Here is a 224,425-nt window from a genome sequence, read left to right as displayed (position 1 = left end):
AGTACGCCGATCAGGCGGTGCAGATGGGCCTGAACCTGGCCGAGGCATTGCTGGTGCTGCTGGTCGGCCTGTGGGTGGCACGGCGGCTGGCCGACGTGGTCGAGCGCGCGCTCGGTCGTGCGAGTTTCGACGTCACCCTGTCCAGCTTCCTGCGCAATCTGCTCTATGGCGTGCTGTTGACGCTTTTGATCGTGACCGCCTTGCAGGTGGCCGGCGTGCCCTCCGCGCCGCTGGTCGCCGCACTCGGCGCCAGCGGTCTGGCCGTTGGCCTGTCGCTGCAGGGGTCGCTCAGCAACCTTGCCTGGGGCGTGCTGCTGGCGGTGTTCCGGCCGTTCCGCGTGGGCGACTTCGTCACCGTCGGCGGCGTGATGGGCACGGTCGAGGCGATCAACCTCATGTATACGCACCTCCTGCTGCCGGACGGCCGCGAGGCGGTGGTGCCGAACGCGAAGGTGGGCGGCGACGCGATCACCAATTTCAACCGCCGCGGCACCCGCCGCTTCGAGCTGACCGTGGGCATCGGCTACAAGGACGACATCAAGGCGGCCAAGGCGGAGATCCACAAGCTGTTCGACGCCGACGAGCGCATCCTGAAGGATCCCGCGCCCGGCGTATGGACCACCAATCTCAACGAGAGCTCGGTGGATCTGGTGATCCGCGCCTGGACCGTGACGGCGGATTTCTGGGCGGCGCAGACCGACTTCCTGCAGGCGGTGAAGGAAGCCTTCGACGGCGCCGGCATCAGCATCCCGTTCCCGCAGCGCGAACTCACCGTGGTGCAGGGCAGTTTGCCGGCTTCGGGCGGCAATCAGGGCGGATGATGGTGCGGCGCGGTCCCTCCGGTCCGCGCCATCGGATTACTCGATCGTCACCGCGTGGCGATTGTCCGAAGGGATCCGATCGATCAGCTCGTTGTAAGGATCCACCCCTGCCTCGGCCGGCACGCCGTCCACCGTCACCGTTAGCGTGCTATCGCCATTGGGTAGCACGCGCTTGGCCAGGTACAGCGGCTTGCCGTCAAGGCCCTTGCCGGGGGACTTGGCGAACACGCCGATCTCCACCGGGATGTCCGGCGTGGCCGGGGTCTCCTTGCCGTGCTCGTCCACGTACGACTTGCCGGCATGCACCTTCATCGTCACCTCGTAGCGCCCGTCCGGCAGTTTCTTCGCGGTGGCCTCGGTGGTGCGGTTGTCGAAGAAGGTGATCTTCCAGAACAGGTCGTCGATCAGGTGGTGCCACTTCGGATCGACGCCGCGCTCCAGGTACTGCATGAATTCCTGCGAGGTGGTGTACGGCGGCTGCTGGAACGCCTTGTCGTGCAGGAACTGCTTCAGTACCGCGTCCACGGTGTCCTCGCCCACATAGTCCTGCAGCGCGTAGAACACCAGCGACGCCTTGCGGTAATGGATGTACAGCTGGTTCTGCTCGACCTTGGCCAGCGGCTCTTCCTGGGCCGGATCGCCGGCGCGGCTGGCCAGGTAGTTGTCCAGCTCGTATTTCAGGAACCGGCGCATCTGGTGTTCGCCGTAGCGGTGTTTCATCACCATCAGCGCCGAGTACTGCGCCAGCGATTCGCTGAGCATGGTCGAGCCCTGCATGTTGGCGCCGATCACCTGGTGCGCCCACCACTGGTGAGCCACCTCGTGGGCGGTGACGTAATACGGGTAATCGATCTTTGCCGGGTCGCGCAGGTCGGCAATGAAGCCCACCGATTCGGAGAACGGAATGGTATTGGCGAACGACTGCGCGAAGCTGGCGTAGTTCGGGAACTCCAGGATGCGCAGCTGGCGGAACTGGTAGGGCGAGAAGTGCGTGGTGTAGTAGTCCAGTGCATCCTTCGCGCCGCGCAGCATGTCGTCCACGTTCCAGCCGTGCTCGGGGTTGTAGTAGACCTCCAGCGCGACGTCGTGCCAGCGATCCTTCCTTACCGCGTAGCGGCCGGAGATCCACGAGAAGAAGTCGAGCATCGGCTGGTCCATCTCGTAGTGGAAATAGCGCCTGCCGTTGGCGCGCCACTCCTTCTGCAGGTAGCCCGGTGCCATCGCGATCTGGTCGTCGGCGGTGGACACGGTGGTCTCGAAGTGGATCCAGTCCGAGTCGTTGCTGATGTAGGTGTTGGCGCGCGCGGCATCGTCGCCCAGCGGCGGCATGCGCGGCACGTCTTCCTTCAGGCCGTACTTGCGACGGGTGTTGCGGTCGGTGAGCCGGTTGTCCGGCTGATAGCCGAAGCGCGGCAGCACGGTGCTGTTGAAGAACGTGCCGTTGTGGGCCAGGAACTGGCCTTCCGGGGCGTTCGTGAAGCCCCTCGGGTCGTAGTCGAGGGTGGCATCGAACGGCATCGATGCACCTGGCGCCAGCGGCGTCTTCAACTTGTAGATGGCGTAGCCGAGGCTGCGGTCCATCGACACCGTGTCGTGAGGGGCGAAGGCGAGCGTGGTGGTGAAGGCGGTATCGGTGTTGACGTGCAGTTCGCTGATCGGCGTGTCGTGCCGGTTCACCAGGGTCATGTGCGCGACGATGTGCAGGTGACGTTGTGCCGGGTCGATGTCGACGTCGGCGTTCACCGCGGTGATGCGCGGCTGCGCCACGCCGGCGTAGCGGGCGTATTGCTTCTCGTAGTCGGCGCGCTGCTGCTCCAGCGCTTCGCTGCTGCGATAGGTGTTGAGCACGTTGGTGTTGTAGAAGATCCACGCCCCGCTGGTGGCGAAGGCGAGCGGGGCCACCACGATCATCGCCCGAAGCGGGCCGCGCAGGCGGGCACGCGCCTCGCGCCAACGGTCGCGCCAGCCACCGGGTGTGCCGCGTACCCAGAACAGGGCGGCGATGCCGGCCAGCACCACGGCCAGGCAGGTCCAGTAACCGTCGAACCAGAGCACCGCTGGCAGGAAGTGGCCGAAGCCGTTGAGATCCGAATAGGGCAGCGCCGGTGTGGTGCCGTAGTTGTACAGGTGGTGTTCCCAGTGCAACAGGCCGAAGCCGATCAGGCTGGCCACCAGCCACAGCACGGTCAGCAGATAGCCGAGGAACTTGTTGTTGGCCAGCGTCTGCAGGAACACCGCCAGCACCGCCAGCAGGAGGTAAGGCACCGCGTCCAGCAGGAGTGTCGCCAGGTACAGGCCCGGCTCCAGGTGCGTGTAGCCATGGGCGAGCTGCCATCCGATGCCAACCAGCGCCCCCAGGCCGAGGAAGCAGCCCACCACCGCGAACAACGCCAGCAGCTTGGCCAGTAGCGGTACGAGGTCAGGGACGGGGAAGGCGTCGCTGACCTGGGCCACGCCGGCGCCGCGCTCGCGCCACACCAGCTCGCCGGCGTAGAAGGTGATGATGATGTACAGCATCACCTGGAACCCGCCCTCCACGGTTTCCACCATGCGGTGGGTCACCGGATAGGTCGGCGTGCCGTAGAGCTGCCCCGACAGGGCGAGGATCGCCAGTACGTTGACCAGGGCCAGTGCCGCCATGACCACGAAGGGCACGCCGCCGAGCACCGCGCGGGTGTCGAAGGCCCATTGCGCCCGAAACTGCGCCAATGCGGCGCGCAGTCCCCTGGCCTGTTCGGTCTGGACGGGAGTCGACGACGCCGGCGCCAGCACGGGTGGTTCCGCACGATGCTTGCGCAGGGTCGGCTGCCAGCCGGTGCGGTCGGCGCGGAACAGGACCAGCGACGCGACGAACATCGCAGCACCGACGCCGCCCCACAGCAGTCGGTTGAACAGCAGCACGCCGGACACCGCCGGCAGGTCGTGGTTGAGCTGGTCGGCCGACCAGTAGCGCGTGACGATCGCCAGCGTGCGGCCGCCGAACGGGTCGAGGATGGCGGCCAGCCAGTGGTTGTTGACGTCGCGGGTGAGCAGGCCGGTCACGATCTGGAGCACGAAATACACCACCACGCCGATGTAGGCGGCGAGCAGCGAACGGGTAGTGGTGGCGATCAGGTAGAGCAGGCCGGCGATGAACAGCATTGCCGGCGCCACCATCACGCCCAGCGACCACAGGTAGCCTGCCCAGCGCGACGGTCCCAGGCGGGCGGCGTCGACCCAGGGCATCAATCCACCCAGCCACAGGCCCAGCGCGCACACGACGAGGATCCCCAGGCAGGCCAGGTAGCCGGCCACGAAGCGTCCGCCCACGTATGCACCGCGCGAGACCGGCGTGCTGAACATCAGCTCGGCCGTGCGCGCCTCGAAGTCGCGCAGCGCCGCACCAGCGACGAACAGCGTGACCAGGAAGATGCTGAAGACCGTCAGCACCGACATCAGCTTGACCGTCACCATCGGCGCGTTGCGCCAGACGTTGCCGGCGGCGCCACCCAGCGCGACCGCGTCGGTGCTGGTCAGGGTGAAGGCCATCGCGCCGAATACGGCGGCGACCAGCCAGAAAAGGGGCGAGCGCAACTGCTGTCGCCATTCGAAGCGGAAGATCTCGAGAAACATGTGCGTGTCCTGTGCGAGGCGTGGCATCCCGCGCTCAGGCGGCGCGGGTGGTGGCCTGCGCGCGCAGGCGGCCGAAGTACACGTCTTCCAGGTCGGGCGCCACGGCGACGAAACCTTCGCCGGGCGACTGGTCGGCCAGCACGTGGATCTGCGTGCGGCCGGCCAGCAGGCGGGTGGACAGGATGGTCATGCGGGCGCGATAGCCGTCCAGCTCGGCCTTGTCGATGGTGCGGCGCCAGACCCGGCCCTCCAGGCTGGCGATCGCCTCCAGCGGCTCGCCGGCCAGCAGCACCTGGCCCTGGCCGAGGATGGCCATGCGCGGACACAGGTCGGTGACATCCTCCACGATGTGGGTGGACAGGATCACCACGCAGCGCTCGCCGATCTCGGCCAGCAGGTTGAGGAAACGGTTGCGTTCCTCCGGATCGAGGCCGGCGGTGGGCTCGTCCACGATCACCAGCTTCGGCTCGCCGATCAGTGCCTGGGCGATGCCGAAGCGCTGGCGCATACCGCCGGAGAAGGTGCCGAGCTTGCGCTTGCGCACGTCCCACAGGTTCACCTGGCGCAGCAGCGCCTGCACCAGCTCCTGGCGCGGACCGCGCGCGGTGATGCCCTTGAGCACCGCGAAGTGCTCGAGCATGGCCTCGGCCGTGACCTTGGGATACACGCCGAACTCCTGCGGCAGGTAGCCGAGCAGGCGCCGGGTGGCCGGTTTGTCGGTCAGCAGGTCCTGGCCGTCGAGGGTGATGCTGCCGCTGTCCGGATCCTGCAGCGTGGCGATGGTGCGCATCAGCGAGGACTTGCCCGCGCCGTTGGGTCCCAGCAGTCCGAACATCCCGCGCGGGATGTCGAGCGACACCTCGCGCAGGGCGCGCACGCCGTTGGGATAGGTCTTGGACAGGTCGCGAATGGCCAGCATGGGGTCCCTCCTGCGCTGCGGATGCGGCGCCTGCGGGGCCAGCTTACGGTGGAAGAGCAGAGGCGGCATGCGCCCAAGGTCATGCCCATACGTCGGCGAACGGGCGTTATGACAACGTTTTCAGTGCCGTCCGCGGCCCGGCTTGGTTATCATGGAAATCTTGCCGCGGTCGCATCCCCGCGCCCCGTCCCCATCTGCAGGAGTCCCCATGGCCGACCTCAAAGAAGCACGCGTTCCGGATATCGGCGGCGACAAGGTGCCCGTGATCGAGGTGCTGATCAAAGTCGGCGACCGGGTGGAGAAGGAGCAGGGGCTGGTCACGCTGGAGTCGGACAAGGCCACGATGGAGGTGCCTGCGCCGTTCGCCGGCGTGGTGAAGGAAATCAGGGTCAAGCTCGGCGACGAGGTCGGCGAGGGCACCGTGATCGCGATGATCGAGGCCGAGGGCGCTGCCGCACCGGCCCCGGCGCCCGCACCGGTCGCCGCTCCGGCCAAGGCCGAGGCGCCCACGAAGAGCGCCCCTGCACCGGCCCCGGCCGCTGCGCCGGCACCCGCCACCAGCGGCGGCGTGCGTGAAGCCCGCGTGCCGGACATCGGCGGCTTCGACGCCGTTCCGGTGATCGAGATCCTGGTACAGGTCGGCGACCGCGTGGCCAAGGACCAGGGCCTGATCACGCTGGAGTCGGACAAGGCCACGATGGAAGTGCCCGCGCCGTTCGCCGGCGTGGTCAAGGAACTCAAGCTCAAGCTCGGCGACGAGGTTTCCGAAGGCAGCCTGATCGCGCTGATCGAATCGGCCGAGGGCGCGCCCGCCGCCGCTCCGTCCCCGGCACCGACGCCCGCGCCCGCGCCGGCCGCGGAGAAGCCGGCCCCGATCGGTGGCCGCGCGGTGCAGCCGGGCGTCGCGCCGGACGGTGACCCGCCGCCGCAGGCGCGCCCGCCGTTCGACGCGAAGATCGTGATGCCCGGTGACGCGCCGTATGCCAGCCCGGCGATCCGCGCCTTCGCGCGCGAGCTGGGCGTGGACATCCAGCAGGTGAAGGGCAGCGGTCGCGGCGGCCGCATCCAGCGCGAGGACGTCAGTGCCTACGTCAAGCACGCGCTGGCCTCGGGTGCGCGGCCGGTGCAGGGCGCGCCGGTGGCCGCCGGTGGCGGCCTCAACCTGCTGCCGTGGCCGAAGGTCGACTTCGCCAAGTTCGGCGAGATCGAGGAGAAGCCGCTCTCGCGCATCCAGAAGATCTCCGGCGCCAACCTCGCGCGCAACTGGGCGATGATCCCGCACGTCACCCAGCACGAGGACGCCGACATCACCGAGATGGAGGCGTTCCGCAAGGCGCTCGGTGCGGAGAACAAGGACCTGAAGATCACCCCGCTGGTGTTCCAGATGAAGGCGGTGGTGGCGGCGCTGAAGCAGTTCCCGCAGTTCAACGCCTCGCTCGACGAGACCGGCGAGAAGCTGGTGCTGAAGACGTACTTCCACATCGGCATCGCGGTGGACACGCCCGACGGCCTGGTGGTGCCGGTGATCCGCGATGTCGACAAGAAGGGCCTGCTCGACCTGGCCCGCGAGCTGGGTGAGATCTCGAAGAAGGCGCGCGACAAGAAGCTCGGCCCGGCCGACATGTCCGGCGGCTGCTTCTCGATCTCTTCGCTGGGCGGCATCGGCGGCACCGCGTTCACGCCGATCGTGAACGCGCCGGAGGTGGCGATCCTGGGCGTCTCCAAGGCCGCCATGAAGCCGGTGTGGAACGGCAAGGAATTCGCGCCGCGGCTGATGCTGCCGCTGTCGCTGTCCTACGACCACCGGGTGATCGACGGCGCGCTGGCCGCGCGTTTCGCCGCCTTCCTCGCACAGCAGCTGGGCGACATCCGCCGCCTGCTGCTCTGACCGGGGCGCCGGGTGACGGCCCTCCGCTCGAGCGATCCGCTGACCCAGGTGCGTGCCGCCGTGCCGCACACCTGGGAGGACGGCGTACGCCAGTTCAACGAGTGGATGAACGTCAAGCTGCTGGACATGAGCGGGGTGAAGGTCACCGTCGGCTCGCTGCTGGCGGCCGTGCTGGTGCTGGCAGTGTTCCTGCTGCTGTCCTCGATCGTCCGCCGCTTGCTGCGGCGCTACGTGGAGCGGCATGACAACCTCAACCTGTCCTCGGCGTACACGGTCGAGCGGCTGACCCATTACGTGCTGCTGCTGGTCGGCGTGCTGATGGCGCTGAACGCCTCCGGCATCCCGATCGCCAAGTTCACCGTGTTCGCCGGTGCGCTGGGCGTGGGCCTGGGCTTCGGCCTGCAGGCGATCTTCAACAATTTCGTATCGGGCCTGATCCTGCTGTTCGACCGCAGCCTGAAGGTGGGCGACTTCGTCGAGCTGGCCTCGGGCGTGCACGGCAACGTGCGCGAGATCCGCATCCGCGCCACGCTGATCACCACCAACGACGACATCGACATCCTGGTGCCCAACTCCGAGTTCGTCACCGGCCGGGTAGTGAACTGGACGCTGCGCGAGGCCGCGCGCCGGCTCAAGGTGCCGTTCGGCGTGGCCTACGGTACCGACAAGGAGCTGGTGAAGAAGGCCGCGCTGGAGGCTGCCGCCGCGGTGCCGTTCACCCTGGCGCAGGAGGGTCCACGCGGTCCGCAGGTATGGCTTACCGGTTTCGGTGATTCCTCGCTCGACTTCGAACTGGTGGTCTGGCTCGATGCGGAGGCGACCCGCCGCACCGGCTCGGTCACGGCCGCCTACAACTGGGCGCTGCATACCGCACTGGAGAAGTACGACATCGAGATCCCGTTCCCGCAGCGCGACCTGCATGTGCGCAGCTGGACCCGCCGCCCCGCGCCGGAACCGGCCGCACCGGCGGATCGACGCGCGGCGTCCGACGTCGCCGACAAAGGCAATGACGCCGCGCGCGACGTCACCGAACACATGAAGCCGTCCGCCGCGACGTCGCCCCGATTCCCCGAACCCGACCCGGGCGTCACCCGCTGACGCCCCGCACCGCAAAGGAAACACGCCATGGCCAACACACTCGAGATCAAGGTTCCCGACATCGGCGGTCACGACAACGTGCCCGTGATCGAGGTGCTGGTGAAGGTCGGTGACTCCGTCGCCAAGGACCAGAGCCTGATCACCCTGGAATCGGACAAGGCGACGATGGAGATTCCCGCCACCGCCGCCGGCGTGGTGAAGGAGCTCAAGCTCAAGGTCGGCGACGAGGTGTCCGAGGGCGCATCGATCCTGGTGCTGGAGACCGCGGACGCCGCCGCGTCGGCTCCGGCATCTGCTCCGGCGCCGGCGGCTCCCGCGTCGGCACCGACCCCTGCGCCTGCGTCCACACCTGCCAGGGCCCCGGCCGCCGCCGGTGCTTCCGGCCGCACGCCGGACATCGAGTGCAAGCTGGTCGTGCTCGGCTCCGGCCCGGGCGGCTACACCGCCGCGTTCCGCGCCGCCGACCTGGACGTGGATACGGTGCTGGTCGAGCGCTACGCCAGCCTCGGCGGCGTCTGCCTCAACGTCGGCTGCATCCCGTCCAAGGCGCTGCTGCACGCCGCCGCGGTGATCGACGAGGCCGAGGCGATGGCTGCCCACGGCGTCAGCTTCGGCAAGCCGACCATCGAGATCGACAAGCTGCGCGAGTTCAAGACCAAGGTGGTCGGCAAGCTCACCGGCGGCCTGGCCGGCATGGCCAAGCAGCGCAAGGTGCGTACGGTGCAGGGCACCGGCAGCTTCATCTCGCCGAACGAGATGGAAGTCCAGACGGCCGAAGGCAGCAAGCTGATCCGCTTCGAGTACGCGATCATCGCCGCCGGTTCGCAGGCGGTGCGGCTGCCGGCGTTCCCGTGGGACGACGAGCGCATCATGGACTCCACCGGCGCGCTGGAACTGAAGGACGTGCCGAAGAAGCTGCTGGTGGTCGGCGGCGGCATCATCGGCCTGGAAATGGCCACCGTGTATTCCGGGCTGGGCAGCGAAGTGACCGTGGTCGAGTTCATGGACCAGATCATCCCCGGCGCCGATGCCGACCTGATCAAGCCGCTGGCGCAGCGCCTGGGCAAGAAGCTCAAGGGCGTGCACCTGAAGACCAAGGTGGTCTCGGCCAAGGCCACCAAGAAGGGCATCGAGATCGGCTACGAGGGCGAGAGCATCCCCGAGACCACGCTGTTCGATCGCGTGCTGGTCGCCGTGGGTCGCTCGCCCAACGGCGGCAAGATTGGCGCGGACAAGGCCGGCGTGGCGGTGACCGACCGCGGCTTCATCAACGTCGACACGCAGATGCGCACCAATGTGCCGCACATCTTCGCCATCGGCGACCTGGTCGGCCAGCCGATGCTGGCGCACAAGGCCACCCATGAGGCGCGCGTGGCCGCCGAGGTGGTGTCCGGCATGAAGAGCCACTTCGACGCGCGGGTGATCCCGTCGGTGGCCTACACCGATCCGGAAATCGCCTGGGTCGGCGTGACCGAGCGCGAGGCCAAGGAGAAGGGCCTGCACGTCGGCGTCGGTAAGTTCCCTTGGGCGGCCTCGGGCCGCGCCATCGGCATCGACCGTACCGAGGGCTTCACCAAGCTGATCTTCGACGAGGCGACCCATCGCGTGGTCGGTGCCGGCATCGTCGGCCCGCATGCGGGCGACCTGATCTCCGAAGTGGCGCTGGCCATCGAGATGGGCGCCGAGGCCGGCGACATCGGCATGACCATCCACCCGCATCCGACGCTGAGCGAGTCGGTCGGCATGGCCGCCGAGGCCTACGAAGGCACCATCACCGACCTCTACATCCCGAAGAAGAAAAAGTAGGCCCGGTCGGCTCAGGGCCCTGCCGTCGCCGGAGGCGGCGGCAGGTGCATCCGGGCCAGCAGGGCACGGTAGCGCGGTTCCCCGGCCAGACCGGCGAACCAGCTGCTGAGGAACGCCAGCCCCAGGTCGTGGTGGCGATAGCCTTCCTCCAGCAGATCCAGCGCCTGCGCCTTTTCGCCCAGCATCATGTGCATGCTCGCCAGCGTGCTCGGCAGCACGTATCCATGGCGCGCGCGCGCCTCCAGCGCGGCCATGATCGCCCGGGCCCCGGCGGTATCGCCGCTGGCGGCGTGCAGGGTCCCCAGATACAGCAGGCTGCGTGAATTGCCGCCGGTCACCTCCACGGCACGCTGCATCAGCCGCAGTGCGCCGTCCTTGTCGCCGGCCTGCATGCGCTGCGCGGCCTCGCTGCTGAGGGCGATCCAGAAGTCCGGCTCGAGCTCGACCACCTTCGCCAGCCGCGCGCGGGCCTCGTCGGCGTGGTCGGCCATGCCGACGAACCAGACCACCAGGGTGTTGACCAGCGGCGAGAGCGGATCCAGCGCGGAGGCGCGGCGTGCCTCCAGCAGTGCTTCGTCATGCCGGCCGAGGTTGTTGAGCAGGTGCGCGAGGGCGAAATGCGCATCCACCAGGTTCGGGTCCAGCGCGATCGCGCGGCGCAGCGAGGCCTCCGACGCGGCCCAGTCCCAGTGGTACCAGAACTGATTGAAGCCGCGTGCGGCATATGCCTCTGCGCAGCTCGGGTCGATCGCCAGCGCGCGGTCGATCGCGGCGTCCGAGCGGGGAAATTCCACTTCCGGGTCACGGTCGGCGACCATCACCATGGTGCGCCGGGTCGCAGCCACGCCCGCCCAGGCCCGGGCACACCCCGGATCGCGGGCGATGGCCTGCTCGAACGAGGCCAGCGCGGTATCCAGCGTCCGCGGGTTGGGGCGGTTGAGCAGGTAGCGCCCGCGCACGTAAGCACGGTGGGCTGCCGCGTCTGCGCCATCGCACGGGCTGCTGTAGCCCGCGAGCGCGTAACGCTGGGCCAGCGCTGCGGCCAGGTGGCTGGCGAGCGAGTCCTGCATCTCGAAGACCCGTTCCGGCGTGGCGTCCACGGTCTCGGCCCAGACCGCCCGGCCATCGGGCACGGCGAGCAGGCGCGCGGTGACGCGCACCATGTGTCCGCTGCGCTGGACATGGCCGTCCACCACGAAATCCACGCCCAGCGCGATGCCGCTCTTCAGCGGGTCGGTCTGGCCGAGCGCCTGGGTCGTGCCCAGCGCCAGCACGCGTAGACGGGTGGCGCGGCTCAGGCGCGTGATCAGCGTCTCGGCCATGCCCATTTCCAGCATCGGATCGACGGTCTCGTTGTCGATCGCGCGAAACGGCAGCACGGCCAGGCTGGCCGGGGCGGGCGGCCCGGCGCGGCCAGCGCCAGGTCCGAGCAGCAGCACGCCAGCGAGGGCGAGCAGCAGCAACGTGGCGATCGCCAGCGGCAGGCGCCAGCGGCGGGGGCGCAGGGACGGTCGGCCCGTGTCCTCCAGCGCATGCGGCAGGCCGGATTCGTCGTCGTACGTGACTTCGGCCACGAAGCTGTAGCCCCGGCCGGGCACGGTCAGGATGAACTGATGGTCCCCACCGCCGGTGCCCAGGGCGCGGCGCACGACGGAAATGGCCTGGGTGAGGTTGTTCTCCTCGACGACCCGGCCGGGCCAGACCGCGGCCAGCAATTCGTCCTTGCCGACCACGCGGGGGCGCTCGCGAATCAGCAGCGCCAGTACGTCGAAAGCGCGCCCGGCGAGCGCTGCATCGGTGCCGTCGGGCGCCGTCAGCACGCGCCGGACCGGATCGAGCCGGTAACCGTGAAACCGCAGCTGCCGAGTGTCCGATGACATCCGCAAGGCCTGGAGAATTCAGGTTTATTCACGGGATTATGGAGCAATTTCAGGACGGTGGGGCGCAGGTTGCCGGTCGCGGAGGAAACATCCGCAACCCGAAAACCTTCAAGGAGATGCCGTCATGCGATTTCGTCTTTCCCTGACCGCCATGCTGCTGGCCAGCGCACTGGGCGCGTCCGCCACCCAGGCCCAGGAGCCGTCTTCGTTCCGCCTTCCCGTGTTCTCGCCGCGCGGCAGCGCCGTCGTCGGCCTGTGGCAGGTCTACGTGAGCGTACGTCCCTGCGCGGCGCCGACCGCTCTGCCGACCCAGTTCTTCGCCATCAATGCATTCCAGCTCGGCGGAACGCTGTCCGACGCGAACTCCTTTCCGCCGGCCTCGCGCGGCCCGGGCATGGGGGTATGGAGCTACGATCCGGTTTACGACAAGTACCACACGCGCATGCAGTTCGCACGATTCATCGATGGGGTCTTCGACGGCGTGCAGGACGTCCGGACCGACCTGACGCTGTCGCCGGATCGCCAGCACACCGTTGCCCGGGTGCACGCCCTGGTCCTCAATGTGGACGGCAGCACCCGCGTGGAACTGTGCGGGTCGGCCGTGGGGGACCGCCAGAACCTGTAACGGCCGGACGCGCCGCCGCGCGCGTGTTCCCCGATGATCGGGAAGCCCGCGCGTGCGCGGGCCTCCCGCCTTCGCTGCGGAGCCGTGCCTGTCTGCACGGTCAGGTGGGGTTTCCTGTCGGTGCCCCGCGGTTTTCGGGGAGCTCGAGGAAGCGGAGCTTCCGGCTCCGGTCGAGCTTCTTGATGGCCGCCTCGGCGCGCGAGGCGCTGGCGCGGTCGGCGAAGGGACGCCAGCCGACGAGCCGGCTGGGCGGGTTCGCCCGGGTATAGCGCGCGCCGCGTCCGGAGGCGTGGGCATCGTAACGGCGCCGCAGGTGGTTGGTGATGCCGGCGTACCACGCGCCGTTGGCACACTCGATCAGATACAGGCACCACTGGCCGGGCTCCGGCCACGCCCCCACGCCCGAGCCTTCGGTTGCGGCGGGGGCTGTCGGAACAGCGCTGGAAACGGTGCGGCTGCGCATGACCTGACGTCATAGCGCAGCCGGTGTCCCGGCGATAGCCCCGTAGGGCCCTTAGACCACCGTCAGGGTGACGTCGATGTTGCCGCGGGTGGCGTTGGAGTACGGGCAGACCACGTGCGCCTTCTGCACCAGGTCCTCGACCACGGCGCGGTCCAGGCCCGGGATGCTGATCTTCAGCTCGACCTCGATACCGAAGCCGGTGGGGATCGGGCCGATGCCGACGCTGCCCTCGATGCTGGTGCTGGCCGGCAGGGCGATCTTCTGCTGGCCGGCGACGAACTTCAGCGCGCCGATAAAGCAGGCCGAATAGCCCGCGGCGAACAGCTGCTCGGGATTGGTGCCGTCACCGCCGGCGCCGCCGAGTTCCTTCGGCGTGGTCAGCTTGATGTCGAGCACGTTGTCGGACGACACGGCACGGCCGTCGCGGCCACCGGTGGCCTTGGCGTGGGCGCGATAGAGGACGTTTTCGATGGACATGAGGGATCTCCTTTCTGGGGTGTGGCAGCAGGTGCTGCGGTTATGAGTAGTAGGCTATAAAATAGCGCGCGATATATATGGCAAATGCAAACGGTCACCCGCTCTGCGCCAGACGCCCGCGCAGGCGGTCGAGCCGGGTCTTCAGGTCGATCAGCTCGTCCAGCTCGCAGCCGGTGGCGCAGAAGATGGCTTCGGGCACTGCGCCGGCCTTGCGCTTCAGCGCACGGCCTTCCGCGGAGAGGCTGACCACCACCTGGCGCTCGTCCTCGGTGGAACGCTGGCGCTGTACCAGCCCCGCCGCTTCCAGCCGCTTCAGCAGCGGGGTGAGCGTGGCCGAGTCCAGGAACAGGCGCTCGCCGATCTGCGAGACGGTCACGCCGTCGCCCTCCCACAGCACCAGCATGACCAAGTACTGCGGATAGGTCAGATCCAGGTCCGCCAGCAGCTTGCGATAGACCTTGGTCATCGCCAGCTGCGCCGAATACAGCGAAAAGCACAGCTGGTGATCGAGCTGGAGCGGCGACATGGCGATGGTGCGTCGGGAGGACATGGCGCGCAATATACATAGCGCACTATTTAATAGCAAGAACTATCTTGCTCGCCGTCGTTCAGTACCCGGGGAACAGGTCGGCCTGGGTCGCCTCGTCGTCCGCGTCGATGAACCCGGACAGCCCCACCCCCACCAGCCGGTATCGCGTGTCCGCGGGGAGGTCGACGCGGGCGCGCAGCGCGCAGGCGATGTCTGCCAGCTCCCGCGCGGAAGCCGGGCGCACGGCTGGCGTCAGGCTGCGGGTGAGTGTCTGGAACTGCGCGGTCTTGAGCTTGAGCACCACCGTGCGTGCGACCCGTCCAGCCTCGCGCTGGTGCCCGCTCCAGGTCTTCTCGGCCAGCCGCCGGATATGCGGCTCCAGCGCATCGAGCGGCAGATCCTGCTCGAAGGTGTCCTCGGCCGACACCTGCACGCTCGGGCGCTCCGGTTGCACGGGGCGCTCGTCGATGCCCAGCGACAACTCGTGCAGGCGTCGACCCCAGCGGCCGAAGCGCTGCTCCATCTCGGCCAGCGGCAACGTGCGCAGTTGCGCCACGGTCTCCACGCCGAGCTCGGCCAGCCGCGCCTCCATCACCTTGCCCACGCCGGGCAACCGGCCGACCTTGAGCGGGAGCAGGAACGCATCGACCTGGTGCGGGCGCACCACGAACAGCCCGTCGGGCTTGCGGTGGTCGGAGGCGATCTTGGCGAGGAACTTGTTCGGCGCCACCCCGGCCGAGGCGGTGAGGCGGGTCTCCTCGCGGATCGCCGCACGGATCGCCTCGGCGGTGGCGGTGGCCGAACCCAGCCCGGTCTTGGTCGCGGTGACGTCGAGGTAGGCCTCGTCCAGCGACAACGGCTCGATCAGGTCGGTATGCCTGGCGAAGATCTCGCGGATTTGCCGCGACACCGCCTTGTAACGCGGGAAATCCGGCGGCACGAAGATCGCCTGCGGACACAGCCGCTCGGCACGCACCGCCGGCATCGCCGAGCGCACGCCGAAGGTGCGCGCCTCATAGCTGGCCGCGCACACCACCGAGCGGGCGCCACGCCAGGCCACCACTACCGGCTTGCCGCGCAGTTCCGGCGCGTCGCGCTGCTCGACCGAGGCGTAGAACGCATCCATGTCGACGTGCAGGATCTTGCGGGGCGGCGGGTTCACGGTGGCCTCGTGGCAGCGGCAGTCAGCCAGCGACCGTCTGCGCGCGCCGTCGCCGCCGCAGCTGCCACTCGAACGCGCCGAACGCGACGCTGCCCAGCACGAAGGGTCCCGCCGTGTAGGTCAGCCGGTAGCACAGGATGGCGGCCAGCACGTCCGGCCGCTGCACCTGGGGAAACCCCGCCAGCAGGATCGACTCGAACACGCCCAGCCCGCCAGGAGCATGGCTGACCAGTCCGGCCAGCACCGCCGCGACATAGACCGGCAGGAAATCGATGAACGACGGCGCGACGGCCGCCGGCAGCAGTACATGCAGGGCAGCGATGGCGCCACACATCTCCACGCCGCCGATCGCCATCTGCAGCCCGGCTGCGCGCGCGTCGGGAAACTTCAGCGCCCACCCGAAAAGCCGCAAGGTACGTGGTGAGCGCCCCAGCCACGCCAGCAGCCCGGCCAGCGCCAGCGCCAGACCCAGTCCCGGCCATCGGCCCCAGCCGTCGACGATCGTCGGCTGCCAGATCAGCGCGCCGGTGATCACCACGGCGAAGCCCAACCCCACCCCCATGCCGGCGAGGCCGACGATGCGCGCGGTATCGCCCGCACCGAGGCCCACGGCGCCGTAGATCCGATAGCGCACTGCGCTGGCGGTGATGGCGTGGAAGCCGAGCATGTTGCCGATCGCGTTGCACACCACGCCAGCGAACGCCGCCCGGCGCAGCGAGACCCGGCCATGCGCACTCAGCCGCGCCGCCTGCATCTCGAACGCGGCGAGCATGGCGAAGCTCACGCAGGTGGCGGCAGCCGAGGCTACGATCGCGCGCACGGACAGGGCTTGCCAGGCGGCGGCGAAGTCCCGCCAGCGCATCGCGTGCAGATAACGATGCAGCAGCCACGCGGCGCCCAGGAGTATCGCGACCGCGAGACCGGACGATCCCCAACGAAGCCACGGCGAACGCCGTTCCACAATCGTGTTCACCTGACGACTCCAGCCACCGCAGACAAGCTGTTCGGGTCGCCGCTTCGGTGAGGCGGATGGAGCGATATGTCGGGACGAGCCGCCGCGGGAGAGGGCATGGTGCTTGCCAGGCAGGGGAGTCGTTGATTCTAAACGGCTCCCACCCGGGATGGATCAGGGCATTCTCAGCGTCGTGATGGCGTGGGTGCGCGTTCCGGTTCAGCGGACACCCTGGTGGTCACCAGATATACCCGGATATCGGGTCGACCGCTGTGAATGGCGAGGGCTGCACCGTCGGCTACCACGATGTCCTGTTTCGGGCCAGCCAGGGCGGCGGCGATCGCGGCAGTGAAGGCGCGCGATTGCTGCTGGCGATGCCAGATACCGGGCAAGACCATTGCGCCGACCGTCATGGTCATGGCCAGCCCGGCGCCGATCAGGGCAAGACGTCTGGAGCGATGCCGATGCGGCGCGCTGTCGGGCTGCTCCGAAATGGCGGCCTGCAAACGCCGCAGGCCACCGCCCGGGGGCTCAAGCCATGGCAACAGGGCGTGTGGCTCATGCATGGATGGTCAGCTCCATCAGCTGTTTCAGGCGCGCTCGCGCTGCGTACTTGCGCGAGGCTACGGTGCCGGCTGGAATGCCGAGTACCCCGGCGATCTCGGCATCCCGGAGCCCGGAAAATTCGGAAAGCAGCAGCACCTGCTGCGATACCCGCGGGAGTTGTCGCAGGGCGCGGTGCAACTGCCGCGTGGCGAGGAAATCCTGCTCGCCCTGCTGTGCCAGCATCCCCGTATCCTCACTCAGCGGTTCGAAGCGGCGCAACGCACGCCAGCGCAGACGGTTCTTCGCAAGGTTGAGCGCCGTGGTCCACACCAACGCGTCCAGCGTCGTTGGCTCGACGTTGTCCCGTCGCTCCCATATCCGCAAATAGGCGTCATGGATCAGGTCCTGGCAGTCCTGTGTCTGCCACAACTGGCGATATAGGACGTTGAACAAAGGTTTCTCCAACCGGCGGTAGCTGGCATAAAGCGCGTCCTCGCGCAGAGCCACGGGCGCGGCTCAGTGTGCAGCTGCGGCATCGACGCGCAGCACCAGCAGGCGCAGCGTGGCGCCTCGGGTGCATGGCGAAAGGCTCTGCTGCACGATGCGGGTGCCCTTGATCGGCTCCGCGTGAGGGCATGGCATCGGCGCCTGGCCGAGTACGATGGTCTGGCCCAGACGCGCATCGAGTCGGGTGGAGAGCTTCCGGATACCGGAATCATGGCTGGCATGGTCCTCGTAGTTCACTTGCAGGTCGACGGTATCCCCTTGGGCAGGGCTGGCCTCCAGACCGAACACCTTGCCGTCGCCCCCGCTCAGGACCGCACGGTGGTCGTAGCCCAGGGTGTTCGATACCGCCTGGTCGAGGCGGAAATGCATCGGCCCCAGCGCTTGACGAAGCGGTGCCAGCGCTGGTTCCAGTGCCTTGAGCTGCGGATCGTCCTTGCTCTCGCCGGCGTTGCCGTCGATCACCCAGAAACGGGCCTGAAGTAGCGATTCGCCGCGATTCGCTGGCGCTTTCTCGAGGGTTGCCAATGCAGCTCCGATCGAGGCTTGCGCCGAGCCTGGCGCGTAGACCAGCAGTTTGTCCGGTGACGGGGCCGTAATCCGCGCCGTGCGGATGTCGAGCACGCCGCCGAGTGCCGAGGCCAGACGCGGTGCCTGTGATGGCGCCACCGGGTAGATCTTCAGCGTCATCTCCGATGCCTGTGCCGGAGCGCCGCCGGGGTGCGCCTGGCAGCCTGCCAGCAGTGCAAGAACGAGGGCGGCTGTCCATCGATACAACATCATGCGGGCTCTCCTTGGGGCCGCTCCCGTGCGGCCTTCTGGGATGTTTACACGTGACGCCGGAATTCCTTCACATGCCCGGACGGCGATGCCCGGGCCGCACAAACCGGAAGCATCGTGTCAGGCTATGCGTTCTCGTCATCGTTCGCTGATCGCCCTATTCATGACCCAAGAGTCCACCGCTCCGTCCTACCTGCGTCGCCTGGGTGTATGGGATGCCGCATCGATCGTGATTGGTGGTGTCATCGGCGCGGGCATCTTCCGTACGCCATCGACCGTGGCCGAACGCACGTCGGCCGGATGGCAGGTGCTGCTGCTATGGGGGATCGGCGGCCTGCTCACCCTCGCCGGGGTGCTCTGCTATGCCGAGCTCGGCGCGCGGCGCCCGCAGGCCGGCGGTACCTATGTCTACCTGCGCGAAGCGTTCGGCAAGCTGCCGGCGTTCCTGTTCGGCTGGACCATGGCGCTGATCAACTATCCCGGCAGCGTGGCTGCCGTGGCCACCACGTTCGCCGACTATTTCTGCGCCGCGCTGGGTTTTCCGGCCGGCTTCATCAAGCCGGTGGCGGTGGGGGCGATCGCCTTCATCGTCGGCATCAACTTCTTCGGCATCCGCGCTGGTGCCTGGGTGCAGAACCTGTTCACCGTGCTCAAGCTGGCCGCGATCGCGCTGCTGGTGGTGGTGGGACTGATCCTGGCCCGTGGCCACCTCGGCGGCGCGCTGGCGGCGGATCCGGTGCACCCGGCCTCGGCGGGGGCCTTTCTCGGGGCGCTGCTTCCGGTGCTGTTCGCCTACGGTGGTTTCCATTACCTCAACGACCTGGCGGGCGAAGTGCGCGAGCCGCAGCGCACCTTGCCGCGGGCCCTCTCGCTGGGCATGGCTGGCGTGGTGGGCAGCTATCTGCTGGTCAACTTCGCCTATCTGGCGGGCCTCGGTCATGCCGGTCTGGCCGCCAGCTCTGCGCCGGCCGCCGACCTGCTGCGCAACCTGATGGGACCCAGCGGCGCGACCCTGATGGCCGTGGGCATCGCCTGCTCCACTTTCGGCTACTGCGCGATCGCCATTGCCGGTGGCGCGCGCGTGCTTCAGACCATGGGCAAGGACGGCATGTTCTTCAGTGCAGTCGGCCGGATCGACCGCACCAGCCGGGCTCCCCAGGTCGCACTGGCCACGCTGGGCGCGTGGGCGATCGTGCTGACCCTCTCCGGCAGCTTCGGCCAGTTGCTGGACTACACCACGGTCGGCGAGTGGCTGGCGCATGCTTTCGGCATCGCCACGCTGTTCTGGTACCGACGCCATCTGGCGCAGGAGCCGTCGCCCTACCGGGTGCCGTTCTACCCGGTGCTGCCGCTGCTGTTCGTCGGCACCGTGCTCGGCGTGATCGTGGTGACCTCGATCCATGCGCCGCGCGATGCGGGCATGAGCCTGCTGATCATCGCGCTGGGGGTGCCGGCCTTCTATGGCTGGCGCTGGCTGGAGCGCCAGAGCAACGGCTGACGTTCCGTCGCCACTCACCTCTGCGCTACGCTGGGCGGGCCATCATCCAGGGACGGGGCGTGCATGGCATCCACTTGGAGAACGTGGAATGGGCAGCTTGTTCGGAGTCATCGCGGGCATGAGCCTGCTGGCCGTATTCGTGGTGATCGGACTGGGCCTGCTGATCGCGGCCCTGCTGCAGGCCTTGTCGTTTCGCTGGGTGATGGGCTACATGCCCTCGCTGCTGCGCTCCTTCGGCGCGGTAGTGCTGACCGCAGCCAGTTCCGCCGTGGCGCTCGGCCTGGCACGCGCGATCGGTGGCGACGGCCGCCTGCTCGGGCTGGTCGTGCAGTTCCTGATCGGTGCGGCGATGGTCAACCTGCTGCTGCCGGGACGTGAAGGACAGCGCATCGGCTTTCCGAGGGCCAGCCTGGTCCAGCTGGTCTACACCGGCTTGTGCATTGTCGCGGGGCTGGCGCTCGGTGTGGCCATGGTGACGATGCTCGGCGGCATGACGGCATCGATGCACGGCTGACGCCGCGCCGGGGGTTGGGTCAGGCCAGGCTGGTGGCGATGCCGAAGGTCACCGCCATCACCGTCGCCACCGCCAGGCAGGCGCTGGTCGGACGGATACGGCGGGCATCGCTGCGTGGGATCAGTCGCCAGAGCAGGGCCGCGCCGAGCAGCATGTCCACCACCAGTGCGATGCGAAGTCCGCCGGAGGCCAGCAGCGGAGCAAAGGGCGGACGCACGTGGCCCTCGTACAACGCCACGCCGGCGACCATCGCCATGCCGGCCAGCGTCCACAGCAGGCAGGCGAGATACACACGGTTGAACACCACGTTGGCGCGCTCGATCCAGCGCAGCACAGGCCAGGCGATGAGGGTGGCGAAGAGGGCGAGGATGGAGCCGTACAGCACCCACCAGACGAGGGTGCTCAGCAGGGTCAGCAGCGTCATGGAGAAGCCCTGAACCCGATCCGGCGAAGCAGTTTTTCCATCAGCCACGCAGGCCCGACCAGCAGGTAGGACAGGTCGGTGAGGAAGCTGGGGCGGCGCCCTTCGTACATGTGGCCGACGAACTGGCCGATCCAGGCGACCACGAATACCGCGATCGCCAGCCAACGCAGCTGGGCGGCGCCGAGCCGGTTGAACAGGAAGCCGGTGAACACGGCCAGCACGGCGAAGGCCAGCAACAGGGCGATCCCCAGCCGGTGCGAGCGCTTCCAGTACCAGGCGAAGGCCGCCACCATGACCAGTACGGCCCACGCACCAGGCTGCAGGAAGCGCGCCGGTACCGGAATCGTCCACAGCAGTGCCGTGACGCTCCAGACGATCGGCGGTACGCAGAGCCAGTGCAGGCGCTGGTTGATCGGGTTCTGGTGATCGGCGCTGTAGCTGTCCAGCCAGTCCTGCATGGTGCGCATGGCGTACCTCCCCCAGGTTGCTTCAGTCGATGGTGATGCCGGCCAGCCGCTGCAGCGCCTCGGCGTACTTGGCCGAGGTGCCGGCGATCACCTCCGGCGGCACGTGCGGGCCGGGCGCGGTCTTGTTCCAGTCCAGCGTTTCCAGGTAGTCGCGCACGAACTGCTTGTCGTAGCTGGGTGGGCTGATGCCCACCCGGTACTGGTCGGCCGGCCAGTAGCGCGAGGAGTCGGGCGTGAGCATCTCGTCCATCACGTACAGCTTGCCGTCCTCGTCGGTGCCGAACTCCAGCTTGGTGTCGGCCAGGATGATGCCGCGCTCGGCGGCATAGCCGGCGGCCCAGCGGTAGATCGCCAGCGTGGCCTCGCGGACCTTGTCGGCCAGCTCGCGACCGACCGCGTCGACCACCGCATCGAAGCTCACGTTTTCGTCGTGGTCGCCCACGGCGGCCTTGGTCGACGGGGTGAAGATCGGTTCCGGCAACTGCTGCGCCTGCTTCAGGCCTGCCGGGAGGGCAATGCCGCAGACGGCGCCGGTGCGCTGGTAGTCCTTCCAGCCCGAGCCGATCAGGTAGCCGCGGGCGATCGCCTCCACCGGCACCGGCTTGAGCCGGCGGGTGACCACGGCGCGCTTCGCGTACAGCGCCAGATCGGTGCCGGCCGGCAGCACCTCGGCCAGCGGCACGTCGAGCAGGTGGTTCGGCACCAGGTGGGCGGTCTTGCCGAACCAGAAGTTGGAGATCTGGGTAAGCATCTCACCCTTGCCCGGGATCGGGTCCGGCAGCACCACGTCGAACGCGGACAACCGGTCGGTGGCCACGATCAGCAGGCGGTTGCCAGTCAGCGCGTAGACGTCGCGCACCTTGCCGCGATGGATCAGCTCCAGGCCGGGCAGGTTCGATTGGGAAAGGGTGGTGGGCACGATTCGGTTCCGGGTAGGGCGGGCGCGGCATAGTGTAGCGGGTGCGCCGGGTCGCACCGCGCGGCCGGCTGCTAGACTGACGCGTCTCCAACCCCATGTGTTGCCGATGCGAAACGTCCTGATCGTGGCGCTGGGCCTGGCCGCTGCCGCCACGCCGCTCCGGGCCGAAATGCCCCCGAAACCCGCCCGCCTCGGGCTTTGCGCCGCCTGCCATGGCGAGCACGGCATGGCGCAGATACCCGGTGCGCCGAATCTCGCCGGCCAGCGTCTGGACTACCTGCGCGAAGCGCTGCGCCAGTACCGCGATGGACGCCGCAACGTGGCGCTGATGAAGGCCGCCATCGGCCCGATCAGCGACGAGGAACTGGACCAGCTCGCCCGCTGGTACAGCGCGCAGACGCCGGTGGCGCCAGGCCCATGAGCTACACCTATACGTTCTGGCTCGCGGTGGTCGGCCTGTTCCTGGGCCATGGCCTGCCCGGTGCGATCGTCGGCGCGCTGATCGGTTTCGTGCTCGACAACATGCGCTACAGCCAGCGCCGCAGCGCGGTGCCGGAGGCCGGTGGATTCATTCGTCCGTTGTTCGAGCTGCTCGGGGCCGTGGCCAAGAGTGACGGCCGCGTGTCGGAGGCGGAGATCGCCATCGCCGAGCGGCTGATGACCCGCATGGGCCTGGAACAGGGCAAACGCCAGGAGGCGATCGCCAGCTTCAACCGCGGCAAGGCGCCGGAATTCGACGTGACCCGGTCGATCCACGAGCTGCGCGACTGGGTCGGCCTGCGCCGCGACCACGCCTTCCCGGTACTCGACGTGGTGATCGAGACGGTGCTGGCGGAAGGCAATCCGCCGCCGGAGAAGATGGCGATCCTGCGCCAGCTGGCCTTCGCCATGCGGGTCAGCGACATGGAACTGATGGCGCTGATGGCGATGAAGGGTTACGCCTGGAATGCCACGGGTGGCGGCCCGCGCGGTGGCCACGGTGGCGGCGGCTACGTGCCGCCCCAGCGAAGCAATCGCGGTCCCGATCCCTGCGCGGTGCTCGGCATCCCGCGTGACGCCGACGAGCGGGCGATCAAGCGCGCCTACCGCAAGCTGATTTCCGAGCACCACCCGGACCGTCTCGGCGACCTGCCCGAAGACATGCGCAGGCAGGCCGAAGCGCGGGCCAGCGAGATCAACGCGGCCTACGAACGCGTCAAGGCCGAGAAAGGCTTCAAATAAGCGGCAGCGTAGGAGCGCACCTTGTGCGCGAAAAGCCTACGAAGAGGTAACGCCGCACGTTCCGGTCGCGCACAAGGTGCGCTCCTACAGAGATCAAGCCATGAGCAAGCAGTCCCCCATCATCGCCCCGTCCATCCTCTCGGCCGACTTCGCCCGGCTCGGCGAGGACACCGCCAGGGTGCTCGCCGCCGGCGGCGACTGGGTGCATTTCGACGTGATGGACAACCATTACGTGCCCAACCTGACGATGGGGCCGATGGTGCTCAAGGCGCTGCGCGACTACGGCATCAGCGCGCACATCGACGTGCACCTGATGGTCAAGCCGGTCGACCGCATCGTGCCGGACTTCGCCAAGGCCGGCGCCAATTCGATCAGCTTCCATCCGGAAGCAAGCGAGCACGTCGACCGCACCATTGGCCTGATCAGGGAGGCTGGCTGCCAGGCCGGGCTGGTGTTCAACCCGGCTACACCGCTGAACTGGCTCGACCATGTGCTGGACAAGCTCGACTTCGTGTTGCTGATGTCGGTGAACCCGGGCTTCGGCGGGCAGAAGTTCATCCCCTCGGCGCTGGACAAGCTGCGCGAGGTGCGCCGCCGCATCGACGACAGCGGCCGCGCGATCCGGCTGGAGATCGACGGCGGCGTGAGCGCCGACAATATCGGCGCCATCGCTGCGGCCGGCGCGGACACCTTCGTCGCCGGCTCGGCGATCTTCAATGCTCCCGACTACGCCGCCGCCATCTCGGCGATGCGCGCCGCGATCGGCTGAAAAAGAAATCCCGGTGCCGGGGCACCGGGAAAAGCGTCGCGGGACGCGTTCAGGGAGATCACCTGGATGGACGTCGCGCTACCGCCGGCCGCTTGGCCAGGCGGAAGCGTTCCACGGCCTTGCGCGACGTCATCCGCCGAATTGGATCGGTACGGTGCGAAATGGTTCCGGTCCGTTCATCTTTCTGCAGTCGCCCAAAAAAAGCTCCCCTCGTCGAGGGGAGCAAGAGGAACGTCCATGGAGGGCGGGTCAGAGCGGGTGCCAGTCCGGATCGGGCTCCTGCCCCCGGTCTCCCATCGCGCATCCCTGCGCGGCCGGGAGTGGCGAGCCATCCGTGGCGAAGAGGGCGACCTGGTGATGTGAATGGCTCATGGCGGATCTCCTCAGTGCAGTGCCATCAGCAGTCCGAGCACGAGCCCACCAACCGCTAGAATCACGCGCAGCGGCTCGAAACCGCGCAGCTCGGCATCGCGGTCGGTGTTTTCGTCAAGCGTCTTGGTCATGTCGGATATCCGTTGGGCGGTTGAGGCGTATCTGGCACCCCAAGCCCGGCGAGACGGCGGCGGCGGCGGGACTTTCACCCGATGACTTCGGGCAATTTGCGGGCGGCCTCGGCCAGCAGCTTGCGCATACCTGCCGCGCCATGCACGCTGCGCGCCACACGAATCCGGATTGCACAGGGAAACTGCCATGGGACGCAGCGTCGCCATCGTCGAGGACGAACCGCTCATTCGCGCCAACTACGTCGAGGCGCTGAACCGCTTTGGCTATGACACTCGCGGCTACGGCTCGCGGCAGGAGGCATCGAGCGCCTTCGCGATGCGCCTGCCGGAGCTGGTGATCATCGACATCGGCCTGGGCGATGAGCCCGAAGGCGGCTTCGACCTGTGCCGGGAGCTGCGTGCCAAATCTGACACGCTCCCGATCATCTTCCTCACCGCGCGTGATTCGGATTTCGACGTGATCTCCGGCCTGCGGCTGGGGGCCGACGATTACCTCAGCAAGGACACCAGCCTGCATCAGCTTGCGGCGCGCATCGCTGCGCTGTTTCGCCGCATTGCCTCGCTGCAGGCGCCGGCCGCGAGCGAGACGGTGATCGAGCACGGCCCGCTCAAGCTCGAGTCCGAGCGCATGCGCATCACCTGGAACGGTGAGGAAATTCCGCTCACCGTCACCGAATTCTGGATGGTGCACACGCTGGTGCGCTTCCCCGGTCACGTGAAGAACCGCGACCAGCTGATGCGCGAGGCCGAACTGGTCGTCGACGACGCAACCATCACCTCGCACATCAAGCGCATCCGCAAGAAATTCGTCGCGGTGGCGCCGGAGTTCGACGCGATCGAGACCGTGCATGGCGTGGGCTATCGATGGAAGCCGTGAGGCGCTGGTGGCTCGTGCTGGCGGTCGCCTTGCTCCTGGCTGGCCCGGCGCTCGCCGGCGAACCGGTCGTGGCCAGTGGACAGGCCGATGGCGCCACAGCGGCCTGGACCCTCATGGCACGGACCCCGGACGGTTGGACGGCCGACTGCTGCACCTACGCCCGCGCCATTGGCGTGGACGCGGTGGTGTATCGCGGGGAGTGGAGCGGCGAGCCGCAGCGGGTGATGGTGCTCAACGCGTGGCCGGCCAAGCTGCCATCGCTGGACGCCGAATTGGCGGCTGATCGATCCGGCTACCTGCACCGCGATCCCACGGGGCGGGCGCTCAGCCTGCCGATCGCTCATCCCTCGATGCACTGTGCGGCGAACGTCTACGAAGGCAGCGACCGCGTCGACGACATGGTCGTGTTCTGCGACCCGGGCAAGGCCTCCGGTATCCGTTTCAGCTGGTCGATGACGCTGGCCGCCGACGATGGCCAGCGCCGTGCGCTGCTGGATGAACTGCTGGCGGTGGTCCGCAGCACCGTCTACCGGCGCGGGGCGACGCAGCCGACGGCGGCCAGACATTGATCGTGCACCAGGCATGACGCTTCGCCGCAAGCTGCTGCTGGTTGCCCTCTGCACCCTGGCGCTGCCGGTGGCCGGCTGGCTGTACGTGCGGCAGATGGAGAACCTGTTGCGTGACGGCCAGGCGCAGGCACTGACCGCTTCGGCACGGGCGGTGGCGCGCAGTCTGGCGGTCGCGGGGGCAGGCCTGCCGGAGGGCGATCGGGCCTGGTACGTGCAGCCCGCCCAGACACCGATCACGGTCGACGGCTACGGCGATGACTGGGCGCCACTGACACCTTGGAGCCAAGCGGTGGGGGCGCGCGGCAAGCTGCTGCTGGCGCAGGATGCCAGCGGCCTCTACCTGTGGCTGGACGTGCGCGACAGCCGGCGTACCCGCGCCGACATCGGTGATCCGCTGGTGCTTCGCGCCGATCACGTGGTGCTGGCCCTGTCCCGGGGCGATCTGCAGCGACGTTACCTGCTGGCCAGTTCCGGCCCGGGCCCGGTGACTGCCCAGGCGCTCGATCCGCCGGTCGCCGGGCTGCCGGACACGTTCGCCGCGCAATGGCAGGAGGACGGCAGTGGCTACCGCATCGAGCTGCGTCTGCCGGGTTCCGCCGGCATCACCGGGCTGGGCGTGGGCGTGTTCGATCCCGCCGATGGCGGCAGTCCTCTGGCGGTCGAGCAGCGCCCGCTGCTGGCCTATTCCGATGCACTGTCGGCCGAACTGGCCCGCCTCGCGCCGGACGATGTCTATGCCCGCGTGCTGTCGCCGCAGGGGTGGCTGATGGCGCGCAGCGGGCGGTTGCGGCCGGAAGGCGACGGCAGGCAACCGGGTTGGTTCGCGGCGCTGATCTACCGCTCGCTGCTGGCTGACCGGGTACAGGCGGCGGAACCATGGATGCAGGACACGCCTCGGCTGGAATCGCCCGAGGTCGCCCAGGCGCAACACGGACAACCGGCGGCGGTCTGGCGGGAGGGCGAGACACGCGCTTCGGTGGTGCTCGACGCAGCCGTGCCGATCGAACGCGGCGGCAAGGTGCGCGGCGTGCTGTTGCTGGAACAGACTAGCCGGGCGGTGCCGCTGCTGGCGAACCGGGCCTTGTTCGGCCTGCTGCTGACCAGCTTCGCCGTGCTGTTGGTAGCCGGTGGCATCCTGCTCGCGTTCGCCACCCGGTTGAGCCTTCGACTGGGCAAGCTGCGCGATGCGGCGGAGCGGGCCCAGGCGGCCGACGGTCGCCTGGACGGCCTGTTCCAGCGTGGCCGCTTCCCGATGAGCGACGCGCCGGACGAGGTCGGCGATCTCGCGCGCAGCTTCGAGAAGCTGTTCGAGGCGGTGGGCGGCTATACCGACTATCTGCGCACCCTGGCATCCAAGCTCTCGCACGAGCTGAACACGCCGATCGCGATCGTCAAATCCTCGCTGGACAATCTCGAGCATGCGCTAGAGGCCGACGGTGGCGTGTCCGCGGATGCGGCGTCCTATCTGGCGCGTGCCCGCGACGGCACCGCCCGGCTGGGCATGCTGGTGCGGGCGATGAGCGAGGCCAGCCGGATGGAGCGCGCGATCGCCGCCGCCGAGCCGGAGGACGTGGACCTGCGAGAGGTGGTGCGCGGCTGCGCCGAGTCGTACCGGACGCTGGCCGGCACGCGCCGCTTCGACTGCGAGTTGCCGCCATCGCCGCTGCCGTTCCACGGCGCTCCCGAACTGATCGCACAGGCGCTGGACAAGCTGTTCGACAACGCGCTCTCGTTCACCCCGGCGGACGGCTGGTTGCGGCTGGAGCTGCGTCCGCTCGATCGCGGCGCGGAGATCACCCTCGCCAACCAGGGGCCGCCGCTCCCGGAAGCCATGCAGGGGCGGCTTTTCGATTCCCTGGTCAGCCTGCGCGACAAGGCCACGCCGGGCGACGCGCCACATCTGGGCCTGGGTCTGTACGTGGTGCGGCTGGTGGCCGAACGACACGGTGGGCAGGCGCTGGCACGCAACATCGAGGACGGGCAGGGCGTCGCCTTCACCCTGCAACTGCACGGGATGCCGCGCGCGCGGCTATAGCGCAGGCTTGTCCAGGTGGAAACGCACCGGTACGCGGGTGCTCGCCGTGGTGGCGTGACCGTCCGGTCCCAGTGCGCGGAAGCGCCACTGGCGGGCCGCCTGCAGCGCGGCCGCATCCAGTTCCGCGAAGCCGCTCGACTGCGCCACCCGGATGTCCAGCGGGCTGCCGTCCGGGCCGATCGTGAAGGCCAGCAGCACCGTGCCCTCGTGGCGCTGGCGTACGGCGTCTGCCGGGTATTTCGGCGCGGTCCTGCTGACGATTTCCACGCTGGCCGCACCCGGTGCGCCGCCATAGGTGAGCGCCCAGCCGCCATCGCTCGGCTGCAGGCGCACCCGGTAGTGCTCGGCCGGATTGCACGAGGTGCCGGGGCTCTCGCAGCGCTGCACCGTGTAATCGAGCTGGCCTTGTGCGTCGAGGGAAAAATCGAGCCGGGTGTGGCGTGGGTCGACCGGCGGATCCAGCGGCGTGCCGACGAACACGCCGTCGTGGAAGACATACAGCTGCACCGCATCGGGATGGCAATGGTCGTCGTGCCCGACCACCGCTTCGGCGACATAGTTGTCGCCTTGGCGCTGGGCGCGGCCGGTGAGCTGGCGCTCGCCTCCGGCCAGCAGGAAGCGGTCCTCGTCGCCAGTTGCCGCGGCGCCGGCCGCGTCCGGGCAATGCACGGACGGTGCAGCGGCCGCCATCGGCTGCAGCGGGCGTGGGACGTAGTGCACCGGAGGCGTGGCGGGCGGGGCAGGCGTGCGCAGGTGCAGCCAGATGCCGGCCAGCGCAACCACGACCGCCGCAGCCGCCAGCCAGCGTCCATGGCGACGCAGCAACCCCTTCGGCGGTTGCGGCCGCGCCGGCAGCGGTGGTGGTTCGCCAGCGGTCGGCAGCGGCGGAGGCATGATCGACGACGGCAGATCCTGCCAGCTGTCGTCACCGTCATGGCACCAGCGGTCGGCCGGCTTGCCGAACCGGTCCAGCACGCTGGCGGGCAACGGCCCCAGGATGCGCTCGCCGCGCAGCAGCCAGATCAGCGGCTGTCCGCCGGGCAAGGTCTCCGCCTGTGCGCCCAGCTCGCCGAGCTGCCCGCGCTGGCGCGCCGCGGTATCGGCATCGAGGCCCTGGCGAATGATCAGCGGCGCCCGCTGCCACACCTTCTGCTCGAACGCCTCGGAAGTCATGCCGAATGCCGCGGCCAGCCGGGTACGAGCGGCCGCGGGGTCCGGATCGGTGAATTCGCCGGTGAGGATCAGGCAGTACGTGTCCATGCGCCACGCATTCCTCGGAGGGTTGACCGCAAGCTTACCCAAGACCGCGGATGGATCGCGCCGGCCTGCGACCCGGCGCGGTACCGCGTCTGTCGCCTCAGGGGCGACAGCGGATCGGCAGGTACTGCGGGCGGATCGTGGTCTCGGGGCTGTCGCAGCTCCATTGCAATTGTCCCTGGCCATCGCCATGCGGTTCCAGCACCAGGGCCCTGCCGCGCAGCGTCGCAGTCGCCTGCGGCGAGTCGAAGTGGATCACCAGCTTGCCCGCGTCCACGTCGACGGCGGACACGTAGCGGCCCGTCAGCGAGTCCGCCGCGCCGAGTCCCGCGTCAGTGTTGTCCTTCGGCAGGTCGCCATGCTGGGCGTAGTACCCGGCCACGGCGGCCTCGGCGCTGCGGGCGACCGAGAATGCTTCCATCACCTGGGCCCGCACCAGATAGCTCTGGTAGGCCGGAATGGCGATCGCGGCAAGGATGCCCAGCACGAAGGGGAACAGCCACAACAGGTAGAACACGCCTTTCGGCGGCGGCGGGTCGGTGCGGCCGGTCTCCTTCCAGCGGGCCAGCCAGCGCAGCTGCCCCTGCAGGTAGTAGACGTTGAAGAAGAACAGCGTGATGCCGCCGATCCGCACCGTGGGCGTCCCGCGGTTGAAGTGCCGCTCCAGCGATCCGGCCATCGAGAAGTAGGCGGCGACGAACAGCACGATGTACGCCATCATCAGCAGCAGCCCAAGCATCGCGGCGCCGCCCGCCGATTCCCCGCGCGGTACCGCGCCGGCGATGACCATGCCGTAGCCGAGAACGAAGCTGCCGAAGGCCAGCCCGAGCATCAGCGTGGCGCGGCTGCGCGGGTCGACCTTGCGCACCCAGCTGGACTGGATGAACGGCCAGATCAGGCCGAAGATGCCGAAGGTGACCATCACCAGCAGCAGGAGCACGCCCCAGTGCATCGAGGGTGGGGCAGGCAGGTCCGCGGGGCGCCGCCCGGATGCATCGGACGGGTCGCCGGTGAAGAAGCCTCCCGGTGGCGATACGGCCGGAGCGTCGAACGGCGGCGGTGGGGCCGGTGCCACGTCGGGGAACACCTGCGCCAGTGGCTGCCAGGTCGCCATGCCTTCCCGCCAGACCAGCGTGTCCGGGCCGAAGCGGCCTTCGCCGATCCACTGGCGGACGCTCGCCTCGCCGTAGGGTCCGTGCTTCTGGCCGTTCCGGCCGATCCAGTATTTGGCCTCGCTACTCACCGGCACACTCCTTTTTCCCTGGTGACGACAGATCCGCCCGACCGTAGGCGAGCAGGTGCACGGGGAGTCCGGGATGCCGGCCTTCGTGCAGGCAGCGGCCTGCGGCGGCGCCTGCCTGGCGCCATCCTGACGAAGGGCGAGCGATGCATTCCCCTGGATTCCCCGTCGGTCAGCCTAGGTGCGCAGCCCGGCGGTCGCAACCACCGGCACGCCGTGCCCCGGCCCCGGCGGGCTGGTATCTTGGCGCGGCTGTCTTTCCTGCCTGGATCGCTCCCCCGTGATTTCCCGCGACGAATTCGACGCGCTGGTGGCCCAGGGCCACACGCGCATTCCCTTGGTGCGCGAGGTGTTTTCCGACCTCGACACGCCGCTGTCGGTGTACCTGAAGCTGGCCGATGGCCCGTACACCTTCCTGTTCGAGTCGGTCGAGGGCGGCGCGACCTGGGGACGCTATTCGATCATCGGCCTGCCGGCGCGCCGCGTGTACCGCCTGCGCGGGCACGAGCTGGAGGTGGAGGACGCCGGCGAAGTCACCGAGCGCCGCCACCTGGACGACCCGCTGGCCGAGATCGAGAAGCTCCGCCAGCAGTACGACGTGCCGCGGCTGCCGCAGCTGCCGGCCTTCTCCGGCGGCCTGGTCGGCTACTTCGGCTTCGAGACCATCGGCTACATCGAGCCGCGGCTGGCGAAGTGGGATCGCCCGGACGAGCTGGGTACGCCCGACGTGCTGCTGATGCTGGCCGAGGAAGTCGCCGTGTTCGACAACCTGAAGGGCCGGCTGTACCTGATCGTGCATGCCGACCCGTCGCAGCCGCATGCCTACGCCGAGGCGCAGCGCCGGCTCGACGCGCTGGTCTATCGCCTGCGTCAGGGTGGGGCGTCCTACCCGCAGCTCACCCAGTCGGTGGCGCTGGACGAGACCGACTTCAAATCCTCCTTCACCAAGGCCGAGTTCGAGGCGATGGTGGAGCGGGCCAAGGAATACATCCGCGCCGGCGACATCTTCCAGGTGGTGCCCTCGCAGCGGCTCAGCGTCGGCTTCAACGCGCGGCCGGTGGACGTGTACCGCGCGCTGCGGGCACTGAATCCCTCGCCGTACATGTACTTCGTCGACCTCGGCACCACGCAGATCGTCGGCTCCTCGCCGGAGATCCTGGCACGGCTGAAGGACGGCAAGGTGGTCGTGCGCCCGATCGCCGGCACGCGCAAGCGCGGTGCCGACGAGGCGGGAGACGCCGCGCTCGAGGCCGAGCTGCTGGCCGATCCGAAGGAGCGTGCCGAGCACGTGATGCTGATCGACCTGGGCCGCAACGACGTCGGCCGCATCACCGACACCGGCAGCGTCACGGTGAGCGAATCCTTCGTGGTCGAGCGTTACTCGCACGTGATGCACATCGTCAGCCAGGTCGAGGGCGAGTTGTGCGACGGGCTGTCCTACATGGACGTGCTCAAGGCGACCTTCCCGGCCGGCACGGTCAGCGGCGCGCCGAAGATCCGCGCGCTGGAGATCATCCAGGAACTGGAGCCGGTCAAGCGCAACATCTACGCCGGCGCGATCGGCTGGATTGGCTGGTGGGGTGACGCCGACACCGCCATCGCCATCCGCACCGCGGTGATCCAGGACGGCCGCCTGCACGTGCAGGCCGGCGCCGGCATCGTCTACGACTCAGACCCGGCGTCGGAGTGGGAGGAGACGATGAACAAGGGCCGTGCGCTGTTCCGCGCCGTGGCCCAGGCGGCGAAGGGGCTGTGAGTCGCATGGTCCGTCATGGAGGCGCCGGCGTGCTGCTGGCTGGTGTGCTGGCCGCGGGCGTGCACGCCGACGGAGTGCCGCCGGCGCCGGCCTGGCCCGACACCGCGCTGGCACGCACCGAGGCGCTGGCCCTGCTGCAGACCCTCAATGCCGACCTGCTCAGCCACGACAGCGCCACGCTGACGCTGGAACGCTGGTGCGCGGCGCACGGCATGGCCTCGCCCGCCCGGGTCACCGCCGAGCACGTGCACGGCCCGGCCCGACCCTTGCCGGACGATCTGCGCGCGCAGCTCGGCATCGCCGCCGACGAGCCGGTGGCCTACCGCCGGGTCGCGCTGCGCTGCGGCGGGCGCACATTGTCCGAAGCGGAAAACTGGTACGTGCCGTCGCGCCTGACCGCCGCCATGAACCACACCCTGGAGACCACCGACACGCCCTTCGGCAAGGTCGTCCGACCGCTGCATTTCCGCCGCCGCACGTTGTCCGCCGAACTGCTCTGGTCGCCGCTGCCGGCCGGCTGGGAGCAGGCCGCCGAACTGCCGGCCGATCATGCCGGCCTGCTGCCGATACCGCCGCGCCTGCTGCAGCACCGTGCACTGCTGTTCGATGGAGAGGGGCACCCCTTCAGCGCGCTGATCGAGACCTACACCGACCAGGTGCTGGCGTTCGAGCCCCCCTCCGCGCACCCGTGAAAGCGGGTTAACATGCTGATCGGCGCTGCCCAGGCGTCGAACCGCAAGGCCCGTCCGAGACCGCCATGTACGATCACGAACTCGCCCGTCTGCCCTATCGTCGCCCACCGATGAACCGCGGGATCGATCCGCAGCGGTTGAACTGGCTGTGGCGCCTGATCTGCGAACTGGGCGAGGTGCAGCCGGACGAAGTGGTCGAAGCCCTGCACGCGGCGGTGGTACCGGTCGATGCGCATCGCGCGCGCAGCTGGACGGTCGGCGATCGGGACCCGGGCTTCTTTCCGATCACCCTGGCCGAACTCGAGCGCAACCTGCGTGCGCTGATCGCCCTGCGCCAGGCGCGCGAGCACACCGAACGCGGCCTGCAGCGTGTCGCGGCCGAATCGACCGCTGCCGACGCCGATCTGGACGCTGGGGATCTGCCGCTGGAGTGGTGATGCGCGCGGCCGTCGCAGCGGCTGCGATGGCCCGATGATGTGATGGCCGGACCCTGCCGCCCGCTATCATCCCCACGATGCGACCTGCCCCCACGGACGACTTCCACCGCGGCCTGGTGATCTACCGGGCCAGCCGGCTCGAAGCCCTGCTCGATCCGCTGCTCACCCTGCTCGACAGCGCACCGCCGGCGCACGTGCTGGCGCCGCAGACGGTGATCGCCGCGCACCCGGGCATGCGTCACTGGCTGGCCGGCGCGCTGGCGCGCAAGCGCGGCACTGGCGGCATCGTCGCCAACCTGCGCATCTCGCTGCCCAGCAGCTGGCTCGACGAACTGGCGCTCACCGTGCTCGGCAGCGGCGCGGTGGCGCTCACGCCATACCGCCGCGACCGCCTGCGCTGGCGGATCCACGAACACCTGCCGGACATCGACTACGCCCGCGTGCAGGCCTATCTCGCCGGTGGCGACGCGGCGCGCCGTCGTTACCAGCTGGCCGACCGCCTGGCGCGCCTCTACACGCAGTACCTGGTCTACCGGCCGGACTGGCTCGACGCCTGGGAGCACGGTCGCGACGACCTGCCGGAACCCACCTTCATGGCACCGCTGTGGCGCCAGCTGCGCGCGGAGATCGGCCTGCCGCACCGCGGCGAGCGGGTGCAGGCGCTGGTGCGCGAGCTGGCGCGCGATCCCGCCCGCCACGCCAGCGACGAGCCGCTGCACCTGTTCGGCATCAGCCACCTGGCCCCGGCCGAGCTGGCGCTGCTGGGCGCGGTGAGCCAGCTGCGTCCGGTGGTGCTGTATGTGCCCGATCCCTGCCGCGAGTTCTGGGCCGGCCTGCGCGGCGAGCGCGAGCAGCTGCGCGAGGTGGCCGCGCGCACCGATTTCAGCGCGGCGTCCGAGCAGCATTTCCTGCAGATGGGGCATCCGCTGCTCGCCGCCTGGGGGCGCATGGGCCAGCACTTCATGCTGAACCTGCAGCGCTTCGACGACGCCATCGCCATGGACGTGCGCCACTGGCAGGACGAGGCGCCGCCGCCGGGCGAGCGCGACGGCCTGCTGCAGCGGCTGCAGGAAAGCCTGCGCGCGCTCGATCCCGCGTCGATCGCCCCGTTGCAGGGCGGCACCGACGCGGCGCTGGCCGACCGCTCGCTGCGCGTGCACCTGTGCCACACCCGGCTGCGCGAACTCGAAGTGCTGCGCGATGCCCTGCTCGCCGAGCTGGCCGCGCGACCGGACTTGAAACCCTCGGACATCGTGGTGATGGCGCCGGACATCGCCGCCTACGTGCCGCTGCTGCCGGCGGTGTTCGGCGAGGCCGGCCGCCATCACGGACCGCTGCCGTACCACCTGGCCGACGTGGCGGTGGCGCGCACGCATCCGCTGCTCGACGCGTTCAGCCGGCTGCTGGCGGTGCCCGAGTCGCGGCTCACCGCGCCGGAGCTGCTCGACCTGATGCAGGTGCCGGAGGTGGCACGTGCGCTGGGGTTGGGCGAGGGCGATGTCGATACGCTGGCGCGCTGGCTGCGCCAGGGGCGCGTGGCCTGGGCGCTGGACGGTGCGTTCCGCGAGGGCTTCGGCGTGCCCGGCATCGACGAGCACACCTTCGCCTGGGGCATGGACCGCCTGCTCGCCGGCTACGTGCTGGGCGACGCCGACACCGGCGACACGGGCTGGAGCCTGCCGGACGGCGAGCTGTGGCCGGTGGAAGGCGTGCACGGTCCGCAGGCGGCGATCCTCGGCGCGCTGGACCGCCTGCTGCTGGCGCTGGCCGAGCTGCATCGCGACGCGGCCGAACCGCGCACCGCCTCGGCCTGGGCCGCGCGGCTGGAGCGCCTGCTCGACACGCTGTTCCGCATCGATCCGCGCGACCGCGATGCGGTGGATGCGCTGTCGCTGCTGCGCCGCTTCCTGCAGGCGACCCGGGTGGAGACCGCCGACTGCGGGCTCGACCCGCTGCTGGAATTTCCGGTGGTGCGCGAGGTGCTGCGCGAACGGCTCGCCGCCGCGCCGGAGCGCCAGCGCTTCCTGCTCGGCGGCGTCACCTTCTGCGGCATGGTCCCGCAGCGCGCGATCCCGTTCCGGGTGATCGCCGTGCTCGGCCTCAACGACGGCGAATTCCCGCGCAGCGTGGGCGACGCCGGGCTGGACCTGATGCAGCACCACCGCCGCCTCGGCGACCGCGACGTGCGCAGCGACGACCGCTACCTGTTCCTGGAAACGGTGATGGCCGCGCGCGAGGTGCTGCACCTGTCGTACATCGGCGAAGGCGTGCGGGACGGCAAGCCGCGCAACCCGGCCGCGCCGCTGGCCGAGCTGCTGCAGTGCCTGGATGACCAGGCCGGCCTGCGCGGTGTTGACGCCGACGCGGACGACAAGGCGCCGGTGCCGGGCACGCCACGCACGATCCACCGGCCGTGGCGCATCAAGCATCCGCTGCAGCCGTTCGATCGTCGCTACTTCGACGGCCGCGATCCGCGCCTGTTCACCTTCGACGGCGGCAGCGCCGGCATGGTGCGCGGCGAGCCGATCGCGCCGTTCCTCGAACGCACGGCCGACGCGCCGACGGCGGACGACGAGACCGGCGTGATCGCCCTGCGGGAGGTGCAGGCCTATTTCCGCGATCCCGCACGGCAACTGCTGGCGCAGCGCCTGCACGTGCGCCTGGATGCGCTGGAGGACGACCGCCTGCAGGCCGACGAGCCGCTGCAGCCGGGTTTCAGCGCGCTGGACCAGGTCGGTCGCCGATTGTTGCTGGACGCGCTGGGCGAGGGCCGCTTCGAGTTGCCGGAGCAGGCCCCGGCCTGGCTGCGGCTGAGCGGCCTGCTGCCCGGTGGCCGGCTCGGTCTGGCTGCCTGGATCGCCGAGCGCGACGCGGTGAACGCGCTGCTGGCGACCGCGCGGGCGCACCCGCTGTTCGCCGGCGCGCTGCCGCAGCGCCAGCCCCGCGCCTTGGCTCTCACGGTGGGCGAGCACACGGTGGAAGGCGCGCTGGATCGCGTGTTCGTCACTGGCGACGCGCTGTGGCTGTTCGAGGCCTGGCCGGGCAAGAAGCCGGAGTCGCTGACGTTCCGCGAGCGCGTGCCGCTGTTCCTCGACTGGGCGCTGCTGCGCCTCGCCGCCAATCCGGCGACCGCGGTACGGGTGGCGGTATTCACCGCCGACGACAAGACCGATCTGGGTGCGCCGTTCAACGCCTGGGACGAGGCGATGCTCGCGGCCGATCCGGCCTCCGCACAGGCGATGCGCGAGGCACTGGCCGCGCGCGTCGCCGGTTTGCTGGAAATCTGGCGACAGGCCCAGCAACAGCCGTTGCCCTATTTCCCGCGTACCAGCTGGGCTGCGCTGGACGACAAGCCTGAGGCCGCGCGGCAGGCCTGGGAGGGCGGCTTCAACACCGGCGAGCGCGACTACGCCCCCGGCTATGCACGCCTGCTCGCCGGCGAGACTAACTTCGCCGACGGCCAGCCGCAGCACGCCGAACTGCAGGCGCTGGCCGCGCGCCTGGCGCGCCTGATCGACCCGGCCACGCTCGCCGAGGTGACCGCATGACCGGCACCGCCGAACACGCCGCCGCGCTCAACTGGAGCCGGCTGCAGCTGGCCGGCGACGGCCGCACCCTGATCGAGGCCAGCGCCGGCACGGGCAAGACCTGGACCATCGCCGTGCTCTACCTGCGCCTGCTGCTGGAGCAGGGCCTGAGTCCGCGCGCCGTGGTCGTCACCACCTTTACCGACGCCGCGGCGCAGGAGCTGCGCGAACGCCTGCGCGCGAAGCTGGTGTGGGGCGAGATGGCCGCGGCCGACTGGCAAGACGGTGTCGCCGACACCGCCATCGGCCCCGACCTCGCCTGGCTGCAGGCACGCTGGCAGGACGATCCCACCCAGACCGAACGCGACCGCCTGCGCCTGCGCCTCGCCCAGGCCGAGCTGGACCTGGCCCCGGTCGGCACGATCCACAGCCTGTGCCGGCGCATTCTCGGTGACTTCCCCTTCGAGAGCGGCGCCGGTTTCCAGCTGGGCGAGATGGTGTCGTCCGAGGCGCTGCTGGACGAGTGGTCGGCCGACCTGTGGCGGCGGCTGCAGCAGGGCGAGGTCGCCGTGCCGGAGGCACCGGCCTCGCTGGCCGCGCTGCGTCGCCAGCTCAAGGCCTACCTGCAGCCGGGCGTCGCCTTGTGGGCGCCTGACGCCGCATACCTGGAAGCCGAGTTGCCGGCGGAGCAAGCCGGTGCGCTGGCGGCTTTCGCCGCCGACAAGGCGAATTTCCTGCCGCGCAAGACCGCGCTGAAGAACGCGCTGCTGGCATTGGCGCAGTGGCTGCACGAGCGCGGCGAGCTGCCCAAGGCATCGACCATTGCCAACCTGCTCGGCGCCGAGAGCGATGCCGGCGAGCAGCTCACCGTCGAGGCGCTGGACGCACCGGAGACACGTGCCTTGCTCGCCTTCGCCACGCGCGCCGGCCGCCTGTTCGAATACGCCGCCAAGGCCGATGAGGTGCGCGCCTGGCAGGGCTGGTTGGCGCAGGTGCAGGCCTGGCGCGAAGAGCGACTGGCCGCGCGCGGCCAGCTCAGTTTCGACGAGCTGATCGCCCGCGTCGGCAGCGCGCTCAGGCGCGAGGACCGCGCGCTGGCCGACCGCCTGCACTCGGCGTGGCCGGTGGCGCTGGTGGACGAGTTCCAGGACACCGACGGCCAGCAGTACGACATCCTGCGTGCGATCTACAGCGATGCCGCCGGCGTGCCGCGTGGGCGGCTGGTGATGATCGGCGACCCCAAGCAGGCGATCTACCGCTTCCGCGGCGGCGACATCCACACCTACCTGCGCGCCGCCGACGGCGCCGACCAGGTGCTGCGGCTGGATACCAACCACCGCTCCTCGCGCGCGATGGTCGCGGCGCTGAACCAGTTCTACGACGTCGCCGGTGAAGTGCTGAGTGCGGACCCGGACGGGCGCATCCGCGTCGAGCCGGTGAAGTCCAGCGGCCGCCGCGACGGCGAGCCATACACCGTCGACGGCGTAATGCTGGCGCAGCCGCTGCAGCTCCACTGGCAGCCGGATGTTCCGGCGTCGGTCCCGGCGCGTTCGCGCGAGGCGCTGGATGCCTGTGCACGGCAGATCGCCGAGCTCTTGGCCTCCGGTCGCCATCGCATCGGCCATCGCGCCGTGCAGCCGGGCGACATCGCGGTGCTGCTGCCCGGCAACCAGGACATCACCGAACTGCGCACGCGCCTGCAGCGCCTCGGCGTGCCCTGCGTGGGCGCGGGCCGCTCCAGCGTGTTCGCGCTGGACGTGGCGCGCGAGCTGCAGATCCTGCTCTACGGCATCGACCACGCCAGCGACGAGGGCGCGGTGCGCGCGGCGCTGGCGACGCGCCTGTACGGGCTTGGCTTCCACACGTTGAAGGCGCTGCGCGAGCAGCCCGAAAAATGGCTGGACTACGAGCAGCGGTTCCAGCAGTGGCGACAACTCTGGCAACGGGAAGGTGTGCTTTCAGCTGTGCGCGAGATCATCAAGCACGCGGCGCGCATGCTGCTGGCCGGCGACGACGGCGAGCGCATGCTGACTGACCTGCGTCACCTGGGCGAACTGCTGCAGGCGCAGGCCGACCAGCTGCACGGCAGCGAGCAGTTGCTGGCCTGGTTCGCCCGCCAGCGCGAGGGCGAGGCCGCCGGGGGCGATGCGGCGGACGAGCAGCAGCTGCGCATCGAGTCCGACGCGCAGCGCGTGCGCCTGATGACCCTGCACGCCAGCAAGGGCCTGGAGTTCAACCTGGTGTTCCTGCCGCTGATGTGGGACCACACGCGCAACGCCAACGACACCTTGCCGGTGATCGACGAGCCGCTGTGCGGCCGGCGCGTGATCGGCTTCGGTAAGGCGGCGAAGGCGCAATACGACCACGAGGGCCAGGACGAGCGCTTCCGCGTGCTCTACGTGGCGCTGACCCGCGCCGTGCATGCCTGCCATGTCTACGTGCTGCCGCCGGAGCGCCCGGCGCGGGCCAACAGCGACAAACCGTCCAGCGACCCCGAGCGCGCGCCACTGGACGTGGCGATCGAGCGCCTGCTCGCCGCGCAGGCTGCCGGTCTCGATCTGGCAACGGCGGCGCCGCAGCTCGGCGGGTCGACCGACGGCTGGCCTTGGCGCGCCCATCGCCTCGCGCCGGACGCGGTGGAAGAGGGCGAACGTATCCCGCGCAGGGAGCCAGCGCCGCATCCGGACGCGCGCGTCTACAGCTTCTCCAACCTGGTCCGCGGCGCCCACGAGGGCACGCTGGAGGATGCCGCCGCCAGCGATGAGGCACCGGCCGCCGATGCCGTGGTCGAAGCTCTCGACACCGCACTTCCCGTCGCCGAGCCGGCACCGCCGCATCCGGAGCTGCAGGCGCTGGCGGCGATCCGTGGCGCCGACATCGGCAATGCGCTGCACGCGATGTTCGAGCACCGCACCATCGGCGAGCCGATGACCCGCCAGCTCGGCCTGATCGACCGCGAACTGGGCGACGCCGGCGTGCCGCTGGACGAGCGCGAGCGCCCGGCGCTGATCGAACGGATCGCACAGCGCCTGCAGGCCAACCTCGAGGCCGAACTGCTGCCCGGCCTGCGGCTCGGCGAGGTGATGCCACAGCGCCAGCTGGCCGAGATGGAGTTCCACTACGTGCTCGACGGCGCCTCGGTGGCTGCGCTGCGCGAGGCCTGCGCGCGCCATGGCGAGCCGGCGCTGGTGCCGTTCACCGCGGTCAACCAGCTGCGCGGGCGGATGACCGGCAAGATCGACCTGATCCTCGAACACGACGGACGCTTCCACGTACTCGACTACAAGAGCAACTACCTCGGTGACCATCTGGACGGCTATACGCCCGAGGCCCTGCGCGTGGCGATGGACGACCACCAGTACCGCTTCCAGGCGCTGCTCTACACCGTGGCGGTGGACCGCATGCTGCGTCAGCGCCTGTCCGGCTACCGCCGCGACCGGCACCTGGGCGAGGCGATCTACCTGTTCGTGCGTGCGGTGGGGCTGGCGCCACAGGCCGGCATCTGGCGCCATCGCTTCGACGATGCGCTGGTCGAGGCGGCCGACGCGGCGCTGGCCGGTCGCCTCGAAGGAGCCGCCGCATGAGCGCCTACCGCTTCGTGCCCTCGCCGCTGGAGCTGACGACCGACGCACCGTGGCGTCCGCTCGACCGCGCCGTGCTGCGCTGGACCCTGGGCCACGGCGGCTCGCCGCTGCTGGCGAAGATGGCCGCGTGGGCCAGCTATGCCGACGGCGAAGGCGATACGGCTCTGCCGCTGTCGGGCGACGGCCCGGGTCGTCACGGCATGCCGCGACCGGATGCCGAGGCATTGGCCGCGCTGCGCACCGAACCGCTGGTCGGTGACGGCCACGTACCGACGCCGTACGTGATCGATGCCGACGATCGCTTCTATCTGTGGCGCAACCACGCCCACGAAGTCGCGGTGGCGAACGCGGTGCGCACGCGACGCGCGGCGGCCGTGCCCACATCGGCCGACGAGGCCTTGATCGACACGCTGTTCCACGGCGACCGCTCCGACGCCGTGCAGCGCCAGCGCGAGGCGGTCGCCGCGGTGGCCGGGCGCCGGCTGTTCGTGCTCACCGGTGGCCCCGGCACCGGCAAGACCACCACCGTGCTGCGCATGCTGCTGGCGCTGCAGTGGCAGGCGGCCGGCGCGACGCTGTCGATCCAGGTCGCCGCGCCGACCGGCAAGGCGGCGCAGCGGCTGGTGCAGTCGTTGCGGCAGGGCAAGCAGGCGCTGGCGGCCCAGCTCGACGAAGGCTGGAGCAGCGCACTCGCGGCGATTCCCGACAGCGAGGCGCTGACCCTGCATCGCCTGCTCGGCTACGACCCGCGGCGCAACCGCTTTACCTGCGACGCCGCCCATCCGCTGGCCGCCGACGTGGTGGTGGTGGACGAGGCCTCGATGGTCGACCTGGCCATGCTGCGCGCCCTGCTCGATGCGGTGCGGCCGGAGGCCACCCTGGTGCTGGTGGGCGATGCCGACCAGCTCACCTCGGTCGCCGCCGGCTCGGTGCTGATGGATCTGGTGAGCGCGTTCGAGGCCGATCCGCGCGGCGACCTGGTGCGGCTGGAGCACAGCTTCCGCGCCGAGCGGCAGCTGGTGCCGATCAACCGGGCCGTGCGGGAGGGTGACGGGTGCGCGCTGCGCGAGGCGATGGATGCCGCCAGCGAGGATGCGCGCTGGCGCGAGGTGGCCGACGCCGCGGCACTGCGCCGTGCGCTGGCCGCCTGGTGCGAGCCGCTGGCGGCCTTGCCGATCCGTCCCGAACTGCCACCGCGCGACGAGGCGAACACCGAGGCGCGCGCGGCGATCGCCGTGCAGGGCTTGCGAGCCCTGGCGCAGCGCCAGCTGCTGTCAGCACTGCGCGAGGACGGCTTTGGCGCGCTCGCCCTCAACGGCTGGATCGAGCAGCGCCTGAAGCAGCTCTGGAGCGTGCCGCCGGACCGCAGCTGGTACGCCGGCCGCGCCGTGCTGGTGACCCGCAACGACTACGCCGCGCGCCTGTACAACGGCGATGTCGGGCTGTGCCTGGCCGAGCCGGACGGTTCGCTGCGGGTGTGGTTCGAGACGGTGGACGAACACGGCCGCGCCAGCGCGCGCAGTTTCGCCCCTGGCACGCTGCCGCCGCACGAAGGCGGCTTCGCCATCACCGTGCACAAGAGCCAGGGTTCGGAATACGACCTCGCCGCGGTGCTGCTGCCGCCCGATCCCGAGCACCGCCTGCTGTCGCGCCAGCTGCTCTACACCGGCCTGTCGCGCGCCAGGCGGCAGGTCGAGCTGTGGGGTACGGGCGAGGCGGTTGCGGCGGCGCTGGATCGACCGGTGCAGCGCGCCGGTGGGCTGGCCGCGAGATTGTTGCGGGAGGACGGCGGCGGCTGAGCGGGGGCTTGCGCGGGGGCATAGCGAGCGCCCTGTATTCGATCGGCTCGGGTTCCATGGCGACATCGTTCGCGCACAGGGTGCGCTCCTACAGCGGCTTGCTTGGTAGGAGCGCACCCTGTGCGCGACTCGCCGGTTCGGTCGCCCACAGGGTGGGCTCCTACAGAGATCGACGGTGGGTTGGCCTTTTCAGCCGCCGCCCGCTGGTGCGGCGGGTGCCGAACAGACGTTGCCGCCGCCATCGATCTGCTGCGCAAGGTTGTAGAGGATGCGCGCATCCTCCGTATCCAGCATCTCGCCCTGCATCGCGCGGAAGTGGTGGTGGAACGAGCGCACCGTGCCCGGCCGGTCGTCCAGCGGGTAACCGACCACGGCCAGCGCCATCCACGGGTCGAAGCCGGCGGGCGGATCGCACAGCGGTCCCCTCGGCCACAGGCCGAAGCCAGCCTGGGCCAGCTCGCCCCACGGGAAGGACGGGCCCGGGTCGTCCTTGCGCGTGGGCGCCAGGTCTTCGTGGCCGATGATCTGCGTGGGCGGGATGTGCAAGCGCGTGGTGAGGTCGCCGAGCAGGCGCAGCAGGCTGTCGACCAGCGGCTGGCTGAAGGGCTCGTGGCCGTTGTTGTCCAGCTCGATGCCGATCGAGGCGGAGTTGAGGTCGGTGATGGTGCCCCAGCGCCCGCTGCCGGCATGCCAGGCGCGCCACTGGTCCGGCACCAGCTGATCGATGTGGCCGTCGCGGTCGATCAGGTAGTGCGCGCTGACCGGCCCGCTGTCGTTGCCGGTGCGCAGGGTATCCAGCGCCTGTTGCGTCGAGTCGTCCCCGGTGAAGTGCAGCACGATCAGTAGCGGACGTCGAAAATCATGGTTGGGAGAGGGTGTCCAGGTCGCCAGCGGATTGCGCGGTGGCGCGTGGCTGCAGGCGGCGAGCAAGGCCAGGCCTGCGACGAGCGTGAGGAGCCCGCGCCCGCCGCGCAGGATCGCGCTCACTTCCTTGCTCCTGCGGCTGGCCGTGGCTCTGCCTGCTCCATCTTCAGTGCGTGGCCGACGCCACCGGACCGCCCACCGAGTTCCAGCCATCGACGAAGCCACTGACCATCGGGCGGAGGTTGCCGGACAGGAACAGCAACAGCGCCGCGGCCACCAGCCAGCCCCGGTGGTGGCGCCGGTAGCCGAGCACGAGCAGCACGAAGCCGCCGAGCAGCAGGGCGATTTCCACGTAGTCCATCCCACGGGTCCTTGTGCGGTAACTCCGCTGGAGCATGCAGCGACAAGCGCCCCGGCGCAAACGGCGCGATCCTGGCTCACGCCTGCACGAGCCTGCGCCGGCTGGCTATCATGGCCGCTCCACGTTCACGGCCACTCGGCGCTCCCCATGCTCCTGATGATCGACAACTACGACAGCTTCACCTTCAACCTCGTGCAGTACCTGGGCGAGCTGGGGCAGGAGGTGAAGGTAGTGCGCAACGATGCGCTGGACGTGTCCGCGATCCGCGCGCTGAAGCCGTCGCACATCATGATTTCGCCCGGGCCGGGAACCCCCGACGACGCCGGCGTGTCGCTGGCGATCCTGCGCGAGCTGGCCGGCGAGCTGCCGATCTTCGGCGTCTGCCTGGGCCACCAGGCGATCGGCCAGGCGTTCGGCGGCCGGGTGATCCGCGCCAAGCAGATCATGCACGGCAAGACCTCGCCGGTGCGCCATCGCGGGCAGGGCGTGTTCGCCGGACTGCCCGATCCGTTCGAGGCGACCCGCTACCACTCGCTGGTGGTCGAGCAGGATTCCCTGCCGGATTGCCTGGAGGTGACCGCCTGGACCGAAAACGCCGATGGCTCGATCGACGAGATCATGGGTCTGCGCCACAAGACCCTGCCGATCGAGGGCGTGCAGTTCCACCCGGAGTCGATTCTGACCCAGCACGGCCACGCCATGCTGGCGAATTTCCTCGGCCTGCCGGCACGGAAGCTCGCGGCATGACCCTGCGCGAAATCACCATCACGCCGCAGGAGGCCCTGCAGCGCACGATCGAACACCGCGAGATCTTCCACGACGAGATGATCGCGCTGATGCGCCAGATCATGCGTGGCGAGGTCAGCCCGCTGATGACCGCGGCAATTATCACCGGCCTGCGCGTGAAGAAGGAGACCATCGGCGAGATCACCGGCGCGGCGCGCGTGATGCGCGAGCTGTCGGCGAAGGTTGAGGCGCCATCGCACGGGCACTTCGTCGACATCGTCGGCACCGGCGGCGACGGCGCGTCCAGCTTCAACATCTCCACCGCCTCGATGTTCGTTGCGGCGGCGGCCGGTGCGCGCGTGGCCAAGCACGGCGGGCGCAGCGTGTCGTCCAAGTCCGGCAGCGCCGATGTGCTGGAAGCGCTGGGTGCCTCGATCGACCTCAGGCCCGACCAGGTCGCCACCTGCATGGCCGAGACCGAGATCGGCTTCATGTTCGCACCGAACCACCATCCGGCGATGAAGGTGGTCGCGCCGGTGCGCAGGGAGATGGGCGTGCGCACCCTGTTCAACATCCTCGGTCCGCTGACCAACCCCGCCGGTGCGCCGAACATCCTGATGGGCGTGTTCCATCCCGATCTGGTCGGCATCCAGGTGCGCGTGCTGCAGCAGCTCGGTGCGCAGCATGCGATGGTGGTGTGGGGCCGTGACGGGATGGACGAGATCTCGCTGGGCGCGGCGACCCTGGTCGGCGAGCTGCGCCACGGCCAGGTCCGCGAATACGAGATCGAGCCGGAGGATTTCGGCCTGGCGATGGCCTCCAGCCGCAACCTGCGGGTGGAGAGCGTGGCCGAGTCGCGCGCCATGCTCGAGGATGCCCTGAAGGGCGCGCATGGGGTTGCGCACGACATCGTCTGCCTGAACGCCGGTGCGGCGCTGTACACAGCCGATGTGGTGGACAGTATCGACGATGGTATAGCGCTGGCGCGCAGGACCATCGCCAGCGGCGCCGCACGTGCGAAACTACAGCAGTTCGTCGCCACCACCCGACGCCTCGCCGGTACCTGACGCCCCGACCCGGGTGCGGTGCCCTGTTCGACTGCCGCTGCCGCGGCGCCCAACGACACCACGACCATGGCCGACATCCTGCAACGCATACTTGCCCGCAAGACGGAAGAAATCGCCGAGCGCAGCGCCATGCTGTCCCTGGACGAGCTGGCTGCGCGCGTGGCCGACATGCCGGGCACCCGTGGTTTCGCCGCCGCGCTGGAGGCGAAGATCGACGCCGGCCTGCCGGCGGTGATCGCCGAGGTGAAGAAGGCCAGCCCGAGCAAGGGCGTGATCCGCGCCGATTTCGACCCCGGTGCGATCGCGCGCAGCTACGAGGCCGCCGGCGCGGCCTGCCTGTCGGTGCTGACCGACAAGGACTTCTTCCAGGGCAGCGAGGAGTTCCTGCGCCAGGCGCGCGAGGCGTGCTCGCTGCCGATCCTGCGCAAGGATTTCGTGATCGATCCGTACCAGGTGTACGAGGCCCGCGCGATCGGTGCCGACTGCATCCTGCTGATCGTCGCCGCGCTCGGCGACGCGGAACTGATGAATCTCTCGCTGCTGGCGGCCGAACTGGATCTGGACGTACTGTGCGAAGTGCACGACGCCGAGGAACTGGAGCGCGCCCAGGCGCTGCCGGTGCCGATGATCGGCGTGAACAACCGCAACCTGCGCACCTTCGAGACCACGCTGGAAACCACGCTGGAACTGCAGCCGCTGGTCGAGTACGACCGCATCCTGGTGGCCGAGTCCGGCATCCACACGCCCGAACACGTGCGTCAGCTGCGCGAGGCCGGCGTGCACGCCTTCCTGGTCGGCGAGGCGTTCATGCGCGCGGTGGATCCGGGCACCGAGCTGAAGCGCCTGTTCGAAGCGGACTGATCCCGATGGACGATCCAGGGGCGACGGTGCCGGACGACGCGGTGCCGGCAGCGGCGGCGGGCGGGCCGCGCATCGTGCTGTTCGATTTCGATGGCGTGATCACCGTGGCCGACTCGTTCGACCTGTTCATGCGCGAGCGCTATTCGGGCATGGGGCGCAAGCTGCTGCTGTTGCCGGCGCTGCCATGGCTGGCGCTGGTGCGCCCGTTCTCGTGGCGTGCCGCGGTGCGCACGGTGGTCCACGTGGGGCTGCTGGGGTTGGACGAGCGCCGCTACCGCGAGCAGGCCCTGGGCTTCGCCGGTCGACTGGTGCGTCGCCCGAAGCAGTTCCAGCGCGACGCGCTGCAGGCCCTGCGCCGCCACCAGGTTGAGGGTGACCGGGTGATCGTCGTCACGGGGTGCGAGCGGATCCTCGCGCGCGGGCTGCTCGACGAGCTGGGGCTGCCCGAGGTGGAACTGGTCGCATCGGAGCTGGCGCCTGGCTGGCTGGGCATGCGGGTCAGGCGGCACAACATCGGCCAGCGCAAGCTGCAGTCGCTGGCCGAAGCCGGCGTGGCGCGCTGGGACCGGGCCTATGGTGACTCGGCGCTGGACATCCCGATGCTCAGGGAAGCGGCCGAGCCGGTGCTGGTCAACGGCTCGCCCAAGCTGTGCAAGCAGGTGGAGCGGGCGCTCGGCCGCAGCGTCGAGCGGGTGGCCTGGTACTGAGGCAAGAAAAAAGCGGCGCCCGGCGCCGCTTTCTCCTGGTGCGGTCGCGGGATCCGCTCAGCGGGTGCCCAGCACCACGATGGTCTTGCCCGACACGGTGATCATGCCCTGCTCCTCGAGCTGCTTGAGCACGCGGCCCACCATCTCACGCGAGCAGCCGACGATGCGGCTGACCTCCTGGCGGGAGATGCGGATCTGGGTACCGTCCGGGTGGGTCATCGCGTCCGGCTCCTGGCACAGGTCCAGCAGGGTGCGCGAGATCCGGTTGGTGACGTCCATGAACGCCATGCGGCTGACCTGGCGCGAGGTACGCAGCAGGCGGTTGGTGAGCTGCGCGCCGATCGCGAAGAGGATCTTCGGGCACTCCTCGCGCAGCTGGCCTTCCATCAGCTGGAACAGGCGTTCGTAGCTGATTTCGGCCATCTCGCACGGCGTGCGGGTTCGCACCATCGACTCGCGCTGGGCCTGCTCCACGAACAACCCCATCTCGCCGATGAACTGGCCGCGGCTGATGTAGGCCAGGATCAGCTCGCGGCCCTGTTCGTCTTCGGTGCAGACGGCGAGCGAGCCCTCGATCACGTAGTAGAGCGTGTTGGCGGGGTCGCCGGGGCGGATGATCGCGGTCTTGCCCGGGTATCGGCGGCGGTGGCAGAGCGCGAGGAAGCGCTCCATGGAGGCCGGGTCCGGGGCGAAGCCCAGGGGAGCCTGGGACCGCTCGAATGCTTGCTGCAGTTGATATTTGAGTTGCGCCACGGTGTTTCCCGCTGTCTGAAATGCCTAGGGCTGCCCCCGGTGAGCGGGCCGGCCCGACGTGAGCGTACGCGTTTATCCCCTGTGACGTCGCATTATGGCAAACCGTGGCGGGAACGCCACTTTCAGTTTTGCGCCGTTTTACCCCATACTTGGCGGTCTTCCGGCACCGGCGACATGTCTCGCGCCGGTCACAAGGGTCGCGGAAGCTTGCCTTTCGTGCCGTACCATCCAGCGGGGACCCTTGTCGCTAACCCGCCTCTTTTGCTGGCCGCCGCGCGGTCATGGAGAGTTGCCGTGGTGAAACCACTCCCGCGCCTGCGCCTGCAGGGCTTCAACAACCTGACCAAGGCCCTGAGCTTCAACATCTACGACATCTGCTACGCGGTGTCAGAGGAGCAGCGCCAGCGCTACATCGAATACATCGACGAGCAGTACGACGCCGATCGCCTGACCCAGATCCTCACCGACGTGGCGGAGATCATCGGCGCGAACATCCTCAACATCGCGCGCCAGGACTACGACCCGCAGGGTGCCTCGGTCACCATCCTCATCTCCGAGGAGCCGGTGGTGGAGAAGCTCGGTCGCGACTCGATCGCGGGTGCGGTGGTGGCGCACATGGACAAGAGTCACATCACCGTCCACACCTATCCGGAAACGCATCCGCACAACGGCATCGCGACCTTCCGCGCGGACATCGATGTGGCCACCTGCGGCGTGATCTCGCCGCTGAAGGCGCTGAACTACCTGATCGACAGCTTCGAGTCGGACATCGTGATCGCTGACTATCGCGTGCGCGGCTTCACCCGCGACGTGAAGGGCAAGAAGCACTTCATCGACCACAAGATCAACTCGGTGCAGGACTACCTGGCGCGCCACATCCGCCAGAAGTACGAGATGTTCGACGTCAACGTGTACCAGGAGAACATGTTCCACACCAAGATGCATATCAAGGACTTCGACCTGGATACGTATCTGTTCGAGGCACATGCCGACGACCTCTCGTTCAAGGAGCGCCAGCGCATCGAGTCGCTGCTGCGACGCGAGATCGAGGAACTGTTCCACGGCCGCAACCTGATGTGACGAAAAACCCGCCGGAAGGCGGGTTTTTTCATGGCTTGGTCCGGCGCGTCGGCGTCGCCCGGGACGCTAGACGCGGTAGGCGACCTTCTTCATCAGCAGCGAGGTCAGCTGCATCAGCGGCGGGATCGGGAACGGCAACTCGATACCGCCGCGCGCCTCCGCCTCGTCCGCATGGCGGACCTCGTCGGCCTGCATCCGTTGCAGCACCGCGCGCGAGCGCAGGTCTTGTTCCGGCAGCGTCTCCAGGTGCTCGGCCAGGTGGGCTTCGACCTGACGTTCGGTCTCGACCACGAAGCCCAGGCTGACCGGATCGCCTGCCAGGGCGGCCACGGCTCCCATCGCGTAGCTGCCGGCATACCACAGCGGGTTGAGCAGGCTGGGGCGGCTGTCCAGTTCGCGCAGGCGCTCGGCGCACCACGCCAGATGGTCGGTTTCCTCGGCGGCAGCGTGCAGCAGGTGCCGACGGGTGTCCTCGCTGCGGGCCAGTGCCGCCTGGCCGTCGTACAGCGCCTGGGCGCAGACCTCGCCGGTGTGGTTGATGCGCATCAGGCCCGCGGCATGCCGGCGCTCCGCCGGCTCCAGCCCGGCCTCTTCGATGCCCCGTGCGGGCGAGGGATGGGCAGCTTCCGGCGTGCCGGCGACCGTCTCCAGGGCGCGTTCGAAGCCCGCGATCATGCGATCCAGGGACGAGAGATGGCGTACCGACATGGGTTGTCTCCGGAAGCGCTGCACGGGCCCTTATTGGACGACATGCCCGGGTTCCGGCCAAGCGGCATGTCGCCGCCATGCCGTTGGCATGGTACCGCGGGGTTTTCAAATCCGTGGCGACCCGTGCTATCCTTGCCGGCTCGCAGCTCACCAAGAGTGGGCTTGTGCAGAGGATGAAAGCTCGGCTATCATCCCGCACCTTTGTTTGACCCGATTCCCTCACCGCCTCCTTGGCGGCCTACAGGTATCCAGAAATGAAAACGTTCAGCGCCAAGCCGGAAAGCGTCAAGCGCGACTGGTTCGTGATCGACGCCACGGACAAGACGCTCGGTCGTCTGTCCACCGAGATTGCGCGCCGCCTGCGCGGCAAGCACAAGCCGGAGTTCACCCCGCACGTCGATACCGGCGACTACATCGTCGTGGTCAACGCGCAGAAGGTGGCGGTCACCGGCGCGAAGCTGGACGACAAGATGTACCACCGCTTCACCGGCTACGTCGGCAACCTGAAGAGCACCAACCTGCGTGATCTTCTGGCCACCCATCCGGAGCGCGTGATCGAGATCGCGGTCAAGGGCATGCTGCCGAAGAACCCGCTGGGCCGCGCGATGTACCGCAAGCTCAAGGTGTACGGCGGCGCCGAGCACCCGCACACCGCACAGCAGCCGCAGGCGCTGGAAATCTAAGGAACCATCATGGCGATTCAGCAGAATTACGGCACCGGCCGCCGCAAGACCTCCGCCGCTCGCGTGTTCCTGCGCAAGGGCAGCGGTGCGATCACGGTGAACGGCAAGACCCTCGACCAGTTCTTCGGTCGCGAGACCTCGCGCATGATCGTGCGCCAGCCGCTCGAACTGACCCAGAACACCGACAAGTTCGACATCACCGTCACGGTTGCCGGCGGTGGTATCACCGGCCAGGCCGGCGCGATCCGCCTGGGCATCGCCCGCGCGCTGGTCGAGTACGACGAAGCCCTGAAGCAGCCGCTGCGCAAGGCTGGTTTCGTGACCCGCGACGCCCGTGAGGTCGAGCGCAAGAAGATCGGTCTGCACAAGGCACGTCGTGCCACGCAGTTCTCGAAGCGCTAAACTACGTTCCATAGCCCCGTCGCCAAGCGGTAAGGCACCTGACTCTGACTCAGGCATTCGGTGGTTCGAATCCATCCGGGGCTGCCAAACAAGACACCGGTCAGCATGATCGACTGGTACGAAAAACCCGCCTTCCGGCGGGTTTTTTGTTGGCCATGTCTCCATAGCCTGCGGTGGTGTCGGGCAGGTGCGCAGGACCGGGGTCCGGCGCATCTTCGATCAGACCTCGCGATCGCCGACCAGCACGACGTCGGCGGGACGACGGGCGAACAGGCCCACGGTGACGATGCCGGGAATCTGGTTCAGGTCGGCCTCCAGCGCCACCGGGTCGGTGATCTGCCAGCCGTGCACGTCGATCACCCAGTTGCCGTTGTCGGTGACCACGCCTTCCCGCCACACGGGGTGGCCGCCGCGGCGGGCGATCTCACGCCCCACCAGGCTGCGCGCCATCGGGATCACTTCGATCGGCAGCGGGAACTTGCCCAGCAGGTCGACCTGCTTGCTCGAATCGATGATGCAGACGAACTTGCCGCTGGCCTCGGCGATGATCTTCTCGCGGGTCAGTGCGGCGCCGCCGCCCTTGATCAGCCGCTTGTGCGGGTCGCATTCGTCGGCGCCGTCCACGTACAGGGTGAGCTCGCCGGTGGCGTTGAGATCGAGCACCTCGATGCCGACCTTCTTCAGCAGCGCGGTGGACTGCTCGGAGCTGGAGACGGCGCCCTTGATGCGGTCGCGGATCGCGCCGAGCGCCTCGATGAAATAGGCCACGGTCGAGCCGGTACCGACACCGACGATGGCGCCATCATCGACGAAGCGGATGGCGGCTTCGCCGGCAAGTTTCTTTTCGTTGCTCATGGTCGGGAGTTCCGGGGCGGGAGATTGGGAAAGGCCGGGTCATTCCAGGCCGAGGATGGTCTTCCATTCGCTGGCCTTCACCGGCATCACCGAGAGGCGGTTGCCCTTGCGTACCAGCGGCATGTCGGCGAGGGCCGGCAGGGCCTGCAGTTCCCTGAGCGTGATCGTGCGCTTGAGTTTGCGCACGAAACCCACGTCGACCAGCATCCAACGCGGATTGTCGCGGCTGGCGCCCGGGTCGAAATAATCGCTCTTCGGATCGAACTGGCTGGGGTCCGGATAGGCGTCGGAAACCACTTCGGCCAGTCCGACGATGCCTGGTTCGGCGCAGTTGGAGTGGTAGAAGAACACGCCATCGCCCACCCGCATGCCGTCGCGCATGAAGTTCCGCGCCTGGTAGTTGCGCACGCCGTCCCACGGCTCGCGGCCGCGCGTGGCCAGGTCGTCGATGGAGAAGGTGTCGGGCTCGGACTTCATCAGCCAGTGGGCGATGCGGGCAGGGCTCATGCGTGGGTCTCGCTCTCGCGTTCGGCGTGGCAGTCGATCAGTTCGCGGTCGGTGGCGACAAAGTCCAGTGGCACGTCCCAGCGCGCGGGTTCGATCGCCTGCACTTCCTGAAAGTCGTAGCCGATGCCCACCAGCAGCGGCTCGGTCGGGCGGGCCTGTTCGTTGAGGAAGGCGAAGCTGCGGTCGTAGTAGCCGCCGCCGTAACCCAGGCGCTGGCCACGGCGATCGAAGGCCAGCAGTGGCACCAGCACCAGGTCGAGCTGGAACGGGGCCAGCGGCCGCTCGACCCGGACCGGCTCGGGAATGCCGTGGCGGTTCGGTTCCACCGCGTCGCCGGCCTGCCACGGTGCAAACCGCAACTGGCGTCCGCTCTCGAGCAGGGGCAGCAGGAATTGCTGGCCGCGCGCCAGCAGGGGCGGGATCACCAGGTTCAGCGCCAACTCGCCGTTGACGGCCCAATAGCCTGCCACGCGCGCGTCGGTGTGGTACTCGGGCAGCTGTTCCAGGCTGCGGCGCAGGCCCTGGGCTGCGGCGATCCGCTGCTGCGGGCTGAGTGCCTTGCGCTGCTCGGTCAGGCGCTGGCGAAGCTCGCGTCGCTGGGCGGTGGCATCCACGGTCGCGCGTCTCCCGATGGGGCGCGCCGGGCGCGGCGCTGCCGATAGCACGCCGGCCGACGCGGGGCGTCGGCCGGTGCAGGAAAAGGTGGCGTCAACCGCGATGCCGCTGCCCACCAAACGACCTTGATCCACGATGGATCAGGTGGGAGGGCTTATCGGGCCTCGAGGCTTTCCGCACGCGGCGGACATGCACAACAGCCAGAAAGAAACCGACCCGGGGCCGTATTTAGGAACAAGGCAAATGTAAGAGTGTGCTGGCGCACACCGCAGAAAACGCCGGGGTCGATTTTACCAGCAACCGGTCATCGCTGTGTGCATGCCGGTGCGCAGGATTCAGCCGCGCGGCGGGGCCGGTTCGAGCGCCGCCTCGAGCTTGCGGCGCAGCGCGGCGATGCGGTCGGTCACGCTCTGGTCCGCGCCGGAGTGCTGCTTGCGCAATGCAAGAAACTCGTGGGTCACGCTGATCGCCGCCAGCACGGCGAGGCGGTCGAAGCCCGGCGTCTTGGCGTTGGCGCGCAGCTCGCGCATCTTGCGGTCGAGATAGCTGGCCGCCTCCAGCAGCCCCTCGCGCTCTTCCGGGGCACAGGCGATCAGGAATTCGCGGTCGATCAGTCGCAGCGCGACAGGTTCGCTGGCTGGAGCATTCATGTCAGCTGTTGTTCTCGAGGGCTTTCAGGCGCTGGATCATCGCTTCCACCCGGCCGCGCGCCTGCTCGTTGCGGGCCATCAGGCCGGCACGCTCGGTAGCGAGCTGCTCCTGGCTGTGGCGCAGGCTGCGGTTCTCCTCGGTCAGCCGCCGCACGGTGTCGACCAGCTGATCGACCTGGCGGTTCAGCGCATCGAGTTCCTGCTGGAGGTCGGGGGGCGTGCTCATGCCGGCAGACTATACCAGTGCGTTCGCCCAAAACAGCCGGCTGCGGCACGCTCCGTCGACGAGGCGTTAGACTGCCGCTCCGATCCCCAAGGAGCCCGCCATGACGGCCCCCGCCCGCGTCGAATTCGACGACCTGGACGACCTGACCCATCGCCTGAAGCTGGCGACCGACCCCAGCGAGCTGGACGGCTCGGTGTGTGGATTCCTTGCGGCGGGTGGCCGTTTCGGTCGCCAGCCGGTACTGGCCGTTCTTCAGCTGGATGGCGATGGCGCCACCCCGGCGGGCGCCGATGCGACCCTGCTCGATCGTCTGGCTCAGCAGGCGGCCACCCAGCTGGCGGACCCCGAGCTGGGGTTCGAGCCACTGCTGCCGGAGGACGACCGCCCCATCGCCGAGCGCGCCGAGGCGACGGTGGCTTGGTGCCGCGGTTTCCTGGGCGGCTTCGGCCTCGCCGGGGCGGACGCCCACGGCAAACTGTCCGAGGAGGCGCAGGAGGTGTTGCGCGACCTGGCCACCATCGCCTCGTCCCAGCTCGATTTCGGCGACGAGACCGAGGACGAGGACGCATTGATCGAAGTGCACGAGTTCGTCCGCATGAGCGCGATGCTGCTGCACGCCGAGTGCGCCCGCGATCCGGCGGCCGGCAACGGCACGATCCACTGATCCCTGGTGCGGTGATCACCCCGGCCGAATTTGCCCGCCGCCGCCGCCAGCTGATGCACATGGCCGGCGAAGACGCCGTGGTGCTGGTCGCCGCGGCGCCCGAGCGCCTGCGCAACGCCGACGCGGCCTGGCCGTACCGGCAGGACTCGGATTTCCAGTACCTCGCCGGTTTTCCCGAGCCCGACGCGGTGCTGGCCCTGCTGCCCGGGCGCAAGCACGGCGAGGCGGTGCTGTTCTGCCGCGAGCGGGACGCCGAGCACGAGCGCTGGCACGGCGAATCGATCGGCACCGAGCGTGCGGTGGGCGAATACGGGATGGACGACGCCTTCCCGATCGACGACATCGACGACATCCTGCCAGGCATGATCGAGGGCCGCGCCCGGGTCTACTGCCATTTCGGCAGCGAGCCGCAGTTCGATGCCCAGCTGCTGGCGTGGATGCGCCGCCTGCGCCAGCTGCGCGGTGGCGGCGTGGTGCCGAAGGAGTTCGTCGCACTGGGCCACCTGCTGCACGACCTGCGGCTGTTCAAGTCGCCGGCCGAGCTGAAGCTGATGCGCGCGGCGGCCGACGTCGCCGCCGACGCGCACCTGGCCGCGATGCGGGTCGCCCTGCCGGGGCGGCACGAATTCGAAGTGGAGGCCGAACTGCAGCGCGCGATGCGCCTGCGCGGTGCGGTCGCCGCGTTCCCGCCGATCGTCGCTGCCGGCGCCAACGCCTGCACCATGCACTACACCGCCAACCGTGCCCCGCTGCGGGACGGCGAGCTGCTGCTGGTCGATGCCGGCGCCGAGGTGGACTGCTATGCCTCGGACATCAGCCGTACCTATCCGGTCGGCGGCCGCTGGTCGCGCGAGCAGCGCGCGCTGTACGACATCGTGCTGACCGCCCAGCTGGCGGCGATCGACGAGGTGATGCCGGGGCGGCCGTTCAATGCCGCCCACCTGGCCGCCGTGCGGGTGATCACCGAAGGCCTGTGCGCGCTGGGTCTGCTGCGCGAGGATCCGGAGACGGCGATCGCCACCGGCAGCTACCGCCGCTTCTTCCCGGCCAAGACCGGCCACTGGCTGGGCATGGACGTGCACGATGTGGGCGACTACCGCATCGACGGCGAGCCGCGCGAGCTGGAGCCGGGCATGGTGGTGACGGTGGAACCGGGCATCTACGTGCCGCCGGGCGACCGCGACGTTCCGGAACGCTGGCGCGGGATCGGCATCCGCATCGAGGACGACGTGGCGGTGACCCGCCGCGGTCACGAGGTGCTCACCGCCGCGGTGCCGAAGGAGCCGGAGGCGCTCGAGGCCGTGCTCGCCGCGCGCTGACCGGACCGCCTCAGCGGGCCGCGACGAACAGGATCCAGCCCAGCGCCGCTGCGGCGACCAGCTTCGCCAGCAGCACCGGCAGCACCTCGCGCCACGGCGACGCGGCCGGCCGGCGACGGCGGTGCGGAGCGGAACGGGGGCCGGCCATGCTCATCGGATCTCCACGCGGGACGCAGCAGACTAGCGCGTCGATGCCCTGCCGTGGCGCGGCATGCCCGGCACGGTCGATGGCCGCCGGGCGTTTCGTCGCACGGCGGACCCGTTCGCCGCGTGCGGACGTACAGGCCATCGGACCGCAAGCGCGTGAGGAGTCGATCATGTTGACGGCCGAGTTCCTGTCACGACTGCAGTTTGCCTTCGTCGTGTCCTTCCACATCCTGTTCCCGGCGTTCTCGATCGGGCTGGCCTCGTGGCTGGCCTTCCTGGAAGGCGTGTGGCTGGTCAGGCGCACCGACCTGTGGCGCGACCTGTACTTCTTCTGGCTGAAGATCTTCGCCGTGGCCTTCGGCATGGGCGTGGTGTCGGGCATCGTGATGAGCTTCCAGTTCGGTACCAACTGGGCGGGTTTCTCCGAGGCCGCGGGCAACGTGATCGGCCCGCTGCTCAACTACGAGGTGCTGACCGCGTTCTTCCTCGAGGCCACCTTCCTCGGCGTGATGCTGTTCGGCTGGCGCAAGGTGAGCGACCGCACGCACTTCTTCGCTACCTGCATGGTGGCGCTGGGCACGCTGATCTCGACCTTCTGGATCATGGCGGCCAACAGCTGGATGCAGACCCCGGCCGGCTACGTGCTGCGCGACGGCGTGTTCTACCCGGACGACTGGATGAAGGTGATCTTCAACCCGTCCCTCCCGGTGCGCCTGCCGCACATGGTGCTGGGCGCGTTCATCTCCACCGCGATGGTGATCGGCGGCGTCTCGGCGTGGTACCTGCTGAATGGGCGCTTCGCCGACAAGTCGCGTGCGACGCTCAAGCTGGCGCTGGCCTTCCTCGCCATCGTGATCCCGCTGCAGATCGCGGTCGGCGACATGAGCGGGCTGGAGGTGCACCGGAACCAGCCGGCCAAGCTGGCGGCGATCGAGGCGCGCTGGGAAACCCGCCGCGACGTGCCGCTGACCCTGTTCGCCTGGCCCGACGAGCGGGCCGAGACGAACCATTACGCGATCGACGTGCCGCGGCTGGGCAGCATCATCCTCACCCACAGCCTGCACGGCGAAGTGAAGGGCCTGAAGGATTTCCCCGCCGACCAGCGGCCGCCGGTGGCCATTCCGTTCTTCTCCTTCCGCATCATGGTCGGGCTGGGTTTCGCGATGCTGGGGCTGGCGCTGGTCGGCCTGTGGCGCTGGCGCCGCGGCACGCTGGAAAAGCCCGGGTACCTGCGCGCGTGGGTGGCGATGATCCCGTCCGGCTTCATCGCCGTGCTCACCGGCTGGTGGGTGGCCGAGGTCGGACGGCAGCCGTGGGTGGTGTATGGGGTGATGCGCACGTCCGAGGCGTCCAGCCCCCTGCCGGTGGGCAGCGTGCTGGCCTCGCTGGCGACCTTCGTGGTGGTGTACCTGGGCATCTTCGGCGCCGGGCTGTACTACCTGGTGAAGCTGTTCCGCACTGGACCGGTGCCGGCACCGGTGCGCGGGACGGCGCCGCACCAGACGCCGGCGCGCCCGCTGTCGGTGCCGCAGGACGCGATCGAGGAGTAGGCCATGGACCTTGCGACCGTGCTCCCCGTGGTGTGGTACTTCATCATCGGCTTCGGCGTGATGATGTACGTGCTGCTGGACGGCTTCGTGCTGGGGCTGGGCATCCTCAGCCCGTTCGCCGACGACGAACACCAGCGCGACCACATGATGAACACCGCCGCGCCGATCTGGGACGGCAACGAGACCTGGCTGGTACTCGGCGGCGCGGGGTTGCTGGCGGCGTTTCCCAAAGCCTACGCACTGGTCCTGTCCAGTCTGTACCTGCCGATCCTGGCGATGCTGATCGCGCTGATCTTCCGCGGGGTCGCCTTCGAGTTCCGCTTCAAGGCGCACACCTCGCGCTGGCTGTGGGGGCTGGCTTTCCACGTCGGCTCGGTGCTGGCGGCCTTCGCCCAGGGGGTGATCCTGGGCGCGCTGGTGGACGGCATCGCGCCACTGGCTCCGGGCCAGGTGCACGGCGCATTCGACTGGTTCAGCCCGTTCGCGGTGATGACCGGGGTGGCCGTGGTGTGCGGCTACGCGCTGCTGGGCGCGACCTGGCTGATCCTCAAGACCGAGGGCCGCGTGCAGCAGATCGCCTTTGATCTCACCCGCCCGCTGATGGTCGCGGTGATCGTGTTCATGCTGATCGTCAGCGCCTCGCTTCCGACGCTGCATTCGGCGCTGATGCAGCGCTGGTTCACCGGCGGCAACTTCCTCTACCTGTCTCCGGTGCCGTTGCTCACCGCGGTGTGTGCGGTGATGCTGTGGCGCTCGGTGATCCACCGGCGCGAGGCGCAGCCGTTCGTCTACGCCCTCGGGTTCTTCCTGCTGGGTTTCATCGGTCTGGTGGTGGGCATCTGGCCGAACATCGTGCCGCCGGCGCTGAGCATCTGGGAGGCCGCCTCGCCCCCGTCCTCGCAGGGCTTCGTGCTGGTGGGTGCGGCGTTCCTGATACCGGCCGTGCTCGCCTACACGGTGTATTCGTACCGCGTGTTCCGCGGCAAGCTTGCGGGCGACGCGGGCTACCACTGAGGCCGTGCCGCCCGGCCGGTCAGCCGAGCGCGGCGAAGGCGTCGCGGGTCAGATTCTCCGGGGCGCCGTCGGTGCACACCACATCGTCCTCGATGCGGATGCCGCCGTAGGGCTTGAGCGTCTCGACCTTTGCCCAGTCGACGTCCTTGCCGGCCGGAGCCTGTCGCACTTCCTCCAGCAGCATGTCGATGAAGTACAGGCCGGGCTCGATGGTGACCACCATGCCCGGTTCCAGCGTGCGGGTCATGCGCAGGAACGGGTGGCCGTCCGGACGCGGCACGGTGTCGCCGCGGTCGTTCCTGGCGAAGCCGCCGACATCGTGCACCTGCAGGCCGATCGAATGCCCCAGTCCGTGTGGAAAGAACGCGCGGGTGACCCCGCTTTCCACCGCGCTCTCCGGGCTCATCCGAACCAGCCCGTGTTCGGCCAGCACCCGCGCCAGCTGATGGTGCGCCTGCACGTGCAGCGCGGCGTAGTCGGTGCCGGCTTTCACGCTGGCCACCTGGGCCTGCTGCACGGCATCCATCGCGTCGATCAGTGCCTGGAAATCGTCGTGGCCGGTGGCGGCATGGGTGCGGGTGATGTCGCTGGCGTAGCCGCTGGCGCTGGCACCGGCGTCGATCAGCAGCGAGCGCGACTGCGCCGGCCGCGTGCGCCCCAGTGCCATGTAGTGCAGCACTGCGCCGTGCTCGTTGAGACCGACGATGCTGGAGTAGGGCAGCTCGGCGTCGGTCTGCCCGGCGGCGGCGAGATAAGCCTGATGAATGCCCAGCTCGCTCTCGCCAGCGCGGAACGCCCGTTCGGCGGCGCGGTGCGCGCGCGCGCCGGTGCGGCTGGCCTCGCGCATCAGCGCGAGTTCGTACGGCGACTTGTAGGCGCGGTAGTAGTGCAGGTAATCCAGCACCGCTTTCGGGTTGTTCGCCTCCACGCCCTCCATCGGCGGACAGGCTTCGGCGATCACCGCGGCGTTGTGCTTCGGCAACTGCGCGATCGCCTCTTCGGCGGTTCGCACGGTGACGATGTCGAAGTGCTCCACCCAGTAGCCGGACGGCGCCTCGGGCACCACATGCCAGTAGTCGCGCGGCTGCAGGAACACCAGCTTCGGCTTCGCGCCCGGCGTGTAGGCGATCCAGCTGCCCGGCGCGTCGACCAGCGGCACCCAGTGCTTGAACGGCGGATTCACCGCGTACGGGTAATGGTTGTCGTCGAGGAACTTGGTGCCCGGCTGTCCGGCGGCCACCAGCAGGTGATCGAAGCCGCCGCGCGCAAGTGCCTGGTCGGCGCGCTCGCGCAGCGTGGCCAGATGACGGGCGTACAGGGGAGCGAGATCGGTCATGGGGCGGGGTCCTCTCGACGGGGCGCCGCGGACGTCGCGCGGTGCCGTGGGGACGCGCAAGGTGCGCGTGGGCCTTCCATGATCGCAAAGCGTCGCCGGGTCGTGCCACCCGGAAGCCGGTTCAGTGGGGCAGGGCCAGCCAGCGTTCGAGCACGGCCGTGTCTTCCTTGCCGATGGCGATGATGCGGAAGCCGGCCCAGACCTGGCCGGACGCGGCAGGGCGTTCCTGCCACTGGGCCTGCACCCCGACCTCGATGTGCTGCGGCTGCGGGCCGAGTCCGTGCAGCGGCAGTTGCACCTGGTAGATCGCCTCCTCGCGCGGGGCCTGCTGGCAGATCAGCAGCATGCCACCGGCCGAGAGGTTGCCGAGAAAGCCCATCGGCTTGCCGGCGATCACATCGGTGACCACGGCGGTGAAGTTGACGCGCTTGCGCTCGGCGCGGCGCTGCTCGCTGGACGGGAATGGAGGGTTCATGGCGGCCTCAATATGCCGTCCGGCCGGGGCGGCCGTTCGGTGTGCGCAGCAGGTTGCCGGTGAGCGAGTGCCAGGCCCGGTCGAGCAACGATTCCTTCATCTCGCCCAGCTCGCGCACGCGGCCCTTGACGATCTCGTGCGCCAGCTGCGGCAGGCTGATGTCGTCGGTGCGGATGCCGCGGCGATTCACGAACAGGGTCTGCCCGGACACTGGCGAGAACCAGGCCAGCTTGCGCTGGCTGGTCTTGCCGGTCTTGCGGTCGGTGAACTCGAACCAGCGACCGAACGGGAGCAGGCGCAGCCGCTCCTGTGTCTCGATCTCGCGCGGATCCACCGCGGGCTCGCGCCGCGCCGGTGGTCGTGTCGTCGGCTCCCTGCGCTCGCGCCCCGTCTTCGCCGGTGATTCCGCTGCCGCCGTCGTCTCCACCGTCGTCGCCGCGGGCGGCACGGTAGGGGCCGCTACGGGCGCCGCCGGCTGCTGGTGCTCACCCAGCCGCTGGTGCTGCTTCAGGCGCAGCGCCAGATCGGTGGTGCTCAGCGTCTCGCCGCCGGCCATCGGGGCCGGCGTGTCGCCCGGGTTCACCAGGCGCTGGGCCACCTGGATCGCTTCCTCGTGGTGCATGCCGATCTGCTGCAGGCCGGCCTCGACGTCCGCCTGCAGCTGCGCCCGGTCGGCGACCGGCTTGCGTCCGAGCAACTGGTCGGTGATGAGCAGCTGTGCGGCTACCGCGTCGCTGTCCTCGCCGTGGCGCAGGATGGTCAGCGCCAGCACGTCGGACCAGGCGCGATCGAGCAGGGCCCGCAACAGGCCGCGCGGCGGGTCGTGGGCGAAGCGTTCGCCGATCAGCTTCGCCGCCCGCTGGCGCGCCTGGTCGAGCCGCTCGCGTCCCTGCATCGCCTCGATGTGGCGGCGCTCGGTCGCCTGTGCCTTGCGCGTGAGCAGCGTCAGGTGTTGCTGGATGTCCGCCAGCAGTGCCGTGTACAGGCCCGCGCTGGGCGGCTCGCGATTGGCGCGCTCCACCAGCTGTTCGAGCTTGGCACGCAGATGCCGGTCGGCATCGCTGCCGGAATCGTCCAGCCAGTCGTTGGCCACCTCGGTGACGGTGCCCAGCAACTGGCGGGCGGGGTGCTCCTTCTGGTCGAAGAAGTTGCGGTCGCTGACCGCCATGCGCAGCACCGGCAACTGCAGGCCGCCGAGCAGTGCGTGCGTGCCTTCGCTGTGCTGGGTCTGCTGCGACAGTTGCTCGAACAGCATCGAGACCAGTTCGACCGTGTCTCCCTGCTCGGCGCTCAGGCCCGTGCGCGGCGCGTCCACGGGCTTGTCCGCGTTGAGCTGGGTCAGCAGTTCCTCGCGCAGCAGCTGCGCGCTGCGCAGCTCGCGGGTGGCCTTGTCGGCGACCAGGGAGAGGTGCTTCTGCAGCGCCGACAGGGCGGTCTGCAGCTCCTCCGGCGTGGCCGCCTCGACCGGCTCGCCGCCATAGGCGGCCGGGCTGCGCCGACGTCGCGCGAGGAGCTCGCGCAGGCTGTCGAGCACCGCGATCGGCTCGTCCGCATGGGCGTGATCGGACGGCGCTCCCGCGGCGATGTTCGACCCGGGGGCCGTTGCTGCCGGCGCGGCAGCCGACGGCGTGCCGGCCACTCCCGCTGCTCCGCCGCTGCGGGCCGGGACGGCGGCGGGGCGCACCAACGGGTAGGGGCGCAGGAGTGGCAGGATGCCCTCCTTTTCCAGCATGGCGTTGAGCGCACTGTAGAACCCGGACAATTCCGGCAACAGCGCCGTTTCCAGGCAGCGCAACAGCAACAGGTCGTGTTCGACCGGCAGCTCGATGGCCGCGGTGGCGCTGCGCAGCGCGCGTGCCAGGGTCAGCGGTCCCACGGGGATGGCGCCGCCCTCCAGCGGCGGCGCGGCGACCAGCACGGCAAGCCGGTAGCCCAGTTCGTACAGGGCGCCGCCGCCCCGGGCCTCGCCGCGGGCGGCCAGCTTGTCGAGCGCGACCGTCATCTCGTGTTCGGTGGTGTCCACCAGGCTCAGCTGCAGCAGCCTGGGTTCGTCCGTGGCGCTGGGCCCGGTGCCGGGGCCGAGCTGCTGGAAGGCCTCGCCGATGCGCGCGAGGAAGCGGGCTTCGAGCGACCCGCGTTCGGCCATGACGCGCTGGCGCACGTTGAAATGGCGCTGCTGGTCGAACGGATCGCGGGCACCTTCGGACAGGGCGAACAACTGGCGCTCGAGTTCGTCGAGGCAGGCCCGCACCGGCTGCTTGAGCCAATCGGTGCTCATCGTCTGGCAGCGTTCGATCAGGCGACGCGCGCGCCCCGACCAGTGGTCGCTCGGTCGCCCGTGACCGCCGCCTTGCGGCGACGGCTGGCCTGGCTCATGCGGTTCTACATCCATGGCTGACCTTGAGAACTCCCCCGGGGCAACGAGTCTATGCCGGATACGTCGGTTACGTCACGATCCTGGAAGTCGGCGGAAGGCAGCTTGCCGCAAGCCCCGTATCGTAGGCCCACGCCATCGGCGTGGACGGAGGGGCGGCAGCAACCGGTGGAGCAGCAGATCGACATCGCGACGATCGACGCGCCGTGCTGGGGCACGGTCGGCGCCGGGCGCTGCCGGGGTGGGCGACCCACCCAGCAGGACGACCTGGTGTGCCTGCACGATCCGCTTTCCGCGACCTGGCTGCTGGTTCTGGCGGACGGCATGGGTGGGGAGGGCGCCGGCGAACTGGCTTCGGCGGGGGTGATCGCCGCCGCGAAGTCGCTCTGGACGCGGGGTGACTGGCGCAACCTGCCCGGCGCGGTGTTTCTCGAGCAGTTCTGCCAGGAGGCGCATCTCGAATTGCTGCGGCGTGGGGCGGCGCTGGCCGATGCCTCCCCCCGCGCGACCATCGTGGCACTGCTTCTCAAGGGGCGACACGCCTTCTGGGCGCATGTCGGCGACAGCCGGCTCTACCGTATCGAGCACCACCGCGTCGCGGGCTGCACGGAGGACCACAGTCTGGTGCAGGAGCGCGTCCGGCGCGGCGAACTGGCCGCAGACCAGGCCGGCAGCGCGCCGGACCAGCATCAGTTGTTGCGGGGGCTGGGTGGTGCACGCCGGCCGGAGGTCGAGCATGGCTACGCGCCGCGGCGGCGCGACCAGCGCTTCGCCCTGTGCAGCGATGGCGTTTGGGCGCACCTGTCCGGGGCGGAGCTGGCCGCGTTCGCCGATTATGCCGACCCCTCGCTCGCCGTGCGCGAGGCGCTCTCGCTGGTGCTGCGCCGGGGACGGGGGGAAGGCGACAATGCCGCCCTCATCCTCGTCCGCGCGGAGCCAGCCGCTTTTCACGTGCTGGCGTCGATGCGGCGCGCATGGTCCAGGATCCTTGGCAGGTTCGCCGTTCCCGGGCATACCCGTGCCCCACTTTCCGGTCGACAGGTTTCGTTGCATGACTCTGAGCCACGTTGATTCTTCCACCCGGCATGTGCCTGGTCCGGCCCGGCGCCTGATCTGGCTGCCCCTGCTGCTGACCCTCGGCGGCTGTGCCCAGCTGCAGGGCCTGTTGCATCCGCCGCCGAAAGTCGCGCCGGCACCGCCTGCACCGCCTCCGGCCCCGGTCGCGGCCCCCGCGCCGCCGCCGGTCGAGTTGCATCCGCTGGCCTGGATCGTCAACCGCCAGCTGCAGCGCGGGCACTACGAGGAGGGCGAGCGCTATCTTCGCCGTTACCTCGAGGCTCATCCCGGCGACCGCGCCGCCGAGGATCTGCTGCACCAGCTCACCGACGATCCGCGCGAACGGCTCGGTCCGCCGGCGCAGGTCCACGAGGTGCAGGCGGGAGAGTCGTTCAGCACCCTGGCCAAGCGCTATCTCGGCGACGGCCGCCAGTTCCTGATCCTGGCCCGCTACAACGGATCGGACGATCCGTCCCGCCTGTGGGTGGGGCAGAAGGTGAAGTTGCCGAAGAGCCGCCGGGGCGAGGCGCGATCGCCCACTCCGGCCGCGGCCGAGGTGTCGTCCGGTTCGACTGCCGCTCGCTCACAGGCGTTGCAGCGCGAGAGCCTTTCGCTGCTGCGTGCCGGTCGGGAGACCCAGGCGATGGCGAAGCTGGACGATGCCCTGAAGGAGGACCCGGGTCTGGCCTCGGATCGGGGAGCCGCCGGCGCGCTGCGCCAGCAGCTGGTGTCCACCTGCCACGAGCGGGCCATCGTGCTGTATCGCGACCAGAAGCTGACGCCGGCGATCGCCCTGTGGGACCGCGTGCTGGCGATCGAGCCGGGCTACGAGCCGGCCATCGCCTACCGCGCGCGGGCGCTGGAGTTGCAGCGCCGACTCAAGCAGCTCTGAACGGGATTACTCGCCCGGGGACGGGCGGGTGCGGGTGGTCGGTGGCCGATGACTGCCTTCCAGCGAGGCCACCGCTCCAGGCGATCGCTGCGTGCGCGTGGCCAGGGGGCGCCGCTGGCGGGACTGCAGCGCACCGGCCATCAGGTTGAAGGCGGCGAACAGACGTCCCAGCTCGTCCTGTCGCACCAGCCGGATGCGATAGCGAAGGTCGCCACGCGCCACGCGCAGCATGGCGTCGCCGATCAGCGCGAGCGGACCGAGCAGGCGACGGAACAGGACATAGGCGGCGAACAGCACCGCGACCAGGGTGACCCCCAGGACGGTCACGATCACCCCAAGGGTGGTCCTCTGGGCGGCACGCAGCGGCGTGCGGCTGATCCCCAGCCGCAGGGTGCCGACGTTGGCCGCCTGGTACTGGATCGGCGCGTTGAACAGCAGCAGGCCGTCGCCGCCTCCGCGGTCTTCGCGGTAGCTGTCGATGTCGCCGCGGCGTGCCAGCGGCGTCGCGGGAAGCGCTGGCAGGCCGAGCCCCACCTCCCGCGGCTGCGTGCTGGCCACCACCTGGCCGTCGCGGTCGGCGATGGCCAGGTAGCGGATCTGGTGGTTGCGGGCCATGTCCTCGACCAGCGCCCGGGTGGCGGCATGGTCACCCAGCAGCAGGTCTTCGGCCGACTCGCTGGCGACCATGCGACCGAGCGAGCTGCCGAAATCCAGCGCCAGCCCGCTCACCGCGCGGCCCTGCATGGCGTAGATCGCGATCATGCCGACCAGCAGCACCAGGCTGAGCGTGACACCGAGCAGGGCGGACCAGCGCAGTCGCAGCGACACGATGCGCCCCACCAGTGGCTGCTCGTGCAGACGCTCGTACTCGCGCTTGGCCAGTTGCAGGTCCGCCACCACCTCGCTGCCGCGCTGATAGCGGGTGGCCGCGTCCGGCGCCAGCAGGGTGTGCACGATGTCGATCAGGATCGACGGCGCCGCCACGTCCATCGGCTCGAGCGGCGGCAGCGGGGATTGCTGGCGCTCCTCGATCAGGCGCAGCACGTCCTCGGTTTCGCTCCAGGGCAGGCGCCCGGCCAGCAGCCAGTAGAGCACCACGCCGAGCGAGTACAGGTCGCTGCGGGCGTCGGTCCGCTCGCCGCGCAGGTGCTCCGGCGCCATGTAGGCCGGGGTGCCGCCGACCTCGGTGCGCGGGCCGCCGCTGTTGCGCTGCGCGCCGCGCCGCTCGGCGATGCCGAAGTCGGCGATCTTGGCGTGGCGCCAGCCGTCGGCCAGCATGATGTTTTCCGGCTTGATGTCGTGGTGCACCACGCCGTGGGCGTGGGCGTAGTCCAGCGCCGAGGCCATCTGGATCGCCAGTTCGATCACGGTCGGCAACGGTGGCAGGCCGTCCTTCGCGGCACGGCTGGCCAGGGTGTCGCCGGACAGCCGCTCCATCGCGATGTAGGGGCGGCCGTCGTCGGTCTGGCCGGCATCGAACAGGGTGACGATGTGCGGATGGCTCAGGTGGCCGGCAGCGCGTGCCTCGACCAGGAAGCGGCGCCGGTAGCCCTCGTCCGCCGCCACGCCCGCATGCAGGCACTTGATGGCCACTTCGCGTTCGATCTGCGGATCGTAGCCGGCGTAGACCACCGCCATGGCGCCGGTGCCGAGCAGGCCCTCAATGCGGTAGCGGCCCAGCATCTTCGGCCGCTGCGGATCGCGGACGGCCGAGAGCATCAGTGCAGCCACCAGGCCAGGGCGCCGATGCCGGCAAGAAGTACACCCGCGCCGGCGATCCAGGCTACGCGGCCGAACCGGCCGACCCCGCGCTCGCGGGTCAGGAACACGAATTCCGCCTGGCCGAGACGGATGCGGTCGCCATGGCGCAGGATCGCCTCGTGCACGCGGCGGCCGTTGACGAACACGCCGTTGGTCGACAGCGTATTCATGATCACGTAGTGGCCCTGCTGGTTGATCAGCCAGGCGTGCGAGGCCGAGACGCTGGGGTCGTCCAGCACGATGTCGTTGTCGCTTCGCCGGCCGATGGTCTGCTTGCCGGTGCGCAGCGGGAAGCGCAGCTTGTCGAAGCCCGGTCCGCGGCCGGCCAGCACCGGCTGGGCCACGCTGGCGCGCTCCTCCACCGGCGGCGAGAAGGCGACCGCGTACTCGCGCAGCTCCTCGGCGGTGAACAACCGGGTGCCTTGCGTGCCGGAGAGACGGCCATGGGTGGGAGCGGGTCCGTTCATGCGTGGAAGAGCGCCTTGCGTGGGTGAAAGGAGGCTTCCTGCCGGAGTGCGTCGTCGGTGCCGTCCTGTGACGGATCCTTGAAGTGGAACTTGAGCAAGTTGCGCGAAGTGCCGGCGTGACGGGCGGCACAGTCCTGACAGTCGGTCAGGACAGGAAGGCGCCGATGGCGTCGTTGAGGAAGCGCTGACCCAGCGGCGTGGTGGCGAGCCGGGCCGGATCGTCGATCAGCCAGCCGCGCCTGCGGGCGTCGGCGAGGGGGACGGCAATGCGCTCGGGCGGCAGGCCGGTGAAGGCGGTGAATTCGTCCATCGGCACGCCATCGATCAGGCGCAGCGCGTTGAGCATGTATTCGAACGGCAGTTCGTCGCCGTCGACGGCCTGGTCGCCGCCGATGCGGGCCGGGCCCCCGGCCGCCTCGAGATAGGTACGCGGCAGCCGCTGCTTCCAGCGCCGGCGGACCTGTCCGGCGGCCGCGTCGGTGATCTTGCCGTGCGCGCCGGCGCCGATGCCCAGGTAGTCGCCGAAGCGCCAGTAGTTGAGGTTGTGCGTGCAGCGCCGGTCGGGCCGCGCATAGGCGGAGATCTCGTACTGGCGGTAGCCGGCGTCGGCGAGTGCGGCCTCGCAGGCTTCCTGCATCGCCCAGGCGTGATCGTCGTCCGGCAGTGGCGGCGGGTTGGCGGCGAACGCGGTGTTCGGCTCCAGCGTGAGCTGGTAATGCGAGATGTGCGTCGGTGCGAGCGCGACGGCGCGCGCCACGTCGGCCAGCGCGCCATCCAGTGTCTGCTGCGGCAGGGCGTACATCAGGTCGAGGTTGATGTTGGCGTAGCCGGCGTCCTGGGCGGATTTCACCGCCGCCTCGGCCTCGGCGGCGGAATGGATGCGACCGAGCCGCTTCAGCTTGTCGTCGTCGAAGCTCTGGATGCCGAAGGACAACCGGTTCACGCCGGCGGCGAGGTAGCCGTCGAAGCGGCCGTGCTCGACCGTGCCCGGGTTGGTCTCCAGAGTGACCTCGGCGTTCCCGACGAACGGCAAGCGTTCCCGCGCGCCATCGAGGAAGCGGGCGACCAGTCCCGGTGCGAACAGGCTGGGCGTGCCGCCGCCGAAGAACACGCTGACCACCGGCCGGCCGTGCAGCGCGGCGCCGAAGTCGGCCAGGTCGGCGTCGAGGTCGGCCAGCAGCACGTCGATGTAGTCGGCGTAGGGCGGCGGGGCATCGCGCAGACCGTGCGAATTGAAGTCGCAGTACGGGCACTTCTTCACGCACCACGGCATGTGCACGTACAGCGACAGCGGTGGAGCGGTCAGCGCCATGTCAGGCGGCGAGGTCGGCCAGCCGCGCATGCAGTTGTGCCAGCGCCTGACCGCGGTGGCTGATGCGGTTCTTCAGCGCCTTGTCCAGCTCGGCCGCGGCCAGCTCGTGGCCGTCGGGCAGGAACAGGGGGTCGTAGCCGAAGCCGCCCTCGCCGCGCGGCGCATGCAGCACGCGGCCGTGCCAGCGTCCTTCGGCGACCAGCGGTGCCGGATCCTCGGCATGGCGCAGCAGCACCAGCACGCAGATGAAGAAGGCGCGGCGCTCGGCATCGGGGCGGCCGTCCAGTGTGCGCAGCAGCCTGGCGTTGTTCGCCGCGCTGTCGCCGTGGCCGCCGGCATAGCGCGCCGAGTACAGGCCGGGCGCGCCATCGAGTACATCCACGCACAGGCCGGAGTCGTCGGCCAGCGCCGGCAGGCCGGTGACGCGGGCGGCGTGGCGGGCCTTGAGCAGGGCGTTCTCGACGAAGGTGAGGCCGGTTTCCTCGACGTCCTCCACGCCCAGCTCGCCCTGCGCGATCACCTCGAAGTCGGCGTCGGCGAGCAGGTGGCCGAACTCGGCCAGCTTGCCGCGGTTGCCGCTGGCCAGGACGATGCGGCCCATCGCTCAGCCCTCGGCCAGCGCGGCGCGCTGGGCGGCGACCAGTTCGTCCACGCCCTTCTCGGCCAGCGCCAGCAGGGCGTCCATCTCGTCGCGGCGGAACGCGTGCCCCTCGGCCGTGCCCTGCACCTCGATGAAGCCGCCGCCGTCGTTCATCACCACGTTCATGTCGGTATCGCAGTCCGAGTCCTCGGCGTAGTCGAGGTCGAGCACCGGCTGGCCCTTGTAGATGCCCACCGACACGGCCGCGATCGCGCCGATGATCGGGTTGCGCTTGAGGTTCTCGCGCTTCATCAGGTGGTTCACCGCATCGACCAGGGCCACGTAGCCGCCGGTGATCGCCGCGGTGCGGGTGCCGCCGTCGGCCTGGATCACGTCGCAGTCCAGGGTGATCACGCGCTCGCCCAGGGCCTGGCGGTTCACGCAGGCGCGCAGGCTGCGCCCGATCAGTCGCTGGATCTCCATGGTGCGGCCGCCCTGGCCGCCTTTGGCCGCCTCGCGCTGCATGCGGGTGTGGGTGGCGCGAGGCAGCATGCCGTACTCGGCGGTGATCCAGCCCTCGCCCTTGCCGCGCAGCCACGGCGGCACGCGGTCCTCGATGCTGGCGGTGCACAGCACGCGGGTGTCGCCGAAGCTGACCAGCACCGAGCCTTCGGCGTGGCGGGTGAAACGGCGTTCGATGGCGATCGGGCGCAGCTGGTCGCTGGCGCGTCCGCTGGGGCGGCTGACGGTTTGCATGGGTCGGGGAGCCTGGTTGGGCAGGGCGGGACGGGAAAGTTTACCATTGCGGTCTTTATCGGCACCGCCGCAAGGGTTTCCATGATCCGCAGCATGACTGCCTACGCCTCGGCCGAGCTGGCAGGCCCCACCGGAGCGCTGAGTTGCGAGCTGCGCACGGTCAACCACCGCTACCTGGAAATCAGCCCCCGCCTGCCGGATGAGCTGCGCGGCTTCGAGCCGTTGCTGCGCGAGCGGGTCGCGGCCCGGCTGTCGCGCGGCAAGCTCGATCTCACCGTGCGTCTGCGCGGCGAGGGTCGCAACGATGCGCTGCAGCTCAACGAAGGCATGCTGGCCCGCCTGACCGAGCTGGCCCGCGAGCTGCAGCCACGGTTCCCGACGATGCAGGTGGAGTTCACCGAGCTGCTGCGGTTCCCGGGACTGCTCGACCGCGCCGACGTGGACAACGATGCGTTGCAGACGGCGCTGTTCGCCGTATTGGACCGCGCGCTGGATGCCCTGGCGGCGACCCGCGAGCGCGAGGGCGCCAAGACCGCCGACATGCTGCGCGAGCGGCTGGACGCGATCGAGCGGGTGGTCGCCGACGTGCGCGGCTGGATGCCGGAGATCCGTGCCGCGCTGCGCGCCCGCCTGGAGTCGCGGCTGGCCGACCTCAAGCAACCGGCCGACCCGGGGCGTCTGGAGCAGGAGCTGGTGCTGCAGATCACCCGCGCCGACGTCGACGAAGAGCTGGACCGGCTCACCACCCACATCGCCGAGGCCCGCCGCGTGCTGTGCCTGGCCGAGCCGGTCGGTCGGCGACTGGACTTCCTGATGCAGGAGTTCAACCGCGAGGCCAATACGCTGGGCTCCAAGTCGGTGGACTCCCGCAGCACCAACGCCGCGGTCGAGCTGAAGGTGCTGATCGAACAGATGCGCGAACAGGTGCAGAACATCGAATGAGCACGCCGGCGGCAGGAACCCTCTTCGTGGTGGCCGCGCCCTCGGGGGCCGGCAAGTCGACCCTGGTCAATGCGCTGCTGGAGCGCGAGCCGGCGATCTCGCTATCGGTCTCGCACACCACGCGCCCGCCGCGAACGGGCGAGCAGTACGGCCGCCACTACTACTTCGTCGAGCGCGCCGAGTTCGAGCGCGAGGTGGCCGAGGGCATCTTCCTCGAGCATGCCGAGGTGCACGGCAACCTCTACGGCACCTCGCGCACCACCGTCGATGGCCTGCTGGCGCAGTCGCGCGACGTGCTGCTGGAGATCGACTGGCAGGGCGCGCGGCAGATCCGCGCGGCCAAGCCCGATTGTGTCAGCGTGTTCATCCTGCCGCCGTCGCGGCCCGAGCTGGAGCGGCGGTTGCGCGGGCGCGGGTCGGATGCGCCGGAAGTGATCGAGCGCCGGCTGCACAACTCCCGCGAGGAGATCGCCCACGCGCACGAATTCGACTACATCGTGGTCAACGACCGCTTCGAGGATGCGCTGGACGATCTGCAGGCGATCGTGCACGCGGTGCGCCTGCGCAGTCCGTTGCAGTGGGCTCGGCACCAGGCCCTGATCGACGCCTTGCTGGCGCCCTGAGCCCGGATTCGCGGTCCGGCGGGATTTTTCCCGTGGCAGCAGAAACTTGCGCTGCATCCCGCGGTCTCCCGCGGGCTCCCGCGCCATGGCGCGGGAGCGCTGCTTCGGCTACCTTGTCCTTCTTTCGTCGCGCCCCTTCCCGATGACCGATCCCTTACGTCCGACCACCGATGCCGAGCCGCTGGTCAGCGTCCGCGGCCTGACCACGGTGCTCAACGGCAAGACCATTTTCGATGCCCTGGACATGGACATCCCGCGTGGCCGCATCACCGCCATCATGGGGCCCAGCGGTACCGGTAAGACCACCCTGCTCAAGCACATCACCGGCCAGATGACCGGCGATGCCGGGCGGGTGCGCGTCAATGGGCAGGATGTCGGCGAGCTGTCGCGCAGCCAGCTGTTCAAGCTGCGCGAACAGATCGGCTACCTGTTCCAGAACTCGGCGCTGCTGACCGACTTCGACGTGTTCGAGAACGTCGCCTTCCCGCTGCGCCAGCACACCGATCTGTCGGAAGAGCTGATCCGCAACGTGGTGCTGCTGAAGCTGCAGGCGGTGGGCCTGCGCGGCGCGGCGGCGCTGATGCCCAGTGAGCTCTCCGGTGGCATGGCGCGGCGCGTGGCGCTGGCGCGGGCGATCGTGTTCGACCCCATGCTGATCCTCTACGACGAGCCGTTCGTCGGTCTGGACCCGATCGCGCTGAACCAGGTGCTGAAACTGATCCGCACTCTCAACGACACGCTCGGCATCACCAGCGTGCTGGTGGCGCACGAGCTGGATGCGATCAAGCAGGTCGCCGATCACGTCTACCTGATCGCCAACGGCAAGGTGGTGGCGCAGGGCGATCCCAAGACCATCGCCGACGACGGCTCGCCGTGGACGCGGCAGTTCTTCGGTGGCGAGGCCGACGGCCCGGTGCCGTTCCAGTACCCGGCCGGCGACTACGCCCAGTCGCTGGGCTTTCCGCGGAGCCAGGCATGAGCGCGCAGACCCAACGCAACATGGTGGCCGAGGCGCTGGCGCAGATCGGCAACTGCGGCCTGTTCCTGCTGACCATCCTCAAGTCGGTGCCGCGCAGCTTCCGCTATGGCCGCGAGACGGTGCGCCAGCTGTGGTTCGTCGGCGCGATGAGCCTGACCATCATCATGACCTGCGGCCTGTTCGTCGGCATGGTGCTGGGCCTGCAGCTCTACTACGTGCTGTCGATCTTCGGCGGCACCGCGGCCAGCGGTACGGTGGTGGCGATCGCGATCTACCGCGAACTGGGGCCGGTGGTCACCGCACTGCTGTTCGCCGGGCGCGCCGGCACCTCGATCACCGCCGAGATCGGCCTGATGCGCGCGACCGACCAGATCGCCGCGATGGAGATGATGGCGGTCGATCCGATCGCCTACGTCGTCGCGCCGCGGTTCCTGGCCGGACTGATCGCCATGCCGCTGCTGTGCAGCGTGTTCTGTGCGCTGGGCATCTTCGGTGGTCATCTGGTCGGAGTGACCTGGCTGGGCATCGACAACGGCACCTTCTGGTCCAACATGACCGCCAACGTCGACGTCTGGAAGGACGTGGTCAATGGCATCGTCTACAAGAGCGTGGCGTTCGGCGCCGTGGTCTCGCTGATCGCCGTGTTCCAGGGCTACACCACGCCGCCGACCAGCGAGGGCGTGGCCTACGCCACCACCCGCACCGTGGTCGCCTCGTCCATCGCCATCCTGGCGCTGGACTTCGTGCTCACCGCCTTCCTGATGTGACTTCCGTGATTTCTTCCGTCTCTTCCGCTTTGAGGATCGTGCCGTGACCCAGCGAAAATCCTATGCCGTCGGCACCGGCCTGTTCATCGTGCTCGGCTTTGCCGCACTGGCCTACCTCGCCACGCAGACCACCTCGGTGGCCAACGTCAGCCAGGGCCCCAGCTACGACGTCACCACCCAGTTCGCCAACATAGGCCAGCTCAAGGAGCGTGCGCCGGTGAAGGTGGCGGGCGTGCGGGTCGGCCAGGTCGAATCGATCTCGCTTGAGCCCGGCAAGGAGGTGGCGGATGTCACCCTGTCGATCGACAGGAAGTACGGCCAGATCCCGGTCGACTCGGTCGCCACCATCTATACCAGCGGCCTGCTCGGCGACCAGTACGTGGGCCTGCAGTACGGCACCGCCAAGCAGTACGTGAAGGACGGCAGCCGGCTCGCCCTGAGCAAGTCCACCGAGCCGCTGGAGGCGATGCTCAGCAAGTTCTTCGGTGCCGGCGCGGCGGCCGATGACCTGGGCGGCACGTACGCGGTGAAGGCCCGTTTCACCAACGTCGGCGCGCTGTCGCCGGGCGCTCCGGTGAAGATGGCTGGCGTGGCGATCGGCAGCGTCAAGTCGGTACAGGCCGACCCGGTCAAGCTGGACGCGCTGGTGACCCTGTCGATCGACAAGAAGTACGACCAGATTCCCGACGATTCCTCGGCGGCGGTGTTCACCAGCGGTTTGATCGGCAGCCAGTACGTTGCGATCCAGCCCGGCGGCTCCCCCGACATGCTCAAGGACGGTGACGAGATGATCCTCACCCAGTCCGCCATGCAGCTGGAGGACCTGATCGGCAAGTTCCTGGTCAACGGCTCGCCGGGCGACAAGAGCGGCGGCAAGTCGTCCGACGCCAAGTGATGGTTTCCCGAATTTCCTCCCCCTGGAGTTTCCCCATGTTGCGTCCCATCGCCCTAGCCCTGGCTCTGACCTTCGGTGCCGCGCTCGCCACTCCGGCGCTGGCGCAGGATCCCGCCCCGGCGGCTTCCGCGCAGCAGACCCCGGAGCAGGTCGTGCAGACCATCGCGCACGATCTGGACACCACCATCGCCGGCCACCGCGACGAGCTGAAGAACAACAAGGAAAAGCTCATCGGCGTGATCGATGACATTTTCCTGCCGCACTTCGACATCGACTACGCCTCGATCCTGGTGCTCGGCCAGCACGCGCGCGAGGCCACGCCGGAGCAGCGCGAGCGCTTCGCCAAGGCGTTCTACAACTCGATCACCAACCGCTACGCGGAAGGCCTGCTCAACTACACCAAGGGCGCGGTGGTGGTGCTGCCGTTCAACGGCGACCTCAACAACAAGCGCACCGTGGTGCGCACCCAGGTAGTGCTGGAGGATGGCAAGAAGGTCGCCGTCGACTACGCGTTCCGCAAGACCCGCAGCGGTGAGTGGAAGGCCTACGACGTGATCATCGAGGGCATCTCCTACATCACCAACTACCGCAACCAGGTGGACGCGGAGATCCGCAAGGTCGGCATCGACAAGCTGATCACCAACCTGGAGACGCGCGGCGAGGACGCCCTGAAGTCGATGGAGCAGGACAGCAAGGCCAAGGCTCCGTGACGAGCGCGGCCTGCCAGTTCGAGGATCGTCCGGACGGCACGCTGGCCGTCCGCGGCGTGCTGACCTTCGATACGGCCAATGCCGCTTGGCGGTCCCTGCGCGAGCGGCTGGCCCAGGCTCCCGCGGGGACGCTCGATCTGTCCGCGGTGGAACGCAGCGACAGCGCCGGCCTGGCCTGCGTGCTGGCCGTGCTGTCCGAGGCAGGGAAGCACGGGCAGTCGTTGCAGGTAAGGGGTTTGCCGACCGGCATGCGGCGGCTGGCCCAGGTGTGCGAGGTGGAGTCGCTGCTGGCCGCGGGCTGACGGGGCCGATCCGCGCCGCCCCCCCCCCCGCACGAAAAAGGCCCCGTCATGGGGCCTTTTTCATTCCGGTCGCCGGAGGGCTTATTGCCCGCCGGCGGACTGGTCAGCCTGCTCGGCCTGCTTCGGGTGCTTGTTCTCCCACTGGTGCTGTTCCTGCAGCAGCTGGTCGGGATCGAAGCCCTGCTGGTCCAGGCCCTGCATCTGGTCGATCACGCTGGCCGGCGGATTGCCGTCGTAGATCTTGTAGAGCCGTCGCTGGCGGTAGGCATCGCGCACGAACACGTACGGATCGTAGGCGGACTTGAGGAAGCCCTCCGCATCGAAGGCGCGCGAGCGCAGGTTCACCAGGTAGACCAGCTGCGGGATGTACTGCTGGCCGTAGTGATAGCTGTGGTTGCGGGCGTAGATGGTCAGCGGGTCGAAGAAGTAGCCATCCACCGGCACCTGCCAGACGTCGCGCACCGTGGAGGGGCCGAGGAACGGCAGCACGATGTAGTCGCCCTCCGGCACGCCCCAGCGAGCCAGGGTGACGCCGAAATCGGTTTGCTGCAGCGGCAGGCCGAGCGAGCTGGCCGGGTCGAACAGGCCGCCGATACCCAGGGTCAGGTTGACCAGGAACCGCCCGGTGCTCTGCAGCGCCTGTTTGGGGCGGGCCTGCAGCAGGTCGTTGGCCACGGTGACCGGCTGCCGCAGGTTGGTGAAGAAGTCGCTCACCGAGCGGCGCACCGGCGGATTGGTGATCTTGCGGTAGCCCACCGCGACCGGACGGATCACCGCCTGGTCCACGGCGTCGTTGAACGCATAGACCTTGCGGTTGACCTTCTCGAGCGGGTCGTCGGTACGCGGTTTGGCGATGGCGCAGCCGGCGAGCAGGCAAACCAGGCCGAGCGCGGCGGTCCGGCGCAGCCAGGATGGAATGTGGGGGAAAGGCATCGATGAGTAATCCGTTGCGGTGCCGTGGGGAAATTAAGTGTACTTCTCGGTTTTATAATATGCACGCGTTTCGCCGCGCTTTCGTCCTGAATCGGCGGCAGACCAACCGGGCATGATACGGGTTGGCGCATTGCCAGCAAAGCCTACGCTGGATACACTGAACGACCTTCCAAGTTGCTTTACCGCCTGAGGATTTCGCATGGCACGCATTACCGTGGAAGACTGCCTTGAGGTGGTCGACAACCGTTTCGAGCTGGTGCTGATGGCGACCAAGCGCGCCCGCCAGCTGTCCAAGGGCGCCGAGCCGGCCGTCAATCCGGATCATGACAAGCCCACCGTGCTGGCGCTGCGCGAGATCGCCGATCGCCGCATCGACCAGGCCACCATCGACGAGATCGACCGCGCCGAACGCGAGCGTGCCGAGCGCGAGGCGCTGGAGTGGGCCGCGGCCGAGGTGGACGACGATCTCTCCAAGGGCGGGGACGACTGAGCATGTGCTCCGACGGCACCATGCGCTGCACGGGGTCGGTGGCGGAAGTCGCCGATCTCCGTGATGGTGCCTGCTGTCGTCCGGTCGCCCCGCGCGGGGTGACTGTCTGAGCGGGCAGCGCATTCCCGCACCCGTCGCCGCGACGGATCCTTCGCAGGACGCGGCGTTGCCGGACTACGTCCTGGCACTCAAAGACCGCCTCGCCTACCTCCCTGAAGACCAGGTCGAGCGTGTCGTTCGCGCCTTCCGCGTCGGTGCCCATGCGCATGCGGGGCAGGCGCGCAAGAGTGGCGAGCCCTACATCACCCATCCGGTCGCCGTGGCCGGCATCCTGGCCGAGCTGGGCCTGGATGCCGAAACCATCATCGCCGCGATCCTGCACGACACGCTGGAAGACACCCAGCTCAGCCGCATCGAGCTGGCGGGCGAGTTCGGCGAGACCGTGGCCGAGCTGGTCGACGGCGTCACCAAGCTGGACAAGATGAAATTCGGCAGCCGCCAGGAGGCCGATGCGGAGAGCTTCCGCAAGATGCTGCTGGCGATGGCCCGCGACATCCGGGTGATCCTGATCAAGCTGGCCGACCGCCTGCACAACATGCGCACGCTGGGAGCGAAGGACACTTCCTCGCGTCGCCGCATCTCGCGCGAGACGCTGGAGATCTACGCGCCGATCGCCCAGCGGCTGGGCATGAACAAGTTCAAGGCCGAGCTGCAGGACCTGGGTTTCCGCGGCCTCCATCCGGATCGCTACCGGGTGATCAGCGAGCGCATCCGGGCGGCACTGGGCAACCGGCGCGAGGCGATGGGCAAGATCGAGGCGGCGCTCACCCAGCGCCTCGCCTCCGAGCACATCGAGGCCCGCGTGGTCGGGCGCATCAAGTCGCCGTGGAGCATCTATTCGAAGATGCGCAGCGAGCACAAGACGTTCGCCCAGCTGATGGACGTGTACGGCTTCCGCGTGGTGGTCGATACCGCCATGCGCTGCTACATGGCGCTGGGCGCGGTGCACACGCTGTACAAGCCGGTGGACCGCCGCTTCAAGGATTTCATCGCCATTCCGAAGGCCAACGGCTACCAGTCGCTGCATACCGTGCTGCTGGGGCCGTTCGGTGCGCCGATCGAAGTGCAGATCCGCACCGCCGAGATGGATTCGGTGGCCGAGCGGGGCGTCGCCGCCCACTGGGCCTACAAGACCGACTCCGGCCCGGCCAACAGCGCCCAGGCGCGGGCGCGCGAGTGGCTGTCCGCGCTGGCCGACAGCCAGGCCAACACCGCCTCGTCGAGCGAGTTCATCGAGAACGTCAAGATCGACCTGTTCCCGGACGAGGTCTACCTGTTCACGCCGCGCGGCGACATCCTCTCGCTGCCGCGCAACGCCACCGCGCTGGATTTCGCCTACGCCGTGCACACCGACGTCGGCCACCATGCGGTGGCCGCGCGCGTGGACAAGAAGCTGGTGCCGCTGCGCACGCGGCTGGAGTCCGGGCAGCTGGTGGAGATCATCACCGCGCCGTCGGCGGTGCCGAACCCGGCCTGGCTGGAGTCGGTGGTAACCGGCAAGGCGCGCACGGCGATCCGCCAGTTCCTCAAGCATCTGCAGCACGAGGACGCGGTCGATTTCGGCCACCGTATGCTCGACCGTGCGCTCGATGCGCTCGGCTCCAGCCTCGATGGCATCGCGCCGGCCGTGCTCGATCGCTTCCTCGCCGAGGCCAAGCTGCACCGGCTGGAAGAACTGCTGGCCGACATCGCGCTGGGCAACCGGATGCCGGACGTGGTGGCCGCCCAGCTGGTGGCCGCAAGGGGCAAGAAGGCGGCCCGCACCGTGGCGACGACGGCGCCGAGCAGCGAGAAGATCCGCATCACCGGCGCCGAGCGCGGCGTGCTGAGCTTCGCCAACTGCTGCCATCCGCTGCCCGGCGACGAGATCGTCGGCTACCTGTCCGCCGGCAAGGGCATCGTGGTGCATCGCGAGGAGTGCCCCAACGTGGCCGAGCTGCGCAAGCAGCCGGAGCGCCGGGTATCGATCGAATGGGACCGCGACGTGCAGGGCGACTACCGTGCCGAGCTGCGCATCGAGGTCATCAACCGTCCCGGCGTGCTGGCCACGGTGGCCTCGGCGATCGCCGACGCCGACTCCAACATCGAGAACGTGGAATACGTCGAGCGCGACGCGGCGGCCGCCACGCTGTTGTTCACCATGGAAGTGAAGAGCCGCCGTCATCTCGCCGAGGTGATCCGCCGCGTGAGGCGCACCGGCGTGGTCAGCGCGGCGCACCGCTACCCGCTCTGACCGGCGCTTGCCCCGGACCGGCCGGACGTCGCACGATGCGGCGCTCCGTGATCCTTCCCCGAACCGAGGTGTCCCATGTCCCGCAGCATCATCGCCACCGACCAGGCGCCCGCCGCCATTGGCCCCTATTCGCAGGCCGTGCGCGCCGGGAACACGGTGTATTTCTCCGGGCAGATCCCGCTGGATCCGGCGACCGGCGCGCTGGTGCAGGGCGACATTCGCACGCAGACCCGTCGCGTGTTCGACAACCTCTCCGCCGTGGCGGCCGCGGCCGGCGGCTCGCTGGCGCAGATCGTGCGTGTGGGCATCTATGTCACCGACCTGGCGCATTTCGGCGAGGTCAACGCGGTGATGGCCGAGTATTTCGAGGCGCCGTATCCCGCACGTTCGACGATCGAAGTCTCGGCGCTGCCGAAGGAGGCCCAGGTCGAAGTCGATGCGGTGATGGTGCTCGACTGATCCGTCGCCGCGGCCACCACCCACGCCGGTGCGCTCCCGCGCCGGTGCGGCAGGGCGGCCGGCTCGGCTAGGCTTGGCGGGATGGCTGCCCGTTCCCGATCGACTCCCGCTCCCGCCGACGAGCCCGCGGGGCTCCGTCCGCTCACGACGCTGCCCGGCGTCGGTCCTGCGCTGGCCGAGTCGCTGGCGCGGCTGGGCCTGGAGCGGGTGCAGGATCTCTGGTTCCACCTGCCGCTGCGCTACGAGGACCGCACCCGGGTGACGCCCATCGCCGACCTGCGCCCGGGCGACCGGGTGCAGGTCGATGCGGTGGTGGAGGCGGTGGAGCGGGGTTTCCGCTATCGGCCCCAGCTGAAGGTTGCCGTGAGCGACGACTCGCGGCAGACCCTGCTGCTGCGCTTCTTCCATTTCCATCGCGCCCAGGCCGACCTGCTCAAGCCGGGCACGCGCCTGCTCTGCTACGGCGAGGTGCGTCTCGGGCCGCAGGGGCTGGAGATGGTGCATCCGCAGTACGAGCGGCTGGTCGGCAATGCTCCGCTGGTGCTTGACGAGCTGCTCGACCCGATCTACCCCACCACCGAGGGCCTGGGTACGCGACGACTGGCCGGGGTGATCGGCAAGGCGCTGGCGCTGCTGCCCGGCGACGAGGCGCTGGAACTGATCCCGCCGGCGCTGTGCGCCGAACATGGACTGACCTCGCTGCGCGAGGCGCTGCTGTACGTGCATCGGCCGCCGGCCGACGCCCACCTCGGCCAGCTCACCCTCGGTCATCATCCCTCGCAGCAACGGCTGGCCTTCGAGGAGCTGCTGACCCAGCACCTGAGCCTCAAGCGCCTGCGCGCGGCCGTGCGCAGGCGGCGCGCCCCGGCGCTGGGCGGCGACGGGGCGCTGGTAGCGCGCTTCCTCGCCGCGCTGCCGTTCCGTCCGACCGGCGCGCAGCAGCGGGTGGCGGGCGAGGTTGCAGCGGACCTCGCCCGGGCCAGGCCGATGCTGCGGCTGGTGCAGGGGGACGTCGGCTCGGGCAAGACCGTGGTGGCGGCGCTGGCTGCGCTGGCGGCGGTGGAATCGGGCTACCAGGTGGCGCTGATGGCGCCCACCGAACTGCTGGCCGAGCAGCACCTGCGCAATTTCCGGCATTGGCTGGAGCCGCTCGGTGTCGCGGTGGAGTGGTTGGCCGGCAAGGTGCAGGGCAAGACCCGGCAGAAGACGCTCGCCCGCGTCGCCGAGGGGGCGCCGGTGGTGATCGGCACCCATGCGCTGATGCAGGAGGGCGTGCTGTTCGGTCGGCTGGGGTTGGTGATCGTCGATGAGCAGCACCGCTTCGGCGTGCACCAGCGACTGGCGCTGCGCGACAAGGGGCTGGAGGGCGAGCAGGTGCCGCACCAGCTCGTGCTGACGGCCACGCCGATCCCGCGCACGCTGGCGATGAGCGCCTACGCCGACCTCGACGTTTCCTCGATCGACGAGCTGCCGCCGGGGCGCACGCCAGTGCAGACGGTGGCGATCTCCAATGCGCGTCGCGGCGAGGTGGTCGAGCGCATCGCCCATGCCTGCCGCGAGGGGCGGCAGGTGTACTGGGTCTGCACGCTGATCGAGGAGTCCGAGCAACTGCGCGCGCAGGCGGCCGAGGTCGCGCATGCCGAGCTGGTGGCGGCCTTGCCGGACCGGCAGGTCGGGCTGATCCACGGACGCATGAAGCCAAAGGACAAGCAGGCGGTGATGGACGCCTTCAAGGCCGGCGAACTGGCCGTGCTGGTGGCTACCACGGTGATCGAGGTCGGCGTGGACGTGCCCAATGCCAGCCTGATGGTGATCGAGAACAGCGAGCGGTTGGGTCTGGCCCAGCTGCACCAGTTGCGCGGTCGGGTCGGCCGCGGCGCGGTGGCCTCCAACTGCGTGCTGCTGTACCAGCCGCCGATCGGCGCCCTGGCCCAGGAGCGCCTGCAGGTGATGCGCGACACCAATGACGGCTTCCGCATCGCCGAGAAGGACCTGGAGCTGCGAGGCCCCGGCGAGGTGCTCGGTACGCGCCAGACGGGTCAGCTCGCTTTCCGCATCGCCGACCTCACGCGCGACGCGCATCTGCTCACCGCGGTCCAGTCGGTCGGGGAGCTGATGCTGCGCGAGCATCCGCAGTCGGCGGAGCGGCTGATCGAGCGCTGGGTGGGCGGCGCCGCGCGCTACGCCCATGCCTGATCCGGCTCGCGTTGTCCGGTCTCCCGCGACCCGCGTAAGCTAGGCCGCTTGAACCGATCGACGTGATGGCTGATGAGTAGACCGCACTTGCTGATTGATACCGACCCGGGCGTCGACGACGCACTGGCGATCCTGATGGCGCACGCCCATGCCGATGTAGCCGGGTTGAGTGTCGCTGCAGGCAATGTCGGGCTGGGCCACACCGTGCGCAACGCGCGAACCCTGGTCGATCTGATCGATGCCCGCACTCCCGTGTTCGCCGGCTGTTCCAGTCCGCTGGTGCGCCGGCCGGAAGAGGATGCCGCCTTCGTCCATGGAAGCGACGGGTTCGGCGACGTCGGGTTCCCGGAGCCGCAGGCGGGGGTGGAGGACGAGTCCGCGGCCCTGGCGCTGCTGCGCCTCACCCGCGAGCGGCCGGGCGAGCTCACCCTGGTGGCGCTGGCGCCGCTGACCAATGTGGCGCTGGCTCTCAGGCTGGATCCGACGCTTCCCGATCGCGTGAAGCGGCTGGTGGTGATGGGCGGCGCGGTCACCGGTCATGGCAACACCGGCAAGGTGCCGGCCGAATTCAACGTCGGTTTCGATCCCGAGGCCGCCCACGTGGTGTTCGAGGCCTTCCCGGAGTTCGACCTGGTCGACTGGGAGGCGACGCTCCGTTACGCCTTCGATGACGCCGAGTTCGATCACTGGCTGACCGCGGGCGACGAGCGGGCCCGGTTCTTCGGGCAGGTGTTCGGCACGGCGCGGGCATACAACCGCCAGAACGACCGCAGCGGGGTGATCGCCGCGGACGCGCTGGCCATGGCGGTGGCGATCGATCCGTCCATCGTCGTCCGCAGCGAGCGGCGCCACGTCGCGGTGGAGCTCGATGGCCGCCTGACCCGCGGCGCCACCGTGGTCGATTGGGCCGGCCGGCTCAAGCGTCCGGCCAATGCGAACATCGCGCTGGAGATCGATGCCGGGCGCTTTGCCGCCATGGTGCGTCGGGCGCTCGGCATCCAAGGTTGACCCCGCGCGTGCCTGCTGAGTACAATGCCGCTCTTTTCACCCGCAGCTTTGAGCCTGTCATGAAGCCCGATATCCATCCGAACTACCGCCCCGTGGTGTTCCAGGACCTTTCGTCCGATTTCGCGTTCCTGACGCGCTCGACGATCGCCGCGAAGGAAACCGTCAAGTGGGAAGACGGCAACGAGTACCCGCTGATCAAGGTGGATATCTCCAGCCATTCTCACCCGTTCTACACCGGCAAGCAGAAGACCATCGACCAGGGTGGTCGCGTCGACCGCTTCCGTCGTCGTTACGCGCAGAAGTAAGGCGCCTGCGCGGGCCGATCCACGGCCCGCCGATGTACGTAACCGAACACAGGGCAGGCCCCGCGCCTGCCCTGTGCTTTTTCGTGGCCGCCATTCGACCATCCGCTGACGCATGTCCGCGGGGAGGTTGTGCGATAATGGCGGGCCCGGGCGCTCCGATGCCCGTCGCAGCGTTGGTCTTCCCCAGCCGGCGCTGTCCCGATTCCCTCGCCAGCCGGTGCCGCGCCCGTGGCCGCCTGCGGCGGTGACATACGTGAAGGAGGTTTCCGTGTCCGAGTCCAAGATCGTCAAGCTGACCGACGAGTCGAACAACCGCAGCAGCGAGCTGCCCCTGGTGAGCGGCACGCTGGGTCCGTCGTGCATCGACCTCGGCACGCTGTACAAGGACACCGGCCACTTCACTTACGACCCGGGTTTCGGCAGCACCGCTGCCACCAAGAGCGCGATCACCTACATCGACGGCGACCAGGGCGTGCTGCTGTACCGCGGTTACCCGATCGAGCAGCTGGCCGAGAAATCCAGCTTCCTCGAGGTGGCCTATCTGCTGCTCAACGGCGAGCTGCCCAAGCAGGCCGAGTTCGCCAGCTTCGAGCACCAGATCACGCATCACACGATGATGCACGAGTCGCTGAAGAACTTCTTCCAGGGCTTCCACCACAACGCGCACCCGATGGCGATGCTGGCCGCCTCGATCGCCTCGCTGTCGGCGTTCTACCACGACGACCTCGACGTCGATAACCCGGAAGACCGCAAGCTCGCCGCGATCCGCCTGATCGCCAAGATGCCGACCATCGCCGCCGCGGCCTACCGTTATTCGATCGGCTGGCCGATGCGCTATCCGCGCAACAACCTCGAGTACGTCACGCGCTTCCTGCACATGATGTTCGAGGTGCCGAGCGAGCCACTGCAACTCAACCCGGTGGCCGCCAAGGCGCTGGATCTGCTGTTCATCCTGCACGCCGACCACGAACAGAACGCCTCCACCTCGACCGTCCGCCTGGTCGGTTCGACCGGCGCCAACCCGTACGCCTCGATCGCCGCCGGCATCACCGCGCTGTGGGGCCCGGCGCACGGCGGCGCCAACGAGGCGGTGCTGAAGATGCTCGAGGAGATCGGCACGCCGGACAAGGTCGAGACCGCCGTCAAGCGCGCCAAGGACAAGAACGACAACTTCCGCCTGATGGGCTTCGGCCATCGCGTCTACAAGAACTTCGATCCGCGCGCCAAGATCATCCGCGAGATGTGTCACAAGGTGCTGGGCGAGCTGGGCGTCAACGACCCGCTGCTCGACGTGGCGATGAAGCTGGAAGAGGCGGCGCTGAAGGACGAGTACTTCGTCGAGCGCAAGCTGTACCCGAACGTCGACTTCTACTCGGGCATCATCTACAAGGCGCTGGGTATCCCGACCGAGATGTTCACCGTGATGTTCGCCATTGCCCGCACCGCCGGCTGGATCGCACACTGGATCGAGCAGCACGAGACGCCGGGGGCCCGCATCGGCCGTCCGCGTCAGGTCTACACCGGTTCGGCGCCGCGCGACTTCGTGCCTGCCGACAAGCGCTGACCCGGGCGTCCATCCGGCGTCAAGCCGGATGGACCGTCTCAGGAAAAACGCCCCGGGGTGACCGGGGCGTTTTGCTTTTCAGCGCAGTGCGGCGAGCTTGCGCTCCAGTGCGTCTTCCTCGTCCTGCTCGTGCAGCAGTTGCTCCACTGCAGCCAGCCCCGCGCGGCGCATCGGCCGCTCGTCGACGCGATCGACCGGCGCCTGGCGCAGCGCATCCACCGGGAGCACCGTGAGGTCGAAGGACAGGCCGTCGGCGGAAAACAGCACCACCGGGAACTCGGCCGTGTCGTCGCGGCTGGTTCGCAGTCGCCGGGTCTGGGTCTCGTAAGGCACGCCGCGCCCCTGCAGGAAGCGCAGCACCGCCTCGGGATCATCGCTGAAAAGATGCAGGCAGATCGCCGAGTGTGCGTCCGCGGTTCCCTCCAGCACGGCGCCCACCAGGCGTGGCTGGAAGTCATCGAGGAAGCGCATGGCCTCTACCGCGGCCTCGCGACAGCGTCGCAGATGCTGCGGTTGGCTGTCGGCCTGGAAGATCCGCTGGTGCTCGCGCAGTGCACGCTCGATCTCGTCGTTGCGGGGCAGGCTCTGCGCATCCAGGATGCCGAGCCGCTCGGAGGCCTTCAGCTTGGCATGATGGAAATCGCGGATGCCGTGCTCGCTCATCAGACGGGCCGCCTCCTGGGCGACGCGCAGCCGGTTGCGCTGCAGGCGGTCATGGGCGTGGATGCGGTGGTGCTCGCCTCGGGCCATGTCTCGCTCCTTCCTCGGTGGCCGCCGCCCGGGGCCGGGCGGCAGTCGCGGGATCGATCCTACCTGCTGAGTCAGAAAATGTCGTAGGCGTGCTTCTTGTCCTTGTCCTGCTGCTGCTGCGCCGCCTGGCTGCGCAGCTTGTCCAGGTCCTCGACCTTGAAGACCTCGGGCATGGTGTCGGCGTCGCCCGGTGGTGCCGGCAGGCCGGTGGTGCGATCGATGGTGATCGTGCTGATGCCGGGGGGCATGGGCAGCGAGTTCTCGGGCAGTCCCTTCAGTGCCGCGCCCATGTACTGCATCCAGATCGGCAGGGCGGCCTGCGCACCGAACTCGGCCACGCCATTGGCGCGTCCCAGCGAGGTGAAGTCGTCGAAGCCGACCCAAACCGCCGTCGACAGATCGCCGTTGAAGCCGACGAACCATGCGTCGCGATGATCGTTGGTGGTGCCGGTCTTGCCGGCCAGGTCGGGACGATTGAGTGCGCGGGCCGCCGCGCCGGTGCCATGCAGGATCACGTCCTTCATCAGCGAGGTGATCAGGTAGTCGTTGCGGATGTCGATCACGTGCGGAGCCAGCACCGGGGGAGCCTTGGCGTCGCCGTGGGCATCCTCCGGCAGCACCGTGTCGCCGACGTCGGCGAGGCTGGCGGCAGTCGCGGGTGCCGACGCCGAGATGGCCGGCGCCGCGGCCACGGAGGCGCTCTTCTCCGCGGGCGGCGGACCCGGCGGCTGCGGATTGAGCAGCCGTTCCTGGCAGGAGCGGCAGGCGCGCGCAGGGTTGGCCAGATACACCGGCTTGCCGTCGCGGTCGTCGATCTCCTTGATGAAGTAGGGCTTCACCAGATAGCCGCCGTTGGCGAACACGGAATAGCCACGCGCCATGTCCATCGGCGAGACCGAGGCCGTGCCCAGCGCCATGGACAGGTTGGCGGGCAGGGCGTCCAGCGAGAAGCCGAAGCGCGTGGCGTACTCGCGAGCGAAGGCGACGCCGATGGCGTCGAGCAGTCGTACCGACACCAGGTTCTTCGACTCCACCAGCGCCTGGCGCAGGCGGATCGGGCCGTCGAACTTGTTGTCGTCGTTGGCAGGGGTCCACAGCCCGCCCGGTTTGGACGGATCCGGCAGGGCCAGCGGGGCGTCGTTGAGGATGGAGGCCGGGGTGAAGCCGCGCTCGAAGGCGGCCGAATAAATGTAGGGCTTGAAGCTGGAGCCGGGCTGGCGGGCGGCCATCACGGCGCGGTTGAACTTGCTGCGGGCGAAGTTGAAGCCGCCGACCAGTGCCTCGATCGCGCCATCCTCCGGATTCACTGACGCCAATGCGCCCTGCACCTTCGGGACCTGCGCCAGCTCCCATTGCCCCTTGTCGTTGCGGGCGAGCCGGATGATGTCGCCGCGCTTGAGCACGGTGTCCACCGTCTTCGGGGTGGCCCCGGTGCGGGTGTCGCTGACATAGGGGCGCGCCCACGACACGGCGGCCAGGTCCAGCGTGGCGCTCTCACGGGAGGAGAGGTAGACCGTCGCCTGTTGCGGAGTCACCGCGGTGACCACGCCAGGCAGCATGCCGGATACGCTCGAGTAGCTTGCGAGCACGTCGTCGAACGCCTTGGTGCCGGCATTCGCCGGCAGGTCGGTGTGGGCTTCGGGGCCGCGCCAGCCGTGGCGGCGGTCGTAGGCCACCAGGCCGTCGCGCAGCGCCTGCACGGCCTCGGTCTGGCGCTGGCTGTCGAGGGTGGTCTTGACCACGTAGCCGTCGGTCAGCGCATCGTTGCCGAGCCGGTCGAGCACCTGCCGGCGCACCATCTCGGCCAGGTACGGCGCCTCGACCTCGATCGGCTGCTCGTGCGGGTAGGCGTTGTTCGGTTCCCTGATCGCCTGTTCGTATTCCTGCTTGCTGATGTAGCGGTGCTCGAGCATCTGGCCGAGCACCCAGTTGCGGCGGGCCAGCATGCGGGCCGGGCTGTTGATCGGGTTCACCGCCGACGGCAGCTGGAAGGTCGAGGCGATGGTGGCGCACTCGGCGATGGTGAGCTGGTCGAGTGTCTTGCCGTAGTAGTACTCGGCGGCCGCGGCAACGCCGTAGGCGCGATGGCCGAGGAACATCTTGTTGAGGTAGAGCTCGAGGATCTGGTCCTTGGTGAGCTCGTTCTCCATCCGCACGGCGATGAAGATCTCGATCAGTTTGCGCGAGTAGAGCTTCTCCGGGCTGAGGAAGAAGTTGCGTGCCACCTGTTGGGTGATGGTGGAGCCACCGGAGCCCTTCTCGCCACCGGAGATGATCACGTGCCAGGCCGCGCGCGCGATGCCGTGCCAGTCGAAGCCCGGGTGGCTGTAGAAATCGGCATCCTCGGCCGACAGCACGGCATGCTTCAGGCGATCCGGTACGTGGGCGATGTCCACCGGGATGCGACGGGTCTCGCCGAAGGTCGCGATCAGCTTGCCGTCCGCGCTCTCCACGCGGAGCGGGACCTGCATGCGGTAGTCCTTGAGCTGGTCGACGTTGGGCAGTCGGGGGGCGATGAGCCAGTAGGCGACGCCGAGTGCGGCTACGCCGAGCAGCAGTCCCGAGAAGGCCAGGATCAGTGCCCAGCGGAGCAAACGCTTGAAAATTCGCATGAGTATTGGGGTAGCGAGACCTGAGTCAAAACGTGCCAGAGTATAGATGTAGCAGTATCCACCACACGGCCGGCGGTCTTCCGCAGGAAGCTGCGCCAGTTGAACTCCAATGACTCAAATGTGTGTCCCATCACGCCACTGAGTCGAGAAAGTGGTCGTATACCGTTGCTATTGCGTTAATTTTTGGATTTAATGCCAGCGCGCAGCCGCCGGATTCCGGCTCGGAGCGCTAGGGGTAAGGGGGACAAACCGTGGGTCTTTTCACACCCAAGAAGCCGCCGCTGATCGGCGTCGACATCAGTTCGACTGCCGTCAAGCTGCTGCAGCTGAGCCAGACCGGAGGGCGTTACCGCGTGGAGCACTACGCGGTGGAGCCGTTGCCCCCGAATGCCGTCGTCGAGAAGAACATCGTCGAGGTCGAGGCGGTCGGCGAGGCGATCCGTCGGGCGCTGGCCCGCTCGGGCTCCAAGCTCAAGCACGCCTGTGCCGCCGTGGCCGGCTCGGCCGTGATCACCCGGGTCATCCCGATGTCCGCGGAGCTTTCCGAGGACGATCTGGAAGGCCAGATCCAGGTGGAGGCGAACCAGTACATCCCTTACCCGATCGAGGAAGTGAGCCTCGATTTCGAGGTACTGGGGCCGGTTCGCGACAACCCGGACATGAACAACATCCTGCTCGCCGCGTCGCGGACCGAGAACGTGGACATGCGCGTGGCAGCGCTCGATCTCGGCGGCCTGAGCGCCAAGGTGATCGACGTCGAGGCCTTTGCGCTGGAAAACGCCTTCGCGATGCTGGCCGACCAGTTGAACGTGGGGCGCGACGCCCTGGTCGCCGTGGTCGACATCGGCGCCACCATGACCACGCTCTCCGTGCTGCGCAACCAGCGCACCATCTACTCCCGTGAGCAGGTGTTCGGCGGCAAGCAGCTGACCGACGAGATCATGCGTCGCTACGGACTCTCCTACGAGGAAGCCGGACGGGCCAAGCGCAAGGGTGGCCTGCCGGAATCCTACGAGACCGAGGCACTGGAGCCGTTCAAGGAGTCGCTGATCCAGCAGATCAGCCGGCTGCTCCAGTTCTTCTTCGCCGGCAGCGAGTACAGCAAGGTGGACCAGGTGGTCCTGGCAGGCGGGTGTGCCTCCATCGAGGGGCTCGGCCCGATGCTGGAGGAGCAGCTGGGCATCTCCTGCGTGGTGGCCAATCCGCTCGCACGCATGTCGCTGTCCTCGCGCGTGCAGGCCCAGGCTCTGGCCCAGGATGCCCCGGCGCTGATGATTGCGGTCGGCCTGGCGCTGAGGAGCTTCGACTGATGGCACATATCAACCTCCTTCCGTGGCGCGCCGAGCGCCGCAAGCAGCGCGAGCGCGAGTTCTTCATGCAGCTGGGTGCGGCCTTCGTGGCCGCGCTGCTGTGCCTGCTCCTGTGGGGCTGGTGGATGGATCTGCGGATCGACAACCAGAACGAGCGCAACGCCTATCTCCAGACCGAGATCCACCAGCTGGACGAGAAGATCGCCAAGATCAAGGACCTGGAAAAGGTCCGCGATCGCCTGCTGGCGCGCAAGCAGATCATCGAGCAGCTCCAGGCGAATCGCTCGCAGATGGTCCACCTGTTCGACGAACTGGTTAAGACCATTCCGTCCAGTGCCCGTCTCACCGGCCTGAAGCAGACCGGCGACTCGCTGTCGCTCGACGGCGTGGCCCAGTCCAATGCCAGCGTGGCGGAGTACATGCGCAACATCGAGGCGTCGCCCTGGATGGGGCACGCCGACCTGCGCAAGACCGAGAACGTACACAAGGACGTCCGGATGCCCTACGTGTTCGGCTTGAACGTCACATTGAGCCGTCCGAAGGACGACGGTCAGCCCGTGCCTGTACCGGATGGCAAGGCGCCAGCCGGCCATTCGGGAGCCGCGCCTGCCACAGGTGCCAAGCCGACGACGGGAGGGGCCAAGCCGTGAAGTTCTTCGATGATCTGCGCAGCCTCGACAAGAACAACATCGGTGGCTGGCCCCAGTCGGTAAAGATTTTCTTCACCGCCGCGCTGTTCGCCCTGATCGGCTTCTTCGGCTGGTACCTGTACATCAGCGACCAGCAGGATCAGTTGCAGTCGCTGGCGAACAAGGAAGAATCCCTCAAGCAGGAATTCGTGACCAAGCAGGCCAAGGCCGTGAATCTCGAAGCGCTGCAGCAGCAGCTGGACGAGATGCAGGACATGCTGCGGCAGCTGCTTCGCCAGCTGCCCAGCAAGACCGAGATGCCGGAGCTGCTGGTGGACATCTCCCAGACCGCGCTGTCTGCAGGTCTGGAGGTCGACTCCTTTGTCCCCGGGGCCGAGACGCCGAAGGACTTCTACGCCGAGAAGCCGATCGCGCTGAAGATGAGCGGTACCTACCACCAGTTCGGTACCTTCATCAGCGGCGTCGCTTCGCTGCCGCGCGTGGTGATCCTGACCCTGCACGATGTCTCGCTGACGCCGGCCAATCCCTCGGCCGAGGGTGGCGGCAAGCTCGTGCTGCAGGGCACGGTGAAAACCTATCGCTACCTCGATGACGACGAGACCGGCGACGCGAAGAAGCATGCAGCGGGCAACAAGAGGGGGCGGAAATGAGCCGGTCTTTCGCCATGAACCCTGGTCGCGGGCTTCGCATCGCTGCGCTCTGCGGCGCGCTGATCGCCCTGGCCGGGTGCACGCGCGGCATGTCCGATCTGCGGACTTGGGTCGCCAAGGAAAAGCAGAAGAAGGGTGCTCCGATCGAGCCGCTGCCGGTGATCCGCACCTTCGAGACGTTCGAGTACAAGGACCAGGGGGATCGCGATCCCTTCAGTCCCAGCTCCGCCGAACTGCAGCCATCCACCAATACGGCGTCTACCGGCCCGCGGCCGGACGAGAACCGCCCGAAGGAGCCGCTGGAGATGTTTGCGCTCGACAGCCTGAAGATGGTGGGCACGATCGGCACGGGGGCCGGCATGGAGGTCCTGATCAAGGACCCGGGTGGCGTCATCCACCGCGTGCACAAGAATGAATACATGGGCCAGAACTACGGCCGAATCACGGCGATCAGCGACGACCACGTCGATCTGGTCGAACTGATCTCCAACGGTAATGGTGGCTGGATGGAGCGTCCGGCCAGCATCGCGCTCGGCGAGAAATAGGAAACACAGGGGCTGATGCAATGAGCAACCAAAACACACCTGTTCAGGGCCGAATCATGCGCCACGCGAGCCGCTACCTGGTGATCCTCCTGTTTGCCGCCGGATCCCTGTGGTCGCAGGCAACCCTGGCAGCCACCTCCACGCTGAAAGACATCAGCTACGACGTGCTGCCTGGCGGTCGCATTGAACTGCACATCAACTTCGAGCAGGGCCAGGTGCCCGAGCCGAAGATCTTCACCACCGACACGCCGCCGCGCATCGCCGTCGACTTCGCCGACACGGCCAACGCCGCAGCGCGGCACATGGATGTCGGCAAGGGCTCCCTGTCGGGCATCTCTGCGGTGTCGGCAGGCGATCGCACGCGCGTGGTGGTCGACCTGATCCGTCCCTCCAGCTATACCACTCGGGTGGATGGCAACAGCCTGGTCCTGACGGTCAACAACGGCACTGATGCCCAGACCACCACGACTGCGGCGAACATCGATCCGTCCAAGCGCCTGCCCTCGGCGAGCAGCGGCCCGGCGGTATCCAACATCGACTTCCGCCGCGGCCCCAATGGCGAGGGGCGCGTGCTGGTGAACTTCAGTGGCGCCGGCGCCACCCCCAACATGCGCCGCGAAGGGGACAAGGTCATCGTGGATCTCGATCACGTGAACCTGCCGCCGAGCCAGGCGCAGCGTCTGGACGTGATGGATTTCGCGACCCCGGTGCAGGCCATCGTGACCCGCGCGGCCGGCAATGGCGCGCAGATGGAGATCAGCACGTCGGGCAATATCGAGACGTCGGCCTACCAGTCGGGCGACCAGTACGTGGTCGAAATCGCCCCGAAGAAGAAGGAAGCAGCCACGGGCAAGCTGGCCAAGGGCCAGGAGCCCGTCTACAGCGGCAGCCGCGTCACCTTCAATTTCCAGGACATCCCGGTGCGTTCGGCATTGCAGCTGCTTGCCGATATCTCCGGCCTCAACTTGGTGGCATCGGACTCGGTGGGCGGTAGCGTGACCCTGCGCCTGGTGAACGTGCCCTGGGACCAGGCGCTGGACGTGGTGCTGCGCGCCAAGGGTCTGGACAAGCGCCGCAATGGCAACGTGATCTGGATCGCCCCGCAGCAGGAGCTGGCCAAGTACGAACAGGATCTGGCCGACGCCCGCATGAAGGCCGAGGACAACGCCGAGCTGGTCACCGACTACATTCCGATCAGCTACGGCAAGGCGGCGGATATCGCCAAGCTCCTCACGACCGAGGCCAAGCAGGGCTTGGGTTCGGGCGGTGGCGGCGGTGCGACTGCCAATGCCAGCCGCGGCTTCCTCTCGCCGCGCGGCAGCGTCTCGTACGACAACCGCACCAACACCCTGCTGATCAGTGACACGCCGGAGAAGATCAAGGAGATCCGCGCGCTCGTGGCCGTGCTCGATCGCCCGGTCCAGCAGGTGCTGATCGAGTCGCGCATCGTGGTGGCGACCGACCAGTTCACCCGCGAGCTCGGTGCGAAGTTCGGCATAAACGGGTCCCGCACCAACCCGAGCGGCCAGGTGCTGCAGTTGGGTGGTGCGCTTGGCACCGCTCAAGGCAGCAACACCAATGCGGCAACGCTGGGCTCCGGTGGTCTGAACGTCAACCTGCCGGTGTCGGGCCCGGCAGGCAGCTTCGGCCTGGCGATCCTGGGCGCCAACTACGCGCTCGACCTCGAGTTGTCCGCGGCGCAGACCGAGGGGCGTGGCGAGGTGATCTCCAGTCCCCGCGTGATCACCGCCAACCAGCAGGAGGCGGTCATCCGCCAGGGTCAGCAGATCGGTTACGTGACCTACCAGAACAGCGCCACCGGTGCTGCCGGCAGCGGCACCGCCACCGTGCAGTTCAAGGACGCCGTGCTGGAGCTGAAGGTCACCCCGACGATCACCGCCGACAACCGCGTGTACCTGAAGATCAACGTCAAGAAGGACGCGCTGGCGAAGTTCATCGACGCCCCGGGCAGTGGCCAGGTGCCGCAGATCGACACCCGCGAACTGAACACTTCGGTGCTGGTCGACAACGGACAGACAGTGGTGCTGGGTGGCATCTACGAGATCACCAAGCAGAACACCGTGACCAAGGTGCCCGGCCTCGGCGACATCCCTGGCATCGGCATGCTGTTCCGCAAGACTTCACGGCAGAACGACAAGGCGGAGCTGCTGATCTTCGTGACGCCGCGCATCCTCAGCGACAAGCTGCAGTAGGCAGGATCGGAAGAGAAACAGGAAAGGGCGGCCGACAGGCCGCCCTTTTTTGTTGGGTCGCGCCGCATGACCACCGGGCTATATCGCCGCGCTGGCTAAACTTCCATGATCGAACGCTGTCCTACGCCGCGTCTCCCATGGAAGCCTTCCGGATGACCGATCTCGCGCCAGCCCAGCCAGCCACCGCCCTGCAGCAGTCCTTTGCCCTTCTGAGGGAGGGATTGCAGCGCTCCATCATCGGCCAGCCGCGACTGATCGATTGCCTGCTGATCGCGCTGCTGGCCGACGGCCATCTGCTGGTGGAAGGGGCGCCCGGCCTGGCCAAGACCACGGCCGTGAAGGCGCTGGCTTCGTGCATCGATGCCGATTTCCATCGCGTGCAGTTCACGCCCGATCTGTTGCCCGCCGACCTGACCGGCACCGACGTGTTCCGGCCGCAGTCCGGAAATTTCGAATTCGAGCGTGGCCCGCTGTTCCACAACATCGTGCTGGCCGACGAGATCAACCGTGCGCCGGCCAAGGTGCAGTCGGCGCTGCTCGAGGCGATGGCGGAACGGCAGATCACGGTCGGTCGCAGTACCTGGCGCCTGCCCGAGCTGTTCCTGGTGATGGCGACGCAGAACCCGATCGAACAGGAAGGTACCTTCGCCCTGCCGGAGGCCCAGCTCGACCGCTTCGTCATGCATGTCACCATCGGTTACCCGGATGCTGCCGCGGAGTTGGCGATCCTGCGCCTGGCGCGCGGGCAGGCCAGTCGTGCGGCGCACGGCCAGCAGACGGCTCCTGCCGCGCGATTGACTCCCGCCGACGTGATGGCCGCGCGTGACCAGGTGCTGGAGGTGCACATGGCGCCGGCACTGGAGGAGTACATCACGCAACTCGTGCTCGCCACGCGCGATGCCGGACGCTACGGGGCGGAACTCGATCGCTGGATCGCCTGGGGCGGTAGCCCTCGCGCAACCATTGCGCTCGATCGTTGTGCCCGCGCGCATGCGTGGCTGAACGGTCGCGATTACGTGCTGCCGGAGGACGTCCATGCCGTGGCGCATGAAGTGCTGCGCCATCGCGTGCTGCTGAGTTACGAAGCCGAAGCCGAGGGCGTGCGGCCGGATCAGGTGATCGACCGCCTGCTGGATCTCGTGCCATTGCCGTGAGCGCCGCGTTGCCGTCACTCGAGGCCGATGGCGTCACCCAGGTGGCGTTGTCGGAGCTGTTGGCGTTGCGTGCCCGCGTGGGCAGGATGACCCTGCCGACCCAGGTCAGCCGCGCCTCACGCGCGGGGCAGCAGTCGAGCCGGCTGTATGGCCGCGGGATGGATTATGCCGAGTCACGCGTCTACCAGCGGGGGGACGACGTGCGTCGACTCGACTGGCGGCTCACCGCGCGCAGCGGCAAGCTCCACACCAAACTGTTCCAGGAAGAGCGCGAGGGTCGACTCCTGATCCTGCTCGACACCCATGCATCCATGCGATTCGGCACGCGGACGAGGTTCAAGTCGGTGCAGGCGGCACGTGCGGCGGCATGGGCCGCATGGGCCGCCGTGAAGGGGGCCGAACGGGTCGGACTGATGGGTTTCGGCACGCGCGATGAACTGCTGGCGCCGCGCGCCGGCGCTCGCGGCGCGCTCGCGGTCTGCGGTGCGCTGGCCGCCTGGGGCAACCGGTCCGCCGATGCCGACGAGGAACCGCTGTCGGCCGCGCTGCAACGGGCCATGCGGACGGTCCACGGAGCCAGTCGCGTGCTGTTGATCACCGATGGCGCCTGTTGCGACGAGACTGCTCGACGCGCCCTGGTGGAGCTGTCCCGGCGCGCCCGCCTGGGTGTGCTCGCGGTGGTCGACCCCCTCGAGGTAGCGCCCACGCCGGAAGGCGACTATCCGGTCGAGCACGGGGGCGTGCGCGCGCAACTGCACATTCATGGCGAGCGGCAACGTCATTGGCTGCCAGGCATGCTCGGAGCGGGTCATGCAAGACTGGCCGCGCTGTGTCGCGCCACGGGCGTGGCTTGCCGCACCGTGGGTACGACCGGCGATCCCTTCGATGCCGTCGCTGCGCTGCTGGGCGCCCGGAGTGGCCGATGAGCCTGCCACTGCCCGCATCCGCCGCTTCCGCTGCATCCGCGCCGTCTGGTCCGGAGCTTCGCGACATCCATCTGCCGCCGCCGCCATCCTGGTGGCCGCCAGCACCGGGCTGGTGGGTGCTGGCTGCGTTGGCGTCGTTGCTGCTCGCCTGGGCGGTCTGGCGCTGGATTTCGCGTCAGCGGCATCTGCGAGCACGCGCGGCGTTGCTCGCACTGGTGGACGATGCCCTGTCCGGGACCGAAGGCCGTCCGCAGGAGGCCGCGGCGGCCCTGCATGCACTGCTGCGCCGTGCCGTGCGGAGACTGGACGGAGGCGGCGGCACGCTCCGCGGCGAGGCCTGGCGGGCCATTCTCGAGCGGGTGCCGGTCGATGCATCGGTGATCGACCGCCTGACCCAGCTGGATACCCTGATCTACCGTCCCTCCCAGGCCATCGAGCGCGATGCACTGGCCGATGCCGTTCGAGTCTGGCTCGGCGCGTTGGCCGACCAGACACGACGTAGCCGTGCGAACCGGAGGGCGCGTCGATGATGTGGCCCGAGTTCGCCTGGCCCTGGCTGGCCATCGCTCTGCCGCTGCCGTGGCTCGTGCGCCGCTGGCTGCGACCCACGGCACCGGGACGGGCCCTGCACCTGCCGCACCAGGGCATCGCGCTCGCCGTCGCGGTGCCGGTGAAGGCGGGCGGCGCGCGGCCCTGGATGCTTGCACTGGCGTGGCTGTGCCTGGTCGGCGCCGCGATGCGCCCGCAGTGGGTCGGACCGCCACAGGCGCAGCAGCGCAGCGGTCGGGCGATGATGCTTGCGGTGGACCTGTCCGGCAGCATGCGCACCGACGACATGCAGCTCGCCGGTCGGCCGGTGAGTCGCTTCGGCGCGGTGGAGGCGATTGCCAGCGACTTCATTGCCCGCCGCAGCGGCGACGAGATGGGACTGGTGCTGTTCGGCAGCCGCGCTTTTTTGGTCACGCCGTTGACCTACGATCTGTCGGCAGTACGCGCCCAGCTGCAGGGGGCGGCCGTGGGCCTGGCCGGCACCGAGACGGCGATCGGCGATGCGATTGCCGTGGCAGTGAAGCGTCTGGCAGCCTTGCCGGAGCAGGCGCGGGTCCTGGTGCTACTGACCGACGGCGTGAACAACGCCGGCAGCATCACGCCGATCGAGGCGGCGAAGGCGGCGAAGGCGGCCGGCGTGCGCATCTACACCATCGGTATCGGTGCCGACCGCATGACCGTGCCGGATTTCTTCGGCAGCCGCGTGATCAATCCGTCGGCCGATCTCGACGTCGGCATGCTCACCTCGATCGCCGAACAGACCGGTGGCCGCTTCTTCCGCGCCACCGACAGCCGCCAGCTGGCCGATGCGTATCGCACCATCGATGCGCTGGAGCCGATGCCGCAGCGTGCGCCCACCCTGCGTCCCCGGCACGAGCTGTTCCGCTGGCCGCTCGGCCTGGCGCTTCTGTTGCTGGGGCTCGCGACCTGGCCGCGCTGGCGCGTCCTCGACGGGGAGACGCCGGCATGATCCAGGCGTTGCACGCATTCCATTTCCTGCGCCCGCTGTGGCTGCTTGCGCTGCTCGGCTTGCCGCTGGCGACCTGGTGGCTGGTGCGTGCCGACGCCGGCGAACGGGCGCTGTCGCGCTTGGTCGACCCGGCGCTGCTGCCGCATCTGCTCGCTGGCCAGCCGGTGGGGCGCCGCGCCGCCACCGGCCTGCTTGCCGCTGGATGGTTGCTGGCGACGCTCGCCTTCGCCGGCCCGACCTGGAGCCGTCGGCCGCAGACCCTTTATGCCGATCGGTCAGCCCAGGTGATCGCACTGAACCTGTCGCCGCGCATGCTCGCACGCGATATCGCTCCCAGTCGGCTGGACCGCGCCAAGTTCAAGGTGCGCGACCTGCTGCGCAACAACCGCGATGGACAGAATGCGCTGGTCGCCTGGTCGGGCGAGGCGTTCGTGGTGGCGCCGCTCACTTCCGATGCGTCCAGCCTCGACGAGCTGCTCGATGCGCTCGCGCCGGACACCATGCCGACCGAAGGCGACAACGCGACCGCGGCGATCGAGCAGGGCGTGAAGCTGGTCCGCCAGGCCAAGGCCGGGGGTGGGTCGGTGGTGCTGGTCACCGACCGCGTCGATGCCGGTGCGGCCGCAGCGGCGCGCAAGGCACTCGCGCAGGGTGTGCGGGTGTCGGTGCTGGGTATCGGCACGTCCACCGGTGGGCCGGTGCCGCTCGACGGCGGCGGTTTCCTGCGCGATGCACAGGGCAACCTGGAGATGGCGCGGCGCGACGATGCCGCGCTCGCCGCAGTGGCGCGTGCAGGCGGCGGTGTGTATCAGCCGGCCACCGACGACCAGCGCGACGTCCAGGCGTTGCATGCCGAACTGCCGCAGAGCGCACAACTCGCCGCGGGCGACGCGCGCAGCGAGCAGTGGCTGGACCGCGGACCCTGGCTGTTGCTGCCCTTGCTGGTGATCGTTGCCCTGGGCTTTCGGCGCGGCTGGCTGCTGATGCTGCCGTTGGCCTGCCTTTTGGCTGTGCCGGCGCCGGCGCACGCCGATGGCTGGCGCGACCTGTGGCTGCGTCCCGACCAGCAGGCGGCCCGCGCGCTCAGGCAAGGCGACGCGCTGGCGGCCAAGCGGCTGGCACAGGACCCGGCGCTGCGCGCGGCGGCGGACTACCGCAGCGGCGACTATGCCGGTGCCGAGCGCAATCTCGACGGACTCACCGGTAGCGATGCGCAGTACAACCTGGGCAACGCCCTGGCCAGGCAGGGCCAGTACAAGGAGGCCATCGCCGCCTACGATCGCGCGCTGGCGGCCAATCCGCACAATGCCGATGCGAGTGCCAATCGCCAGGCCGTGCAGGACTGGCTGAAGCGCCAGCCGCCGCCGAAGGGCGACAACGGAGCGCAGGACGACAAGGATCACCAGGGCAAGGACGGCAAGCCGCAGGATCAGCAGGGTCAGTCGAAGGGCCAGTCGCAGCAGGGCCAGAAGGGGCAGCAGCAAGGCAAGCCGGGTGACGCCTCAAAGCCACAACAGGGTCAGCAGGGCCAGCAGCAGTCGTCGGGACAAGGCAAGAACGACGGCCAGGCCAAACCGCAGACGCCCGAGCAACGCGCGGCCGAGCAGGCGCGCGCCGAGGCGGCGCGCAAGGCCCTGCAGCAGCAGATGGACCAGGCGTTGAAAGGCAAGCGGGCCAAGGGCGAGCCGGACCAGCCGCACCAGCTCGGCATGCCGGACCAGAACGATCCGTCCTCGCGCCTGCCCGCCGAGGTGCGGCAGGCACTGCAGCGCGTGCCTGACGATCCCGGTGCGCTGCTGCGCCGCAAGTTCGAACTGGAATACCGGCAGCGCCACGGCGGCGCCACCGGGGAGGATGAACAACCGTGATCCGTCCTTGGCGCTCCCTCGTCGCAATCCTGTGGCTCGCGCTGGTGCCGATGCTGGCGCAGGCCGCTGTCCGGGCCACACTGGACCGCAGCACCGCCCACCTCGGCGAGACGGTCACGCTCAACCTGCATTCGGATACCGCGCCGATCAGCGCCCCCGACCTGTCCGTGCTCAACCAGGATTTCCAGGTACTCGGCCAGTCCAGCGGGACCACCCGCAGCTTCGTCAATGGCAAAAGCACCGTGGACTATTCCTACGGTGTCGCGCTGCGTCCCCTGCACGAGGGCACGCTGCAGATCCCCCCGCTCACGATCGGCAACGAACAGACCCAGCCGCTGACCCTCGAGGTCACCGCGCCCAGTGCGGCCGATGCCGACGTGCACGGCCCGGTGTTCGTTGAGGCGCGCTTCGATCCGCAGCACCCGTACGTGGGCCAGCAGGTGGCGCTGAGCGTGAAGCTCTACTACACCACCAACCTGGCCAACGCGTCGCTGTCCGATCCGGCCATCGATGGCGCCGACGTCAACCGGCTCGGCAACGACACCGACTACCAGGCGCAGCGCAACGGCCGCACCTACAACGTGATCGAGCGACGCTACGCGGTGGTGCCGCAGAAGGCCGGCGCGTTGACCATGGCACCGATCGTGTTCCAGGGCGATCTGCTCGATCCGAACGATCCGAACAGCTTCCTCGGCATGGGTTCGCCGGTGCAGGCACAAAGCAATGCGCTCACGCTGCAGGTGCAGGCGGCACCGGCCAGCTGGGGGCCGTCGGCGTGGCTGCCGGCGCGCCAGCTCACCCTCGGCCTGGATGGCCTGCCCGATGCCGGCATGCCGGTGCGCGTGGGCCAGCCGTTCAATCTCACCCTGCGCATCGACGCCATCGGGCTGTCGTTCGAGGCGCTGCCGGACCTGACCCTGCCCACGCTGGACGGCGCCACGGCCTATCCGGACAAGCCGGTCACCGGCAACCGCGTGGACGGCGGCTGGATCATCGGGCATCGCGAGCACCGTTTCGCGATCGTGCCCGGCCGTGCGGGCTCGCTGACCCTCCCGGCGATCACGGTGAAGTGGTGGAACGTGGTCACCGACCAGCCGGAAACGGCCACGATTCCCGCCCATACCATCCAGGTGCTGCCGGCGATCGGCGCGACGGCGTCGACGGGCGCTCCCGCGCCCGCAGCGTCGGCGCCCGCGGCGACAGTCGGCACCGGGAGGCCCCAGGCACCGCATGCGATCGACTCCGGAACGGGGCGGCCCACCCGTTCGCCGTGGATGTGGACGGCTCTTGTGCTTGGGGTGTTGTGGCTGTTCACCCTCGTCGCGCTGCTGCTGCGCCGGGGGCGCTCCCCGCGCCCGGTGAAGTCGGTGCGTACCGGGCCGGATGCGCCGGTGACCCCGAAGGACCGCCGCGAAGCCTTCCTGCGCGCCGCGCGAAGCGGCGACACCGGCACCCAGGCGCATGCGCTGCTGGTCTGGGCCCAGGGCGAGCGCCCGGGGCTGCGGCATCTGGAAGCCGTGGCGGCCGCGCTGGACTCGCAGGAGCAGCGCGCGATGATCGCGACGCTCGAGCGCGCGCGCTACGGCGGTGCGGCGGCCGGTCCGTCTCCCGCGGCACTGGAGGCGGCTTTCGTCCACGGCTTCGCCTGGCGTGAGGCGGGTACCGGTGGACCTGCCGACGAACCGTTGCCGCCGCTGTATCCGTTCAAGCTCCGCTGATCGCGCGGGCAAGCACCTCGCCCATCGCCGCGTCGCGTGCGCACAGCATGACCTCCAGGTGCGGGTGCCGGGCCAGCACGGAGCGCACGCTGCGTACGGCCACCACCGCTGCGGCCTCGGCCGGATAGCCATACACCCCGCAGCTGATCGCCGGGAACACCACGGTGTCCAGGCCGTAGGCATGGGCCAGCTGCAGCGAGCGCCGGTAGCATTGTTCCAGCAGCGCCGGCTCGCCGTCGTGGCCGCCGCGCCAGACCGGGCCGACGGTGTGGATCACGTGGCGGGCAGGGAGCCCAAAGCCAGGGGTGATCACCGCCTCACCGGTCGGACAGCGGACGCCCGGCAACACCTCGGGCAGCGCCCGGCAGGCGGCGAGCAGTGCCGGTCCCGCCGCGCGGTGGATCGCCCCGTCGACCCCGCCTCCGCCGAGCAGACCGGGGTTGGCCGCGTTGACGATGGCGTCCACGGCCAGGGTGGTGATATCGGCAACGATCTTGCGCAGGGTCATGGTCTGTCCAAGATGGGGCACGTATGCTCTCCCATGATGGTTGGTCCGGAGTGCACGGCAAACATGACGAAAACCGAAGATCTCCCGTTCGGCTACCTGCTCAACGACGTCACCCTGCTGTTCCGCAAGCATTTCGACCGTCGTGCCGTGCGGTTCGGCCTGACGCGCGCGCAGTGGCGCGCCACCAAGATGCTCCATTACCGCGAGGGGCTGCGCCAGACCGAACTGGCCGAATACCTCGAAATGGAGCCGATTGCCGTCGGGCGGGTGATCGATCGCCTGCAGGCGGCCGGCTTCGTCGAGCGGCGCCCGGACCCGCGCGATCGCCGCGCGTGGCGGCTGTATCCCACCGAACAGGCGAAGAGCGTGATCGGCGACATGGAGCAGATTGGCCTCGGTCTGCGGCGGGATGCCACCGTGGGCATCAGCCGTGAGGAGCTGGCCCAGGCGCTGGGCGTGATCACCCGCATCAAGGACAACCTGCAGGCGCTGGACCAGGCGGCGGGCGAGGGAGACGACCCCGCGCCGATCGGCGACGGGGACGAGTAGCGGACCATCGGCCGGATCGTGCCGCGGGTCCGATACCGCCGCGGCGCCTTCACATGCCGGCGGTTTAAGCTGCTTCTTTGCGAAAAGGGAGGGAGGGATGCGCAACCATCACGCGAAACAGCTCATGGCGGCGGTGCTGCTGACCCTCGCCGCCGGTGCCTGCACCGGTCGGGCAGCGACGCCCGGCACGCTCGATGACGCGGCGCTGCTGGCGTATGCGAAGCAGCCCTGGGACAAGGCCACCCTGATGCACACCACGGTGCCGCTGGGCCGCTATCACGGTGTCCCCGTGGTGGCCGAGTTCCCCTGCGGCGACGTGTGCCCGCAATACACCCAGCGCATCATCCACTTCGATCTGCCCGAGGGCGCGGACTGCGCCAGCATCGGCGGGGTGGAGCGGGAGGTGCTGGTGCCGATGGCCATCACCATGCGCACGAAGCGGTTCTGCTTCCCCAAGGTGCTGGTCGACGCCGGGCTGCACGCGGTGCGCTGAGCCCTGCATCGCCGCGGCGCGGGCCTATTCGCCCGCGCCGTCGTGGGCGAACGCGCCCGGTGCCGAGCCGAAATCACCCCTGGCCTGCGCCGCCATGTACGCGTAGGCGGCGTAGACCGCCACGTTCTGCGCCAGGTCCTGCGGGTCGATCTTGTCCAGCGTGTCTTCCGAGGTGTGGTGCCAGTCGAAGTAGTAGGTGCCGTCCTGGGTCAGCGACAGTGCCGCCATGCCCTTGCCGTGCATCTGCGAGAGGTCCGAGCCGCCGCCACCGGGTTTGGTCGCGTCGTAGGCCACGCCGATCGGCGCCAGCACCCTGGCGATCTGGTCGATCGCGCCGCGCGCCTCCGGCTTGACGCTGGCACTCATGCGCCAGATGCGGCCGGCGCCGAAGTCCGATTCGGTGCCCAGCACGTGGTGGGCGACGTCGGCAGCATGCTTCTCGGCGTAGGCGCGGCCGCCGAACAGGCCCATCTCCTCGTTGGCGAAGGCGATCACCCGGATGGTGCGGTCGGGGCGCCGCGGCAGGTCGTGGATCAGCTTGGCGGCGCCCATCGCGATCGCCACGCCGGCGCCGTCGTCGATCGCGCCGGTGCCCGGATCCCAGGAGTCCAGGTGGCCGCCGATGTCGACGATCTGCTCGGGGTGCTTGCGGCCGGTGATCTCGCCGATCACGTTGGCGCCGGTGTAGGTACCGGCCAGGCCGCAGTCCAGGTCCATCGTCACGGTGACCGGCTTGCCGTAGGCGAGCACGCGCTCGAGCTGGTCGGCGTCGGGTTCGGCCAGCGCCGCGGCGGGGATCGCCTTGGCCGGGTCGGTGAAGCCGGTGACGCCGGTATGCGGCGCACGGCTGTGCGGGTCGGTGCCGGCCGAGCGCAGCAGGAAGCCGGCCGCGCCCTTGGCCTGCGCGATCACCGGACCGCCCACGCGCACGCCCGAGCCGATCGCGTAGTCGTGGCCGTCCTTCTGCCGGGTCATGCGGGCGCCGACATAGACGATGCGGCCCTTGATCGTGGCGGGGTCGGCGGCCTTCAGTGCGGCCAGGGTGGGGAACGCGATCACCTGCGCGGTCAGGCCGCCCTTCGGCGTCGCCGGGGAGTAGCCGAGCGCGGTGAGCACCAGCTTCTGCGGGAACGGCGCGACGATCGCGCCGCTCTCGCTGCGGCGCTCCCACAGCGGGAAGCTCACTGGCTCGGTCCAGACCTTGTCGAAGCCCAGCGCCTTCATCTTCGCCACCACCCAGTCGCGCGCACGCTGGTCGTTCGGGCCGCCGGCGAGGCGCGGGCCGATCCCGGTGGTGAGACCCTCGACGATGCGGTAGGCGGTGTCGTCGTGCATGGCACGGTCGCGCAGCTGCTCGGCCGTCTTCACCGCCTGCGCGGGAATCACGGTGGGCGCATCGGCCGCGCTGGCGGCGGCGCAGACCAGCACGAGGCCGGCGGCGAGCGGGGTGAGCAGGGTGCGGCGCATCGGGGCGATCTCCGGGGGCAAACCCCGATTATCCCGACAACGCGCGGCGCGGCTTAGGCCGGAAGTCATGGGCGGCCGGCCAGCGCCGGCCGCCCGGATCGATCAACCCTGCGGGCGGTTCTTCAGCAGGTCGCGGATCTCGGTCAGCAGCACCACGTCCTCCGGCGGCGCGGCGGGCGGCGCGGCCTCCTCCTGCTTGCGGCTGAGACGGTTGATCGCCTTGACCACCATGAAGATCGCGAAGGCGACGATCAGGAACTGGATCAGCGTGTTGACGAAGGTGCCGTAGTTGATCGCCACTTCGGCGACCTTGTGCGCGGGGTCGGAGTTGTCGGCCGCCTTGAGCACGACCTTCAGGTCGGAGAAGTCCACGCCCCCGGTGAGCAGGCCGATCGGCGGCATGATCACGTCGTTCACCAGCGAGGTCACGATCTTCCCGAACGCGCCGCCGATCACCACGCCGACGGCGAGGTCGATCACGTTGCCGCGCATGGCGAATTCCTTGAACTCCTTCAGCATGCCCATTGGCGTCCCCTCCCGAGGGTGTGTGGAATGACCGTGCGACTCTAGCCCAGCGGTGCGGCCGGGGACAGCAACCGCATCGTCAGGCGACCCGGCCCTCGAGCACCGCCACGCCGGTCAGTTCGGCGCGGAAGCGGTCGCCACGCTGCAGGGCGGCCACGCCGGCCGGGGTGCCGGTGAACACCAGGTCGCCGGTCTTCAGCTCGAACAGCTTCGAGAGCGCCGACAGGATCTCCGGCACGCTGTGCACCATCTCGCCCAGCGTGGCGTGCTGGCGCAGCGTGCCGTTCACGTCGAGCCGGAGCACGGTGCCTGGCGCGACGGTCGCGACGTCGGCCGGCATCAGCGCGGACACCGGTGCGGAATGGTCGAAGGCCTTGGCGACGTCCCACGGGTGGCTCTTCGCCTTGGCCACCGCCTGCAGGTCGCGGCGGGTCAGGTCCAGCCCGACGCCGTAACCCCAGATCCGCGCGGCGGCCTGCTCCGGCGACAGGTCGCGGCCGCCATCGCCCAGCGCCACCACCATCTCCACTTCGTGGTGCAGGTCCGACGTCGCCTGCGGGAAAGGTACGTCGGCGCCGTCGGTCACCAGCGCATCGGCTGGCTTGCAGAAGAACAGCGGCGTGTCCTTGTCCACCGTCGCGCCCATTTCACGCGCGTGCTCGGCGTAATTGCGTCCGATGCAGAAGATGCGTCGCACCGGGAAGCGCGCGTGGCTGCCGGCGACGGGGAGGCTGGAAACCGGGGAGGGCGGGATGACGTAGTCCATGGCGTGGAAGGTTAGCAGGCGCGGCGCGGGGCAGTGACAGCTGTCACGCCCGATGCCTGATGCCGGCCGCTGCCGGGCGCCGTTGGCCCCGAGCACACTGCTCAACGCAAGGCACCGGCCACTGCCGGGCAGGGGACACTCGTGGATCACACCGAACTGCTCAACCAGCTGAAGATCGACCGCGCGGCAAAGGACCTGGAGCCCTCCGGCCCCGGCGGTCGGATGGTCTGGATTGCGCTTGCCGTACTGCTCCTGCTGGCCGCAGCCGGTGGCCTGTTCTGGTGGCACCAGCGGCCATTGCAGGTGAAGCTGGCCACCGCCGTCGCGCCCTCGACCGCGGAGGCGTCCGGCGCGGTGCTGCAGGCGACCGGTTACGTCACCGCGCGCCGCCAGGCCACGGTGTCGGCACAGATCACCGGCACGCTGACCGAGGTGCTGATCGAAGAGGGCGACCACGTCCACAAGGGCCAGGTGCTGGCGCGGCTGGAAGACAGTGCCTACCGCGCGAGTCTCGATGCCGCCCGCGCCAATGCCCGGGCCGCGCATGCCCAAGCCGGGCAGACCGCTGCAGAGCTGCGTCAGGCGCAGGCCGACGCGGCTCGCCAGGATGCCCTGGTCGCCCGCGGGCTGGTGTCGAAGCAGGCCGCCGAGCAGGCGAGGACGGCGGTCGCCAGTTACCGCGCGCAGCTCACGGCGCAGCGCCTCGCCGCCGATGCCGCCGACGCGCAGGCGAAGCAGGCGCAGGTGAATTTCGACTACACCGTGGTGCGCGCGCCGTTCGACGGCGTCATCACCGAGAAGGCCGCGCAGGTCGGCGAGATCGTCTCGCCGCTGTCGGCCGGCGGCGGCTTCACCCGTACTGGCGTGGGCACGATCGTCGACATGGACTCGCTGGAAGTGGACGTCGACGTCAACGAGGCCTACATCGGCCGGGTCCAGCCGGAGATGCCGGCCGAAGCGGTGCTCGACGCCTATCCGGACTGGACCATTCCGGCCCACGTGATCGCGATCGTGCCGGCGGCCGACCGCGGCAAGGCCACGGTGAAGGTGCGCGTCGCGCTGGAAAAGAAAGACGCGCGCATCGTCCCGGACATGGGCGTGCGCGTCTCGTTCCTGGAGAAGAAAGCCACGCCGGCCGCACAGGCGCTTCAGGGCGTGCTGCTGCCTGCATCGGCGGTCGTCGAGCGCGACCATCGTCGCGTGGTGTTCGTGGTCAGCGGGGGGCGCGCGGCGATGCACCGGGTGGATCCGCAACCGGCGGGAAGCGACATGGTGCGCGTGCCGGCGGGTGTGGCTGCGGGCGACCGCGTGGTGGTCGCGCCACCGGCCTCGCTCGATGACGGGACGAAGGTAGAGAAGGCGACGGACGCGCACTGAGTCGCGCGTCGACCGCCGTGCATCGCGGCCGCGCCGGCCGCATCGGACAGACACTTAAGGATTGCCGGGAGAACCCAGATGAGCGCATTGATCGAAATCCGCGACCTCGCCAAGGTCTACGAGCGCGGCAAGCAGAAGGTGGAAGTGCTGCACCACATCGACCTGGACATCGCCGAGGGCGACTTCCTCGCCCTGATGGGACCGTCCGGCTCGGGCAAGACCACCCTGCTCAACCTGATCGGCGGGCTGGACTCGCCCAGTGCCGGCAGCATCGCCGTCGGCGGCCAGCGGATCGACCAGCTCGGCGCCGGCGCGCTGGCGAAATGGCGCGCCGCCCACGTCGGCTTCGTGTTCCAGTTCTACAACCTGATGCCGATGCTCAGCGCGCAGAAGAACGTCGAGCTGCCGCTGCTGCTCACCAAGCTCTCCGCGGCGCAGCGCAGGAAGAACGCGTCCATCGCGTTGCAGCTGGTGGGCCTGGCCGACCGCGCCTCGCACAAGCCGAGCGAGCTGTCCGGCGGCCAGCAGCAGCGCGTGGCGATCGCCCGCGCGATCGTCTCCGACCCGACACTGCTGGTCTGCGACGAGCCCACCGGCGACCTCGACCGTCAGTCCGCCGAAGAAGTGCTCGGCCTGCTGCGCACGCTCAACCGCGAGCACGGCAAGACCATCGTGATGGTCACCCACGATCCCAAGGCCGCCGAGTACGCCAACCACACCCTGCACCTGGACAAGGGCGCGCTGGTCGAATCGGCCGCGGCCTGAAGGAGGCGGCGATGAAATACTTCCATCTGGTCTGGGCGGCGCTGTTCCGGCGCAAGACCCGTACCTTCCTGACCCTGGTGTCGATCATCACCGCGTTCCTGCTGTTCGGCATGCTCGATGCCGTGCGCACCACGTTCGACAGCGGCAGCAAGAGCATCGCCGGCGTGGACCGGCTGATCACCTCCTCGCGCTACTCGATCATCCAGTCGCTGCCGCAGGCGCTGCAGGCGCGCATCGCCACGGTGCCGGGCGTGCGCGACGTCGCGTATGCGAACTGGTTCGGCGGCATCTACCAGGACCCGAAGAACTTCGTCTTCAGCTATGCGGTCAGCCCGAATTACCTCGACGTCTACCCGGAAATCGAGCTGTCGCCCGAGCAGCGCAAGGCGTTCGACGACACTCGCACCGGCGTGGTGATCGGGCCGCTGCTGGCGAAGAAGTACGGCTGGAAGGTCGGCGACAAGATTCCGCTGCAGTCCACCATCTTTCCGCAGAAGAACGGCGACAAGACCTGGCAGTTCGACATCGTCGGCATCTACAGCCTGGGCAAGGGCGCGGCCAATGGCATGGACCAGTTGTTCCTGCTGCACTGGAAGTACTTCGACGAGGCCAACCTGTATGCCCGCCATGAGGTGGGCTGGTACATCGACCGCCTCGCCAGCCCCGATGATGCCGACCGGGTGGCCAAGGCAATCGATGCGATTTCGGCCAACTCCGATCACGAGACCAAGTCGCAGACCGAGCAGGCGTTCAGCGCCTCGTTCGCCAAGCAGCTCGGCGACATCGGCCTGATCGTCACGGCGATCATGGGCGCGGTGTTCTTCACCCTGCTGCTGCTGACCGGCAACACCATGGCGCAGGCGGTACGCGAACGCACCTCCGAGCTGGCGGTGCTGAAGACGATCGGCTTTTCCAGCCGCGGCGTGCTGGGCATGGTGCTGGCCGAGTCGGTGCTGCTGCTGGTGTTCGGCGGGGTGATCGGCCTGGGCATCGCCTCGGTGCTGGCGCCCGCGGTGAGCAAGGGCAGCGGCGGCATGGTCAACCTGCCGCCGGTGGGCGCGGGCAGCTGGGCGCTGGGCGTGGGCCTGATGGTGCTGATCGGGCTGGTGGTCGGCGCGTTGCCGTCGCTGCGCGCGATGCGCCTGAACATCGTCGATGCCCTCGCGGGCCGCTGAGGAGAATCCCGTCATGAAGAAATTCCTTTCCTTCCTCGGCAACCTCGGCCTGCTGGTGTTGCTGGCCGTGGTGCTGGGCGTCTGGACCCGGCTGTCGATGGCGGCCGTCGGTGTGCTGGCGGTACTGCTGATCCTGTGGCTGGTGTTTTTCCGGCGCGGCCGACAGACCCTCTCGGTGACCCGTGTGGGCATCAGCACGCTGGGCCAGCGCCTGGGTGCCTCATCGGTGATCGTGATCGGCATCGCCGGTGTGGTCGGCGTGCTGGTGGCGATGCTGGCGATGGGCGACGGCTTCGCCGCCACCCTGGCGCAGACCGGCAGCGATGACACCGCCATCGTGCTGCGCGGCGGTTCGGCCGCCGAGCTCAACTCGGTGCTGGAACGCGACAATATCGACGTGATCGAGCAGGCGCCGGGCGTGGCCAAGACGCCCGACGGCAAGCCGGTGGCCTCGGCGGAGATCTCGGTGGTCGCCAACCTGCCGAAGAAAAGCGACCCCACCGTCGATGCCAATGTGCAGATCCGGGGCGTCGACGACGCGGCCTGGACGCTGCGGCCGAACGTGAAGATCCTCGCCGGTCGACGCTTCAAGCCCGGCCTGCGCGAGCTGGTGGTGGGGCAGGGTGCGCTGCGCCAGTTCGCCGGACTGGAGGTCGGCAAGCAGATCCGTCTGGCAGGGCAGAACTGGACCGTGGTCGGCGAATTCGCCTCCGGCGATTCGCACGATTCGGAACTCTGGGGCGACCGCCAGACCGTCGCCTCGACCTACCGCCGCGGATCGAGCGCACAGTCGGTGACCGTGCGGCTGACCTCGCCGGAGGCGTTCGACACCTTCAAGTCGGCCTTGGTCGGCGATCCGCGCCTGAAGGTGGACGTGAGCACGACCCGGGACTATTACGCCAAGCAGTCCGAGGGATTGACCAAGGTGATTCGCGTGGTCGGCATCACGGTGGGTGTGATCATGGCGATCGGCGCGATCTTCGGTGCGCTCAACACCATGTTCGCCGCTGTCGCCGCACGGGCGCGAGAGATCGCCACGCTGCGCGCGATCGGCTTCCGCGGCGTGCCGGTGGTGGTGTCGGTGCTGCTGGAGACGATGCTGCTGGCGCTGCTCGGCGGCGTGCTCGGCGGGTTCGTCACCTGGCTGATCTTCAACGGCTACACCGCATCGACCCTGGGCTCAAACTTCAGCCAGGTGGTGTTCCAGTTCAAGGTATCGCCGCAGCTGCTGTGGACCGGCATCAAATGGGCGCTGGCGATCGGCCTGGTCGGAGGACTGTTTCCTGCCGTGCGCGCCGCGCGTCTGCCGGTGAGCACGGCGTTGCGGGAACTCTAGGGCGGGAGTGAGGCATGGAGTGAAGGGGTTCGCGGTGCGTCGCCCGCCTTCATGCCCCTTCCCTCTGCGCCTCCGGACGCTGCCTGCTCGCTGCCGCCAGCGGCGAAATGTCATCGCCGCTGCCGCGACAGGGTGATCACCGCGACGCCGAGCAGGATCACCGCCATGCCGGCCAGGTCGAACGGGCCGACGTGCTCGCCTGCGAGCAGCACGCCGAACAGCACGGCGACCGGCGGATTGACATAGGCGTAGCTGGTGGCCAACGCCGGGCGGGCATGGCGCAGCACGTAGAGGTAGGCGCTGAAGGCGATGATCGAGCCGAACACCGCCAGGTAGATCAGCGCCGCGGTGGCGTGCCAGGTGGGATGGGGTGGCAGCCGTTCGCCGCTGCCGAAGCCGACCGCGAGCAGGGCGAGGCTGGCGCACAGCATCTGCGCTGCGGTGTTCATCGGGCCGGCAGGCATGTCCTGCCGCTTGCTCCATGCCGAGCCGAAGGCCCAGCACATCGCTGCAGCGAGCAGCGCCACTGCGCCGAGACGCGAGCCGGATAGCCCGCTGCCCAGGTTGAGGACGATCACGCCGACGAAACCCACCAGCAGTCCGACCGTCTCGCGGCGGGTCGACCACTGGCCGTAGAGTCCGGCGAACAGGGCGGCGAACAAGGGCATGCTCGCCACCGCCACGGCGGCGATGCCCGAGCTCACCCGCTGCTCGGCGAAGCACACCAGTCCGTTGCCGAAACCGAGCAGCAGCACACCGGTGACGGCAGCGTTGCGCCACTGCCGACGGCTCGGTGCGGCGGTGCCACGCAGGCGCAGGAAGCCGTAGAGCGCGAGGCCTGCGCCGAGGAAACGCACACCCGCCAGCAGGAATGGCGGATAGCTTGCCAGCGCGAAGCGGATGGCGAGGTAGGTGGAGCCCCAGATCACGTACAGCGCGAACAGGGCGAGCGGGATCAGCACGCGTTCGTCGGCGTGACCGCGGGTCGCGGCAATGTCGGACATGTCGGGGGCGAGCTCGGGAGGGGACGCGCGATTATCGACGAGAGCGCGGTGCGGAACGAGGTCTCCCGCTGCCATTTCCGAGGCCGGTGACGGCACGCTCGCGCTCCAGCAACTGCTGCTTGCGCTCCACGCCCCAGCGCCAGCCACCCGCGCTGCCATCCTCACGGACCACGCGATGGCAAGGCACCACCAGCGCCAACCGGTTGCTGCCGCAGGCGTTGCCGATGGCCCGCGCCGCGCGCGGCATGCCGAGTCCGGCGGCCAGTTCGCCGTAACTCACCGTGCTGCCGGCCGGGATCCGCGTGAGCGCCTGCCAGACCCGCCACTGGAATGCCGTCGCGGCGACGTCCAGCGGCGGCAGCTGCGGGGCTTCGGCCGCACTCCAGCCCAACTGGTGGGCGACATGGGCGATCACCGCGTCGAGCCATTCCTCGCGACCGGCCTCCACCCGTTCGAGGGTGGCGTGGGGGAACTCGCGCCTCAGCCGGGTCTCCAGTGCGGCCTCGTCGTCGTCCAGCGTGACCGAGCACAGCCCGCGGGTGGTCGCAGCGACCAGCATCGGACCCAGCGGAGTGTGGGTGATCGTGTAGCGGATGTGCGCTCCGGCACCGCCGGAGCGATAGCTGGCCGGGGTCATGCCGAGCAGGCGGTCGCTGTGTTCGTAGACCCGGCTGCCGGAACCGAATCCGGCGGCGTAGACGGCGTCGCTCACCGGCTGACCTTCGCGCAGCGAGCGGCGCAGCTGGTCGAAGCGTCGGGCCCGATGGTATTCGGCCGGGCTCACGCCGAAGCGGCGGCGGAAGGCCCGTTGCAGATGGGTCGGACTCAGTCCGGCCTGCGTGGCCAGGGTGGCCAGGGTGGGGAGTTCGTCGGATTGCTCGATCCGGGCGCGGACGGCTTCGAGCGCAGCGTCGGTGCGGGTCGTGGGCATGGCGGCATCCGTGGGAGGATGCGCTCAGGCTAGCGCTGCGCCTTGCGCCGGCGCCATCCGGATCTTGCGCGCGGGGTCAGTGCGAGTGGGCGGTGTTGCGACTGTCGCGCAGCACCACGAATTCACCCTCGATGGTCTGCGCATGGTGCGATGCGCGCGAACCCGCGGCGGCCGGGCGCGAGGAGCCCAGCTTCCACTGACGGACCGCCAGCAACACCAGGCCGCCGACCAGCAGCACACCGGCCACGACCAGGCCGAATACCATCAGCACGCCGATCACGGCCAGGCCCAGCAGCACCGAGAGGGCGCGGGCAAGCGGATGGCGGGCGCGACGCGAAGCGGGCAGGACGAAACGCATGTGTTAAAAATCCGTGTGGTAAAATCAACGACTTACGCGTGCAACGATGAGGCCTCCGCGAACGTGACACAAGTGCCGATGGATAGAAACGAGAGCCTCCGCGCGATTTGCCGCACCGAGGACATCCCCGACGGGGAAGCCATCGCGGTGGATACCGTGTTGCCGGATGGCGAGGAGAATCTCATCGTGTTGCGCTTCGGCGAAGCGGTGCATGCCTACCTCAACATCTGCCCGCACGCCGGCCGCCGGCTGGACTGGGCGCCCGGCAAGTTCCTGCTGAGCAAGGGGGCGCTGGTCTGCGCTGCGCACGGGGCCAGCTTCATGGCGGTCAGCGGGGCCTGCATCGGCGGCCCGTGCCGGGGCCAGAGCCTGCGCCGGGTATCGGTGCGGGTGGTGGACGGCGAGGTCTGCCTGATCGACTAGAAGCCCATCCGTTGGTTGGTCAGGGCAGCATTGCCAACGATGCCAGAGAGCGGCAGCAACTGGCTGAGCACGCGGTTCCACTGCGTCACTCCGGAAGCACCGACGAACACCACGTCGCCGGAACGCACCTTGAAATCGTCGGCCAGCGCGAACGCGGCAGGCGAGTGCGCATTGAGGTGGAACACGGTGGCCGGCGCGCGGGCCAGGTTGGCCACTCCACGGATCACGTAGACGGCCTTGCCGTCGGCCGTGACCGGATTCAGGCCTCCGGCGCGCCCGATCACCTGTGTGAGGGTCAGGTCGCTGGTCTTGAACGTGATCGCCTGGGGCCGGAGCACCTCCCCCATGACGTAGACTTCGTGATTGTCGTTGTACGGCAGGAACAACCGGTCGCCGGGTTTGAGATAGATGCCTTGTACCGCGTTAGGGCCCTTGCCGGGTGCGTTGAGGTCCAGGTGGTAATCCTTGCCGTCGCGGGTAAGTACCAGATCCGACAGGTCCGCGAGCGTGCTATCGACCATTGCGCTTCCCACTACCTGTGCGAGCGTCATCGGTACAGCGGTGACGGGTTGCGCATCGGTATGCGTGAATGCTCCAGCCAAGGTGATGCGCTGGCTGCCATAGCCGGTCACGCTGACGTCGACCTGCGGCTTGCTGACGAACTCGGCCAGCTTGCGGCTGATGGCTTGGCGAAGTTCCTCGATGGTCAATCCGGCCGCTTTGATCGTGCCCACGTAGGGATAGAACAGCGTTCCGTCTGGACGCACCGTGCGTCCGTTGGCCACGGTCTGCTGCTGTGAGCCGGCTGGGGAGGTCAGCTCGGGGTGATCCCAGACCGTGATATACAGCGTGTCGCCGGGACCAAGCACGTAAGCCTGCGGCTGATAGTCCAGCAATGCGGTCGGCACGGTCCGTGCGGAGGTGGCCGCGGTCGCGAGCAGTGCAGGAGTGATCTGCAACAACACGACATGGCTGTTTTCGGGATCATCACCGCGATTCAGGGCGCGTGCCGAAAAGTGTTGCCCGGGGACCATGGCGCAGCCCTGCAAAAGCGTGGCGGATATAGCCAACGCTAGGAAGCACGTACGTTTCATGAGAGTGGCCTTCCGGGCTGGATGACGGGGGTGATGTCATAACCTTCGTTCTTCACGATGGTTTGCGGTAGCGTCCTGGCCATTAGGATCGGAAATCCATGGATTTTTCCAGTGTCGATCTTAATGATTGACTTTCGTGGCATGTCCGGTGCTGGATGAATTGCCATTCGGACATGTGTACTTGAGCGTTGTGGTCGCGATAATTGCCCCTCTGGATGATTTTAAAACGCTTCGTGCGATGCATTTTCTGCTGGGCTCCACTAGGCGCGTCATGGCGCTAATGAGGCGCGAAGAAAACGTATATTCGACGAACCAGTGTGATCACTCAGGTGAAGCGCGTGTGCAGGTTCGGAGATTCTTGTGCGTCCCACGCCAGGACAAGACGCTCGGGAACGACCATGCGTGCCGAAGATGTCCTTGGCGTATGGGTTTTTTTTTTCTGCTTCATGACTTCCCGCATTGATTCAAGAAGAAATCGTGACAGCGGCGTGTTCGATACTAAAAATTTCCGTCATCGAGATGAATTTATCGTCTAAATGGATGATTTGAAGAAAAGCAAGAGTAGAGTTGCCCTCGAATCACTCTTGGAGCCATTTCCACCGCTTTGGATGTCGAATTGAACATCGTCATTTTCCGATTTCAAAAATTTTCCTAACCGGTCGCGATTGCGCAAATGCGCTTGCTGTGATCGTCATGGTGGTGGGGTGTGCGTTCCAGTGTTCGAGCACGTTCTGGTGATTTGCGTGGGAAATGTCTGCCGGAGCCCCATGGCGGAATTCCTGTTCCGGGCGCGGATTGCATCGTGTCAGGTACAGGTCGCAAGTGCTGGTTTGGGGGCGCTGGCCGGTCGCCCGATCGAAATGCATGCGTTGACGTTGTTGCACGAGCATCAAATCGATGCCTCGGCGCATCGCGCACGCCAGCTCGATCGACGGATGTTGCACGGAGCCGAACTGGTGCTGGCGATGGAGCGTGTGCACCTCGCAGCGGTTGCGCGACTGGCGCCAGAGACCCGCGGCAAGTTGTTCCATATCGGCAAATGGCTGGAAGCCACCGACATTCCGGACCCGTACCTCGAGTCACGTGAGGTTTTCGCCCAGGTCTACGCTCGCATCGAGCAAGCCGTGGATAGCTGGTTGCCATACCTGTTGTAACCCCTTTCCTCGGACACGCTGCCATGAGCACCCGTCAAAGCTTTTCAGCCGGTCGCGACGACGACATCGACCTGCGAGCGATCGTCGGTACCTTGCTCGATCACAAGTGGCTCATCGCTGGCGTTACCGCCTTTTTCTTCGTGGCCAGCGTGACGTACGTGGTGCTGGCCACGCCGATCTACGAGGCCAGTGCGGTCGTCCAGGTGGAGCAAAAGATCCCCAGCTTGCCCGGCCTCGAGGACTTGAGCCAGACGCTTGGTGCCTCGACCTCGCAGGCCGTCACGGAGATCGCGTTGCTGACCTCGCGCACGGTGGTGGGGCAGGCGGTGGACAACCTCGGGCTGGACGTCGACATCACCGTGGACCGTATGCCACTCGTCGGAGGTTTCGTCGCGCGCCGGTTCGTCCCTGCCGCGCCCGGTGATGTCGCACCGTCGCGCTTCGGCCTCGCCCGTTACGGCTGGGGCGGATCGCGGCTCGACATCTTCCGGCTTGACGTTCCGGCGGCCCTGATCGAGCAGCCGCTGCACCTCGTGGCCGGCGAGGGGGGGGCGTACACGCTGCAGGACGACAACGGCAACGAGTTGCTGAAGGGACGGGTAGGGCGCACGGCCTCCGCGAACGGCATCGTGATGGAAGTGAAGACGCTTGCGGCCCATCCGGGCACCCGCTTTACCGTGATACGCCACTCGCACCTGGACACCATTGCCCGACTACAGGACCACCTGGTTGCGGTGGAGCAGGGCAAGGATTCGGGGATCATCGAGCTGACCTATCGCAGCGACGATCCGTTGCTGGCAACCCGGCTGCTTGACCAGATCAGCGCACTGTATGTGCGACAGAACGTCGACCGAAGCTCGGCGGAGGCTGCCAACAGCCTGGCATTCGTGCGTGCTCAATTGCCCAAGGTGCGGATGGAACTCGAACAGGCCACGGTGGCTATGAATACGTTCCAGACCCAGGCTCACTCGGTCGATATCACGCTGCAGACCAAAGGCCTGCTCGACCAGATCGTCGCCAGCGAGACCAGTCTCTCGCAGTTGCGCATGCAGATGAGCGACATGCAGCACCACTTCACCCCGGAGCATCCTGCGTACAAGGCTTTGGCGCAGCAGATTGCGCAGTTGGAGGGCCAGCGCAATGTGCTGGAAAAGCGCGTGGGCGTGCTGCCGGACACGCAGCAGCAGTTGCTGCGGCTGGCCCGGGACGTGCAGGTCAGCAACCAGACCTACACCAGCCTGCTCAATCAGGCCCAGCAGCTGGACATTGCCCGCGCAGGGACGGTGGGCAACGTACGGGTGATCGATGATGCCGCCACCAACACCGCAAAGCCGGTATGGCCACGACGCCTGCCGGTTGTGGTTGCGAGTACCACGCTCGCGGCCCTGCTGGCGGTAGGTCTGGTCTTCCTGCGCCAGTTGGTCAGCCGCGGTACGGAAGATCCGGCGATGATCGAGCGCCTCGGCCTGCCGGTCTACGCGTCCGTTCCATGCACCGAACTGGCCCGCATGCCGCAGCCACACAACCGGCGCCGGCGACTCAATCCAGCACAAGAGCTGCTTGCCCTGCGCTACCCGGGCGACCTGGCGACCGAGGCCCTCCGCAGCCTGCGCACCAGCCTGCACTTTGCCCGCATCGAAGCGAGGAACAACCTGTTGATGATCAGCAGTGCCGGCCCCTCCGCCGGTAAGACCTTTGTGGCATCAAACCTGGCCGTCCTGGTCGCCCAGAGCGGTCAGCGCGTGCTGCTGATTGACGCCGACATGCGCAAGGGCAGTTTGCATGGCATGGTTGGCGGACGTGCCGAGGCTGGCCTGTCGGAGCTGATCAGCGGCCAGCTCGATCCGCCGCACGCCATCCGCAATGTCGAAGGCGTACCCAGCCTGTTCTTCATCGCGCGCGGCAAGATCCCCCCCAATCCATCCGAATTGCTGATGCACCCCCGCTTCGCGATGCTGCTGGAAAAGCTGCGGGCGCGCTTCGACCTGATCATTATCGACACCCCACCGATCCTGGCGGTCACCGACGCCGCGGTGATCGGGCAGCATGCCGGAACCAGCCTGATGGTGGTGCGCTTTGGGGTTGACCAGGCACGTGCGATCGCCCTGGCCAAGCAGCGCTTCGAGCAAAACGGTGTATCGATCAAGGGCGCCGTCTTCAATGCCGTCGAGAAGCGCAGCGCAGGCTATTACTCATACGCCTATTACACCTATGCCGAGCCGCCCACCCCCACGGCCGCAGCCGTCTAGCCGTCTAGCCGTCGCCAGCACGACGCGCCAATCCCAGGAATTCAACATGACCATGAAGATCGCCCTGTACGGCACCGGCTACGTCGGCCTGGTGACCGGCGCCTGCCTTGCAGAGGTGGGTAACGAAGTCACCTGCATCGACGTCGACGTCGATCGCATCGCCGGTCTCAAGTTGGGGCGCATGCCGTTTCACGAGCCGGGTCTGGCTGAGTTGGTCGTCCGCAATCAGGCCGCAGGCAAGCTGGACTTCACCACACATGCCGCCTCGGCACTCGCTCCGGCGACGGTGATATTCATTGCGGTCGGGACCCCGCCGGCTGCCGACGGCAGCGCGGACCTGAGTCAGGTGCTTGCCGTGGCGCGCTCCATCGGGAAGTACCTGACGCATCGTGCCGTGGTGGTGATCAAGTCGACCGTGCCGGTGGGCACGGCTGATCGCGTGCAGGTGGAGATCGCGCGGGCCATCACCGCACGTGGCGCGATGGTCCTCTTCGATGTCGTGGCAAACCCCGAGTTCCTGAAGGAGGGCGAGGCTGTCGAGGACTGCCTGCGACCGGAACGGATTCTGCTCGGCAGCCAAAGCCGACGTGCGATCTCGGTGCTGCGCGCTCTGTATACCCCGTTCAATCGCAACCACGAACGCGTACTGGAGATGGACACGCGATCGGCGGAGCTGACCAAGTACGCGGGCAACGCGATGCTGGCAACCAAGATCAGCCTCATGAACGAGATGGCCAACATCGCCGAGCGAGTCGGGGCTGACATCGAGCAGGTGCGGCGGGGCATCGGTGCGGACCCGCGCATTGGCCACCATTTCATTTACGCCGGTGCCGGTTACGGTGGCTCGTGCTTCCCCAAAGACGTGCAGGCGCTCGCGCGTGCCGCCTTGGCCCAGGGCTACGAACCGCGCATCCTGGCGGCGGTCGAAGCCGTGAACAGCGCGCAGAAGAACAAGCTGTTCGAGCTGGTCGCCAGGCACTTCCATGGACGGCTCGCCGGGCGCACGGTGGCGCTGTGGGGCCTGTCGTTCAAGCCAGATACCGACGACATGCGCGAGGCCCCCAGCCTGGCGCTCATGCAGTCGCTCTGGGACGAGGGAGCCTGTGTACGCGCCTACGATCCGCAAGCCGGCAGCCAGGCGCGCGAATGCTGTGGCGAACGCGCCGATCTCGTGATCTGCGAGTCGCCGTACCAGGCGCTGGACGGTGCTGATGTGCTGGTCGTGGTGACCGAGTGGAAGCTGTTCCGCAGCCCTGACTTTGCGCGCATCCGGTTGGCGCTGAAGGAGCCGGCGATCTTTGATGGCCGCAATCTCTACGAACCGGCGGAGGTGGAAGCGGCCGGCCTGGCGTACTACGGCATCGGTCGCGGCCGCTCGCTGCTGGTGTTACCGGTATCGACCGCCCCGCTGCCGGCAGCGAACGTTTATGCAACGTATGCCGGCCGGCCGGCATCCACCGTCGCTGCGACGATGGTCTAAGCATGTCTTCGCTCGCTACACCTCGCTGGCCGCTGACCGCCCTGTCGCAGGCATGGCGCAACGCACTGGGTGCCATCGCCATGTTGTGGCTCGCCACCGCTGCGGGCGCCGCCATGGTGTTCCTTACCCAGATGCTTCTGGCGCGTGCGCTGGGCGCTGCTTCGTATGGGCTGTTCGCGTCGTCGTTGGCAATGGTCGGCATGGTGGCACCGATGGCAGGCTTCGGGCTGGCGCAGTTCTGGTTGAGGGTGTATGGCGGCGAAGGCTGGCACGCAAACCGCTGGTTGCTTCCGTCCGTCCGCTTCCTCGGCATCACGACCGCGCTGACCATGGCGATCATCGTCGCCTGGGCGCTTGTCCTCGCGCCGCCTGACGCTACGGTGATGCTGCTGGTGATGTTGCCAGTGGTGGGCAGTGTGCTGGTCGCTGCCCTGATCAGCAGCAAGTTGAGGCTGGAAGAGCGCCACCGCGCGCTGGCGCTGTGGCAACTGATGACGCCGGGCGGCCGCCTCGTGGTCGCGCTGCTGTTGCTGATCGCGCCGGGTATGGGCAGTCCTGGCGTAGCGGTGGGCTATGGCGCGATATCGCTGGGCGTGGCTGCACTGGGCGCCCCCCAGCTCAGGGCCATGCTGCATGGGGGGCTCGCACTGCAGGGCCACGGCGCGCGGCCGTACGGTGGAGTGTTCCGGATCACTCCTGCTGCCCGCCCGCCGGGTCTGCGTTCGTTGTGGTCGCAGGCATGGCCGTTTGGCCTGGCGGCCACCCTGTACCCGATCTTTTTCCAGACAGGCACCGTGCTGGTGAAGTACTTCGATGGCAACACCGAGGCCGGCATTTTCGGTATCGCACTAGCGGTGATGTCGGCGATCTACCTGATTCCAGCCACGCTGTACCAGAAATTCCTGCTGTCCAAGCAGCAACGCTGGGCGGTCCACGATCCGGCGACGTTCTGGCGGATCTATCGCCACGGCAACCGGGCCATGCTGGCCGGAGGCGTTCTGCTGGCCCTGCTGATGGTGGCCACTGCGCCGTGGGGCGTGCCGCTGGCGTTCGGGCCGGCGTACCGGCCGGTCGTGCCGGTGTTGATGATCCTCGCCGCATGCATCCCGCTGCGCTTTCTCTCCACCAGTGTCGGCTCGGCGTTGCTCAATGAGCGGCACATGCGCTACCGCGTGGTCGCGATGGGGTTCTGCGCGCTGCTGGTGGTGGTGCTCGCGTCGTGTTTGATTCCGGCCTACCGCGCGCGCGGCGCCGCCGTGGCGACCGTGGTGGGTGAGCTGGCGATGCTGCTCCTGCTGGTCGCGGGAGTGCGCCGCTTTTACCCGGCGCAGGACCGGCCGCGATGAACCCGGGCGGACGCATCAAGGTTGCTCTGCGACCCTTCCGCAACCTGCTGTGGGCGATGGCCGGATTCGGCTACGACTTCTCGCGCTTCGTCCGCTATGGCGGCTGGCGCGGAAGCGGCGATGCGAACAAGCGCGACTACAAGGCGGTGAAGATCTACCACCGCCTAGAAAAAAGCCTGAGCTTTCGCGGCCGCCGCACGGATTCGGGATGGGATGCCGCCGGTGACCTGGTCGGATTGCTGGATCGCCGCCGTGTCGAGGGTGGCGTGCCGGGCTACCACGAGACCGTGGGCATCAAGGTGTTGGGGGACTTCCGTGCGGCTTCCGATGGCGGCGGTGGCACCGCGCAACGGGTCGGCGCATTCCTCGACCGCACCCGGATCGATTCGTTGGCCGGCGGGGTGATCGCCTGCAGTGCGGAGGCCTTGCTGGCAGGTCGACTGGACAATCCGGAGCGCTTCTTCCTCAGTCGTCACTCGGTGCGCGATTTCCGTCCCGGGCCGGTTCCCCGTGAGCTGATCGAACGCGCCGTGCGCCTGGCCTTGAAGACGCCCTCGGTATGCAACCGGCAGGCTTGGCACGTATACCAACTGGATACGCGCGAAGGCATCGATCGCGCCCTGGCCCTTCAGAACGGCAACAGGGGCTTTGGCCAGGACGTGCCCTGCCTGTTACTGATCACCACCGACCTGCGCGCGTTCGACACCCATGGCGAGCGCTTCCAGCACTGGGTCGACGGCGGCATGTTCGCGATGGCGATGGTACTGGCGCTGCATGCGCTTGGCATGGGGGCGTGCTGCCTCAACTGGAGTCGCGGCGCGGGCGACGACCGACGCCTGCGCCGGCACGTGGCGATCGCTCCGGCGCACACGCTAGTCATGATGCTGGCGGTCGGATACCCCAGCGAACACCTAAAGGTCTGCTACTCGGCGCGGCGGCCGCTCGAGAGCGTGCTCACCCACTTGGATACCCGATCATGAAGCGGTTCTATCTCTCCGGCCAGCGCACCTTCGGCAACCGCGGCTGCGAGGCGATCGTGCGCAGCACGGTCGGCTTGCTCGCCGGCCAGTTCGGCAAGATCGAGGTGTTGGTGCCCTCGGTCGATATCGCCGCCGACCGTGCGCAGTGGCGCGACGCGGAGGCGAGCGGGGTGCGCTTCGTACCGGCCTACCTTCCGGTCCAGGCGCGGGCATGGGTGCAGTTGCAGCGTCTACCCCTGCCGCTGCTCAAGCGTGCCGGGTGGCCATTCCCGATGCCGGACCGGCTGCGACGGGACCTTTCCAGCGTCGACGCCGTGCTGGCCGTAGGCGGCGACAATTACTCGCTCGACTATCGCATCCCCTCGCCGATCATGGCCCTGGACCATTTCGCTATGGACCTGGGCAAGCCGGTCATGCTCTGGGGTGGCTCGGTCGGCCCTTTCGAACGCGAACCGGCACTGGTCGAATCGATGCGTCGGCACCTGTCTCGCATGCGCTGTGTTGCCGTGCGCGAATCGGTCAGCCATGCCTATCTCACCGAGACCCTGGAGCTGGGCAACGTGATCCGCATGCCCGATCCGGCATTCACCCTGATGGCCGAGCCGGTGGAGGTGCAGCCGTTCTGGCCGCGCAACTCCAACGGTGTGCTTGGACTCAACGTGAGCCAGCTGATCGAGCGTTACCGGCGCCCGGGCCAGGACATTCTTGCCGCGGTAGCCGAACTGATTCGCCACGCGGTGACCGAGCACGGTCTTGGCGTGCTGCTGGTTCCCCATGTCAATGCCCTCAGCGGCGACAACCGCGGCGGCGACGCCGACTACATGCAATCGCTGCTGACCAACCTGGGCCCGTCGGTGACGATGATGCCATCGACCTTCAACGCTGCGCAGAGCAAGTACGTGATCGGGAAGCTGCGCTTTTTTATCGGCGCCCGCACCCATGCCACCATCGCCGCGCTCTCCAGCGGCGTGCCTACGGTGTCGATCGCCTACAGCATCAAGGCACGCGGCATCAATCGCGACCTTTTCGGCAACGAGGACATGGTGCTGCCCACGACGAAGGTGTCGACGGCGAGCCTTCGCGCAGCACTGGGCGGCCTGATGGACCGCGAGGACACACTCCGCGCCGTGCTCGCCACGCGCGTCGGGGAGCTCCAGACGGGCGCATGCACCGCCGCCATGCGCCTCGCAGACATCGTGGCGAGTCGCGTATGAACCGCCGTCGCCCCGGCGGTACCCCGACGGCCGCGCGAAGGATCGCGCCATGCCCGGTGCACGCCCGTGCCGCCGCGTGCGCTCCCGCTCCCGTGGCGCCCGTGAGCGTGGTGGTCCCGTGCTTCCGCTGCGCTGACACGATCGCAGCCGCGGTGGCGTCGGTCGCGGGACAAACGCTGCCGCCGGCCGAGATGCTGCTGGTGGATGATGGGAGCGGCGACGGCACGCTGGCCCGGCTGGAGGCGCTGGCCGCGCACTATCCGCCAGGCTGGATCCGGGTGTTCGGCCTGCCGCGCAACGGCGGTCCCTCCGGCGCCCGCAACCTCGGCTGGGAGCACGCCTCGCAGCCGTGGATCGCCTTCCTCGATGCGGACGACAGCTGGCATCCGCAGAAATTGAAGCTGCAGATGGAGGTGCTGGACGCCGACCCCTCGATCGCGCTGCTGGCGCACCGGATGAACGTGCAACCGCGCTCGGCACCGCCTCCGGCGCTCGCATATCCACTCAAGGTATCGGTGGTCGCTGGCCATCTGCTCCAGCTTCGCAGTCCGTTTCCCACCGCCTCCATCGTGCTGCGCCGCGACCTGCCGTTCCGCTTCGACGCAAACCGCTGGCGTGCCGAGGACTTCATGTTGTGGGCACAGATCCTGCTCTCCGGGCATCGCTGCGCCCGGATCAACCAGGTGCTCGCGTCCTGGCACAAGGAGCCTTTTGGTGCCGGCGGCCTCAGCGGCGACCTCTCGGCGATGTACATGGCGGCGGTGGACGTGCGCCGTGCGTTGCGTCGACAGAGCCTGCTGGGTTCGGGGCAGTGGCTGGTCGCCCATCTCTTCGGACTGGCGCGCTACGCCCGACGACGGGCGCTCACTGCGGTACGGCGTGCCGGCAAGGGGCGTGACGCATGAGCGCGAAAGCACATGGTGGCCCGTCATGAGCATGCGCGCGACCGCGTCGGTTCCGGCGCACGGTGATGTCAGTGTCGCCAACGCGCGGTGGGTGCTTGGCGCGTTGCTGATCCTCGCGGCCTGTCTCGTGGCCGATGCGGTGGTTGCCGTCCGCGGTTTCGATGTCGGCACCGATACCCATGTCTACGCGGGCTTCTTCCTGGCCATGCGCGACCATCTGGTGCACACCCGTTTCGAGCCGGGCTTCGTGCTGGTGACGCGTGCGCTGAGCGCCACCGGGATGAGCGTGGCTGCCTACCAAGGCAGCCTCTTTGCACTCTCGCTGCTGGTTGCGGCGACAGCGGCGCGAAGGTACTTCCACTATCTCGACATGCGAGGCGACTACCTGACGTTCCTGGCGGTATCGCTGATGTGCCTGTTCCTCTCGCCGATGTTCGTCAATGGCTCGATCAATGCGGTGCGCCAGGGGCTGGCCTCGATGCTGGTATTCCCGGCCTTGCTCGCCTTCCAGCGGCTGCAGTGGCGGGGCGCCGCGATGTTCGGCGTGCTGGCCGCCAGCCTGCACTATTCCATGCTCCTGTACCTGCTGTTCGCCCCGGTGCTGCTGCTTGGCCCACGCATGCAGAAGGCGATCGCCGGCGTGGCCTTCCTGGCCTATGTCTCGGGTCTGTCGATGCTGCTGGTCCGGATCGGGCTGCCCTCGGCGTACGCAGCGGTGATGGGCTACAGCTCGGGCGCCGCGTACCGGGCGGGTGTGCGCCCGGACTTCGCCGCGTTCTCGATCTTCTGGTACCTGGTTCCCTTCGTCCTAGGACGCCTGCTGTGCGAGCCCTACGGTGAGCGCATTCGCCGGGGCACCGCGGTATACCTAGTCATGCTGCTTCCTTTCTTTGTGGTCGGCTGGGGCAACTATTCCAATCGCTATCTGCTGGCGCCATGGATATCGGTGTCATTCATGGTGGGCGCGATGCTCTATCACGCACGCACGCCACTGCTGCGGCATCCGCTGGTGCTGTGGAGCGGGCTGTTGGTATCGACGATGGTGTTCGTCTATTACGTCAGAGCGGGCGTGCTGCTGTGAGCGCCTCGGTCCATCCTGGTGCCCGGACAGCTGCATTCCCCGGCCGCATCCAGATGATTGCGGGGGGCGGCTCGCATCTCCTGGATTTCTCGCCGCTTCGCCGGGTGCATGATCCCGGCCTGCAACTGGACGCTGTGTCGCTGGCCGACCTGCTGCGGAACGCTTTCGTGTATCCGCCGCACTCGATCTACCATGAGGTGAAGGTGGCCATCTCCGGCTTCGAACCGGAGCAGGACCTGCATGGCGAACCACGGTTCCGTTCTCCGCATCAGCTGGCGGGGGCCATCGCCCGACCCTTGATTGGCGAGATCGATCGCGAAAAGACCGTCATGCGCTACCACCGGCTTCTCTGCGAGGCGATAGCGGCCTCTGTGAATGGCATGAAGGCGCCGTGGCTCCTGCAGAGCGGGGGCAAGGATTCCACCTCGATGGCGATTGCGCTGGCAGAGGTCCGTCCGGACGCCACCTGCGTGACCTACCTCGGCGGAATCGAGGAAGACGAGGTGGATTCGGCGCGCTTCGTGGCGCAGCGGCTGGGTCTGCGCCACGAGGTGCTGGTATGCGACTCCGGTCGTGCCTACGACCGCTACCTGGCGATGATGCCGGCCATGCCGCTGCTTACGGCCGACTTTGCCACGCTTTCGTACGCGGACCTCGCCAGCACAGTGGCTGCAGTCGGCGGTGACGGGGTCATTGATGCATTGGGGTCGGATCCGTATTTCGGGATGCCGACAGGTTGGCGCCAGCGGCTCAAGGCCCTTTTGGCATGGCACCTGCCGCTGCCACATGCTCTGCTGGAGTCGGCCCCGGTGGCCGCAAGCTTTCGCATGTCCTACGCGCTCGGCACGATGCAGATGGACCGCTTCGAGCGCTTCTTCCCTGGCTCGCGTTTCACCGATGCCGAGGTCGACGCACTGTTCGGGCGCCCTGTTGCGGCAAGCTCCCGCCAACGGCTTCGGCTGTTCCGCGACGCGGTCCTTGCCGCGCCGACGATGCAGGCACGCCGCTGCCTGGCGGCGGTGATCCTGGAGGCGGCGACATTCGGCAAGGGCCTCTACATCGCCGGCGCGCTGGACCTGAAGCTTGCGTACCCGTATTGCGACGAGCCATTGCGCCAGTGGATTTTCCGGGAGGTGCCCGACGCCCTGCTGATCGGGCCCGGCGGCATCAACAAGGTACTGGTGCGTGAGCATATCGCCCGCCATTTCCAGCGTTTACCCTATGTGAAAGACAAGGGGTGCTTCCGCTTCGATCTGGTCGATCTGGCCCGCAAGCGCTTCGATCAGGTGCACGCCTTCGCGGTGGATACGAAGACGCAGCTTCCCGGTGCGACGGACTGGCTGGAACGCCACCGCGATCGGCTCGACAACAAGTACTTTGCGTCGAAGTTCTATCTGCTTGCGATCATCCTGCCGTGGCTGCTGGCTCGTGCCGCGTCGGCGGATGACCTGTCCGCGCATAACGGCGGTGCGTCATGAGCGGATCTCCCCTCGTGCAAGCTGCCGTCGTCTCACCCGGTAAGTTGGGCGTGCCCGCGCAGGTCCAAGCCTCACCGTACCTTGCCTGCGTGGATTTCTCACCCGTGCAGGGCGAGTATCGCGGCGGGGTGGGTGCGCTCGACGAAGTGTCGGTGGCCGATCTGCTGCGCAATGGCTTTGTCTATCCACCGCATTCGGTCTATCGAGACGTCAAGGTTGCATTCACCGGTTTCGCGCCGGGACAGGATCTCCACGCGGCTCCGCGCTTCCATCTCCCGTACCAGTCTGCGTCGGTTCCCGACCGCCCGATGATCGGCGCGGTGGACACCGACGCATTGGTGGCGACCTATCACCGGCTGCTCGGCGATGGCGTCGTGCGCGCAGTCAGGGGCATGGACTCGCCGTGGCTTCTGCAGAGCGGTGGCAAAGATTCCACGTCGCTGGCGATGGCGGTCGCGGAACGCAGCCCAGTCACCGTATGCGTCACCTATGCGGGAGGCGACGAAGAGGACGAACTGGAGTCAGCGCAAAGCGTGGCACGTCAGCTCGGCCTCCGCCATACATCGCTCATTTGCGACCCGGCGCGCGCCTATGACCGCTATCTGGCGATGGTGCCGGCGATGCCGCTGTTGACCGCGGATTTCGCCATGCTGTCCTACTGCGATCTGGTCACCCATGTGGCTGAGGCCGGCGGCGACGGCCTGCTGGACGGGCTGGGCTCGGACACTTATTTCGGCTTGCCGGTGTCCTGGCGTGGCAGGTTGCTGGCCGCAGCGGCGTGCAGGCTTCGGCTCGCGCCGGCCCTGTTCGAGTCGCGCCTGGTACGCAGCAGCTTTCCGCTGGCCTACGTACTCGGCACGCTGCAGATGGACGGCTTCGAGCGCTTCTATCCCGGCTCGCGGTTTACCGACATCGAGGTGGATACCCTGTTCGGCCGCCCGATCGCGGACTGCTCGCGTCAGCGGCTGGAGCTGTTCCGCGCCGATATCTCGGCAGCCGCCTCGGCCGAGGCGCGCCGGCGCATTTCCGTCACCGTCATCGAACCGGCCGTCTTCGGCAAGGGCATATACGTTGCCGCGGCGGCGGGCCTGCGCCTGGCCTACCCCTACTGCGACGAGGCACTACGCGACTGGGTGATGCATGCCGTGCCGGACGAGTTGCTTATCGGTCCAGGCCAGACCAACAAGATGCTGGTGCGTCGGCACATCGCACAACGCTTCGGCCAGCTTCCCTACGTGAACACCAAAGGTTCCTTCCGCTTCGATATCCGTGGCCTGGCACGCCGGCGGTTCGATCAGGTGTACGCGTTCGCGCAGCAGGCGCGGGACGTGCTTCCGGGCGCGCCGCAGTGGCTGGAGCGACATCGCTCACGGATGGACAACAAGTACTTCGCCTCCAAGTTCTATCTGCTCGCCATCATCCTTCCCTGGTTGGCCGGTCTTCGACATGACGCTTCTGGATCAGGCGGGCCACCCGCATGAATGTGCCCGTCAGGCCGGATCCGGCACTGTCCCTCGGCCGCCGCCACTTCTTGCGGCGCGCACTGTGGCTGGCCATCGGGCCGGTACTTTCCCGGGTGGGTTCCACGGCAGCCATGACCGATCCGGCCTTCTTCGGGAGCACGGTCGACGTGCGCGCTCACGGTGCATTCGGTGACGGCTCCCATGACGATACCGCCGCGCTGCAGGCATCGGTCGATGCGCTACCGGCCGCTGGAGGCACGATCATCGTGCCGGCGGGCCGATACCGGATCGACGCGGCGCGATCCGTCCGCCTGCGCTCGCACATGCATTGGCGGATGGAGGTCGGCGCTGAACTGATCGCGATGCCCAACAGGCTGGATCGCTCCTACGTGCTGCTGGTGCGCGACGTGCAAGACGTCGAGATCAGCGGTGGCCGTATCGTCGGAGAGCGGAATGGGCACCTCGGTACCACCGGCGAGTGGGGGCACGGCGTGGCCATTCTGGGTGCACGCGACGTGCATGTGCACGACCTCCGGATCGACGACTGCTGGGGTGACGGCATGGCGATCGGCACGATCTTCGATCGTGGTGCAGGAAGCGGCAAGGTCGTCGCCGAGGATGTGACACTGATCCGGGTGCGCTGCGGTGGAAATCGCCGCCAGGGCCTTTCGATCACCTCCGCCCGCCGCGTGTCGGTGATCGACTCGCAGTTCATCGGCAACGGCGGCACTGCACCCGGCTGTGGCATCGACGTGGAGCCCGGCACGGTGCGCATGGGTGCACAGGACGTGCTCATCAGCGGTTGCACGGTATCGGCCAACCGGGGCAGCGGGATTCAGGTTTACGGCCTGCTCGGCGGCGTGTCGGGTTTCCGCCTGGTAGATAACACGGTGGCTGGCAATCACGGATTCGGCTTGCTGCTGGTCGATGCACGCGACGGCCAGGTGCATCGGAACACGGTGGACGAAAACGGCCTGGCCGGCCTGCTGGTGCGCGAGGGTGTCCGCGACAGCCGCATCGAGCACAACACGTTCAGTGGCAATGGCACCCGCCTGTTCCGCGGATCGCTCCAGCGCATCGCGCGGGCGTTGTCCGGGGCCTCCGCAGTGCACGGTGATCGCAACGTCCAGGTGCTGGGCGAGGCGCGCTCTGTCGTGCTGCAAAACAACACGATGATCGATTAGTTCGACGTTTCTTTGGCCGGTGCCGGTCGGCGCGTTTGCCGGCCTCCGGTACCGGCTGCCTTTCGCATGCCGGGCAGCACGTACCCCGCACACAAAACGGCCGAATCGATGCATCGCAGCGCGCACGCCATTCCAGTGCGCGTTCAACACGAGGCATCACCCGTGAAATTCGTCTTCTTCGCCAATACCGACTGGTATCTGTACAACTTCCGGCTGGCTACCGCGCTACGCCTCAAGGCCGATGGCCATGAGGTAGTGATGCTGTCGCCACCGGGTCCGTTCGGAGCACGCTTCGCGGCCAGCGGCCTGCGCTGGATAACGTTGAGTATGGACCGTGCCAGCCTGGGCCCGGTGCGCGAGGCACGCACCTTGTTCGCGCTGATCTCCGCCCTGCGCAGGGAACGCCCCGACCTGTTGCACAACTTCACGCTCAAATGCGCGATCTACGGTGCGCTGGCGGCCCGGGTGGTCCGCGTACCGGCAGTGGTGAACGCGGTGGCCGGCATGGGCTACGTGTTCACCAGCAACCGCACCAAGGCGCGCGTATTACGCCCGTTGGTGTCCTGGCTGCTCCGGTTGAGCCTCGACCGCCCGCGCTCACTGCTGATATTGCAGAATCCTGACGACGCGACGGCATTCGCTGCCGCGCGCCTTGTTCCGGCTGACCGGGTGAGGGTGATTCGCAGCTCCGGTGTCGATGTGCGCCGCTTCACACCGGTCGCGTCGGACTCGCCGGTACACGGCCGCCTGCGCGTGCTGCTCGCGGCGCGTCTGCTTTGGGAAAAGGGTGTGCAGGAATACGTCGATGCCGCCGCGCTGCTGCGGAGGGAGGGGCGGTCGGTCGAATTCCTGCTCGCCGGTACTCCGGATCCGGGCAATCCGCGATCGGTCGAAGAGGCACAGGTCAAGCGCTGGGGCCGTGAGGGACTGGTGCGTTGCCTCGGGCATGTCGAGGACATGCCCGCGTTGCTTCGCGAGGTCGAGGTGATGGTGCTGCCGAGCTACTACCGCGAGGGTGTTCCCAGGAGCCTGATCGAGGCGGCAGCATGCGGCCTGGCGATCATCACAACGGATCGGCCGGGGTGCCGCGAAGTGGTGACGCACCACGGCGTCGATGGCTTGCATGTCGCGGTCCGCGATGCCCGTGCATTGGCCGATCGCATCGCCCAGCTGGACGATGATCGCGTATTGCTGGCGCGGCTGGGAGCGCGCGCACGGCAACGGGCGCTGAGCGAGTTCGACGAACAGCTGGTGATCCAGCGCACGGTCGATGTCTACCGGGAACTGCTGCGTCCGGCACCGTCGGCAACGCGACCGACGGTTCGTCCGATGCCGTAACGGACTCGGCGGACGCGGTGGTAGCGACCACCGCGACGCCGAAAATCACCGCGGATGGCGCCTGTTCATCCAGCCTGAGCCCAGGCGCAGCCAGGGCTGGCGCATGGGCACTGCCGGTTTATCCGTGCGTGATTCACACATCGCATGCATTTAGCCCATAGGGTGCGCCGCATCGCCGGCGTTGCACGATCACTTGTCGAACCTCTGGCTCGCGTCCGTGTCGTGCCGACGATTTCTCCGACGCCGATCGCCCAGGCCTTCAATGTCTCCAGACAGCGTGGACGCCCGCACCCTGGCGTCGATCCCTCCTTGCCAGTCGCGGGAGAGCGGCGTGTCGGCGTGTCGGGCAAGCGATTGCCGCATGCGTCTCCGAGCGCCAACCGCCTTTGCCAAAGTGGCGCCGCGCACCGCCATCCCGGGCCACGCCGGTCATTCGGCCCGATCGATTCCGGCAACCCGTCGGGGCACGCAAGAGTGCATAGCGGCGGTGCGGGACGCCCTGGCCACTACCGATCTTTTGGTGACAAATTAATTAATATCAACAATTTAAAGAGTTTCCATTGCGTGCTCCCGAACACATTCCCCGACGGACCGATTAAGGCATGGTGAAAACGCGATACGTACCTACCCATCATTCTCGTGAGACGTCCATGATCCGTTCCCTTGCTGTTCCCCTGATCTGCCGCCCCCTGGCAAGTCCTTCCGTCCGTCGTCGCAGCTCAAGACGGAAAGCGCCGCTTCATGCACTGCTGGCGGTGTTGTCGCTCTTGCTGGGTAGCACGTCGTTGCCGGCATCCGCCACCAACTGGTGGACCCCCACGCCCAGCCTCACGATCGGTGCGGCAACGATCAATGTTCGCAACGCCGGTGCGCTTGGCGATGGGGTGCACAACGACACCGCCGCGTTCCAGGCGGCCATCAATGCTTTGCCTTCCACGGGCGGAACGATCGTGGTACCGCCCGGTCGCTACATGATCGATGCCACCCGCTCGATCAGCCTGCGCTCGCATACTCGCCTGAAGATGGATGTCGCCGCGCAACTGGTTGCGTTCCCCAACAGTCAATCGCGCTACTACGTCGTGAAGGCCTGGAAGCTGACCGACGTGGAAATCAGTGGTGGCCAGATCGTCGGCGATCGGGTGCGGCATGTCGGCACGGCGGGTGAGTGGGGCATGGGTCTGGACATCCTGGCGTCGAGCAAGGTGTATGTGCACGACCTCAAGGTGTCCGACTGCTGGGGCGATGGCATCTACGTCGGAGCCATTGGTTCGCCGGGAAGCGCGGTTCCCTCCTCCGACGTGACGCTCAATCGGGTGTCCTCCAGCAACAATCGCCGGCAGGGTCTGTCGTTCGGACCGGTGGCGCGTGCGTACGTGGTCAACAGTACATTCCTCAATTCGAACGGCACGGCGCCTCAGGCCGGAATCGACATCGAACCGTCGACACAGGGCAACTCCAAGGACGTCCGTATCGAAGCAAGCACGATGACCGGAAACCTCGGTAACGGGCTCGAGCTGCACGACCACGTGAGCGGCCTGGTAGTGAAGTCGAGCACGATCAAGCGGAACAATGGCTTTGGCATCCTGAGCGTGGGGGCCTACAAGGCCTGGATTGCCGTAAACACCATTGCTGAGAACGGCCTCGACGGCGTCGCCGTGACATCCACCACGCATGACGTGAAGATCACCGGAAACACCATCAACTACAACAGTACGCGCTGGTTCTACGCCAACAACAAGTCCATCTATACCCTTACCAGCAGCGCTCGGGACCTTCGCATCGACAGCACGACCAGCGGCATCTATCTGGCCTCCAACGTGTTGTCGCCGAAGCCCTGAGCGCTACCGCAGGCGGTGTGCGTGCGGTATGGCTCCGACCGGAGCCTCGTTCGGCCTGCTGCGATCAGCGTGCGGCATCGGGATCGCACAGGCCGCCGGCCCAGCATGCCTGGTCGAGATGGCTCCATTTCAGCGGGACGGAACGCTGATTGCAGCGCCGGATCGCGCGCATGATCGTGTTCTTCAGTTTGGGAGCATGGTGGGCCGGGTTGAATGCGATAAAGGCGAGCTCGATTTTCCCCAGGGTGCAGTCCACCTGGGCGATCCACGATGCAAAGGTATAGGTGAGGTGCAGGTGCAGTTCGGGACGTGCGGCGAGCAGGCTGGCCAAGCGATGGGACCTGCCCGCCCCGGCTCGGTCGGTGATGATGTGAGTCTCCTTGCCGTCGGCAACGTGGGCGACTACCGCGACAAGGAAGGCCGTTAGTTCGGCGGCTGCCGGGCGTTTGGATCGTGCTGTCCCGGCCACCTCCCCCGGGCGTCCCGTCAGGGCCCGGCAAAGTGCGGGCATGCCGGGGCGACCCTTGCAGGGGGGCAGGTCCACCGATTCGGACCGTTTGTGAGCGGCACCATGGTCTACCCTGCAGAAGATCGCGGCGTGCTGGGTGCGGTCCAGATACAGTCCGACGATGTCGGCGGCGCTTGCGTTGAAGTCGGGCCCGGTTGGCGCCAGCAGGCTCTTGAGCCGGTGCGGCTTGATTCCGTGTTTCGCCCAGATGCGGGTAACCGTCATGTACGAAATGGCACCGCCCAGTTCAGCAGCCAGCTTGCGAGACGACCAGTAGCGCGAGCCGTCTGCGGGCGTGCGCTGGGTCGTCTGATCGAGCACGCGACGCTCCAGCTTGTCGGTGACCTTGTATCGCCCCCGACCGGCGTGGCGTGTGTAGAGTCCGGCCAGGCGCTCGGCGGCGAAACGCTTGCTCCACCGTGCGATATAGCTGTCACTGCAACCGAGCCGCGCGCGGATATCTGCCCAGGTATGTCCGGCCGCGAGCAGCAATATCAGCCGGGCGTGACGGGCGGATTCAGTATCGCCATGATTCGACTCGACTTGCGTTTCGAGCGCCATGCGTTCCCTCCTCGTCAGTTTCAACATGCGGCCGCCCGGACACCCTTCTCCCCGGTATGCACCGATCCCGATGGCCTCGCCGACGGCGGCCATGGCGTCTCCCTGTCATGCGCGGCACCTGCCGATGCGTTCATCGGATCCTCTTGGGGAGTGCACACGCGCCACGAGTCCATCAGCATCACAACAGCGGCGCCGGTGGCCGCCGGGAAGTGGCCGCCGTGCGGGGCTTCAGGGGGTATCCCGGCCTGGCCTTCAGGGCGCGCGCGCGTGGCAGGATCAGGCCGACAGTGCCCACGACGTGTGCGATACCGGTGCTCGCCGTGACCCGCCGCGTGCGTTGCCGCCGGTAGATTCCTCCGTGCGCCGCGATGTAGATCACGGAGAGCGCCCCGAACGCCAACAGGTTGCTCCCGGGATTCAGTCGGCTGGTCTGCGCACCGAAGCAGACGAACACGATCGCCAGACCGATCAACAGCGCGAGCGAAATGCCTGGCCCGATGCCCGCATCAAGCAGCAGGTGATGAATGTGTCCGCGATCCGGCTTGAACGGTGATCGATGCTCGCCGAGGCGGCGGATCATCACGGCGAGGGTATCTAGGACGGGCAGCGCTACGCACCACAGGACATCCACCGTGGAGAGTTGCGGATGGGCCTGCTGACTGAGGCGGATCAGCGTCCAGGCCAGCAGGTAGCCCAGCACGACGCTGCCTGCATCACCGAGGAACACTTTGCGCCCGACCAGCCCGAGATTCGCGGCCAGGTAGGGCAGCAGCGCGGCACTCAGTAACAGCAGCAAGCCGATACTCGACCACATCGAGAGTCCGAGGAAGTAGACGATCGCCCCTGTGGAGGTGATCGCCAGCATTCCGGCGAGTCCGTCGATGCCATCCATCATGTTGAACGCGTTGAGCAGGCCGATCACCGCTAGCAGCGTCAGTGGAATGCCCAGTACGCCGAGTTCCAGCTCGACGCCGAATACTCGGCCGAGCGTGTGGATATGCAGGCCGGTGAAGCCAATCACCGTCAGCACCGCCGCAGCCTGGACAAGCAGGCGCGTCAGGACGCCGAGTTCGAAGCGGTCGTCCAGCACTCCGGTAAGCGCAAGTATGGCCGTCGTGCCGAGGATGACGCAGGTGAGCATATCGGCCTGTCCGGCAACGCATGCCCCGCAGAGCACGCCGGTGAAGACCGCTATGCCGCCGATCAGGGGAATATGGCCGAGGTGCTTCTTGCGCCCGTCGGGGTGATCGATCAGGCCGAGCGCCGGCGCATGGCCGTAAACCAGCGCGAGCGTCGCCGCGCAGAACAGCAGCGCGGTCGCGCAGGACGCGAGAACTCTCAAATGCAGCATTGCCGTTGCGTCCTGGTGGCGGAAGCAATGCCGGGCTGATGGTGGGTCAGGACTGCACGGCCTCCTGGTTGCCTTGCGGCAACCAGGTAAATCGAAGGTAGGCCCCTTGCTTTTGGTTCCATGGAAGCCGGAACTTGTAGCGAGCGTGGCCTCCCCGCGATGACCGTCGGGTGCATTTCGCGTCAATGGCCGGGACACAGGTCACCGCACGGAGGACGTTTCCCGGGCGGGGATGGCGGGCATGCAGATTTCGCCGCGTGGTCGGGCTGCGCCGGATGGATCGCGTGCGCTGCGGATAGGCTGGAGATGCCCGCTCGACCGGGCTGCTATGGGCGGCGCCGGTCGGTCCTCCGCCGCTGTGCTCTGGTGCCCCTGGCTCAGTGGAACATCAGATTGATCATCACCATGGTCACCAGCAGCACCGCCAGGGTCAGCGGTACGCCCACACGCAGGAAGTCCTTGCCGCGGTAGCCGCCGGGGCCGGCGACCATCATCAGCGCCGGGTGGCCGGAGCTGATCAGGAAGGTGTTGGACGAGGACACCGCGACGATCAGCGCGTAGGCCGACGGATTGCCGCCGGTGGCCACGGCGACACTGATCGCGATCGGCACCATCATGACGGTGGCACCGACGTTGGACATCACCTGCGAGAACAGCAGGGTGAGGATGGCCAGCGCCAGCTGCAGGACCCAGGGCGCGGCGTGGCCGAGATAGACCAGCACCTCCTGTGCCAGCCAGGCGGCAGTGCCGGTGGCATCCATCGACCAGCCCAGCGGGATCAGGCAGGCGGTGACGAAGATCGTCTTCCAGTTGATCGCCTTGTAGGCCTCGTCCATGTTGAGCACGCCGGTGAGCAGCATGCCGATGGCGCCGGTCATCATCGCCACCGACAGGTCGAGGTTGGTGAACAGCGCCAGGCCCTTGGCCAGCAGGAAAAAACCCACCGCGTGCCAGATCTTGCCGGGGCGCTGTTCCTCCTTGGGGATGTCGGTGACCACCACCAGGTCCTTGTCCTCGGTGGCCTGGGCCAGCTCGCGCCAGCTCGAGTGCAGCACCAGGGTGTCGCCGGGGCGCAGGCTGATGCTGCGCACGTCGTCGCGCAGCACCTGGTCGCCGCGGTGTACCGCGAGCACCGAGATGCCGTAGCGCTTGCGCAGTCGCAGCGCCCCGATGGTCTGCTTGATGAAGCGCGAGCTCGGCGGGATCACCGCCTCGGAGATGCCCGCGCGGGTCGGGTTGAACAGCTCGCCCAGCTGACGCATGCGCGGCGACAGGCGGCACAGCTGGTTGTTGGCGAACTGCGCCAGCTGCTCCCGAGGTCCGAGTACGCCAAGCACCGAGCCGACCCAGATCACCTGGTCCACCGGCGGTGCCATGCGCGAATCGTTGCCGCTCTTGATCGCCAGGATCAGCGGCGCCTCGCGCAGCTGCTCCACTTCGCCGATGCTCATGCCGACCAGCGGGCTTTCCGCGGTTACGGTGAGTTCGGCGGTGTCGCCGACGATGCCGTAGGTGTCGGCGAAGTAGCTCTCGGTACGTCCGGGGGTGACTTTGAGGCGGTCGTCCTCGCGGTCGGGGAGCAGCTTGCGGGTGAAGAAGTAGAAGAACATCACGCCCAGCACGGCGAGCGCCAGACCGATCGGGGTCACGCTGAACAGGCCGAACTTGGGGATGGTGTGTGCCCCGGGCGGCAGGTTGTTGTTGGCGCTGGCGATCAGGTCATTGAGGATGATCAGCGGCGAGTTGGCGATCAGCGTGGTGTTGGTGGCGGTGAGGATGCAGAACGCCATCGGCAGCAGCAGCCGCGAGATCGGCACGCCGGTGCGCGCGGACAGGCGGCTGATCACCGGGATCATCAGCGCGGCCAGCGCCTGGCTGGGGATCACCGCGCTGAACAGGCTGGTGACCGAGTTGATCACCACGCCGAGGCGCGATTCCATGCCGCGCGCCATGCGCATCACGAAGTTGGCGGTGAGCGAGAGCACGCCAGCGCGGTCCAGCCCCGCGCCCATGATCATGATCGCGATGATGGCGATCACCGCGTTGCCGGCGAAGCCGTTGAACACGCGGTCGGACGGAATCAGTCCGGTCAGGCCGATCACCACCACCACCAGCAGGGCGACCATGTCGGCGCGGATCCACTCCAGCACCAGCATGATCATGGTGAAGGCCACCAGGGCCATCACCAGGATCATTTCGGGAGTGAGGGTCAGGCCCAAGGGGGAAGGTCTCGCCGGGTTGGGAATCGCACGCCGTCAGCACACCGGGCCAGGCCGCACGACTGCATGCGGTGGTGCGAAGTAAGCCTCACGCGGCGCCCCGTCCCTCTCTTGGAGCGCAGTATATGCGGGCATGCGTGACGGCTGGTGAATCCTTTCGTCGAAGCCGTCTTCAACGGCGGCGGTAGAGCAGGTCCCAGACGCCGTGGCCGAGCCTCAGGCCGCGGCGCTCGAAGTGGGTCTCGATGCGCCAGTCGGGCTTCTCGGCATAGCTGCCGGGGGCGACCGCGTTGCGCCAGTCGGGCGCCGCCTCCATCACCTCGAGCATGTGTTCCGCGTAGGGCTGCCAGTCGGTGGCCAGGTGCAGCAGGCCGTCCGGCGCCATGCGCGAGGCGAGCAGGGCGACGAAGTCCGGTTGCACAATGCGCCGCTTGTTGTGGCGCTTCTTGTGCCAAGGGTCGGGGAACCAGATGCGCACCTCGGAGAGCGCGCCGGGCGCCACTTCATGCTCCAACACCTCGACCGCGTCGTGCTTGTAGATGCGTACGTTGCGCGCGTCGCGCGCGGCCAGGGCATTCATCAGCCGGCCCACGCCCGGGCCATGCACTTCCACGCCGATGAAGTCGCGGTCGGCGTCGTGTTCACTGGCCCAGGCCAATGCCTCGCCGTTGCCGAAGCCGATTTCCAGCACTCGCGGCGCCTGTCGCCCGAAAGTGGCCGCGAAATCGCGCGGTTCGCCGCGGTAGTCCAGGCCGAAGCGCGACCAGTGCGCGTCGAAGGCGCGCTGCTGGGCTGGGGTCATGCGGCCCTCGCGCAGCACGAAGCTGCGGATGCGACGCAGATGCGTCTCGTGGTCGGCGCCCGCCGGGGCGTCGTCGGGGTGGGAGTCGTCGCTCATGGATGATCCGGGTCGGGCGGCCGCTGCGGCCGGCGCGCTGACCGACCCGCCAGTTGGCGGGTCGATGGTTTGTCGAAACGTCGATTGTATCGCCGTCCGTTCCCGCGTGCGGTCTCAGCGGTGCTTGAAGCGCTCCGCGCCCGGGTTTTCGCGCTCCTGACGGACAGGTGCTGACGGCCGGTTCTGCTGCGCGGTATGCGGGCTTGGCGCCGGGCGGGGCGCGGGTGCGGCCTGACGTGGGGGGGCGTAGGCGCGCGGTGCCGGCTCGAATCGGCGAGGGGCAGGTGCCGCTTCGCTCATGGCGGGTCGGCGGGGCTCCAGCTGCATCGGCGGCGGCGCGGGCAGACTCGCGGGGCGTACGCCCGGCGGCCGCACCACGCGAGGCTCTGCTTCGGGCCCGCGGCGTGTTTCGGTCATCGCCGGGCGCACCTGCTCGAAGCGGGGCAGGGGCGGCAGCTCACGCGCCTGCAGCCGGTTCTGCAGCGAGGGTTCGCGGCGGACCACCGGCTCCTGTCGTGGCGCCGCGGGCTCCTGCACGAATCGGGGTACCGAAGGCAGCATTGCCGGGCGGAGTTCACGCTCGTTTTCCGGGCGTGCCGATGGTGCGTCGATCCGGCCGCGCGCCACGCGTGCCGCTGGCAACCTCGATGCATCTGCCGGCGAGGCGATCCGGCGCTCGGCCGGTACCTCCGCCGGGCGTGCCTGTGGCATGCCGGCCCGGAACACCCGGTCACCGGCTTGCCGCTCGGCGTCGCGGTGCATCACCACGGGTCGGGCGAAGCCGCCCGTTTCGGCCGCGCGCGGCGGTGCCCGGCGGTTCCCCGCCGCCGTGGGACGTGCCCGGGGCAGGCCGCTGGCACCCCCCAGGATCGTCGCACGACGTGCTTCGGCTGCATCCAGGTGCAGTCGATGGGCCTGGACGGGGCGTGCCTCGGCGAAAGCCTCGCGCGACATGGCGGTGATGCCGTGCGGAGGGCGCTCGCGGCTGTATCGCAACTCGGGCTCGCGGCCTTCGTGATAGCGCCGCCAGCGCTCGTTGAAGTAGCGCTCGTCGGCCTCGCGCCGGTCGTGTCCATCGCGGTCGCGGCGATGGTCGTGATCCCAGCGCCCGTCGTGTCCGTTCAGCCGACGGTAGTAACCAAGGCTGACGGGATACCACGGGTCGTAGAAGTCGCCCGGTCCAAGCGGGAACCAGCCGATCGGCGGGCCAGCGCCTACCGAGGCACTCCAGCCGCTGCCGCCGACGAAGGCGACCAGTGCGGGGGCATAGATCGGACGCAGGCCACGCGGCCCCGGGATCCAGCCCCAGCGGTCACGCACGTAGACCCAGCGGCCGTAGTGATAAGGCGCGAAGCCCCAGGGGGCGTCGTCGATCCAGGTCCAGCCCCACGGGGCCACGTAGGCCCAGTGCCCGAAGCGGTAGGGTGCCCAGCCGGCGTCGACATCGCTGGGATACCAGACTTCGCCGTACTGGTCGTCGTCCTGCCAGCGGCCGTAATCGTCCAGGTCCTGGTAGCCGATCACCTGTTCGGAGACGTAACGGCCACTCTGGGCGTCCGCGTAGCGCTGGTTCCGGTCCGCGCTCCACACATCGAAGGCGTCCCGGCTGCCGGCGTAGGATTCGTCGACCTGCGCCAGCGAGCTGTCGTCGAAGCGGTAGGTGTGCCCGCCCACCAGCCGGCGCATGGCCTGGTCGGCGCCGTAGACCGTGGCCTGGCCGTCGAAGGCGGTGACCTCGGTGTCGCCGTCGCGTGCGTCGACGTCGACGCGGAACGTACCCGGTTGATCCACGACCAGCGCCACCCGCGGCGTGTCGATCTCGTAGCTCTCGCCGGGTGCCAGCGCACGTACCGACAGGCTGACGGTACCGCGGGTCAGTTCGAACTGGGCCACCTGATCGTCCAGGCGAAGCACGCCCAGGTCGGTGTCGCGGTCCAGGCGCAGCGCGGCTCGGTCCAGTTCCAGTTCCGCCCGTGCGTTGTCCCCGGCTGCCAGACGGTCGCCGCGGGTCAGCGGACGGTTCACCGAGGCGTCGCTCCAGTCCCGTGCGCCGCTGGGCAGGAGGCCGATATCGCCGGCGAGGTAGGACAGGCGGGCGACGCGATCGGGTGGGTCGGTGTCCGTCGTCTGTGCGCGGGCGATCCCGCCCAGCGCGAACAGGACGGGGAGGATGGCAAGCATCCGCCAGCGGGCGATGGGGGCATGGCGGTCGGACCGTGACTGGCGCATGGACCTCTCCTTGGGACCGGCGATCCGGCATCGCCCGGATCGTTGCGATGATCAAGCCATCGTGAAGACGGCTCGTCGGCATTATGGGTGGGCCACCGTCGACTTCATGGGCCTGAGGACCCGAGGGATGACATCGGTTCAGCCAGCTGCCATGTCCGGTTCACCCGGCGTTGGGCGCGGACGCCTTCCCCCGGCTGGCGTTGGCGGTTAACATCCGACGCCGACGCGGGTGTAGCTCAATGGTAGAGCTGTAGCTTCCCAAGCTACTGACGAGGGTTCGATTCCCTTCACCCGCTCCACTCCCTCTCCCCCGAACCGACCCCTACCTCCCGACGCGTGCGCTGACCATGGCGGCTGTGATCACCCTCGGCTGGCGGGAGCGCGTCGCGTTGCCCGATCTCGGCATCATCGGACTCAAGGCCAAGCTCGATACCGGTGCCCGCTCCAGCGCCCTGCACGTGGACACGCTCGAGGTGTTCCGGCGTGACGGCGCCGACTGGCTGCGCTTCGAGGTGAGCAGTGGGCGCCGCCGTGTACGCGTCTGGCAGGCCGAGGCAGCGGCATCCGATCGCCGCGTGGTCACCGATACCGGTGGGCACCGCAGCGAGCGCTGGTTCGTCCGCAGCCTGGTGAGCGTGGCCGGGGAGGTGTACCCGATTGACATCAGCCTGACCGATCGCCGCCACATGCTGTTTCCCATGCTGCTGGGGCGCACGGCGATCGCCGGGCGCTTCGCGGTGGATCCCCGGCTTTCCTACACCCAGCCGCGCGCGGAGCGCGCCGTCACGGATACCCCATGAAGATTGCCATCCTCTCCCGCAACGCGCGGCTGTATTCGACCCAGCGCCTGGTCGACGCGGCGCGCGAGCGCGGGCACGTGGTGCGCGTGCTCGACCCGTTGCGCTGCTACGTGCGCATCGCGCCGGGCAACATGGCGATCCGCTACAAGGGCAAGGCGTTGCGCGACATCGACGCGGCGATCCCGCGCATCGGCACGCAGAGCACGTTCTACGGCACCGCGGTGCTGCGCCAGCTGGAGATGATGGGCGTGTACACGCCCAATCCGTCCGACGCGGTGCTGCGCGCGCGCGACAAGCTGCGCTGCCTGCAGATCCTCGCCTCGCACGGCCTGCAGATGCCGGCCACGGTGTTCGGCGACAACCCGGACGACACCAACGACGTGCTGGCGATGCTGGGCGACCCGCCGCACGTGATCAAGCTCAACGAGGGTAGCCAGGGCACCGGCGTGGTGCTGGCCGAGAAACGCAGCGCCTCGCAGAGCGTGATCGAGGCGTTCCGCGGCCTGTACGCCAACTTCCTGGTGCAGGAGTTCATCGCCGAGGCGAACGGCAGCGACCTGCGCTGCTTCGTGGTCGGCAACAAGGTGGTGGCCGCTATGCAGCGTGATGCCAGCGCTGGCGAATTCCGCGCCAACTTGCATCGCGGCGGCACCGCCAACAAGGCCACGCTGAGCGCGCAGGAAAAGCGGATAGCGGTCAAGGCTGCCCAGGCGCTGGGGCTGGGTGTCGCCGGAGTCGACTTGCTGCGGTCCAACCGTGGACCGTTGTTGCTTGAGGTGAACGCCTCCCCGGGGTTGGAGGGGATCGAGTCCGCCAGCGGGGTGGACGTGGCGGCGCACATCGTGCGGCACCTCGAGCGCCATGGCGTCCGCTGAATGAAGGCATGGGCTCCTTCGGAGGATTAACCGCGTCCTAACCGTTCCACCCCTATAACGTGTCCACTGCAATCTGTCTGGCGTCTCAGCCTCAAGGTCTGGTGGCAGCAGATTCGGTATCGGGGCAGTAGCTTGGGCCCGGGTGCGCTGATCCCGCGTGGACAGTCATCCGGGCTTTTTCTTTGCACCGGACCTATCCTCCGGCCGGCGCGGCTTCCGCCACACGCCTGCCGGCTTGTTAAGCTTGATGACCATGGGCCGGTCCGCACACCGGCTACCTGGAGTGCCGCATGCGCGTACTGGTGATCGAAGACAACAGCGATATCGCGACTAACATCGGCGATTATCTGGAAGACCGCGGTCATGTGGTCGATTTCGCCGGCGACGGCGTGACCGGCCTGCACCTGGCGGTGGTGCACGATTTCGACGTGATCGTGCTCGACCTGACCCTGCCCGGCATGGACGGCCTGGAAGTCGCGAAGAAGCTGCGCCACGAGGCGCACAAGCAGACGCCGATCCTGATGCTGACGGCGCGCGACGCGCTGGAGCAGAAGCTCACCGGCTTCGAGTCCGGCGCCGACGACTACATGACCAAGCCCTTCGCGCTGCAGGAACTGGCCGCCCGGCTGGAAGTGCTGGCGCGCCGCGGCAAGGGCCCGCAGAGCAGGGTGCTGAAGGTCGCCGACCTCACTTTCAACCTCGACACGCTCACGGTGAACCGCGAGGGCAAGTCGATCCAGCTCAACCCGATCGGCTTGAAGCTGCTGCAGGCGCTGATGGAAGCGAGCCCGTCGGTAGTGACCCGGCAGGATCTGGAGCAGAAGGTGTGGGGCGAGGAGCTCCCGGACAGCGATTCGCTGCGTGTACACATCCATGGACTGCGCGCGGCGATCGACAAGCCGTTCGAGAAGCCGTTGATCCACACCCGCCACGGCATCGGGTATCGCATGGTCGATCCGGATGCGGTCCAGGCGTAAGCTGCGGTTCCGCCTCGTCGTCTCCTTCGCGCTGTTCGGTTTCGGCCTCAGTGCGCTGTTTGCTTTTGCCGCGCTGAACATCCGTTCGCGGGTGGAGGACCAGCTGGTCACTGCGACGCTGATCGATGAGGTGAACAACCTCAATCAGCAGGTGCACGAACACCCTGACCAGCAACCCAGGTTCGGGATCGTCGAGGCATGGACCTGGAGCGATCGCACCATCTACAAGGCTCCTCTTGCATGGCAAAGTCTGGCCAATGGCGTGCACGACATCTCCGAGAAGGGTGCCGATGGGCGGCTGCACCGCTACAAATTGGCGGTCGAGCACAAGGACGGGATCTATAGCTTTCTGCGCTACGACGTGTCGCGCGACGAGCTTGGCAAGCAGCAACTCCTATTCAGCGTCATCGGCGCCGTGTTCCTGTTCGGCCTGCTCTCGCTGGCGATCGGCCTGTGGCTGTCGCGCAAGGTGCTCAAGCCGGTCAGCCAACTGGCGCAACGCCTGCGCGAGTTCCGCCGGCTGGGCAAGGCCGAGCCGCTGGCGCCGGAGTTTGCCGACGACGAGGTGGGTGAACTGGCGCAGGCGCTGGACGACTACGCCGCGCGGCTCACCTCGATGGTCGAGCGCGACCGCGAATTCAATTCCGACGTCAGCCACGAACTGCGCACGCCGCTGGCGGTGATCGCCAGCACCACCGAACTGCTGCAGGGCTCGCCCGACCTCACGCCCAAGCTGGCCGAGCGGCTCAAGCGCATCGAGCGCGCCTCGCGCCAGGCCACCGAGCTGATCGAAGCCTTGTTGTTGCTCTCTCGCGCCGAGCGCCGCGGGCCGACCCGTGGCGAGACCACCGACGTGGCCAAGGTCGCCGGCGACGTGATCGAGAGCCAGCGTCCGCAGATCCGCGACAAGCCGATCGCCGTGTACCTGGACGTGCGCACGCCGGTCAGCGTGAACGCGCCGGCCTCCGTCTTGGCGGTGGCGCTGACCAACCTGATCGGCAATGCGATCAAATACACGCTGGAAGGCGAGGTGCGGGTGGAGGTCGACGCCAACGGCATCGAGGTGATCGACACCGGCCCGGGCATCAAGCCGGAGGACGCCGAGCGGCTGTTCCAGCGCGGGGTGCGCGGCGAGGGTGCCGGCGGAAGCGGTGCCGGCCTGGGCCTGGCGATCGTGCGCCGCCTGTGTGAACTGTACGGTTGGCAGGTGGCGATGCGGCCGCGTGGCGACCGCAACGGTGCGATCGCCAGTCTCGTCTTCGGCTGATCCGCAGCCAGCCCCTCCACCAACGAAAACGCCCCGCATCGCGGGGCGTTTTCGCATCACGGAGCCGTGACGAGGGTCAGACCGGCTCCAGCCAGCCCCACTTGTCGTTGGTGCGGCCGTCGAACAGGCCGAAGTACAGCTCCTGCAGCCGGCGGGTGACCGGTCCGGCGGTGCCGTGGCCGATCTGCTTGCCGTCGACCGCGTTGATCGGGGTGATCTCGGCGGCGGTGCCGCACATCAGCAGCTCGTCGCACAGGTACAGGTACTCGCGTGGGAGGTCGCGCTCGACCACCTCGATGCCTTCCTCGCGGGCCAGCACCTTGAGCGTGTCGCGGGTGATGCCGGTGAGGATCGAGGCGCTGGCCGGGGTGGTGTGCAGCACGCCGTCGAAGACCAGGAACAGGTTCTCGCCGGCGCCCTCGCTGAGCAGGCCGGTGGAGGCCATTGCGATGCCCTCGCCGAAGCCGAGTCGGCGCGCCTCGCGCGCGATCAGCTGGCCGGAGAGGTAGTTGCCGCCCGCCTTGGCGCCGGCCGGGATGGTGTTCGGCGCGAAGCGCTGCCAGCTGGACACGCAGGCGCTGATGCCCTTTTCCAGCGCCCCCGGCCCGAGGTAGGGGCCCATCGGCCAGGTGGCCACGGCGACGTCGATCGGGGTGTCGGCGGACAGCCCGAAGCCGCCCAGGCCGCGATAGGCCACCGGGCGCAGGTAAGCGGCGGTGAGGCCGTTCTTCTTGACGATGTCGCGGCAGGCCTGGGCCAGCTCGTCCATGGAGTACGGCAGCTCCATGTCGTAGATGCGCGCGGACTGGTACAGCCGCTTGAGGTGGTCCGTCAGGCGGAAGATCGCGGCACCGTCGGGCGTGGCATAGCTGCGGATGCCTTCGAACACCGACGAGCCGTAGTGCAGGGCATGCGACATCACGTGGGTGGTGGCGTCCTTCCACGGCTTGATCTCGCCGTTCTGCCAGATCCATTCGGGGTATTGCTGCGCCATGACGGTTCTCCGTTGGGGACCGCCCATGATAACGGATCGCCCCGGCAGCCGCCCCGGACGAAGGTCATCCGGCCGGCGGCAGCAGCCACAGGCAACCGGCGCGCCGCTCGATCACGAAACGGGTGCTCTGCGGGCCGCCGTCGGCACCGACGGTGACCGCGATCAGCGCCTGCGGGTCCGGCGCGGCGGCAGCCGGCGGCGCGTTCGCGGCCGGGGCGTCGAGCTGCTCACGCAACGGGCGGGTGGGGTCGTAGATCGAGGGGGCCGGCCCCGCGCTCGCGGTCCGGCTGCCATCGGCGTCGTCATGCAGGTCCAGCAGGGGCCGTGCGACCAGTGCGCCGAGTGCCTGGATCTGGTCGACGGCGCCGCGCTCGCCGTAGTCGTCCCACAGCATCATGCCGGCCAGCCGGTTGGGCTGGTGCCGGGCGAACGCTTCCAGCACCTGTCGCCGCAGCGTCGCCGGATCGGCGGCACAGAGCTGCTCCGCCCGGTCCGGCGCGGGTGGCTGGGCGGGGCCGGCGACGGTCGCGGCCGGCAGCACCGGGGTGGCATCCAGCGTGCTGCAGCGACGGTCGGTGAACACCGGGTGCCCGGCCGGATCGACGCAGCGGTGGATCGCCCCCTGCGCGTGTGCGACCGGAATGGCACCAAGGGCCAGCAACGGCAGGACCAGGGAGGACGGCAGGCGCATCAGGGCAGCATAGAGCCGCCGCCGTAGGCGATCAGTGCAACTGGTCCAGGATTGCGAGTGTCGGCCGGGCACGGTTCAGCGTGTAGAAGTGCAGCCCCGGCGCACCGCCTTCGAGCAGGCGTCGGCACAACTGGGCCACCACCTCGGCGCCGAGCTGGCGGACCGACTCGGCATCGTCCCCGTGCGCCTGCATGCGCTTGACGATCCAGCGCGGGATTTCCGCGCCGCAGGCGTCGGAGAAGCGCTTGAGCTGGCTGAAGTTGCCGATCGGCATGATGCCCGGCACCACCGGCACCTCGACGCCCAGCCGCCGCACGTCGTCGACGAAGCGGAAATAAGCGTCGGCATTGAAGAAATACTGGGTGATCGCGCCGTCGGCGCCGGCCTCCACCTTGGCCTTGAAGTGGTGCAGGTCGGCCAGGGCGTCGTCGGCCTGCGGGTGCGTCTCGGGATACGCGGCCACCTCGACATGGAAATGGTCACCGGAGTGCTCGCGGATGAAACGCACCAGTTCGGCGGCGTAGCGGAAGTCGCCCGGAGAGGCCATGCCCGAGGGCAGGTCGCCGCGCAGGGCCACGATGCGGCGGTAGCCGGCGGCACGGTAGCCGTCCAGCAGCTCGGCGATCTCCGCCCGGGTGCCGCCCATGCAGGACAGATGCGGCGCCACCTCCAGCCCGTGCTCGCGATGCAGGCGGGCCACCGTCTCGCCGGTGTAACTGAGCGTCGAGCCGCCGGCGCCGAAGGTCACCGATGCGTACTCCGGTCTCCGGGCCTTCAGCAGACTGGCGGTGCGGTCCAGTTGGGACCTTTGCTCGTCCGTCTTGGGCGGGAAGAACTCGAAACTGATCGGGGGCATGAGTTGAGGGCCAGCAGAGCGATTGTCGAAGTATATATCCTTCATTCGCGATGGAAAGATGGATGGCTGATGGCCGCGGCGAGCCGGATGCCTGCGACAAGCTGTCCTTCACGCAATCGCAAGTATTTTTGACCGGCATCAGTTAGCCCCCTGGCCCGATCGTCGACCATGCCACCCGTTCCGACGCTCAGGAGGGGGCCCAGTGGGCAACTACAACGACAAGGTCGTACGGCAGTTCGCCGTGATGACCGTGGTATGGGGCGTGGTCGGCATGCTGGTAGGCGTGCTGATCGCGGCGCAGCTCTATTTCCCGGCACTGAATTTCGACGTGCCGTGGCTCACTTTCGGCCGCCTGCGGCCGTTGCACACCAATGCGGTGATCTTCGCGTTCGGCGGTTGCGCGCTGTTCGCCACCAGCCTGTACACGGTGCAACGCACCTGCCATGTCCGGCTGCTGTCGGACAAGCTGGCCGCGTTCGTGTTCTGGGGCTGGCAGCTGATCATCGTGGCGGCCGCGATCAGCCTGCCGCTGGGCTACACCCAGGGCAAGGAATATGCCGAGCTGGAATGGCCGATCGACATCGCCATCGCGATCGTCTGGGTGTCCTACGCGGTGCTGTTCTTCGGCACCATCGCCAAGCGCAAGGTGAAGCACATCTACGTGGCCAACTGGTTCTACGGCGCGTACATCATCACCATCGCGCTGCTACACATCGTCAACAACCTGTCGATTCCCTCCGGATGGATGACGTCCTACTCCATCTACTCCGGCTCGGTCGACGCGATGGTGCAGTGGTGGTACGGCCACAACGCGGTCGGCTTCTTCCTGACCACCGCCTTCCTCGGCATGATGTATTACTTCGTGCCCAAGCAGGCCGGCCGGCCGATCTACTCCTACCGGCTGTCGATCGTGCACTTCTGGGCGCTGATCGCCATCTACATGTGGGCCGGTCCGCACCACCTGATGTACACGGCGCTGCCCGACTGGGCGCAGTCGCTGGGCATGGTGTTCTCGCTGATCCTGCTGGCGCCCTCGTGGGGCGGTGCGATCAACGGCATCCTCACGCTGTCCGGTGTCTGGCACAAGTTGCGCACCGACCCGATCCTGAAGTTCCTCATCGTCTCGCTCTCGTTCTACATGATGAGCACGTTCGAGGGGCCGATGATGTCGATCAAGACGGTCAACTCGCTCAGCCACTACACCGACTGGACCATCGGCCACGTGCACTCCGGTGCGCTGGGCTGGGTGGCGATGATCTCGATCGGTTCGATCTACGCGATGCTGCCGCGCCTGCTCAACCAGCAGCAGATGTACTCGGTCAAGCTGATCGACACGCACTTCTGGCTGCACACCATCGGCGTGGTCGTGTACATCGCCTCGATGTGGATCGCCGGCGTGATGCAGGGCCTGATGTGGCGTGCCACCGACCCGGACAACGGCACCCTGGTGTACTCGTTCGTCGAGTCGCTGAATGCCACCAAGCCTTACTACCTGTTCCGCCTGGGCGGTGGCCTGATCGTGCTCAGCGGCATGTTCGTGATGGCGTGGAACGTGTTCAAGACCTTCCAGCAGGCGCGGGGCGCGATCGTCGCGCAGCCGGTGCTGCCGGCGGACGCTGCCGATGCCAGGGCCTGAGGGGACGGACATGACCGAGACAACGCATTTCCACGACAAGATCGAAAAGAACATCGGCCTGATGGCCATCCTGATCGCTGCCGCCGTGTCCTTCGGCGGCCTGGCCGAGATCGTCCCGCTGATGTTCCAGGCCGAGACGATCAAGCCGCTGCCGGGGATCAAGCCGTACCCCGCGCTGCAGCTGGCCGGGCGGGACATCTACCTGCGCGAGGGCTGCTACAACTGCCACTCGCAGATGATCCGCACGCTGCGCTTCGAGACCGAGCGGTACGGCCACTATTCGCTGGCCGGCGAGTCGGTCTACGACCATCCGTTCCAGTGGGGCAGCAAGCGTACCGGACCGGACCTGGCCCGCGTCGGCCTGCGCGGCTACTCCGACGACTGGCAGCGCGCGCACCTGCACAACCCGCGCGACGTGGTGCCGGAGTCGATCATGCCGGCCTACCCATGGCTGGAGAAGAACAAGCTCGACGGCGAAGAGGTCGCCCGGCACATGAAGGCGCTGCAGCGCATCGGCGTGCCCTACACCGACGCCGAGATCGCCGCGGCGCCGGAGGAGGTCAAGGGCAGGACCGAGCAGGACGCGGTGGTCGCGTACCTGCAGCATCTCGGTACGCACCTGACGCCGGCCGACGACAACGCACCGCAGGGGAGTGACTGACATGGTGGCCGGAGTGATTACCGCAGTACTGCTGGTGCTGTTCGTCGGCGGCTGGATCTGGCTGTGGCTGCCGCGCAACAAGCCGGCACTCGATGCCGCCGCGCGCATGCCGCTTGAAGACGACAACGGGGAGGAAACGCCATGATGACCTCGGGATGGACGTGGTACGTGGTCATCCTGGTCGCGTTGAACATCGCCGGCTGCTTCTGGCTGCTGATGGCGAACGTGAAGCGCCGCCCCGGAGACCCTGCGCCGGAAGACACCAGCCATGTGTGGGACGGTGACATCACCGAATACAACAAGCCGTTGCCGCGCTGGTGGATCAACCTGTTCTACATCACCATCGTCTTCGGCATCGGCTACCTGTTCTGGTATGGCGTGGGCCGCATGCACGGCTTCGGCCACTGGAGTTCCAAGTCGGAATGGGCGCTGGACAAGGCCGCCGAGGATGCGCGGCTGGAAGAAACCCTGAAGCTCTACGCCGGCAAGCCGATCGACGTGCTGGCCAAGGATCCGGGTGCGGTGGCGATCGGTCGCACGATCTTCGCCGACAACTGCGCGGCCTGCCACGGCTCCACCGGCCTGGGCGCCAAGGGCTTCCCGAACCTGACCGACAAGGCCTGGTACTGGGGCGGCTCGCCCGACCGCGTGTTGGAGACCATCCTCAAGGGCCGCAACGCGGTGATGCCGGCCTGGGGCACCGTGCTCACGGCGCAGGGCGGCCCGCTGGCGGTGGACGACGTGGTCGCCTACGTGCAGTCGCTGTCCAAGCCGGGCCACGTCGAGGACGCTGCGGCGCAGCGCGGCAAGGCGATGTTCGGCACGCTGTGCATCGCCTGCCATGGCCCGGACGGCAAGGGCAACCCGATGCTCGGCGCGCGCGACCTGACCACGGCCCACTGGCTGTATGGCGGCAGCAAGGAAGCCCTGCACAAGACCATCGCGGAAGGCCGCAACGGCATCATGCCGGCGTGGGAACCGCGGCTGGGCGAGACCCGCGTGCGACTGGTCGGCGCCTATGTCTGGACGCTGTCCAAGCATGACGACGCGGCGCCGCCGGAGGCCGCTCCGTGAACCGGCTGGCGGAAGGGCAACCCTCCGCCCCGGCGCGCCGGTTGCTTCGGCGCGCCGGCGCCATCCTCTGGCCCAGCTTCTTTTCGGCGGGTGTGATGACCATGGTGTTCTTCGCCTACGTCGATCCGCAGGCATTGCAGGACATGACCTTCCCCACGCTGCACCTGGATCGCGAGCTGGGCTACACGTTCGGCTTCTTCCTCGCCTGGATCGGCACCGCCTCGTCCAGCCTGTTCACCTGGATCCTCCTGCGACCGCGCAAGGCCTTCCACCACGTGCCCGGTACGCCTGAACACCGACCATGACATCACGCATTCCGCTCAAGCTCGTCGAGGAAGGCAGCGACTCGTTCTACGTGAGCGAGCGCAAGGTCTACCCGCGCGAGGTCTCCGGCCGCTACAACCGCCTGCGCGTCGCCGCGGTGGTGTGGCTGCTGGGCATGTTCTACCTGTTCCCGTGGCTGCGCTGGGACGGTCGCCAGGCGGTGCTGCTGGACCTGCCGGCGCGGCAGTTCCACATCTTCGGGCTGCTGTTCCTGCCGCAGGACTTCCTGTTCCTGGCCATGCTGCTGATGATCGCCGCGCTGGCGCTGTTCTTCTTCACTGCGCTGGCCGGGCGCCTGTGGTGTGGCTACGCCTGCCCGCAGACGGTATGGACCGAGGTGTCGCTGTGGATCGAGCAGTGGATCGAGGGCGACCGCAACAAGCGGATCAAGCTCGACGCGATGCCGTGGAACCGCGAGAAGATCCTGCGCAAGGGCGGCCGTCACCTCGCCTGGGCGCTGTTCTCGCTGTGGACCGGCTTCACCTTCGTCGGCTTCTTCAGCCCGATCGTCGACCTGGCGCGGCGGGTGCCGTTCCAGCTCGGCGGCTGGGAGGCGTTCTGGATCGTCTTCTACGGCATCGCCACCTGGGGCAACGCCGGCTTCCTGCGCCAGCAGGTGTGCAAGTACATGTGCCCCTACGCGCGCTTCCAGAGCGCGATGTTCGACCGCAACACGCTGATCATCGCCTACGACCCGATGCGTGGCGAACCGCGCGGTCCGCGCAAGCGCGGCCTGACGACCGTGCTGGAGCGCGCCCGCGGTCTGCTCGACAAGGTCGTCGCCTACGACTACGTGTTCCGCGCCAGCCGGCATCCGTCGGCCGCGGACAACCGCACCCAGGCCAGCGGCACGATCACGCTAAGCGGACCGGGCGTGAAGGTCGAACCGCTGCCGAAGTTCACCCTCGAAGAACTGGGCGACTGCATCGACTGCACGATCTGCGTGCAGGTCTGTCCGACCGGCATCGACATCCGCAACGGCCTGCAGTACGAGTGCATCGCCTGCGGCGCCTGCATCGACGCCTGTGACGAGGTGATGGACAAGGTCGGCTATCCGCGAGGCCTGATCCGCTACTCCACGCAGAATGCGATCGATGGCGCGCCGGCGAAGGTACTGCGCCCCCGCATCATCGTGTACGGCCTGCTGCTGACCGCGCTGGCCGCCGCCTGGGGCTGGGGCGTCACCCATCGCAGTCCGCTGCTGGCCGAGGCGCTGCGCGACCGCAATGCGATGTATGCGCAGGCCGACGACGGCAATGTCGAGAACAGCTACACCATCAAGCTGGTGAACAAGAGCCAGCAGACCCATCGCTACCGCATCGAGGTCGCCGGCGGGACGGACCTGGAGGATCTCTCGCTGCGCGGCGGCCCGAAGGTGGTCGTCGCCAACAGCGGTGAGGTGCTCTCGGTGCCGGTCACCGTGGCGGCCTCCTCGGAAACGACCGGGCGCCACGTGGTGCACTTCACCGTGCACGGCGTCGATACGCAGGCGATCGTGACCATTGACAGCAGCTTCTTCGGACCTTCGCCATGAACAAGCCCCGCAAAGCCTGGCGCGAACCCATGGTGTGGATGCTGATCGGCCTGCCGCTTGCGTCGGTGGCGATCGGGTTCGCGCTGTTGTTCGCCGCCGTTGATCACGCCGGCCCGACCGCCGAGACGCCGGACAAGGTCACCCGTCTGGGCCACCTGCAGCTGACCGCGGAAGAGGCGCCGCAGACCCGGGGGTCCAAGCCGGTGACCGAGCTGATCCTCCGCCACAACGGCGGCATGATCGAAGCGGTGCCGACCGACGCGCGCATCACCCGGGGCGGCGACCTTACCGTCGTGCTGACCGCGCAGGACGCGTCCGCCGAGGTGCTGACCCTGCACCTCAAGCCCAGCGAACTGGGCTGGCGCGGCGCCGGGGTGATCAGCGACGCGCGCAACTGGCGCATCGAGGCCACCTCCGACCGCGCACCGTGGCGACTGCAGGGACAGTGGCCGGCCGAGGCGCGATTCGCGCGGCTCGCGCCGTAAGGCGGGCCGTGCCGGTGGACCAGCGCGTCGTTCACAGCTGCTACCACTGCGGCGCACGGTTGCCGCCCTCACCGGTGTTCGTGGCACTCGATGGCCGGCCGCAGCCGTTCTGCTGCCACGGCTGCGCCACCGCCGCGCAGTGGATCCGCGACGCGGATCTGGGCGACTACTACCGCCTGCGCAGCGACCCCGGTGCGCGGGTCGATGCCGAGGCGGCCGATCTCGGCGCCTGGGACGGCAAGGAGCTGCTGGCCGAGCACACCGTGCCGGTCGACGGCGGCTGCGAGATCACCGTGCTCACCGACGGCATGCGCTGCGCGGCATGCGCCTGGCTGGTCGACCGGGCCCTGGAGCGCACGCCGGGCGTGCTCGATGCCGGCGCCAATGCGGTGACCGGGCGCATCCGCATCGCCTGGGATCCCGCGCGCACGCGGCTTTCGGCGGTGCTGGGCCAGCTGTCGATGCTCGGCTACCGGCCTTACCTGGCGGGAGACCCGGCCGCAGAGCGCCAGCGTGTGGCCGATCGTCGGCAATGGCTGCTGCGCCTGGGCGTCGCCGGACTCGCGGCGATGCAGACGATGATGCTGTCGGAGGCTTCGTACCTCGATTTCGGCCACCACATGAGCGTGCCCACGCGCGACCTGTTCCGCTGGTTCACCCTGCTGGTCTGCACTCCGGTGGTGTTCTACTCCGGCTGGCCGTTCATCGAGGGCGCCTGGAACGGTCTGAAGCGCCGTCACCTCGGCATGGATGTACTGGTCGCCGGTTCGACCCTGCTGGCCTATTTCGCCAGTGCCGTCGCGACCGTGCGCGGCGGACCGCACGTGTGGTTCGACGCAGCCGCGATGTTCGTGTTCCTGCTGCTGCTGGCGCGCCTGCTGGAGCAGCGCGCGCGGCGCATCGCCAGCGCCCAGGTGGACACGCTGGCGCGCGCGCGTCCGGTGCTGGCCGTGCGCGAGCGTGCCGACGGCGCGCGCGAATCGGTGCCGCTGTCGGCGCTGCGTGTCGGCGATATCGCCTGCGTGGCGGTGGGCGAGGCCGTGCCGGCCGACGGCGAACTGCTCGATCCGCAGGCGCTGTTCGAGGAGGCGCTGCTCACCGGCGAATCGCACCCGGTCACCAAGCGCAGCGGCGATCCGGTCTACGCCGGCACGCATTGCCGCGAGACGCCCGCCCGCCTGCGCATTACCGGCATCGGCACGGCCACACGACTCTCGCAGCTGACCCGGCTGGTCGAGCAGGCCCAGGCGCAGCGGCCGCCGCTGGCGCAACTGGCCGATCGCATCGGCGCCGTGTTCGTCGGCGGCGTGCTGCTGGCCGCGCTGGCGGTGTACCAGGGCTGGCGGCTCGTCGAGCCGGAGCGGGCATTCGAGGTGGCGCTGTCGCTGCTGGTGGTGAGCTGTCCATGCGCGCTCTCGCTGGCGGTGCCGGCCGCCCTGGCTGCGGCCAGCGGTGCGCTGGCCCGGCGAGGCATCCTGCCGGTGCGTGCGGGAGCGCTGGACCGCCTGGCGCGCGTCACCGACCTGGTGTTCGACAAGACCGGCACGCTGACCCGCGTGCATCCGGTGCTCGAGGCGGTCGAGGCTTTCGATGGCATGGACGAGGCACGTGCCTGCGCGCTGGCCGCCGCGCTGGAGCGCGACAGCGGCCACCCGATCGCCGCCGCATTCGCCGGCGAAGAAGAGCATCTCGCGGTCGAGTCGCTGCAACTGGTCGCGGGGCAGGGGCTCGCCGGCCGGATCGAGGGCGTCGACTGGCGACTGGGTCTCGCACCGTTCGCTGCCGGCCGCGCCGACGACGGCCAGGTATGGCTGGGTGACGGTACGCGCGCGTTCGCTCGCTTCACCATGCGCGAGGGGCTTCGCGCCGACGCGGCCGATACCCTCCGCGCACTTCGGGCGCTCGGTCTCACCGTGCATCTGGCCAGTGGCGACGGCGCTGCCGCGGTGGAGCGGATGGCCGCGATCCTGGGTATCGACGATGCGCGGGCCCGGCAGCGTCCGGAAGACAAGCTCGCCCTGGTGCACGAGCTGCAGGCGCGGGGACGTACCGTGGCGATGGTCGGCGACGGGCTCAACGATGCCCCGGTGCTGGCCGGTGCCGATGTCTCGCTGGCGATGGGCGAGGGCGCGGCGCTGGCCCAGCGCGCCGCCGACCTCGTACTGACCGCGCCGGAGCTGATGCGCGTACCGGCCGCCATCGCGCTGGCGAGGCGCACGCGGCGCATCATCCGCGAGAACTTCGCCTGGGCGGTGGGCTACAACCTGATCGCGCTGCCGCTGGCTGCCATGGGGCGGGTCACGCCGGGCTGGGCTGCGCTGGGAATGGCGCTATCCTCGCTGGTCGTCACCCTGAACGCGCTGCGACTGATGCGTCGTTCGCGCGAGGAGCATCGCCCATGACCATCCTGCTGATGCTGATTCCGCTCAGCGTGGTGCTGCTGGCCGTGTCCATCGGCGCGTTCGTGTGGGCAGTGCGCAAGGGCCAGTTCGACGATCTGGACACGCCGGCGCTGGACATCCTGCGCGACGATCCGCCCGCCACGCCGACCGAAGCGGACGATGACGCTCGATAGCCTGACGCTTACCGCGGCGCTGCTCAGCGGTCTGCTCGGTGGCGCGCACTGCGCGGCGATGTGCGGTGGTATCGCCACCGGTTTCTCCGCGCGTGCGCCGCAGGCCGGATGGGCGGGCGCGGCGCAGCTCAACCTCGGCCGGGTCGGCGGCTACGTGCTTGCCGGGGCGCTGGTCGGCGGCGTGGGCGATGGCCTGCTGCGCGTGTTCGAGATCCCCGGCCTGGCCGTGGCGATGCGGGTGGCCGTCGGCCTGGTGCTGGTGCTTGCCGGCTTGCGCCTGCTCGATCGCAGCGGTCGCTTCAACGTGCTGTCGCGCCCGGGTGCGCGGGTCTGGCGCGCGCTGCAGCCTCTGCTACGCCCCCTGCTGCCGGCGAACACCGTGCCGCGGCGGCTGGCGGCCGGCATGCTGTGGGGCTGGCTGCCGTGCGGTCTCAGCACCACGCTGCTGGCGGCCGCGTGGATGCAGGCCAGTGCGGTGCACGGTGCGCTGACCATGGCGGCGTTCGGCCTCGGCACCTTGCCGGTGATGCTGCCGCTGACCTGGTCGGGTGCCCGTATGGGCCGCTGGCTGCAGCGCCCCGGGATCCGCCACGGGGCCGGGGCGCTGGTGATCGTCGCCGGCCTGCTGACCATGGCCGCACCCTGGCTGATGCAGATACCGGCCCTGCACGCGGCGCTCGGCGCGCTCGGCTGCGGGCCGCGCTCCCGCTGAGCGCATGGCGCCGCGGGTGTCTTGCCCGCGGCGCACGCGACGCTTGCGTTGCGTCAGTCCCGGTCGGGCTGCGCCTCGTGGTACCCCGCGGGGATCGCGGTGCTGAAGAGAGCGGCATCCAGCGGCGGATCGACGCTGACGTGGATGCGCTGGCTCATCGCCATGCCGTGGCCGCCGACCTCGACCGCCCGCGGTACGCCGTCGTCATCGGCCCACAGCGCGATGCGCATGCCCTGCACGTCGAGCTGCCAGCCGTGGGCGATGCGGCCGTCGATGATGCGCTGGCCGGGCAGTTCGGCGGCCTTGCCCTGGAACTGGCGGATCGCCTCCAGCCACTTCAACGCGGCGTCGGGGGTTGGCTTCGCATCCGCCGGCAGCGTGACCAGCATGGCCATGCGCGGGCCGTGCAGCAGGGTCAGCACGCGATGCTCGGCGGCGTTCACCACCACGCTGGTGGCCTCGCCGATGTCGGTGCGGGCGTTGCCGGCGCGGTCCATGCGGACGTGGATGGCCGGCATCGCGATGCCCTGCGACTGCTGCTCGATGGTCATCGACAGCGTCCGGAAGTCACGCAGGTGCTTCAGCGCCAGGTCGAAGGCGACGCCACGCGAGGTCGGCATCAGCACCAGGGCGAGCACCAGGCAGGCGGTGGCGACGGTGGCGAGTGCGCCGATCCAGCGGGCCGCGCGGACGCGCCGTGGGCGGGCATCGACGAGGCGGCGCTCCAGCCTCGCCTGCGCGGCGTCGAGCGCGGCGGTGGTCGGCTCGCGGACCAGCGCCTGCAGGTGGCTGGCCAGGGCGGGGGACAGGGTCGGTTCCATCACAGCACCTCCTGCGCGGAGCGCGCATGGTCGTTGAGCATCGATTCCAGCGCCTGCGCCGCACGGTGCAGGCAGACGCCGACATGGTTGGCGGTGAGGCCTGTGGCGCGGGCGATCGCCGCGGTGTCCATGCCGTGGAGGTGTCGCAGCACGAAGCATTCGGCGTGCTGCGGCTTCAGTCGGGCCAAGGCGTCACGCAGGCGCCGGGCGCGTTCGGCCTGTTCGGCATCCGCTTCGACCGTGTCGGCGGCCTCGGGCTCGGCGGCCTTCCACAGCGGCCGCAGGCGGCGCCAGCGATGCCGGCTGCGCAGGCGGTCGATCGCCTGGCGCGTGGCCATCGCGGCAAGGTAGGCCGGCCATGAGGCGACATCGGTCGGGGGCTTCTCGAGCAGGCGCAGGAACACGTCCTGCTGCACGTCTTCGGCCTGGCCGGCATCACCGAGCACTCGGTACGCGGCGAGATACACCGCGCGGCCGTAGCCGCGGGCAAGGGCATTGACGTCGGGCGGTGCGGTGTCCGTCACGGGCTCGCCTCCGCGGGAAAGTGACAGGGGCATGGTGCGTCTCCGGGTGGATTCACCCCTTCAGACGCACCGGCCCGCCCGATTCTTACAGCTACGGTCGCCGGAAACGACGAAGGGCGCATCGCTGCGCCCTTCGCTTCGGTGTTGCGGAACGCCGCCGCTGATCAGTAGCGGTAGTGTTCCGGCTTGTACGGACCTTCCACGGCCACGCCGAGGTACTTGGCCTGGGCAGCGGTGAGCGTGGTCAGCTTCACGCCGATCTTCTCCAGGTGCAGGCGGGCCACTTCCTCGTCCAGCTTCTTCGGCAGGATGTAGACCTTGGGCTCGTAGATATCCTTGTGCGCCCACAGGTCGATCTGCGCCAGCGTCTGGTTGGCGAACGAGTTCGACATCACGAAGCTCGGATGGCCGGTGGCGCAGCCCAGGTTGACCAGGCGACCCTCGGCCAGCAGGAAGATCGCGCGGCCGTCCTTGAAGGTGTACTTGTCCACCTGCGGCTTGATGTTGAGCTTGCTGGCACCCGACTTCTGCAGGCGCTCGACCTGGATCTCGTTGTCGAAGTGGCCGATGTTGCAGACGATCGCCTGGTCCTTCATGCCCTGCATGTGTTCCAGGGTGATCACGTCCTTGTTGCCGGTGGTGGTGACGTAGATGTCGCCACGGCCCAGGGTCGACTCGACGGTGTTGACCTCGAAGCCTTCCATCGCCGCCTGCAGGGCGTTGATCGGATCGATCTCGGTGACCACCACGCGGGCGCCGTAGGCGCGCAGTGAGTGGGCGCAGCCCTTGCCGACGTCGCCGTAGCCGCAGACCACCGCCAGCTTGCCGGCCAGCATCACGTCCATCGCACGCTTCAGGCCGTCGGCCAGCGACTCGCGGCAGCCGTACAGGTTGTCGAACTTGCTCTTGGTGACCGAGTCGTTGACGTTGATCGCCGGGATCAGCAGCTTGCCGGCCTCGGCCAGCTGGTACAGGCGGTGCACGCCGGTGGTGGTCTCCTCGGAGACACCCTTCCAGTCCTTCACCACGGTGTGCCAGAAGCCCGGGCGCTCGGCGTGCACGCGCTTGAGCAGGTTCTTGATGACCTGCTCCTCGTGGCTTTCCGAGGCGGTCTCGACCCAGGTGTCGCCATTCTCGAGCTCGTAGCCCTTGTGGATCAGCAGCGTCACGTCACCGCCGTCGTCCACCACCAGCTGCGGGCCGAGGTAGCCGCCCTTGCCGTCCGGGAAGGACAGCGCCTCGAGGGTGCAGTCCCAGTACTCCTCCAGCGTCTCGCCCTTCCAGGCGAACACCGGGGTGCCGGAAGCGGCGATCGCCGCGGCAGCGTGGTCCTGGGTGGAGAAGATGTTGCACGAGGCCCAGCGCACGTCGGCGCCGATGTCCTTCAGCGTCTCGATAAGCACGCCGGTCTGGATCGTCATGTGCAGCGAGCCGGTCACGCGCACGCCCTTGAGCGGGGCGCTGGCGGCGTACTTCTTGCGGATCGACATCAGGCCAGGCATTTCCTGCTCGGCGATGTCCAGTTCCTTGCGGCCGAAGTCGGCCAGGCCGATGTCGGCGATCTTGTAGTCGTGCGAAACGGTTTCGCGGGTCACAGCATTCATTCGGAGAGCTCCAGTTCTGTGCAGGAGCCCCGCGGCGCCGGGGAAGGTCGCTCGCGAGACTGCCGCGTGATAGCAACCGGGCGCCGTTTTCGAACCTGCCGCGTCGAGCCTGGCCACCGGTGCTTCCCGGTTCGGATAACCGGACGGAATGGCGGTATTCCGCCTGCCTGTGGTCGCAGCGCCCCTCGACGGGCATCTGGGCATTGTAGCTGCAACCGGCCGCGCGTGTCCGGTGCCGGCGTGCGCCGTGGACCGATTCTTGACATGCTGCACTCGCAGCATTTGCTAGTCTTGACCGGATTCACACAAGGGAGACCTCCATGCCATTCCAGCCCGACACCCCCGACCTGCCGCACGACGCCCCCCTGCGCGAGGACGTCAGCCGGATCGGCGCGATGGTCGGGCAGATGCTCGCCGAGCAGCGCGGCGAGGCGTTCTTCGAGAAGGTCGAGGCGGTGCGCACCACGGCGATCCGCCGCCGCCGCGAGGACGAACCGGTGGCCCTGCTGGACCGCGCGCTGAGCGGCATGCAGGCGGAGGAGGCCGAGGCGCTGGCCCGCGCCTTCGCCACCTACTTCCAGGCAGTCAACATCGCCGAGCGGGTGCATCGCATCCGCCGCCGCCGCGACTACCAGCGCAGCGGCAATAACCCGCAGCCCGAGTCCCTGCTCGACGTGCTGACCCGGCTCAAGGCGCAGGGCGTCACCGCCGCCGAGCTGGTCGACTGGCTCGGCCGCCTGCACGTGGAGCCGGTGTTCACCGCCCATCCGACCGAGGCCGTGCGCCGCTCGCTGCTGGAGAAGGAGCAGGCGATCGTCCGCTCGCTGGTGGACAACTTCGACCCCACCCGCACCCCGCAGGAACGCAAGGAGGACGACGACCGCATCTTCATGGCGCTGTCCTCCGGCTGGCAGACCGCCGAGGCCTCGCCGGTGCAGCCCACCGTGCAGGACGAGCATCACCACGTCGGCTTCTATCTGGCCAACCCGATCTACCGCATCGTGCCGGCGCTGTACGAATCGCTGGCCGACGCGCTGCAGCAGGTCTACGGCATCGCGGTGCCGATGCCGCGCCTGCTCAGCTTCGCCACCTGGGTCGGCGGCGACATGGACGGCAACCCCAACGTGGGCGCCGACACCATCGCCGCCAGCCTGGCCAGCCAGCGCGCCCACGTGCTCGAGCACTACGCGCAGGACGTCGCCGGGCTGGCCCGCCTGCTCAGCCAGACCGAGGGCCGCGTGGCGGTGTCGCCGGAGCTGCTGGCGCGACTGGAGGACTACCGCGCGCGCTTCCCGGAAGCGGCGAAGAAGATCCGCCCGCGCCACGCCGACATGCCCTACCGCACCCTGCTGACCCTGATCGGTGCACGGCTGGAGGCGACCCACGAGGATGACCATCCGGAAGGCTATACGTCCGTCGACGAACTGGCCGGCGACCTGGAACTGATCGCGCACAGCCTGATCGACCACCACGGCCTGCATGCCGGTGCCTATGCGGTGCAGCGACTGGTCCGCCGTGTGCGCACCTTCGGCCTGCACCTGGCCCGGCTCGACGTGCGGCAGGACTCGCAGGTGCATGACGATGCCCTCGCCGCGCTGCAGGGCGACGCCGACTGGGGACAGCGCAGTCCGGCCGAGCGGGTGGAGAAGCTGCATCCGTTCGCCAGCGGTGAAAAGGAACTGGCCCCGGTGGACGAGGAGAACGCCCAGCGCATGCGCGCGGTGTTCCAGGCGATGGGTACGGCTCGCCGCCGCTACGGCGCCGAGGCGGTCGGCCTGTACATCATCTCGATGGCGCGCACCGCCGCCGACGTGCTGGCGGTGCTCGCGCTGGCCCGCCACGGTGGCCTGGCCGTGGAAGGCCAGCCGGTGCCGCTGGACGTGGCACCGCTGTTCGAGACGGTGGACGACCTGAAGAACGCCCCGGCCACGCTGCGCGCGCTGCTGGCCGATCCGGTCTATCGCGCCCACCTCGCCTCGCGGGGTGGCCGCCAGTGGGTGATGCTCGGCTACTCCGACAGCGGCAAGGACGGCGGCACGCTGGCCTCGCGCTGGGGTCTGCAGCGCGCCCAGGTGGAACTGCTGGACATCGCGAACGAGGCCGGCATCCAGCTCGCCTTCTTCCATGGCCGTGGCGGCTCGGCCAGCCGCGGCGGCGCGCGCATGACGCCGGCGCTGATGTCCTCGCCGCGCGGTTCGGTCGCCGGCGTGCTGCGCGTCACCGAACAGGGCGAGGTGATCCACCGCAAGTACGGCATCCGCGCGCTGGCGCTGCGCAACCTGGAGCAGACCGTCGGCGCCGTGCTGCGCGCCAGCCTGCGCCCGCGTGACGAAGAGCCGCGCGAGGACGCCTGGCGCGAGCGCATGCACATACTCTCGGCGACCAGCCGCAGGCACTACCGCGCCTTCGTCGACCGAGAGGGCTTCGTCGAATACTTCCGCGCGGCCACGCCGATCGACGTGATCGAGCGGATGACCCTGGGTTCGCGCCCCTCGCGCCGTCGCAGCATGCGCGGCGTGCAGGACCTGCGCGCGATCCCGTGGGTGTTCTCCTGGACCCAGTGCCGCTCGATCATCACCGGCTGGTACGGCCTGGGCACCGCGCTGGAGCAGGGCGCAGCCGAATTCGGCGAGGAGGCGCTGGCCGAGATGGCGCGCGACTGGCCGTTCTTCAGCAACATGCTCGACGACGTGGAGATGGTGCTGGCCAAGTGCGACCTGGCCATCGCCGAGGCGTTCTCGAAGCTGGCCGGCGAGCTGCACGCGCCGTTCTTCGCGCTGATCCGCGAGGAGTTCGAACGCACCTGCCACTGGGTGCTGCGCCTGAAGGGCGACCAGGCGCTGCTCGACGAATCGCCGCGGCTGGCCCAGTCGATCCGCCTGCGCAACCCGTACGTGGACCCGATGAGCGTGCTGCAGATCGACCTGCTCAGGCGCTGGCGTGCCAGCGACCGCGAGGACGAGGCCCTGCTGCGCGCCCTCGTGGCCTGCGTCAACGGCGTCTCGCAGGGGCTCCAGAACACCGGTTGACGGCGACGCGGCCGGCGCTGTCCGTCTTTGGGCGGGCGATTCCGGAAGTGGACACTCCTGGCGGACACTCCCGCGTGTCCGTCACCCGAAAACGGCGCTGCGGCGCCGTTTTCGCTTCCCGGGGATGTTGGCACGCCGCTTGCGATGCCCCGTCGCATGGATATCGCCAACCCCCAGTTCAGGATCCGCCGGCGGCGTCGGCTGCAATGGTCGATCGGTGGCGGCGTGGCCGCGCTGGTCGCCATCGTGGTGCTGATTGTGCGGCTGGGGCCGGCGCTGCCCGTGGCCGAGCGGGGTAGTTTGTGGATCGACACGGTGCAGCAGGGGCGGATGCTGCGCGAGGTACGCGCCACCGGCACCCTGGTGCCGCGTTCCACCCGCTGGGTGGCGGCGGCCACGGCGGCACAGGTCGAGCAGATCCTGGTCTGGCCGGGCGCCCGGGTGCAGCCGGACACCGTGCTGATGACGCTGGCCAACCCCGAGGTGGAGGACGCGCTGCGCAACGCACAGGCGCAGGTGGCGGCGGCCAAGGCGGAGGTCGCGGCCAAGCGCGCGGAGCTGCAGTCGCAGCTGCTCGACGAACGCTCGGCGCAGGCGCAGGCCGCATCCGACTTCGCCTCGGCCAAGGTCAAGGCCGATGCCGACGCCAAGGCCGCCGCGCTGCACCTGATTCCCGACGTGCAGTTCCGCCAGGGGCAGATCGCTCTGAAGCAGCTGGCGACCCGCCGCGATATCGAGCAGCAGCGCGTGGCTGCCTTCGCCGGCAACATGCGCGCCCAACTCGACGCGGTGGAGGCCCGGCTGATGCAGCAGCAGAGCAACCTGCAGCTGCGCCAGCGCCAGGCCGATGCGTTGCGGGTGAAGGCCGGTATCGCCGGCGTGCTGCAGGAAGTGGCGGTGCAGGAGGGCGCGCAGGTGGCCGAGGGCGCCAACCTGGCGCGGGTGGCGCGGCCGGACGTGCTGATCGCGCGTCTGCAGGTGCCCGAGGTGCAGGCGAAGGACGTGGCGCTCGGCATGCCGGTGAACGTGGATACCCACAACGGTACGGTCGACGGCACGGTCGAGCGGATCGATCCGGCGGTGCGCGACGGCAGTGTGCAGGTCGATGTGCGGCTGGCCGGCACGCTGCCGCCGGGCGCGCGCCCGGACCTGTCGGTGGACGGCCGCATCCGTGTCGCCACCCTGGACAACGTGCTGTCGGTCGGTCGGCCGGCCTCCGCGCGTGCCGGCGCCGACATCACCCTGTTCCGTCTCGATCCGTCCAGCGGCGTTGCCACCCGTGTGCCGGTGCGGCTGGGGGCGGCCTCGGTGGACCGGGTGGAGATCCGCCGTGGCCTGAAGGCGGGCGATCAGGTGATCCTCTCCGACACCAGCCAATGGGACCGCTACGACAAGATCCGCGTGAAGTGACCCATGCCGCAGGGTAGGAGCCCGCTCGCGGGCGATGCTCTTCGGCTTTGATGCGCATCAGGAGCAGGAGCATCGCCCGCGAGCGGGCTCCTACACACACTCAATCATGCAGACGGGAATCATGATGAACCCATCGTCCAGCGTCATCGCCCTCGACGGCATCCGCAAGGTGTTCCAGGCCGACGAAGTGGAGACCCACGCACTCAGCGACGTGCACCTGGCGGTGCATCGCGGCGAGTACGTGTCGATCTCCGGCCCGTCCGGCTGCGGCAAGACCACGCTGCTGTCGATCCTCGGCCTGCTCGACACCGCCAGCGCCGGCAGCTACGTGCTCAACGGCCACGACGTGGCGAAGCTCGACGCCGCCGCGCGGGCGCGCATCCGCAACGCCGAGATCGGCTTCATCTTCCAGGCGTTCAACCTGATCGGCGACCTCACCGTGCAGGAGAACGTGGAGCTGCCGCTGACCTACCGCGGCGGCATCGGCACCGCCGAGCGGCGCGCGCGGGTACACGAAGCGCTGGAGCGGGTGGGCATGGCGCACCGCATGCGGCACTACCCGGCGCAGCTCTCCGGCGGCCAGCAGCAGCGCGTGGCGGTGGCACGTGCGCTGGTCGGCAAGCCGGCGATCCTGCTCGCCGACGAACCGACCGGCAATCTCGACTCGCGCAACGGCGAGGCGGTGATGGCCCTGCTCGACGAACTGCACAAGGGCGGCGCGACCATCTGCATGGTCACCCACGACGCGCGCTACGCCGAACTGGCCCAGCGCAAGATCCGCCTGTTCGACGGCCGCGTGGTCGACGAGGAAACCTTCGACCGCCTGCGCCGCGAGGACGAGCAGCGGCTGGATGCGCTGATCGGTTCACGCGAAGGGCTGCAGGCATGAGTCCCAGGCTCGCCGAGCTGTGGCGAGCCTGGCGGGCCAGCCTGCGCCGGCCCGGCTTCCTGCTGCTGGCCAGCGGCGTGCTGGCGCTGGGCGTCGGCGCCAGCGCGGCGGTGTTCGCATTGCTCGATGCCACCCTGCTGCGGCCGCTGCCGTTTCCGCAGGCATCGCGTATCGCGGAGGTCGGCCGGATCTTCGGTGGCGAGGTCGCCACGATCTCGCCGCACGAGTACCAGTTCCTCGACGGCATGCACGGGGTGAAGGCGCTGGGCCTGATGCGCCCGGGCTCGGTCGCCAACATCGCCGGCGTCGGTTCCCCGCGGCAGGTGCCGGTGACCTACATTGATCGCGGCGTACTGGCGGTGCTCGACACCCCACCGGTGCTCGGGCGCAATTTCAGCAAGTCCGAGGATCAGCCGAACGGACCGGCGGCCGTGATGCTGAGTTATGGTCTCTGGCAACGCGACTACGGCGCCGCTCCGGGCGTCGTCGGTCAGGTCATTCAGGTGGAAGGCCGGCCGGCGACCATCGTCGGTGTGCTGCCGCGGGCGTTCGATACGCTCTCCGATCCCGGCGGCATCGCGCTGCCGCTGGCCCTGCCGCCGGCCAGCCGCGACTACAACCACAACGGCCACCTGGCGATCGCGCGTCTGGCTGATGGGGTGAGCCTGGCGTCGGTCGGTGCCCAGGCGGATGCGCGCGAGCGCGCGATGTACCGTGACATGGCGATGGGCGGGAACTGGAAGCAGCCCTGGTTCGGCGCCACCTCCCTGCAGGCCGCGCTGCATCGCGGCGAGCGGCCGGTGATGCTGCTGTTCGTGGCCAGCGCGGTACTGATCCTGCTGATCGCGCTGGTCAACCTGGTCAACCTGATGCTGTTGCGGACACTGTCGCGCAGCCACGATGCGGCGGTGCGCAGCGCGCTGGGCGCGCCGCTGCTGAGGTTGCTGTTGCCGGCGGTGGCCGAGGGCCTGCTGGTCGGGTTGGTGGGGACGGCACTGGGCATGCTGCTGGCATGGTCCGGGCTGCGCCTGTTGCTGCCTTTCATCCCCGGCCAGTGGCTGCACGGCGACCGGATCGATATGGGGGCGTCGCAGTGGGCCATGGCGTTTGTTGTCGGACTACTCGGTGCCCTGCTGGCTGCAGCGCTCGGCTTGTGGCGAAGCCGTCGTGCGACCGGGACCGGCGTCGACGAGCTGCGCGAGGGCGGACGCAGCGGCATGGGCGCGCGTAGCGGGCGGCTCGGGCGCGTGCTGGTGGTGGTCCAGGTGGCGCTGGCGGTGGCTCTGCTGTGCTCTGCGGGCGCGATCGCCCACGGCCTGCTTGCTGCCTCACGGGTGCAGCTCGGCTTCGCCAGCGACCAGGTACTCACCTTCGAGCTGGTGCCGGTGAAGGCGCATTACCCGGATGTCGGAGCCGTGCAGACCCTGGCGCAGCGCGTGGCGCGGCGTCTGCGCGCCATTCCCGGGGTCACCGGGGCGGCGGTCACCACCAACCTGCCGGCCAGCGACGGGCTCTACGGCCAGTTCAACAATGGCATGAAGACGCCGGAGGGCAAACAGTTCGAGGCGCAGTTGCATGGCGTGGGCACCGGCTTCTTCCAGGTGTTTTCCATCGCCCTGAAACAGGGGCGGGTGTTCGGCCGTGACGACACCGCCGGCAGCGAGCCGGTGGCGGTGGTCAGCCGCGACCTGGCCGACCGGTATTACGACGGCGACGCGATCGGCAAGACCGTGCTGGTCGAAGTCAGCCACGGCCCCGATCTTCCGGCACGCATCGTCGGCGTGGTCGCCGACACCTACCAGCGCGGGCCGCTGCAGCCGCGGCAGCCGATGGTGTACCTGCCGCTGGCGCAGATGCCTCGCAACACGATGGACATCTTTCTTGGGCTGGAGCCGCTGCGCTTCGTGCTGCGCGGACACGGTCGCCCGGCCGACTGGCGCGCGAGCGTTGAGCACGCGGTAGCCGAAGTCGCTCCCGGCCAGCCGATCGCCCACCTGGAATCGATGCGCAGTGTCGTCCGCCAGACCACCGCCGATGCACGTCTGGGCATGCTGATGGTCGGCCTGTTCGCCGCGCTGTCGCTGTTGCTGGCGGTGGCCGGCATGTATGCGGTGATGGCGGTTGCGGTGGCCGCACGCGAACGCGAGTTCGGCGTGCGCACGGCGCTGGGCGCTTCGCCTTCGCGCATGACGCGGCTGGTGCTGCGTGGCGGCCTGGGCCAGATCGTGGTCGGCCTGGTGATCGGTGTCGGGCTCGCGCTCGGCGCATCGCGGGTGCTGGCAAGCCTGTCGATGGCGGTGGCGATGTCGTCGATCGGTCGCATCGGCATCTTCGATCCCGTCGCGGCGCTCGGCGTATGCGCCGTGCTCGCCCTGTCCGGACTGCTGGCCTGCCTGCGGCCGGCGCTGCGTGCCAGCCGGGTGCAGCCGATGTCGGTGCTGCGCGGCGACTGAGCGGTGATGACTTCCATGGCTCCATCTTCTGAAGGGAATTCGGCATGAGCGTCTGGTTGAGTGAGATCTGGCGTACCTGGCGGGCCAGCCTGCGCCGGCCGGGTCTCGTGTTGCTGGCCAGTGGCGTGCTGGCGCTGGGTGTTGGCGCGGCCAGTGCGGTGTTCACCCTGATCGATGGTGTGTTGCTGCAGCCGTTGCCCTATCAACAGCCGCATCAACTGGTCGCGGTTGGCCCCGTCGAACAGGGCGATGTGCAGGCGGTCTCGCCGCAGCAGTACCAGCACCTCGCCGGGCTGCCCGGGATCGCATCGATGGGTCTGTTCAAGGATGGCCAGACGGCGTCCAACATCGCCGGCGACGGCCGGCCGGAACAGGTTGCGGCGCTGGAGATCGACCGGGGCCTGCTGCCGACGCTCGGCGTGCAGCCGGCGCTGGGCCGCAACTTCAGCGCTGAGGAAGACCAGCCGCACGGCCCGCCCGCGGTGATGCTGTACCACGGTTTCTGGCTGCGCCGCTTCGGCGGCAATCCCTCGGCGATCGGCCAGACCCTGACGGTGGAGGGCGTACCGCACGCCATCGTCGGCGTTCTCCCTGCCGGCTTCGATCTGGGCCAAGCCTCGATCGCCCTGCCCACGGCGTTCCCCGCGCACTCGCGGGACGATGGCACCAACTATACGGCGGTGGCGCGGCTGGCGTCCGGCGCCACCGTCGATAGCCTGGCCGCGGAGGTGAATACCCGCCTGCACGCGTTTTACGCCGAGCAGGGTGGCCAGGCCTATGCCGGCAGCTTCTGGCAGCGCGTGCACTTCGGCGCCCAGGATTTCAGTGCCGCGCAGCACGCCGGGCAGCGCAGCACGTCGTTGATGTGGGTGGCCTGCGCCACGTTGCTGTTGCTGATCGCGCTGGTCAACCTCACCAACCTGATGTTGCTGCGTGCAATGGCACGCAGCCACGACGCCGCGGTGCGCGGTGCGCTGGGTGCCTCGCGCGGGCGGGTTGCACTGCCGTCGATCGCCGAGGGCCTGCTGGTCGGCGTGGTCGGTGTATTGGTCGGTCAGGGGCTGGCGGCGCTGGCCCTGCTTGCCGTGCGCACATGGATGCCGGTGGACTGGATGGCGGTGGAGTGGACGCGTCCCGGGGGCTTGAGCCTGGGCGGGATGGCCTGGACGATCGCCGTCGCGACCGGCCTGTTCGGTGCCCTGGTCGCGACCGCGCTCGGGCTGTGGCGCGGGCATGCCGCGCTGTCGATGGACAGCCTGCGCGAGGGTGGCCGCAGCGGCCTCAGTCGTCGCAGCGGCCTGCTCGGTCGCCTGCTGGTGATGGCACAGGTGGCGCTGGCTTCGCTGCTGCTGTGCGCGGCGGGCGTGTTCCTGCACAGCCTGCTGGCCAGCGCCCGGGTGGACCTGGGCTTCAAGCCGGACCACGTGCTCACGTTCGAGCTGGCGCCGGTCAAGGCGACCTATCCGGATGCAGCCTCGGTGCAGCAGTTGTCCAGGCAACTGGTGGACCGGCTGCAGCGGATCCCAGGCGTACACCAGGCCGCGGCAGGGACCAACCTGCCGGCGGGTGACTTCAGCGGGCAGTGGAACATGGGCGGGCTGCACCTGCCGGGAGGCGAGCAGTTTGGTGCGCAGTTCCATGCGGCCGACCCGGCGTTCTTCCGGGTGTTCGGTATCCATGTGCTACAGGGCCGCTCGTTTGCCGCCAGCGATGTGCGCGGCGGCGAGGATGTCGCCGTGGTCAACCAGCGCTTTGCCGATGTGCATTTCCAGGGCCATGCGCTGGGGCAGACGATCCAGCGGGGCGAAGGCAACGGCATGTGGTCGGCGCGCATCGTCGGGGTAGTGGCCGATACCTACCAGTTCGGGCCGGAGGATCCGGACTCGGTGGTGCCGATCCTGTACCTGCCGCTGGCGCAGATGCCCGACGACGCCCTGCGCGCGTTCCGCATGTACGAGCCGCTGCGCTTCGCGCTCAAGGTCCAGGGCGATCCCGACAGCTATCGCGATGCCGTGCAGCGGGCCGTGGCCGAGGTGGCGCCCAACCAGCCGATCGACCATGTCTACAGCATGGCCCATGTGGTGCACGACACGATTACCGATACCGAGTTCAACCTGATGCTGGTCGGCCTGTTCGGCGGCCTGGCGCTGCTGCTCGCCTGCGTGGGTGTGTACGCCGTGATGGCGGTCGCGGTGGCGGCACGCGAGCGCGAGTTCGGCGTGCGTGCTGCGTTGGGCGCGGCACCCCGGGGTTTGCTTCTGCTGGTGCTGCGCGCAGGCATGGTGCAGATCGTCCTCGGCCTGCTTGCTGGCTTCGCGCTGGGTTTCCTGGGCTCCGGTGTGTTGCGCGCCGTGGTGGTGCAACTCGGCCAGAGTGTGTTCGACCCCTGGTCGATTGCCGCCGCCAGCGCGGTGCTGGCAGCAACCGGCGCAGTGGCCTGCCTGCTGCCGGCACTGCGTGCATCGCGCGTGCAGCCGATGCGCGCGCTGAGGGGAGAGTGAAGATGATCGTGCAGGAGTTTCGCGAGGCGTGGCGGCGGCTGTCCAGGCGGCCGGGGTATGCGCTGCTGTCGGTGGCGGTGCTGGGGGTGGGGCTGGGCGTGACGCTGTTCCTGTTCTCGCTGGTCAACACGCTGATCATCGACCCGCTGCCGATGCCACAGCCGGACCGGTTGATGGCGGTGGGCGCGCCGTCGTTCCATGACAACGGTATCGAGACGATCGACAGCGCGGACTACATGGCCTTGCGCAAGGGCATGCACAGCATCGATGCGATGGGTGCCTACCAGGGCACCGGCGTAAGCGTGGACCAGGGGCAGGGCGCCACCTACCACGTTGGCAGCCGCATGACCGCGTCGATGATGTCCCTGTTGGGCATCGAGCCGTTGCTGGGTCGCGTGCTGCAGCCGTCGGACGAGACTCCCGGCGCGGCGAGCGTGATGCTGCTGGGCGAGTCCCTGTGGCGACACGGCTTCCATGCTGATCCGCACATCATCGGCCGCGCGATCCGGGTCGATGGCGCCTGGGCCACGGTGGTGGGCGTGGTGCCGGCGCGCATGACGCGCCTGCCGGTCACCGACAACCAGATATGGATGCCGATGACGCTGCGCCCGGGCGAGCATCGCGATGTTTGGGGCGTGGCGCGCCTGGCCCCTGGCGTCCAGCTCGCCCAGGCGCGTGCGGAACTGGACGCGTGGAATGCGCGGCTGCAGGCCGCGATGCCCGCGGGCATGCGCATGCGCGGCGTCACCATCAAGCCGTGGAAATACGGCTTCGTGCCCGAGGACATGCGCCACTGGGTGTGGCTGATGTTCGGTGCTGCCGTGCTGGTGCTGCTGCTGGCCTGCGTCAACGTGGCCAACCTGCAACTGGTGCAGGCGCTGCAGCGACGGCACGAGCTGGCGTTGCGCAGCGCGCTCGGTGGCGGCCGCGCGCGGCTGATGTGCGGCGCGCTGGTCGAAAGCCTGCTGCTGAGCCTCGCCGCGCTGGCGGTGGCCCTGCCCATCGTGCATGGGGGCAATCGCTGGTTCATGGCGATCGTCTTCGCCCATTCGCCCGACAGCGTGCCCGTATACAACTTCAGCATCGACGCCCGCGTGCTGGCGGCGGCGTTGCTGGCGGCCCTGCTCAGCACGCTGCTGGCGGGCGTGGTTCCCGCGTGGCGTGCATCCCGACCCGACCTGCAGGATGCCCTGCGTGACGGCGCCAAAGGCTCGGGCGGCGGCTTTGCGCGCATGGCCAGGATCATGGTGATGGCCGAGATCGCGCTGACCGTGGTGCTGCTGGTGGGTGCGGGCACCTTCGTGCGCGCGGTCGACAGCCTGCTGTCGCAGCCGGTGGCGGGTGCGTCGCATGCGGCACAGGTAATCACCGCCGACGTGCTTCTGCCGCCTGCCGTCTACACAGACGATGCGCAGCGCATCCGCTTCTTCGATGCGGTGACCGGGCATCTGCGTCAGGATGCCGGCGTGGTCGATGCCACGGCATCGGATACGGTGCCGGGTGCGGTGCTGGGAAGCCATGAATCGATCTCGCTGCCCGGCCAGCCCGAGCCGTCCGATGGCTGGGCCCGTGCGCAGATGGGTCTGGTCGATCCGCACTTCCTCGCCACCTACGGCGTGCGTCTGCGCGAAGGGCGCTTCTTCGACGCGCGCGATCGCACCGACAGTGCGCCCGTGGCCGTGGTGGACGCCAAGATGGCTGCGGCGATGTGGCCGCATGGCGATGCGCTGGGCCGCACCCTGGTGCTGTGGCCTGGCCGGACGCAGGCGCGACGCCTGACGGTGATCGGCGTGATCGAGCCGTTGCAGCTCGATCGCCTGCTGGAGCGATCGCTGCCGGGCCTGCTGCTGCCGCTGGACCAGTCGGTGGGCCAGCGGCCGCTGCACGACGTCGGACTGGCCGTGCGCACGCATGCCGTGGCCGGGCGTTTCGAGCGGCAACTGATCGATGCCGTGCGCGCGGTCGACCCGCAGGCGGCGGTCTACGGCGTGCGCAGCCAGGCGGCGGCGGTGGCGGAGGGGCGCGTGTACCTCACCGTGCTCACCAGCGTGTTCGGCGCGCTGGGGCTGGTCGCCCTGCTGCTGGCCGGCGCGGGCCTGTACGGCGTGCTGGCATTCTCGGTGGCGCAGCGCACCCGGGAGATCGGGATCCGTCGTGCGATCGGCGCCGGGCATGGCGCGATCCTGCGCGACTCGGGCCGGCAACTGCTGTGGCAGCTCGGCATCGGGCTGGGGATCGGCCTGCTGCTGTCGGTGCCCTGGTCGAACGTGCTGGCCGATCCCGGCCTGCACACGCGGGCCCATGACCCCGCGGTGTTCGTGACGGTTTTCCTGCTGGTGGCGGGCGTGTCGATGCTGGCCTCGCTGGTGCCATTGTTGCGAGCCCTGCGGGTCGCCCCGGCCGTCGCCCTGCGCTACGAGTGACCACTACACTGGCGGGATGGACGACAGCGTGGCGCGTGAATCGAATCCGACGGTATTGCTGGCCGACGACCAGGCCGATGTGCGCGAGGCGCTGCGTCTGCTGCTGAAGTCCGAGGGCATCGCCAGTACCGGCGTCGACGGCCCCGCCGGGGCGCTGGACGAGGCCCGCCGGCGCGCGTTCGACGTCGCCCTGGTCGACCTCAACTACACCCGCGACACCACCTCGGGCGCCGAAGGCATGGAGCTGCTCGAGCGCCTGCGCCAGCTTGCCCCGGATCTGCCGGTGGTGGTGATGACCGCCTGGGGCAACGTGCCGCTGGCGGTGGAGGCGATGCGCCGCGGCGCCGCGGATTTCATCGAGAAGCCCTGGGACAACGCCCGCCTGCTCGGCGTGCTGCGCACGCAGATGGCGCTGGCGAGAAGCGTGCGGCGGCAGCACCGGTTGGAGGCGGAGAACGCGCTGCTGCGCGAGGAGGGCGATGCCGAATTCATCGCCGAGTCGCCGGCGATGCAGCGGGTGCTGGCGCTGGTGGCGCGGGTTGCGCCCAGCGGCGCCAACGTGTTGGTGCTGGGCGAGAACGGCACCGGCAAGGGTGTGATCGCGCAGCGCATCCACACGCTGTCGGCGCGGGCGACGCAGCCGTTCGTGAAGGTCAACATGGGCGGCATCGCCGAGACCGTGTTCGAGTCGGAGATGTTCGGCCACGTGCGCGGCGCGTTCACCGACGCCAAGAGCGAGCGCATTGGCCGTTTCGAGCTGGCCGATGGCGGCACGCTGTTCCTCGACGAGGTGGGCAACGTGCCGGCCTCGCAGCAGCCCAAGCTGCTGCGCGTGCTGGAGGACGGCGAGTTCGAGCGGCTGGGTTCCTCGCGCACCCAGCGCACCGACGTGCGGCTGATCTCGGCCACCAACGCGGATCTCGCCGCCGACGTGGCGGCCGGACGCTTCCGCCGCGACCTGCTGTACCGGCTCAACACGCTGGAGATCGTGCTGCCGCCGCTGCGCGAGCGCGGCGACGACATCGTGCCGCTGGCGCGTGCGGCGCTGGCACGCAGTGCGCAGCGCTACGGTCGTCAAGGCCTGCGGCTGGCGCCGTCGGCCGAGCGGGCGCTACAGGCCTATGCCTGGCCGGGCAATGTACGCGAGCTGGGCCATCTGATGGAGCGCGCCGCGCTGCTCGCCGAGCACGACGAGGTCGGTGCCGCGGCGCTGGCCTTCGGTCGCACCGAGTCGGCCGACGAGGGCTTCGAACAGATGACGCTGGAGCAGGCCGAAGGCTGGCTGGTGCGGCGCGCGCTGGATCGCTTCGACGGCAACCTGCTGCGCGCGGCCGACGCGCTGGGTATCACCCGCCAGGCGCTGTACCGGCGATTGGAAAAGCACGGCCTGCGCGATCCGTTGGACGCCGACGATGGCGACGCCTGAACCGCCACCCTCGACGCCCGCGCGCCCCGCATCGGCGCGGCTGCCGGCCTACGAGCGGCGCATCCTCGGCGGCAGCGCGCTGATCGCCGCGCCGGGCCTGCTGGCGGCGGCGTTCATGGCCTGGGGCGGCCGCGGCTGGCGCGAGGCGGACGGCTGGGTGCTGGCGGCGGCGGTGGTCGTCGCCGCTTTGCTGGTGCGCTGGCAGCGGCGACGCCTGGTCTATCCGTTGCAGTCCTTCGCCAGCCTGCTCGATGCGCTGCGGCTGGGCGACTACAGCCTGCGCGGCCGCGCAGGCGGCGCGCTGGACGACCTGGTCTATGACATCAATGCGCTGGCCGAGCGCCTGCAGCAGGAACGGCTGCAGTTCGAGGAGTCGTCCTACCTGCTGGGCAAGACGCTGGCGGCGCTGGACAACGCGGTGCTGGTGTTCGACCAGGACACCCGCCTGCGCCTGCTCAACCCCGCCGCGCAGCAACTGCTGCAGGCCGACCGGCACCAGCTGTTCGGTCGCCGCGCCGAGGAACTGGGCCTGCAGCCGCTGCTGGACCAGCCCTCCGGCCAGCTGCTGAATCATCGGTTTGCCGGCCGCAGCGGACGCTTCGAGATCCGCCATGCGCCGTTGCGCACCGAGGGTCACGGCGGCCGCCTGCTGGTGATCAACGACGTCGGCCGCGTGCTGCGCGAGGAGGAGCGCCAGGCCTGGCAGCGACTGCTGCGCGTGCTCGGCCACGAGGTGAACAACTCGCTGGCGCCGATCCAGTCGATGGCCGGCACGCTGGCCACGCTGGCGCTGCGCGACCCGTTGCCGGAAGACTGGCGCGAGGATTTCCGCAGCGGCCTGGAGCTGATCGGCCATCGCGCCGGCGCGCTGGCGCGCTTCCTTGCCAGCTACAGCCGGCTGACCCGGCTGCCGCCGCCGCAGAAGCGCGAGGTGCCGCTGGCACCGCTGCTGGAGAAAGTCGCACGGCTCGAGCTGCGGCTGCCGGTGACGCTGGAGCCGGGGCCGGCGCTCTCGCTGACGGCCGATCCGGATCAGCTCGAGCAGGCGCTGATCAACCTGCTGCGCAACGCGGTGGAGGCCAGCCTGCCCGCACAGGGCGCGGTGATCCTGCGCTGGCGTGTCGATGATGGCCAAATCCTGATCGAGGTGCTGGACGAGGGCGAGGGCCCGCCGGCCAGCGACAACCTGTTCGTGCCGTTCTTCACCACCAAGCCGGGCGGCTCGGGGATCGGGCTGGCGCTGGCGCGGCAGATCGCCGAGGCGCACGACGGCGGGATCAGCCTGCTGGCCCGCACCAACACGCGCGGTGCCGTGGCGACGCTCTGGCTGCCCCAGCCTGGCGAGCATCCACAAACCCGGTAGGAGCCCGCTGGCGGGCGATGCTTTTGCTCCTGATCCACATCGAAGCAGAAAAGCATCGTCCGCGAGCGGGCTCCTACAGGCGAGGTCGTGGCGGGGGTGCAGATGCGTGGCGGGAGGATGCGCTCCCGGGTACGCTCTGGCTCCCCACTGGAACTGCATGCCATGACTGCCACCGCTCCACCCCGCCTCAACCCGCTGGCCTTCCTCATCTTCAGCTCGCGCTGGCTGCAGCTGCCGTTGTATCTGGGGCTGATCGTCGCCCAGTGCGTCTACGTGTTCCTGTTCGGCAAGGAGCTGTGGCACCTGATCCACGAGGCGTCGCACCTGGGCGAGCAGGAGATCATGCTCATCGTGCTCGGCCTGATCGACGTGGTGATGATCTCCAACCTGCTGATCATGGTGATCGTCGGCGGCTACGAGACCTTCGTCTCGCGACTGGGGCTGGAGCACCACCCCGACCAGCCGGAGTGGCTCAGCCACGTCAACGCGTCGGTGCTGAAGGTGAAGCTGGCGATGGCGATCATCGGCATCTCCTCGATCCACCTGCTGAAGACCTTCATCGCCGCCGGGGCCCTGCAGGGCCTGCCGTTCTGCTCGGCCGAGGTGCTCGCCACGATGGCCGACACCATGGACCCGGCCAGCACCCTCAAGTGCTCGACCCTGACCACGGTCGGCGTGATGTGGCAGACGATCATCCACGTGGTGTTCATCGCCTCGGCGATCGGCATCGCCTGGACCGACCGCATCATGCAGGCCGGCGTGGCGCGCATGCGCGAGGCCCACTGACGCTCGTTTACGCCCTGTAGGAGCCCGCTGGCGGGCGATGCCTTTGCTCCAGATCCACATCGACGCAAGAAGAGCATCGCCCGCGAGCGGGCTCCTACAGAGATGGCGTATCGCTGTCATCCAGCCAGACGGCGTTCCAGTAGGGGTACAGAAGCGCCGAATCCGCCAGGCCGGCGCGCACGGGATTGCCGACGATGTAGCGCGCCGCGCGACGCATATCCTCGTCGCGGCGGAGGGCGTGATCGTGGAAGCTGCGGTCCCACGGCGTCCCTTCGACTAGCCCGGACGCATGCAGCGCGCGGGAGACGGCAGCCTTGACGCGCGCTACCACGCGCTCCAGCGGTTCTGCGCCGAGTTCGAGCAGCCCGTGCCAGTGATCGGGCATGAGTACCCAGGCGAGCAGTTGTGCGTCACCCCAGTGATCGCGTGTGTGGATGACTCGGCTGGCCGCATGCGCCGCGGCGTGATCACCGAAGAGCAGCTGACGGTGCCGGGTGGTCGCGGTGATCAGGTAGACCTGGCCCGGCAGCGAGATACGGCCGCGTCGTAGCGCCGAGTGGCCGGTGGCAGGGAACGTGCGCATCGCCAGAGCGTGCCGGGGAGCGTTGTGAGCATGCAGCCGTCCGGTACCGCCAAACTCTGTAGGAGCCCGCTCGCGGGCGATGCCCTTGCTCCTGATCCACATCGAAGCAGAAGAGCATCGCCCGCGAGCGGGCTCCTACAACCGGTCGGCGGGCCTACACCTCCAACCGGTCGTCGGGGCGGGCCACCAGGGCGTACAGCGCCGGCATCAGGAATACGCTGATCAGCAGGCGGGTGAACAGGCCGCTGACGATCACCAGTGCGAACGGCCGCTGGGTGTCGGTGCCGACGCCGGTGGCCAGTGCCGCCGGCAGCAGGCCGAGCGCGGCGACCAGCGCGGTCATCATGATCGGTCGCAGGCGCAGGATCGCCGCCTCGCGGATCGCCGGCGCCAGCGCCATGCCGCCCAGGCGCAGCTCGTTGACGTAGGAGATGTAGACCACCGCGGTCTGCACCGACACGCCGAACAGCGCCAGGAAGCCGATACCCGAGGAGACCGAGAACGGCGTGCCGGTGAGCCACAGCGCGATCAGTCCGCCCACCGGCGCCGACAACGCCACGCCGAGCACGGTGATGAACGGGAACTTGAAGTTGCTGTACAAGGTGAACAGCAGCAGGAAGATCAGGCCGACCGTCAACGGCACGATCACGCGCAGCTGGGCGCTGGAGGCCACATACTCGGAGTACTCGCCGCCCCAGTCGGTGTGGTAGCCGCGCGGCAGCGCCACCTGCTTCTTCACCTGGGCGATGGCGTCGCCCACCGCGCCGGCCAGGTCGCGGCCCTGCACCGAGAACTGCACGCCGATGTAGCGCGAGCTGTCCTGCCGGTAGATGAAGGAGGCGCCGTTGGTGACGCGAATGTCGGCCAGTGCCTTGAGCGGGATCTGCTTGCCTTCGGGCGTCACCACCAGCAGGTTGCCGATCGCTTCGGGATTGTCGCGATAGCGTTTCTGCAGCCGCACGACCAGATCGAACTCCTTCTCGCCCTGCACCACCTGGGTGGCCACGTCGCCGCCGATCGCGGTCTGGATCAGGTCGTTGATGTCCGACACGTTGACGCCGTAGCGGGCGATCGCCGCACGGTTCACGTCGATGGTCAGGCTGGGCTGGCCGAGCTCCTGCACCAGGGTCACGTGGGTGATGCCGCGGACCTTCTCCAGCACGTGCTTGATCGCCAGGCCCTTGGCCTGCAGCGTGGCCAGGTCCGGACCGAACACCTTCACCGCCAGCGCGCTCTTCAGGCCGGTTTCGGCCTCGTCCACCGCGTCCTCGGCCGGCTGGGTGTAGTTGAAGCTGATGCCGGGGAACTGCGCCAGCTTGCGGTTCATCGCCGCGATCAGCTCGGGCTTGGTGCGGTACTCGCCGGTCCACTGCGAATACGGCTTCAGTCCGACGTAGAACTCGGCGTTGAAGAAGCCGGTGTGGTCGGTGCCGTCATCCGGGCGGCCCAGCTCGCTGGACACGGTGGTGACCTGCGGGAAGCTGCGCAGGATCGCGCGTATCTGTGGCGTGACCTTGGCCGCCTCGTCGAACGAGATGGTGTACGGCATGGTGGCGCGCACCCACAGCGCGCCTTCGTCCAGGTGCGGCATGAACTCCGCGCCGATGCGCGGGACCAGCAGCAGCGAGGCCGCCAGCACCACGACCGAGGCGAGCACGGTGCCGCGGGCGCGGGCCAGGCAGAAGTCCAGGCCCTTGGCGTAGACCGACTTGACCGCCTCGAACGCGCGGTTCCGCCGTTCGCGCACGCCGTTGCGCATGAACCACGAGCACAGCACCGGCAGCAGCGTCAGGGTCACGACCAGCGAGCCGACCAGGGCGAAGATCATGGTGTCGGCCATCGGCTTGAACAGAATGCCGGAGGGGCCGGAGAGCACGTAGATCGGCAGGAAGCTGACCACGATCACCGCCACCGCGTAGAACAGTGGGCGATCGACCTCGGCCGCGGCGGCGCGGATCACCTCGAACACGCTGATGTCCGGATCTTTCCGTTCGGCCAGCTGGCGGTAGATGTTCTCCACCATCACCACCGCGGCGTCGACCAGGATGCCGAAGTCGATCGCACCGATCGACAGCAGGTTGGCCGAGGCGCCCTGCGCATCGAGGCCGATGAAGGCGAACAGCAGCGCCAGCGGGATGGTGGTGGCGACGATCAGGCCGGCGCGCAGGTCGTACAGGAAGAACACCAGCACCACGACCACCAGCAGCATGCCGCGTACCAGGTTGTCGCGGACCACGTCGGTGGTGCGGCTGATCAGCTCGCTGCGGTCGTAGAACGGGACGATCTTCACGTCCTTAGGCAGCACGTCCTCGTTGAGCTCGCGGGTCTTTGCCTCGACCCGCTTGAGCACGTCCTGGGTCTTCGAGCCGGTGCGCAGGAAGATCACGCCCTCGACCGCGTCGTTCTGGTCCTGGTAGCCGAATTCGCCCAGTCGCGGTGCGATGCCGGTGGTCACTTCACCGACATCCTTGACCAGCACCGGCGAGCCGTTGTGCTGGGTCAGTACGACGTTGCCGATGTCTTCCAGTGTCTTCAGCCGGCCCTCGCCACGGATGTAATAGAACTGGCTGCCCTGGGTGTAGAAGCCGCCGCCGGCATTGGCGTTGTTGGCCGCCAGCGCCGATTCCACCTGGGTGGCGGTGAGACCCAGCGCGGCCAGCCTGGCCTGGTCCAGCTTCACCTGGTACTGCAGCGTGCCGCCGCCGAAGCCGGAGTCGTCGGCCACGCCGGGCACGGCGCGGAAGGCCGGCTCGACGGTCCAGTCCTCGATCGTCTTCAGCTCGGTGGGCGAACGGTCCGGGCTCTGCAGCACGTAGCGGTAGATGAGGCCCGAGGGCGAGGACATCGGCGACACCGAGGGCGTCACGCCGTCGGGCAGGCCGAGGTCGGCCATCCGGTTGAACACTTCCTGCCGGGCGAAATACTTGTCGGTGCCGTTGGCGAAGGTGATGTCCACCACCGACAGGCCGTACAGCGAGATCGAGCGGGTGACCTTGGTGTGCGGGATGCCGGTCATGCCGCGCTCGACCGGTACGGTGATCAGCCGCTCCACCTCTTCGGCGGCATGGCCGGGCCATTGCGTCACCAGCTCGACCATCGGCGGCGACAGGTCGGGGTAGGCGTCCACCGGCAGCCGGCCGATCGAGCGCAGGCCGGCGCCGACCAGGATCAGGGTGAGCAGCAGCACCAGCAGGCGCTGCCCGAGCGAGGCGCCGACGATGCGGTTCATCAGCGAGGCGGTGCGGGAGGGGTTCTCGCCCCCGGGCGTCGGCGTACTCATTGGTTCTGCATGAACTGCATGAACAGGCCGCCGTCGACCACCACCTTGTCGCCGGGCTGCAGTCCCTTGTCCACCACCACGTTGTCGCCGGTGCGCTGGCCCTGCGTGATGTGGCGACGGGCGAAGCTGCCGTCGGGCTGCGCGACATAGACGAACGGCAGGTTCTCGTCGTCGCGCAGGAGTGCCGAGACCGGCACCAGCAGGCCTTGTGCAACGGCCTTGGCGCTCAGCGTCACGTTGACGTACATCTGCTTGCGCAGCGTGTCGCCGGGGTTGGCGGCGCTGACGCGCGCGTCGACCAGTCCGGTATCCGGATTGACCACGCCGCCGATGCTGGTGACGGTGCCGGCGGTCGGCTTGCCGCCGTCACCGGTGCGGATCTCGGCGTGGTCGCCGAGGTGCACACGGGCCACTTCGGCAGGCGTCACCTGCGCCATCACCCACATGTGCGAGAGGTCGGCCACGGTGAAGCAGGCGGTGCTGCCGGCCTGCAGCAACTGGCCCGGACTGATCAGCCGCTCGACCACGGTGCCGGCGATCGGCGCGCGGATCGCGCCACCGGCGTCGGGCACCGCGCGTCCGGCCTGGATCGCGCGGATCGAACTCTCGTCTACGCCCATCGCCAGCAGGGCCTGGCGCGCGGCATCGCGATCGGCCTCGGCGCTGGCCGCGTCGGTGGACGCCTGGGCCGCCTCGCGTGCCGACACGCCGTGATGGGCGAGCAGGTCCCGATCCATGTCGGCGATGTGGCGGGCGTTGCGCGCGGCGACCAGCGCCTTGCGATACCCGCCGATCGCGGCGGCGAAGTCGGACGAGGCCACGGTGGCCAGCACCTGGTCTTTCGCCACGTGGTCACCCGGTGCGACCCGCAGGCGCACCACCGGACCGGTGAACGGCGCGATCACGCTGGTGGCGCGCTCGTTGTCGAAGTCCACGCGGCCGGTGGTGGCGATGGCCGGATGGAAGCTGCCCATCGCCACCGCCTGCAGGTGGATGTGCTGCCGTTGCGCGGCGGTGAGCGTGACGTCGTGGGCGGTGACTTTCGCGGCGTCGGTGGCGTCGTGCCGGCCGTCCGAGCAGCCGGTCAGCGCCACGGCGCCGAGCGCGATTGCCAGGGCGCCGGCGTGGATCCGCACCAGGCGGGGAGCATTACTGGTCATGGGTGTTCCCGTCGGAAGGGGGCGGGGTGTGGGTTTCGGCATGCCACCAGCCACCGCCGAGTGCCTGGAACAGCGCGGCGGTGTCGGCGAGGCGGGCGGCCTGTGCCTGCACCAGGGTCATGCGCGCCTGCTGGTAGGCCTGCTCGGCGTTGAGCACGGCGAGGTAGTCGGCGTAGCCGTCCTTCCACTGCCGTTGCGAGAGATCGAGGGTGACCTTGGCCGCGTCCGCGGCATTCGCCGCGGACTTCAGTCCGTCGGCGTCCTGCTGCAGCGCGACCAGGGTGTCGGCCACGTTCTGGAAAGCGACCAGCACCGTGCTGCGGTACTGCTCGGCGGCTTCCACGTAGGCGGCGCGCGCCGCGCGCTCCTGGTGGCGCAGCGCGCCGCCCTGGAACAGCGGCGCGGTGATCGCGGCGCCGACGTTCCAGAAGCCGGTGCCGGCGTGGAACACCTGGTTGATCGCCAGCGCGGTGCTGCCGGCCGTGGCGCTCAGTTCGATCTGCGGCAGCCGTGCCGCTTCGGCCACGCCGATCGCCGCGCTTGCCGCATGCAGGTTGGCCTGCGCCTGCAGCACGTCGGGCCGCTGCGCCACCAGCTGCGAAGGCAGGCTCAGCGGCAGCTCGGTCGGCAGGGCGAAACCGTCGAGCGTGAAGTGCGCCGCATCCGCGTCGCCGGGGAACTGGCCGGTGAGCACCGCCAGCGCGTGCTGCTGCTGGGCCAGCTGCAGCCGCAGCGGCGCCAGCGTCGCGGTGACCTGGGCGAGCTGCGACTGCTGCGCGGCCAGGTCGAGCCGGCTGGCGTAGCCCTTGTCGAACTGGCGCTGGACGATCTCCAGCATCTGCCGGTTGAGCTTGAGCAGGTCCTGCGTGGCATCGAGCTGTGCCTGCAGCGAGGCGACCTGCACCGCGGTGTTCACCACGTTGGCGCTCAGCGAGATCCGCGCGGCGACCAACTGGTAGCGGGTGGCTTCCTCCTGCGCCGACAGCGATTCGACCGTGCGCCGGTTCAGCCCGAACACGTCCGGTACGTAGGACACGCTGACCTGCGGCGTGAACAGGTTGTACAGATAGGCGTTGGAGCTGGGCACCGGGGCGAGCGCGCCGGGCGGATCCTGCTCGCGGCTGGCCGACACGCCCGCGCTCACCGCCGAGAAGTAGCTGCCGCGCCCGGCCAGGGTGGTCTCGTGCGCCACGGTGAGCGCTGCCTGCGCGGCCTTCAGATCGTGGTTGTTGGCCAGCGCCCGGCGCACCAGCGCGTCCAGCGGCGCGGAATGGAACAGCGTCCACCAGTCGGCGGGGATCGAACCGCCCTCGTCGAAGTGCTGCGTCGCACCCTCGGCGACATCGGATCGTCCGGTTGTGCCGGCGGGCGTCCTGGCGAGATAGCGGGTGGTGGCCGGCGCGGCCGGCGGCTTGAAGTCCGGCCCGACTGCGCACCCACCGAGGAGGGTGGTGGCGATCAGCAGCAGGCTGGCCTGGTGCCGAGCGAGCCGGAGCGGTGGGTTTCGGAACGCAGGGGGCCGTGATCGGAGCATCCGGGACGTCGCTCGGGCGGGTCGGAAACAACGAACGCTATAACGTTGCAAGGGTCACTGCAAAGGCCTGCCAAAAGTCATGTGCAAAATCGCAAAAACGTACGCCATACAAACACTTGGCGGGGATGTGGGCTCGCTGCGGGGCCGCATCGGCGACGGGCCCGGTCCTGGCGGTTCCCACAGGGGAAACCTGAACCGACAACCAAAGGTTAAACAATCATTTAGGTGCGCATTCTGAGCAGTGACCTGTGGATTTGATGCCATCTTCACGATACGGTTTGCATCAGTTCATCGAGCGCTGTCCGCATGTCCGTCCTTCGTTTTCCTGCCTCCTCCCCCCGCGCCTGGCCTGCCTGGCTGGCCAGGGCGACGATCCTCGCGCTGGCGCTCGTCGGCGTGGCGCACGCCGAGGAAACCTCGGTGATCATCGACGGCACCACCGGGCTGGTGCTCAGCGAGCATCATGCGGACGATCCGCATGCGCCCGCATCGTTGACCAAGATGATGACGATGTACCTGGCCTTCGAGGCGCTGCGCGACGGTCGGCTGAAGATGACCGACAAGATGCGCGTCTCGGCGCATGCGGCGGGCATGGAGCCAACCAAGCTCGGTCTTCGCGCGGGGCAGACGATCACCGTGCACGACGCGATCCTCGGCATGATCACCAAGTCCGCCAACGATGCGGCCACCGTGGTGGCCGAGCGGCTCGGCAAGGGCTCGGAGGCCCGTTTCGTCGACGCGATGAACGCGCAGGCGCTGCTGCTGGGCATGAGCCACACCCACTTCACCAACGCCTCCGGCCTGCCGGGGGGCGACGAGACCACCACCGCGCGCGACATGAGCCGGTTGGCGATGGCGCTGTACCGCGATTTCCCCGCCCGCGCCAAGCTGTTCGCAACGACCCGGTTCCGCTTCCGCGGTCGCCTGGTCCGTGGCCACAACCACCTGATGGCGCATTACCCGGGGATGGACGGACTGAAGACCGGCTACACCAACGCCGCCGGCTACAACCTGGCCTCGACCGCGGTGCGCAACGGCCACCGCCTGTTCGGCGTGGTGCTCGGCGGAGACACCTGGCGCGCGCGCGACCACCGCATGGCCGAGCTGCTCGACCGCGGCTTCGCCGACCGTGCACGCGAGGCCGCGGTGTTCGCGTCGGCGCCGCATCCGCAGCGCCACGGTCTGGCTCATCGCGTGCTTAGTGCGCTCTCGCCGATCGGCACGGCCGAAGCGGAGACGTTGCGTCCGCCGCCGCTGCAGGTCGCGATGCCGCCGGCCACGGAACCGGTGAAGGCCCAGCTGGCTCCCGCCCGCTGAGGGCGTTTGCGCCTCAGCCGTCCAGTTCGCTCCAGCGCGCGTAGGCCGCGTCCAGCTCGGACTGCAGCCGGGCCAACGCTTCGTTGGCTGCCGTGACGGCGGCGCTGTCCTGCCGGAAGAAGGCCGGGTCGCTCATCGCGGCGGTGCGCTCGGCGATGTCGTTCTCCAGCGTTTCGATGCGCATGGGCAGCTGGTCCAGTTCGCGCTGGTCCTTGAAGCTGAGTTTGCGTTTGGCCACGGCCGGCGCCGGCGCGGCCGGAGCAGCGGACGATGCGACCGCGGGCGTCGCGGCCGCGACCGGGGTGGTCGCAGGACGCTGGCGCAGCCAGTCGCTGTAGCCGCCCACGTATTCGCCGATCCGGCCATCGCCTTCCAGCACCAGGGTGCTGGTGACCACGTTGTCGAGGAAGGCGCGATCGTGGCTGACCAGCAGCAGGGTGCCGGGATAGTCGGTCAGCAGCTCTTCAAGCAGTTCCAGCGTCTCGACGTCGAGGTCGTTGGTCGGTTCGTCCATCACCAGCAGGTTGGACGGCTGGGCGAACAGCTTGGCCAGCAGCAGCCGGTTGCGCTCGCCGCCGGACAGCCGGGTGATCGGCGCCCGCGCGCGCTCCGGCGAGAACAGGAAGTCCTGCAGGTAGCCGACGATGTGCTTGCGCTGGCCGTTGAGCTCGATGAACTCGCGGCCCTCGGCCACGTTGTCCAGCGCGTTGAGGCTGTCGTTGAGCTGCGCGCGGTGCTGGTCGAAATAGGCGATCTGCAGGCCGGTGCCGAGCGTGGCGGTGCCGCGCTCGGGGGTGAGTTGGCCCAGCATGATCTTCAGCAGGGTGCTCTTGCCCGCGCCGTTGGGGCCGACGATGCCGATGCGGTCGCCGCGCATCACGGTGGTAGTGAGGTCGTCGATCAGCACGCGGCCGCCGTAGCTCTGGTGCACGTGTTCGAGGTCGATGACCTTCTTGCCGGAGGCCTGCGCCGCGGCGGCGGTGATCCTCACGTTGCCGGACAGTTCGCGCCGCTGCGCACGTTCCACGCGCAGCGCCTTGAGCGCGCGCACGCGACCTTCGTTGCGGGTGCGCCGGGCCTTGATGCCCTGGCGGATCCACACCTCTTCCTGCGCCAGCTTCTTGTCGAACAGCGCGTTGGCCTGCGCTTCGGCGTGCAGGCGCTCCTCGCGGCGGCGCAGGTAGTTGTCGTAGTCGCCGGGCCAGTCGGTGAGCTGGCCGCGGTCGATCTCGACGATGCGCGTGGCCAGCGCGCGCAGGAAGGCGCGGTCGTGGGTGACGAACACGATGCTGCCGTCGAACGACTTGAGGAAACCCTCCAGCCAGTCGATCGCCTCCACGTCCAGATGGTTGGTCGGCTCGTCCAGCAGCAGCACGTCGGGCTTGCGCACCAGCGCCTGGGCCAGCAGCACGCGACGCTTCATGCCGCCGGACAGCGCGGCGAAGTCGGTGTCGCCGGGCAGTTCCAGCCGGGCGATCACGTCGGCGACGCGGCGGTCCAGGTCCCAGCCGTTGCGCGCCTCGATCTGGTGCTGCACGTCACCGAGTGCGTCGAGGTCACCCTCGGCCAGCAGATGGTGGTAGCGCGCCAGCAGGTGGCCGAGGTCGCCCAGGCCATCGGAGACCACGTCGAACACGCTGCCTTCGGTGCCCTGCGGCACCTCTTGCGCCATGCGCGCGACGACGATGCCGTTCTGCACGCGCACCTCGCCGTCGTCGGCCTGCAGCTCGCCGGCGATCAGCTTCATCAGGGTGGATTTGCCTTCGCCGTTGCGACCGACGATGCACACGCGCTCGTTGCGGTCGATCGACAGGTCGACGTGTTCGAGCAGAAGGGGGCCGCCGATCGAGAAGTCGACGCGCTGCAATTGGATCAGGGACATCCGCCCATTGTACGGGTGCAGGGCGCTTGTCTGGATGTCGGTACATGCGGAGCCGGGCGGGGTGGTCTAGACTCCGGCGGCTTCCCTCCGGGATCGGTCATGAATCGATGGAATGAACGTTACGCGGGCGAGGACTTCCTGTTCGGCACCGCGCCCAACGCCTTCCTGCGCGCCGAGCGGCGTCGGCTGCCGGCCCGTGGCAGCGCGCTGGCGCTGGCCGACGGCGAGGGGCGCAACGGCGTCTGGCTCGCCGAACAGGGCCTGGACGTGCTGGCCGTGGATGCCTCCGAGGCCGGGCTGGCCAAGAGCCGCCGCCTGGCCGCCGAGCGCGGCGTGAGCCTCACCTGGGAGCTGGCCGACCTGGCCCGCTGGGATTTCGGGCATGAGCGCTTCGACGTGATCGCGGCGATCTTTTTCCAGTTCGCCGACCCGGCGCTGCGCGCCCGGATCTTCGAGGGCATCCGGGCTGCGTTGAAGCCCGGCGGCGTGCTGCTGCTGGAGGGCTATCGCCCCGAGCAGCTGGAATACCGCACCGGCGGGCCGTCCGAGCTCGCCCATCTGTATACCGAACCGATGCTGCGGGAGGCCTTCGCCGACCTGCAGATCGAACATCTGGCGTCGTACGACGCCGAACTGGACGAAGGTGCCGGCCATCGGGGGATGTCCGCGCTGATTGATCTGGTGGTACGCAAGCCCGGCTGAGTCCGGGCGTGGAGCGACCCTCGGGAGGAGGGCATGAAGGGGGCACAAACCGATCGCTATGCCGAGGCCAAGCGCGTTGCGCTGGCCGCTGCCGACCTGCCGGAGTCCGCGCGGGACGGGTTTGTCGTGGGCGAATGCGGGGTGGACGAGGCGTTGCTGCACGAGGTGCGCTGGATGCTTGCGGCGATCGATTCCACCCACACCGCACCGCTGCCGGTGCTGCAGGTCACGTCGCCGGACCTGACGGGACAGGACGCCCAGGCGCGGGATACCCGCCACTACCGGTTGCTGCGGCATCTCGGCGAGGGCGGCATGGGGACGGTCTACCTGGCCGAGCGGGTCGACGACGACTTCAGCCAGCAGGTGGCGCTGAAGCTGCTGACCGCCGCCGCCGAAGGTTCGCCGGTCCTGACCGAGCGGTTCTGCCAGGAGCGCAAGCTGCTGGCCCGGCTCGAGCATTCCGGCATCGCACGCCTCCTCGACGGCGGCCTGCTCGCCGACGGCCGGCCATTCCTGGCGATGGAGTACGTCGACGGCGAGCGGGTCGACGTCTGGTGCGACCGCCGCGGGCTGGACCTGACCGGACGGATCGAACTGTTCCTGAAAGTCTGTACGGCGGTGGAGTACGCCCATCGCAACCTGATCATCCACCGCGACATCAAGCCGGCGAACATCCTGGTGACGGCGGACGGATCGCCGAAGCTGCTGGACTTCGGCATCGCGCGGATGGTCGGTGATCACCTCGACCCCCAGCGGACCGCGACCGCCGCCCAGGCGATGACACTGGCCTACGCCAGTCCCGAGCAGATCGAGCGGTTGCCGCTGACGGCCGCGGCCGACGTGTATTCGCTGGGCGTGGTGCTGTACCAGCTGGTCGCCGGTCGCCGGCCCTATCAGGAGCTGGTGACTCCGCACGTGCTGTCCAACGCGATCATCGCCGGCAACCTCGTGTCGCCCAGCCGTGCCGCCCGCCTGGCCCGGCAGGAGGCCGGCCTGCCGCCGGCCCGCGGACGGGCAGTGCCATCGGACCTGGAGGCGATCATCCTCAAGGCGTTGCGCCGCCGGATCGACGAGCGCTACGCCAGCGTCACCGCGCTCGCGGTGGACCTGCGGCGCTTCCTCGAGTGTCGTCCGGTCGAGGCGCGGCGCGGCCGGCACTGGTACCGCGCGCGCCGCTACATGCAGCGCAACCGCTGGCCGCTGACCGCGGCGGCGGCCGTGCTGCTCACCATGCTGGCGGGCCTGTTCGCGTCGCTGGTCGCCCTCGGCGATGCGCGTGCGGCACGCAGTCTCGCCGAGCAGCGGCAGCAGCAGCTCGAGCGCGTGGTGGCCTTCCAGCAGTCGATGCTCGACAGCGTGGACATCGACGCGATGGGGCACGCCATCACCCGCGCGCGCCTGGCCGATACCTCGACAAACCCTGCCGGTTCCACCGACCTGGCCCGGCGCATGCTGGACACCTTCGTGGTCAATCACGCACTGGACCGGATCGGCCCCGATTTCGCCGATGCGCCGCGGCTGGCCGCGGACGTCCGCCAGTCGCTGGCACGGGTGCTGCTCAACATCGGCAGCTACGACCATGCGGCGACGGAGCTGGAACAGGTACTGGCGGCCCGCCAGAGGCTGATGCCGGCCGATCCGGACGGAGTGCTTTCGGCGCAGCTGGACCTGGCGCGCGTGCGCCTGCGCCAGGGCGACCTGGCCTCGGCGGGCGCGCTCTACTCCGGCGTGGTCGCGGCCACCGCGCTGCGGCCGATCGGCGATCCGGTGCGGGTCCGGGCCCAGGCCGGCCGAGCCAAGGTGCTGTCGGGCCAGGGGCATCTGGAAGAGGCGCGCCAGGAGCAGCAGTCTCTCTTCAACGCGCTCAGCCGGACCATGCCGGCCACCGACCCGGGGCTGCTGCGGCTGCGACGCGATCTGGTCATCACCCTGATCGGGCTGGGCCAGCGCGACGAGGCACTGGAGCTGGCCCAGCCGATGGTCGAGCTGGACCGGACCACGTTCGGCGCCGAGGCGCCGGAAACCCTGGACGCGATGATCACCCTGGCGCAGCTGCAGCATTACCGCCACAACTTCGAGAAATCGCTGGTACTGGCGCGCGAGGTGGTTGCGATCCGTACCCGGCGCCTGGGAGCGAACCACCCCGACACGCTGGCCGCGCGTCACATGCTGGCGATGGACGAGGTTTATCTGTCGGGTGACGAGGCGACCTATGCGAAGGCGGATCAGGATGTGAAGGCGGTGATCGAGGCGCGCAGCCGCGTCCTGGGGCCGGATCACCCCGCGACCATCGCCTCGATGACCCTGATGGTCCGGTTGCTGGCCAAGCGCGGCAATGCCACCGACGACCCGGCCGTGCGGCATGCCTTCATGGCCCGTGCGATCGCCATCGAACAGCAGATTCTCGCGGCGCACCAGCGGCAACTGGGCGAGAACCACCCCGACACCCTGATGGCCCACGGCAGTCTCGCCAACCTGCTCAGCTACGACGGTCAGTACCAGGAGGCGCTGAGCCAGGCGCGGCTGACCCTGGCCGGACAGATCCGCGTGCTCGGGCCGCAGCATCCGATCGTGTTCGCGACCTACAACCTGCTGGGCGACATCGAGGCCGCGGCCGGCCACTGGGCCGCGGCGCGCGATCCCTACGAAAAGGCCCTGGAAGGGCGCAACGAGCTGCTCGGCAAGGGCGATGCGCACACCATCGAGAGCGCATCGCGGCTGTACGGCGTGCTGGAACACCTGCATGACACGGCGGCGGCCCAGGCCGTGCGCCAGCGCTACATGGATCCGGTCATCGCGATGGATCCGGGCAAGCTCAACGCGAGCCTTCGCGGCGAACGCCAGGAGGCCTTGAGCATGCTCGGCGCCGCCAAGTCGCCCCAGCTGCCTTGAGCCGGGAGACTGCCGGGGCGGACGACCTGGCCGACCGAGGGCGAAAAAAAGACCCCGCGCCGGAGCGCGGGGCCTTGGGCGACTCCCGGCGGAGCGGGTCGCTTACTTCAGCTTGGCGTCGGCGCGCAGCGCCTCGGCCTTGTCGGTCTGCTCCCAGGAGAACGCGGTGAAGGCCTTGCCGGCGGCGTCCTTCATCTCGTAGGGCTTGCGGCCGAAGTGGCCGTAGCTCGCGGTCTGCTGGTACATCGGGTGGATCAGGTCGAGCATCTGGATGATGCCGTACGGACGCAGGTCGAAGTGCTTGCGGATCAGCTTCTCGATCTTCTCGTCGGCGATCTTGCCGGTGCCGAAGGTGGTCACCGAGATCGAGGTCGGCTCGGCCACGCCGATGGCGTAGGAGACCTGCACCTCGCAGCGGTCGGCCAGGCCGGCGGCCACCACGTTCTTGGCCACGTAGCGAGCCGCGTAGGCGGCCGAACGGTCGACCTTGGACGGGTCCTTGCCGGAGAACGCGCCGCCGCCGTGGCGGGCCCAGCCGCCGTAGGTGTCGACGATGATCTTGCGGCCGGTCAGGCCGCAGTCGCCCACCGGGCCGCCGATCACGAACTTGCCGGTCGGGTTGATGTGGAACTTGGTGCCCTTGTGCAGCCATTTCTCAGGCAGCACCGGCTTGAGGATGTGCTCGCGTACGGCCTCAATCAGGTGTTTCTGCTTGATGTCCGGGTCGTGCTGGGTCGACAGCACCACCGCGTCGATGGCCACGGCCTTGCCGTTCTCGTAGCGCAGGGTGACCTGGCTCTTGGCATCCGGGCGCAGCCACGGCAGCGGCGAGTTCTTCTTCTTGCGGATCTTCGCCTGCTGCTCGACCAGGCGGTGCGACAGGTGGATCGCCGCCGGCATGAAGCTGCTGGTCTCGTTGGTGGCGTAGCCGAACATCAGGCCCTGGTCGCCGGCGCCCTGTTCCTCCGGCTTCTTGCGGTCCACGCCCTGGTTGATGTCCGGCGACTGCTTGCCGATCAGGTTCAGCACGCCGCAGGTGGCGCCGTCGAAGCCGACTTCGGAGGAGTCGTAGCCGATGTCGACGATGACCTTGCGGGTCAGTGCCTCCAGGTCGATCCAGGCGCTGGTGGTGATCTCGCCGGCGACGATCGCCACGCCGGTCTTCACCATGGTTTCGCACGCCACGCGGGCACGCGGGTCCTGCGCGAGGATCGCGTCGAGGACGGCATCGGAGATCTGGTCGGCGACCTTGTCCGGGTGGCCTTCGGAGACCGACTCGGAGGTGAAGAGATGGCTGCTCATCGCGGGCTATATCCTTCCTTTCGGATAAAGAGATAAAAAGAAAACGGGGATGATACAACGCCGGTCGAGGGTTTGCAGCGGCGGCCGGATGGGGTGGCCTGCCTCCCGTTCAGCCGTCTGGACGGCTGTGCCGGCATCCCGGATCAGGCCAGCTCGCAGCGGTTGCGGCCGCCGCGCTTGGCCCGGTACAGGGCGCTGTCGGCGCGCTCGAAGGCGCTCTCCGGGGAGTCGTCGGCGCGCAGCACGGTGACGCCGCACGACAGCGTGATGCGGACCGGGCGCTGCTGGCCGTGGAAACCCAGGCTCTCGATCCGCCGACGCAGCGATTCGGCGGCGCGCAGGGCGGCCTCGGCACCCACGCCGGCGAGAACCACCACGAACTCCTCGCCACCGTAGCGCGCGAGCAGGTCGTCCGAGCGCAGGCCGGCGCGCAGCTGTTCGGCGACGATGCGCAGGGCGCGGTCGCCGGCGGCATGGCCGAAGTTGTCGTTGATCTGCTTGAAACGGTCGATGTCCAGCACCAGCAGGCTGCTCTGGGCGCCGGAGCGCGCCGCGCGCAGGCACGCATCGGCAATGTGCTGCTCGAACACCAGGCGATTGGCGACGCCGGTCAGCGGATCGGTCGAGGCCAGCGCGCGCTCCTGGCGCAGGCTCGTCTCCATCGCCTGGGCCGAGCGTTCCAGTTCGCGGATGCGCTGGCTCATCTGCTCGGTGCGCGCCTGCCACTCGCGCTCGCGGGCGTCCTCGCGCTGGCGGAAGTTCTTCAGGTGGCCACTGATCGCACCGAGGCGCTGCTGCACCTGGGTCTGCAGCGCCCCCAGCTCGCACGCGCTGGCCACTTCCGATTCCAGCTCGCGGATCTCGCCCAGCACCTCCTGGTCAAGCTGCTCCCGCGCGCTGGCGCCGTCGCGATGGGACATGTCCTCGCGCGCCAGGTAGACGGCCAGTTCTTCCAGTTGCTCGGTGACGTGCTTGAGCAGCCGCTCGGCGGCATCGCGCGCTTCGGTCAGCCGTTCGCACTGGCGGTTGACCAGGGTGGCGATGGCCTCCGCCTGGACCGCCAGCGTGCCCGGGTCGGTGCTGTCGGAGATGGTCTGGCGCAGGGCCTCGAGACGGTCCAGTGCCTCGTCCCCAAGCTTCAGGCGGTCCACCAGTGCGAGCAGCATCTGGCCGACCGAGAGCGATTCGGTGAACGGCAGCGGATCCGGGGCGCGCCCGCCGGCGGCCTCGGGTTCGTCCAGCGCCTTGATCGCCTCGCCGAGCTCGGTGAGCAGGGGTTCGAGTTCCGCCTCGCCGACCGGCTCGCGGACCTGGCGGCGAATCGTCGCGAGCGCGGCGTCCAGGGCCGGGCCCCGCCCGTCGGCAGCGTAGGTCAGCCGGGTGACCAGGCGACGCAGCAGCGCGTCGAGCAGCGACCACTGCGCGCGGCTGCGCTCGAGCTGTGCAAGAGCATCACTGGCAGCAGCTGCGGTGGGGATGGCTTCCATGGGGGCCTGGTGGACGGCGGGTGGCTTATCGTACGCGCGCGGTCCATGTTGTGCACCGCCTTTGTGCGGCGGGGGCGATGGTCCGGATGCAGCGAATTGCGCAGCCTACGGGTGGCTTGGAGATCAGGCGGCGGCTTCGTGGATCGGCTCGCCGGCAGCCAGGGCGGCGAAATAGGTACGGGTCAGTGCGATCTGTTCGCGTGCGCTGTCGGCGCGGTTCACCACCTGGCGGAAGGCGGCGTTCTCCGGGCGGTCCTTGGCGTACCAGCCCAGATGCTTGCGCGCGATGCGCACCCCGGCCAGCTCGCCGTAGAACGCATGAAGGTGCTCGAGGTGGCCGAGCAGGATGGCGGCGACCTCGTCCGGAGTCGGTTCGGGCAGCGTCTCGCCGGTAGCCAGGTAGTGCGCGATCTCGCGGAAGATCCATGGCCGGCCCTGCGCGCCGCGGCCGATCATCACCGCGTCGGCGCCGGTGACATCGAGCACGTGGCGGGCACGTTCCGGCGTGGTGATGTCGCCGTTGGCAAGTACCGGGATGCGCACGCTGGCCTTCACCGCGGCGATCGTCTGGTACTCCGCCTCGCCCTCGTACTTGTCGGCCCGGGTGCGGCCGTGCACCGACAGCGCGGCGATGCCGGCATCCTCGGCGATGCGGGCGATGTTCAGGGCGTTCCGGTTCTCGCGGTCCCAGCCGGTGCGGATCTTCAGCGTGACCGGCACCCCGGCCGCCTCGACCACCGCCCGGCAGATGCGCGCGACCAGCGGCTCGTCCTGCAGCAGGGCGGAGCCGGACCACACGTTGCACACCTTCTTCGCCGGGCAGCCCATGTTGATGTCGATGATCTGGGCGCCGTTGGCCACGTTGAAGCGCGCCGCCTCGGCCAGCATCGCCGGGTCGTAGCCGGCGATCTGCACGCTGACCGGCTCGGGCTCGCCGTCGTGGTCCATTCGCCGCAGCGACTTGCGGGTGTGCCAGAGGCTGGGATCGGCGGTGGTCATCTCCGACACGGCCAGGCCCGCGCCCAGCCGTTTGCACAGCAGGCGGAACGGCTTGTCGGTGACGCCCGCCATAGGGGCGAGCACCACCGGCGGGTCGATGCGGTAGGGGCCGATCTGCATGGCGTTAGTGTAACGTCTGGGCGGAGATGCACCCGCGCCGGGCCGTGGCGGTCGCGGTGGCCGGGAGCTCCAAGGGAGACTCAGGGATACGATGTCCAGACACCTGGCCGCGATGGTGCTGTTGCTGCCGCTGGCAGCACATGCGGGCGGCGTCATGTCGATCAATGCGCTGCGTGCTCGGGCCGTGACCGATCCGCACGGCGTGATCGCCGACGTGCGTCAGCGTCTCGATCATGGCGGGCCGAACCTGGCGCAGGCGGACGAGCGCGCCCTGCTTTGGGGCATGGGCACGGCGGCGATCAACGCCGACGACGAAGCCGCACTGACCGAATCCACGCTGCGGCTGGACAGCCTCGGCCACGCCGGGGGAGACGCGGTCGCGCTGGCGGCGTCGGGGTTCCTGCGCGCCCGCCATGACGTGGCCAACGGCATCGGCGATGGGCTGGGCGAGGCGCTGCGCGCTGCCGCGCGGGTGCAGGGCAGCGGTGATGCGCAGCTTGTCGCCTGGGCGCGGTTCCAGCTGTGCGATGCCTACGCGCTGGCCGAGAGCGCCGCCAAGGCGCTGCCGCTGTGTCGTCGGGCCGAGGACAGCTATCGTGCCGTCGGCGATGCCTGGGGTATCGCCGATGCCGAGAACGACGAAGGCATTGCCCTGGCCACCCTCGGACGGACCCGGGAGGCGGCCGCGGCCTACCAGCGCTCGCGCCGCCGCTTCGCCGGACTGGGGGCCACCGAGCTGGCGGTGATGGTTGGTGACAACCTGTCCAAGATGTACCTGAAGTTGGGTCGGCCGCGCGAAGCGCTGGCGCTCTCGCGCACCTCGCTGGCGCACGAGCTGGCCGCGGGCCGGATCAGCGATTCGCTCGATTCCAGCACCGACATCGCGCGCGCCGAGGCGGCGCTGGGGCATCCCCATCAGGCCTACGCCATGATGCAGGCCACCGTGGCTCGCGCTCGTGCCGCCGGGATCGATGGGCAACTGGTCGACCTCCTGCGCAGTGAGAGCGAACTGGCCGAGCGGGCCGGCCGCATGCACGACGCGGTGGCCCAGTTGCGCGAGGCGTTGAAGCGGACGGCCGCCACCAGCACGCCTGCGTTGCGTGCCATCGAGGCCGAGCTGGAGGCGCGTTATGCGGTCCGTGAGAAAGAGCTGCGGATCCACGACCTGGAGCGCGAGAACCGGATCAAGGATCTGGCCCTGAAGGCGGCCCGCGCCGAGGCTCGACAGCGCGAAGAAGCGCGTCGGCGCGACGTGCTGGTGGGCCGGGTCACCGGCGGCGCGCTGGCCGGGCTGCTGCTGGTGGCTGTGCTGCTGTTCCTGCTGCTGCGGGCGCAGCGCAGGCATGCGGCCGAGCTGCGGCTGCAGGCGCTGCGCGATCCGCTCACCGGCATCGACAACCGGCGGGCGTTCCTGCAGCACGCCGACGCCCTGTTGCCGTTGCGCGGGGATGCGCCGGCGCCGGTGCTGATGCTGATCGACGTCGATCACTTCAAGCGCATCAACGACAGCGCTGGCCACCCGCAGGGCGACCGCGTGCTGGTGCAGGTGTCGACATTCCTGTGCGAAGCGGTCGGCACGCACGGCCGCGTGTCGCGCATCGGTGGCGAGGAGTTCGCGGTGCTTTGCCCGACGCTGGGGGCCGAGGCCGGCATGCGGTTGGCCGAGACGCTGCGGGCGGGCGTGGCAGGGCTGCCGCTGTCATCGAAGGTCGGCCCGGAGCGCGTGACGGTGAGCATCGGGGTGGCGGTGTTCGATGCCCTTCGGCACCTCGATCTGGACGGCTGGATGCGCGCGGCGGATGCCGCACTGTATGCCGCCAAGTCATCCGGTCGCGACCAGGCGGTGGCCGCTGCAAGGATAGACTAGCCCCGCCGTCGATCAGTGCGCGATGGCGCCGCCGAGGTCGCGCCCCGGCACGTGCTTGTGGCGGAACAGAATCAGGAAGGCGATCGCGACCACCACCGAATACGCGGCGAAACTGAGCCAGATGCCGCGCCAGTCCTTGGCGCCGTCCGGTGCGGTGAAGAAGGCCTCGATCACCACGCCGCTGATCGAGCTGCCGAGGATGGCACCGATGCCGTTGGTCATCATCATGAACAGGCCCTGCGCGCTGGCGCGGATCGCCGGGTCGCTCTGGCCCTCGACGAACAGGGAACCCGAGATGTTGAAGAAGTCGAAGGCCATGCCGTAGACGATGCACGACAGCACGATCATCCACAGCCCCGGACCCGGGTTGCCGTAGGCGAACAGGCCGAAGCGCAGCGCCCAGGCCGCCATCGAGATGAACATCACTGTCTTGATGCCGAAGCGCTTGAGGAAGAACGGAATGGCCAGGATGAACAGCGTTTCGGAGACCTGCGAGATCGACATGATGATCGCCGGGTACTTCACCGCGATCAGGTGCTGGTACGCGGGCACCGTCGCGAAGTCGTGCAGGAAGGTGTCGCCGTAGGCGTTGGTCAGCTGCAGCGAGGCGCCCAGCAGCATGGCGAAGATGAAGAAGATCGCCATCTTGGCGTTCTTGAACAGCTTGAACGAGGTCAGGCCCAGCGTGTCCAGCAGCGAGCGGCTGGAGGCGATGCGCTCGAGCTTGGGCGGGCAGGGCGGCAGGGCGAATGCGTAAAGCCCCAGCACCAGCGCCGCGCCGGCGGCGACGTAGAACTGGCCAGGGGTGGTTTCAAGGTGCAGCAGGCTCACCGTCCACAGCGCGGCGATGAAACCCACCGTGCCCCACACGCGGATCGGCGGAAACGCGGTCACCACGTCCAGCCCGTCGCGCTTGAGCGCGTTGTAGGCCACCGCATACGACAGCGCGATGGTGGGCATGTAGCAGCACATGTTCACCAGCATCACCCAGAACAGCACGCCGGGCTGGTCGATCATCGGCACGATGCACAGCACGATGGCGCCGAGGATGTGCAGCAGGCCGTAGAGCTTCTCGGCGTTGATCCACTTGTCCGCCACCACACCCATCAGCGAGGGCATGAACACCGAGGCGATGCCCATGGTCGAGAAGATCGCGCCGAACTGCGCGCCGCCCCAGTGCTTGTTCTGGAACCAGTACGCGCCGATGGTGATCAGCCAGGATCCCCAGACGAAGAACTGCAGGAAATTCATCACCACCAGGCGGAACTTGATACTCATCGGTCGGCTTCGTGCGGCAAGTGGGTGGGGCGTTTCTGCACGCGGCGGCGATCGCGGCCAGGGCCACGGTTTCGACCGGAAGCGACAGGAGGCATTCCCCGGATCGGTCCCGCCGGGGCGGGATGCAGTGCGCCGCAGCGTAGAGGAGCCGGCCGGCGAGGAGCAAGCCGCGCCGCGGTGGGCATGGGCCCCCTACACTGGCTGCCCTAGCTTTCGCCGGATCGGTTTCCATGGGCAGCCTCCTCACCATCGCCGTGGTCCACCTGCTCGCGCTTGCGAGCCCGGGGCCGGATTTCCTGTTCGTCTCGCAGACCGCGGCGGCCCGTTCGCGCGCGCAGGCGATGGCCGGCGTGTGCGGCATCGCGCTGGGGGTGGCGGTGTGGGCCGCGCTGGCCCTGCTCGGGCTGCATCTGGTGATGGCGCGCCTGGGCTGGCTGCAGAAGGCGATCGCCACGGCAGGGGCGGCCTACCTGATCTGGCTGGGCGTGCAACTGCTGCGCAGCACCTGGCGAGGTTCCGGCCGCGCCGCGCCCGCACGCGTCGCGCCCGATGCCTGGCACAGCCTGCGCTCCGGGCTGCTGACCAATCTCTCCAACCCCAAGGCGCTGGTCTACTTCGGCAGTGTGTTCTCGGTGCTGGTGGGGCCGGCCGCAAGCGCGGGCACGCGCTGGCTCATCGGTGGACTGGTGGTGGGCGAGACGCTGGCGTGGTTCGCCCTGGTGGCGGCGTGCTTCGGCCTGCCGGCGGTCCGTCGCGGCTACCTGCGGATGGCCCGCGCGATCGATGCGCTGGCGGGTGCGGTGTTCGTGCTGTTCGGCCTGCGCTTGCTGCTGGGCGAGCGCCCGGTCTGAAGTCACCGTGGCTCAGTCGGCCTCGAACGCGCCGCGCAGCCAGCGCATCCGGGCTTCCTCGCCGGTGCCGTCGTAGCTGACCACGTCGAAGCGACAGGTCCGCCGGGCATGCTGCGGATGGGCGGCGAGCCACAGCGAGGCGGTACGGATGAGGCGCCCGCGCTTGCTGGCGGTGATCGACGCCGCGGCACCGCCGTGGCCGTTGCGCGCACGCTGGCGCACTTCGACGAAGACGATCTGCTCGCCATCGCGCATCACCAGGTCCAGTTCGCCATGCCGGGTGGTGTAGTTGCACGACAGCAGGACCAGTCCTGCGCGTTCCAGGTCGCGCCGGGCGAGCGCCTCGAAGGCGGCGCCGGCCTGGCGCATCAGGGCTGGCCGGCGCTGCTGGCCGGTGCCGGCAGTCCGCTGCCCGGAGCTTGTTCCGGTGGAGCAACCGACGGGGCATCCAGTTGCAGGCTGCCGGTCAGCGGGCGCGCCACGCCATCGGTGAACTTCGCCCACACCAGTACGCGCCGCACGTGGCCGAAGGGATCGGCGGCGAGCTGGCCGGTGGCGCCGGGCAGGTAGCTGCCCGGGTGGTCGCGCAACCAGCCGAGGTACGGCACCAGGTTCCATGCGTCCATACCGAAGGCGAACAGTCGCGCCGCACTGCCGCTGGCGGCCGGGAGCAGGGCGGCGATGCCGGCGTGCGGCGGCAGTCCGGGCTGGGCATCGAACAGCCAGGGGGCGTCGCAGAACTCCACGCCTTCCAGGTCGCGGTCATCGCCGGCATCGTCGGTGCCGCCGTAGATGTGGGAGGTGCCGAAGACCGGCAACGTGATGTGCGCCACGCGCAGCTGCGGCAACAGCAGGCGTGCCTGCTCGGGACGCATGCTGATGAAGATCGCCGCGTCGGGCTGGGCGGCCGGAATGTTCATGCCGGCGATGGTCTGGGTGAAGTTGATGGCGCCGACGGCAAGCGACGCCTGCGTCACCACCTGTCCGCCGCGCGCGACCAGCTCGGCCTTGAACGCCGCGGCGGCACGCTGCGCGAAATCCTGGGCAGACACGATCACGTAGGCCGAGTGCAGCCCGCGCTCGATCAGGTGGTCGGCGGCCTGGGCCCCCTCGGTCTCGGGCAGCAGGCCGAACTCGGTGACGTTGGCCGAGGGAGGCGTGTTGTCGTCGGCATGGTTCAGGGCGAGCACCGGTACCGGCAGGATGGCCTGGGTGGCGACGGCGGTGACCGCCGCGCGGGTGAGGGGACCGACCACCAGTTCGGCGCCGTCGCTCACGGCCTGCTGGTAGGCCTTCACTGCTCCGGCGGCGGTGCCGTCGCTGCCGTAGACGCGCACTTCCGCACGCGGCGCATGGCTCCGGCTGGCGTCGGCATAGGCGGCGAAGAAGCCCTCGCGGACAGAGGTGGATGCGCTGGCGAACTCCGGCGAATCGGGCAACAGCAGGGCGATCCGCGCGGGCATCTGGTAGCCCTCGCGGACGTTGGCGTCGGCGCCGGGCATCATCGTGCCCACCGGCTGGTCCAGCGATGGCTGCGGCGTGGCGACGGTGATGCCGCGCTGCGAGAGGGATTCGTTGATCCACGGCAGCATGCGGTCCGACGGGGTCATGGCGCGGGCACGCTGCTGCAGTTCGGCCACGCTGAGCTTGCCGAGCTGCGCCAGCACCTCGCGCTGGTTCTGTGCCCGGTCCAGTCCACTGAGCGAGTCGTCCATCTGCGCACGGGTACGCGCTGCGGTCCAGTGGTCGCCGATGGCATCCAGTGCGCGGGCGCGCATTTCCAGCAGCCGCAACTGCAGATCCTGCGGTACCCGCAGGCTCGGTTGCGTGGTGAGGCTGAGTGCGGTGCGCGGATCGTTGTGGTGCAGGGCGATCTCGGCGCGCAGCAGATCCAGCCGCACCGGCTCGTCGCCGCTGAGGCGATCGCGGCGGATGTTGGCGAGCACGGCGGCGGTCTTGTCCAGGTCGCCTTCCTGCCGGTACGCCTCCGCCGCGCTGAGGCGGTAGGCGTCGGCATGGGCGGGACTGTTGCCGGCCAGGGTCAGGTATGCCTGTGCGGCCTGGTCGAAATTGCCCTGCTGGCGCAGTGTGTCGGCCTGATGCAAGGCGGCGATCTCGGCGGGCGAGCGCTGGGTGGCCGTCGGTACGCAGGCGGTGAGCGCAAGGCTGATCAGCAGGCCGAGGCCGGCGGCGCGAGTCAGGCGCATGGAGAATCCCTTGGGTCGTGATCGGAAAGGTAGGACTGCGCGATGATAGACGATCAATCCGTCGCGCCGCGGCGGACGAGGATCCCAGTCGATGCCATCCAGCCAATCCGGTTCCCTGTGGGTGGTCGCCACGCCGATCGGCCACCGCGACGATATTTCCGCACGCGCCATCCAGACCTTGCGCGAAGTTGCGGTGATCGCCGCCGAAGACACCCGGCACAGCCGCCCATTGCTGCAGCATCACGGCATCGGTACGCCACTGGTGGCTTTGCACGAACACAACGAGCGCGAGGTGGTGGACGGCCTGGTTCGCCGTATGACCGAGGGCGAGTCGGTGGCGCTGATCTCCGATGCCGGCACGCCGTTGATCTCCGATCCGGGATTCCGGCTGGTGCGCGCCGCCCGCGCCGCTGGCGTGCGCTGTATCCCGGTGCCGGGTGCCTGCGCGGCGATCGCGGCCCTGTCGGTGGCCGGGTTGCCCAGCGACCGTTTCGTGTTCGAGGGCTTCCTGCCACCGAAGGCTGCAGCGCGGCGCGCCCGCCTGCAGGAGCTGGCTGGGGAAGGGCGCACGCTGATCTTCTACGAGTCCTCGCACCGCGTGGCGGAGAGCCTGGCGGACATGCGCGACGCTTTCGGCGCGCAGCGCGAGGCGGTGCTGGCCCGCGAGCTGACCAAGTTGTTCGAGACCGTGCTGGGCGAGCCGCTGGGCGAGCTGGCCGCGCGGGTCGCCGCCGACCCTGACCAGCAGCGCGGCGAATGCGTGGTGCTGGTGGCCGGGCGCGGCGAGGAAGCTGACGCCCGGCTGGCCGAGGGCGAGCGGGTGTTCGCGATCCTGCGCGGGGAGTTGCCGCCGGCGAAGGCAGCCAAGCTGGCCGCGGCGATCAGCGGCGCCCCGCGCAAGCTTCTCTACGAAGCGTAGGAGCGCACTCTGTGCGCGAATGCTCTTGCTCTGCGAAGAGATCAGGGCGAAAAGCATCGCGCACAGGGTGCGCTCCTACTAGAATCGTCGGTGGAGTTGGCCGGGCAGTCGCGTCGCATTTCGGTGCGTCGAGGAAAGTCCGGGCTCCACAGGGCAGAGTGCCAGGTAACTCCTGGGCGGCGTGAGCCGACGGCCAGTGCAACAGAGAGCAGACCGCCGATGGCCCGCAAGGGCACAGGTAAGGGTGAAAGGGTGCGGTAAGAGCGCACCGCGTACGGGGCCAACGCCGTACGGCACGGTAAACCCCACTCGGAGCAAGACCAAATAGGGGGACGATAACGCGGCCCGCGTTGTTCCCGGGTAGGTTGCTGGAGCCAGGCGGCGACGCCTGGCCGAGAGGAATGACTGTCGCGTCGCAAGACGTACAGAACCCGGCTTACAGGCCGACTCCACCTTTTTCCACCCCGGGCGGGCGACCGTCCGGGGTTTTTTGTGGTGCGGCCGGTTCTGAATGCCGGTTCATCCCGGGTGGCGTGGGACTGCGCCACTGGCGTGGGACAAAAATTCCATGGTTTCAAGCATCTTGCCGGGCTTCCTCAGGTAAGAGGTGAAATTTGGTCACCTCTTTGCCTTTACTCCTTGATTCACAAAAGAAATTCCCTTGACAGTCTCAGGGGGCGAGACTATCGTGGGTTTCGGTGTGAAATCGTGGGTTTTTGTGGAGCCATTGGGCCGTGTTCCAGGGCGAGACCGCCATCAGCGTTGACGACAAGGGCCGGCTGGCCATCCCGACGACGTATCGGGAGCTGGTCGCGGGCGCCTGTGCCAATCGGCTGGTGGTGACCTACAACCCGTTCGAGCACGGCTGTCTCTGGCTGTTTCCCCATGCGGAGTGGGAGCAGGTGCGCGATCAGGTCAATGCGTTGCCCAGCGTCAAGGCCGCCCATCGCAACCTGCAGATGAAGCTGGTGGGTGCCGCGGCGGTGGTCGAGCCGGACAGCGCCGCGCGGATCCTGCTGCCGGCGAGCCAGCGAAGTACCGCCGGGATCGAGAAGAAGGCGGTGCTGCTGGGCATGGGCAACAAGTTCGAGCTGTGGAGCGAGCAGGCCCATCTGGCAAAGATCCGCCAGACCCTCGGCGAAGACGACATCACCCACGAAATGGCAGATCTGCGCCTCTGAGATTGCAGGCGGCGCAACGACAAAGGCGGGACGGGAGCGGGAGTGCGGTATGGGCGAGAGCCGGATGACAAAATCAGGCTCCGCCCCGCTGCAGCACATTCCGGTGATGCTGGAAGAGGCAGTGGAGGGTCTCGCCGTGAAAGCGGGCGGGCGCTACCTGGATGGCACGTTTGGACGCGGCGGACACGCGCGCGCCGTGCTGTCGCGCCTGGGTCACGACGGCAGGCTGCTGCTGATGGACCGCGATCCGCAAGCCATCGCCGCCGCGCGCGCCGCGTTCGCCGATGATCCGCGGGTGGCGATCCGCCACGACAATTTCTCCGCCCTTGCCGACTGGGACGAGACCGCCGCCGGGCTCGACGGCGTGCTGCTCGACCTCGGCGTGTCCTCGCCGCAGCTGGACGAGGCCGCCCGCGGCCTCAGCTTCATGGCCGACGCTCCGCTGGACATGCGCATGGACCCCACCCGTGGCGAGAGTGCGGCGGAGTTCCTCGCCCGTGCCGACGAGCGCGAGATCGCCGACGTACTGTGGCAATTCGGCGAAGAGCGGCAGGCCCGTCGCATCGCCAGGGCGATCGTTGCCGACCGCGAGGCCTCGCCGTTCACCCGCACTGGCCAGCTGGCGGCGCTGATCGAGCGCATCGTCGGCCGCCGTGAGCCGGGCAAGCACCCGGCCACGCGCAGCTTCCAGGCCTTGCGCATCCATGTGAATGGTGAACTTGAATCCCTGCAGCGCGGGCTGGAGGCGGCCCTCGAGCGCCTGAACGTCGGCGGACGGCTGTCGATCATCAGCTTTCACTCGCTGGAGGATCGTGCGGTGAAACTGTTCATCCGCGACCACTCCGGCCGCGTCCAGGGCAGCCGCCGCGGCCCGCCCGTGGCCGCGACACCTGCCCGCCTGGCGGCGGTCGGCAAGGCGCAGTTCCCCTCCGATGTGGAGCAGGCGGCCAACCCGCGCTCCCGCTCGGCAGTGCTGCGCGTGGCGGAGAAGCTCGCATGAAGGTGTTCGGCGCCATCGCCCTGGTCGGCCTGCTCAGCCTGGTGCTGCTGAGCGCGCTGGGCGTGGTGTGGACGCGTCACGAGAGTCGCGTGCTGTTCGTGCAGTTGACCACGCTGCAGAACCAGCGCGACGCGCTCAACGTGGAATACGGCCGACTCGAGCTCGAGCAGGCCACCTGGGCCGAGCCGCGTCGCATCGACGAAGAGGCGCGCAGCAAGCTCGGCATGGTCACGCCTGCGCCGCAGGACATCCAGCTGGTGGGCCGATGAGCCGCCCGCGCAAGGTCGTGCCCGCGAACTCCGGCAGCAGCCGTCGCCGTGCCGTGGCGCCGAGCGCGCGCCGTCGCCTGACCCTGGTCGTCGGCCTGCTCGGCCTGGCCTCGGCGGGCCTGGTTGCGCGCGCGTTCGATATCCAGGTGATCCGCAAGGACTTCTATCAGGAGCAGGGCGACGCCCGCTTCCTGCGCGAAGTGCCGATCCCGGTCTCGCGCGGCACGATCTTCGACCGCAATGGCGAGCCGCTGGCGGTCTCCACGCCGATGGTCTCGATCACTGCCGTGCCCTCGCAGGTGCTGGAGAGCGACGACCAGCTGCCGGCGCTCGCCGCGGCGCTCGGCACCAGCACCGACCAGCTGCGGACCTACCTCGAGCAACGGTCCAATCGCGAGTTCGCCTATCTGAAGCGGCAGATGAGCCCGGAGGCTGCACAGGCCGTGCTCGACCTGGGCATTCCCGGCATCAACGGCCAGCGCGAGTTCCGTCGCTACTACCCCTCGGGCGAGGTGACCGCGCACGTGCTCGGTTTCACCAACATCGACGACCACGGCCAGGAGGGGCTGGAGCTGGCCTTCGACGACTGGCTGTCCGGCCAGCCCGGCCGGAAGCGGGTGATCCGCGACAACAAGGGTCACATCGTCGAGGACGTGGAGCAGATCCGCGCGCCCAAGCCCGGCCACAACCTCACGCTGAGCATCGACCGCCGCATCCAGTTCCTCGCCTACAGCGAGCTGAAGAACGCGGTGGAGAAGTCGGAGGCGGACTCCGCCTCCATGGTGATCCTCGATGTGAAGACCGGCGAGGTGCTGGCCATGGTCAACATGCCCACCTACAACCCGAACGCGATCGGGTCCAGTACGGCGTCGTCGCGGCGCAACCGCGCCATGACCGACGTGCTCGAGCCCGGCTCGACCATCAAGCCGGTGCTGATGGCCGCCGCGCTTTCCAGTGGCCAGTACACCCCGACCGGCCCGCTGATCGACACCACCGGCGGGCACTGGTATTTCCAGGGCCACGATATCCACGACACCCACAACTGGGGCGTGCTGACGCCTACGGGCGTGATCACCAAGTCGTCCAACGTCGGTGCGGCGCACATCGCGATGTCGCTCGATACCAAGCTGATGTACGACACCTACCGGGCGTTCGGCTTCGGCAACAGCACCGACAGCGGCTTTCCGGGCGAAGCCTCCGGTTACCTGAAGATCGGCCGCGACTGGCGTCCGCTGGAAAAGGCGATCATGGGCTACGGCTACGGCCTGAACGTGACCGTGCTTCAGCTCGCCAACGCCTACGCCACGATCGCCGACGGCGGCGTGATGCACTCGCCCAGCTTCATCAAGGGCAGCGACTCGCCCCCCAGGGCGATCATCTCGCCGCAGATCGCGCACGAGCTGATCCAGATGCTGGAAACGGTGATCCAGCCCGGCGGCACCGGTGCGCCCTACGCCTACGTCGCCAACTACGCCGTGGCGGGCAAGACCGGTACCGCGCACAAGGCCAGCGCCGGAGGCTATTCGAAGAACAGCTATACCTCCGCCTTCGTCGGCATCGTGCCGGCGACCCACCCGCGCCTGGTCGCGGCCGTGGTGGTCGACAACCCCAAGAAGGGCAGCTACTACGGCGGCCTGGTTTCCGGCCCGGTGTTCGCCCGGGTGATGGACGGCGCGCTGCGCCTGCTGGACATCCCGCCGGACAACATCGGCCGCTGGTACGTCGGCCAGCCGCTGCAGGACAAGAACGGATTGATCGGCAGCAAGGCCCCAGAGGCACCCGATATCGAGGAGGCCCCGGTGGACCGGGTAACGCCATGACGATCCAGCGACTCGACCAGTTGCTGCAGGGCCTCGCCGACACCGCCCCATGGGGCGGTCTTGCCGTTTCCGGGCTCACCCTCCATTCGCGCGATGCCCGGCCGGGTGTCGCGTTCGTCGCCCTGCGGGGCACCCGCCAGCACGGCATGGCGTTCGCCGCCGATGCGGTGGCGCGTGGTGCGGTGGCGGTGATCGCCGAGGCTCCGGTGCCGTCCGACCTGCCCGAGCTGGGGGTGCCGGTGGTGTGGGTGAACGGTCTGGCCGCGCGGATCGGCGAGATCGCCGCGCGCTTCCATGGCGAGCCCTCGCGGCATTTGCGCGTGATCGGCGTGACCGGCACCAACGGCAAGACCTCCACCGTGCAACTGTTGGCGCAGGCCCTGCACGCGCTCGGCCATCGGGCGGCGACGATCGGCACGCTCGGCACGGGACTGGTCGGCGAGCTGCGCGAGGGCGAGCGCACCACGCCGGATGCGATCAATGTGCAGGCCACGTTGGCGGCGTTTCGCGACGCCGGGGCCAGCCACGTGGCGATGGAGGTCTCCTCCCACGCACTGGTGCAGGGGCGGGTCAACGGAGTCGCGTTCGAGCTGGCCGCCTTCACCAATCTCACCCGCGACCATCTCGACTACCACGGCACCATGAAAGCCTACGGCGAAGCCAAGGCCCGCCTGTTTGCTTGGCCGGGACTGAGGGCCGCCGTGATCAACGTCGATGACGCGTTCGGTGCGGCGCTGGCCGAGCGCCTGCCGGCCGGGGTGGCAGTCCTGCGCGTGAGCGCCGCCGGCCTGGGCGGTGCGGACGTGGTGGCCGAACAGGTGGTGACGTCTGGCGAAGGCCTTGCCTTCCTGCTGCGCACGCCCTGGGGGTCCCGGCCGGTGCGCAGCCCGCTGCTGGGCCGCTTCAACGTGGCCAACCTGCTGACCGTGGTGGCCTGCCTCGGCGCGCTGGGCGAATCGTTCGAGGACATCGTCGAGGCGGTGCAGGCGCTGGCGCCGGTCAATGGCCGGATGAACCGCCTCGGCGACGGTCTGCGCCAGCCGCTCGTGGTGGTGGACTACGCGCACACGCCGGACGCGCTGGAGCAGGCCCTCACGGCACTGCGTGCGCACTGCGCCGGTCGCCTGCTGTGCGTATTCGGCTGCGGTGGCGAGCGCGATGCCGGCAAGCGTCCGGTGATGGGGGCGATTGCCGAGCGGCTCGCCGATGTGGCGATCGTCACCGACGACAACCCGCGCGGCGAGGATGGCGACGCCATCGTGGCGCAGATCGTGGCCGGCTTTGCCGATCCGGCGAGGGCACGCGTGGAGCGTGACCGCGAGACGGCGATCCGCCTGGCGCTGTCGATGGCCCGTGCCGGCGACGTGCTGCTGGTGGCCGGCAAAGGCCACGAAACCTATCAGGAGGGCGCGCACGGAAAGCGCCCGTTCGACGACATGGAAGTGGCGCGCGTCGCGCTGGAGGCCTGCGCATGATGCAACTGGACACCATCGCCCTGTGGACCCGCGGTCGCCGTTACGGTGACGACGTGGCCGTGCAGGGCGTGGCGATCGACACCCGGAAGCTCCTTGCGGGCGACCTGTTCGTGGCGTTGCCGGGCGAGCGGGTGGACGGACATGATTTTGTCGCCGAAGCGAAGTCGCGCGGCGCCGCGGCGGCGATGGTCACGCGCAAGCTGGACATCGACCTGCCGCAGGTGCTGGTGAACGACGCGGCGGCCGCACTGGGTGACCTGGCCAGCGCCGTGCGTGCGCAGCGCAATGTGCGGGTCATCGGCATCACCGGCTCGAACGGCAAGACCACCGTGAAGACGCTGGTGGCGTCGATTCTCTCGCGCCATGGTCACACGCATGTCAATGCCGGCAACTACAACAACGAACTCGGCCTGCCGCTGACCCTGCTGGCGATGCCCGAGGACACCCAGTACGCCGTGCTGGAGATGGGCGCGGGCAAGCCGGGCGACATCGATTACCTCGCATCGATCGCACGGCCGGACGTGGGCGTGATCACCTGTGTCGCGCCGGCCCACCTGGAGCGGATGGGCAGCATCGAGGGCGTGGCCGAGACCAAGGGCGCGCTGTACCAGTCGCTGCCGGCCGACGGTGTGGCGGTGATCAATGCCGACGATGCGTTCGCCTCATTCTTCATCGGCCTCGCCGGTACGCGCCGGATCCTGCGCTACGCGCTCGACCATTCCGCCGACGTCGGTGCGGAGATCGTCGAGCAGCGCGTGGATGGTTCACGCTTCGTGTTGAGCACGCCGATGGGCGATGCCGACGTTTCGTTGCCGTTGGCCGGTCGTCACAACATCGCCAACGCGCTGGCCGCTGCGGCCGTCGCACTGGCCCTGGACGTCCCGCTGGACATCATCGTGGCCGGCCTGGAGCAGGTGAGCGGCGTGGCCGGACGGCTGAGAGTGGAGGCCATGCCTGCGGGCTGGACGCTGATCGACGACAGCTACAACGCCAACCCCGGGTCGGTCACCGCCGCCATCGACACGTTGGCGCTGGCGGCCGGCGAGCGATTCCTGGTCCTGGGCGATATGGCCGAACTCGGCCCCGGCGCGCGCGCGCTGCATGCCGCCGTCGGCGCGCACGCGCGCGAGCGCGGACTGGATCGACTGTTCGCGGTCGGCGCGTTGAGCGCTGCCGCCGTGGAGGCATTCGGCGAGGGTGCGATGCACTTCGCCAGCAAGGAAGCCCTCGTGGCCGCGCTGCAGCCGCTGCTGCACGCCGGCGTCACCTGCCTGGTCAAGGGCTCGCGCTCGTCGGGCATGGACCAGGTGGCATCGGCCTTGCGCCCCCCCACCGATACCGGAGGCGCGCCTCATGCTGCTTGATCTGGCCGACTGGATGGCGCGTCATTTCGCGACGCTGCACCTGTTCCAGTACATCACCTTCCGAACCATCATGGCGGCGCTGACCGCGCTGGCGCTGTCGCTGCTGTTCGGCCCGGCGGTGATCCGCAAACTGGCGATGCTCAAGGCCGGGCAGGTGGTGCGCAGCGACGGGCCACAGACCCACCTGACCAAGGCCGGCACGCCGACCATGGGTGGGGTGATGATCCTGCTTTCGGTGGCCGTCTCCACGCTGCTGTGGGCCGACCTGCACAACCGCTACGTGTGGGTGGTGCTGGCGGTGACGCTGGGGTTCGGCGCGATCGGCTTCTACGACGACTACCGCAAGATCGTCCTGCGCGACAGCCGCGGACTGGCCTCGCGCTGGAAGTATTTCTGGCAGTCGGTGTTCGGCCTGATCGCCGCCTGGTTCCTCTACCACACCGCGCAGATCCCGGCCGAGACCGCCCTGTACGTGCCGCTGTTCAAGCAGGTCGCGGTGCCGCTCGGCGTGCTGTTCGTGGTGCTGGCCTACTTCATGATCGTCGGCTTCTCCAACGCGGTGAATCTCACCGACGGTCTGGACGGCCTGGCAATCATGCCGACGGTGCTGGTCTCCGGCGCGCTCGGCGTGTTCGCGTACCTGGCCGGCAACAAGGTGTTCTCTGAGTACCTGGGCATCCCCTCGATTCCCGGTGCGGGCGAACTGTCGATCTACTGCGGCGCGCTGGCCGGCGCGGGCCTCGGCTTCCTCTGGTTCAACACCTATCCGGCGCAGGTGTTCATGGGCGACGTCGGTGCGCTGGCGATCGGTGCGGCGCTGGCGGCGATCGCAGTGATCGTGCGCCAGGAGATCGTGCTGCTGGTGATGGGCGGCGTGTTCGTGATGGAAACGGTTTCGGTGATGATGCAGGTGGCCAGCTTCAAGCTCACCGGCAAGCGCATCTTCCGCATGGCGCCGATCCATCACCACTTCGAGCTCAAGGGTTGGCCCGAGCCCCGAGTGATCGTGCGCTTCTGGATCATCAGCGTCGTGCTGGTGCTGATCGGCCTTGCCACGCTGAAGGTGCGCTGATGTTCGGACTCGGCAACAGCCAGGCGATCAAGCGCACCGGACCGCGGGGCAGCTACGACCTGTGGCTGATCCTCGGGCTGGTCGGCCTGGCCAGCGTCGGCGTGGTGATGGTCGCTTCCAGCTCGATCGCCGTGGCCGATGCGGACCATCTGGGTGCGTTCTATTACCTGAAGAAGCATCTGGCCTACCTGACGCTGGGGGTGATCCTGGCCGGCGTCGCGATGCGCGTGGAGCTGAAGCTGCTGGAGAAGTACTCCGTGCCGCTGTTGCTGGCCGCCCTGTGCATGTTGCTGGCGGTTTTCGTGCCGCACCTGGGTATGCGTATCAACGGCGCGCGCCGGTGGCTCAACTTCATCGTCACCAGCTTCCAGCCGGTGGAGGCCGTCAAGCTGATCCTCGTGGTGTACGTCGCCAGCTTCCTGGTGCGTCATCGTGAAAGCGTGGAAAACACCTTCTGGGGCCTGCTGCGGCCGATCATCGTCGCTGGCGTCATCGTGCTGCTGCTGCTGGCGCAGCCGGACTTCGGCTCGGCCACCCTGGTGATCGCGGTCACCATCGGCATGGTCTGGCTCGGCGGCGCGCGGCCGGTATTCCTGTTCGGCATGGGCCTGCCGCTGATGCCGCTGCTGGCGATCGCGGCGACCAGCGAAAGCTACCGGATGAAGCGGCTGACCTCGTTCATGAATCCCTGGAAAGATCCGTTCAACGACGGCTTCCAGCTGACCCAGTCGCTGATGGCGATCGGTCGCGGCGAGTGGACCGGGGTCGGGCTTGGATCGAGTGTGCTCAAGCTGTCCTACCTGCCGGAAGCGCACACCGACTTCATCCTCGCGGTGATCGGCGAGGAACTGGGCCTGGCCGGCGTGATCGGGGTGATGGCGCTGTTCGCCCTGGTCATCTCCCGCGGACTGGTGATGGGGCTGCGGGGCGTCGAGGTCGGGCAGCGCTTCGCCGGATACGTCGCCTTCGGCATCTCGCTGATGATCGGCCTGCAGGCGCTGGTGTCGATCGGCGTGAACCTCGGTGCGCTGCCGACCAAGGGGCTCACCCTGCCGCTGATCAGCTCGGGCGGCTCCTCGGTGCTGCTGACCTGCGCCATGGCCGGCGTACTGCTGCGCGCCACCTACGAGATCAACCGGGCGCTCGACGCGCGCCAGATGGCCACGCGCATGCCGGCGCTGGCCGTGGCCGATGCCAATCCGGCCAACGCGCCGCGTGAGCGCGAGGCGGTGGCCGCATGAACGCGACGCAGCGTCCCGTGCTGATCATGGCCGGCGGTACCGGTGGCCACATCTTCCCCGGCCTGGCCGTGGCCGACGCGCTGCGCGCGCAGGGCGTGCCGGTGGCATGGCTGGGTGCAGCCGGCGGCATGGAGACCCAGGTGGTGCCCGCGCACGGGCTGCCGCTGCACGTGGTGCCGGTCGGCGGCCTGCGCGGGAAGGGCTGGAAGACCCGGCTCGGCGCACCGCTGATGCTGGCCCGCGCGTTGCTGGCCTCGCTGCGGGTGCTGCGTCGGCTGCGTCCGCGCAGCGTGCTGTCGATGGGCGGCTACGTGGCCGGACCCGGCGGGATCGCCGCGCGCCTTACCGGCACCCCGCTGCTGGTACACGAGCAGAACTCGGTCGCCGGCTACACCAACCGCAGGCTCGCCGGCTTCGCACGCCGGGTGCTGACCGGCTTCGCCGGCGCCCTGCCGGACGGCACCTGGGTCGGCAATCCGGTGCGCGATGCCATCTCTGCTCTGCCGCCGCCGGCCGCGCGCATGGCCGGCCGCGAGGGCACGCCGCGCCTGCTCGTCCTCGGCGGCAGCCTGGGCGCGCGCGCGCTCAATCTCGCCATGCCGAAGGCGCTGGCCCTGCTGCCTCCCGCGCGCCGCCCCGAGGTGCTGCACCAATGCGGCAAGCGCGGGCTGGACGAGACCCGCCTGGCCTATGCCGAAGCGGGCGTGACCGCCGAGGTGGTGCCGTTCATCGACGACATGGCGGCCCGCTACGGCTGGGCCGATCTCGCCGTCTGCCGTGCTGGCGCCCTGACGCTGGCCGAGCTCACCAGTGCGGGCCTCGGCGCGCTGCTGGTGCCGTTCCCGCATGCGGTGGACGACCACCAGACCCGCAATGCCGAGGCGCTGGTCGCCGCCGGCGCGGCCGAACTGACAAAGGAAAGCGAACTGGACGTACAGACCCTTGCCGGGCGCCTCGATGCCCTGCTGCATGACCGCGCCGCGCTGCTGGCGATGGCCTCGGCGGCGCGCGCGCTGGCCAAGCCCGGCGCGGCTGCGGAAATCGCCCGCGCCTGCCTGGAGGTTGCCGCATGACCCTGCGTCGCCTGCTCCAGCATGAAGATCTCATGACCACCTTCCGCCGGGTCCACTTCATCGGCATCGGTGGCGTCGGCATGAGCGGCATCGCCGAGGTGCTGCACAACCTCGGCTATGCCGTGTCCGGCTCGGACAAGTCGAATTCGGCCACCGCCCAGCGCCTGGCCGGGCTCGGCATCGACGTGCGGATCGGCCACGAGGCCGCCCACGTGGGGGACGCCGACGTGGTGGTGACCTCCAGCGCGATCCGCGCCGACAACCCCGAACTGGTGGCCGCGCGCGAGGCGCGCATCCCGGTGATCCCCCGCGCGGAGATGCTGGGCGAGCTGATGCGTTTCCGCCGCGGCATCGCGATCGCCGGCACCCACGGCAAGACCACCACCACCAGCCTGGCCGCCAGCGTGCTGGCCGAGGCCAACTACGACCCGACCTTCGTGATCGGCGGCCAGCTCAATGCGGCCGGCGCCAATGCGCGGCTAGGCACCGGCCAGTACCTGGTCGCCGAGGCGGATGAATCGGACGGCTCGTTCCTGCTGCTGTCGCCGGTGGTCGCCGCGATCACCAACATCGATGCCGACCACCTGGAGAACTACCACGGCGATTTCGCCGAGGTGAAGAAGGCCTTTGCCACTTTCCTGCACCGGCTGCCGTTCTACGGCCTGGCCGTGCTGTGCCTGGACGATCCGGAAGTGGCCGAGCTGGCCCGGGACACCTCGCGCAGGATCATGACCTACGGTATCGACCGCACCGATGCCGATGTGCGCGCGACGAATGTCTCCCAGCGCGGCTTCACGATGTACTTCGACCTGCTCCTGCCCGGTCGCGACGCACTGCCGGTTCAGCTGAACCTGCCGGGGCGCCACAACGTGCTCAACGCGCTGGCCGCCGCCGCGATCGGCTGGCAGCTGGGCGTCGAGGCGGAGGCCATCGGTCGCGCGCTGGCGGGCTTCCAGGGCGTGGGGCGCCGCTTCCACGCGCGTGGCGAGCTGCAGCTGGACCGCGGTACCGCGCTGCTGGTGGACGATTACGGCCATCATCCGCGCGAGCTCGCCGCCGTGTTTGCCGCGGCCCGCGGCGGCTGGCCGGACCGCCGCCTGGTGGTGGCCTTCCAGCCGCACCGTTACAGCCGCACGCGCGACCTGCTCGACGATTTCGCCAACGTGCTGGCGGACGCCGACGTGCTGGTGCTCACCGAGGTCTACCCGGCTGGCGAGGCGCCGATCGCCGGCGCCGATGGCCGTGCGCTGGCCCGCGCCGTGCGTGCGCGCGGCAAGGTCGATCCGGTGCTGGTCGAGCGTCCGCGCGACTTCAAGGAAACCCTGCCGACGCTGCTGCGCGACGGCGACCTGCTGTTGCTGCTGGGCGCCGGCGACATCGGCGCGGCGGCGCTGGAGCTGGCCCAGTCGGGCAGCCTGAGGACGAACAAGTCATGAGCAAGATCACCGACCCGGCCCAGTTCGGACGCGTCGCCGTGGTGATGGGCGGCAGCTCGGCCGAGCGCGAGGTGTCGCTCGACTCGGGCCGCAACGTGCTGGCTGCGCTGAAGGCGCGCGGCGTGGACGCACACGCCATCGACGGTATCCCGGCGCTGCTGGATGCCCTGCGCGCCGGCCACTTCGCGCGTGTGTTCAACATCCTGCACGGCCAGCACGGCGGTGGCGAGGACGGCGTACTACAGGGCGCGCTGGAGTCGCTCAACGTGCCGTACACCGGCTCGGGCTTGCTCGGCTCGGCGCTGTCGATGGACAAGACGCGCTCCAAGCGGGTGTGGCAGTCGCTGGGCCTGCCGACGCCGAAGTTCGCCGCCCTGCCGCGCGGCGCCGACGTGCACGTGGCGGCGCGGGAGATCGGCTTCCCGCTGATCGTGAAGCCGGCCTGCGAGGGCTCCAGCGTGGGCGTGACGCGCGTGTTCGAGGAGAAGGACCTCGACGCGGCGGTGGAGCTTGCGGCGCGGTATCCCGGCGATCTGCTGATGGAGACCCTGATCGAGGGCGACGAACTGACCGTGGCGGTGCTCGGCCGCGAGGTGCTGCCGTCGATCCACATCGTCCCGCAGGGCGCGTTCTATGACTACAACGCCAAATACGTCGCCGAGGACACCCGCTACATCTGCCCCGGCCTGCAGGGTGAGGCGGAGAGCGAGCTGCGCATGCTGGCGCTGGCGGCGTTCGACGCGCTCGGCTGCAGCGGCTGGGGCCGCGTCGACGTGATGCGCGACCGCGCCGGCCGCAACTGGCTGCTGGAGGTGAACACCGCGCCGGGCATGACCTCGCACTCGCTGGTGCCGAAGGCTGCGGCCGCGGCCGGTATCACCTACGAGGAACTGTGCTGGCGCGTGCTGGAGACCAGCCTCGACCGGGATCGCGGCATCCCCGGAGGGCGCGCGTGAAAGGAAGCCTGCGCCTCGTCGCCTGGTGCCTGGCCATCACGCTGGTGGTGCTGCCGGTCGTCGGCGTGCTGCGCGGCTGGTTCGCGGCCGATCGCTGGCCGGTGACGCAGCTCACCGTGCAGGCCGAGTTCAAGCATGTGAAGGCCGAACAGGTGCGCGCGGCGGTACTGCCGCACCTCGGGCGCGGATTCTTCGCGCTGAATCTGGACGCGGTGCAGAAGGCGGTCGCATCGCTGCCCTGGGTGGAGTCGGTCGAGGCAAGCAAGCGCTGGCCGGACACGCTGCTGTTGCGCATCTATGAGCGCCAGCCGTTCGCCCGCTGGAACGACAGGCAGCTGATCAGCCGGCAGGGCAAGGTGTTCAGCGTGCCGGCTGACGAGCTGTCTCCGGACCTGCCCAGCCTGCACGGTCCGGACGACCACCTGGCCGAGGTGGTGAGCTTCTACGCAGATGCGCGCAAGGCCTTCGCCGGCACCCACCTGCAGATCACCGGTGTGACGCTGACCGAGCGCGGCAGCTGGAGCCTGGTCACCGCGGATGGCGCGCAGATCGTGCTGGGTGACCGGGAGCAGGCCGGCAAGCGGCTGCGTCGATTCCTGGACGTGTATCCGAAGGTGATCGCCGGGCACGACACCGGCTTCGCCTACGCGGACCTCCGTTACACCAACGGTTTTGCCGTGCGCTGGCTGCCGCCGGCGGCTCCGGCGTCCAACGACAGGGGCGCGCCCCGCACATGAAGAACTCCTGCCTATGAAGACGCGCAACGACAAGCAGCTGGTCGTCGGACTGGACATCGGCACCTCGAAGGTGGTGGCGATCGTCGGCGAGTACGAGTCCGGTGAGCCGATCGAGGTGATCGGCATCGGTTCGCACGTCTCGCGTGGCCTGAAGCGCGGCTCGGTGGTGGACATCGAATCCACCGTGCACTCGATCCAGCGCGCCGTGGAAGAGGCCGAGCTGATGGCCGGCTGCGACATCCGCTCGGTATTCGCCTCGATCTCCGGCAGCCACCTGGAAACGCGCAATTCGCACGGCACCGCGGCGATCCGCGACCGCGAGGTTACCCCGGGCGATCTCGAGCAGGTGCTCGAGGCGGCCAGCGCGGTGGCGATCCCGGCCGACCGCAAGGTGCTCTACAAGGAGTCGCAGGAATACCGCATCGACGGCCAGGATGGCATCCGCTCGCCGGTGGGCATGAGCGGCGTGCGTCTGGAGGCCTCGGTGCACCTGGTGACCGGCGCGGCCGCCGCGGTGCAGAACATCACCAAGTGCATCCAGCGCTGCGGCCTGTCGGTGGACGAGCTGGTGCCCTCGGCGGTCGCCAGCAGCAAGTCGGTGCTCACCGACGACGAGCGCGAGCTGGGTGTGTGCCTGGTCGATATCGGTGCCGGCACCACCGACATCGCCATCTACACGCAGGGCGCGATCCGCTACACCAAATCGCTGCCGGTCGGCGGCGACCAGGTCACCAACGACATCGCCTACGGCGTGCACACGCCGACCGCGCATGCCGAGGAAATCAAGATCAAGTACGCCTGCGCCCTGGCCCAGCTGGCGCATGCCGACGAGACCATCCAGGTGCCGAGCGTGGGCGACCGCCCCCCGCGCCGGCTGGCCCGACAGTCGCTCGCGCAGAGCGTGCAGGCGCGCTACGAGGAAATCTTCGAGATGGTGCAGGACGAACTGCGCCGCTCGGGCTACGACAGCCTGATCGCCGCGGGCGTCGTGCTGACCGGCGGCGCCGCGAAGATGGAAGGCGCACTCGAGCTGGCCGAGGAGATGTTCCACAAGATGGTGCGCGTCGGCGTGCCGCAGCACGTGGGCGGACTCGGCGAAGTGATCGCCAACCCGCTGCATTCCACCGGTGTCGGGCTGCTGCTGCATGGAGCGCGCAGCGTCGGCGTGCGCCACGGCGGGCCGGTGGGCGGAAGCATGGGCAGCTCGCTGGACAAGCTGCGGGGTTGGTTCAAGAAGAATTTCTGACGGAATCGGCGCGGCCGGATGCCGCGCCCCGGGCGAAGGGAGTCGCCCACCACCGCGGTCCGACAGGAGTCGCCCACCGCGGTTACAACGACAACGAAAGCTCTACGGAGGACGGGAAATGTTTGAACTGATCGATAAATTGACCCCCAACGCGGTCATCAAAGTCATCGGCGTGGGTGGCGGTGGCGGCAACGCCGTGGCCCACATGCTCAATGCGAACATCGAAGGCGTCGAGTTCGTCGTCGCCAACACCGACGCGCAGGCCATGAAGAACTGCGGCTCGCGCACTCACCTGCAGCTCGGCGCCAATGTCACCAAGGGCCTGGGCGCCGGCGCCAACCCGGAGGTCGGCCGCCAGGCCGCGCTGGAAGACCGTGAGCGCATCGAGGAGATGCTCGAGGGTGCCGACATGGTGTTCATCACTGCCGGCATGGGCGGCGGCACCGGCACCGGCGCTGCGCCGGTGGTGGCGCAGCTGGCCAAGGAAAAGGGCATCCTGACCGTGGCGGTGGTGACCAAGCCGTTCCCGTTCGAGGGCCGCCGCCGCATGCAGGTCGCGCTGAAGGGTATCGAGGACCTGTCCCAGCACGTGGACTCGCTGATCACCGTGCCGAACGAGAAGCTGCTGTCGGTGCTCGGCCGCGAAGTGACCCTGCTGAACGCCTTCAAGGCCGCCAACGATGTGTTGCAGGGTGCGGTGCAGGGCATCGCGGACCTGATCACCGCGCCTGGCCTGATCAACGTCGACTTCGCCGACGTGCGCACCGTGATGAGCGAAATGGGCATGGCGATGATGGGCTCCGGTACCGCCCGCGGCGACGACCGCGCCCAGGCCGCAGCCGAGGCGGCGATCAACAACCCGCTGCTGGAGGACGTCAACCTCAATGGTGCCTGCGGCATCCTGGTGAACGTCACCGCCGGTCCGAACCTGACCATGCGCGAGTTCGACGAGATCGGCCGCGTGATCCACGACTTTGCCTCCGAGGACGCCACGGTGGTGATCGGCACCTCGCTCGATCCGGAGATGCAGGACGACGTGCGTGTCACGGTGGTGGCCACGGGCCTCAACCGCGCCTCCGCCCGCCAGCCGGTGCGCCCGGTGCAGACCCAGCAGGTGGAGATGCGGCAGCGTCCGCGTCCCGTGGTGCTTCGCACGGGTACCGGCAACGAGGTGGTGGACTACGCCCAGCCCGATGTCGTGCCGACCAGTCGCCAGGAGACCGCCCCGGCGAAGTCGGCGGACTCGAGTTTCGACTATCTCGACATTCCGGCTTTCCTGCGCCGGCAGGCCGACTAAGATGCACATGGCCGGATCCGGAGGAACCATTCCCCTGTACTCCGGTCTGTGCACCTTTGGCGGCACGGGAACCGGTCGTTGCGACTGCCGGCCGGGTCCACTGTCGATCGAGCCGGATGGCTGATGACTTCAAAAATGTGAAGGCGTCAGCAAGGTCGCGTGTCCGGATGACCCGCGGCAAGCCTCATGGCCGGAATCCCGTCCCCGGCCATGAGGTCTCTTGTTTCATGCAACCTGATGTTTCCAGAGTGCTTTCACGATCGGGGGCAACCCTGCAGACACGCTGGAAGCATGAAGGACGGTTAAAGACTGTACGGTCCGGTTTGCTATTGTCCGAGGTTAAGACTGTGTTAGCATCCCCGTCCATTCTGGCTGCTGCCTTCCACAGGTACCCATAAAAATGATCAAGCAGCGTACGCTCAAGAACATTATTCGCGCGACCGGCGTCGGCCTTCATACCGGCGACAAGGTCTATATGACGCTGCGCCCGGCGGCGCCGAATACCGGCATCGTGTTCCGTCGCACGGATCTCAATCCGCCGGTGGACATCCATGCGCGCCCGGATTGCGTGGGCGATACGCGCCTGTCGACGACCCTGGTCAGCGGCGATGTCCGCGTGTCCACGGTCGAGCATCTGCTGTCGGCGATGGCCGGTCTCGGCATCGACAACGCCTACGTCGACCTGTCAGCACCCGAAGTGCCGATCATGGATGGCAGTGCCGGTCCGTTCGTGTTCCTGCTGCAGTCTGCCGGCATCGAGGAGCAGCCGGTGGCCAAGCGCTTCATCCGCATCAAGAAGCCGGTGAAGGTGCAGGAAGGCGACAAGTGGGCCAGTTTCGAGCCGTTCGAAGGTTTCAAGGTTGGTTTCTCGATCGAGTTCAACCACCCCATCATCAACAGGCGCACCTCACGTGCGGAAATCGACTTCTCGACCACGTCGTTCGTGAAGGAAGTCAGTCGCGCCCGCACCTTCGGTTTCATGCGTGACATCGAGATGCTGCGAGAGCACAACCTGGCGCTTGGTGGCTCGATGGACAACGCGGTGGTGCTCGATGATTACCGCGTGCTCAACGAGGATGGTCTTCGCTACGAAGACGAGTTCGTCAAGCACAAGATCCTCGATGCGATCGGCGACCTGTACCTGCTGGGCCACAGCCTGGTGGGCGCCTACCATGCGCACAAGTCGGGGCACGAGCTCAACAACAAGCTGCTGCGGGCCCTGATCGCCGACGCCAGCGCTTGGGAAGAGGTCAGCTACGAGGACGATCCGGCCACTGCCCCGATCTCCTACGCACATCCTGCGCAGGCCATCTAAGCCGCATAACGCGCACCAAATCCCGAGGGTAAGCAGGACGGCCACGCTGAAGAGCGTGGCCGTTTTGTTTTGTGGGCCGTGTCACGCAACAGTTCACGAGTACCTCACGCTGCGGACACGCGGGATTGGCATGCCTTCATATCCGCGTGTTATAAACCGACCGCCCCCGGCTCCGGCCGGGCAGTTTTTCGATGCCGAGAGTGTCGGATGAGGGGCGTTGGCATGAAGGCCGTCAACGCCCGGCAGGGGCTCAATCAGCAGTTTCGGCGAGGGACGCCAACTCCAGGAACAGCGCCCGCAGTTCGGGGTCTGTGACTGACTCTGCAGCCGCTTTGAGATGGACGGCTGCAGCGGGAGAAAGCGGTTTTGACCGATCCGGTTCCGTTGCGACCGGCGGTTGGGGGGCCACTTTCACGGTGACTGAACTGGCGTGTGCGCCCAAGGCGCGCGCGGTGGCAAGAAGTTGCGTCTGAACAAGGCGCAGACGGGAAGCCCATGCCGGGGAAGACGCCAGGAAGACGAGGCGGTCGCCGCGCTTTTGTGCGAAACGCACCTGGTCGCGGAGTGATGTCGGCAGCGTCTGGCGCAGGGCTCGGTCCAGCGCATCCAGTTCCGCGGCTTTCGAGGCAAGCCGCGCGAACGCGCCGCATTCGGCCAGGGGTTTGAGCCCCGGGGCCGGGCGGCGAGAGATGGGTGGGGCCGCGCGCTGCATGGTGACGACTTCTTCAACGTGGAAACGCATGCAAATCATACTTGTGTCCCGCACCAAGAAGGTGCCCAAGACCCTCGATCTGGCCAGTCGTCGCATGCGCTGGCGGATCGGCGCCCTGGCGGCCATCGCGGTCGGCACATGCATGGCCATGGGTGCAGTCACAGCGCTGGTCGTGGCCAGTCCGCGCGATCAGGCGCTTGCGCAGGTTCGCAAGCTCCAACAGACCATCGATCAGCAGAATCAACAGCTGACGGAGGTGAAGCGCGATGCCCAGCGCAATCTTGACGCGCTGGCGATCAAGCTGGGTCAGTTGCAGGCGCAGTCGACCCGTCTGAACGCGCTCGGTGAGCGCCTCGCCCAGATGGGCAAGCTGGACAACGGCGAATTCGACTTCGATCAGGCTCCGCCGGTAGGTGGCGTGGAGGATTCGAGTGCATCTTCCTACACCCTGCCGCAGTCGCTGGAGTCGAGCATCGACCAGCTTTCATCGCAGTTCGACGCCCAGCAGGCCCAGCTGACCGCCCTGCAGAGCCTGCTGATGGACGCGCGCATCGAATCCAACCTCAAACCTACCGGCATGCCCGTGCAGGGTTACATCTCATCGTATTTCGGCGTTCGTCCCGATCCGTTCACCGGTCACGCCGCGCGCCACACGGGCATCGATATCGCCGTCCCGCTGGGAACGCCGGTACACGCCGTGGCCGAGGGCATGGTCACGTTCGCCGGCATCCGTACCGGCTATGGCAAGGTCATCGAAATCGACCATGGCAATGGCTACATGACCCGTTACGCGCACAACAGCAAGCTGATCGCCCATCCGGGGCAGCGCGTCCGCGTGGGTGACGTGATCTCCGATGCGGGGTCGACCGGGCGATCGACCGGCTCCCACGTGCATTTCGAGGTCTGGTTCAAGGGCCGCGTGGTCAATCCGCTGGCCTACGTCCGCAGCCACCGCTGAAACGGGTTGCGAAGACCGGGGGCGGGGACTTGAAACAGCCCCGTCCCGCCGCCACCCCTCATTGCGGCGACGGACTGGGGTGCCGCGTTTCCTTGCGCCCGATGGTGCGTTTGGGATAGCCGTCGGACCCTAGTATCATCGTGAATTTGCCCCAGCCGGCCGCGCGCTGGCGGGGTTTTCCTGTCTCCAGTCACCGGATGATCGATGTTCAATCGTGCCCTGACGAGCCTTTTTGGCAGCCGTAACGACCGCGTACTGCGCCAGCTCTCCAAGACCGTCGCCCGCATCAATGCGCTGGAGTCCGAATACGCCGCCCTCGGTGACGATGCGCTGCGTGCCAAGACCGACGAGTTCAAGCAGCGACTCGCCGCCGGCGAAACGCTGGACAATCTGCTGCCGGAGGCCTTCGCCACGGTGCGCGAGGCCGGCAAGCGGGTGCTGGGCATGCGTCCCTACGACGTGCAGCTGATCGGCGGCATGGTGCTGCACATGGGCAAGATCGCCGAGATGCGGACCGGCGAGGGCAAGACCCTGGTCGGTACCCTCCCGGTGTACCTCAATGCGCTCGAGGGCAAGGGCGTTCACGTGGTGACGGTGAACGACTACCTGGCCCGCCGCGACTCGGCCCAGATGGGCAAGCTCTACAACTTCCTGGGCCTGTCCGTCGGGGTGGTCTACCCGGGCATGGACCATGCCGACAAACATGCCGCCTACGCCGCGGACATCACCTACGGCACCAACAACGAGTTCGGCTTCGACTACCTGCGCGACAACATGGCGCTCTCGAAGGAGCAGCGCTACCAGCGCGGTCTGAACTACGCCATCGTCGACGAAGTGGACTCGATCCTGATCGACGAGGCGCGCACGCCGTTGATCATCTCTGGCCCGGCGGAGGATTCGCCGGAGCTCTACCTCAAGGTCAACAAGATCGTCCCCCACCTGGTGCGCCAGGCCGAGGAGGAGGGCGCCGGCGATTACTGGGTCGACGAAAAACAGAAGCAGGTGCATCTCTCCGAAGAAGGGATGGCCCATGCCGACGAACTGCTGCGCCAGGCCGGCGTGATCGAATCCGGCAGCGGCCTTTACGACGCCAAGAACCTGGCCGTGGTGCACCACCTCAATGCGGCCCTGCGCGCCAACGCCATCTACCAGCGCGATGTCGACTACATCGTGCGGGACGGCGAGGTGATCATCGTCGACGAGTTCACCGGTCGCACCCTGGCCGGCCGGCGCTGGTCGGACGGCCTGCATCAGGCGGTGGAGGCGAAGGAAGGCGTTCCGATCCAGCGCGAGAACCAGACGCTGGCCACGGTGACGTTCCAGAACCTGTTCCGCATGTACACCAAGCTGGCCGGCATGACCGGCACGGCGGATACCGAGGCATATGAGTTCCAGCAGATCTACGGTCTCGAGGTGGTGGTGATCCCCACCCACAAGCCGATGATCCGCAAGGACAACCCGGACATGGTGTTTCTCGCGCAGACGGCGAAATACCGCGCCGTCACCGAGGACATCAAGGATTGCCACAAGCGCGGCCAGCCCGTGCTGGTGGGTACCACCTCGATCGAGGTGTCGGAGCTGCTGTCCGGCTTGCTCAGCAAGGAAAAGATCCCGCACGAAGTGCTGAACGCCAAGCAGCACGAGCGCGAAGCCCATATCGTCGCGCAGGCGGGCGCGCCACACTCGGTGACGATCGCCACCAACATGGCTGGCCGCGGCACCGACATCGTGCTCGGCGGCAGCCTGGAAGTGGCGCTGGCCGCGCTTCCGGCCGAGGCGACCGAGGCGGACCGTGCGCGCGTGAAGGCGGAATGGCAGCAGCGCCACGATAAGGTGCTGGCAGCCGGCGGCCTGCACATCATCGGCACCGAGCGCCACGAGTCCCGGCGTATCGACAACCAGCTGCGTGGCCGCTCCGGTCGCCAGGGCGATCCGGGTTCGTCGCGTTTCTACCTGTCGCTGGAAGACAACCTGCTGCGCATCTTCGCGGGCGACTGGGTCGGCCGCTGGATGCGCATGTTCGGCATGAAGGAAGACGATGCGCTGGAAGACCGCATGGTCAGCCGGCAGATCGAGAAGGCGCAGCGCAAGGTCGAGCAGCACAACTTCGACATCCGCAAGCACCTGCTCGAGTTCGACGACGTCGCCAACGAGCAGCGCAAGGTGATCTACAAGCAGCGCGACGAGCTGCTCGACGGCGATGACGTGTCGGCCACCATCGCCGATATCCGCGAGGACGTGGTCGAGCAGATGGTGCGCGCCCACGTGCCACCGGAAAGCATCGACGAACAGTGGGACATCGCCGGGCTGGACCGCGAGCTGGAGTCCGAGTTCGGCCTGCACGCGGAGCTCAAGTCGTGGGTCGAGCAGCAGCACGAGCTGGATGCCGATGCCATTCTCGAGCATGTTCGCGCCCTGGTTGAGGGGCTGTTCCAGGCCAAGGAGGCGCAGATCGGTGCCGAGACCATGCGCCAGCTCGAAAAGCACATCATGCTGAGCGTGGTCGACAATGCCTGGAAGGAGCACCTGGCCAGCATGGACTACCTGCGCCAGGGCATCTACCTGCGCGGCTACGCCCAGCAGGATCCCAAGCAGGCGTTCAAGCGCGAGTCCTTCGACCTGTTCTCGGACATGCTCGACCGGATCAAGACCGAGGTGGTGCAGATGCTGGCGCGGATCCGCGTCCGCAGCGAGGAAGAGGTCGCCGCGATGGAGGCCGAGCAGCAGCGCATGGCCGAGCGCCTGCAGCGCCAGATGCTCGCATCGGGTGGCGGTGCCCCGACCGCTCCGGCCAGTGACGCCCTGCCGGCCGTGGCCGCTGCGGATGGCCCGAAGGTTGGGCGCAACGATCCCTGCCCGTGCGGCTCGGGCAAGAAGTACAAGCATTGTCATGGCCAGCTGAGCTGAGTTTTCGGGTAACGGTAGAAAAGAAAGGGAGGCGATCGCCTCCCTTTCTTTTTGTTCAGTCCTCGGCGCCGGGCGGGCGCTTGCGATGCGGTTCGGCGTTCACCGTGAAATAGGCCGGCTCCTCGGAGTCCAGTCGCAGCGCGGTCAACTGGCCGCCCCAGACGCAGCCGGTATCGATGGCGTATACCCCCAGCCCGGCGAAACGGCCGAGCGCCGACCAGTGGCCGCAGACGACGCGCGTATCCCGCCGCCGCATGCCGGGGACCTCGAACCACGGATACATGCCGGGCTTCTGCGTGCCGGGGATGCCCTTGCCCTCGAAGTCGATGCGCCCCTGGATGTCGCAGTAGCGCATGCGGGTGAGGGTGTTGATCGAGGCACGCATCCGTTCGATGCCCTGCAGCCGGCTCGACCAGGCGGCCGGTCGGTTTCCGAACAGGTTCCTCAGCAATCGGGGGTGGCGCGGGCTGGTCAGTTCCCGCTCGATCTCCTGTGCCGACCGCAGGGCCTGTCTGAGTGTCCAGCTCGGCGCCAATCCGGCGTGCACCATCGTCCAGCCCAGCTGCTCGTCATGGTGCAGCAGCTTCTGCGAGCGCAGCCATTCGAAAAGCACCGGGGCGTCGTCGGCGAACAGCACTTCACGCAGTTCGGGGTTGACCCGGGCCTGGGCATCCGGCTTGCGCTGGCCGATGGCGAGCAGGCTGAGATCGTGATTGCCGAGCGTCACCACGGTCCGCTCGCGCAGTCCATGGATGAAACGCAGCGTCTCCAGCGACTGCCCGCCTCGATTCACCAGGTCGCCGCAGAACCACAGGTGGTCCTGCACCGGATCGAAGCGCAGCTTGTCGAGCAGGCGCTGCAGCTCCGGATAACAGCCCTGCACGTCGCCGATTGCGTAGGTCGCCATCAGTGCAGCGTGCGCGGAATCGAGAGGGTGAAGGTGGGAATCGGGGCGTCGAATTCGGTGCCGTCGTCGGCGAGCATCTGGTAGCTGCCGGCCATGGTGCCGACCGCGGTCTCCAGCACCGCGCCGGAGGTGTACTCGTAGTCGTCGCCCGGACGCAGCCAGGGCTGCTCGCCGACCACGCCATCGCCGCGCACCTCGTCGATCTTGCCGTTGGCGTCGGTGATCACCCAGTGGCGGCGAAGCAGCTGGGCGGGGACATCGCCCGCATTGCGCAGGGTGACCGTGTAGGCGAACACGTAGCGGTTGTCGTCAGGCTTCGACTGGTCGGGAACGAAGCGCGTGTGCACGTGAACATCGATCGTGTAGGGGGATTTCGGACTCATGTCGCGATTGTACGGCCTGCGGTGTGCATCCGCTCAGTGGAGCGCCAGAGCCTTCAGTCTTTCGCCGCCTGCGCCGGCAGCGCCTTGGCGAGTCGCACGAAATCGCCCGGGGTCAGCGTTTCCGCGCGCGCGCCGGGGTCAATGCCGGCACCCCGGATCGAGTCGGCGTCAAGCAGCTGCCGGAGCGCATTGGAGAGAGTCTTGCGGCGCTGGGCGAACGCCGCCTTGACCACGGCATGCACGTCGTCGGGGGCGGCGTCATGACGTTCTTCCGGCGCCAGCGGCACCAGCCGAACGACCGACGAGTCGACCTTCGGCGGCGGACGGAACGCGCCGGGCGGCACATCCAACAGCGGCACCACGCGGCAGGCCAGCTGCAGCATCACCGAGAGGCGTCCGTACACCTTGCTGCCGGGGTCGGCGGCCATCCGGTCGACCACCTCCTTCTGCAGCATAAAGTGCATGTCCTGGATGGACTCGGCATGTTCGACGCAGTGGAACAGGATCGGGCTGGAGATGTAGTAAGGCAGGTTGCCGGCGATGCGCAGGCGGCTGGCTCCCAGCTCGCGGGCCAGCGCAGCGAAGTCGACTTTCAGCACATCCGCGTGGACGATTCGCAGATCGCCGATCGGCGCCGCACGTTCGCCCAGCGCGGGAATCAGGTCGGTGTCCAGTTCGATCGCGGTCAGCCGGTGGGCCGCGGCGAGCAGTGGCAGGGTCAGGGCGCCCTCGCCGGGTCCGATCTCGACCAGCGTGTCACCGTCCTTCGGTGCGATCGCGCTGACGATGCGCTCGATGTAGCGCTTCTCGTGCAGGAAGTGCTGGCCGAAGCTTTTCTTGGGACGCGCATTCATGGGTGGACTCGGCACGTCGGGTCAGGCGTTGTTGCGGGCGCGCTGGACCAGGTCCAGCGCCATGCGGGTGGCGGCGATCAGGCTCGATGCATCGGCGCGGCCGCTGCCGGCCAGGTCGAGTGCAGTACCGTGGTCGACCGAGGTGCGGATGAAGGGCAGGCCGAGCGTCAGATTGACGGTGCGGTCGAACGCCTCGCTCTTGAGCACCGGCAGGGCCTGATCGTGGTACATCGCCAGTACCGCATCGTAGCGGGCGCGCATGACAGGCACGAAAGCGGTATCCGCCGGCAGCGGGCCCAGCAGATCCATGCCTTCGTCGCGCAGGCGGTCCAGCGCCGGGATGATGATGTCGATCTCTTCGCGGCCCAGGTGTCCGCTCTCGCCTGCGTGAGGATTCAGTCCGAGCACACCGATACGGGGGCGCTCGATACCGAACTTCGCGCGCAACTCGGCATCGACGATGCGCAGGGTGCGGGTCAGTAGATCGGCCTGGATGGCGGCGGGGACCGCAGCCAGGGGCAGATGTGTCGTGGCCAGCGCCACCCGCAGCTCCGGGCTGGCCAGCATCATCACCACGTCGGCACCGGCCCGCTCGGCGAAGAATTCCGTGTGGCCACTGAAGGCGATGCCGGCCTCGTTGATCGAGGCTTTCTGCAGGGGAGCGGTCACCACGGCATCGTAGCGCCCTGAGAGACAGCCGTCGGCGGCCTCGGCCAGGGTGGCGAGTACGTGCGCAGCGTTGGCGGGATCGGGATGGCCCGGGCGCTCGGTCGCTCCCAGCGGCACGTGGCGGACGCGCAACTGGACGGCCGTGGAGATGGCGGGAGCGGGTGCGTCTTCGTCCAGCAGTTCGAGCTGGATGTCGCAACGTCGTGCGGCTCGCTTCAGCAGCTCGCGATCGGTAATCGCCACCAGTTCGGCATCGAACGGAATCGAAGCGAGGCGAGCCAACAGCTCGGGGCCGACACCCGCCGGCTCGCCAGCAGTCAGGGCCAGCCGGGGACGGGGTCGGATGTCCATGGTGGCGGGATCAGGCGGTGCCGTCGTCCGGCTGGCCGGGAGCGCGCAGCTCCGGCACCAGGATCCGGATGTACGCGCTGGCCTTGAGCTGGCGCAGGAAGTCCTCGTACGCCTGCTCGGCCTTGCGGTTGCCGATCGCCTGACGCGCCTGGTTGCGGGCGATCTCGTCGGTGCGGTCGGCCTGCCGCGTGCCGAGCAGCTCGATGATGTGCCAGCCCGCTTCCGTCTGGAACGGCTTGGAGACCTGGTCCGGCTTGAGTGCGGACAACTGCTCCGCGACCGCAGCCCCCCAGGCGTCCTTGGCGAACCAGCCCATGTCGCCACCGGCATTGGCGGTGGTGTCGTCGGCGGAGTCGGCCTTGGCCAGCTTGGCGAAATCCTCGTGCTTGTTGACGATGCGCTGGTAGAGGTCCTGCGCCTTCTGCTGTGCCTGGGCGGGCGTGATGAGCTCGCTGGGGCTGATCAGGATCTGGCGGGCGTGGTACTCGGTGATCACCTGGCGCTCGGGCTGCCGCTGGCCGACCAGCTTGAGGATCGTGAAGCCGGTGGGGCCGCGCAGCGCCGGGGTGACGTCGCCGGGCTTCATCCCGGCCACAGTATCGGTGAACGCCGGCGGGATCTCGTCCATGCGGCGCCAGCCGAGGTCGCCGCCGTCGAGCGCGTCCTGCGCGTCGGAGTAGCGGATCGCCGCGGCATTGAAATCCATGCCGCCCTTGATCGCGTTGAGAGCCTCGGTGGCCTTGGTCTGGGCAGCCTGGATGTCGGCAGCGGTGGCGCCCGCCGGCACGCTGATCTGGATGTGCGCAAGGTGCACTTCGCCAGCCTTGTAGGTCGGGCTGTTGAGCAGGTTGTTGATCTCGCTGTCGGTGATCTGCACCGAGTCGCGGACCACGCTGTCGTGCAGGCGCTGCACCGTCAGCTGTTCGGCGATCTGGCGCCGGAACCCGGCATAGCTGGCGCCGCTCTGCGCGATGGCGCCGCGCAGCTGGTCCACCGTCATGTGGTTCTGCTGGGCCACGCGGTTGACCGCCTGGTCCACTTCGCCGTCGGAGACACGGATGCCCTGGTCATTGGCCTTGTTGACCTGCAGTCGCATCAGGATGAGGCGTTCGAGCACCTGGCGCTGCAGCACGTTCAGCGGCGGCAACTGACCGGGATTGCTGGCGTACTGCTGCTGGATGGCGCGGACGGCATCGTCCAGCTCGCTCTGCAGGATCACGCCGTCGTCGACCACTGCCACGATGCGGTCCAGCGGCTGTTCGCCGGAGTTCGAGCCGGTCGGGGCGGCTGGTGCCAGGAGCTGGGCATGTGCGGGGGCGACGGACGCGGCGACGACCGCGAACAGGAACAGCGCGAGAGATTGCTTCATCGGAACGGTGCCTTGGATCGCCTGCGGGCGATGCGACAAATTATTGATATCCCAGAATAGCACGCCGGAAAAAGTCCTCGACCTGGCCGTTGAACGCACCCAGTCCCTTGAACTGCAGCTCGAACATCACCGCATTGTTCGAGGGGATTCGTTTCGACGTGCTGCCTATGGGAGCGTACTGGCTCACGTAGTGCCGCCCGACCACACTGAAGATCACGCAGCAGCTCTCGTACTGGACGCCCGCCAGTGCTTCCACCGTGCGGCGATCCTTGACCGAATAGGTCCACCGTCCGAGCAGGCGCCAGCGATCCGAGACGGGATAGACCGCCGACGCGTCGTATTGTTCCAGCAACACGGAGGTGCTGCCCGGCGTGCGGCGGAACCGGTACGAGAAGTTGAGGACGCCGTCGGTCTTGATCCGGCGCTGGATCTGGAAGGTGCCGAGGTCGACCTGGCGCGTGTTCGGGCTCCACTGGTAAGCGGAGCTGGCCCGCCACTGGTCGTTGAGCTGGACGGCGGCCTGGGCGACGTAATCGGAGCCGGTCCAGTCGGTGACCATCTGCCCGGGCAGCTTCACCCGCTGCGGATCGAAATAACGGATCTGCCCCAGGCTGGCGGAAAACCGCTCGACACCGTTGTCGTCGAGCAGCCGGGTGGTCAGGGCGCCGGTGAGGTTGTTCGCGTTCATCTGCCGGTCGGCGCCCGAATACTGATTCGGAGAGAACAGCTGCCAGTAGTCGAAATTCATCAGCCGCGTGTCGAACAGCGGCAGGTTGTCCTGGTTCCGGTAGGGGATGTAGAGGTAGTAGAGCCGGGGCTCCAGGGTCTGCGTGTAGCCGGTTCCGAACAGCGATGTGCTGCGATCGAAGATCAGGCCGGTATCCAGACTTGCGACCGGGAGCGAGCGCGATGGGTCTTGGCTGGTGAATGGCGACTGCTGATTTGTTCCGAGCCGCCCGCCGAAACCATAGTGTTGGAAATTGTCGTCCAACTGGTAGGCGGTGTAGCGATAGGCCAGTCGCGGTCGCACGAACCACGCCGCTCCCTGCCAGTCCGCCTGCAGGTACGGATACAGATCGGCGCGATTGCCGCTGATGTATCCGCTCTTGCGGAAGGCGACAGCCTCGTTGTTCATGCCGAACTCGAGCCAGTTGTTGAGCGGCACGTCGAGATTCAGGGTGCCACGCGGCCAGCGCCGGTACTGGAGAGAGTTGTCG

At 68.6% G+C, this 224,425-nt stretch carries 197 protein-coding genes, 2 tRNA genes, 2 other RNA genes and 1 riboswitch (2 of these 202 running past the window's edge); of the genes, 126 read left to right on the top strand and 75 right to left on the bottom strand.

Annotated elements, in window-relative coordinates; genetic code table 11:
• On the top strand, window positions 1–821 hold the 3' portion of the coding sequence (locus ATSB10_RS12085) for a mechanosensitive ion channel family protein (RefSeq protein WP_236886416.1). Its footprint begins 91 nt before the window's first position; the window shows 821 of its 912 coding nt (coding positions 92–912); its start codon lies off the left edge, out of view; it ends in the stop codon at window positions 819–821.
• 36 nt (window positions 822–857) lie between these two features.
• On the opposite strand, the gene ATSB10_RS12080 is transcribed toward ATSB10_RS12085, so the two are convergent.
• Both ATSB10_RS12080 and ATSB10_RS12075 read right to left on the bottom strand, forming a co-directional pair.
• Window positions 858–4,433, bottom strand: a complete 3,576-nt coding sequence (locus tag ATSB10_RS12080; RefSeq protein ID WP_063673048.1) for an ABC transporter permease/M1 family aminopeptidase — start codon at window positions 4,431–4,433, stop codon at window positions 858–860.
• Window positions 4,434–4,467: 34 nt separating this feature from the next.
• A complete protein-coding gene (locus ATSB10_RS12075; protein ID WP_063673047.1) occupies window positions 4,468–5,352 on the bottom strand; it encodes an ABC transporter ATP-binding protein in 885 nt (294 codons plus the stop codon).
• Between the two features lie 208 nt (window positions 5,353–5,560).
• Here ATSB10_RS12075 and aceF point away from each other — a divergent pair, with 208 nt between their 5' ends.
• From aceF to lpdA, 3 genes are read left to right on the top strand one after another with little or no spacing between them, the layout of a single operon-like run.
• Window positions 5,561–7,240 (top strand): dihydrolipoyllysine-residue acetyltransferase, encoded by a 1,680-nt coding sequence (gene aceF, locus ATSB10_RS12070; RefSeq protein ID WP_063673046.1) that lies wholly within the window; start codon window positions 5,561–5,563, stop codon window positions 7,238–7,240.
• Between the two features lie 12 nt (window positions 7,241–7,252).
• Window positions 7,253–8,338, top strand: coding sequence for a mechanosensitive ion channel family protein (locus tag ATSB10_RS12065; RefSeq protein ID WP_063673045.1), 1,086 nt, complete (start codon window positions 7,253–7,255; stop codon window positions 8,336–8,338).
• Between the two features lie 27 nt (window positions 8,339–8,365).
• Window positions 8,366–10,144, top strand: a complete 1,779-nt coding sequence (gene lpdA / locus ATSB10_RS12060; protein ID WP_063673044.1) for a dihydrolipoyl dehydrogenase — start codon at window positions 8,366–8,368, stop codon at window positions 10,142–10,144.
• Between the two features lie 11 nt (window positions 10,145–10,155).
• Here lpdA and ATSB10_RS12055 read toward each other — a convergent pair whose 3' ends face one another.
• On the bottom strand, window positions 10,156–12,024 hold the full coding sequence (locus tag ATSB10_RS12055) for a winged helix-turn-helix domain-containing protein (RefSeq protein WP_063673043.1): 1,869 nt from the start codon (window positions 12,022–12,024) through the stop codon (window positions 10,156–10,158).
• 124 nt (window positions 12,025–12,148) lie between these two features.
• Between ATSB10_RS12055 and ATSB10_RS12050 the strand changes: the two genes are divergently transcribed.
• Window positions 12,149–12,649, top strand: a complete 501-nt coding sequence (locus ATSB10_RS12050; protein WP_063673042.1) for a hypothetical protein — start codon at window positions 12,149–12,151, stop codon at window positions 12,647–12,649.
• 100 nt (window positions 12,650–12,749) lie between these two features.
• Here the strand turns inward: ATSB10_RS12050 and ATSB10_RS12045 are convergent, their stop codons facing one another.
• The 8 genes from ATSB10_RS12045 to ATSB10_RS12010 all read right to left on the bottom strand — a co-directional run bounded on the left by ATSB10_RS12045 (window position 12,750) and on the right by ATSB10_RS12010 (window position 18,065).
• Entirely contained in the window at window positions 12,750–13,049 is a 300-nt protein-coding gene (locus ATSB10_RS12045; protein WP_063673041.1) for a GIY-YIG nuclease family protein, read from the bottom strand.
• Window positions 13,050–13,163: 114 nt separating this feature from the next.
• Entirely contained in the window at window positions 13,164–13,589 is a 426-nt protein-coding gene (locus tag ATSB10_RS12040; protein WP_017463659.1) for an organic hydroperoxide resistance protein, read from the bottom strand.
• A gap of 94 nt (window positions 13,590–13,683) precedes the next feature.
• Window positions 13,684–14,139: a MarR family winged helix-turn-helix transcriptional regulator gene (locus ATSB10_RS12035; RefSeq protein ID WP_157469222.1), complete on the bottom strand. Its 456-nt coding sequence runs from the start codon at window positions 14,137–14,139 to the stop codon at window positions 13,684–13,686.
• 58 nt (window positions 14,140–14,197) lie between these two features.
• Window positions 14,198–15,244, bottom strand: a complete 1,047-nt coding sequence (gene dinB / locus ATSB10_RS12030; protein WP_063674470.1) for a DNA polymerase IV — start codon at window positions 15,242–15,244, stop codon at window positions 14,198–14,200.
• A 58-nt stretch (window positions 15,245–15,302) separates the two neighbouring features.
• Complete coding sequence (locus ATSB10_RS12025; RefSeq protein ID WP_063673039.1) at window positions 15,303–16,253, bottom strand: putative bifunctional lysylphosphatidylglycerol flippase/synthetase; 951 nt, start codon at window positions 16,251–16,253, stop codon at window positions 15,303–15,305.
• Between the two features lie 164 nt (window positions 16,254–16,417).
• Window positions 16,418–16,798, bottom strand: a complete 381-nt coding sequence (locus ATSB10_RS12020) for a hypothetical protein (protein WP_063673038.1) — start codon at window positions 16,796–16,798, stop codon at window positions 16,418–16,420.
• Window positions 16,791–17,285: an RNA polymerase sigma factor gene (locus tag ATSB10_RS12015; RefSeq protein ID WP_063673037.1), complete on the bottom strand. Its 495-nt coding sequence runs from the start codon at window positions 17,283–17,285 to the stop codon at window positions 16,791–16,793. The genes ATSB10_RS12020 and ATSB10_RS12015 overlap by 8 nt, the downstream gene beginning before the upstream one ends.
• Before the next feature lie 9 nt (window positions 17,286–17,294).
• Window positions 17,295–18,065, bottom strand: coding sequence for a hypothetical protein (locus tag ATSB10_RS12010; RefSeq protein ID WP_157469220.1), 771 nt, complete (start codon window positions 18,063–18,065; stop codon window positions 17,295–17,297).
• A gap of 160 nt (window positions 18,066–18,225) precedes the next feature.
• Between ATSB10_RS12010 and ATSB10_RS12005 the strand changes: the two genes are divergently transcribed.
• On the top strand, window positions 18,226–19,560 hold the full coding sequence (locus tag ATSB10_RS12005; RefSeq protein ID WP_063674469.1) for an APC family permease: 1,335 nt from the start codon (window positions 18,226–18,228) through the stop codon (window positions 19,558–19,560).
• Window positions 19,561–19,648: 88 nt separating this feature from the next.
• A complete protein-coding gene (locus ATSB10_RS12000; protein ID WP_063673035.1) occupies window positions 19,649–20,074 on the top strand; it encodes a hypothetical protein in 426 nt (141 codons plus the stop codon).
• A gap of 19 nt (window positions 20,075–20,093) precedes the next feature.
• Here the strand turns inward: ATSB10_RS12000 and ATSB10_RS11995 are convergent, their stop codons facing one another.
• The 3 genes from ATSB10_RS11995 to ATSB10_RS11985 are packed head-to-tail and all read right to left on the bottom strand — an operon-like array spanning window position 20,094 to window position 21,884.
• Entirely contained in the window at window positions 20,094–20,498 is a 405-nt protein-coding gene (locus ATSB10_RS11995; RefSeq protein ID WP_063673034.1) for a hypothetical protein, read from the bottom strand.
• On the bottom strand, window positions 20,495–20,965 hold the full coding sequence (locus ATSB10_RS11990) for an Mpo1 family 2-hydroxy fatty acid dioxygenase (protein ID WP_063673033.1): 471 nt from the start codon (window positions 20,963–20,965) through the stop codon (window positions 20,495–20,497). The genes ATSB10_RS11995 and ATSB10_RS11990 overlap by 4 nt, the downstream gene beginning before the upstream one ends.
• A 22-nt stretch (window positions 20,966–20,987) precedes the next feature.
• On the bottom strand, window positions 20,988–21,884 hold the full coding sequence (locus ATSB10_RS11985) for a phosphoribosylaminoimidazolesuccinocarboxamide synthase (protein WP_063673032.1): 897 nt from the start codon (window positions 21,882–21,884) through the stop codon (window positions 20,988–20,990).
• Window positions 21,885–21,990: 106 nt separating this feature from the next.
• Between ATSB10_RS11985 and ATSB10_RS11980 the strand changes: the two genes are divergently transcribed.
• From ATSB10_RS11980 to ATSB10_RS11955, 6 genes are all read left to right on the top strand, one after another.
• A complete protein-coding gene (locus ATSB10_RS11980) occupies window positions 21,991–22,305 on the top strand; it encodes a c-type cytochrome (protein ID WP_063673031.1) in 315 nt (104 codons plus the stop codon).
• Window positions 22,302–23,105 (top strand): co-chaperone DjlA, encoded by an 804-nt coding sequence (gene djlA, locus ATSB10_RS11975; RefSeq protein WP_063673030.1) that lies wholly within the window; start codon window positions 22,302–22,304, stop codon window positions 23,103–23,105. Before ATSB10_RS11980 ends, djlA begins: the two co-directional genes overlap by 4 nt.
• Before the next feature lie 100 nt (window positions 23,106–23,205).
• Window positions 23,206–23,874 (top strand): ribulose-phosphate 3-epimerase, encoded by a 669-nt coding sequence (gene rpe / locus ATSB10_RS11970; RefSeq protein ID WP_063673029.1) that lies wholly within the window; start codon window positions 23,206–23,208, stop codon window positions 23,872–23,874.
• Window positions 23,875–24,564: 690 nt separating this feature from the next.
• Window positions 24,565–25,254 carry a proteobacterial dedicated sortase system response regulator gene (gene pdsR, locus ATSB10_RS11965; protein WP_017463644.1) on the top strand — a complete coding sequence of 230 codons (690 nt, stop codon included), beginning with the start codon at window positions 24,565–24,567 and terminating at the stop codon, window positions 25,252–25,254.
• Entirely contained in the window at window positions 25,242–25,823 is a 582-nt protein-coding gene (locus tag ATSB10_RS11960; RefSeq protein ID WP_063673028.1) for a hypothetical protein, read from the top strand. Before pdsR ends, ATSB10_RS11960 begins: the two co-directional genes overlap by 13 nt.
• A 13-nt stretch (window positions 25,824–25,836) precedes the next feature.
• Window positions 25,837–27,858, top strand: coding sequence for an ATP-binding protein (locus ATSB10_RS11955; RefSeq protein WP_063673027.1), 2,022 nt, complete (start codon window positions 25,837–25,839; stop codon window positions 27,856–27,858).
• Here ATSB10_RS11955 and ATSB10_RS19730 read toward each other — a convergent pair.
• A complete protein-coding gene (locus tag ATSB10_RS19730; RefSeq protein WP_063673026.1) occupies window positions 27,853–29,118 on the bottom strand; it encodes an energy transducer TonB in 1,266 nt (421 codons plus the stop codon). The two genes, ATSB10_RS11955 and ATSB10_RS19730, sit on opposite strands and share 6 nt — an antisense overlap.
• 97 nt (window positions 29,119–29,215) lie before the next feature.
• Window positions 29,216–30,358 carry a pilin gene (locus tag ATSB10_RS18985; RefSeq protein WP_157469216.1) on the bottom strand — a complete coding sequence of 381 codons (1,143 nt, stop codon included), beginning with the start codon at window positions 30,356–30,358 and terminating at the stop codon, window positions 29,216–29,218.
• Window positions 30,359–30,635: 277 nt separating this feature from the next.
• On the opposite strand from ATSB10_RS18985, the gene trpE reads away from it, so the two are divergent.
• The 6 genes from trpE (at window position 30,636) to recD (ending at window position 42,150) form a co-directional block, all read left to right on the top strand.
• A complete protein-coding gene (gene trpE / locus ATSB10_RS11940) occupies window positions 30,636–32,111 on the top strand; it encodes an anthranilate synthase component I (protein ID WP_063673025.1) in 1,476 nt (491 codons plus the stop codon).
• A gap of 5 nt (window positions 32,112–32,116) precedes the next feature.
• Window positions 32,117–32,803, top strand: coding sequence for a hypothetical protein (locus ATSB10_RS11935; RefSeq protein ID WP_063673024.1), 687 nt, complete (start codon window positions 32,117–32,119; stop codon window positions 32,801–32,803).
• Window positions 32,804–32,868: 65 nt separating this feature from the next.
• A complete protein-coding gene (locus tag ATSB10_RS11930) occupies window positions 32,869–33,240 on the top strand; it encodes a hypothetical protein (RefSeq protein WP_157469212.1) in 372 nt (123 codons plus the stop codon).
• 77 nt (window positions 33,241–33,317) lie between these two features.
• A complete protein-coding gene (gene recC / locus ATSB10_RS11925; RefSeq protein WP_063673022.1) occupies window positions 33,318–36,788 on the top strand; it encodes an exodeoxyribonuclease V subunit gamma in 3,471 nt (1,156 codons plus the stop codon).
• Window positions 36,785–40,351 (top strand): UvrD-helicase domain-containing protein, encoded by a 3,567-nt coding sequence (locus ATSB10_RS11920; protein ID WP_063673021.1) that lies wholly within the window; start codon window positions 36,785–36,787, stop codon window positions 40,349–40,351. The genes recC and ATSB10_RS11920 overlap by 4 nt, the downstream gene beginning before the upstream one ends.
• Window positions 40,348–42,150: an exodeoxyribonuclease V subunit alpha gene (recD, locus tag ATSB10_RS11915; protein WP_063673020.1), complete on the top strand. Its 1,803-nt coding sequence runs from the start codon at window positions 40,348–40,350 to the stop codon at window positions 42,148–42,150. Before ATSB10_RS11920 ends, recD begins: the two co-directional genes overlap by 4 nt.
• A gap of 189 nt (window positions 42,151–42,339) precedes the next feature.
• Here the strand turns inward: recD and ATSB10_RS11910 are convergent, their stop codons facing one another.
• Entirely contained in the window at window positions 42,340–43,137 is a 798-nt protein-coding gene (locus ATSB10_RS11910) for an N-acetylmuramoyl-L-alanine amidase (RefSeq protein ID WP_063673019.1), read from the bottom strand.
• Window positions 43,138–43,180: 43 nt separating this feature from the next.
• Window positions 43,181–43,375 (bottom strand): hypothetical protein, encoded by a 195-nt coding sequence (locus tag ATSB10_RS11905; RefSeq protein ID WP_063673018.1) that lies wholly within the window; start codon window positions 43,373–43,375, stop codon window positions 43,181–43,183.
• A 147-nt stretch (window positions 43,376–43,522) separates the two neighbouring features.
• Here ATSB10_RS11905 and ATSB10_RS11900 point away from each other — a divergent pair, with 147 nt between their 5' ends.
• From ATSB10_RS11900 to ATSB10_RS11885, 4 genes are all read left to right on the top strand, one after another.
• Complete coding sequence (locus ATSB10_RS11900) at window positions 43,523–44,122, top strand: anthranilate synthase component II (RefSeq protein ID WP_063673017.1); 600 nt, start codon at window positions 43,523–43,525, stop codon at window positions 44,120–44,122.
• A complete protein-coding gene (gene trpD, locus ATSB10_RS11895) occupies window positions 44,119–45,168 on the top strand; it encodes an anthranilate phosphoribosyltransferase (protein ID WP_063673016.1) in 1,050 nt (349 codons plus the stop codon). Before ATSB10_RS11900 ends, trpD begins: the two co-directional genes overlap by 4 nt.
• Window positions 45,169–45,234: 66 nt before the next feature.
• A complete protein-coding gene (trpC, locus tag ATSB10_RS11890) occupies window positions 45,235–46,029 on the top strand; it encodes an indole-3-glycerol phosphate synthase TrpC (RefSeq protein ID WP_063673015.1) in 795 nt (264 codons plus the stop codon).
• A 5-nt stretch (window positions 46,030–46,034) separates the two neighbouring features.
• On the top strand, window positions 46,035–46,736 hold the full coding sequence (locus ATSB10_RS11885) for an HAD family hydrolase (RefSeq protein ID WP_063673014.1): 702 nt from the start codon (window positions 46,035–46,037) through the stop codon (window positions 46,734–46,736).
• Between the two features lie 57 nt (window positions 46,737–46,793).
• Here the strand turns inward: ATSB10_RS11885 and crp are convergent, their stop codons facing one another.
• Complete coding sequence (crp, locus tag ATSB10_RS11880; protein WP_026107441.1) at window positions 46,794–47,489, bottom strand: cAMP-activated global transcriptional regulator CRP; 696 nt, start codon at window positions 47,487–47,489, stop codon at window positions 46,794–46,796.
• 294 nt (window positions 47,490–47,783) lie between these two features.
• Between crp and speD the strand changes: the two genes are divergently transcribed.
• Window positions 47,784–48,569, top strand: a complete 786-nt coding sequence (gene speD, locus ATSB10_RS11875; RefSeq protein WP_017463029.1) for an adenosylmethionine decarboxylase — start codon at window positions 47,784–47,786, stop codon at window positions 48,567–48,569.
• A gap of 66 nt (window positions 48,570–48,635) precedes the next feature.
• On the opposite strand, the gene coq7 is transcribed toward speD, so the two are convergent.
• Window positions 48,636–49,277: a 2-polyprenyl-3-methyl-6-methoxy-1,4-benzoquinone monooxygenase gene (coq7, locus tag ATSB10_RS11870; protein WP_063673013.1), complete on the bottom strand. Its 642-nt coding sequence runs from the start codon at window positions 49,275–49,277 to the stop codon at window positions 48,636–48,638.
• A 254-nt stretch (window positions 49,278–49,531) separates the two neighbouring features.
• Here coq7 and rplM point away from each other — a divergent pair, with 254 nt between their 5' ends.
• The 3 genes from rplM to ATSB10_RS11855 all read left to right on the top strand — a co-directional run bounded on the left by rplM (window position 49,532) and on the right by ATSB10_RS11855 (window position 50,449).
• Window positions 49,532–49,960 (top strand): 50S ribosomal protein L13, encoded by a 429-nt coding sequence (rplM, locus tag ATSB10_RS11865; RefSeq protein WP_063673012.1) that lies wholly within the window; start codon window positions 49,532–49,534, stop codon window positions 49,958–49,960.
• A gap of 9 nt (window positions 49,961–49,969) precedes the next feature.
• Window positions 49,970–50,362 carry a 30S ribosomal protein S9 gene (gene rpsI, locus ATSB10_RS11860; protein WP_063673011.1) on the top strand — a complete coding sequence of 131 codons (393 nt, stop codon included), beginning with the start codon at window positions 49,970–49,972 and terminating at the stop codon, window positions 50,360–50,362.
• A gap of 12 nt (window positions 50,363–50,374) precedes the next feature.
• Window positions 50,375–50,449: transfer RNA gene (locus ATSB10_RS11855), tRNA-Gln, on the top strand.
• 132 nt (window positions 50,450–50,581) lie between these two features.
• Here the strand turns inward: ATSB10_RS11855 and rpiA are convergent.
• The 6 genes from rpiA to ATSB10_RS11825 form a co-directional block, all read right to left on the bottom strand.
• The gene (rpiA, locus tag ATSB10_RS11850; protein WP_063673010.1) at window positions 50,582–51,217 is read right to left on the bottom strand and encodes a ribose-5-phosphate isomerase RpiA; all 636 of its coding nucleotides are present in this window, start codon (window positions 51,215–51,217) and stop codon (window positions 50,582–50,584) included.
• A gap of 39 nt (window positions 51,218–51,256) precedes the next feature.
• On the bottom strand, window positions 51,257–51,724 hold the full coding sequence (locus ATSB10_RS11845; RefSeq protein WP_236886415.1) for an EVE domain-containing protein: 468 nt from the start codon (window positions 51,722–51,724) through the stop codon (window positions 51,257–51,259).
• Window positions 51,721–52,338 (bottom strand): 5-formyltetrahydrofolate cyclo-ligase, encoded by a 618-nt coding sequence (locus ATSB10_RS11840; RefSeq protein ID WP_063673009.1) that lies wholly within the window; start codon window positions 52,336–52,338, stop codon window positions 51,721–51,723. The genes ATSB10_RS11845 and ATSB10_RS11840 overlap by 4 nt, the downstream gene beginning before the upstream one ends.
• Window positions 52,339–52,429: 91 nt before the next feature.
• Window positions 52,430–52,617: non-coding RNA, 6S RNA (gene ssrS / locus ATSB10_RS11835), on the bottom strand.
• Window positions 52,618–52,674: 57 nt separating this feature from the next.
• The gene (locus ATSB10_RS11830; RefSeq protein WP_063673008.1) at window positions 52,675–52,989 is read right to left on the bottom strand and encodes a cell division protein ZapA; all 315 of its coding nucleotides are present in this window, start codon (window positions 52,987–52,989) and stop codon (window positions 52,675–52,677) included.
• A 1-nt stretch (window position 52,990) separates the two neighbouring features.
• Window positions 52,991–53,215: a TIGR02449 family protein gene (locus ATSB10_RS11825; RefSeq protein WP_063673007.1), complete on the bottom strand. Its 225-nt coding sequence runs from the start codon at window positions 53,213–53,215 to the stop codon at window positions 52,991–52,993.
• A 100-nt stretch (window positions 53,216–53,315) separates the two neighbouring features.
• Between ATSB10_RS11825 and ATSB10_RS11820 the strand changes: the two genes are divergently transcribed.
• Together ATSB10_RS11820 and ATSB10_RS11815 are read left to right on the top strand one after the other, a co-directional pair.
• Complete coding sequence (locus ATSB10_RS11820; RefSeq protein WP_063673006.1) at window positions 53,316–53,879, top strand: UPF0149 family protein; 564 nt, start codon at window positions 53,316–53,318, stop codon at window positions 53,877–53,879.
• A gap of 53 nt (window positions 53,880–53,932) precedes the next feature.
• On the top strand, window positions 53,933–55,198 hold the full coding sequence (locus tag ATSB10_RS11815; RefSeq protein ID WP_236886556.1) for an aminopeptidase P N-terminal domain-containing protein: 1,266 nt from the start codon (window positions 53,933–53,935) through the stop codon (window positions 55,196–55,198).
• A gap of 10 nt (window positions 55,199–55,208) precedes the next feature.
• On the opposite strand, the gene ATSB10_RS19375 is transcribed toward ATSB10_RS11815, so the two are convergent.
• Window positions 55,209–55,352 (bottom strand): hypothetical protein, encoded by a 144-nt coding sequence (locus ATSB10_RS19375; RefSeq protein WP_157469210.1) that lies wholly within the window; start codon window positions 55,350–55,352, stop codon window positions 55,209–55,211.
• A 166-nt stretch (window positions 55,353–55,518) separates the two neighbouring features.
• Here ATSB10_RS19375 and ATSB10_RS11810 point away from each other — a divergent pair, with 166 nt between their 5' ends.
• Together ATSB10_RS11810 and cydB are read left to right on the top strand one after the other, a co-directional pair.
• On the top strand, window positions 55,519–56,895 hold the full coding sequence (locus tag ATSB10_RS11810) for a cytochrome ubiquinol oxidase subunit I (RefSeq protein WP_063674465.1): 1,377 nt from the start codon (window positions 55,519–55,521) through the stop codon (window positions 56,893–56,895).
• Between the two features lie 3 nt (window positions 56,896–56,898).
• A complete protein-coding gene (cydB, locus tag ATSB10_RS11805) occupies window positions 56,899–57,909 on the top strand; it encodes a cytochrome d ubiquinol oxidase subunit II (RefSeq protein ID WP_063673005.1) in 1,011 nt (336 codons plus the stop codon).
• Window positions 57,910–57,928: 19 nt separating this feature from the next.
• On the opposite strand, the gene pepQ is transcribed toward cydB, so the two are convergent.
• The 3 genes from pepQ to ATSB10_RS11790 form a co-directional block, all read right to left on the bottom strand.
• Window positions 57,929–59,245, bottom strand: coding sequence for a Xaa-Pro dipeptidase (gene pepQ, locus ATSB10_RS11800; RefSeq protein WP_063673004.1), 1,317 nt, complete (start codon window positions 59,243–59,245; stop codon window positions 57,929–57,931).
• A 121-nt stretch (window positions 59,246–59,366) separates the two neighbouring features.
• On the bottom strand, window positions 59,367–59,720 hold the full coding sequence (locus tag ATSB10_RS11795) for a PilZ domain-containing protein (RefSeq protein ID WP_063673003.1): 354 nt from the start codon (window positions 59,718–59,720) through the stop codon (window positions 59,367–59,369).
• Window positions 59,721–59,727: 7 nt separating this feature from the next.
• Complete coding sequence (locus ATSB10_RS11790) at window positions 59,728–61,998, bottom strand: DUF1631 family protein (RefSeq protein WP_236886414.1); 2,271 nt, start codon at window positions 61,996–61,998, stop codon at window positions 59,728–59,730.
• 264 nt (window positions 61,999–62,262) lie between these two features.
• On the opposite strand from ATSB10_RS11790, the gene ATSB10_RS11785 reads away from it, so the two are divergent.
• A complete protein-coding gene (locus ATSB10_RS11785) occupies window positions 62,263–63,165 on the top strand; it encodes a PP2C family protein-serine/threonine phosphatase (protein ID WP_063673001.1) in 903 nt (300 codons plus the stop codon).
• Window positions 63,146–64,042 carry a LysM peptidoglycan-binding domain-containing protein gene (locus ATSB10_RS11780; protein WP_063673000.1) on the top strand — a complete coding sequence of 299 codons (897 nt, stop codon included), beginning with the start codon at window positions 63,146–63,148 and terminating at the stop codon, window positions 64,040–64,042. Before ATSB10_RS11785 ends, ATSB10_RS11780 begins: the two co-directional genes overlap by 20 nt.
• A 6-nt stretch (window positions 64,043–64,048) precedes the next feature.
• Here ATSB10_RS11780 and ATSB10_RS11775 read toward each other — a convergent pair whose 3' ends face one another.
• The 5 genes from ATSB10_RS11775 to rph all read right to left on the bottom strand — a co-directional run bounded on the left by ATSB10_RS11775 (window position 64,049) and on the right by rph (window position 68,918).
• On the bottom strand, window positions 64,049–65,761 hold the full coding sequence (locus tag ATSB10_RS11775; protein WP_063672999.1) for a protein kinase domain-containing protein: 1,713 nt from the start codon (window positions 65,759–65,761) through the stop codon (window positions 64,049–64,051).
• A complete protein-coding gene (locus tag ATSB10_RS11770) occupies window positions 65,761–66,270 on the bottom strand; it encodes an FHA domain-containing protein (protein ID WP_063672998.1) in 510 nt (169 codons plus the stop codon). Before ATSB10_RS11770 ends, ATSB10_RS11775 begins: the two co-directional genes overlap by 1 nt.
• A 145-nt stretch (window positions 66,271–66,415) precedes the next feature.
• Complete coding sequence (hemW, locus tag ATSB10_RS11765) at window positions 66,416–67,582, bottom strand: radical SAM family heme chaperone HemW (protein ID WP_063674464.1); 1,167 nt, start codon at window positions 67,580–67,582, stop codon at window positions 66,416–66,418.
• A 1-nt stretch (window position 67,583) separates the two neighbouring features.
• Window positions 67,584–68,183, bottom strand: a complete 600-nt coding sequence (rdgB, locus tag ATSB10_RS11760; protein ID WP_063672997.1) for an RdgB/HAM1 family non-canonical purine NTP pyrophosphatase — start codon at window positions 68,181–68,183, stop codon at window positions 67,584–67,586.
• A 3-nt stretch (window positions 68,184–68,186) separates the two neighbouring features.
• Entirely contained in the window at window positions 68,187–68,918 is a 732-nt protein-coding gene (rph, locus tag ATSB10_RS11755; protein WP_063672996.1) for a ribonuclease PH, read from the bottom strand.
• An 81-nt stretch (window positions 68,919–68,999) separates the two neighbouring features.
• Here rph and ATSB10_RS11750 point away from each other — a divergent pair, with 81 nt between their 5' ends.
• The 7 genes from ATSB10_RS11750 (at window position 69,000) to ATSB10_RS11720 (ending at window position 74,136) form a co-directional block, all read left to right on the top strand.
• Window positions 69,000–69,860, top strand: coding sequence for a YicC/YloC family endoribonuclease (locus ATSB10_RS11750; RefSeq protein ID WP_063672995.1), 861 nt, complete (start codon window positions 69,000–69,002; stop codon window positions 69,858–69,860).
• Entirely contained in the window at window positions 69,857–70,483 is a 627-nt protein-coding gene (gene gmk / locus ATSB10_RS11745) for a guanylate kinase (protein WP_063672994.1), read from the top strand. Before ATSB10_RS11750 ends, gmk begins: the two co-directional genes overlap by 4 nt.
• 142 nt (window positions 70,484–70,625) lie before the next feature.
• Complete coding sequence (locus ATSB10_RS11740) at window positions 70,626–71,462, top strand: ABC transporter ATP-binding protein (protein ID WP_063674463.1); 837 nt, start codon at window positions 70,626–70,628, stop codon at window positions 71,460–71,462.
• Window positions 71,459–72,229, top strand: a complete 771-nt coding sequence (mlaE, locus tag ATSB10_RS11735) for a lipid asymmetry maintenance ABC transporter permease subunit MlaE (protein ID WP_063672993.1) — start codon at window positions 71,459–71,461, stop codon at window positions 72,227–72,229. The genes ATSB10_RS11740 and mlaE overlap by 4 nt, the downstream gene beginning before the upstream one ends.
• 43 nt (window positions 72,230–72,272) lie before the next feature.
• Complete coding sequence (gene mlaD / locus ATSB10_RS11730) at window positions 72,273–73,124, top strand: outer membrane lipid asymmetry maintenance protein MlaD (protein WP_063672992.1); 852 nt, start codon at window positions 72,273–72,275, stop codon at window positions 73,122–73,124.
• Window positions 73,125–73,159: 35 nt separating this feature from the next.
• Window positions 73,160–73,834: an MlaC/ttg2D family ABC transporter substrate-binding protein gene (locus tag ATSB10_RS11725; protein WP_017463456.1), complete on the top strand. Its 675-nt coding sequence runs from the start codon at window positions 73,160–73,162 to the stop codon at window positions 73,832–73,834.
• Window positions 73,831–74,136, top strand: coding sequence for an STAS domain-containing protein (locus tag ATSB10_RS11720; protein ID WP_063672991.1), 306 nt, complete (start codon window positions 73,831–73,833; stop codon window positions 74,134–74,136). The genes ATSB10_RS11725 and ATSB10_RS11720 overlap by 4 nt, the downstream gene beginning before the upstream one ends.
• A gap of 81 nt (window positions 74,137–74,217) precedes the next feature.
• Here the strand turns inward: ATSB10_RS11720 and ATSB10_RS11715 are convergent, their stop codons facing one another.
• Window positions 74,218–75,069 (bottom strand): MlaA family lipoprotein, encoded by an 852-nt coding sequence (locus ATSB10_RS11715; RefSeq protein ID WP_063672990.1) that lies wholly within the window; start codon window positions 75,067–75,069, stop codon window positions 74,218–74,220.
• A 199-nt stretch (window positions 75,070–75,268) separates the two neighbouring features.
• Here ATSB10_RS11715 and rpoZ point away from each other — a divergent pair, with 199 nt between their 5' ends.
• The 7 genes from rpoZ to ATSB10_RS11680 all read left to right on the top strand — a co-directional run bounded on the left by rpoZ (window position 75,269) and on the right by ATSB10_RS11680 (window position 83,384).
• The gene (rpoZ, locus tag ATSB10_RS11710) at window positions 75,269–75,559 is read left to right on the top strand and encodes a DNA-directed RNA polymerase subunit omega (protein ID WP_017463453.1); all 291 of its coding nucleotides are present in this window, start codon (window positions 75,269–75,271) and stop codon (window positions 75,557–75,559) included.
• 121 nt (window positions 75,560–75,680) lie between these two features.
• The gene (locus tag ATSB10_RS11705) at window positions 75,681–77,852 is read left to right on the top strand and encodes a RelA/SpoT family protein (protein WP_083966196.1); all 2,172 of its coding nucleotides are present in this window, start codon (window positions 75,681–75,683) and stop codon (window positions 77,850–77,852) included.
• A 75-nt stretch (window positions 77,853–77,927) separates the two neighbouring features.
• The gene (locus tag ATSB10_RS11700) at window positions 77,928–78,311 is read left to right on the top strand and encodes a Rid family detoxifying hydrolase (RefSeq protein ID WP_063672988.1); all 384 of its coding nucleotides are present in this window, start codon (window positions 77,928–77,930) and stop codon (window positions 78,309–78,311) included.
• A gap of 81 nt (window positions 78,312–78,392) precedes the next feature.
• A complete protein-coding gene (gene recG, locus ATSB10_RS11695; RefSeq protein ID WP_063672987.1) occupies window positions 78,393–80,507 on the top strand; it encodes an ATP-dependent DNA helicase RecG in 2,115 nt (704 codons plus the stop codon).
• A 72-nt stretch (window positions 80,508–80,579) separates the two neighbouring features.
• Window positions 80,580–81,515, top strand: a complete 936-nt coding sequence (locus tag ATSB10_RS11690) for a nucleoside hydrolase (protein WP_063672986.1) — start codon at window positions 80,580–80,582, stop codon at window positions 81,513–81,515.
• 59 nt (window positions 81,516–81,574) lie between these two features.
• A complete protein-coding gene (locus tag ATSB10_RS11685; RefSeq protein ID WP_063672985.1) occupies window positions 81,575–81,820 on the top strand; it encodes a type B 50S ribosomal protein L31 in 246 nt (81 codons plus the stop codon).
• 268 nt (window positions 81,821–82,088) lie between these two features.
• Window positions 82,089–83,384, top strand: coding sequence for a citrate synthase (locus tag ATSB10_RS11680; RefSeq protein WP_063672984.1), 1,296 nt, complete (start codon window positions 82,089–82,091; stop codon window positions 83,382–83,384).
• Between the two features lie 78 nt (window positions 83,385–83,462).
• Here the strand turns inward: ATSB10_RS11680 and ATSB10_RS11675 are convergent, their stop codons facing one another.
• The gene (locus ATSB10_RS11675; protein ID WP_063672983.1) at window positions 83,463–84,134 is read right to left on the bottom strand and encodes a hypothetical protein; all 672 of its coding nucleotides are present in this window, start codon (window positions 84,132–84,134) and stop codon (window positions 83,463–83,465) included.
• Between the two features lie 71 nt (window positions 84,135–84,205).
• Window positions 84,206–86,746 carry a penicillin-binding protein 1A gene (locus ATSB10_RS11670; RefSeq protein WP_063672982.1) on the bottom strand — a complete coding sequence of 847 codons (2,541 nt, stop codon included), beginning with the start codon at window positions 86,744–86,746 and terminating at the stop codon, window positions 84,206–84,208.
• A gap of 251 nt (window positions 86,747–86,997) precedes the next feature.
• Between ATSB10_RS11670 and ATSB10_RS11665 the strand changes: the two genes are divergently transcribed.
• The 11 genes from ATSB10_RS11665 to ATSB10_RS11615 all read left to right on the top strand — a co-directional run bounded on the left by ATSB10_RS11665 (window position 86,998) and on the right by ATSB10_RS11615 (window position 99,299).
• The gene (locus ATSB10_RS11665) at window positions 86,998–88,056 is read left to right on the top strand and encodes a pilus assembly protein PilM (protein ID WP_017463444.1); all 1,059 of its coding nucleotides are present in this window, start codon (window positions 86,998–87,000) and stop codon (window positions 88,054–88,056) included.
• Window positions 88,056–88,706: a PilN domain-containing protein gene (locus tag ATSB10_RS11660; RefSeq protein WP_063672981.1), complete on the top strand. Its 651-nt coding sequence runs from the start codon at window positions 88,056–88,058 to the stop codon at window positions 88,704–88,706. Before ATSB10_RS11665 ends, ATSB10_RS11660 begins: the two co-directional genes overlap by 1 nt.
• Window positions 88,703–89,356 (top strand): type IV pilus inner membrane component PilO, encoded by a 654-nt coding sequence (locus tag ATSB10_RS11655; RefSeq protein WP_063672980.1) that lies wholly within the window; start codon window positions 88,703–88,705, stop codon window positions 89,354–89,356. Before ATSB10_RS11660 ends, ATSB10_RS11655 begins: the two co-directional genes overlap by 4 nt.
• Before the next feature lie 14 nt (window positions 89,357–89,370).
• A complete protein-coding gene (locus ATSB10_RS11650) occupies window positions 89,371–89,901 on the top strand; it encodes a pilus assembly protein PilP (protein WP_425478121.1) in 531 nt (176 codons plus the stop codon).
• A 56-nt stretch (window positions 89,902–89,957) separates the two neighbouring features.
• Window positions 89,958–92,114, top strand: a complete 2,157-nt coding sequence (locus ATSB10_RS11645) for a type IV pilus secretin PilQ (protein WP_063672978.1) — start codon at window positions 89,958–89,960, stop codon at window positions 92,112–92,114.
• 152 nt (window positions 92,115–92,266) lie between these two features.
• Window positions 92,267–93,268 carry an AAA family ATPase gene (locus tag ATSB10_RS11640; RefSeq protein WP_063672977.1) on the top strand — a complete coding sequence of 334 codons (1,002 nt, stop codon included), beginning with the start codon at window positions 92,267–92,269 and terminating at the stop codon, window positions 93,266–93,268.
• The gene (locus tag ATSB10_RS11635) at window positions 93,265–94,194 is read left to right on the top strand and encodes a DUF58 domain-containing protein (protein WP_063672976.1); all 930 of its coding nucleotides are present in this window, start codon (window positions 93,265–93,267) and stop codon (window positions 94,192–94,194) included. The genes ATSB10_RS11640 and ATSB10_RS11635 overlap by 4 nt, the downstream gene beginning before the upstream one ends.
• The gene (locus ATSB10_RS11630; protein ID WP_063672975.1) at window positions 94,191–94,724 is read left to right on the top strand and encodes a DUF4381 family protein; all 534 of its coding nucleotides are present in this window, start codon (window positions 94,191–94,193) and stop codon (window positions 94,722–94,724) included. The genes ATSB10_RS11635 and ATSB10_RS11630 overlap by 4 nt, the downstream gene beginning before the upstream one ends.
• A complete protein-coding gene (locus tag ATSB10_RS11625) occupies window positions 94,721–95,713 on the top strand; it encodes a VWA domain-containing protein (RefSeq protein ID WP_017463435.1) in 993 nt (330 codons plus the stop codon). The genes ATSB10_RS11630 and ATSB10_RS11625 overlap by 4 nt, the downstream gene beginning before the upstream one ends.
• Window positions 95,710–97,581 (top strand): VWA domain-containing protein, encoded by a 1,872-nt coding sequence (locus ATSB10_RS11620; protein WP_063672974.1) that lies wholly within the window; start codon window positions 95,710–95,712, stop codon window positions 97,579–97,581. Before ATSB10_RS11625 ends, ATSB10_RS11620 begins: the two co-directional genes overlap by 4 nt.
• Entirely contained in the window at window positions 97,578–99,299 is a 1,722-nt protein-coding gene (locus ATSB10_RS11615; protein ID WP_236886413.1) for a BatD family protein, read from the top strand. Before ATSB10_RS11620 ends, ATSB10_RS11615 begins: the two co-directional genes overlap by 4 nt.
• On the opposite strand, the gene ATSB10_RS11610 is transcribed toward ATSB10_RS11615, so the two are convergent.
• Window positions 99,286–99,807, bottom strand: coding sequence for an O-acetyl-ADP-ribose deacetylase (locus ATSB10_RS11610; protein ID WP_063672973.1), 522 nt, complete (start codon window positions 99,805–99,807; stop codon window positions 99,286–99,288). The genes ATSB10_RS11615 and ATSB10_RS11610 overlap by 14 nt on opposite strands.
• A gap of 63 nt (window positions 99,808–99,870) precedes the next feature.
• On the opposite strand from ATSB10_RS11610, the gene ATSB10_RS11605 reads away from it, so the two are divergent.
• Window positions 99,871–100,356, top strand: a complete 486-nt coding sequence (locus tag ATSB10_RS11605) for a MarR family winged helix-turn-helix transcriptional regulator (RefSeq protein WP_063672972.1) — start codon at window positions 99,871–99,873, stop codon at window positions 100,354–100,356.
• A 97-nt stretch (window positions 100,357–100,453) separates the two neighbouring features.
• Window positions 100,454–100,849 carry a hypothetical protein gene (locus ATSB10_RS11600; protein ID WP_063672971.1) on the top strand — a complete coding sequence of 132 codons (396 nt, stop codon included), beginning with the start codon at window positions 100,454–100,456 and terminating at the stop codon, window positions 100,847–100,849.
• Between the two features lie 24 nt (window positions 100,850–100,873).
• On the opposite strand, the gene ATSB10_RS11595 is transcribed toward ATSB10_RS11600, so the two are convergent.
• The 3 genes from ATSB10_RS11595 to ATSB10_RS11585 all read right to left on the bottom strand — a co-directional run bounded on the left by ATSB10_RS11595 (window position 100,874) and on the right by ATSB10_RS11585 (window position 103,607).
• On the bottom strand, window positions 100,874–102,316 hold the full coding sequence (locus ATSB10_RS11595) for a M20/M25/M40 family metallo-hydrolase (RefSeq protein ID WP_063672970.1): 1,443 nt from the start codon (window positions 102,314–102,316) through the stop codon (window positions 100,874–100,876).
• A 102-nt stretch (window positions 102,317–102,418) separates the two neighbouring features.
• The gene (gene mscL / locus ATSB10_RS11590; protein WP_063672969.1) at window positions 102,419–102,841 is read right to left on the bottom strand and encodes a large-conductance mechanosensitive channel protein MscL; all 423 of its coding nucleotides are present in this window, start codon (window positions 102,839–102,841) and stop codon (window positions 102,419–102,421) included.
• A 79-nt stretch (window positions 102,842–102,920) separates the two neighbouring features.
• Complete coding sequence (locus tag ATSB10_RS11585) at window positions 102,921–103,607, bottom strand: fumarylacetoacetate hydrolase family protein (protein WP_063672968.1); 687 nt, start codon at window positions 103,605–103,607, stop codon at window positions 102,921–102,923.
• A 141-nt stretch (window positions 103,608–103,748) separates the two neighbouring features.
• Here ATSB10_RS11585 and ATSB10_RS11580 point away from each other — a divergent pair, with 141 nt between their 5' ends.
• From ATSB10_RS11580 to ATSB10_RS11565, 4 genes are all read left to right on the top strand, one after another.
• The gene (locus tag ATSB10_RS11580) at window positions 103,749–104,984 is read left to right on the top strand and encodes an efflux RND transporter periplasmic adaptor subunit (protein WP_063672967.1); all 1,236 of its coding nucleotides are present in this window, start codon (window positions 103,749–103,751) and stop codon (window positions 104,982–104,984) included.
• A 78-nt stretch (window positions 104,985–105,062) separates the two neighbouring features.
• Window positions 105,063–105,749 carry an ABC transporter ATP-binding protein gene (locus tag ATSB10_RS11575; RefSeq protein ID WP_063672966.1) on the top strand — a complete coding sequence of 229 codons (687 nt, stop codon included), beginning with the start codon at window positions 105,063–105,065 and terminating at the stop codon, window positions 105,747–105,749.
• Between the two features lie 11 nt (window positions 105,750–105,760).
• Entirely contained in the window at window positions 105,761–106,924 is a 1,164-nt protein-coding gene (locus ATSB10_RS11570; RefSeq protein WP_063672965.1) for an ABC transporter permease, read from the top strand.
• 13 nt (window positions 106,925–106,937) lie between these two features.
• Window positions 106,938–108,260 (top strand): ABC transporter permease, encoded by a 1,323-nt coding sequence (locus ATSB10_RS11565; protein ID WP_063674461.1) that lies wholly within the window; start codon window positions 106,938–106,940, stop codon window positions 108,258–108,260.
• Between the two features lie 110 nt (window positions 108,261–108,370).
• Here the strand turns inward: ATSB10_RS11565 and yedA are convergent, their stop codons facing one another.
• The 3 genes from yedA to ATSB10_RS11550 all read right to left on the bottom strand — a co-directional run bounded on the left by yedA (window position 108,371) and on the right by ATSB10_RS11550 (window position 110,553).
• On the bottom strand, window positions 108,371–109,264 hold the full coding sequence (yedA, locus tag ATSB10_RS11560) for a drug/metabolite exporter YedA (RefSeq protein ID WP_063672964.1): 894 nt from the start codon (window positions 109,262–109,264) through the stop codon (window positions 108,371–108,373).
• A gap of 31 nt (window positions 109,265–109,295) precedes the next feature.
• Window positions 109,296–110,195, bottom strand: a complete 900-nt coding sequence (locus tag ATSB10_RS11555) for a methylated-DNA--[protein]-cysteine S-methyltransferase (RefSeq protein ID WP_063672963.1) — start codon at window positions 110,193–110,195, stop codon at window positions 109,296–109,298.
• A gap of 76 nt (window positions 110,196–110,271) precedes the next feature.
• Window positions 110,272–110,553, bottom strand: coding sequence for a hypothetical protein (locus ATSB10_RS11550; protein WP_063672962.1), 282 nt, complete (start codon window positions 110,551–110,553; stop codon window positions 110,272–110,274).
• Between the two features lie 78 nt (window positions 110,554–110,631).
• On the opposite strand from ATSB10_RS11550, the gene ATSB10_RS11545 reads away from it, so the two are divergent.
• On the top strand, window positions 110,632–110,976 hold the full coding sequence (locus ATSB10_RS11545) for a Rieske (2Fe-2S) protein (RefSeq protein ID WP_063672961.1): 345 nt from the start codon (window positions 110,632–110,634) through the stop codon (window positions 110,974–110,976).
• Here the strand turns inward: ATSB10_RS11545 and ATSB10_RS11540 are convergent.
• Complete coding sequence (locus ATSB10_RS11540; protein WP_063672960.1) at window positions 110,973–112,070, bottom strand: polysaccharide biosynthesis/export family protein; 1,098 nt, start codon at window positions 112,068–112,070, stop codon at window positions 110,973–110,975. The two genes, ATSB10_RS11545 and ATSB10_RS11540, sit on opposite strands and share 4 nt — an antisense overlap.
• Window positions 112,071–112,837: 767 nt before the next feature.
• On the opposite strand from ATSB10_RS11540, the gene ATSB10_RS11535 reads away from it, so the two are divergent.
• The 13 genes from ATSB10_RS11535 (at window position 112,838) to ATSB10_RS11475 (ending at window position 129,780) form a co-directional block, all read left to right on the top strand.
• Window positions 112,838–113,224, top strand: a complete 387-nt coding sequence (locus ATSB10_RS11535) for an arsenate reductase/protein-tyrosine-phosphatase family protein (RefSeq protein ID WP_236886412.1) — start codon at window positions 112,838–112,840, stop codon at window positions 113,222–113,224.
• Between the two features lie 23 nt (window positions 113,225–113,247).
• Window positions 113,248–115,473 (top strand): polysaccharide biosynthesis tyrosine autokinase, encoded by a 2,226-nt coding sequence (locus ATSB10_RS11530; RefSeq protein WP_063672958.1) that lies wholly within the window; start codon window positions 113,248–113,250, stop codon window positions 115,471–115,473.
• Window positions 115,474–115,525: 52 nt separating this feature from the next.
• Window positions 115,526–116,953 carry a UDP-glucose dehydrogenase family protein gene (locus tag ATSB10_RS11525; protein WP_083966335.1) on the top strand — a complete coding sequence of 476 codons (1,428 nt, stop codon included), beginning with the start codon at window positions 115,526–115,528 and terminating at the stop codon, window positions 116,951–116,953.
• 2 nt (window positions 116,954–116,955) lie between these two features.
• Window positions 116,956–118,299 (top strand): lipopolysaccharide biosynthesis protein, encoded by a 1,344-nt coding sequence (locus ATSB10_RS11520; RefSeq protein ID WP_083966195.1) that lies wholly within the window; start codon window positions 116,956–116,958, stop codon window positions 118,297–118,299.
• Window positions 118,296–119,279 (top strand): nitroreductase family protein, encoded by a 984-nt coding sequence (locus ATSB10_RS11515; RefSeq protein ID WP_063672956.1) that lies wholly within the window; start codon window positions 118,296–118,298, stop codon window positions 119,277–119,279. The genes ATSB10_RS11520 and ATSB10_RS11515 overlap by 4 nt, the downstream gene beginning before the upstream one ends.
• Entirely contained in the window at window positions 119,276–120,493 is a 1,218-nt protein-coding gene (locus ATSB10_RS11510) for a polysaccharide pyruvyl transferase family protein (protein ID WP_063672955.1), read from the top strand. The genes ATSB10_RS11515 and ATSB10_RS11510 overlap by 4 nt, the downstream gene beginning before the upstream one ends.
• 101 nt (window positions 120,494–120,594) lie before the next feature.
• Window positions 120,595–121,398, top strand: coding sequence for a glycosyltransferase family 2 protein (locus ATSB10_RS11505; protein WP_169816717.1), 804 nt, complete (start codon window positions 120,595–120,597; stop codon window positions 121,396–121,398).
• Between the two features lie 25 nt (window positions 121,399–121,423).
• Window positions 121,424–122,479: an EpsG family protein gene (locus tag ATSB10_RS11500; RefSeq protein WP_063672953.1), complete on the top strand. Its 1,056-nt coding sequence runs from the start codon at window positions 121,424–121,426 to the stop codon at window positions 122,477–122,479.
• Window positions 122,476–123,957, top strand: coding sequence for an asparagine synthase-related protein (locus ATSB10_RS11495; protein WP_169816716.1), 1,482 nt, complete (start codon window positions 122,476–122,478; stop codon window positions 123,955–123,957). Before ATSB10_RS11500 ends, ATSB10_RS11495 begins: the two co-directional genes overlap by 4 nt.
• Complete coding sequence (locus ATSB10_RS11490; protein ID WP_083966193.1) at window positions 123,954–125,438, top strand: asparagine synthase-related protein; 1,485 nt, start codon at window positions 123,954–123,956, stop codon at window positions 125,436–125,438. Before ATSB10_RS11495 ends, ATSB10_RS11490 begins: the two co-directional genes overlap by 4 nt.
• Window positions 125,435–126,604 carry a right-handed parallel beta-helix repeat-containing protein gene (locus ATSB10_RS11485; RefSeq protein WP_063672950.1) on the top strand — a complete coding sequence of 390 codons (1,170 nt, stop codon included), beginning with the start codon at window positions 125,435–125,437 and terminating at the stop codon, window positions 126,602–126,604. The genes ATSB10_RS11490 and ATSB10_RS11485 overlap by 4 nt, the downstream gene beginning before the upstream one ends.
• Window positions 126,605–126,670: 66 nt before the next feature.
• The gene (locus tag ATSB10_RS11480; protein ID WP_236886411.1) at window positions 126,671–127,942 is read left to right on the top strand and encodes a glycosyltransferase family 4 protein; all 1,272 of its coding nucleotides are present in this window, start codon (window positions 126,671–126,673) and stop codon (window positions 127,940–127,942) included.
• 650 nt (window positions 127,943–128,592) lie between these two features.
• Window positions 128,593–129,780 (top strand): right-handed parallel beta-helix repeat-containing protein, encoded by a 1,188-nt coding sequence (locus ATSB10_RS11475; RefSeq protein WP_169816715.1) that lies wholly within the window; start codon window positions 128,593–128,595, stop codon window positions 129,778–129,780.
• Window positions 129,781–129,844: 64 nt separating this feature from the next.
• Here ATSB10_RS11475 and ATSB10_RS11470 read toward each other — a convergent pair whose 3' ends face one another.
• From ATSB10_RS11470 to ATSB10_RS11450, 5 genes are all read right to left on the bottom strand, one after another.
• A complete protein-coding gene (locus ATSB10_RS11470) occupies window positions 129,845–130,942 on the bottom strand; it encodes a helix-turn-helix domain-containing protein (RefSeq protein WP_205631049.1) in 1,098 nt (365 codons plus the stop codon).
• 85 nt (window positions 130,943–131,027) lie between these two features.
• Window positions 131,028–132,200 (bottom strand): MraY family glycosyltransferase, encoded by a 1,173-nt coding sequence (locus ATSB10_RS11465; RefSeq protein ID WP_063672947.1) that lies wholly within the window; start codon window positions 132,198–132,200, stop codon window positions 131,028–131,030.
• A 377-nt stretch (window positions 132,201–132,577) separates the two neighbouring features.
• Complete coding sequence (locus ATSB10_RS11460; RefSeq protein ID WP_063672946.1) at window positions 132,578–134,395, bottom strand: SLC13 family permease; 1,818 nt, start codon at window positions 134,393–134,395, stop codon at window positions 132,578–132,580.
• A gap of 196 nt (window positions 134,396–134,591) precedes the next feature.
• Window positions 134,592–135,317 carry a tRNA (guanosine(46)-N7)-methyltransferase TrmB gene (trmB, locus tag ATSB10_RS11455; protein WP_063672945.1) on the bottom strand — a complete coding sequence of 242 codons (726 nt, stop codon included), beginning with the start codon at window positions 135,315–135,317 and terminating at the stop codon, window positions 134,592–134,594.
• Between the two features lie 114 nt (window positions 135,318–135,431).
• Complete coding sequence (locus ATSB10_RS11450; RefSeq protein ID WP_063672944.1) at window positions 135,432–137,546, bottom strand: DUF6600 domain-containing protein; 2,115 nt, start codon at window positions 137,544–137,546, stop codon at window positions 135,432–135,434.
• Between the two features lie 225 nt (window positions 137,547–137,771).
• Between ATSB10_RS11450 and ATSB10_RS11445 the strand changes: the two genes are divergently transcribed.
• From ATSB10_RS11445 to ATSB10_RS11425, 5 genes are all read left to right on the top strand, one after another.
• Window positions 137,772–137,845, top strand: a tRNA-Gly gene (locus ATSB10_RS11445).
• A gap of 48 nt (window positions 137,846–137,893) precedes the next feature.
• Entirely contained in the window at window positions 137,894–138,346 is a 453-nt protein-coding gene (locus ATSB10_RS11440) for an ATP-dependent zinc protease family protein (RefSeq protein ID WP_063672943.1), read from the top strand.
• A complete protein-coding gene (gene rimK, locus ATSB10_RS11435; protein WP_063672942.1) occupies window positions 138,343–139,221 on the top strand; it encodes a 30S ribosomal protein S6--L-glutamate ligase in 879 nt (292 codons plus the stop codon). The genes ATSB10_RS11440 and rimK overlap by 4 nt, the downstream gene beginning before the upstream one ends.
• Window positions 139,222–139,511: 290 nt before the next feature.
• Window positions 139,512–140,198, top strand: a complete 687-nt coding sequence (locus ATSB10_RS11430; RefSeq protein ID WP_017462973.1) for a response regulator transcription factor — start codon at window positions 139,512–139,514, stop codon at window positions 140,196–140,198.
• On the top strand, window positions 140,182–141,465 hold the full coding sequence (locus ATSB10_RS11425) for a sensor histidine kinase (RefSeq protein ID WP_063672941.1): 1,284 nt from the start codon (window positions 140,182–140,184) through the stop codon (window positions 141,463–141,465). Before ATSB10_RS11430 ends, ATSB10_RS11425 begins: the two co-directional genes overlap by 17 nt.
• A 76-nt stretch (window positions 141,466–141,541) precedes the next feature.
• On the opposite strand, the gene ATSB10_RS11420 is transcribed toward ATSB10_RS11425, so the two are convergent.
• The 3 genes from ATSB10_RS11420 to metF form a co-directional block, all read right to left on the bottom strand.
• Window positions 141,542–142,459, bottom strand: coding sequence for a branched-chain amino acid transaminase (locus tag ATSB10_RS11420; protein ID WP_017462975.1), 918 nt, complete (start codon window positions 142,457–142,459; stop codon window positions 141,542–141,544).
• Between the two features lie 64 nt (window positions 142,460–142,523).
• Window positions 142,524–143,150 (bottom strand): DUF4124 domain-containing protein, encoded by a 627-nt coding sequence (locus ATSB10_RS11415; protein WP_083966191.1) that lies wholly within the window; start codon window positions 143,148–143,150, stop codon window positions 142,524–142,526.
• Window positions 143,151–143,181: 31 nt separating this feature from the next.
• Window positions 143,182–144,006 carry a methylenetetrahydrofolate reductase [NAD(P)H] gene (metF, locus tag ATSB10_RS11410; protein ID WP_063672940.1) on the bottom strand — a complete coding sequence of 275 codons (825 nt, stop codon included), beginning with the start codon at window positions 144,004–144,006 and terminating at the stop codon, window positions 143,182–143,184.
• Between the two features lie 244 nt (window positions 144,007–144,250).
• On the opposite strand from metF, the gene ccoN reads away from it, so the two are divergent.
• Genes ccoN through ATSB10_RS11365 form a run of 10 tightly spaced genes read left to right on the top strand, consistent with a single transcriptional unit; the run spans window position 144,251 to window position 153,007 of the window.
• Complete coding sequence (gene ccoN, locus ATSB10_RS11405; RefSeq protein ID WP_063674457.1) at window positions 144,251–145,642, top strand: cytochrome-c oxidase, cbb3-type subunit I; 1,392 nt, start codon at window positions 144,251–144,253, stop codon at window positions 145,640–145,642.
• 10 nt (window positions 145,643–145,652) lie between these two features.
• Window positions 145,653–146,303, top strand: coding sequence for a cytochrome-c oxidase, cbb3-type subunit II (ccoO, locus tag ATSB10_RS11400; protein ID WP_063672939.1), 651 nt, complete (start codon window positions 145,653–145,655; stop codon window positions 146,301–146,303).
• 13 nt (window positions 146,304–146,316) lie between these two features.
• Entirely contained in the window at window positions 146,317–146,448 is a 132-nt protein-coding gene (locus ATSB10_RS18980) for a cbb3-type cytochrome c oxidase subunit 3 (RefSeq protein WP_236886410.1), read from the top strand.
• Window positions 146,445–147,377: a cytochrome-c oxidase, cbb3-type subunit III gene (gene ccoP, locus ATSB10_RS11395; protein WP_236886409.1), complete on the top strand. Its 933-nt coding sequence runs from the start codon at window positions 146,445–146,447 to the stop codon at window positions 147,375–147,377. Before ATSB10_RS18980 ends, ccoP begins: the two co-directional genes overlap by 4 nt.
• The gene (locus tag ATSB10_RS11390; protein WP_063672937.1) at window positions 147,374–147,682 is read left to right on the top strand and encodes a hypothetical protein; all 309 of its coding nucleotides are present in this window, start codon (window positions 147,374–147,376) and stop codon (window positions 147,680–147,682) included. Before ccoP ends, ATSB10_RS11390 begins: the two co-directional genes overlap by 4 nt.
• Window positions 147,679–149,235 (top strand): 4Fe-4S dicluster domain-containing protein, encoded by a 1,557-nt coding sequence (locus ATSB10_RS11385; protein ID WP_063672936.1) that lies wholly within the window; start codon window positions 147,679–147,681, stop codon window positions 149,233–149,235. The genes ATSB10_RS11390 and ATSB10_RS11385 overlap by 4 nt, the downstream gene beginning before the upstream one ends.
• The gene (locus tag ATSB10_RS11380; RefSeq protein ID WP_063672935.1) at window positions 149,232–149,720 is read left to right on the top strand and encodes a hypothetical protein; all 489 of its coding nucleotides are present in this window, start codon (window positions 149,232–149,234) and stop codon (window positions 149,718–149,720) included. Before ATSB10_RS11385 ends, ATSB10_RS11380 begins: the two co-directional genes overlap by 4 nt.
• Before the next feature lie 14 nt (window positions 149,721–149,734).
• Entirely contained in the window at window positions 149,735–152,122 is a 2,388-nt protein-coding gene (locus ATSB10_RS11375; protein WP_063674456.1) for a heavy metal translocating P-type ATPase, read from the top strand.
• Window positions 152,119–152,295: a cbb3-type cytochrome oxidase assembly protein CcoS gene (gene ccoS / locus ATSB10_RS11370; protein ID WP_063672934.1), complete on the top strand. Its 177-nt coding sequence runs from the start codon at window positions 152,119–152,121 to the stop codon at window positions 152,293–152,295. The genes ATSB10_RS11375 and ccoS overlap by 4 nt, the downstream gene beginning before the upstream one ends.
• Window positions 152,282–153,007: a sulfite exporter TauE/SafE family protein gene (locus tag ATSB10_RS11365; protein WP_063672933.1), complete on the top strand. Its 726-nt coding sequence runs from the start codon at window positions 152,282–152,284 to the stop codon at window positions 153,005–153,007. The genes ccoS and ATSB10_RS11365 overlap by 14 nt, the downstream gene beginning before the upstream one ends.
• A 53-nt stretch (window positions 153,008–153,060) precedes the next feature.
• Here ATSB10_RS11365 and ATSB10_RS11360 read toward each other — a convergent pair whose 3' ends face one another.
• The 3 genes from ATSB10_RS11360 to ahcY all read right to left on the bottom strand — a co-directional run bounded on the left by ATSB10_RS11360 (window position 153,061) and on the right by ahcY (window position 155,956).
• Window positions 153,061–153,828, bottom strand: a complete 768-nt coding sequence (locus ATSB10_RS11360; RefSeq protein WP_063672932.1) for a hypothetical protein — start codon at window positions 153,826–153,828, stop codon at window positions 153,061–153,063.
• Window positions 153,828–154,352: an RNA polymerase sigma factor gene (locus tag ATSB10_RS11355; RefSeq protein ID WP_063672931.1), complete on the bottom strand. Its 525-nt coding sequence runs from the start codon at window positions 154,350–154,352 to the stop codon at window positions 153,828–153,830. The genes ATSB10_RS11360 and ATSB10_RS11355 overlap by 1 nt, the downstream gene beginning before the upstream one ends.
• Before the next feature lie 164 nt (window positions 154,353–154,516).
• Window positions 154,517–155,956 carry an adenosylhomocysteinase gene (gene ahcY, locus ATSB10_RS11350; protein ID WP_063672930.1) on the bottom strand — a complete coding sequence of 480 codons (1,440 nt, stop codon included), beginning with the start codon at window positions 155,954–155,956 and terminating at the stop codon, window positions 154,517–154,519.
• A 71-nt stretch (window positions 155,957–156,027) separates the two neighbouring features.
• Window positions 156,028–156,149: riboswitch (S-adenosyl-L-homocysteine riboswitch) on the bottom strand.
• Window positions 156,150–156,276: 127 nt separating this feature from the next.
• On the opposite strand from ahcY, the gene ppc reads away from it, so the two are divergent.
• The 9 genes from ppc (at window position 156,277) to ATSB10_RS11305 (ending at window position 172,236) form a co-directional block, all read left to right on the top strand.
• Window positions 156,277–158,985 carry a phosphoenolpyruvate carboxylase gene (ppc, locus tag ATSB10_RS11345; protein WP_063672929.1) on the top strand — a complete coding sequence of 903 codons (2,709 nt, stop codon included), beginning with the start codon at window positions 156,277–156,279 and terminating at the stop codon, window positions 158,983–158,985.
• Between the two features lie 156 nt (window positions 158,986–159,141).
• Window positions 159,142–160,395, top strand: a complete 1,254-nt coding sequence (locus ATSB10_RS11340) for an efflux RND transporter periplasmic adaptor subunit (protein ID WP_063672928.1) — start codon at window positions 159,142–159,144, stop codon at window positions 160,393–160,395.
• Between the two features lie 124 nt (window positions 160,396–160,519).
• Complete coding sequence (locus tag ATSB10_RS11335; protein ID WP_063672927.1) at window positions 160,520–161,284, top strand: ABC transporter ATP-binding protein; 765 nt, start codon at window positions 160,520–160,522, stop codon at window positions 161,282–161,284.
• A complete protein-coding gene (locus ATSB10_RS11330; protein WP_063672926.1) occupies window positions 161,281–163,737 on the top strand; it encodes an ABC transporter permease in 2,457 nt (818 codons plus the stop codon). Before ATSB10_RS11335 ends, ATSB10_RS11330 begins: the two co-directional genes overlap by 4 nt.
• 44 nt (window positions 163,738–163,781) lie before the next feature.
• Window positions 163,782–166,238: an ABC transporter permease gene (locus ATSB10_RS11325; RefSeq protein ID WP_063672925.1), complete on the top strand. Its 2,457-nt coding sequence runs from the start codon at window positions 163,782–163,784 to the stop codon at window positions 166,236–166,238.
• A gap of 2 nt (window positions 166,239–166,240) precedes the next feature.
• The gene (locus ATSB10_RS11320; RefSeq protein ID WP_063672924.1) at window positions 166,241–168,661 is read left to right on the top strand and encodes an ADOP family duplicated permease; all 2,421 of its coding nucleotides are present in this window, start codon (window positions 166,241–166,243) and stop codon (window positions 168,659–168,661) included.
• Window positions 168,662–168,689: 28 nt separating this feature from the next.
• Complete coding sequence (locus ATSB10_RS11315; RefSeq protein WP_236886407.1) at window positions 168,690–170,087, top strand: sigma-54-dependent transcriptional regulator; 1,398 nt, start codon at window positions 168,690–168,692, stop codon at window positions 170,085–170,087.
• Window positions 170,074–171,450, top strand: a complete 1,377-nt coding sequence (locus tag ATSB10_RS11310) for a sensor histidine kinase (protein ID WP_063672922.1) — start codon at window positions 170,074–170,076, stop codon at window positions 171,448–171,450. The genes ATSB10_RS11315 and ATSB10_RS11310 overlap by 14 nt, the downstream gene beginning before the upstream one ends.
• Before the next feature lie 162 nt (window positions 171,451–171,612).
• On the top strand, window positions 171,613–172,236 hold the full coding sequence (locus ATSB10_RS11305; protein WP_063672921.1) for a TIGR00645 family protein: 624 nt from the start codon (window positions 171,613–171,615) through the stop codon (window positions 172,234–172,236).
• Between the two features lie 94 nt (window positions 172,237–172,330).
• On the opposite strand, the gene ATSB10_RS11300 is transcribed toward ATSB10_RS11305, so the two are convergent.
• From ATSB10_RS11300 to ATSB10_RS11285, 4 genes are all read right to left on the bottom strand, one after another.
• A complete protein-coding gene (locus ATSB10_RS11300) occupies window positions 172,331–172,819 on the bottom strand; it encodes an REP-associated tyrosine transposase (RefSeq protein ID WP_063672920.1) in 489 nt (162 codons plus the stop codon).
• A 154-nt stretch (window positions 172,820–172,973) separates the two neighbouring features.
• Window positions 172,974–176,099: an efflux RND transporter permease subunit gene (locus ATSB10_RS11295; RefSeq protein WP_063672919.1), complete on the bottom strand. Its 3,126-nt coding sequence runs from the start codon at window positions 176,097–176,099 to the stop codon at window positions 172,974–172,976.
• On the bottom strand, window positions 176,096–177,259 hold the full coding sequence (locus ATSB10_RS11290) for an efflux RND transporter periplasmic adaptor subunit (protein ID WP_063672917.1): 1,164 nt from the start codon (window positions 177,257–177,259) through the stop codon (window positions 176,096–176,098). Before ATSB10_RS11290 ends, ATSB10_RS11295 begins: the two co-directional genes overlap by 4 nt.
• On the bottom strand, window positions 177,249–178,793 hold the full coding sequence (locus ATSB10_RS11285; protein WP_157469206.1) for an efflux transporter outer membrane subunit: 1,545 nt from the start codon (window positions 178,791–178,793) through the stop codon (window positions 177,249–177,251). Before ATSB10_RS11285 ends, ATSB10_RS11290 begins: the two co-directional genes overlap by 11 nt.
• Before the next feature lie 306 nt (window positions 178,794–179,099).
• On the opposite strand from ATSB10_RS11285, the gene ATSB10_RS11280 reads away from it, so the two are divergent.
• Window positions 179,100–180,110 carry a D-alanyl-D-alanine carboxypeptidase family protein gene (locus tag ATSB10_RS11280; RefSeq protein WP_063672915.1) on the top strand — a complete coding sequence of 337 codons (1,011 nt, stop codon included), beginning with the start codon at window positions 179,100–179,102 and terminating at the stop codon, window positions 180,108–180,110.
• Window positions 180,111–180,123: 13 nt separating this feature from the next.
• Here the strand turns inward: ATSB10_RS11280 and ATSB10_RS11275 are convergent, their stop codons facing one another.
• Window positions 180,124–181,992 (bottom strand): ATP-binding cassette domain-containing protein, encoded by a 1,869-nt coding sequence (locus tag ATSB10_RS11275; protein WP_063672913.1) that lies wholly within the window; start codon window positions 181,990–181,992, stop codon window positions 180,124–180,126.
• Between the two features lie 99 nt (window positions 181,993–182,091).
• Here ATSB10_RS11275 and ATSB10_RS11270 point away from each other — a divergent pair, with 99 nt between their 5' ends.
• The gene (locus tag ATSB10_RS11270; RefSeq protein WP_063672911.1) at window positions 182,092–182,694 is read left to right on the top strand and encodes a class I SAM-dependent methyltransferase; all 603 of its coding nucleotides are present in this window, start codon (window positions 182,092–182,094) and stop codon (window positions 182,692–182,694) included.
• Window positions 182,695–182,727: 33 nt separating this feature from the next.
• Window positions 182,728–185,586, top strand: a complete 2,859-nt coding sequence (locus ATSB10_RS11265) for a serine/threonine-protein kinase (protein ID WP_063672910.1) — start codon at window positions 182,728–182,730, stop codon at window positions 185,584–185,586.
• Between the two features lie 102 nt (window positions 185,587–185,688).
• Here ATSB10_RS11265 and metK read toward each other — a convergent pair whose 3' ends face one another.
• From metK to dusB, 3 genes are all read right to left on the bottom strand, one after another.
• Complete coding sequence (metK, locus tag ATSB10_RS11260) at window positions 185,689–186,888, bottom strand: methionine adenosyltransferase (RefSeq protein WP_063672908.1); 1,200 nt, start codon at window positions 186,886–186,888, stop codon at window positions 185,689–185,691.
• A gap of 143 nt (window positions 186,889–187,031) precedes the next feature.
• The gene (locus ATSB10_RS11255; RefSeq protein WP_063672906.1) at window positions 187,032–188,375 is read right to left on the bottom strand and encodes a GGDEF domain-containing protein; all 1,344 of its coding nucleotides are present in this window, start codon (window positions 188,373–188,375) and stop codon (window positions 187,032–187,034) included.
• 123 nt (window positions 188,376–188,498) lie between these two features.
• Window positions 188,499–189,494: a tRNA dihydrouridine synthase DusB gene (gene dusB / locus ATSB10_RS11250; protein WP_063672903.1), complete on the bottom strand. Its 996-nt coding sequence runs from the start codon at window positions 189,492–189,494 to the stop codon at window positions 188,499–188,501.
• 91 nt (window positions 189,495–189,585) lie between these two features.
• On the opposite strand from dusB, the gene ATSB10_RS11245 reads away from it, so the two are divergent.
• The gene (locus ATSB10_RS11245) at window positions 189,586–191,361 is read left to right on the top strand and encodes a tetratricopeptide repeat-containing diguanylate cyclase (RefSeq protein WP_157469204.1); all 1,776 of its coding nucleotides are present in this window, start codon (window positions 189,586–189,588) and stop codon (window positions 191,359–191,361) included.
• A gap of 12 nt (window positions 191,362–191,373) precedes the next feature.
• Here ATSB10_RS11245 and ATSB10_RS11240 read toward each other — a convergent pair whose 3' ends face one another.
• Window positions 191,374–192,639 (bottom strand): nucleoside permease, encoded by a 1,266-nt coding sequence (locus ATSB10_RS11240; RefSeq protein WP_063672897.1) that lies wholly within the window; start codon window positions 192,637–192,639, stop codon window positions 191,374–191,376.
• A gap of 230 nt (window positions 192,640–192,869) precedes the next feature.
• Here ATSB10_RS11240 and ATSB10_RS11235 point away from each other — a divergent pair, with 230 nt between their 5' ends.
• Window positions 192,870–193,490, top strand: a complete 621-nt coding sequence (locus ATSB10_RS11235; RefSeq protein WP_063672895.1) for a LysE family transporter — start codon at window positions 192,870–192,872, stop codon at window positions 193,488–193,490.
• Window positions 193,491–193,502: 12 nt separating this feature from the next.
• Here ATSB10_RS11235 and ATSB10_RS11230 read toward each other — a convergent pair whose 3' ends face one another.
• Window positions 193,503–193,859, bottom strand: a complete 357-nt coding sequence (locus tag ATSB10_RS11230; RefSeq protein WP_063672892.1) for a YraN family protein — start codon at window positions 193,857–193,859, stop codon at window positions 193,503–193,505.
• A complete protein-coding gene (locus ATSB10_RS11225) occupies window positions 193,859–195,697 on the bottom strand; it encodes a penicillin-binding protein activator (RefSeq protein ID WP_063672889.1) in 1,839 nt (612 codons plus the stop codon). The genes ATSB10_RS11230 and ATSB10_RS11225 overlap by 1 nt, the downstream gene beginning before the upstream one ends.
• A 91-nt stretch (window positions 195,698–195,788) precedes the next feature.
• Here ATSB10_RS11225 and rsmI point away from each other — a divergent pair, with 91 nt between their 5' ends.
• The 17 genes from rsmI (at window position 195,789) to lpxC (ending at window position 214,098) form a co-directional block, all read left to right on the top strand.
• Window positions 195,789–196,616, top strand: coding sequence for a 16S rRNA (cytidine(1402)-2'-O)-methyltransferase (rsmI, locus tag ATSB10_RS11220; RefSeq protein ID WP_063672886.1), 828 nt, complete (start codon window positions 195,789–195,791; stop codon window positions 196,614–196,616).
• Window positions 196,617–196,708: 92 nt separating this feature from the next.
• Window positions 196,709–197,071, top strand: an RNA gene (gene rnpB, locus ATSB10_RS11215) — RNase P RNA component class A.
• Between the two features lie 279 nt (window positions 197,072–197,350).
• Window positions 197,351–197,797 (top strand): division/cell wall cluster transcriptional repressor MraZ, encoded by a 447-nt coding sequence (mraZ, locus tag ATSB10_RS11210; protein ID WP_063672883.1) that lies wholly within the window; start codon window positions 197,351–197,353, stop codon window positions 197,795–197,797.
• 64 nt (window positions 197,798–197,861) lie between these two features.
• Window positions 197,862–198,797: a 16S rRNA (cytosine(1402)-N(4))-methyltransferase RsmH gene (rsmH, locus tag ATSB10_RS11205; RefSeq protein WP_063674454.1), complete on the top strand. Its 936-nt coding sequence runs from the start codon at window positions 197,862–197,864 to the stop codon at window positions 198,795–198,797.
• The gene (ftsL, locus tag ATSB10_RS11200; RefSeq protein ID WP_063672880.1) at window positions 198,794–199,066 is read left to right on the top strand and encodes a cell division protein FtsL; all 273 of its coding nucleotides are present in this window, start codon (window positions 198,794–198,796) and stop codon (window positions 199,064–199,066) included. The genes rsmH and ftsL overlap by 4 nt, the downstream gene beginning before the upstream one ends.
• Complete coding sequence (locus ATSB10_RS11195; RefSeq protein ID WP_063672877.1) at window positions 199,063–200,886, top strand: peptidoglycan D,D-transpeptidase FtsI family protein; 1,824 nt, start codon at window positions 199,063–199,065, stop codon at window positions 200,884–200,886. The genes ftsL and ATSB10_RS11195 overlap by 4 nt, the downstream gene beginning before the upstream one ends.
• A complete protein-coding gene (locus ATSB10_RS11190) occupies window positions 200,883–202,361 on the top strand; it encodes a UDP-N-acetylmuramoyl-L-alanyl-D-glutamate--2,6-diaminopimelate ligase (RefSeq protein WP_063672874.1) in 1,479 nt (492 codons plus the stop codon). The genes ATSB10_RS11195 and ATSB10_RS11190 overlap by 4 nt, the downstream gene beginning before the upstream one ends.
• The gene (locus ATSB10_RS11185; protein WP_063672871.1) at window positions 202,358–203,725 is read left to right on the top strand and encodes a UDP-N-acetylmuramoyl-tripeptide--D-alanyl-D-alanine ligase; all 1,368 of its coding nucleotides are present in this window, start codon (window positions 202,358–202,360) and stop codon (window positions 203,723–203,725) included. The genes ATSB10_RS11190 and ATSB10_RS11185 overlap by 4 nt, the downstream gene beginning before the upstream one ends.
• On the top strand, window positions 203,715–204,797 hold the full coding sequence (gene mraY / locus ATSB10_RS11180) for a phospho-N-acetylmuramoyl-pentapeptide-transferase (RefSeq protein ID WP_063672868.1): 1,083 nt from the start codon (window positions 203,715–203,717) through the stop codon (window positions 204,795–204,797). Before ATSB10_RS11185 ends, mraY begins: the two co-directional genes overlap by 11 nt.
• Window positions 204,797–206,038 (top strand): putative lipid II flippase FtsW, encoded by a 1,242-nt coding sequence (ftsW, locus tag ATSB10_RS11175; protein ID WP_063672865.1) that lies wholly within the window; start codon window positions 204,797–204,799, stop codon window positions 206,036–206,038. The genes mraY and ftsW overlap by 1 nt, the downstream gene beginning before the upstream one ends.
• Complete coding sequence (gene murG, locus ATSB10_RS11170) at window positions 206,035–207,111, top strand: undecaprenyldiphospho-muramoylpentapeptide beta-N-acetylglucosaminyltransferase (RefSeq protein ID WP_017460216.1); 1,077 nt, start codon at window positions 206,035–206,037, stop codon at window positions 207,109–207,111. Before ftsW ends, murG begins: the two co-directional genes overlap by 4 nt.
• The gene (gene murC, locus ATSB10_RS11165) at window positions 207,108–208,547 is read left to right on the top strand and encodes a UDP-N-acetylmuramate--L-alanine ligase (protein ID WP_063672863.1); all 1,440 of its coding nucleotides are present in this window, start codon (window positions 207,108–207,110) and stop codon (window positions 208,545–208,547) included. The genes murG and murC overlap by 4 nt, the downstream gene beginning before the upstream one ends.
• Window positions 208,544–209,503: a D-alanine--D-alanine ligase gene (locus ATSB10_RS11160; protein WP_063672860.1), complete on the top strand. Its 960-nt coding sequence runs from the start codon at window positions 208,544–208,546 to the stop codon at window positions 209,501–209,503. Before murC ends, ATSB10_RS11160 begins: the two co-directional genes overlap by 4 nt.
• Window positions 209,500–210,240 (top strand): cell division protein FtsQ/DivIB, encoded by a 741-nt coding sequence (locus ATSB10_RS11155; protein WP_063672857.1) that lies wholly within the window; start codon window positions 209,500–209,502, stop codon window positions 210,238–210,240. Before ATSB10_RS11160 ends, ATSB10_RS11155 begins: the two co-directional genes overlap by 4 nt.
• A 13-nt stretch (window positions 210,241–210,253) precedes the next feature.
• Window positions 210,254–211,486, top strand: coding sequence for a cell division protein FtsA (gene ftsA / locus ATSB10_RS11150; protein ID WP_063672854.1), 1,233 nt, complete (start codon window positions 210,254–210,256; stop codon window positions 211,484–211,486).
• A 118-nt stretch (window positions 211,487–211,604) separates the two neighbouring features.
• Complete coding sequence (gene ftsZ / locus ATSB10_RS11145) at window positions 211,605–212,783, top strand: cell division protein FtsZ (protein WP_017460211.1); 1,179 nt, start codon at window positions 211,605–211,607, stop codon at window positions 212,781–212,783.
• A 400-nt stretch (window positions 212,784–213,183) separates the two neighbouring features.
• Window positions 213,184–214,098, top strand: a complete 915-nt coding sequence (lpxC, locus tag ATSB10_RS11140) for a UDP-3-O-acyl-N-acetylglucosamine deacetylase (RefSeq protein ID WP_063672851.1) — start codon at window positions 213,184–213,186, stop codon at window positions 214,096–214,098.
• A 250-nt stretch (window positions 214,099–214,348) separates the two neighbouring features.
• Here lpxC and ATSB10_RS18975 read toward each other — a convergent pair whose 3' ends face one another.
• On the bottom strand, window positions 214,349–214,840 hold the full coding sequence (locus ATSB10_RS18975; RefSeq protein ID WP_236886406.1) for a DciA family protein: 492 nt from the start codon (window positions 214,838–214,840) through the stop codon (window positions 214,349–214,351).
• On the opposite strand from ATSB10_RS18975, the gene ATSB10_RS11135 reads away from it, so the two are divergent.
• Together ATSB10_RS11135 and secA are read left to right on the top strand one after the other, a co-directional pair.
• Entirely contained in the window at window positions 214,839–215,768 is a 930-nt protein-coding gene (locus ATSB10_RS11135) for a M23 family metallopeptidase (protein ID WP_063672848.1), read from the top strand. The genes ATSB10_RS18975 and ATSB10_RS11135 overlap by 2 nt on opposite strands.
• 204 nt (window positions 215,769–215,972) lie before the next feature.
• Window positions 215,973–218,675, top strand: a complete 2,703-nt coding sequence (gene secA / locus ATSB10_RS11130) for a preprotein translocase subunit SecA (protein ID WP_063672845.1) — start codon at window positions 215,973–215,975, stop codon at window positions 218,673–218,675.
• Window positions 218,676–218,730: 55 nt separating this feature from the next.
• On the opposite strand, the gene ATSB10_RS11125 is transcribed toward secA, so the two are convergent.
• The 6 genes in view from ATSB10_RS11125 to ATSB10_RS11100 are tightly spaced (at most 53 nt apart) and all read right to left on the bottom strand, a layout consistent with a single transcriptional unit that may run on beyond the window.
• Window positions 218,731–219,582, bottom strand: coding sequence for a symmetrical bis(5'-nucleosyl)-tetraphosphatase (locus ATSB10_RS11125; protein WP_063672842.1), 852 nt, complete (start codon window positions 219,580–219,582; stop codon window positions 218,731–218,733).
• A complete protein-coding gene (apaG, locus tag ATSB10_RS11120; protein ID WP_026107061.1) occupies window positions 219,582–219,965 on the bottom strand; it encodes a Co2+/Mg2+ efflux protein ApaG in 384 nt (127 codons plus the stop codon). Before apaG ends, ATSB10_RS11125 begins: the two co-directional genes overlap by 1 nt.
• Before the next feature lie 53 nt (window positions 219,966–220,018).
• A complete protein-coding gene (gene rsmA, locus ATSB10_RS11115) occupies window positions 220,019–220,819 on the bottom strand; it encodes a 16S rRNA (adenine(1518)-N(6)/adenine(1519)-N(6))-dimethyltransferase RsmA (protein WP_063672839.1) in 801 nt (266 codons plus the stop codon).
• A 21-nt stretch (window positions 220,820–220,840) separates the two neighbouring features.
• Window positions 220,841–221,839: a 4-hydroxythreonine-4-phosphate dehydrogenase PdxA gene (pdxA, locus tag ATSB10_RS11110; protein ID WP_063672837.1), complete on the bottom strand. Its 999-nt coding sequence runs from the start codon at window positions 221,837–221,839 to the stop codon at window positions 220,841–220,843.
• Window positions 221,840–221,849: 10 nt separating this feature from the next.
• Window positions 221,850–223,208, bottom strand: coding sequence for a peptidylprolyl isomerase (locus tag ATSB10_RS11105; protein ID WP_063672834.1), 1,359 nt, complete (start codon window positions 223,206–223,208; stop codon window positions 221,850–221,852).
• 40 nt (window positions 223,209–223,248) lie between these two features.
• Window positions 223,249–224,425: the end of an LPS-assembly protein LptD gene (locus ATSB10_RS11100; RefSeq protein ID WP_063672832.1), read on the bottom strand. 1,244 nt of this gene lie beyond the right edge of the window; the window shows 1,177 of its 2,421 coding nt (coding positions 1,245–2,421); its start codon lies beyond the right edge, outside the window; the stop codon is at window positions 223,249–223,251.

Origin of the sequence: Dyella thiooxydans, from assembly GCF_001641285.1 — a bacterium.
Taxonomy (GTDB): Bacteria; Pseudomonadota; Gammaproteobacteria; order Xanthomonadales; family Rhodanobacteraceae; genus Dyella_A; species Dyella_A thiooxydans.
Note: the sequence above shows the minus strand (reverse complement) of the source record. Positions and strands in the feature narration are given on the sequence as shown.

What these genes read in the sequence shown, in the direction of transcription:
- ATSB10_RS12080 (WP_063673048.1), bottom strand. Translation starts at nt 4,433, where the DNA reads ATGTTTCTCGAGATCTTCCGCTTCGAATGGCGACAGCAGTTGCGCTCG.
- ATSB10_RS12075 (WP_063673047.1), bottom strand. Translation starts at nt 5,352, where the DNA reads ATGCTGGCCATTCGCGACCTGTCCAAGACCTATCCCAACGGCGTGCGC.
- aceF (WP_063673046.1), top strand. Translation starts at nt 5,561, where the DNA reads ATGGCCGACCTCAAAGAAGCACGCGTTCCGGATATCGGCGGCGACAAG.
- lpdA (WP_063673044.1), top strand. Translation starts at nt 8,366, where the DNA reads ATGGCCAACACACTCGAGATCAAGGTTCCCGACATCGGCGGTCACGAC.
- ATSB10_RS12055 (WP_063673043.1), bottom strand. Translation starts at nt 12,024, where the DNA reads ATGTCATCGGACACTCGGCAGCTGCGGTTTCACGGTTACCGGCTCGAT.
- ATSB10_RS12050 (WP_063673042.1), top strand. Translation starts at nt 12,149, where the DNA reads ATGCGATTTCGTCTTTCCCTGACCGCCATGCTGCTGGCCAGCGCACTG.
- ATSB10_RS12040 (WP_017463659.1), bottom strand. Translation starts at nt 13,589, where the DNA reads ATGTCCATCGAAAACGTCCTCTATCGCGCCCACGCCAAGGCCACCGGT.
- ATSB10_RS12035 (WP_157469222.1), bottom strand. Translation starts at nt 14,139, where the DNA reads ATGTCCTCCCGACGCACCATCGCCATGTCGCCGCTCCAGCTCGATCAC.
- dinB (WP_063674470.1), bottom strand. Translation starts at nt 15,244, where the DNA reads ATGGATGCGTTCTACGCCTCGGTCGAGCAGCGCGACGCGCCGGAACTG.
- ATSB10_RS12020 (WP_063673038.1), bottom strand. Translation starts at nt 16,798, where the DNA reads ATGCATGAGCCACACGCCCTGTTGCCATGGCTTGAGCCCCCGGGCGGT.
- ATSB10_RS12010 (WP_157469220.1), bottom strand. Translation starts at nt 18,065, where the DNA reads ATGATGTTGTATCGATGGACAGCCGCCCTCGTTCTTGCACTGCTGGCA.
- ATSB10_RS12005 (WP_063674469.1), top strand. Translation starts at nt 18,226, where the DNA reads ATGACCCAAGAGTCCACCGCTCCGTCCTACCTGCGTCGCCTGGGTGTA.
- ATSB10_RS12000 (WP_063673035.1), top strand. Translation starts at nt 19,649, where the DNA reads ATGGGCAGCTTGTTCGGAGTCATCGCGGGCATGAGCCTGCTGGCCGTA.
- ATSB10_RS11995 (WP_063673034.1), bottom strand. Translation starts at nt 20,498, where the DNA reads ATGACGCTGCTGACCCTGCTGAGCACCCTCGTCTGGTGGGTGCTGTAC.
- ATSB10_RS11990 (WP_063673033.1), bottom strand. Translation starts at nt 20,965, where the DNA reads ATGCGCACCATGCAGGACTGGCTGGACAGCTACAGCGCCGATCACCAG.
- ATSB10_RS11980 (WP_063673031.1), top strand. Translation starts at nt 21,991, where the DNA reads ATGCGAAACGTCCTGATCGTGGCGCTGGGCCTGGCCGCTGCCGCCACG.
- djlA (WP_063673030.1), top strand. Translation starts at nt 22,302, where the DNA reads ATGAGCTACACCTATACGTTCTGGCTCGCGGTGGTCGGCCTGTTCCTG.
- rpe (WP_063673029.1), top strand. Translation starts at nt 23,206, where the DNA reads ATGAGCAAGCAGTCCCCCATCATCGCCCCGTCCATCCTCTCGGCCGAC.
- pdsR (WP_017463644.1), top strand. Translation starts at nt 24,565, where the DNA reads ATGGGACGCAGCGTCGCCATCGTCGAGGACGAACCGCTCATTCGCGCC.
- ATSB10_RS11960 (WP_063673028.1), top strand. Translation starts at nt 25,242, where the DNA reads ATGGAAGCCGTGAGGCGCTGGTGGCTCGTGCTGGCGGTCGCCTTGCTC.
- ATSB10_RS11955 (WP_063673027.1), top strand. Translation starts at nt 25,837, where the DNA reads ATGACGCTTCGCCGCAAGCTGCTGCTGGTTGCCCTCTGCACCCTGGCG.
- ATSB10_RS19730 (WP_063673026.1), bottom strand. Translation starts at nt 29,118, where the DNA reads ATGGACACGTACTGCCTGATCCTCACCGGCGAATTCACCGATCCGGAC.
- ATSB10_RS11935 (WP_063673024.1), top strand. Translation starts at nt 32,117, where the DNA reads ATGGTCCGTCATGGAGGCGCCGGCGTGCTGCTGGCTGGTGTGCTGGCC.
- ATSB10_RS11930 (WP_157469212.1), top strand. Translation starts at nt 32,869, where the DNA reads ATGTACGATCACGAACTCGCCCGTCTGCCCTATCGTCGCCCACCGATG.
- recC (WP_063673022.1), top strand. Translation starts at nt 33,318, where the DNA reads ATGCGACCTGCCCCCACGGACGACTTCCACCGCGGCCTGGTGATCTAC.
- ATSB10_RS11920 (WP_063673021.1), top strand. Translation starts at nt 36,785, where the DNA reads ATGACCGGCACCGCCGAACACGCCGCCGCGCTCAACTGGAGCCGGCTG.
- recD (WP_063673020.1), top strand. Translation starts at nt 40,348, where the DNA reads ATGAGCGCCTACCGCTTCGTGCCCTCGCCGCTGGAGCTGACGACCGAC.
- ATSB10_RS11905 (WP_063673018.1), bottom strand. Translation starts at nt 43,375, where the DNA reads ATGGACTACGTGGAAATCGCCCTGCTGCTCGGCGGCTTCGTGCTGCTC.
- ATSB10_RS11900 (WP_063673017.1), top strand. Translation starts at nt 43,523, where the DNA reads ATGCTCCTGATGATCGACAACTACGACAGCTTCACCTTCAACCTCGTG.
- trpD (WP_063673016.1), top strand. Translation starts at nt 44,119, where the DNA reads ATGACCCTGCGCGAAATCACCATCACGCCGCAGGAGGCCCTGCAGCGC.
- trpC (WP_063673015.1), top strand. Translation starts at nt 45,235, where the DNA reads ATGGCCGACATCCTGCAACGCATACTTGCCCGCAAGACGGAAGAAATC.
- ATSB10_RS11885 (WP_063673014.1), top strand. Translation starts at nt 46,035, where the DNA reads ATGGACGATCCAGGGGCGACGGTGCCGGACGACGCGGTGCCGGCAGCG.
- coq7 (WP_063673013.1), bottom strand. Translation starts at nt 49,277, where the DNA reads ATGTCGGTACGCCATCTCTCGTCCCTGGATCGCATGATCGCGGGCTTC.
- rplM (WP_063673012.1), top strand. Translation starts at nt 49,532, where the DNA reads ATGAAAACGTTCAGCGCCAAGCCGGAAAGCGTCAAGCGCGACTGGTTC.
- rpsI (WP_063673011.1), top strand. Translation starts at nt 49,970, where the DNA reads ATGGCGATTCAGCAGAATTACGGCACCGGCCGCCGCAAGACCTCCGCC.
- rpiA (WP_063673010.1), bottom strand. Translation starts at nt 51,217, where the DNA reads ATGAGCAACGAAAAGAAACTTGCCGGCGAAGCCGCCATCCGCTTCGTC.
- ATSB10_RS11845 (WP_236886415.1), bottom strand. Translation starts at nt 51,724, where the DNA reads ATGAGCCCTGCCCGCATCGCCCACTGGCTGATGAAGTCCGAGCCCGAC.
- ATSB10_RS11830 (WP_063673008.1), bottom strand. Translation starts at nt 52,989, where the DNA reads ATGAATGCTCCAGCCAGCGAACCTGTCGCGCTGCGACTGATCGACCGC.
- ATSB10_RS11825 (WP_063673007.1), bottom strand. Translation starts at nt 53,215, where the DNA reads ATGAGCACGCCCCCCGACCTCCAGCAGGAACTCGATGCGCTGAACCGC.
- ATSB10_RS11820 (WP_063673006.1), top strand. Translation starts at nt 53,316, where the DNA reads ATGACGGCCCCCGCCCGCGTCGAATTCGACGACCTGGACGACCTGACC.
- ATSB10_RS11815 (WP_236886556.1), top strand. Translation starts at nt 53,933, where the DNA reads ATGCACATGGCCGGCGAAGACGCCGTGGTGCTGGTCGCCGCGGCGCCC.
- ATSB10_RS19375 (WP_157469210.1), bottom strand. Translation starts at nt 55,352, where the DNA reads ATGAGCATGGCCGGCCCCCGTTCCGCTCCGCACCGCCGTCGCCGGCCG.
- cydB (WP_063673005.1), top strand. Translation starts at nt 56,899, where the DNA reads ATGGACCTTGCGACCGTGCTCCCCGTGGTGTGGTACTTCATCATCGGC.
- pepQ (WP_063673004.1), bottom strand. Translation starts at nt 59,245, where the DNA reads ATGACCGATCTCGCTCCCCTGTACGCCCGTCATCTGGCCACGCTGCGC.
- ATSB10_RS11795 (WP_063673003.1), bottom strand. Translation starts at nt 59,720, where the DNA reads ATGAACCCTCCATTCCCGTCCAGCGAGCAGCGCCGCGCCGAGCGCAAG.
- ATSB10_RS11790 (WP_236886414.1), bottom strand. Translation starts at nt 61,998, where the DNA reads ATGAGCACCGATTGGCTCAAGCAGCCGGTGCGGGCCTGCCTCGACGAA.
- ATSB10_RS11780 (WP_063673000.1), top strand. Translation starts at nt 63,146, where the DNA reads ATGACTCTGAGCCACGTTGATTCTTCCACCCGGCATGTGCCTGGTCCG.
- ATSB10_RS11775 (WP_063672999.1), bottom strand. Translation starts at nt 65,761, where the DNA reads ATGCTCTCGGCCGTCCGCGATCCGCAGCGGCCGAAGATGCTGGGCCGC.
- ATSB10_RS11770 (WP_063672998.1), bottom strand. Translation starts at nt 66,270, where the DNA reads ATGAACGGACCCGCTCCCACCCATGGCCGTCTCTCCGGCACGCAAGGC.
- hemW (WP_063674464.1), bottom strand. Translation starts at nt 67,582, where the DNA reads ATGGCGCTGACCGCTCCACCGCTGTCGCTGTACGTGCACATGCCGTGG.
- rdgB (WP_063672997.1), bottom strand. Translation starts at nt 68,183, where the DNA reads ATGGGCCGCATCGTCCTGGCCAGCGGCAACCGCGGCAAGCTGGCCGAG.
- rph (WP_063672996.1), bottom strand. Translation starts at nt 68,918, where the DNA reads ATGCAAACCGTCAGCCGCCCCAGCGGACGCGCCAGCGACCAGCTGCGC.
- ATSB10_RS11750 (WP_063672995.1), top strand. Translation starts at nt 69,000, where the DNA reads ATGATCCGCAGCATGACTGCCTACGCCTCGGCCGAGCTGGCAGGCCCC.
- gmk (WP_063672994.1), top strand. Translation starts at nt 69,857, where the DNA reads ATGAGCACGCCGGCGGCAGGAACCCTCTTCGTGGTGGCCGCGCCCTCG.
- ATSB10_RS11740 (WP_063674463.1), top strand. Translation starts at nt 70,626, where the DNA reads ATGACCGATCCCTTACGTCCGACCACCGATGCCGAGCCGCTGGTCAGC.
- mlaE (WP_063672993.1), top strand. Translation starts at nt 71,459, where the DNA reads ATGAGCGCGCAGACCCAACGCAACATGGTGGCCGAGGCGCTGGCGCAG.
- ATSB10_RS11725 (WP_017463456.1), top strand. Translation starts at nt 73,160, where the DNA reads ATGTTGCGTCCCATCGCCCTAGCCCTGGCTCTGACCTTCGGTGCCGCG.
- ATSB10_RS11715 (WP_063672990.1), bottom strand. Translation starts at nt 75,069, where the DNA reads ATGCCTTTCCCCCACATTCCATCCTGGCTGCGCCGGACCGCCGCGCTC.
- rpoZ (WP_017463453.1), top strand. Translation starts at nt 75,269, where the DNA reads ATGGCACGCATTACCGTGGAAGACTGCCTTGAGGTGGTCGACAACCGT.
- ATSB10_RS11700 (WP_063672988.1), top strand. Translation starts at nt 77,928, where the DNA reads ATGTCCCGCAGCATCATCGCCACCGACCAGGCGCCCGCCGCCATTGGC.
- recG (WP_063672987.1), top strand. Translation starts at nt 78,393, where the DNA reads ATGGCTGCCCGTTCCCGATCGACTCCCGCTCCCGCCGACGAGCCCGCG.
- ATSB10_RS11690 (WP_063672986.1), top strand. Translation starts at nt 80,580, where the DNA reads ATGAGTAGACCGCACTTGCTGATTGATACCGACCCGGGCGTCGACGAC.
- ATSB10_RS11685 (WP_063672985.1), top strand. Translation starts at nt 81,575, where the DNA reads ATGAAGCCCGATATCCATCCGAACTACCGCCCCGTGGTGTTCCAGGAC.
- ATSB10_RS11675 (WP_063672983.1), bottom strand. Translation starts at nt 84,134, where the DNA reads ATGGCCCGAGGCGAGCACCACCGCATCCACGCCCATGACCGCCTGCAG.
- ATSB10_RS11670 (WP_063672982.1), bottom strand. Translation starts at nt 86,746, where the DNA reads ATGCGAATTTTCAAGCGTTTGCTCCGCTGGGCACTGATCCTGGCCTTC.
- ATSB10_RS11660 (WP_063672981.1), top strand. Translation starts at nt 88,056, where the DNA reads ATGGCACATATCAACCTCCTTCCGTGGCGCGCCGAGCGCCGCAAGCAG.
- ATSB10_RS11650 (WP_425478121.1), top strand. Translation starts at nt 89,371, where the DNA reads ATGAACCCTGGTCGCGGGCTTCGCATCGCTGCGCTCTGCGGCGCGCTG.
- ATSB10_RS11645 (WP_063672978.1), top strand. Translation starts at nt 89,958, where the DNA reads ATGCGCCACGCGAGCCGCTACCTGGTGATCCTCCTGTTTGCCGCCGGA.
- ATSB10_RS11640 (WP_063672977.1), top strand. Translation starts at nt 92,267, where the DNA reads ATGACCGATCTCGCGCCAGCCCAGCCAGCCACCGCCCTGCAGCAGTCC.
- ATSB10_RS11630 (WP_063672975.1), top strand. Translation starts at nt 94,191, where the DNA reads ATGAGCCTGCCACTGCCCGCATCCGCCGCTTCCGCTGCATCCGCGCCG.
- ATSB10_RS11625 (WP_017463435.1), top strand. Translation starts at nt 94,721, where the DNA reads ATGATGTGGCCCGAGTTCGCCTGGCCCTGGCTGGCCATCGCTCTGCCG.
- ATSB10_RS11620 (WP_063672974.1), top strand. Translation starts at nt 95,710, where the DNA reads ATGATCCAGGCGTTGCACGCATTCCATTTCCTGCGCCCGCTGTGGCTG.
- ATSB10_RS11610 (WP_063672973.1), bottom strand. Translation starts at nt 99,807, where the DNA reads ATGACCCTGCGCAAGATCGTTGCCGATATCACCACCCTGGCCGTGGAC.
- ATSB10_RS11605 (WP_063672972.1), top strand. Translation starts at nt 99,871, where the DNA reads ATGACGAAAACCGAAGATCTCCCGTTCGGCTACCTGCTCAACGACGTC.
- ATSB10_RS11600 (WP_063672971.1), top strand. Translation starts at nt 100,454, where the DNA reads ATGCGCAACCATCACGCGAAACAGCTCATGGCGGCGGTGCTGCTGACC.
- ATSB10_RS11595 (WP_063672970.1), bottom strand. Translation starts at nt 102,316, where the DNA reads ATGCGCCGCACCCTGCTCACCCCGCTCGCCGCCGGCCTCGTGCTGGTC.
- mscL (WP_063672969.1), bottom strand. Translation starts at nt 102,841, where the DNA reads ATGGGCATGCTGAAGGAGTTCAAGGAATTCGCCATGCGCGGCAACGTG.
- ATSB10_RS11585 (WP_063672968.1), bottom strand. Translation starts at nt 103,607, where the DNA reads ATGGACTACGTCATCCCGCCCTCCCCGGTTTCCAGCCTCCCCGTCGCC.
- ATSB10_RS11575 (WP_063672966.1), top strand. Translation starts at nt 105,063, where the DNA reads ATGAGCGCATTGATCGAAATCCGCGACCTCGCCAAGGTCTACGAGCGC.
- ATSB10_RS11570 (WP_063672965.1), top strand. Translation starts at nt 105,761, where the DNA reads ATGAAATACTTCCATCTGGTCTGGGCGGCGCTGTTCCGGCGCAAGACC.
- ATSB10_RS11565 (WP_063674461.1), top strand. Translation starts at nt 106,938, where the DNA reads ATGAAGAAATTCCTTTCCTTCCTCGGCAACCTCGGCCTGCTGGTGTTG.
- yedA (WP_063672964.1), bottom strand. Translation starts at nt 109,264, where the DNA reads ATGTCCGACATTGCCGCGACCCGCGGTCACGCCGACGAACGCGTGCTG.
- ATSB10_RS11555 (WP_063672963.1), bottom strand. Translation starts at nt 110,195, where the DNA reads ATGCCCACGACCCGCACCGACGCTGCGCTCGAAGCCGTCCGCGCCCGG.
- ATSB10_RS11550 (WP_063672962.1), bottom strand. Translation starts at nt 110,553, where the DNA reads ATGCGTTTCGTCCTGCCCGCTTCGCGTCGCGCCCGCCATCCGCTTGCC.
- ATSB10_RS11545 (WP_063672961.1), top strand. Translation starts at nt 110,632, where the DNA reads ATGGATAGAAACGAGAGCCTCCGCGCGATTTGCCGCACCGAGGACATC.
- ATSB10_RS11540 (WP_063672960.1), bottom strand. Translation starts at nt 112,070, where the DNA reads ATGAAACGTACGTGCTTCCTAGCGTTGGCTATATCCGCCACGCTTTTG.
- ATSB10_RS11535 (WP_236886412.1), top strand. Translation starts at nt 112,838, where the DNA reads ATGGCGGAATTCCTGTTCCGGGCGCGGATTGCATCGTGTCAGGTACAG.
- ATSB10_RS11530 (WP_063672958.1), top strand. Translation starts at nt 113,248, where the DNA reads ATGAGCACCCGTCAAAGCTTTTCAGCCGGTCGCGACGACGACATCGAC.
- ATSB10_RS11525 (WP_083966335.1), top strand. Translation starts at nt 115,526, where the DNA reads ATGAAGATCGCCCTGTACGGCACCGGCTACGTCGGCCTGGTGACCGGC.
- ATSB10_RS11520 (WP_083966195.1), top strand. Translation starts at nt 116,956, where the DNA reads ATGTCTTCGCTCGCTACACCTCGCTGGCCGCTGACCGCCCTGTCGCAG.
- ATSB10_RS11515 (WP_063672956.1), top strand. Translation starts at nt 118,296, where the DNA reads ATGAACCCGGGCGGACGCATCAAGGTTGCTCTGCGACCCTTCCGCAAC.
- ATSB10_RS11510 (WP_063672955.1), top strand. Translation starts at nt 119,276, where the DNA reads ATGAAGCGGTTCTATCTCTCCGGCCAGCGCACCTTCGGCAACCGCGGC.
- ATSB10_RS11500 (WP_063672953.1), top strand. Translation starts at nt 121,424, where the DNA reads ATGAGCATGCGCGCGACCGCGTCGGTTCCGGCGCACGGTGATGTCAGT.
- ATSB10_RS11490 (WP_083966193.1), top strand. Translation starts at nt 123,954, where the DNA reads ATGAGCGGATCTCCCCTCGTGCAAGCTGCCGTCGTCTCACCCGGTAAG.
- ATSB10_RS11485 (WP_063672950.1), top strand. Translation starts at nt 125,435, where the DNA reads ATGAATGTGCCCGTCAGGCCGGATCCGGCACTGTCCCTCGGCCGCCGC.
- ATSB10_RS11480 (WP_236886411.1), top strand. Translation starts at nt 126,671, where the DNA reads ATGCCGGGCAGCACGTACCCCGCACACAAAACGGCCGAATCGATGCAT.
- ATSB10_RS11475 (WP_169816715.1), top strand. Translation starts at nt 128,593, where the DNA reads ATGATCCGTTCCCTTGCTGTTCCCCTGATCTGCCGCCCCCTGGCAAGT.
- ATSB10_RS11470 (WP_205631049.1), bottom strand. Translation starts at nt 130,942, where the DNA reads ATGGCCGCCGTCGGCGAGGCCATCGGGATCGGTGCATACCGGGGAGAA.
- ATSB10_RS11465 (WP_063672947.1), bottom strand. Translation starts at nt 132,200, where the DNA reads ATGCTGCATTTGAGAGTTCTCGCGTCCTGCGCGACCGCGCTGCTGTTC.
- ATSB10_RS11460 (WP_063672946.1), bottom strand. Translation starts at nt 134,395, where the DNA reads ATGATCCTGGTGATGGCCCTGGTGGCCTTCACCATGATCATGCTGGTG.
- trmB (WP_063672945.1), bottom strand. Translation starts at nt 135,317, where the DNA reads ATGAGCGACGACTCCCACCCCGACGACGCCCCGGCGGGCGCCGACCAC.
- ATSB10_RS11450 (WP_063672944.1), bottom strand. Translation starts at nt 137,546, where the DNA reads ATGCGCCAGTCACGGTCCGACCGCCATGCCCCCATCGCCCGCTGGCGG.
- ATSB10_RS11440 (WP_063672943.1), top strand. Translation starts at nt 137,894, where the DNA reads ATGGCGGCTGTGATCACCCTCGGCTGGCGGGAGCGCGTCGCGTTGCCC.
- rimK (WP_063672942.1), top strand. Translation starts at nt 138,343, where the DNA reads ATGAAGATTGCCATCCTCTCCCGCAACGCGCGGCTGTATTCGACCCAG.
- ATSB10_RS11430 (WP_017462973.1), top strand. Translation starts at nt 139,512, where the DNA reads ATGCGCGTACTGGTGATCGAAGACAACAGCGATATCGCGACTAACATC.
- ATSB10_RS11425 (WP_063672941.1), top strand. Translation starts at nt 140,182, where the DNA reads ATGCGGTCCAGGCGTAAGCTGCGGTTCCGCCTCGTCGTCTCCTTCGCG.
- ATSB10_RS11420 (WP_017462975.1), bottom strand. Translation starts at nt 142,459, where the DNA reads ATGGCGCAGCAATACCCCGAATGGATCTGGCAGAACGGCGAGATCAAG.
- ATSB10_RS11415 (WP_083966191.1), bottom strand. Translation starts at nt 143,150, where the DNA reads ATGCGCCTGCCGTCCTCCCTGGTCCTGCCGTTGCTGGCCCTTGGTGCC.
- metF (WP_063672940.1), bottom strand. Translation starts at nt 144,006, where the DNA reads ATGCCCCCGATCAGTTTCGAGTTCTTCCCGCCCAAGACGGACGAGCAA.
- ccoN (WP_063674457.1), top strand. Translation starts at nt 144,251, where the DNA reads ATGACCGTGGTATGGGGCGTGGTCGGCATGCTGGTAGGCGTGCTGATC.
- ccoO (WP_063672939.1), top strand. Translation starts at nt 145,653, where the DNA reads ATGACCGAGACAACGCATTTCCACGACAAGATCGAAAAGAACATCGGC.
- ccoP (WP_236886409.1), top strand. Translation starts at nt 146,445, where the DNA reads ATGATGACCTCGGGATGGACGTGGTACGTGGTCATCCTGGTCGCGTTG.
- ATSB10_RS11385 (WP_063672936.1), top strand. Translation starts at nt 147,679, where the DNA reads ATGACATCACGCATTCCGCTCAAGCTCGTCGAGGAAGGCAGCGACTCG.
- ATSB10_RS11380 (WP_063672935.1), top strand. Translation starts at nt 149,232, where the DNA reads ATGAACAAGCCCCGCAAAGCCTGGCGCGAACCCATGGTGTGGATGCTG.
- ccoS (WP_063672934.1), top strand. Translation starts at nt 152,119, where the DNA reads ATGACCATCCTGCTGATGCTGATTCCGCTCAGCGTGGTGCTGCTGGCC.
- ATSB10_RS11365 (WP_063672933.1), top strand. Translation starts at nt 152,282, where the DNA reads ATGACGCTCGATAGCCTGACGCTTACCGCGGCGCTGCTCAGCGGTCTG.
- ATSB10_RS11360 (WP_063672932.1), bottom strand. Translation starts at nt 153,828, where the DNA reads ATGGAACCGACCCTGTCCCCCGCCCTGGCCAGCCACCTGCAGGCGCTG.
- ahcY (WP_063672930.1), bottom strand. Translation starts at nt 155,956, where the DNA reads ATGAATGCTGTGACCCGCGAAACCGTTTCGCACGACTACAAGATCGCC.
- ppc (WP_063672929.1), top strand. Translation starts at nt 156,277, where the DNA reads ATGCCATTCCAGCCCGACACCCCCGACCTGCCGCACGACGCCCCCCTG.
- ATSB10_RS11340 (WP_063672928.1), top strand. Translation starts at nt 159,142, where the DNA reads ATGGATATCGCCAACCCCCAGTTCAGGATCCGCCGGCGGCGTCGGCTG.
- ATSB10_RS11335 (WP_063672927.1), top strand. Translation starts at nt 160,520, where the DNA reads ATGAACCCATCGTCCAGCGTCATCGCCCTCGACGGCATCCGCAAGGTG.
- ATSB10_RS11330 (WP_063672926.1), top strand. Translation starts at nt 161,281, where the DNA reads ATGAGTCCCAGGCTCGCCGAGCTGTGGCGAGCCTGGCGGGCCAGCCTG.
- ATSB10_RS11325 (WP_063672925.1), top strand. Translation starts at nt 163,782, where the DNA reads ATGAGCGTCTGGTTGAGTGAGATCTGGCGTACCTGGCGGGCCAGCCTG.
- ATSB10_RS11320 (WP_063672924.1), top strand. Translation starts at nt 166,241, where the DNA reads ATGATCGTGCAGGAGTTTCGCGAGGCGTGGCGGCGGCTGTCCAGGCGG.
- ATSB10_RS11310 (WP_063672922.1), top strand. Translation starts at nt 170,074, where the DNA reads ATGGCGACGCCTGAACCGCCACCCTCGACGCCCGCGCGCCCCGCATCG.
- ATSB10_RS11305 (WP_063672921.1), top strand. Translation starts at nt 171,613, where the DNA reads ATGACTGCCACCGCTCCACCCCGCCTCAACCCGCTGGCCTTCCTCATC.
- ATSB10_RS11300 (WP_063672920.1), bottom strand. Translation starts at nt 172,819, where the DNA reads ATGCGCACGTTCCCTGCCACCGGCCACTCGGCGCTACGACGCGGCCGT.
- ATSB10_RS11295 (WP_063672919.1), bottom strand. Translation starts at nt 176,099, where the DNA reads ATGAGTACGCCGACGCCCGGGGGCGAGAACCCCTCCCGCACCGCCTCG.
- ATSB10_RS11290 (WP_063672917.1), bottom strand. Translation starts at nt 177,259, where the DNA reads ATGACCAGTAATGCTCCCCGCCTGGTGCGGATCCACGCCGGCGCCCTG.
- ATSB10_RS11285 (WP_157469206.1), bottom strand. Translation starts at nt 178,793, where the DNA reads ATGCTCCGATCACGGCCCCCTGCGTTCCGAAACCCACCGCTCCGGCTC.
- ATSB10_RS11280 (WP_063672915.1), top strand. Translation starts at nt 179,100, where the DNA reads ATGTCCGTCCTTCGTTTTCCTGCCTCCTCCCCCCGCGCCTGGCCTGCC.
- ATSB10_RS11275 (WP_063672913.1), bottom strand. Translation starts at nt 181,992, where the DNA reads ATGTCCCTGATCCAATTGCAGCGCGTCGACTTCTCGATCGGCGGCCCC.
- ATSB10_RS11270 (WP_063672911.1), top strand. Translation starts at nt 182,092, where the DNA reads ATGAATCGATGGAATGAACGTTACGCGGGCGAGGACTTCCTGTTCGGC.
- ATSB10_RS11265 (WP_063672910.1), top strand. Translation starts at nt 182,728, where the DNA reads ATGAAGGGGGCACAAACCGATCGCTATGCCGAGGCCAAGCGCGTTGCG.
- metK (WP_063672908.1), bottom strand. Translation starts at nt 186,888, where the DNA reads ATGAGCAGCCATCTCTTCACCTCCGAGTCGGTCTCCGAAGGCCACCCG.
- ATSB10_RS11255 (WP_063672906.1), bottom strand. Translation starts at nt 188,375, where the DNA reads ATGGAAGCCATCCCCACCGCAGCTGCTGCCAGTGATGCTCTTGCACAG.
- dusB (WP_063672903.1), bottom strand. Translation starts at nt 189,494, where the DNA reads ATGCAGATCGGCCCCTACCGCATCGACCCGCCGGTGGTGCTCGCCCCT.
- ATSB10_RS11245 (WP_157469204.1), top strand. Translation starts at nt 189,586, where the DNA reads ATGTCCAGACACCTGGCCGCGATGGTGCTGTTGCTGCCGCTGGCAGCA.
- ATSB10_RS11240 (WP_063672897.1), bottom strand. Translation starts at nt 192,639, where the DNA reads ATGAGTATCAAGTTCCGCCTGGTGGTGATGAATTTCCTGCAGTTCTTC.
- ATSB10_RS11235 (WP_063672895.1), top strand. Translation starts at nt 192,870, where the DNA reads ATGGGCAGCCTCCTCACCATCGCCGTGGTCCACCTGCTCGCGCTTGCG.
- ATSB10_RS11230 (WP_063672892.1), bottom strand. Translation starts at nt 193,859, where the DNA reads ATGCGCCAGGCCGGCGCCGCCTTCGAGGCGCTCGCCCGGCGCGACCTG.
- ATSB10_RS11225 (WP_063672889.1), bottom strand. Translation starts at nt 195,697, where the DNA reads ATGCGCCTGACTCGCGCCGCCGGCCTCGGCCTGCTGATCAGCCTTGCG.
- rsmI (WP_063672886.1), top strand. Translation starts at nt 195,789, where the DNA reads ATGCCATCCAGCCAATCCGGTTCCCTGTGGGTGGTCGCCACGCCGATC.
- rsmH (WP_063674454.1), top strand. Translation starts at nt 197,862, where the DNA reads ATGACAAAATCAGGCTCCGCCCCGCTGCAGCACATTCCGGTGATGCTG.
- ftsL (WP_063672880.1), top strand. Translation starts at nt 198,794, where the DNA reads ATGAAGGTGTTCGGCGCCATCGCCCTGGTCGGCCTGCTCAGCCTGGTG.
- ATSB10_RS11195 (WP_063672877.1), top strand. Translation starts at nt 199,063, where the DNA reads ATGAGCCGCCCGCGCAAGGTCGTGCCCGCGAACTCCGGCAGCAGCCGT.
- ATSB10_RS11190 (WP_063672874.1), top strand. Translation starts at nt 200,883, where the DNA reads ATGACGATCCAGCGACTCGACCAGTTGCTGCAGGGCCTCGCCGACACC.
- ATSB10_RS11185 (WP_063672871.1), top strand. Translation starts at nt 202,358, where the DNA reads ATGATGCAACTGGACACCATCGCCCTGTGGACCCGCGGTCGCCGTTAC.
- mraY (WP_063672868.1), top strand. Translation starts at nt 203,715, where the DNA reads ATGCTGCTTGATCTGGCCGACTGGATGGCGCGTCATTTCGCGACGCTG.
- ftsW (WP_063672865.1), top strand. Translation starts at nt 204,797, where the DNA reads ATGTTCGGACTCGGCAACAGCCAGGCGATCAAGCGCACCGGACCGCGG.
- murG (WP_017460216.1), top strand. Translation starts at nt 206,035, where the DNA reads ATGAACGCGACGCAGCGTCCCGTGCTGATCATGGCCGGCGGTACCGGT.
- murC (WP_063672863.1), top strand. Translation starts at nt 207,108, where the DNA reads ATGACCCTGCGTCGCCTGCTCCAGCATGAAGATCTCATGACCACCTTC.
- ATSB10_RS11160 (WP_063672860.1), top strand. Translation starts at nt 208,544, where the DNA reads ATGAGCAAGATCACCGACCCGGCCCAGTTCGGACGCGTCGCCGTGGTG.
- ftsA (WP_063672854.1), top strand. Translation starts at nt 210,254, where the DNA reads ATGAAGACGCGCAACGACAAGCAGCTGGTCGTCGGACTGGACATCGGC.
- ftsZ (WP_017460211.1), top strand. Translation starts at nt 211,605, where the DNA reads ATGTTTGAACTGATCGATAAATTGACCCCCAACGCGGTCATCAAAGTC.
- lpxC (WP_063672851.1), top strand. Translation starts at nt 213,184, where the DNA reads ATGATCAAGCAGCGTACGCTCAAGAACATTATTCGCGCGACCGGCGTC.
- ATSB10_RS11135 (WP_063672848.1), top strand. Translation starts at nt 214,839, where the DNA reads ATGCAAATCATACTTGTGTCCCGCACCAAGAAGGTGCCCAAGACCCTC.
- ATSB10_RS18975 (WP_236886406.1), bottom strand. Translation starts at nt 214,840, where the DNA reads ATGCGTTTCCACGTTGAAGAAGTCGTCACCATGCAGCGCGCGGCCCCA.
- secA (WP_063672845.1), top strand. Translation starts at nt 215,973, where the DNA reads ATGTTCAATCGTGCCCTGACGAGCCTTTTTGGCAGCCGTAACGACCGC.
- ATSB10_RS11125 (WP_063672842.1), bottom strand. Translation starts at nt 219,582, where the DNA reads ATGGCGACCTACGCAATCGGCGACGTGCAGGGCTGTTATCCGGAGCTG.
- apaG (WP_026107061.1), bottom strand. Translation starts at nt 219,965, where the DNA reads ATGAGTCCGAAATCCCCCTACACGATCGATGTTCACGTGCACACGCGC.
- rsmA (WP_063672839.1), bottom strand. Translation starts at nt 220,819, where the DNA reads ATGAATGCGCGTCCCAAGAAAAGCTTCGGCCAGCACTTCCTGCACGAG.
- pdxA (WP_063672837.1), bottom strand. Translation starts at nt 221,839, where the DNA reads ATGGACATCCGACCCCGTCCCCGGCTGGCCCTGACTGCTGGCGAGCCG.
- ATSB10_RS11105 (WP_063672834.1), bottom strand. Translation starts at nt 223,208, where the DNA reads ATGAAGCAATCTCTCGCGCTGTTCCTGTTCGCGGTCGTCGCCGCGTCC.